We start from the raw sequence: 187,484 nt of genomic DNA, 5'->3' as shown, positions 1-187,484 counted from the left end.
TGGAACCACCTGACCCCATGCCGAACTCAGTAGTGAAACGAAATAGCGCCGATGATAGTGTGGGGTTTCCCATGTGAAAGTAGGACATTGCCAAGCTCCTAATTTTAAAAAGAACTAAAACAAAAATTGAAAAGATTTTCCTGGTGAAAATAGCGTTTTGGAACCACCTGACTCCATGCCGAACTCAGTAGTGAAACGAAACAGCGCCGATGATAGTGTGGGATTTCCCATGTGAAAGTAGGTCATCGCCAGGGCCCAATTAGATGAACCCGTTGCAGCAATGCAGCGGGTTTTTTGCTATGTGCAATTTAAAAAGCTGTAGACAGAGCAGTGTTGTCTATTCCTCCATGAAGCTGGTATCTAGCAGTCTTTGGGGACACTTTCCTGTGGAGGGGTCTTTTTTGCGCTGTGAATAGGTCTGCGTTCTCTACGATAGCTCATTTCACCTTGCGCAAAGTAATACCAATTTCACTTAATACCTGGTCTATTTGAAGGAGTAAATAGGACGCTAACAGCGTTAAAAATTTCTCATTTAGAACAACTAAATAGCAAAATTTTTGCCTGGTTATCGACCCTATTTTCTCGCCTCAAAATAGATCACTTAATTAAGCAAATTGGTATAAATGTACTCGCATCGCTCGCTGTCATTGTACTTTGCACTTAATTCATCCATGAATCTGCGTTCTATCGCGCATTTCGATAATTGTATGCTACTTCCCCACATCTATGCGGCTCTTTGCGCTCATCTCTTCGAACTACGAAGTGTTCTTCGGCTTTTAATCACACTTGTTTAAAGGCGTGTTAAAGCACGATTCTCGCTATATTTCAGATTGTCTTGAGCTACTTAATTGGTTAAAACTGAGCTAGTATCCAAGCATGTTACTCATTTACTAGAAAATAATGTCTGAGCTTTATCACTGGTTTGATTTGTTAGGTGTAATGGTGTTTGCCATATCAGGTACCTTAATTGCCTATAGTAAGCATATGGATGGATTTGGTGTGGTTGTGTTGGCAACTGTTACCGGTATAGGGGGCGGGACTATAAGAGATGTGATCCTCGATGTTCCGGTCTTTTGGTTGCATGATTCAAGCTATTTTATCGCTATCTTTTCAGCGATAGCAGTTAGTATCTGGACGCTGAACCGGCAAAAGAAGATCCCCACATTGTATCTGCAAGTTGCTGATGCATTTGGGTTGGCTTTCTTTGCTGTTATGGGGGTCCAAAAAGCGCTGGATATTGGTATGCCAGATACAACTGCTGTGATTATGGGCGTTTTGACAGGGTGCTTTGGTGGTGTGATCCGGGATGTGCTGGCCAGAGAAATTCCGCTTTTACTTAAGGGCGAGTTATACGCTATCACCTGTATTTTGGGCGGGATAGTTTATACTCAACTCATAAACTTTAATTTATCAACAGAAGTTGTCATGTTGCTGGCGATGGCCACCACGTTGTTTGCCCGACTGGCAGCTATGCGTTGGGGCATTGTGTTGCACGTCTTTAATTACAAAGATTAACCATAGGACAAGGAATGTCATTAGCAAGAATACTCACACGTGCTCAGGTAGGTATTGAGTCTCCTGTTGTCACGGTAGAAGTTCATCTGAGTAACGGCTTACCTAGCTTTAACATAGTGGGCCTGCCGGAAACATCGGTCAAAGAATCTAAAGAGCGTGTGCGCTCAGCACTGCATAACTCGAATTTTATCTTTCCAGAACAACGCATCACAGTGAATTTAGCACCGGCTGATCTGCCTAAGCAAGGCGGTCGCTATGACCTGGCAATAGCAGTAGGCATCCTGGTTGCATCAGGGCAGCTCAATGAACAGGCAACACAAGGGTGTGAATTTTATGGTGAGCTTGCCCTCAATGGGGAGATAAGAGCTGTGACGGCCATCATCCCGGTTGTCATGGCTGCCAAGCGTGAACACCACACCTGTTATATCCCGGAAGAAAACCTGGGCATGGCGCAGCTGGTTGAGTATCAGCAGTGCATTGCTGCGAATACACTGCATGCTCTGTGGTTGGATCTGAGTGGTCAATCATCGTTGCCTTTTACAGAGGAACGTATACCTATTTCTTCCGCTAATACGCTCAGCAGCACGCAGATGGATATGAGTGATGTTAAAGGGCAACCTATGGCTAAGCGTGCACTCGAAATTGCCGCAGCAGGAGGTCATAATATTTTGTTTCTTGGTCCTCCGGGCACAGGTAAATCTATGCTGGCACAGCGTATGCCGGGAATTATGCCAAATATGAGCATAGAACAAGCGTTGCAGACGGCTGCCGTGTATTCTTTAACGGGGAAGCAGCTTAGCTTGGAAAATTGGCGTAGCAGGCCATTCCGTGCGCCTCACCATACCTGTTCTGCGGTTGCCCTGGTGGGCGGCTCGTCTAATCCCCGGCCTGGTGAGATATCTTTGGCGCACAATGGGGTACTCTTCTTAGACGAATTGCCTGAATATGAACGTAAGGTGCTGGATTCTCTCAGAGAGCCGATGGAAACGGGGCAGGTGACCATTTCGCGTGCTGCACAGCAAGTTGATTTTCCCGCCTGTTTTCAGCTCATCGCTGCACTTAATCCGAGCCCTACCGGCTGCCATACTGATAAACGTGCTTCGCCAGAGCAGGTATTGAGGTACTTAAGTAAAATATCAGGCCCTTTTGTCGACCGGATAGACTTACAGATAGAATTACCCAGACTCAGCACGCAGGAACTGCAATCATCTACACCGGAAGTGACCAGTGAGCAAATACGTAGCAGAGTCGAGGCGGCGTTTAGCATTGCGTTGAGCCGCCAGGGTAAAGCAAACGCCAGGTTGACGACCCGGGAAATTGAGCAGTATTGTACGCTGTCCCCCGATGTTGCTCAGCTGCTTGCCCGAGCAACGGAGAAGCTGAACCTCTCGCCACGCTCTTATCATCGCATCATCAAGGTAGCCAGAACGATAGCTGACTTGTCACATCGTCCGGGGATAACGGTTCCCGACCTGAAAGAAGCACTCAGTTATCGGGCTTTTGAGCGTTTATTGGGGCAGCTGACATACAGCTAAGTGCGTGATTAGGTGGATAGCATATAGCCTTTGCCACGAACCGTCACAATGCGCTTCTGCTCTTTCTCATCGCCGAGTTTTTTTCGCAGTCTGCCGATAAGTACATCAACAGTTCGGTCGCTGGGGCTCCAGTCTGGCTGGCCTATTTCTTCTGAAATTTTGGCTCTGGAAGTGGCTTTACCGGCGTTCGCAATCAGGCAAATAAGCACCTTGTGCTCCGCTTCTGTGAGCCTGGCTTCGTCGCCATGCGGATTAATAAGCGTCCGGTTATCCGGATGAAGTTTAAAATCTGCATATTCGATAAATTCTTCAGATTCGTCTTCCCCTTTGCTGCCAGCGATACGTTTATACAGGGCACGCATTCGAAGTTCCAGCTCAAGCAGGTCAACGGGTTTACAGACGTAGTCATCCGCGCCCTGAGCTAAACCAGCAATGCGATCTGCTTGTGTGTCGCGACTGGAGAGCATGATCACGCCGATATCGGTAAGCGTATTGAGTTCTTTGGCAAGATTGAGACCATCCGTTGCGGGTAATACAACATCTACAATGGCCATGTCGAAGGGGTTGCCTTCATTGATTTGATTATGAACGAGTTGCAATGCTTGTGCACCGGTGTTATCCAGCGTGAGCTGAAATTCAGTATTTGCAAAATGGTTTGCGATCCTTTTTGCTAGTAGATCGTCATCTTCCACCAGAAGCACGTTAATGTTCATAGCACCGTAACTTTATCAATAAATCACTTATATATTAGCACTGAGAAAACTGGGCTGAGAAGGGTAAGTTGATTATTTTCAAATAAAAAACAATGCAAATAAAACTTTAGTATGAACCTGTGAAGTGAATAAAAATGTGCTAATTCTGAAATATCATACAGTTGAATGGCTTTTTTTAAAAAAGGCAGCACCTAAGTGCTGCCCATGATTTTATTTACCGTATAGGTGTTGCCACCATTGAGGTTGATCTTTCAGGTGTTTGTCAAAATAGGCGAGCATAGTGTCCCACCACTGAAAACGTCGGTCGCGAGCAAATATCTGATGATCCGCGCCCTTAATTTCAATCAGTTCAACATCCTGGCCAAGTAGCTTCAGTGCGGTATACATAGTGTGACTCTCTCCGACTGGTACATTGACATCGGCATCGCCGTGTAACAGCAGCAGTGGTGTTGTTACTTTATCGGCATTAAAGACAGGGCTGTGCTGCGAGTACAATTTGGCGTTATTCCAGGGGAAGCTGTGCTTTGACGCTTCACCCGAATAGAGGTAACCCCACCACCCTTGTCCCCAGTATGACGTAATATTAGAGATACCAGCATGCGAAATCGATGCACTGAACATATCTGTTTTCGTTGTCAGTAACATGGTCATGAAGCCGCCATAAGAAGCGCCCAGGTTACCCAAACGATTTTTATCAACATAGGGATATTCGGTCAGGAAGGCTTTGGTGCCTTTGATAATGTCATCGGCAGTTTGCTCACCCCAGGCATTGACATGCTGAGCCGAGAAGCGTTGACCAAAACCAGTCGCCCCTGTTGGTTGCAAGACATAAACCACATAGCCGTTTGCAGCCCACAGATTAAATGGGTAACGTCCTGTAAAGGCCCTGGAAACTGGTGAAGTGCCGCCGTAATAGTAAATTAAGGCTGGATACTGTTTGGATTTATCCAGGTTGTGGGGCAGGTATACCCGGCCTTTGATTTCTGTGCCCTGACTATTGGTGAAGTTAAATTCTTCCAGTTTAGCAATCTCGCTGTTGCTATAAGCAAGTGGGGCTGAGTCCCACAAAGTGCGAGCGCGATTCTTATAGATGTTAACCTGTTTGAGTTGTTGTGGTGCAGAAGCTTGTGTACCGGCGACGAGTAGTGCTGGTTTACGGTTATCAGCAATACTGAAGCGCTCAACCACATCTAAGCCAGTTTTCAAACGCGTGTAGCGATCTTTGCTGACATCGTAGAGATACAGTTGCTGACGATCTTCATCCGTCACCTTCGCAACGACATCGCCGTTACTGAGTACGTTTATACTGCCGATCGCGGGGTTAAAGGCTTTACTTAGCGCTTTTGCCTGGGCGCCTTGCTGATCTAACCAGTATAACTGGCCATCGTAGTTATTGGTGAGCTGATCTTTTTCAACCGCTCTGCCGAGGCCATTTTTGAAATCTGGACCAGCCACAGCATAGATCCCCTTCGCTCCATATTTGGCTTCATTGAATGTGCGGTACTGACCGAGCACAGTTTCAGTGCCCTGTGTCAGGTTGAATTCAACCAGCTCGGTTAACATATGGGGGGGAGCTGAATAATCCTGCACTGCACGGCTGGTAAGAATACGATTGTTTTTGGCATCGTGATCTTCGAGCGTATGGCTTTGTTTGCCTTCAGTGAGTGCCTGGATCATGCCGGTTTTAATATCCAGCAAATAAATTTGTGTGTTGGTACGCGCATAGGACCAGCGATCTTCCAGGCCCTGATAATGCTTCACCAAAGATGTGTCTTTAGCAGGCGATTTAGACCAGCTAAATATCAGGCTGGTATCATTAAAATAAGCAAACTCACTGGCGCCTTTAAGATCCTCTGCGATCACCCGGGATGTCAGGGTCGTGAGATCCAGCGTTTTCAGTTGGCCGTGCTGGCTGTAAACCAGCTGTTCGCCATCCTGACGCCAGGCCAAAGAACTGGCGTTAACCCCTTCAAGCGTGAATATGACTTTATCATCGTCATTGAATACCGTGGTTTGAGTCAGTGCCTGATTACCGCGATTCGCCTGATAGTGCTTTTGTGTCGTGACATAATGCTCAGCATCCGGTGAGACGGAAACAGCACTGACGACTGGGGCATCGAATAACTGTTTGGCAGACAGCGCTTTGGTTGTTTTGTCAGTAAATAACAGTTGATCGTGGTCTGTTTTGCCATTGAATGCCACAGAGACTTTTTTCCAGTCAGCGACTTGCTCAGCTACAATGATGACCTGATGATCGCCGGTGGGTAAATTGAGTGTTGAGGACATCTTGTCAGAATGGCGTTCACCATTGACGAAAATATGTGCCTTTTCTATGCCATCCAGCACCAGTTCACCCTGCACGAAACGGTTGACTGAAAACTCCATTTTCATTGCCTGTAGCCCGCCCATAGTCAGTGCATTTAACTGAGACAGTGGCTGCCACTTGGCGTCAACACCCAGCATAGACACGGTTTTCTCTGAACCCGACAAGCTCGGGACCAGGTTAGCGATTATGGTTTGTTGATGTGCCGTATTATAGGGCTTAATTGTGCTGGCCTGACCCAGAGGGCCAATAAATTGAATATCCTGCTTGTTGATTGGAGCAGCACTGAGTGATGTGCTCAATGCAGATAACAGCAGCACAGCGACCGATTTTAACTTCATAGTTTGCGCCTATTGTGGGTAAATTAGACGTATACTATAACATATACTGTACGCTTCTCATCCGCACCTGAGACTAACTCACAATCTCCCTATGGGTTTGAATTTATCATTCTCTGCCATGAGTGGATCCAGCGAATAAACTCGGGTAAGGCTTTAGGCCGACTGATCAGATAGCCTTGCATCAGCAAGCTGTATTTATATTTCTCCAGATATTGCAATTCTTCAATGCGCTCGATGCCTTCAGCAACAATGTCCATTTGTTGATTTTGTGCAATATCAATCAGGCTGTCGACCAGCACCTGAGAAAAACGGTCGCACTCTATATAGGTGATGAGCGAGCGATCCAGTTTAATTTCAGTAAAGGGCAAGCTTTTTAATTGCTGCAGGTTAGTAAACCCGGTTCCGAAGTCATCTAGTGAGAGGTCGAAACCTCTTAACCTTAACCTGTTGATGGTTTCAAGTTGCAAGCTACTGACAATAGGCTGGTTTTCGGTGATCTCTATAATCACTTCCTTGGGTTCCAGACGGTTGAGTTCGAGGATCAGAGCCAGCTTGTCAGGACAGCCACTGTCATTGAGTTGCACAGGTGACAAGTTAAAAGCGAGCTTAAAGGGGTAATTGAGTTCGGCTCTGAGCTTTTGAAACTCTTTAGTGGCTTTTTCAAACAGCTGAAAAGTAACCAGATTAATCAAGTCCAGATCCTGAGCCACCCCGATAAATCGATGGGGGAGTAGGGTTTCACCATACTGCTGAGAAACAATGCGCGCTAATACCTCGACACTTTTGATCTTCTTGCTGCCACGGTGGACTTTGGGCTGATAAAAGGGCGTGATTTCGTTATTACTGATCGCATACAGCAGTTGTTCCTCTGTAACACAAGACTCTTCTGACTCATCGTTGCCAATAAAACTATCCAGCTTCTTCAGGAGCCTGTCTACGTCATTGAGTTGTACAGGTTTAGAGATATTGCCTATCAGGTGGGTGTTATGTTGTCTGGCCAGGTTTGCAGCCAGATCCATCACCCGGGTTTCCATCTCTGAGATAATGACAATCCCGCCGGGATATCTCAGTTCGCCGAGCTTGCGGATCAGCTCCATACCGTCCATGTCAGGCATGTTGAGATCGGTAAAAACCGCATCATAGTGCAAAGGGGTTTGCCGAACCAGCTCCAGCGCTTGAGGTGCACTGTCTACGGTGGTTACATAGTCTACTTCCAGCTCTGCCAGTATGGCTTTCATGACTATCAATATCGCCTGTGAATCGTCAACGACAAGAATGTGTTTAGCCTGATGTTGCATGACGCTATCCTTAGTTTGGAACCTAATTGTCAGTTTAGTACATGGGGTATAGAACGCACATGACAGAGGTGTGGCTTGGAAAAAATAATTGCGGTGTTGGAGGCCTGCGTATGTTCACAGGGCTAGGTACTTGTCGATAAAAAGTGCGTATAATGGGCACACTTTATGTTTTAACGACGAGTCAACATGACCCGCATTGAGTTTCCCTTAGCAGGCTATCAGATGTCTGTACTAGTGAATCGCCAGGAGATCCTGCAGGTATACCAGGATCAGCAACGACTGGCACATGAACCCATCGACGCACAATTGGTCCAGGTCAATGTTGCCGGACACAAACTTCAACTGGATCGCAGCCGACTAGCCGAGGGGTTGCTGGCGGTGGCAGTCAACGACGAACCCTGGCAGTGGCTCGAGGTGCCAATCCAACATAATGACAATAAAGGAAGCTGGCTTGGGTTGGCGGCTTTGGGGTTTAAGCTGCTAAAGAGTGCCAATGTGGTTAAAGCGGCACTGGCAGGGGCCTCTTTGGCCGGGTATGCCTGGCTGTTTTCTTGGCAGTTTGCGGTGATGTTGTTAGCGTGTTTGGTGATCCACGAGTACGGCCATATTCGGGCAATGCGCTACTTTGGATTGAAAACCAAAGGGATTTACCTTATCCCATTTGTAGGAGGTTTGGCTGTAAGTGAAGATAAACTAACTACCCGTTGGCAAAATGTCATTATTTCCTTGATGGGGCCCGCTTTTGGTTTACTTGCCTCGCTGCTAGCGGTGGTTCTGTATTATGTGACTGAGCTGGAGATATTCGCTGGTGTGGCTGTGCTGAGTGCATTGCTTAATCTCTTTAATATGTTGCCCATTTTGCCGCTCGATGGGGGGCATGTACTGAAAAGTATCAGCTTTTCTATGCGTTCCTGGGTTGGTCTGCTGATCTGTCTGGCTGGGATTTTGCTGGGTGCGGTGATCAGTTATACCTTTGGTTTGATGCTGCTGGTATTCTTCCTGGTGATAGGCACAATCGATATTTTGCTGGAGTGGCGGGGCCGTCATCAGGCTCATCTCATCCCGCTAGATCGCTATGGTCAGATCGTCTCAACGGCGCTATATGTTGTTGTCTGCGTCGGCTTAATTGGCGTGATGTGGCACTTTGCTGAGGCGGATAGTGTATTGCTGAGTCTGCCCATTAAAGTACTATCCAATTAATCTTTAACCGGTCAGGTTGCTGACCGGCAAGCATTACGGGCTAGGCCAGGGTCAGTAAAAGAGCGATCACCACGCCACTGACTAACAATTGAATCAAACAAAATCCCATAATATCTTTGGCTTTCAAGCCGGCGATGGCCAGTACCGGCAGAGCCCAGAAGGGTTGAATAAGGTTGGTCCAGGCATCGCCCCAGGCAACCGCCATAGCAACACGAGCAATGTCGGTCCCAAGCGCTTGTGCAGCGGGGATCACAATGGGCGCCTGCACAGCCCATTGCCCACCTCCTGAAGGAACAAAAATGTTCACCAGTCCGGCACTGAGAAAGCTCCATAAGGGCAGTGTTGTGCTGGTACTGATCTCTACAAAGCCACCCGAGATCTGCTGTGCGAGCCCGGTTTTGACCATCACAGCCATGATCCCTGCATAGAAAGGAAACTGGATCACAATACCCGCACCTCCCCTAATCGCCTCTTGTAAGCTGTTTAGCAGGTTCGCAGGTGTGCGATGTAACAAGATGGCCAGAAACAGGAATAATGCAATGACACTATTGAGGTTGAGCGTACCACCGGCGGCCAAAAAATAATAAAACAAGTAGCCACACCCGAGCAGGCCTATAGTCGTTCCGATTAAAGTGCTGTGTTCAATGCGCTCTGCCGGAGTCATTGAGGCGGGTGGGCTGGGTGGTTCCGGTTGAGCCAGTTTGCTGGGGTCGACCACGACCTGAGACTGAGTCGGCGGGAGCATAAAGCGATTAAGCAGGGGCATGATCACCAATAACACACCCAGGATTAGCAGGTTGAATGGGGCGAACAGCGTTTGGCTGGTGCCCAAAACCCCTATCTGAGCTTCGGCAAAATGGCCGGGTGTGGCAATGGTCAGTGGCACGGAGCCTGCTAATCCACCATGCCAGACGATAAATCCGGAGTAGGCACTGGCCACCAATAAGCGATAATCCACAGCAATCTGGCGAGCTAGGGCTTTAGCAAATAAAGCACCTACCACCAGGCCAAAACCCCAGTTTAACCAGCTTGCCAGCATTGCAACTAAGGTGACCAGCATAATAGCCTGTGCAGGCGAGCGAGCGAACGTGGCCAGTTTGTTCAGCGCTATGATACAGGGTTGTGTACTGGCTAACATGTATCCGCACACTAAAATGAGCAGCATCTGCATGGCAAATTGAAGCAGGTTCCAAAACCCTTGTCCCCAGATGGTGATGGCCTCCAGTGGGGTCGTGGGTGTAAACACGCTGGCAAGGGCGAGCACCAGCAGGGTCAACAGGCAAACGAAAATATAGGGGTCGGGTAAATATCGTTCAACCAGTCGGCTGAGTGGTTGTGTGATATGGTTTAGCATGACAGATTCCCATTGAGTGTGCGCAACAAACAGCGTTCATGTAAAAAGTGACTTAATTCACTAAAAGTTAGTCAATTAAGCTATGCTAATAGCTGTGAACGTCGCGTTATTTTTTTATTTTATTGATTTTTAAGTGTTTATAATTTTGGCACAAAACATGTAACAGTTAAATCATACGATTGAATTGTCTGCGCGTCATCATACAAATGCGCAGTTAAAACTAAAAAAGAGAGGTCTTTATGGCAGGACAGGGTTCAGGAGGCAATGTAATTGCCGCAATATGTAATGTCTTTTTTCCAGGCTTAGGACAATTAGTGCAGGGACGTTTACTTGCAGCGCTTATCTTCGCAGTCGTCTGTGTTGGTGGATATGCACTATGGTGGTTAGTAGTGCCTGCGGTAGTGGCCGCCATTTTTCACTTGTGGTCGATCATTGATGCGGCCAAGTATCGCTCATCAGATTGATAAAACAGCCAGCCACAGGCTGAGTGAGATCACACTTAGCAGGGTAGATAGCACAACGCCGCCAGCACTGTTTGCTTGTTGAACGGATAGCTGGCGGGCAACCAGGTAGGCGTTGACACCCAGTGGCGCGGCACTCATGAGCGTGACGACCTGGCGTTGTAATGGCTCTAGTGCCAGTAGTGTTGCTGTCAGATAAACGCACAGAGGCAGTATCAGCAGTTTGATGATGCTGATCATAAGTGCCGGATACCACACGGTGCGAAACCCGTACTGAACCAGACTGGCACCCAGCACAAACAGTGCACCTGCAATGGCTGGTTGGGCAAACCAGTCCATTCCTGACAAGAGCAAAGCCGGGATAGTCACTGGCAGCAAATTGGCGAGCAGTCCGAGACTGATACTCAGTACAACGGGGTTCAAAAACAGTGGCTTGAGCCAGTCAATACCACCTTTCCCTTTTCCGGCCAAAATGAAAGTAAGAGAAAATAACACCGCACTGTGCAGTGGGATGATCATAAATACCATGGCCGCTGCCTGTTCACCCAGTGCTGCCAGAATGACAGGCAGACCAACCACCACTGTATTCGAGTAGGTACCGTTTAGTGCGCTTAATGCGGCTTCTTCGGTTGCGAGTTTAAAGCGTCGCCGCATCACGAGTAGCACCAGGCAGTAAAGCGCAATGACGGGCAGATAAAATGCCAGCAGTAACGATACAGAGGCAACCTGTGACAGGTCAGCGCGATACATACTTAAAAAAAGCAGCATAGGGATGGCGAGATTAAAAATATAGGCGCGGATCCCATCCAATTGTGCGGCCGAGATAAATCGGATCCGCGCCGCCACAAACCCACAGGTGACGACGAAAATCAATGGAAACAGGATATCAATGAAAGTCACGGCTTACTCGTTGGTTGTGAAGGGCGTTATTGGCAATGCAGGCAGTATTATACGGGTTTATCGGTTCTAAACAATGCAGCGTCGTGTGGTTCAGGTATACTAACAGAGTTGTATTAAATAACCTTGAAGTGACTATGGAGTATCAGTTTATTCGCGATCCGATAGCCGGATTTCGTGTCAAAATGTCAGCGGAACATGAGCTGGTAGGACGTTGGTTAAATGATGAACTTGCGCACGACGCATTGCCAGCTTTGCTGGCTCGCCTGAAAGAAATCAAAACAACCCGGGATGAGTTTTGTCTGGAAGGACGTGAGGTACGCCTGATAGTTTCCCATCAGGAAGCGCTGTTTGAAGCCCATGACTTATATCACGATCAAACCGATGCTTTATCTGCGTTCAGTGATGATGCGCTCGCTATGGAAGAGCATGGCTTGAGCGCAGGGTGTGGCTTCGAAGATTTCGAAGCCTTGTTACTGGACTGGCAGGATTTTATTCGTCGCCGCCGTTAGCTCGTGGCTTGCTGGGGTGGTGCACCGTATAGTTGCTCCGCCCGATTAAATAAGACCCAGGATGTGAGAATATATTTGTCATTGGAACGCGGCATGTTGCCTCGGTGTGTATGTGTGAAGTAGGCTGGCGCAATCACCATTGAGCCCTGTTTTGGCTTGATGCATTTGTCCTGATAATGAAACTCAGTTTCTCCGCCTTCTTCTACGTCATTGAGATAAAACATAAATAACAATACCCGGTGGAGTGCTTCGTTGTGCTGTAATTGAGGATAAACTTCACTGTGCCAGTAAGGGTAACCGCCTTTATTCGTCGGATAGCGCTGTGCCTGGATAGACCCTAAACGAAATAATTGTTGAGTTAATATGGGGAGCTGAGGTTTACCCACTTCCTCAAAGTTATCAACGGTTAAATTAACAGGCTGGCCAGTTTTTGGATGATAAACGCTAAGCCCGAACGCCCCAATCATCATGAAAAAGTGCTCTTCAATATAATCGAACAGGTATTTCGACGTGGTTTGTTGAATATGTGTTAATTGCTGAGCATAATCCGGGTATTGATTTAAATACAGATCCTGACTGATTTTCTTACTGAGGTCGACGCCTCCTGAGGTGGTCCCCTGTGCCAGATGAGGGCTGTTATCAAAGGTCTGAATAAACTGCTGGCAAAACTCAGGACTCAGTGCATTCTCATAAATGCGAATAAAATCAGTCATGTTGATATCCAAAATTGGTTAGAATTATTATGTTGTCAGAAACTATTATGCCGCGTTTCAGTGAAACGGATGTCCTCGGACACATCAACAATACCGTACTCCCGGTATGGTTTGAAGCGGCGCGCATGCCTATTTTCAAAATTTTTACACCGGATCTTAATCCACATCAATGGAAGCTAATTGTTGCCAAGGTAGAAGTAACCTTTAAAGGTGAGCTGTTTTACGGCCAGCCTGTCGAAATCAAAACGGCGATTGAAAAGGTTGGTAACAGCTCCTTCGTGATCTTACAGCAGGCCTGGCAGCATGACGAATGCTGTGCCGAAGGGCGCACTGTGATGGTGCGTTATGACTTTGCGGGTAAAGCATCTCAGTCACTCAGTGAAGAAGAGCAGGCTGCGCTAAGCAAGTATGCGTTATAGCGCGCCTGGCCGGATATTCACTTAGCGGTTTCGGAACTGATGGCCGATGGCCGCTGAGATGCAGGGTTTAACAACAAATTCATAGCGGGCAGGATCGCCCTCAATTTTAGTAATTTCCAGCAGTTCGTAGTCGTTTAACTCGATGATCCGCGTGCCTGGTGCAATTTCACACCGGGAACGGCTGTCCGATTCATACTCGTAGATAAAGTAAGTCAGCGCGTTTTGCAGATGGCGTTCATACTTATCAGCATTCTTTTCAAATGCTGATAACTGGACTTTGAGTTCGTTTAGCTCCGCCTGTTGTTCTGCCAGCTTCGCTTGCTCTGTGTCATTGACTGCTGAGCCTGCTATGGCGTCGATTGTGGTGTGTGTAAGCGTATTGTCGGCGTCATCTTGCATCGCAATATTGAGTTGGATCGACTGACCGGTAAAGCCTTCTACGATATGGCGTAAAAAGCTATTGACACCTCGGGACATGCCCGTTGAGGAAATAAACACCGCCATTTGGTAGAGCAAAAATAACCCAAAGAAAAAGCGCACGAGTCCGGTGGTAACAGGGTACTGGTAGTCTGGACTATGCCACCATTTATGGAGCCCAAACGGGCGCAGCAACATCAGTACGAATAAATAAACTGGCTGAATAAGTTGCAGCAGGATCAACAGTAAAATGCTGGTGGTCACAAACCAGGTCGGAACAGATAACAGCATGCTAAAGTTGTGCGAGTAGGGCAGGTGATCTGCATTCACACCCGTGATGTCATTTACCATTCCCGCTGCCTGGGCAAGCGCATAGTTGGCAATAAACGCGTAAAACAGCAAAATCACGGCTTTGCCTGGCAGGCTTTCCCAAAGGTGGATAAACCTCGGCCAGAATTCTCTGGTCATGGCTATCAGTGCGAGGACCGATGCCCCCAGATAAAGCGAGCTGTCTTCAGGCAGTTCATTGAAGATGGCAAGCAAACACAGCATGGTTGCTGAAAAGTAGCAGCGTTGTGCCACATTCAGGGTGTGCCAGAATACCAGCCATTTTTTTTGCAGTGTTGAAAAAGGGCCTACAACAGGTTGTATTGCGCTGGGAAGTGCCAGTTTCATTGTTATTATTCCATTCCCTGACCGTGAAAGTGAGTGGGGAGCATGGCTCCCCTTGCTCGCTCCGTTATAGCATAGGCTTGAGGTATCGACCAGTGTGAGAAGCTGTACACTCAGCAACCTCTTCCGGGGTGCCAGCAACTAGGATCTGACCACCGCCAGCACCGCCTTCCGGGCCAAGGTCGACTATCCAGTCGGCAGTTTTAATGACATCCAGGTTGTGTTCTATCACCACTACGGTATTACCATGGTCACGTAATCGGTGCAGTACAACCAGCAGCTGCTGAATATCATGGAAATGCAGACCTGTGGTTGGCTCATCAAGGATATACAGGGTTTTACCAGTGTCTCGTTTAGATAATTCACGGGCAAGTTTGACTCGTTGCGCTTCACCACCAGACAACGTTGTTGCTGCCTGGCCGAGTCGAATGTAGGACAGCCCCACATCCATCAATGTTTGTAATTTGCGTTTGATGGCTGGGATCTTATCAAAGAACTCACGGGCATCTTCTACTGTCATTTCCAGCACTTCATGGATGTTCTTGCCTTTATACAGGACTTCTAAAGTTTCCCGGTTGTAGCGTTTGCCTGTACAGACATCACAGGGCACATAGACATCGGGTAAAAAGTGCATTTCGACTTTGATCACACCGTCGCCCTGACAGGCTTCACAGCGACCGCCTTTCACATTGAAACTAAAGCGGCCAACCTTGTAACCCCGCGAGCGCGCTTCCTGGGTACCTGCGAATAACTCCCGGATCGCTGTAAAGATCCCGGTATAGGTGGCCGGGTTTGAGCGTGGTGTGCGTCCGATTGGACTTTGATCTATGTCGATCACCTTGTCAAAATGCTCCAGGCCTTCGATGGACTGGTAAGGTGAAGGCTCAGCAACCGTTGCTCCGTTAAGTTCTCTGTGTGCCAGTTTGAATAGGGTGTCGTTGATCAGAGTTGACTTGCCAGAACCAGACACGCCGGTGACGCAGGTCATCAAGCCAAATGGGATCTTGAGATTCACGTTTTTAAGGTTGTTTCCACTGGCGCCATTCAGTGCCAGCCATTGCTCACCAGTTTGATGACGCTCAGCAGGTACGGCTATGGCTTGCTGCCCACTGAGATATTGGCCAGTCAGTGATTTTGGGTTTGCCATGATGTCTTCGCGGCTGCCTTCTGCGACCACATAACCACCGTGCACACCGGCACCAGGGCCGATATCTATAATGTGGTCGGCTGCACGAATAGCATCTTCATCATGTTCAACCACGATAACGGTATTGCCCAGATCACGCAGGTGGGTGAGGGTGCTCAGTAATCGATCATTGTCTCTTTGGTGTAGCCCGATCGACGGTTCGTCAAGTACGTACATGACGCCCACCAGGCCCGCACCTATCTGGCTTGCTAGTCGGATCCTTTGGGCTTCACCACCTGAGAGCGTATCGGCACTACGTTCCAGTGATAGGTAGTTCAGACCGACATTGATCAAAAAGGACAAACGGTCACGGATCTCTTTGAGTACCTTTTCTGCGATCTTGGCCTTTTGACCGCTGAGGGTCAGTGCATCAAAAAAGTCACAGGCTTCCCCAATACTCATGGTCGTGACCGTCGGTAGATTGGTGGCACCAATAAAGACGTGACGAGCTTCTTCTCTCAATCGGGAGCCATTACATTTAGGGCAGGCTTGACTGGTTTGGTATTTAGCCAGCTCTTCGCGGACTGAGGCCGATTCCGTTTCTCGGTAACGGCGGTTCATATTGTTTAATACGCCTTCAAACTCATGGTTTCGGGTGATTAAGTCTCCGCGGTCATTGCGATAGTTGAAGGCTATCTTGGTTCGCCCCGAGCCTTCCAGCACCACCTTTTGTGCGTCGCTTGATAAGTTCTGAAACGGTGTTTCGAGGTCGAAGTCGTAGTGTTCAGCCACTGAACTAAGCATCTGATAATAGTAAAAGCTGCGTTTATCCCAGCCTTTAATGGCGCCACCGGACAGACTCAGCTCGGGGTTTTGTACTACCCGGCTGGGGTCAAAGAACTGTCTGACACCCAGTCCGTCACAGCTTTGACAAGCTCCGGCAGGGTTATTGAACGAGAACAAACGAGGCTCCAGCTCGGTCATGGCATAGCCACACGTCGGGCAGGCAAAGTTAGCGGAAAACACCAATTCTTCATCCAGGCTGTCGTCCATGGCAGCCACCACGGCAATGCCATCCGCCAGCTCCAGCGCCGTTTCAAAGGATTCGGCCAACCTTTGCTCCAATCCCTCTTTGACCTTAAAGCGGTCAACGACCACCTCGATGGTGTGCTTTTTGTGTAGTTCCAGGGTCGGCGGATCGGATAAGTCGCATACTTCACCATCAATGCGGGCACGAATAAAGCCCTGGCTGGCAAGTTGTTCAAGGAGTTTAACATGCTCCCCTTTACGATTTTTGACCACCGGGGCCAGCAGCATTAATTTGCTGCCTTCAGGGTGACCCAGTACGGTATCGACCATTTGACTGATGGTCTGCGCTTTCAGTGGCAAATCATGAGTTGGGCAGCGAGGTTCACCAACACGTGCGAACAACAAGCGCAGGTAATCGTAAATTTCGGTGATGGTACCTACTGTTGAACGAGGATTGTGAGAAGTAGACTTCTGCTCAATAGAAATGGCCGGCGAAAGTCCTTCGATGTGATCGACATCGGGCTTTTCCATCAGTGACAAGAACTGTCTGGCGTAAGCAGACAGGGATTCGACATAACGGCGTTGCCCTTCAGCATACAAGGTATCGAATGCCAATGATGATTTGCCAGACCCCGACAGGCCTGTGATCACGATGAGCTTGTCGCGCGGTATTGTAAGAGAGATGTCTTTGAGGTTGTGCGTGCGTGCACCTCTAACTTCTATTTTATCCATGGTGGCCTTATTTGCTGTACAAACTTACAGTGTTTTTCTCAGAGTCCAAGAGTACCCTATCCAGCCTGTAAAATTAAGCTATCTTGGCTAAACTTACGATAAACCTTGAAACCGGGGATCACATTTGTACTGGTTCGCTCTAATCTGGGTGCTGTTTACGCCGTTCGTGGTTGGGTGTGAGCTGATTGTCCGGTTTGAAAATTACGCAGCACAATCGCGTTTAGACACTAAGTTGAAGTGGCATGGTCTGGATGTGGATTTTGCCAAGGCACTGCTTGATGAGGCTGGCTGCGGTTATCAGTTTATTAATGTGCCCTGGGGTCGGGCGCTGAAAATGCTGGCTGAGGGCGAGCTTGATATGGTGCTCAGTGTCAGTCGTACACCAGAGCGGGAGCAGTTTGCCTACTTTATTGGTCCGCAAAGAATGGAAACCATAGTGTTTGCAATGAATCAGTTGCGCCCTTATCCAGTGCAAACGCTGTCTGATCTGTTTAAGCTCCCGGTGCCCGTAGCCATTCAGAAGGGGGCGTTTTATGGTCATGTATTTAACGAGTTACTGTTGCGAGAGCAGACAAAAGCCGAGTCGCAACGCTTTATTTATGTGGCCGATAATCAACGCAAACTCAGCTTACTTAAACATGGCAGGATCGCAGGCTTTTTGGAAGAAAAATTCAACGTGCTGTATCAGTCGCAACATAATCCTGACTTTGCTCATATCACAATGAGTTCGCTGGTGGTAAACCGCGAGCCAGTCTACTATGCGCTGAGTAGGCAGTCGGTCTCGGCTCAGGACTTACGGCAGCTTGTAAGCGCATTTGAACGATTACAACATTCAGGTCGATTAACGCGGATCCTGGCAAAATATGGATTAGACTAAACGTCGGCTTTTCTCACTAAAATCTGATCTGGTCGTCAACACTTGGTTACTTTTTTGCTAGACTAGCGCCTGTTTTTGTCTTAGCCAAATAAGTGTCATGTCGAAACAATCACTTAACTCTCTTGAAAAACGTGCAGCCATTTCACTGGCAAGTGTCTTTGCCTTTAGGATGCTGGGGCTGTTTATGTTGATGCCTGTGTTGGCTATCTACGGTCAGTCGCTCACTGATGTGTCGCCATTGTGGATTGGTCTGGCAATTGGTGCTTACGGGCTGACGCAGGCGTTGCTGCAAATACCTATGGGCTGGCTGTCCGATAAGTTTGGTCGTAAGCCTATTATTGTTGCCGGTTTAATTATGTTTGCCATCGGATCTGTGATAGCGGCACTGGCTGAGTCAATTTACTGGGTAACGGCAGGCCGTGCTCTTCAGGGGATGGGTGCCATTGCAAGTGCCTTGCTGGCCTTGGCGTCTGATCTGAGTCGCGATGAGCAAAGGCCAAAAGTCATGGCTGTGATTGGCATGTGTATCGGCATGAGCTTTGCTGTGGCAATGCTTTTAGGCCCAATGGTTGCCGCGGCGTTTGGCATTGCGGGGATCTTCTGGCTGACCGCCGCGTTGGCATTATTGGGGATCGGGATCGTGTTGTTTATTGTGCCTGGAGCTGTAAATCGCGCGCCAAAAGGAGATACCGTCGCCAGCATGGCGGATATTCGTAAACTGGTGCGCCATCCACAGCTGGTCAGACTGGACCTTGGAGTGTTGCTGCTACACTTAACATTGACCACCTTGTTTGTTGCGCTTCCGGGCCAGCTGATTGCCGACGGCTTAGTCGCGCAAGATCACTGGCAATTGTATATTCCGGTTTTATTACTTGCGTTTGTTTTGATGGCCCCGCTGATGATAGTGGCGATCCGCAAACAAAAAGAGAAGCAGGTATTTTTAGCGTCGATTGCGCTGCTCGTGGTGAGCACGCTGGCGTTGATCCCGGCGGCAAACTCGTTGATCGGCATTGCAGTAGCAATGACAGTATATTTTATTGCTTTTAACTTTCTGGAAGCAACGATGCCTGCGTTGGTATCGCGCATTGCACCTGCCACTCAAAAAGGCTCGGCGATGGGGGTCTTTTCCTCCTCGCAGTTTTTTGGCGCATTTGCGGGTGGTGTGATAGGCGGCTACCTGGCCCAGCATTTTAATCCTCAAACTGTGTTTGCTGCGGCTGCGGCAATTGGGGTAATATGGCTATTTATTGCGTGGCGTATGCAAATCCCGGTGCGAAGTAAAACACTTAGTTTTGTTACTGAGGTTGATGAGCCTGAAAAAGCCGATGCGTTGGCGGATCAGCTGGTCGCATTACCCGGGGTCATCGAAGCGACCGTTGTCAGTGAAGAAAATCGTACTTACTTGAAAGTAAACGATAAAGAATTTGATTTAAACCAAGCAAAGCAAGCCCTGGGCTTGCGCTAGCTTGCAATAGTGTGAGGAGAGGGTGCCATGGCACGCGGTGTAAACAAAGTTATTTTGGTTGGTAATTTAGGCCAAGATCCTGAAGTACGTTATATGCCTAACGGAAACGGCGTAGCGAACATCAGTATTGCAACGACCGATAGTTGGAAAGACAAAAACACAGGTCAGATGCAAGAGCGCACTGAATGGCATCGTGTTGTGCTATTCGGTAAGCTGGCAGAGGTAGCAGGCGAGTACCTGCGTAAAGGTTCACAAGTCTATATTGAAGGTCGCTTACAGACGCGTAAGTGGACAGATCAAGGTGGTCAGGAACGTTACACCACAGAGATCGTTGTTGATATGGGTGGCCAGATGCAAATGCTGGGCGGCCGCGGTGAACAAGGTGGCGGTCAGTACCAGGGTGGTCAACAGGGCGGCCAAAACTATGGTCAGTCCAACTATGGCAATAATGCGAATCAGGGCGGTCAGTCTCAGTACGGACAACAGCAACAAGGTGGATTCGCGCCTCAGCAGTCTCAACAGCCTCAGCATAACCAACAGCAAGGCGGTGGTTTTGGCGGAGGCCAGTCAATGGGGCAGCAACCGCAGCATAATGCGCCTGCCCAAGGTGGGTTTGCTCCTCAGCAAGGCAATGCAGGTGGTAACGCAGGTGGCAATGCCAGCAGTAATGCAAGTGGCAGTGCCAGCAACCCAATGGAACCGCCCATTGACTTTGATGACGATATTCCATTCTAATCAAAGACTGAAATATCAGTGTTGAAAAACAATCAAAAAAAAGCCGCTAGTAAGCGGCTTTTTTTAGTTTATTGGAAAATGAATGATCTGTTATCTGTGACGCTAATCGATAAAGGCTGGCAAAATCTGCTCAGCGACAATTTGTTGTGTGGCATGGTCCACATGATGCGCCGTTATGGCAATAATTAGGTCTAATTCTTCTATTAAAATGATGTATATGCCACCCCCGCCTTGTGCAGAAACACTCGAATATTTTTTATCTTTGTATTGAAGGTCTGAACTCCACCAATAATAGCCATAACCCTGGTTAGAGACGTCTTTGCCATCTCCGAAAATTTCATCATCTCCCGTGGTGATAAGTTTACTGGTGGATCTGGTCATAAAATCACGATTAATTATTTGCTTGCCTTTCCATTTGCCCTTATTTGCGGCGAGTATGCCCATTTTTATCATGTCTCTTGATGTTAAGCTCGACCGCCATATTGACTCAGGTAAGCCGCTCGGTGCAGTTTTCCAGGCAAAATTTGTGATGTTTAATTGCCCCAATAATTCTGTCTTAATGAATGTTTCAATATTGCCGGGGACTACAGCCGCAAGTACCTGCATAATCAGTTGAGGACCAATATCGTAATAAAAGCCTTTTGACTCGGGCGTTATGGGTGCGCTGTGTTCGAAAAGAAATTGAATTTCCTTCTGACCTGGGACTAATTCAGGACGTTCCAGCAAAGACTTACGGGTTGCATCGCTGATCCTAAGACCTGTTGTCATTGTTAAAGCCTGATGTAATGTAATATGACTTGCACCATCAACAAATTTTGCAGCGTCCAACTTGTTCAGAAAGCCAGCCACGGGTTTGTCCAAATCTTCCATGCTGAGGTAACCCAGTTGCATGGCACGACCAAGCAACATGCCTGTGTAAGCTTTAGTAACGGATGATTGGGGGTGAGATAAATCTACGCGCCCTCTGAGGTAATACGACTCAAATACCAGCTTGCCTTTGTGGTGAATTAAGAGGCTGTCAAAATTACCGTGTTGTCCTTTGGCAAGCTCATCAGCCAGTGCAAGAATAGTGGCTTTTTTACCGCCATCAATGCCCAGCTCACCAACGGCTAAGCCATCGTTTCTGGGGGCAGGCTTAACATCAATGAACGCCTGTGGCAGTACCGAGATATCCCAAAACTCACGATTTATGTCAGGTTGTCTCCAGTGTTGTATGATTGCTTCCTCAGCGCTGGCTGTGGGTGCCATTTTATTTATTAACTCTAAATGTACTTCATTACTTATGCTTGCAAAGCTACAGACAATCAAAGGCAGTAGTAGTGTGTATTTCACGCGAGCCATAACTTCTCCCTATAGTTCTATTTCATTGATTAAATTAAAGATGTTCTGCTTGTAACTGCTTTAGTTTGCGATGGATAATGTAGCTTACTGGGGGCAGCAGATATAAAAGGCAAAGCACACCTGTCGCAACAATGGGTCCTATTTGGTTTGCTTCAAAGTGATAATTTGCGATGTGTATGATGGCCCATATGTAAGGAATGAAAGCAAGTGAATAACCACTTACGGCGAGTTTTATGATGGAAGCTTGTTGTTCTTTATATAAATGGAGGAGCAGTGCGATACTGAAGAATGAGATGATGAAAGACTCGAAATGTATAAACATTCCCCATTCTGCCAGCGCTAAAATGTCCCAAAAATTGTGCCAAAAGTGTGTACTAAATAGTGCCATATGAATTTTCCCTTGTAACAGTTCATCCCAAAACGTGTCAGAAATAGAAGTGGGGTCGCTCAATATGGATAGCAAAACAATTAAACCTGCAGTTGTAATGAACATGATAAGTGGTAAGTAAAAGTTCAATCGCCCTAACATTTCAACAGAAGCTAATTTCTTTTTTAGATAAATCATGCTTGTTTCAAGAGTCTGTTGCCAATACCACTGATTGGCACGTTTAAGATTCTGCTTTGCCAGTATATTAAACTCTTCTTCAAGGTCACCCAGAACGCTTTCTAGCAGTCGATTAGGAAGCAACATAGAGAGGACTTTATTTGCCAATACTGGCGGTTTGGCATCTGGTTCTTTGTCAGAGTAGAGGCTCATAGCTAACCCTCCTGGCTTAAAGAATGTCGAACAGAGAGTCCTTGCCATAAAGTGTCCATGGCCTGTCTGACACGTTTAAGTGCACTGTGGCCTTGTGCTGTTACTTTGAAATAGCGTTTTGCTCGTCCACCTCGCTGCGCTGTGGCTTCACCCAGCCGTGATTCCACCATACCTTTACGCTCTAATCGCTCTAGTGTTGAATAAAGTGCGCCAATGGCGACATTACGATTCACTTGCTCTGCCAATAGTTGTCTAATCGCTGCACCATACGCTTCATTGTCAAGTTGCAGTAATGCAAGCATCGTCATTTGTTCGAATTCACCCAAGAATTTATCTTTGTCAGACATAACAGGAAGTCCTTAAAATTTACTTTCCTTATTTTTACTACAAAATAGTAATTTTCTGCAAGGTATTATTACTACAATGTAGTTTTATTGTGGATCACACGGTCACTGAAGTGTAACTGAGGTGTGTTAGGAGCAAAGAGATAGCACGGAGAGGGGGAGTAAGAGCGAGTTAGCAGAAGTAGGGCCTTGAAACGCAGGTTTATGGATTAAGACACTATTGCTATAACGCGGGCCTGGCAGTGTTTATTCGCCCACGGAGGAATCTGCTCCAGGCAACTTGAGTTTTAGCCTGTCTTGAACAAAACTTGATACAGGGTTTACTGGCTTGTGTAGCAGCATGCGTCGATTATTAAAAGCTGACAAAGAAGTCTTTACCGGGTGGGGTGTACGCGCGGTGATTGTGGTTGTCTGGTTACTCGTCAATGGCGCGCTTTGGCAATTCACCCATGCACAGGTAGTTCAGCAAGCGGGCCAGCTACAAAGCCACTTCGGGCAATTAGACGCCTCCGTGAGTGGAAGTCGGGTCGGTGAGTTTTCTACGCTGGTGCATCATTATGGGTTTGCAGCCGAAACACAGACTGCGAGTATCTGGCTTTGGGCCATAGAAAGCGTCAAGTTTCAGTTTGCTGACACAGAACTGTACCTCTCTCCCGCACCCATTGTGCAAGATTGTTTACCTGTTGTCTTGTTTATGAACTGTTTGATGTTGGTGGCAGGCTATTTACTCTCTAGGTGGATGGGCAGTCTTTCGCGCGCAGAGCTGTCAGCCACGCAAGCACGGGCAATTACCTCTGAGTTATCTCCTGATATACAGGCTAATGCAGTAGAAGCGAGCCGAAAGGTATCTGTGTTCGCGATGTTGAAGTGGCGTCAAACATTGCCAGAAGAGCTGGATCCGCAAAGTCATTTTAGTGTGACGCTGGCTCGCTGTTTCTCAAAGTACGAGCGTTGTTCGTGTAAGTACTTATCTTCTGGTGCATTGGTGATGACGTTAGCGCCCGTTGATAAAGTAGATGTTGATGCTCTGGCGAGGCGGATCCATGAAGTGGTGTATCAGGCCTTACTTACATTCAGACCTGATCTGTCACGCAGTGCGGTGAAGTGTGGCGTGTGCTTTTATACAAAAGGTGCTGATCAGGCGATGGTATATCAGGTTGTACGTTCGGCACTGAGCATTGCGCAAAGCAATGTCTGGCAGCATGTCCATGTTATGCCGTTGAATCACACCCTGAGCACCAGTTTACGACGAGCAGAAAGCGAGATTATGGATGACATAAAAGCCGGGCGATTTATGTTGTTCTTTCAGCCGTTATTTGGCTTTGCGCAACAAGATGTGATCCAAAGCGAAGCGCTGCTGCGGGTGCGCCACCGATCATTGGGATTGATGTCCGCTGGGCAATTTATTCATAAAATTCATCGGGCAGAGCATCTGATGCTGCTGGATAAGACCATTTTACGCCATGCTCTTAACGCGCTTGTTAAAGAACCTGCCGGTTTTTCTGTGAGTGTTAACTTGCATGTCCTCAACTGGAGTAACGTGGAGTTCATTGACTGGCTGCGTGAGCAGGTGATGACGTCTGGTCGGACAAGCGACATTGCTTTTGAGCTGGCACTCCAGGACTTCTATCAGCATGAAGAGTATTGTTGTCAGGTGCTGACGGGCGTGTCTGAAGCCGGGTGTCGGTTTGTCCTGGACCATGTCAACGCGCCGTTAAAGCTCGAAGCTCTGCGCCGGTTTGGCCAAGTAACAGCGCTTAAACTGGCATTTGAGCTGATTCACGAAGTGCACCATTCTGCAAAGCGACGCAGTGTTGTTCGCCAAATTGTCGCTCAGGCTAAAGAACTCGGCGTACCGGTATATGCTGTGGGTGTAGAAACCAAAGAAGAATTTGAATGCATTACAAAACTGGGTGTGGATGGCGCGCAGGGCTATTACTTTAGCGCGCCATTGTTACAACTGGAGCAAAGCCTGTAACATCAGCCCTGTGAGTAAGGAGCTAGATGAGATTACGGTAGCGCAGGCCGTCTAAGCCTTGCAGCCCACCACTGTGGATAGCAATGATGCGACTGCCACGCGGAAAATACCCTTGCTCAATGAGTTGCCACAAGGCATATATCAGTTTACCTGTGTAAATCGGCTCCAGCGGTAGTGCATGTTGTTGGCGCATACGTAGGCAAAATTGCCACAGCGCGGCTGAAAATTTACCGTAACCGCCATCATGATAGTCATGTAGTATTTGCCAGTTGGTGCGCTGTGCTGCATGCGGGTTTAGCCTCTGCACTTCATCATCCAGGTATTGAGCTCCCTTTAACACACTGATCCCCAGTAACTGGCTGTCGTCACTTAGCCCATCAAGCATTCCTGCTAATGTGCCGCCGCTTCCGACCGCGCAGCATACAAAATGACTTTCAGGCAGGCTTTGAGCCAGTTCCTGACAACCTTGCAGGGCATATTGATTGCTGCCCCCTTCGGGAACGATAAAAGTATCTGGAAATCGGTGTTGCAACTGTGTCAGATAATCGGGGTCATTACGTAATCTATATTCCTGGCGAGAAACGGCATGCAGCGTTATGCCACAGGCTTTGGCGAAGCGGATGGTCGGGTTGTTCTGATCCAGTTGTGGGCCCCGGATAATGGCACTTCCCTGAATCCCAAACTGCTTACAGGCCATGGCTGTGGCATAAAGGTGATTGGAGAAGGGACCGGCAAAAGTGAGTAAGGCTGATTGTCGTGCTTGCTTCATTGCCTTGAGGTTATATTTGAGCTTACGCCACTTGTTTCCCTGAATTGTTGGATGGAGTAGATCATCGCGTTTGACGTGCAGTGAAACACCCGCAGCGTCGAGCTCTGGTGCGCGGATCAGTTGTAATGGCGATTCAGGAAAATCAAGCTTGTCCATCTGAGGTTCAGTCTGTGTCGTTTCGTATCGAATAGCCGCTATTATTTCATGAAAATCTTGGTAGAACACTGGTAAGGAAGTGGCTAATAGTTGTAAACTCAGATATTAATTGTGCTAGGCTTGTGTTTTGCTTCTTAAGTACATAGCATTAAGCGCTAAATTATAAAAAATAACAAAGACCAAACAACTGCCGCTGTTGGGAATGGAATTTATGCAAATTGCTCCTTTATCTCTTTTTGTCTCTGCGACCCTTTTATCTTTAAGTGTGTCGGCGCAAGATACTGCAACTGTGACTGCCATTGAATCTGAGCGCACTGAAAAGCAAGCTGAATTAGATAACTATACTCAGGTACTCGAAAAGCATCTGAGCGAAGAAACGCGTTTACAAGCACAGCTTGACCTGTTGCGACAGCGTTCGGCGGAGCTGGATAAAGAAAAGAATCAGGCACTTGATGCGATGAACGACATTTATCGACGTCTGATTGATGACCCTTCATTGGATATCTCAGCGGCACAGAGCAGATATCAGCAAGCAGTTGCAGAACACAAACAAAATAAAGAAGACATAGTGATGCAGTTGGCGGCGATTGCATCACATCGCAAAGACATAGAGCAAATCCGCGTTACCAAGCATACGCTTGTGAACACCATTGCCGGCTTGAATGATCAACTGAGTACCGCCCGGATTGAACGTTTACGCAACGAGTTCAGCCGTGAAGGCACGCTTGAAGTGGATCACACCATTAACTGTAAACGCACCGAAACCTTAGCGGCATGTGAACAACGTGGTCAGCAATTGGGTCTGCAAAAAGCAACCAAGCACTTTATCGATCAAATCTTTGCAAATTTGACCGAGCAGCGAGTAGTGGAACCAAAGCGACATCTGGCGGGTGCTCAGGTGCAGGTAGTGAGCAGCCATGTGGTTGGCAGTGCATTCAGTGGTCAGGGAAATTATAGTGTTAATCTGAGTGTGACGATGCGCGGAGACGTCAATAATAGTCGTCTGTGTAGCTTGCTCAACCTGGATAATCGCTATTGCAGCGAATACGGTTCGCCGTTGGCGCTGGGTTATCAGGCCAGCTATCCGACCACGTACAGCGATGAACAGCTGACATTTTCAAATGAGTTATCAAAAAGTACGCCTGTGGTCAGTGTTGCAACACTGCCAGCGTCTCCGGATATCACGGCGGATATCGCCCCTCAACCACCCAAAAATCGTGAAGTAGAGCTGACCTTACGCTCTAATGTGTATGACGATGAAGTCTTTATTAACGGTGTCAGCTATGGCTCCACTAAACTTGTGGTGAATCTGCCAGCGGGTATGCATGACATTGAGGTGCGCAAGCTGGGATACGAACCCTATAAGGCTAACCTAAATTTGCGACGAGCCCGGACCCTAAATGCCCGGCTGGTAAAAAAGCCTGAGTCGATTGCTGCACCGACACCAAAAAGCGAGCAAACTCAACCAGTACAACAAGTCGCGATAGCACAACCTCAACCCGTTACAGTTGTGAACCCAGACAGGATCATCAATGAAACCGTGATCATTCCTGCTGGTAGCTTCAAAATGGGCGACTTGACAGGTAATGGCTTGGCGAATGAGCGCCCTGTGGTAGAAAAAGTGCTCAGTCATTCATATGTGATGCAGAGCAAAGAAGTTACAGTTGCTGAGTTCCGACGTTTTATTGATAGCTCTCAGTATGTTACTGAAGCTGAGAAAGGCAAAGGTTGTGCACATTATAAAAATGGTGAACCTGTCTGGGAAATTGACTTTAGCTGGCGTTCGCCTGGCTATGAGCAAGCGGATGACTTTCCGGTCGTGTGTGTCTCATATGAAGATGCCAAAGCTTATGCAAACTGGTTATCTGGCGACCAGGGGATGCAATACCGTTTGCCAAATGAAGTTGAATGGGAATATGCCGCGCGCGGTGATACTACCTCGGAATACCCCTGGGGTAATGAAATAGGCCGCAATCAGGCTAACTGTGGTTGGTGTGGCAGTGAATGGTCAAACAAAAGTCCTGCGCCGGTCGGTCAGTTTTCTGCCAATGCCTATGGGCTCTATGATACCGTGGGTAATGTCTGGGAGTGGACGCAAAAGCGCGCTTCGCAGGACGACGTAACGGTACGTGGCGGCGCCTGGAACTTTGCGCCAAGCCTTGCACGTGTATCTACACGTTTGGCCCTGGCTCCGGATTTCCGTGCCAACTACATTGGATTTAGATTAGTAAGAGAACGCTAAGGCTGTTTAATTATGCCAATGAGGCGGCGTTATCCATGCCTGTGCAGCTGTGTTACAGACACAGAGTGAAATATTTCAACGCAGTGGCCTTAGCCACTGTATGGTTTGCAAAAAGAATTCTTTAAAGGTTACCCAGCCTCATGTTTAAAAAACTACGTGGACTATTTTCAAACGACCTGTCGATCGACTTAGGTACTGCCAATACCCTGATTTATGTGAAAGAAGAAGGGATCGTGCTAAACGAGCCTTCTGTTGTGGCGATCCGTCAAGAGCGTGCTGGTGGACCAAAGAGCGTTGCCTCTGTGGGCACAGCGGCAAAGCAAATGTTGGGACGGACACCAGGCAATATTAAAGCCATCAGGCCAATGAAAGACGGCGTGATAGCTGACTTTTACGTCACCGAAAAAATGCTTCAGCATTTCATCAAACAGGTGCACAACAATAACTTTATGCGACCCAGCCCGCGCGTTTTAATTTGTGTGCCTTGTGGTGCAACTCAAGTTGAAAAGCGCGCCATTCGTGAATCTGCAATGGGGGCAGGCGCAAGAGAAGTGTATCTGATTGAAGAACCGATGGCCGCAGCAATTGGTGCTGGTTTACCAGTGTCTGAGGCAACAGGTTCTATGGTTGTCGATATCGGTGGTGGTACCACCGAGGTGGCAATTATCTCTTTGAACGGTGTGGTTTACTCATCGTCTGTTCGTATTGGCGGTGACAAATTTGACGAAGCCATCATCAACTATGTTCGTCGTAACTTTGGTAGCCTGATTGGTGAAGCGACCGCAGAGCATATCAAACACGAAATTGGTTCTGCGTTTAAGAGTGAGGTGCCAGTTGAGATTGAAGTGCGTGGCCGTAACCTGGCTGAAGGTGTACCGCGTTCTTTTACATTAAACTCACACGAAATTCTGGAAGCGCTGCAAGAGCCTCTCATGGGCATTGTCAGTGCCGTGATGGTTGCGCTGGAGCAATCTCCGCCAGAGCTGGCTTCTGACATCTCAGCGCATGGTATGGTGCTGACAGGTGGTGGTGCGTTGCTGAAAGACCTTGATCGTCTGTTGATGGAAGAAACTGGGATCCCGGTAGTTGTTGCAGAAGATCCCTTGACCTGTGTTGCCCGAGGTGGTGGTAAAGCTCTGGAAATGATAGATATGCACGGTGGTGACGTATTTAGTTACGACTGATGAACCTGTTATTTGGACGGACCATTTCTTTACAACTGCGACTTACTGTCGCAGTTGTGCTTAGCGTACTGTTGATCCTTGGTGATAGATACACCTCAGGCGGTACCTTGGTTCGGACTAGTCTTAATACGCTGGTAAGTCCGCTGCTCTACGTGGCGAACGTGCCCTATGAAGTATTTTCACTGGGCGCGAAAAGTCTGGATACCCGTGACCGGTTGTTTCAGGAAAATGAAGCCTTACGAAAAAAGCAGCTGTTACAAAGCGAGCAGCTTCAGCAGTATCAATTCTTGCTACGTGAGAACCAGCAATTGCGTGCGTTACTGGGGGCGTCTTCCCGGCAGCAAAGAGAGCGTCTGATTGCAGAAGTTTTGTCGGTCCGGTCGAGTCGATACAGCCATCAGGTGGTGGTGAATCGAGGTGCCATAGATGGGGTGCTGGAAGGGCAGCCTGTGATTGATGAAATGGGCATTGTCGGGCAACTGACCCAAGTGGGTAGTACCACATCTCGCGTTTTACTCATGACCGACACGACTCATGCGACGCCCGTACGCATTCTGCGCAATGACGTGCGTACTGTGGTTGAAGGCACAGGCAAGATCAATCTGGTGCAGTTACAGCATGTGCCACATAGTTTGGATATTCGTCTGGGAGATATTTTGGTCACATCGGGGTTAGGCGGTACCTTTCCAGAGGGGTATCCCGTTGCTGTGGTTACAGAAATTGATCGTGATGAAGGTCTGCCTTTCTCTAAAGTGTATGCTGAGCCCGTGGCACAACTGGATCGTATTCGTTTGCTCGTGATTTTGGGCAAGATGGCCAAAGAGGAGCCTGAGGCATGAACCGAAGTTACGCCCTGGTCGCCCTAAGTCTGTTTATTGCTCTAATCATGGCACTGATGCCGCTGCCGTTTTCCATTGAACCATTCCGTCCTGACTGGGTCTTACTGGTGTTGATGTATTGGTCCATTGCTTTGCCGCATCGCGTGAACATAGGCTGGGCGTGGTGTACCGGGTTGATAATGGATCTGGCGACGGGGTCGCCGTTGGGCGTGAATTCACTGACCTACTCTATCTGTTTGTATATTACGACAAGTAACTTTCAGAAGATCAGAAACTTCTCAATTTGGCAGCAGGCGGTACTTATTGGTTTGTTCTTAGCCTTGTATCATCTACTGCAGTTTTGGCTGAATCACTTCCTGTTAGACATTTATTTTAATCCCAGATATTTATGGCCTGCTTTGGTAGGTATGCTGTGCTGGCCCTGGGTTTTCCTGTTATTACGAAAGTATCGCAGACATTTTAGGATCCGTTAATGACACCAACTCTTTATCTGGCATCAGCATCGCCACGCAGGCGCGAATTGTTGACTCAGCTTGGTTATACCTTTTCACAATTTGCGGTAGATGCAGATGAAAGCCGATTGCCCGGTGAAGCGCCACTGACGTATGTTGAACGCCTTGCGCGTCTCAAAGCCACCAGTGGTGTGGCGATGGGTTATCAGGATGCGCCAGTACTGGGTAGCGATACAATCGTAGTACTTGAGCAACAGGCGCTGGGCAAACCCACAGATCAAAACGACTTTATTGCTATGATGCAGGCGTTATCCGGACAAACGCATCAGGTGATGACGGCGATTGCCGTGGCAGATGCAAAACGTGTACTGAGCCAGACTGTGATAACAGATGTTACATTTAAACCCTTGAGTGATCAGGAAATTGAGCAATACTGGCACAGTGGCGAGCCGCAAGATAAGGCGGGGGGCTATGGCATTCAGGGACTGGGAGGACGATTTGTTACTCAGTTATCTGGTAGCTATTTTGCCGTTGTCGGCTTACCTTTATATGAAACGGATGAACTGATTAAAGCATTTATGGCGGGTGTAGATGAGTAGTGAGTTATTGATCAATGTGACCCCGAGCGAAAGCCGGGTTGCACTCATTGAAAACGGTGTACTGCAAGAAGTGCAGGTTGAGCGGGTAGGTAATCTGGGGATTGTTGGCAATATATACTTGGGCAAAATTAGCCGGGTTCTGCCTGGTATGCAGGCTGCGTTTGTTGATATTGGCCTGGAGAAAGCCGCATTTTTGCATGCTTCAGACATTGTAAACAGTGCATCGATTGAAGAAGGCGTCGATGATCAGCCGATCAAGAAAGTTCAGGATATCCGGGAGCTGGTAAAACAAGGCCAGTTTATTATGGTGCAGGTGGTGAAAGATCCAATCGGTACTAAAGGTGCCCGACTGACCACAGACATCACCATTCCTTCGCGTTATCTGGTATTTATGCCGGATGCCACTCATGTGGGCGTCAGTCAGCGTATTGAAACTGAAGAAGAACGCAGTCGTCTGAAAAAAATTGTTGCTCAGTACAATGATGAAAATGGTGGCTTTATTGTCCGTACCGCGGCTGAAGGTGCCGCAGAAGCAGAACTACAACACGATGCTGAATTCCTCAAAAAACTGTGGCAAAAGATCATCAAGCGCCGACAGAAAACCAGTAAAGCTAGCATCCTCCATGAAGACCTCACTCTGGCGTTTCGTACACTCAGAGATTATGTCGGTGAAGACATGGAGCGTATCCGGGTCGATTCCAAATTGACCTACCAGCAACTAAAGGACTTTACTGAGGAGTTTGTGCCTCAGTTGTCACAAACGCTGGAATACTACCCCGGGGAACGGCCAATCTTTGACCTGTTTGATGTCGAAATTGAAATTCAAAAAGCATTACATCGTAAGGTCGAATTGAAATCAGGCGGTTATTTGATTTTTGATCAGACTGAAGCCATGACTACGGTGGATGTGAATACAGGCGCGTTCGTCGGTCACCGTAACCTGGAAGAAACGATTTTTAATACCAATGTTGAAGCCACATCGGCCATCGCCAGACAACTGAGGTTACGTAATCTGGGCGGAATTATCATTATCGACTTTATCGATATGATTTCTGATGAGCACAAGCGCCGGGTGTTGCATTCACTCGAAACAGCCCTGGCGAAAGACCGTGCTAAGGCCAATATTAATGGTTTGTCTGCCCTTGGGCTGGTCGAGATGACCCGTAAACGCACCCGTGAGAGTCTGGAACATATTTTGTGTGATGTGTGCCCAGCTTGCTCTGGCCGAGGTTCTCTCAAGACAGTTGAAACCGTCTGCTACGAGATTTTACGCGAAATTGTCCGCGTAAATCGTGCTTATGATGCCGATAAGTTCATGGTTTATGCGTCACCTGCGGTCAGTGAAGCGCTGGTCAATGACGAATACCATAATCTGGCCGAGTTGGAACTGTTTATTGGTAAGCAGGTCAGTATTCAGACTGAGAGCCTGTACAGCCAGGAGCAGTTTGATGTCGTCATGATGTAGTGACACGATGCAGGTTAAGGCGGTTTGTTTTTTTTGTGTACGAAAAATGTGGCAAGTGTTTGCTGTCACATTGGTACTGCTTGCCGTCCTGGTTTCGGTGGTCAAATACAGCCTGCCTTACGCCAATGAATATAAACATGATATTGAGTCGCTGGTTACCCAGCAGCTCGGAGTTGAATTAAACATTGGCAGCATAAGTGCCAGCTGGCAGGGCAATGGTCCGGCGCTGGTGCTGCGTGATGTCAGTTTTGAAGACAACGCCCGTTCCCCTATCTCTTTGCATATCGCACAGACCAGCTTGCAGCTAAATCTGGTCGAGTCAGTCCGGCAGTGGCGACTGGTATCTAACTATTTTGTGCTGGATGGCTTTGACGCCACCGTTGATATTCAGGCCATGGCGCAAAGCATGGAAGGTGGTAGTGGTGAGTTTGAACAACAGGCGCTGATTGAAGAGCTGTTTTTGGGCGATACGGGCCATTTTGCAGTTCAAAATAGCCAGGTAACTTTGCTGGTTGCGGACGATAAATCTCACACTCTACTGGTGCCGGATCTGATCTGGCAAAACAGTGCTGATGTACATAATGGTGAGGGGCAGATCTCCTTCCCAGGTCTTGCCAAAGGTCAGCTAAACGCGCGTTTTCGTTTTCATGGTCAGCAGCTTAGTGCAATGGCCGGTGATATTTTCATTGATGCACAGCAAGTTGAGCTGATGAGTTGGTTGCAGGCGTATCTTGACCCGCAATACCAAACGGCCAGTTCGAGCGTGAATATGCAACTCTGGGCGCGACTGGAACAAGGCAAGTTCAACGATATTCTGGTCAACTGGTTACCGAGTAGCATTAGCTGGCAACAAGGGCAAATCCACAGACAATTGGCTGTACAAGGTGGGGCTTTGCATTTGCAACCAGCGCAAAATGGCTGGGCATTAAGTAGCTCTGAGTTGCAGCTATCTCAAAATGAACAAAGCCCCACAGCGCTTAGTATTGAGGGATATTTTAGCAATAGTGAACGTACGCTGTGGATGCAGGGCCTGGACCTGGCGTATGTCACTCAGTTGCTGTCACTCACACACTTCGACTGGGCGAAGCAAGTAGAAGCTTTGTCTCCTGCTGGCCTGATAACCGCCGCCAGAGTGTCAATGGGAAGTGATTCACCCGTGTCGTTGTGGCTCGCTTTAGAGGAAGCCGGTTGGCGACAACTCGGTGGGATTCCGGGGTTTTCAGGGCTCAATGCCGAGCTAATGCTCACGCCAGAGCGTGGTGTGCTCAGTCTCAGTGCACAAGATCGGGCTCTGTTGGTAGAAGAGCAATTTATAGCCCCAATCGCCGTCAAAGAACTCAACGGAGACATTCACTTTTACCGGGATGACGGACATAAATGGCATGTGCAGTCGGATAACCTGTGGCTCAGCAATGAGGATTTAAGTGTTGCGTTGGAAATGCACTTACGCTTGCTTGAAGAACCTGTGCTGGATTTATATGCCGATGTATTTGGCGGCGATGCCAGTATCGCGGGCCGTTATTTCCCGCTACAGCTGATGAATGAAAACCTGGTCAGTTATCTTAACAACGGGATCCAGGGCGGGCGACTCAGACACACTCAAGTATTGTTGTCAGGGCCGCTGACACAATTTCCGTACCGCGGACATCATGGTCGCTTTGAAGTCCTGGCTCGGATTGATCAGGCTAAGTTTGCCTTTGCGCCGGATTGGGCTGCCCTGCATAATGGTGATGTGACATTGCATTTTGCCGATGAGCGAATGGATATTACGGTTAATAGCGGTGAGCTGTTGAACCAGACATTGAGCAGTGGGGTTGTGGTTAGTCTGGCTGATCTTGAACAAACCAATTTGCTGACCGTCAACATCGTACACACGACGGAAGCCAGCACGCTGGCACCATTTTTCAACGCCACACCAATCGCCGACCCGTTAGCTGATATTCTTCAGGTCGCGCAGGTTGAGGGTGATGTTACAGGTAATGTCGATCTGCTGATCGATTTGGCGTCGCTGGATGTCAATGTTCTGGGGGCGGTTGAATTCAAGGACAATGCCCTCTATCTAGAGCAACCGGGCATGGCGCTTGATAAGCTAAGTGGCACACTGAAATTTATTGATGACAACATTGAACTGGAAAATACCCGGGCGCTGTGGCGAGGGATGCCGTTACTTTTCAGCTTGTCAGGGCAAGGTGACAGTGCCCGCTATCAGCTCGGCATTGAGACGCGTTTGAGTGCAGCCAGCGACAAGTTGCTGCCGCTCACACAAGGCTTGATGGACGATTTTATTACCGGTAATGCCTTATTGGCAGGACAGGTAATGTTGGACTTCACCGAACAAGGCTTCAGTTATCAGGCAGATTTTAAATCCGACTTACAAGGTGCCAATATTGAATTACCTGCACCGGTTGGCAAGTCGGCAGATGAGCGTATGCAGTTAACGGCGCAGGTACGTGGTGACGATATTTCTAATTTGATTAGCGTCACACTTGGTGAGCAGCTTTACTTCGATGGCATTTTAGACAATAACAGTGGTTTGATTGAACGTGCTCAGCTTGTCTTTGCTGAGACTAATCGTGCATTAAGTCAGCCTGGATTCAATGTGGCTATCACTCAACCTCAGCTCACACTGGCACCTTGGCTGCCATTCATTGACCGCATTATTGAACAGGTAGAACAGCCGTCGGAGCAGCCGGGCATATTACCCGCTTTTGATACGCTGCGCGCGCAGATAGGCCAGTTAAATGTCTTTGAACTCGGTGTTAATGACTTTGAGTTAAGCCTTCGCCCGCAATCCAGTGGGCTGCTGGCACGATTGAATGCCAGAGAGTTAAGAGCACAGGTACAGTTTCCAAATGATAATGCGGCACAACCAATCCAGATACAAGCGGACTATTTGCGGCTTAACCCGCTTGAGCCGACAGATGCGGGTACCACGACTGAAACGGCTTCTCTCGATGATTCACAAGCTGCGCCTGAGGCATCATTGCAGTGGTTAACGAACATTCCGGCTATAGAGTTTAACTGCGATGATTGTCGTATAACCCAGTATCAGCTGGATAAGGTGGACCTGGCCTTGCAGGGCAATGGCGAAGCGCTACAGATCACACGTTTGCAGGTGGATAAAGGGGATCATGTGCTGCAAGGTACGGGTGGTTGGCATAATGGTCGCTCACACTTTAATGGCACGCTGACCAGCAGCGATTTTGGTCAGTTAATGGAAGAGTTTGATATCACTTCCAGCGTTCAGGATTCCAGTGCTGACATTGAGTTTGCCCTGAGCTGGGCAGACGCGCCTTATGAATTTGATGTTGCCACGCTTGACGGATCAGTAAAATGGCAACTGGGTGAAGGGCATCTGGCTGAGATCAGCGATCAGGGCACACGGGTGTTTTCTTTGCTGAGTTTGGATTCACTGGTTCGTAAACTCAAACTGGATTTTCGTGATGTGTTTGCCAAAGGGTTTTTCTACAACCGCATTGACGGCACTTTCCAGCTCGACAAAGGGGTTGTATATACTGGGGATACCCAACTGGATGGGGTGCCAGCCGACTTGTCGGTCAGGGGATATGCCGATCTCAATAGCAAAGCCATTGACTACGAGCTGTCAGTTGCTCCGCAGGTTACGTCGAGTTTACCAGTGATTGTGGGGTGGATGGTGAATCCGGTCACGGGTCTTGCGGCACTGGCCCTTGATAAAGTGATCCATTCGGCACGGGTGATCTCAGAGATTAAATTTAAAGTGACCGGCACTATGGCAGAGCCTGTGGTGACCGAACTGGATCGTAAGAGCCGTGAGGTCGAGTTACCTAAGCCTCCGGGTTCACAGCCTGAGAAACCTGCGCAGCCCGTTGTCCCTCAAGGTGAGGAAACCCCAGACACACAAGTTGATATACCCAGGTTAGGCGAACAGACGCCACAGCAAGATGCATCAGATACACAGACGGACAAGTCTGTGGAGGCAGGGGAGGGTCCCGGCAGTCTGAGCTCAGAGACAGGTCAAGAGGAACAACCATGAAAAGCGGCCATATCTATGTTGTACAGATGTGTTCAGGGGTGCACCCTGAGGAGAATCTTGAGCAGTTAAAAGCTTTACTCAGCCAGCAAACACTGATGCAACCTGCGTTGGTGTGTTTACCCGAATCCTGGCTGGCATTTTGTCAGACTCCTCAGCAAACGCTTGCACAAGCCCAAAATAATGCCTACTGGATCACACAAATTCAGCAGCTTTGCCGGGACCTTAATATCTGGCTAGCTGCGGGTACCATCGCCCTCACAGATGGCCTGGGTCGTTATTATGCAGCCAGTCTGCTGTTTAACAATGAAGGGGTCGAAGTTGCACGCTATAATAAGATCCATCTGTTTGATGCGGATGTCGCTGACAGCGCCGGGCAATATAGGGAGTCAACTCTGACTCGTCCCGGTGATGACATTGTCACCGTGGATAGCCCCTTTGGCCGTCTGGGATTGAGCGTTTGCTATGATTTACGCTTTCCGGGTCTGTATCAGGCGATGCGTGAACAGGGCGCGGAGATACTGCTGGTACCCAGTGCTTTCACAACCGTCACCGGGGCTGCACACTGGCAGCCTTTGTTACAGGCGCGGGCGATAGAAACACAATGCTATGTGGTGGCAGCCGCGCAGGTTGGGGAGCATGAGAATGGTCGGCAAACCTATGGTCATAGCCTGGTGGTTTCCCCTTGGGGCGTGTGCCTTGGCGAAGCGCAAACTCAGGTAGGTGTGATTCATGCCCAGCTTGATCTGAGTGACCTGCATGCCATCCGACAGAAAATGCCTGTAGCGGCACATAACCGATTTAAGAGCGATTTTTATGAGTAATTTTGGTAGCGAGCACGTCGAACAACATTTACTGACGGACAGTGACTTAACGCGGGAACAATTGCAACAAACATTGGCATACATTCATCAGCACAAAGTGGACTATGCCGATCTGTATTTCCAGTCCAGTTATCATGAAACCTGGGTGCTGGAAGATGGCTCCGTTAAAGAGGGCAGTTATAATATTGAGCGGGGAGTTGGGGTTCGCGCTGTAAGTGGCGAGAAAACGGGGTTTAGTTACTCAGATGCCATTAATATGGAAGCATTGAACCAGGCTGCAATGGCCGCCAGAAGTATTGCCCAGCAAGGTGAGAATAAACAGGTTCAGGTGTTCAGTGATGTTAAAGCCGCGACCCAATTTGAGGCAACTCAGCCGCTGTTGAGCATGAGCGATACCGATAAAGTTTCGTTATTGCGAGAGGTTGAAGCGGCGATCCGTGATTTAGCCCCTGAAGCGGAGCAAGTCGTTAGCTCCATGTCTGCGGTATATGAAGAAGTGTTGATCGCAGCCAGTGATGGTACTTTTGCAACAGATATTCGTCCTTTGGTGCGCTTAAATTGCTCTGTATTATTAGCGAAAAATGGCCGTCGTGAGCGAGGCAGTGCCGGTGGGGGAGCCCGTCTGGATTACAATTACTTCAGAGAACTGGTCGATGGCAAGCCGCGTTGGCAGCATTATGTCACCAAAGCGGTTCACCAGGCACGTGTAAATCTGGAAGCGGTTGATGCACCTGCTGGGGCTATGCCAGTTGTACTGGGGGCTGGCTGGCCGGGAGTATTACTCCATGAAGCGGTGGGACATGGTCTTGAAGGGGACTTTAACCGCAAAGGCGCGTCTGCATTTAGCGGGCGAGTCGGCGAACAAGTGGCTTCCAGCCTCTGTACTGTGGTGGATGACGGTACCTTGGATAACCGTCGTGGTTCACTGAATATTGACGATGAAGGCACCCCGGCAGGCTACAATGTGCTAATCGAAAAGGGTGTGCTTAAAGGCTATATGCAGGATAAGCTCAATGCCCGATTGATGGGCGTGACACCCACTGGCAATGCCAGACGTGAATCTTATGCACATCTGCCGATGCCAAGAATGACCAATACATATATGCTGCCGGGTGAGCATAGTCAAAATGACATCATAGCTTCGGTAAAGAAAGGGATCTTTGCGCCTAACTTTGGTGGCGGCCAGGTTGATATTACGTCGGGTAAATTTGTATTTTCAGCTTCAGAAGCTTACCTGATAGAAGATGGCAAAGTGACGCAGCCTATCAAAGGTGCCACCTTAATCGGCAATGGCCCGGATGTTATGCAGAAGGTATCTATGGTTGGTAACGATCTGGAACTGGATACAGGTGTCGGGGTGTGTGGTAAAAATGGTCAGAGTGTGCCTGTTGGCGTTGGTCAGCCAAGTCTGAAAATTGACGAACTCACTGTGGGTGGTACAGCCTAAAAAACTATCCGCAGTATTTTAGCTAAGTTGTATTATACTGCGGAACGCTTTATCACTTTGCTTATGGTAGGATCAGTTCTTTAAGTAACTGAAATAGCTCCTTAGAGCTTTTTCCTGGCTTTTCCGCCTGATGCTCTTTTTTCGCCTGGCGAACCAGTTGTCTGAGCTTCTGGCGCTCCAGCGTTGGATGTGCTTCAAGCAGGGTATTGATCTTTTCATCCCCCTTGGCTATCAGTTCATCTCTGAGCTGTTCTACCTGATTAAGCAGGACATCTGCCTGGTTGTTTCTGTTGAGTAACAGATCCAGACCTTGCTGTAATTCTTCTACATTACTGGTGGTACGCAGTTGCTTGGCAATAAAGTTCAGATGACGGCGGTAGGCATCGTGCTTACCGCGCAGCTTGTCTGCCAGTTCCATCGCTGCGACCAGCTCAGGGGAGAGTGGCAGCTTTTCTCTTTGCTTTTTCCCTAATTGCGCGATATCAACGCCAAGTTGATGGTATTGCTGTGCATCACGTTTTAATTCGCTCTTTGAGACGTAAATGATCTCTTCTTCTGGCTCTTGGGTAGGTTTTTTGGCCATTTTACCGCACTTACTTCAGTTATTGATGATCAGATTATATCAGAAGTCAGAAAAAGCAGTAATGCATACATGAATGCGCAAATTGCCTAAGGGTGTCATACAGAATCTTTACTTGAGTCACAGCGCATCGGCGCAGGCTGTGTTAGGATTATAGAAGTACTATGATTTGTGGAATAAAAACATGAGCCAGCAACACGATCCCATTTGGACGCAAATTGATGAAGTAAAACAAGCCGTATCTGATGTTTTGGACTATGCAAAGCAACTGGGGGCGACATCTGCTGAGGCATCGATGAGTCGTACTTCAGGTTTATCAGTTAGTACCCGAATGGGAGAAGTTGAAACGATTGAATTTAACCAGGATGGTGGCCTGGGACTGAGTGTTTACGTTGGTCAGCATAAAGGGTCTGCTTCGACGGCCGATCTCGGTCCCAAAGCTTTGCGTTCCGTAGTTGAAAAAGCGGTCGAAATTGCCAAATTCACATCGGATGATCCCTGTAATGGTGTGGCTGATGCTGAGTTAATGCCTGAGGTGGTGCCTGATTTAGATCTTTTCCATCCCTGGTCACTGACACCTGAGGAAGGTGTGAAGCGCTGTCTTGAAGCGGAGCAGGCGGCATTGAATTACGACGAGCGTATTGTTAACTCTGATGGGGCCAGCGTCGCCAGTCATCAGGGCCTGCGCGTTTACGGCAACAGCCATGGTTTTCTGGCCGGGTTTCCGCGTACCCGACACACCTTAAGCACTATGGTGATCGGTGAAGAAAATGGGGTGATGCAACGAGATAATGCTTACTCCATCACACGTGTGCATTCGCAGTTGAGAGATGCCAAAGAGGTAGGCATAGAGGCAGCAGAGTCGACGCTGGCTAAGCTAAACAGTCGTAAGCTGGAAACCATGCGGGTACCGGTTGTATTCCGGGCTGACATTGCCAATAGCCTGTTTGGACATCTGGTTTCCGCCATTGGCGGTGGTGCTTTGTATCGAAAGTCGAGCTTCTTGCTGGATAGTTTGGGTACTGACGTCTTTTCGTCTTGTGTGTCGATCAAAGAGCAGCCACACTTGTTGCAGGCACTCGCATCGAGCCCGTTTGACGCTGAAGGTGTGCAGACAACCGAGCGCGATATCATCAAAGGAGGCGTACTCGAGACCTATTTGTTGCCAAGCTACGCAGCCAGACGCCTGGGTATGCGTAGTACGGGCCATGCGGGTGGGATCCACAACTGGCTGGTACAGGCCACTGAGCCGGACCTGGCCGCGTTGCTGCGGACCATGGGGCGTGGCTTATTAGTGACTGAACTTATGGGGCAGGGGGTTAATACGGTAACTGGTGACTACTCACGCGGCGCTGCCGGTTTCTGGGTAGAAAATGGGGAGATCCAATATCCAGTCAGTGAGATCACCATTGCAGGTAACCTCAAGGATATGTTTAAGTCAATTCAGGCAATTGGGGGAGACATTGAAACGCGTGGCGCTGTTCAAACTGGCTCGGTGCTGATAGAAAATATGCAAGTTGCGGGTCAGTAACCGGTAGTTGTATGTGTTTGGCTGCTTAGACAAGCAGCCAGGTCGCCGTGCCGAGGAAGGCAAAAATGCCTACGATGTCGGTGACTGTGGTCAGTACAACACTGCCCGCCAGTGCTGGGTCTATATTCATTCTTTTTAGAATCAGAGGTATGCTGGCGCCTGCAATGCCCGCAGCAACCAGATTCATAAACATTGCAAAGGCAATCACGCCCCCGAGTACAAAATCCCATTGCCACAGGGCAATCACACCTGCAATCAGCAAAGACCAGAGTAACCCATTCAAGGCGCCAATGGCGAGCTCTTTACCCAGTAAGAAGCGCTGGTTAGTGGCGTTAACGTGCCCCAGAGCAATACCACGGATCACCAAAGTCAGGGTTTGACTGCCAGCCACACCACCCATGCTGGGGACTATGCCATTCAATACTGCGAGGATCGGTAAAATATCTAAGGTGCCTTCGAAAAAGCTGGCAACGAAAGCGGCCATCAGTGCAGTAAGCAGGTTGATCCCCAGCCAGATTGAACGGCGACGGCTACTTTTCCAGACCGGCGCAAAGGTATCTTCTTCATCGTCGAGACCAGCCATACTCATGAGGCTGTGTTCGGCGTCCTCTCGGATAACATCAACGATGTCATCGATGGTGATACGCCCCAGCAAATGTGCGTTGTCGTCTACTACTGGTGCTGAGATCCAATTATGACGTTCAAACAGCTGGGCGACATCGCTTTCGTCCATTGAAATGGGAATAGTTTCACGTTCTTCATTCATTAACTCATTAACCAGTTTGTCAGGCTGGCTGGTTAAAAGCACACTGATTGGCAGGGAGCCCAAAAAGCAATTGTCTTTGTCTACTACGTACAGGTCATCGGTGCCATCAGGGAGCTCCCCTTTGAGGCGTAGATAACGTAACACGACATCCAGTGACACATCCGGGCGGATCGTCACTGTATCTGTGTTCATCAATGCGCCTGCGGAGTGCTCGACATAAGACAGTGCCTGGGTTGCTCGGGCTCTGTCTTGCGAGTCCATGGCACCGATAACGTCCTGATAGACGGGATCTGGCAAGCTTCTCAGGACTTCACCGAGATCATCATCATCCATGTCTTCTGTCGCCGCAGCGATCAGCTCTGGCTCCATTTTGGCAATGATGCTGAGTCTCACATCTTCAGACAGCTCTTCAAGCACGTCACCCTGTATATCCGGGTCAACCAATTGCCAAAGCAGGGTTCTGATTTTATGTGGGGAGGACTCCAGCAATAGCGCGGTGTCGCAGGGTGGAATTTCGGCTAAGGTTCGCCTGACTTGAACAAACTGACCACTGTTAAGGGCATTCGTAACTTGCTGCAATAGCTCCAGTGTGTAGTCTTGTTCAAAAGCTTCAGGCATAGGCATCCCAGGTTGGATAGTCGACAAGTAGGCTTGTCAACGAGTATATAGCGCATTGATTATAGGCTTATGATAATTATAGCTGTTTTAATATCAATTGGTATATCTAAAAAAAGCGAAGAAAGCCGTCATGAAGCGGCAGTTTTGTGTCTGTCTGATCGGAGAAAAGTGAAGAGGAGTTACTCTGATTCGTTAAATTTATCTGCAATGAGATTGCCAATGGCATGTAAAGCGCGTTCGGCATCTGGCCCTTCGCAGACGACTTTGACTTCTTTGCCCTGACTACTTTCAAGTAGCAATAAAGCCAGTACACTGTCACCCTCTGCTTCTTTACTGCCCTGAAACAGCGTGATGTTGGCATCGAACTGAGTGGAGAGTTCTGCCAGCACACTGGCTGCACGAGCGTGTAGCCCCAGCTTATTCTGGATCAGAAAGGTATCTTCAAAGCGTTGTGTCATTTTTCTTGTTCGCGGTGATGGATCTTCACATTGTTGTGGGTGCGGGCAAAACGCTCACCTAACGTTTGGGCAAGATATACGGAACGGTGTTGTCCACCAGTACAGCCAATTGAAATGGTCAGGTAGCTGCGGTTATTGCGTTCCAGATGGGGCAACCAGGTTTGCACAAAGGTCTGGATCTGCCAGGTAAATTTTTGCACTAAGCTGTGGCTAGACAGGTAATCAATAACAGGTTTATCTAAACCGGTTAACGGTTTAAGGTCTGGTTCCCAGTGTGGGTTTGGTAAAAAGCGGGCATCAAACACGTAGTCGGCTTCTTTCGGAATACCATGCTTAAAGCCAAAGGACTCAAAGGTGATGATTAATTGTTTGTCCTTTTTACCGAGGATCTTTTCCCGGATACGCTCTGCCAGCTGGTGGATACTCATGTCCGTGGTATCAATGGTGATATTGGCGCGGCGGATAAGCGGGTCAAGCAGCTCTTTTTCTTTTTTAATTGCTTTGTCCAGCGACAGATCAGCCAATGACAGCGGGTGCAGGCGGCGTGTTTCTGAAAAGCGACGGATTAAGATCTGATCTTCACTGTCCAGATAGAATATGTTGGGTTCTGCAAATCCGGGGAGGTATTCCAAAATATCGTCGAGTTCTTGCTGATCTTTTGGCAGGTTACGTACGTCAACGCTCACGGCAATTTTATCATAGCTGTCTGACACACTGCGCACCAATGCAGGCAGCAAGTTGACTGGGATATTATCGGCGCAGTAATAACCCAAGTCTTCCAGCACGCGAAGGGCGACCGATTTTCCTGAGCCAGAACGACCACTGACAATAATTAACTGCACAGAAACTCTCCGTTAGTTGTCAAACTCTTCAATTATCGCGAATAACTCCTGATCATTGTGAGCTTGTCTGATACGTTTACAAAACACCTTGTTTTTAAGTTTATCAGCGATCGTTGCCAAGGTCTGCAAATGTTGTTGATTTTCTCCCTCGGGTACGATGAGTGCCACAAAAATGTCGACGGGTTGATTGTCAATGGCATCAAAGGCAATGCCTTGCTGATTAACAAGCAGCATAGCCACCACTTTATCTATGCCTGCCATGCGGCCATGTGGCAGGGCTATCCCTTTTCCGATCCCCGTACTACCGAGTTTTTCGCGGCTCAATAGCGCATCAAGGATGTCATGGGCATTACTGTCTGGAAGCTGGCTTTGAGCCAACTCACTGATGTACTCTAAAATACGTTTCTTACTATTAAAAAGGACCGCAGCTTTGCTGCAGTCCTGTGAAATCAATGAGCTTAGTTTCATGATTAATGTCGAGTTAGCTTCTCTTTGTGCTTGATCACCTGGCGGTCAAGCTTATCGATAAGTCCGTCTATTGCGGCATACATATCCCGGTGTTCGGTTGAGGCAAAGATTTCTCCCCCGTTCACATGTAATGTGGCTTCTGCTTTTTGGATGAGCTTTTCGACATCTAGGATAACATGCACATTATTGATGTGATCAAAGTGCCTTTCTAGCTTCGCAAACTTGTTTGTTACATAGTCTCTTAACGAATCGGTGATTTCTACATGTCGACCAGTTAAATTTAGTTGCATAAGCATTTTCCTTCTGTAGTTACGTCTAAATCAGGCTTTTACGCTGATTGGACGGTGGGATAGCCAAAGACTCTCGGTATTTGGCAATTGTACGTCTAGCCACTTTGATCCCTTGATCTGCCAATACGTCCGCAATCTTGCTGTCACTCAAAGGTTTAGCTGTATTTTCTGCGGCAATTAGCTTTTTGATCAATGCTCTGATTGCAGTCGAAGAGCATTCTCCTCCGTTTTCAGTGCTGACATGGCTTGAGAAGAAATACTTCAACTCATAGATACCGCGTGGCGTGTGCATATACTTTTGAGTTGTTACACGTGAAATCGTGGACTCATGCATGTCGACCATTTCGGCCACATCATTCAGTACCATCGGCTTCATTGCCTCGGGGCCATGTTCAAAGAATGCCTGTTGTTGCTGCACAATGCAATTAGTAACTTTTAATAAAGTTTCATTGCGGCTTTCCAGGCTCTTGATGAACCATTTTGCCTCTTGCAAGTGTGAACGAATAAACTGACTATCTGTGCTGGACTTGACTGAACGGGACATCGCAGCGTAGTGGTCATTCACTCTAATTTTTGGCATTGAATCGGGGTTGAGTTCAACAACCCAGCGCCCTTTCACTTTTTTAACCGACACATCCGGGATCACATAGTCTGCTTCTTCTTGCACTATGCTGGCGGCAGGTTTCGGGTTTAGGCCGTGGATCAGGGTCATTACTTCTTTCAGATCCGCTTCTTTGAGTTTGGTTTTTTTCATCAAAGTGCGGTAATCCCGGCTGGCTAACAGATCTATGTGCTCAGTCAGAATTTCTTTGGTCTGTGCAAGCCAGGGGGTATTTGGGTCAAACTGGTTGAGCTGAATGCACAGGCATTCTTGCAGGCTGCGTGCAGCAATCCCAACGGGGTCAAATAGTTGGATCCGTTTCAGTACGGCCTCTACTTCATCCTGCTCGATCAGCTCGTCATCGTTGTCCTGATTCATGCTTTCGACGATGTCTTCGCAGCTGATGGTCAACAGGCCTGCGTCATCAACCGCTTCTACAATTGCAAGGGCGATGGCTCTGTCTGTTGGACTAAAAGGCGTCAGTTCCAACTGCCACATCAGGTATTCTTGCAATGTCTCAGTCGTTTTACCCTGGTAAATGGTTTCGTCTTCCGGCATTGGGCCTGAACTGCTTGCCGGTGCGGCACTGATGTACTCATCCCAGGTTACGTCCATTGCCAAATCGTCGCTGACGGTGTCTTTGTTTAGTGCAGCATCGCTGTCTTGTTCGTAGTCGCTGACAGCCGCCTCTTCATAGCTGTCGTTGTCACTCGTTGTAGGTTGCTCCAAATCGGAATCCGACTTGGACTGAGTTTCATTATCTTGTGATTCAGACTCACCTTCTTCCACTTCCAACAAAGGGTTGCTATCAAGCGCTTCTTGGATTTCTTGTTGGAGATCTAGCGTACTCAACTGTAACAGACGAATAGCCTGTTGCAGTTGTGGTGTCATTGTCAGTTGCTGCCCCATGCGCAGCTGTAGCGATTGCCTCATGTATCTCTAACAATCCTTTTTGTTATTTACTTCTAATTTTATAACTATAGCCTGAATTGCTCACCTAGGTAGACATCCCGCACGGTTTGATCGGCCAGAACATGCTCCGGGGTGCCTGCTGCTATCAGTTCACCATGTGACACTATATAAGCTTTCTCACAGACGTCCAGCGTTTCACGCACGTTGTGGTCAGTGATCAGTACGCCTATCCCACGGTTTTTCAGGTGTTCTATAATTTTCTTTATATCTAACACTGAAATAGGATCAACACCAGCGAAAGGCTCATCTAATAAGATAAATTTTGGATCTGCCGCAAGGGCGCGGGCAATTTCTACCCGGCGTCGTTCACCGCCCGATAGTGCCATACCCTGGCTATCGCGAATATGCTGGATATTAAACTCATCTAACAGCTCATTGAGGATGACTTCTCGTTGTTCTTTGTTCAGCTCTTTACGAGTTTCTAAAATGGCCATCAGGTTCTGATAGACGGTCAGCTTGCGAAAAATAGAGGACTCTTGTGGCAGGTAACCAATCCCAAGTCTTGCTCGGCTATGCATTGGCAATAAGGTAATGTCTTGTTCGTCAATATGTATGCTGCCCTTATCACTGGGCACCAGGCCGACAATCATATAAAAAGTGGTGGTTTTACCTGCGCCATTTGGGCCAAGGAGGCCAACAATACTGCCAGCTTCAACGCTTAACTCAACGTTTTTAACAACCTGTCTGCCCTTATAGCTTTTGGCCAGTGCGGTGGCGGTTAATTTACTCACGGATTACCCTTCTCTTTTGGTTGCTGGGGGTTCTCTTTTTCAGGTAACAGAATGGTTCTCACACGGTTTTGTTCTTGCTCCCCGCGCTGTGCGCTGATCAGCTTCTTTTCCATATCATAAACGATGGTTTGCGCGCTAATTTTTTGCCCTGCCTGACTGATCTCTGCACCGCCTTTTATGGTGAGCATGCGGTTTGCGACGTCATAGCGCACTTCTTTGGCGGTTGCCTTGAGTAAAGAGCCATCCGTCTGACGCTCTTGAAATACGGCTGGGCTGCCTGTTGCAACCAGCAGCTGCTTGTTTTTACCCAGTTCTTCCCGACGGTGCACCTCGAGACGATCGGCCAGAATTTTCCGGTCACCGTGAATGATTTCGACGTTTTCCTCGAATACGCCAATATTGGTTTGCAACTGGGCCAGCTGAGTGCCAGAACTGATAATCACCTGATCAGCAGCTGTATTTTCTGCATAAGCTGCAGGATGAAAGGCACTCAAAGTGCACAGTAAGATCAAGGAACAGGTTAATTTATTGCTCATAATAAATTGTTTCAGTGTGGTTGATGAGTTCAATGATTTCGGTATTGAGATCGGCCACTAAGCCTTTACCTGAAATCGTTAAGTTTGGCCCGGTAATTTCTACTGGGTGTTCAGAGCGCATGTGCTTTTCATTAATATCGACTTGCACATGATCGGCGTTGATGTGCTTTATCATGGCATCAGCCGTCAGATTTGTTGCCTGCACTTCACCTTCCAAAATCAGCGTATTGTTGCCATATAAGGTGGCTTCATTGGCCTTGAGTTGCCAGTTTTGTTGGTCGTTGTGCAATGTAAAAATCGGCGCGGTAAAGTGGCTAAACCCTAGCTCCTGATAGAGTTCCATTCTATCTGCCGTAATTTGATAGCTGAGCTGCCCATTTTCTGCGTAATTGGTTTGCTTCAGATCGATGGCGACATAATCGGGTTTAGCCAGCACTTCTTCTGATCGCGGTGCGACCTGTCCCGATTGCGTTAAATAGGGATACCACAGCCATAACATGGTGAGGCTGAATACAACGAGCAATAAGGCGCGAAGTACGGTCATACGCTACTGCCTTCATAACCCAATGATTTGCCCTGACAGAGCAGCAGTAAGTCAGTCAGCTCCCGAACCGCACCAAACCCGCCGGGTAACAAAGTTCTGTAATCAGCTGCACGAACTACCATAGGGTGAGCGTCTTGCACGGCCACAGACAGACCGACTTTGAGCATCACAGGTAAGTCTGGTGCATCATCGCCGATATAGGCAATCTCGTGATCTGCCAGCTGCAATTTGTCTTTCAACTCAGCGTAGCCTTGCAACTTGTCTTCCATACCCTGATAGATGTACTTAACGTTGAGGCTAGTCATGCGCTGCTGAACAATGTGTGAATGACGCCCCGTGATTACTGCCACTTCAACGCCGCCATTGATCAGGGCTTTTATGCCGAAACCATCTTTGGTATTAAATGCTTTTAACTCTTCGCCCTGATTGCCCAGATATATGCGGCCATCAGAGAATACCCCATCGATGTCGCAGATCAGCAGTTTAATCGCCTGCGCTTTTTGTACAACAGTATCATCGATGGGTTGATATAGATCGGAAAACAGCATTTATAATACTCCTGCTCGCAGCAAATCTTGCATATTTAACGCGCCGATTGGACAATTTTGCTCATCAATGACAATCAGGCCATTGATGCGTTTTTTCTCCATGATATGTAATGCTTCAGCAGCCAACATATCCTGTGTCACTGTGGTACATTGCTTGGTCATGACGGAGTCTATCGGGGTACTGTGTAAATCCAGTCTTTGCTCAATAATACGGCGTAAATCGCCATCTGTGAACAAGCCTTGGAGCTGCCCCTTTGCATCGACAATGGTGGTCATGCCGAGACCTTTGCCTGACATCTCAAACAGGGCATCGGTCACCGTGCAGCCTTGCGATACAACGGGTACCGCTTTGCCCGAATGCATTACATCCGCCAGTGTTAACAGCAGACGCTTACCCAGGCTGCCTCCAGGGTGAGACAAGGCAAAGTCATCTGCCGTGAAGCCGCGGGCTTCGAGCAGTGCCACCGCTAAGGCGTCTCCCATGACCAGAGTAGCTGTGGTGCTGGCCGTTGGTGCGAGCCCTAATGGGCAGGCTTCTTTGGAGACTTTAATGCACAAATGGATATCTGCCAGCTTTGCCATGTTCGACTCGGGGTTACCCGTCATGCTGATGATTTGCGCGCCAATGCGTTTGATTACCGGCACGATGGCCAATACTTCGTGCGTCTCACCTGAGTTAGAGATCAGTAATACCACATCATCAGCCGTGATCATGCCTAAATCACCATGGCTAGCCTCACCCGGGTGAACAAAAAATGCTGGCGTGCCCGTGCTGGCCAGTGTCGCCGCGATTTTATTGCCAATATGACCTGACTTACCCATGCCGATCACTATGATTCGACCACGGCATTGCAACATGAGTTCACAGGCAGCAGTAAATCGTGCATCAACATACTGGGCGATCTCGATAATCGCTTGTTGTTCGATTTCTAGTACCTGTTTGGCAGAACCAATAAAATTGTGCGTGCTCATGCTGAATCCTTATATAATAAAGTACATATAACCACAGAATGCACCAAGGAGTAGCCCGCCTTCAACACGGTTAATTTGTCGGCGCCCTTTGAGGCTAACACTCATCAGCACTAATGCGGCTGTTGCGCCGAGCATGACATAGATGTCCCTGTTTGCAATATTGCTGTCCAGTGTTGCCGGATTCAGGATCCCCGCAATGGACAACACTGCCAGAATATTAAAGATGTTTGAGCCGATGATATTACCCAGTACCAGGTCGTCTTCATTTTTGAGCACGCCGGCCACACAGGCGGCCAACTCAGGTAAACTGGTTCCGATAGCGATAATAGTCAGACCGATCAGCAGGTCGCTCATGCCAAAGTATTTTGCAATGTCGACGGCTGCGTCGACCAGGTAGTCGGCACTCACCGGCAATAAAATCATCCCCACAACCAGCCAAAATATGGCTTTGCTCATTGGGACATCACTTGGAACTTCATCACAGGCTTCGGAAATAAGCGGATCGTCCTGGTCGGTTTTGCCTGTTTTTGAGATATAGATTAGGCCACCGATAAACACAAAAAAGCCAATTAACAGCAGCCAACCTTCCAGCGCGCTAAACTGGTTATCACTGATGATCAACCAGGCGGCCAGTGACACGACTACCAACAGCGGCATCTCACGCTTTAAAATGCCTGAACCAACCGCCAGTGGACGCAATAGTGCTGTAATACCAAGTACCATGAGGATATTGGCGATGTTGGAGCCAATGGCGTTGCCAACGGCGGTGTCAGTTTTGTCGACCAGCGCAGCTTGCGCAGCGACCATCATTTCAGGTGCTGAGGAGCCCATTGCAACGATAGTCAAACCCACAATCAACGTTGGTACCCCGAGGTTTTTGGCCAGCGCCGCAGCGCCATACACGAAGCGATCGGCACTCCATACCAGGGCAATGAATCCAAGAATGAGTATGACAAACGATAAAACCATGAAGTCTAAGCCAAGTTACTAAATTCAATGGCGCAGATAGTATCAAATCGCTCATCAAATGTATAAATAAAGTCATCGCTTTTGAGAGAGGAAAAAACCCCGAGAGGTGCCTATTTCGCACAACAAATATGGCGAATCAATTACAAAATTTTACCATTAAGGGTTTTCCATCTCGCAGCAAAACAACGTATTATTCCACAATTGAAAAAAGTATGATGTGGAGAGCGACTTGACGCAGTCAATAGTTGAAGTCAGGGATTTGACCTTTTCTCGTGGTGAAAGGACAATCTACAAAAATATGAGTTTCTCCGTCCCCAAAGGGAAAATTACGGCCATTATGGGACCCAGTGGTATTGGTAAAACCACTATGCTTAGGCTGATCGGTGGTCAGCTCAAGCCCGATAGTGGGGAAATCCTCTTCTGTGGTGACAGTATTCCATCTATGTCCCGCCAGGCACTGTATCAGGCGCGTAAGCGAATGAGCATGTTGTTTCAAAGTGGTGCCTTGTTCACGGACATGTCTGTATTTGACAACATTGCTTTTCCGCTCCGAGAGCACACTAAGCTCAGTGAAGAATTAATTCGCCTGGTGGTACTGATGAAGTTACAGGCGGTTGGTTTGCGTGGCGCGCGCGATCTAATGCCATCTGAGTTATCGGGTGGCATGGCACGTCGTGCCGCTTTGGCCAGAGCCATTGCGCTTGACCCTGAATTGATTATGTATGACGAGCCGTTTGCAGGGCAAGATCCTATCTCAATGGGCGTCCTGGTGCGCTTGATTAAATCACTCAATGAAGTGCTGGGCTTATCGTCTTTAATCGTTACCCACGATGTAACTGAAGTACTCAGTATTGCCGATCACGTTGTGATTATCGCTGAACAGGGTGTTATTGGTAGCGGTACACCTGAACAAATGTTGGCGCACGAATCGCCACTGGTACAGCAGTTCCTGCAAGGCCACTCCGACGGGCCGGTGCCGTTCCATTTCGATGCCGCACCGTATGAGGATGAGTTACTGGCAGGAGGGAGCCATTGATGGATTTTTTGCAGAAGTTAGGTCACAAAACACTGAGCCGCTTTGCGTCGCTAGGCAGGGCAACTCGCATGTTATTGGGGGCGTTGTGCAGCATGCCCAATTTCAGAAAAGGTGGCCCTTTACTGATCCGCCAACTGTATATGGTTGGCCATCAGTCGTTGCTTATTATTATGGTATCAGGCCTCTTTATCGGCATGGTACTGGCGCTACAGGGCTACACTGTATTGGTCGACTATGGGGCAGAAGACAGTCTGGGGCCGCTGGTGGCACTGAGTTTGTTACGTGAACTGGGACCTGTGGTCACTGCATTATTGTTTGCAGGCCGGGCAGGCAGTGCGTTGACTGCGGAGATTGGTCTGATGAAAGCCACTGAGCAACTTTCCAGTCTGGAGATGATGGCCATTGATCCACTGAAACGCGTGATTTCTCCCCGTTTTTGGGCAGGCTTTATTAGTATGCCGCTGTTAGCGTTAATTTTCTCAGCTATTGCGATTCTCGGTGCACATCTGGTTGGTGTGGACTGGTTAGGGGTCGATTCAGGTAGCTTCTGGTCCATTATGCAATCTCAGGTGTCCTTTGAGCAGGATATTGTCAATGGGCTGATTAAAAGTTTTGTATTTGCGCTCATCGTGACCTGGATTGCGCTATACAAAGGGTATGACTGTATCCCAACGTCCGAGGGGATCAGTAAAGCCACCACAGAAACGGTGGTTCATTCTTCTCTTGCTGTTCTGGGCTTCGATTTTGTTCTGACAGCAGTGATGTTTTCAAGTTAAGGGTTTGTAGAAACATGAATACACGGAAAATAGAAATACTGGTCGGCCTGTTCGTGGCTTTAGGTGTGGCCGCCTTCGTAATGCTGGCACTAAAAGTGGCCAATGCAGGGATTAGCGGCAATGGTGAAACCTATACCTTAGAGGCCAAATTTGACAACATCGGCTCGCTTAAAACGCGTGCGCCAATCAAAGTAGGCGGCGTGGTGATAGGCCGCGTTGAGGGGATCAGCATCCACCCACAAGAGTTTGTGCCGGTTGTAAGCATGAGCATTGATAGTCACTATGAGTGTCAATTTTCGGATACCACGTCTGTGTCGATCCTGACGTCGGGCATTTTGGGTGAACAGTATCTGGGTATTTCTCCGGTGATTGCGTCTCAATCTGCGAAACAGACTTGCCTGGGTGAAGAGGTAGTAAGCAATGATGAGCTCGATTTGGGCGACTTGTTTGGTGTTGAAAGTGCAGCCCTGAAAAATGGTGACATGATCACAGATACTAAGTCGGCATTGGTTCTGGAAGAACTGATTGGCCAATTCCTGTTTAATCAAAGTAGTGAGTAATGACCATGATGGCGAAAGTTTTGGGTTTCTTTGCAAGTGTTTTTCTAATTGGACTTGCCAGTATAGTATCTGCCAGTGAAGTAGATATGACTAACCCTTACACTATGGTGCAACAAGTTGCAGACAATACCTTTAAACGCGTGACCAAAGATCAGACTAAGATTGAGCAGGACAAAGAACACCTGCGCGTGATTGTGGAAGAAGAGCTATTGCCTTATATCGACTACAAATACGCCGCTTATCGCGTACTGGGCAGCCACATCCAGAAAGTCCGCAACATTGAGGACAAAGAAGAGAAACGTCAGGCAATCGAGCACATCCGTACGTTTATCGACGTGTTTAAGTCTTATCTGGTTGCGACTTATGCAGGGGTGTTTACTCAGTATACCGATCAGAAGGTTGAGTTTGAACCGGCTCGCGATGCCGATGGTGATAAAATCGCTATAGTTAAAACTAAGATAATTGAAGCGGGTAAACCGGATATTAAAATTGATTTCAAAGTGCGTCGCGACAGTAATGGAGAGTGGCGTGCCTTTGACATGATGGCAGAAGGGATCAGTCTGCTTGACGCAAAGCAATCTGAACTGCATGGCATTTTGCGCCAGCAGGGCATTGAGCGTGTGATTGAGTTACTGGACAAGAAAAGCAAGCTGCCTGTGCAGTTTCGAGGTGACGACGGCAATGCCTAATTTGCAATTTAATAAACCCGCGGCTGACACAGTCGCGGTGGTCGGTGAACTCACACGAGATAGCCTGACAAATGAATCGCTTCTTAACCAGTTGTTAGAAAATGCGCAGTCAGTCCTGTATTTTGACCTTTCTGAGGTATCCAGGGTTGACACCGCGGGCTTAGCTTGGTTAATTCACTCTTTAGGCAAATTAAAACAGCAAGACGTGCGTCTTGAGTTAAAAAACGTGCCTGACCAGCTACAAAATCTGATGGCGCTGGGACAGGTCAGCAACCTATTTGAGTGAGTCCAATGGAAACAAACCAAGTCGAAGCTTTACTACAAGAAGCGCTGGAACTTGACGAAGTCAAAGTTAAATCAGAAGGCAGTCATTATGAAGTGATCGCGGTTGGCGGCTGCTTTGAAGATTTGCGCCGAGTGAAGCGCGAGCAAATGGTCTATGCCCCGCTGATGGAAGTGATTAAAGACGGCACTATTCATGCCGTCAGCATTAAGGCCTTTACGCCAACTGAGTGGCAACGCGAGCGCAAATTTATCTTACCTCAATAATCTGGAGCCACAATGGATCAGTTTGTTATCCAAGGTGGCACCACTTTAAACGGTGAAGTCACTATTTCCGGGGCTAAAAATGCAGCCCTGCCAATTCTCTTTGCGGCGATTCTGGCCGATGGAAAAAGCACATTCAGTAATGTACCCAGACTCAGGGATATAGGGACTACAGAAGCCTTGCTGCGCACCTTAGGGGCTGAGGTAAACTGGCGCGGTCAGTTGTTGGAAATTGATGGTGCCAAAGTCGATAAAGTACTGGCTCCTTACGAATTAGTTAAGCAGATGCGGGCATCCGTGCTGGCCCTAGGTCCACTCCTTGCTCGGTTTGGGAAAGCGCAAGTGTCATTACCAGGGGGGTGTGCTATTGGTGCACGGCCTGTGGATTTACACATCGCCGGACTGGAAAAAATGGGCGCGACTATTCGTGTTGAGAATGGCTATATCAATGCGCATATTGCACAAGGTGAGCGCTTGCATGGTGCTGAAGTCTTCATGGAAACCGTATCAGTTGGTGCGACTGAAAACCTCTTAATGGCAGCAACACTGGCTGAGGGTAAAACGGTGCTGGAAAACGCGGCGCGCGAGCCTGAAATTGTCAATTTGGCTGAGTGTCTGGTTGCCATGGGGGCCAAGATTTCTGGTGCCGGTACGAGTCGGATCGAAGTCGAAGGGGTAGAAGCCCTGCAAGGGTGTGAACACAAGATCCTTCCTGACAGAATCGAGACTGGTACCTTTTTGGTGGCGGCGGCGATGAGTCAGGGTGAAGTACTGTGTAAAAACACCGACTACCACAGCTTGGAACCTGTGCTGGATAAATTGCGCGATGCCAATGCATTGGTTGAGGTATCACAAGACAGTATTTTTGTCAGTATGCGTGGCCGGGAATTGCAGGGGGTGAATATCAAAACCATGCCTCATCCGGGTTTTCCAACCGATATGCAGGCGCAGTTTACCGCGCTGAATGTGGTCGCAAATGGCAGTGCAACCATCACTGAAACCATCTTTGAGAATCGCTTTATGCATGTCCCTGAACTGCAACGTATGGGGGCCAATATTCGCCTTGAAGGTAATACTGCGTATTGTGGTGAGACGGCGTTTTTGTCTGGTGCACAGGTGATGGCGACCGATCTGCGGGCGTCGGCCAGTTTGATCTTAACCGGGATCGTGGCCGAAGGTGAAACAGTGGTTGACCGTATTTATCATGTTGACCGCGGTTACCAACGCATTGAGGATAAACTCAGCCAGCTGGGTGCCAAGATAAAGCGCCGCCATAATTAAGCTGAATAGATATGATAAAAAAAGCGAGCTATGCTCGCTTTTTTGTTGTCTTGAACTCGTTTAAGGCTTTAATAAATCGGAGTTTCCAATTCAGCAACTTCCACCATAAAGGTCAGGTGACGGTCGCCCCGATACACTTCAAACTCCAGTTGTGTGCCGGGAGCTGTGTTACCTATCTTACGCAAAGTCTGCTGCGGGTTTTTAACGGGTTCACCTGCCACTTTTGTGACTATGTCATTTTCTTTCATACCGGCTTGCCAGGCTGGGCCCAGAGGGTCTAAATCGCTGATCCGTAAACCCACAATAGTGGTGTAGACATTCGTTACTTCCTGACCTGTATTATCGACTGGTGTGCCTCTGAAGCCCAGGTAGCCACGGATAACCCGGCCATCTTTGATCAGTTTAGCCATCACATCTTTGGCCAGCGAGTAAGGCACGGCAAACGAAATGCCCTGAATATCGATATTGTATCGGGCTCTGAATTGTGCGGATGTGATCCCGACCAGATCGCCATTGGAGTTGACCAGTGCGCCACCTGAGTTGCCCATGTTTACCGCTGCATCCATTTGTAGCAGGCTGTTGTACTGGCTGTCAGTCAGGGTTTGCTTACCGGTGGCACTGATGATCCCCTGAGTGATGGTTTGTCCCAGGTTTAACGGGTTACCGATGGCCAAAACAACATCTCCGACTTGCGGGGTAAAAGCATCGTCAACCGGGATAACGGGTAAGTGCTCAGCCTTAATTTTTAACAGCGCGAGGTCTGTAATAGTGTCATACCCGACCAATTGTACCTCGTTGAATAAACGCCCATCCGGCAGCAACACAATGATTTGATCAGCATTATTTACAACGTGATAGTTAGTAAGGATATAGCCTTCTCGGCTCATGATCACGCCAGAGCCAAGCTCCTGGACGGTATTTTGCCGTTTGAATCTCGGTTGATTACTGAAGCTTTCAGAAAAAATCGATACCACGGCCGGGGCTGCGCGATTCACACCGGATGCAAAGCTCATATGCTGCGCTGTGTAATGACCGTTAAGGTCAAGGCGCAGAGCATTCTGGCGCAACTCGGGCGTGAACCAGATGATAATCAATGCCAGGCCTAAACCGACCAAGACAGGTGGAAGAATGAGCTTGAGTAATTTGAACACGGTTATTTTTTATCTAGTTATCTGTGTAGAGGGTAATAATGGCATAATTAACAGCAATCTGCATTAATACAATCGTTGATTGGAGGCCTAAGACGATCATCAAATGTATAAAAATTACTCATCAGAACAAACGAATAGAAAATTGCCGGGGACCTACCATCACGCTTTTGTCGCCTAAAGGTGGATTGTTTACTGCGCTGGAAAAATAAAAACACAGCGACAAGTGCCGCTGTGTTTTTTGTTACATGTGGTGAAGGGGATCAGTACATTACTGAATAAGGTAAAATACTGAATCACGCCCGCGTTTAATGCCCAGTACAATATTGCCCTGAATGTCGTCAATCAGGCGCTTCATATCCCGCACTGAGGCAACACGTTGGCGGTTAACCTGCATAATGACATCGCCTTCTTGCAGACCCACTCGGGCGGCAGGTGAGCGCTCTTCGACAGAGACAACGACTATGCCCTGATTACCATTACGTTCACCGCTTTCCAGCACGGCGCCTTGCAGGCTTGGGTGAATACGGTCGGCTTCGGCGCGTTGTTCACTCTGACCTTTTAATTCAACCTTAAGCGTTCGGGTATCGCCATCACGATAGACGTCAATCTTGACTTTTTTACCTTCGCCGAGGGTGGCAATCTTGCCGCGCAGCTCTTCAAAGCTCTCAATCTTGTCGCCATTAAGGGCGATGATCACGTCATTGGCTTTAATGCCCGCTTCATCTGCGGCTGAGTCTTTAACGACCTCCTGAACAAAGGCACCTTGTTTGACATCAAAGCCTTGTGCTTTTGCCAGGCCTGCGTCCAGGGTTCGGCCTCGGATCCCCAGTGAGCCACGACGTACCTGACCATATTCAATAATTTGGTCGACCAGGTTTTTCATCATATTTGAAGGAATAGCAAAGCCGATGCCGACATTCCCGCCTGAGGCACCCAGGATTGCGGTATTAATACCAATGAGTTCTCCACGCAAATTAACCAGTGCGCCACCTGAGTTGCCCTGGTTAATGGCGGCATCGGTCTGAATAAAGTCTTCGTACCCTTCGATGTTCAGTCCACTGCGGCCCAGGGCACTGACGATGCCTGAGGTCACGGTGTGGCTGAGGCCAAATGGGTTACCAATAGCCACTGAGAAGTCACCGACTCTGAGCTTGTCAGAGTCTGCCAGCTTCACTTCGGTGAGATCTTCGCCTTCGATCTGTAATAATGCAATATCTGATTCTTTGTCTGTACCAACCAGCTCTGCTTTAAACTCTCTGCCATCTTTGAGGGTGACCACGATATTGTCTGCTTCGTCGATAACATGGTTGTTGGTAACCACATACCCTTCATCTGCATCTATGATGACGCCGGAGCCCAGGCCACTGAAGGGGCGTTTTTGAGAGCGCGGGGCAGGGTTACCAAAAAAGAAATCAAATGGATCAACGCGTCGGCGTACTTCTTTGGCACCAGAGACCTGGATGCTGACCACCCCAGGGGTGACCTTTTCCAGCATCGGAGCCAGCGTTGGCAGCTGTTGGCCATCAACGGACACCGGCAGGCGCGCATGAGCGGTTTCTGGTAATAAAAATAAGCTTGAAGAAAGTAGCGCTGCGGTAAGTAATGATAATTTCAGTTTCATAGTCGTGGAATTCTCCTGGAAACAGCGTTAGTCCGTTGGGCGATGCGCCTTCGCGCATCTCCCATTATTCAATTGCTATTTCTACTGACTATGGGGTCAAAAAAAAGTTCATCAAGAGGCTTTTAATTGCTCACTTTGTGACCCTTCTCCTTTGAACAGACCGCTTTCTCCTTCAACATAATCACTTGGCGGGGCATCGTGTGTTTGCTCATTGGCACGACGTTTCTCGCCTCGCATGTGTAATGAAGCGTGGAGTTGCTCGGTGGTCTCTTTCGAGAAGAAAGGTTCACTTGGCGCTGATTTTTCCTGGCTAAGGAGCTGTTTACCGTCTTCAAAGTGACGGTTCAGCAGGGTGTAGTTTTCTTCCAGTTTAGCCATCAGCTTTTTGCTGTCTGCAAGATGATCGCTGACATCCTGACGATACTGTTCCAGTGCATGCTGTGCTTCTTGCGCTTTTTGTTCCAGCTCGTCGTGCTTGAAGCGTTTTTTAGTCAATTGCGTACCGGCAATAAATGCGGCCACTGCAACGAGTACAAGGATCCCGAACCAGGCGATTGTCGTCATAAAATACTCCTGTTGATGATGCGACTAAGTGGCGCACCGAATGCAAAAAAATAATCGACTTAGATAGCTTAAATATACGCTGAGTTTCGATGCGTGTTAATATAGCGGGCAAATAAAACTGCTCTTCGACAATAAAAAAGATGATGACGCCCTGGGAAAAGTACCAACAAGACTTACAGCGTGATGATTTTCACCACGACAGCGCGCAGGAAAATGCCGTCCGGCACCTGCAAAGACTTTATGATGATCTGGTCAATCAGGTGCCGGTCAAAAAAAGCCTGCTGGGCAGCCTGTTTGGACTGAAAAAGACACAACAGCCCAAAGTCAAAGGGTTATATTTCTGGGGCGGCGTAGGGCGGGGGAAAACCTATCTGGTTGATACGTTTTATGAGGCTTTACCGACTGAGCGCAAGATGCGGGTCCATTTTCACCGCTTTATGCATCGTGTTCATGATGAACTTAAGAAACTCAAAGAAGTGAAAAACCCACTTGAAGTGGTGGCAGACATTTTTAAAGCTGAAACCGATATCATCTGTTTCGATGAGTTTTTTGTTCAGGACATTACCGATGCCATGTTGCTCGGTGGCTTAATGGAAGCGCTGTTTGAGCGCGGTATTGTGCTGGTTGCGACGTCCAATATCATTCCTGATGAGCTGTACCGCAATGGCTTGCAACGTGCACGCTTTTTACCGGCAATTGCGCTGGTGAATGAAAATACGGAAGTGGTCAATGTGGATTCGGGGATCGATTACCGTCTGCGAACCCTGGAGCAAGCCGAAATCTTTCACAGTCCGCTGGGTAAAGAAGCCGACGATAACCTGTTTGAGTATTTCGATAAATTGTCGCCTGAACCAGGCAAACTGGACGAGCCTATTGAGATTGAAGGGCGTCTGATCCAGACCCGTAAAGTGTCTGACTGTATTGTGATGTTCGATTTTAGTGCGCTGTGCGAAACGGCGCGCTCTCAGGTGGATTATATGGAGATCAGTCGCCTGTATAACACCGTTATCTTGTCTGATGTTAAACAGATGGGACAGAACAACGATGATGCGGCAAGGCGTTTTATTGCGCTGGTGGATGAATTCTATGAGCGCAACGTGACGCTGATTATTTCCGCAGAGGCACCCATCACAGAATTATACACCGACGGAACACTGAACTTTGAGTTTAAGCGTTGCATCAGCCGTTTACAGGAAATGCAATCGCTGGAGTATCTCGCCCGCGAGCACCTTGCTTAAGGCCCCAATACCGTGAGGTTCACACTCATTTCAGAGAATGGCATGTTTTTTGTGGAAAAAACAGCCATCCCCTAGCATCGTGGCAAAACCCTTGCTATAATCCGCGGCCTGCCACGTTGCGTTACTATTGCCCTCGTCGGCTTAGCCACTGACTTGAGCGGCAAAAAAGTCTTAAACTCGAAGGGGTTAAAGCACCAAAAAGTAGAGCGGTAGTCATTCGGACTACCTGTGGTTTTAACTGAAAACTTTGGATTTTTATAATGAAAACGTTTGTTGCTAAACCAGAAACTGTAAAACGTGACTGGTACGTAGTTGACGCTGAAGGTAAAACTTTAGGTCGCATTGCTACTGAAATCGCTTCTCGCCTACGCGGTAAGCATAAAGCTGAGTACACTCCACATGTTGACACTGGTGATTACATCATCGTTATCAATGCTGAGAAAGTTACTGTAACTGGTAACAAAGCTCAGGACAAAATGTACTATGCACACTCTGGTTACCCAGGTGGCCTTAAATCTGTAAACTTCGAAAAACTTCAAGCTAAAAAGCCTGAAATGATCATCGAAAAAGCAGTTAAAGGCATGTTACCTCGCGGTCCTCTGGGTCGTGAAATGTTCCGTAAACTGAAAGTTTACGCTGGTAACGAGCATAACCACGCGGCTCAACAGCCTCAGGTTCTAGACATTTAAGGAGCACTACTCATGGCAAATCAATACTACGGTACAGGTCGTCGTAAAAGTTCAAGTGCTCGCGTATTCCTACGCCCAGGCACTGGCAACATCGTAATTAATCAGCGTTCTATCGAAGAGTACTTCGGTCGTGAAACTTCTCGCATGGTTGTTCGTCAGCCTCTAGAGCTAGTTGAAATGACAGAAAAGTTTGACCTATACATCACTGTTGCAGGTGGTGGTATGACTGGTCAAGCTGGTGCTATCCGTCACGGTATCACTCGTGCACTAATGGAGTTTGACGAGTCACTACGTCCTTCTCTACGTAAAGCTGGCTTTGTTACTCGCGATGCTCGTCAAGTTGAGCGTAAGAAAGTTGGTCTTAAGAAAGCACGTAAGAAGACTCAGTTCTCAAAACGTTAATTTATTACGTTTCAGAATTGCAAAAACCCAGCCTCGTGCTGGGTTTTTTGTTTTTTGCAGTCATAAATCTTCGCAATTTTTGCTGTCCATTTTCCTTCTCAATGCCACGTTTAATCCTTCGGCCAAATTTATGGTCAAAAAAGTTCAATAATTATAATAATTAGTCGAGTTCGGACGATATCTCAGCGCATTTTTTTGCTACAATTGCGGGGCAAGTAATGAGTCGCGAAAACACTGGTTAAATTTTGATAGCTCGCCTGCTGAGCTTGATCTTAGTCAGTGAAAGGTCGCGTATGACGTTTTACCATAGTAAATCGGCTTCATGCTCGAAGTAACCAATCCCCTAATATTCGTGGGTTTATTCGGGCATGGTGCTGGAATAACCTTGTTTTAATCAAGGGATTTATTTATGATCGCGTCTATTTTGTAGTTTCTTAAAATTAACCTGCTGTAACTGATGTTCTCAATATAGCAAGTGTTGAGATTCATAGTGGAGATAAGTGGATGAGCAATGCGCCTGTAGACAACAGCCGACGTCGCTTCTTAACTATCGCTACCTCTGTCGTAGGTGGCGTTGGTGCGGTTGGAGCTGCTGTTCCTTTTATTGCGTCTTGGAATCCGAGTGAGCGAGCTAAATCTGCAGGTGCGCCTGTAGAAGTAGATATCAGCAAGCTTGAGCCTGGACAATTGATTCGTGTTGAGTGGCGAGGCAAACCTGTATGGGTTGTGTATCGTACGCCTACGATGTTGGATGAAATGAAAAAACACGAAGGAAACCTTCGTGATCCTAACTCAGAAGAGCCACAACAGCTCGACTCTGCCAAAAACCCTCATCGTTCTAAGCGCCCTGAGATTTTTGTCGCAGTCGGTATTTGTACTCACTTAGGTTGTTCTCCGTCGTTCCTCAATGGTGGTTTTGGTGAGAAGGTTGAAGGAACGGAGCACGGCTTCTTCTGTCCTTGTCACGGTTCTAAGTTTGATATGGCCGGCCGGGTATTCCAGGCTGTACCAGCTCCTCTGAACCTGGAGATCCCACCTTATACCTTTATTGACGACACTACCATTTTGGTAGGTGAAGAAGAAGGGGTTGCATAATGACTGCGAAGGTTGATAAGCCAGGCGCAATCGGCGCTGTGATGAACTGGATTGACGATCGTATTCCAATGACTCGTGTCTGGAATATGCATATCGCGCAATACCCAGCACCTAAGAACTTTAACTTCTGGTATCTGTTTGGCTCACTGGCTATCCTGGTACTGGTAAACCAGATCCTGACGGGTATCTGGTTGACTATGAACTATGTTCCTTCAGGCGAAGGCGCGTTTGCTTCAATTGAATACATCATGCGTGATGTAGAGTACGGTTGGTTACTTCGTTACTTGCACTCGACAGGGGCGTCGGCATTCTTCGTCGTTGTCTATTTGCACATGTTCCGTGGCATGATCTACGGCTCTTATCAGAAGCCGCGTGAGTTGCTGTGGGTCTTCGGTATGCTTATCTTCCTGGCGTTGATGGCTGAAGCATTCATGGGTTACCTGTTACCTTGGGGCCAGATGTCATTCTGGGGTGCTCAGGTAATTATTTCACTGTTTGGTGCAATCCCAGTTATTGGTGATGACCTGACGTTGTGGATCCGTGGTGACTACGTAATCTCAGGTGCTACTCTGAACCGTTTCTTTGCATTGCACGTAATTGCACTGCCTCTGGTACTGGTTATCCTGGTATTCCTGCACATTGTTGCGCTACACGAAGTGGGTTCAAATAACCCTGACGGTATCGACATCAAGCGTAAAAAAGGCACTGTTGCTGAAGAAGACAAGCCTAAATTCAAGTTCCACGAGTACTATACAAGTAAGAAAGACATCGTTGATGCGATCCCTTTCCACCCGTATTATACTGTTAAAGATATTCTGGGTGTGGCTGGTTTCTTAATTCTGTTCTGCTGGGTAGTATTCTTCATGCCAGAAATGAACGGTTTCTTCTTAGAAGCGCCTAACTTTGAAGCGGCTAACCCGCTGAAAACACCAGAGCATATTTTCCCAGTTTGGTACTTCACGCCTTTCTACGCCATCCTGCGTGCAATCCCTGATAAGCTGCTGGGTGTTATTGCGATGGGTGTGTCTATCGTGATGCTGGCATTACTGCCTTGGCTAGACCGTGGTAAGGTTCGTTCAATCCGCTACCGTAGTGGTATCCACAAGCTGAACATTGCTCAGTTCGTTGTTACCTTCTTCATCCTGGGTTGGGCTGGTGCAACACCGCAGACAGTGACTTCAACAATTCTGTCGCAAATTTGTACCGTAACTTACTTCATGTTCTTCGTACTGCTGTTTGTGTACTCGAAGAATGAAACTACTAAGCCATTGCCTACGAGGTTGACGAAATGATGAAAAAGCTACTAATTGGTTTATTCGCATTGCTGCCTACCTTTGCAATGGCAGCCGGTCCGTCGGTTCCTTTACTGGAGTCGAACCATGACCTGACTGATAATGCGTCTTTGCAACGCGGTGCTAAGTTGTTCATGAACTACTGCTTGGGTTGTCACCAGATGCAGTATCAGCGTTATGAGCGTACTTTCCGTGACATCGGTATCCCGGTTGATATTGGTAAAGAGACCCTAATTTTTGATGGTTCAAAAGTGGGTGGTCACATTCTGAATGCCATGGATACAGATGACGCAGCAAAATGGTTTGGTGCTGCGCCACCAGATCTCACTTTGGTTGCTCGTGTACGTGGTGCTGACTGGATCTATACTTATCTGAAGTCATTCTACGTTGACGAAAGCCGTCCGTTTGGTGTGAACAACTCAGTGTTCCCACTGGTTGGTATGCCACACGTACTGCAAGAGTTACAAGGTGTGCCTACTGCGGAATTTGAAGAAGTAGAAGAGAACGGCGTAGTCGTTCAGAAAGTGAAAAGCATCTCAACAGATGGTTCAGGTGAGCTAAGCTCAGATGAATATGATCAGGCCGTTCGTGACCTGACTAACTTCATGGCCTATGTTGGTGAGCCTTCACGCCTTCAATCAGAAGCAATGGGTATTAAAGTACTTGGCTTCCTGGTTATCTTCTTCATTCTGGCATTCCTGCTGAAGAAAGAATACTGGAGAGATGTCCATTAATCTGGACATTTACCAGCAATTGATGCAATAGGGGCTTAAGCCCCTATTGCTGTTTTTATCGATTTTATTACATAAAATTGGTATTAAAGTGATTTTATTACTTTGTCATTAATTTATGGAGGTAGGCATGGCCGTTGCTGCCAATAAGCGCCCTGTTATGACTCTTTTCTCCGGTGCAAACTGTATGTACAGCCATCAGGTTCGTATCGTATTGGCCGAGAAAGGGGTAAGTGTCGATATTCATCTGGCCGAAAAGGACAACTTGCCAGAGGCACTACATGAGATTAACCCTTATGGTACAGTTCCCACTCTGATCGACAGAGAATTAGGCCTGTATCAGGCAAATATCATAATGGAATACCTAGATGAGCGTTTCCCTCATCCTCCATTAATGCCTGTCTACCCTGTTATGCGTGGTCGCAGCCGTCTAATGATGCACCGTATCGAAACAGACTGGTATAGCCTTGCAGAAAAGATTGCGCTAGGTGGCGCAGATGCCGAACAGGCACGTAAAGAGCTGACAGAAGCGTTACTTGCAATCGCACCTATCTTCAGTGAAGCCCCTTACTTCATGAGTGAAGAGTTCAGCCTGGTGGATTGTTACCTGGCACCTCTATTATGGCGTTTGCCACAGCTTGGCATTGACCTGTCGGGTGCTGGTGCAAAAGAGCTGAAAGAGTACATGCTGCGTTTATTCGAGCGCGATTCATTCCAGGCTTCTTTAACTGAAGCTGAGCGAGAGATCCGCAGCTAATGACTTCAAATCGCCCCTACCTATTACGTGCTTTCTACGACTGGATTGTCGATAACCAGTGTACACCCCATATTGTGGTTGATGCTGAGTTTCCGACGGTTGAGGTACCACGTCAGTTTGTTCAGCAGGGGCAGATAGTGCTGAATGTTAGCCCTTCAGCAGCTGCTAACTTTTTAATGGACAATGACGCACTGAGCTTCAATGCGCGTTTCTCTGGTCAGCCCATGCAGGTTTATGTACCAATTGGTGCTGTGCTGGCAATTTATGCGCGTGAGAATGGCGAAGGTACGATATTCTCTGAGCCGGAACATCCGCAGGATGATATGCTCTCTGAAGGCGATGCTCAGACTCCTACAGAAGAGCGTGAGGAGTCAGTTGAAGCCACTTCAGTCGATAAAGAAACGCCTGAAAAGGCGAAGAAAACCTCGCATCTGAGAGTGATAAAGTAGCACGTCAAAACATAAAAAAACCTGCCATAGGGCAGGTTTTTTATTATTTATTTCCTATAAGATTTCAAAAGCCTTCACGACTTTCAGCACCCCGTGCACATTACGTGCAATATCAACGGCCCGTTCGGCTTCTGTTTGATTGACCAGGCCCATCAGAAAGACTTCGCTGTTTTCGGTAACTACTTTAATATTGCTGCCATCTATGTGATCGTCGGCAATCAACTTGGTTTTTACCTTAGTGGTTAACCAGCTGTCATTTGTCTGAGTGGTGATACCAATGTTGCTGCCGATCCGCAGTTGATTGTAAATCTGCTTAATGCCCTGAACACCTTGCAGGGTGCTGTGAGCTTGCTGTTTCATTTCTGTGGTGCTCACCTGGCCCACCATCAGTACGTGGCCGTTGACACTCACCAGGCTAATATTAGCGTGGTTAGCCAGTGCCGGAATGCGCTTAAGTGCCAGGGTTCCTTTGATCTCGATATTGTTATCATCAATTTGTGAGCCCAGTGTTCGTCTGTCATTGGCTGACGTGACAGCGCCAGCGGTACCGGCCACAACCGCGGCTGCGCAGCCCTGGATCAGTAACACGGAGCAAAGTATCAGTGCAGGTCGTTTTAACATCTTTTATGCGTCCTGTGGGAAGAGAATATTGTCGATTAACTGGCTCAGGCAGTGTACGGTAAATAAATGGGTCTCGAGAATGCGGCTGGCACGTTTACTGGGTACGCGTATTTCTACGTCATTGGGTCCCAGCAGCCCCGTTAGCTCGCCACCATCATCGCCGATCAGCGCAATGACATTGAGATCATTGGTCAGCGCTGCCTCTACCGCACTGATCACACTCTTTTCATGTCCGTCGATGGCCACAACAAACAATAGATCATTTTCATTTGAGATAGCGCGAACCTGGCGGGCAAAATAATCTGATCCCTGGTTCTCGTCGTTATTGCTGAGGTTGATCTGAGTCTGGCTCAGGGTCAGTGCAGGCAGACACGGGCGCTCAGTCTCAAAGTAATTCACCAACAGATTGCTGAAGTGTTCCGCCATCATGTGGCAGCTTGGTACGCCACAACAGATCAGTTTATTGCCGTTGATGAGGCACTGTGCAATTGCATAAGCCGTTGATTCAAGTACCTCAGGGAGTGCTTCACCTGCGGCAATTTGTGCTTGAATACTTTCGGTAAAGATCTCTTTAATTGATTCTTGCATACTAAGTTATATTTCTAATCCATCGGATATCTGGGTTTTTATCGCCTTGAATTGCTACAAAGTCGATTCGGACAGGGACATTGTGCAAAGCAGATTGTTGCAGGTAATTATATATACTGCGACGCAATTTTTGTAACTTACTTTGACTCAGCGCCTGTATTGCGCCACCAAAGCCTCCGCCACGGCGGAATTTTACTTCGACGAACACCCAGGTATCGCCTTCTTTCATGATCAGGTCTATTTCACCATAGCGGCATAAATAATTACGCGTTATGGCTTTAAGACCCTGCTTTTTAAGATAAGTTTCAGCAACCTTTTCATAGTGTTGGCCTTTTTCTCGGCTATGACTGAACAGGTTGCCAAACATCGTTTACTGCTGTGCCTGATAATTGTCATACAGCTGTTTCATAAACAGCGGCGTAGGTGGGCGCTGGTCCAGGCTCACCAGTCTGATCTGCTTTTTGTGATATTGTGCCCAGCTCAGCTGACGATCAATCCGGTTCGCTTCTTTGATGGTGAGTGCGCCAGTCAGGCCGTCAAATTCTTTGCCTGGTATTTTACTCAGCTGCTTAATTTCAGGGAGCAGGTTTAGGGCATCATAGGCCATGGCAAACAGGCGTTGCTCAATGTCTGATTGTTCCGGCCACAAGACAGAGTGTTGTTCGCGCAAGTTTTGCAACTTTACCGCACCGGGCAGCATCCAGGGTACTTCTGTGAAAAATAGCCCTTCAAGATCCCCTTTGTCTGTTTTGTCTATCTGCTTGCTGTAACTCCGCGAGCTGGCATAGAGCGGAATACGATCGGCAAAGGTACTGACATTGACGTCCAGATAAGGCTTGAGTAAGCGGGTTTCAATGGCATCCCCTAAGATATAGATGGCATCTATATCACGACGCGAGCGGGTCTCGCTTTCCAGCTCTTTGCGAAACATACGTTTGATGGTGTTGATCCGCTGTTTTGAGCTGTCTACTTCAAGCAGTTGGCCAACCACTTCGGCCATGTTTTCACTGTCTGAGTAAAAGCCGACTTCCGGGCGGGTTTCGCTATAACGCTGCCACTGGGTTTCAAAGTGGCTGATCAGGCGTTTACCAGATGCGGTATCGGGCGCCAGTAGCATCGGCTTTTGATAGCCTTTGGCAAGAAAGTGCACCATGGCCTGCTCAACCTCATGCTCGGGGTCCAGCGCAAAGTAATAATGGTCTGGATTCCCGGCCTGTGAAGCGGTATCCAGGGTATTTAAAAACAGGGCAGGTGTGGTTGTTAAATATGTACTGGAGGTGAGCTTTTCTACATTGCTTTTGAGTAACGGACCAATGACAAATTCAGCCTGACTTTGTTGCAGCTCTTTATCAATTTGTGCAACATCCAGCGTTTCATCAATAAAGAAAATTTCTTCAACCCGGTTGTTGTCCATTGCGGCCAGGAAGCCATTTTTGAGGGCTCTGCCCAGGCGTTCACTGCTGCCTGAGGTTGGTAATAAGACCGCGATGCGGGTCACGTTATAGGGCGCGAGATCCAGCGTGGTTTTTACCTCAGTGGGGATGATCTCACTGCCCGGATGACTGGTATATCGGCGTTGCCAGTTATTTAACGCCTGATGAAGTTGCACCGTCGACCCGAGGTAGATCTGATGATATTTGGCCAGTTTAACCCAGCCTTGCTGGATAACCGTGCCGCGATCGAAGCGTTCCAGCGCATAGGAGGACAGTTGCTGCAATGCCTGCCAGATGTCCTGATTCAGACCGGCAATCGACAATTGGTGTTTGTTGGCCAGGTCGGCACTTTTAAAATAATGGACCAGTGCTTTTTTGGGCAACTGCTGGGCGGCATACACGCTGCCCATTAAATACTGATGCCAGGCCTGATGTTCTGGCAGTTTTAATTTGCTCTCCAACGTTTGCAGTAAGGCCAGCGCGCTGCTGAATTTCTGCTGTTGTTGTCGGGCCAACGCGGTATACAGTTTGTTTTGTACATGATCGACACTGGCTTTGCTTTCAAGTTCGCTACAAGCCTGTTCCAGAATGGACCAGTTTTGCTCGTCAATGGCGGCTTGCCTTGCCAGATAGAGCAACTGGATTTTACTAGCGCCTTGTTTGCTGCTGGCCTTATCGAACAGACCTTGCGCATCCAGTTGTTCAGCTGGTGCGGTAGAGGCTGTGGCCAATGTCTGTTTGTCTTGCGTTGATGCCGTTTTAGGGGTTGTGCCGCAGGCCGATAACCCTGACAATACCGCAATCACTAGACTTATATTTTTCAGTCTCACTCGCAAACCTATACTCATACCTTTTGTTTGTGGATATCTTACTGACTGACCCTGGAGAGCTCAATGACAAATGCCGAAATCTCAGACAAAATTGGCACCCTGTATATCGTTGCCACACCCATAGGCAATTTAGAAGACATCAGTGAACGTGCGCTGAAAGTGCTGGCAGACGTCGATTTAGTGGCTGCCGAGGACACGCGTCACACAGGTAAATTATTGAGTCATTTCAGCATAAAAGCAAAAACCTTTGCTTTGCACGACCACAACGAGAAACAAAAGGCGCAGCAGGTTCTGGATTGGCTGGAGCAGGGCATGGACATCGCGTTGGTATCCGACGCTGGCACACCGCTGATCAGCGACCCTGGCTATGCAGTGGTGAACTTATGTCGTGAAGCCGGCGCTCAGGTTACCCCTGTGCCTGGCGCCTGTGCTGCAATTGCGGCAGTGAGTTGCTCTGGTTTGCCAACGGATCGCTTCCAGTTTGTTGGTTTTACGCCTGCTAAAAGCCAGGCTCGCCAGAGCTTCTTTAAAGAGGCACATGAGTCCGGCATCACCAGCATTATGTATGAAAGCACTCACCGTATCATGGCCAGTCTGGCTGACTTGCAAACAGCACTGGGTGAGCAGCAGCAGGTAGTGTTCGCCAAAGAGCTGACTAAAACGTATGAAACCTTTTTCAGTGGGCCAGTGTGTGAGCTGATTGCTTTTCTTGAAAACGAACCTGAGCGTCAGCGGGGCGAGCTGGTATTGATGCTGCCGGGTAAAACCCAGGTGAGCAGCGAAATGTCGCCGGAAGCCAAACAACTGATCGGCTTGCTGGAAGGGGAAATGCCGTTGAAAAAAGCCTGCGGCATTGCCGCTGAGTACTTCGGATTGAAGAAAAACGCCCTGTATAAAGCCATCATCGCCGAGCGCGAAGGGGAATAATGGTAAGTAACGCAAATTAATGCTGCGTTTTATGGCAAAGGTGCGTATAATCGCCCGCCTGAGTCAGCCGGATAATCGCTGCCTGTGACGAAAATGATCAGGGGGAGGAAAGTCCGGGCTCCATTGGGCAGGGTGCCAGCTAACGGCTGGGGGGCGTGAGCCTACGACAAGTGCAGCAGAGAGAAGACCGCCTAAGTTCTTCGGAACCGGTAAGGGTGAAAGGGTGCGGTAAGAGCGCACCGGGCCACTGGTAACAGTTGGTTGCAAGGTAAACTCCACCCGGAGCAAGACCAAATAGGGTTCCTTATGGTGTGGCCCGCATCGGAACCGGGTAGGTTGCTCGAGCTTGGGAGCGATCCCAAGCCTAGACGAATGATTATCGATCTCCCTCGGGAGAGAACAGAACCCGGCTTACAGGCTGACTCACCCTTTTTACAATAGCAAACGCTTGTGCTTGCAAGCGTTTGCTAACCTGCTTTTAAAACCTCTCGGTATTTTACGCCTTAGCAAGCCAACACATTACGTTAAAATGTGCTGGTACATGCCACTATTTTACTATTTTGCTATTTAGTTGTTCTAAATGAGAAATTTTTAACGCTGTTAGCGTCCTATTTGCTCCTTCAAATAGACCAGGTATTAAGTGAAATTGGTATTAGACATGTTTAAGAAGCATAGAGCTAATGAGAAACGTCTACACTTCCTTATTTTATACATATTTAAATCTCATTTTTGTGAGATAAATTCATATCTTAAGCTGTATTTACCGACTAGGTAGAGGGGTATGAATACTATAATGCGGAACAAACTGTACTTGGCATTACTGACTGTGGGGACTAGTTTTCCCAACTTTGTTCAGGCAACGCCGGCCCCATTGACAATAAATGTTGATGAAAATACTAAAGCGAACACGATCATTGGTACTGTTAGCTTCCTTGATGGCGAATCAGACAAAAAGGTACGTTTAGAAGTTGGTAAAACTGAGATAAAAAACTGGGTAACAAATGGTGAAGCGTTTGAACCCATTTCATTTACTTCAACCTTTACACAAGCACCAATCGTGTTTGGTCAGATCCAGTCAAACAGTGACTATCAGGTAGAGTACGAAGTAAGTACTTATTCTTATTCTGGCGTAACAAGCAAGAACAATAATCGCTTGTTAATGCGCCATCGTTTAGACAATGTGACTGCACTTGGCTTTGAAGCGGTGCTTGAATCAGAGTTAGATAAAAAAGGCACGAGTGTTATACAAAGCTTCCTTGATACTGGCGAAGGTGAAACGCTAGGTTGGATTGCATTTGCTGAGCCTATTTCAGCTTTTTGGAACGACAAGCCTATCGACGTGTCAAGCACAGGCACTTCGGTAACACACAATACCCACGGTCACGCGTTTAGCGTGCCGATGACAGACACTCCGAATATTTTAACTTCTTTATCGACGTACAACGGCACTTCGCAAAGTGGCGTGGCAATTGATGAACTGTCTGCAAATAAAGTAAAAGTTCATATTGATAATCTTGATGATGCTTCACACGCTGCGGAAAACGTAAACGTATTTGCATTACAAGGTACAGGTTTATTGTTTACTGAGACGATGGCTATTGTTGGTGAAACAGGTGTTATCACGGTTGATGATAACGACATCGAAAATCCATTCTCAATTACTTTCTCAAAATCGTATAACAATCCGGTTGTATTCGTTCAAGCGGTTGGTAAAGACAAACAGATCTTTGACGCTGCTGTGCGCTTAAATTTCGTTGCCCCTATGATGCTAGAAGGTTACTTGCATTCAAATAATGAAAACCTTGTACCAAATCGTTTTGGTGAGTTTGAACTGCATTATCAAATCTTCGAAGCTGGTCGTTGGGATATCCCCCTTGAGCATTATACATATTCTATCGTGTCTGGTAACGACGCAGGGGTATTCTCAGTTGATCCGGTTAAAGGTGAAATTAAAGTTGCTGACCAAACGCAATTAGATTTTGAACTAGGTAATAACCAGTATTCACTGACTGTTCGAGCTACAGATGGCGCGGGTAATCATTATGACACGCCAGTTACGATTAATGTTACTGACATTAACGATTCACTAAACAACAATGCGCAATCCATTGATGGTCTGGCAGCGGATGACTGGGCTGGTTGGTCAGTAGCTCCTGCTGGAGACGTAAACGGTGACGGTTTCGACGATATCATTGTAGGCTCTCCTCAAGCAGATGTTTATAGAAATGACGGCACCTTTATGTACGAAGATAATGGTGCTGCTTACGTTCTTTTCAGTGATGCAACGGGCACATTCCCATCACTAACAGAAGTGATCGGTGGTACTCGTGGTTTTGGTATCATGGGGGCAGAGTCTGGCGACAACGCAGGTTTTGCGGTTGCTGGAGGCGTTGATATTAACGGCGACGGATTATCAGATGTAGTAGTTGGTGCTCCTTATGCAGATACAAACGGCGAGAATTCAGGCTCCACTTACGTCATCTTTGGTAAAACTGGTACTAACTATGTTCCATTGTCTGATATGAATGCTGGTGGGAGCGATTACGGTTTTGCTATACACGGTGCATACACAGAAGATTATGCAGGTGGTACGTTAGTCGTTGGTGACGTTAACGGTGACGGTCTGGGTGATATTGTTATTGGTGAAACGGTTACTCGTTTCTTAGCGGGTACAGGCTCTTTTGCATTAAGAGATTTACTTGAAGATGGTACAGCTGATCCAAACCTAGCGTATGTTGTTTACGGTAAAAAAGACAACAATGTTGTTCAGTTAGCTAACGTTGCGACTGACTACAACGAGCAAGGTTTTGCGATTACGCGTCCAAGCAGAAAGTTATTTAGCGACTGGTATTATGGCGCACAAGTTTTACCAACGGGCGACTTTAATAGCGATGGCTTAACAGATTTTATTGTTAGCCACGGTTTATTTGTTGATACCTCTGGTACAAGTTATGTTGTTCATGGCCGTATCGGCGGAGAGGCTGTTAACTATAATAGTATTAAGTCCGCAGGCAACGGCATCAAGATCACGCCACAAGGCAGCGGCAATTATGGTTTCGATTTTGGTGATGCAACTCTTGATGCACTTCCTTCATTTACTACTTCTCATGTAGGTGACGTAAACGCAGATGGTGTTGACGATATCGCATTATTATTGACAGACACAGGGTGTTGCTCTGGTATTGAACACCCTCGTGCATACATCTTATTTGGCGGTGTTGACGTTGCTGATGAAATCAATCTTGCGGATATTGCCAATGGCAATGGCGGTTTTGTAATTCACAATGACGCGTCAAATATCGACCACAGTGACCTACAAGTTATTTTAGGTTCAATCGGTGGTGCAGGCGACTTAAATGGCGACGGCTTTGATGACATCATCATCGGTGACCCGTTTGCAGAGGACAACAAGGGTCGCGTATACGCTGTTTATGGCCGCGCAGGTACAGAGCCTGTTTATCTTAGTGAGATCATTGAAACCCAACAAGGTTTTTACTCTGAAGGTAATGGTGGTGAGCAACTTGGGCAATTCATTGCAAGTGCAGGTGACATTAATGGCGACGGTATCAAAGACATTCAATTTGGTACGCCTTCTGCGAACAAAAACAATGTAAACAACACAGGTGCTGTGTATGTTCTAAATGGTGACGGCAAGTTAGTAACGCTTTGGGGGACTGAAGGTAACGACACAATCACAGGTACTGCTTCTGCAGATAATATTGCCACTGGTACAGGTGACGACGTCATTCGAACTAACGGTGGCACTGATGCCGTTTACGCAGGTCCAGGTGAAGATACTATTTACATTTCTGATAACACCTTCACTCGTATTGATGCAGGCGGTAACACAGATACATTAGTATTTGACGGTTCAGGTATTAATCTAGACCTTGCAACTCAAGCTTCTCGTGTTCGTAACGTTGAAGTATTTGATATCCGTGGTTCAGGTGCTAACTCAATTACGCTTAATAAGAGCGTGAGCAGTAACTCTAACTTACGTATTTTAGGTGACAACGACGACTATGTTGGTGCAGCAAATAACCAATGGGTTGACTCTGAAACAACACAAGTTATCGATAATGTAACTTATAAAGTATTTACGTCTGGCTCAGCGACTATGTTGGTGCAAGATGGTTTAACAGTTACGGTTAATAATGCCCCAACGATAGAAGATCAAACGTTTACTGTCAGTGAAATTGCTGCCAGTGGTACAGGAATTGGCATACTTGCAGCCGATGCAAATGATGTTGGTGACTTCGTTACGTTCCAAATCTTGAGCGGTAATGAAGATGGTGACCTCGTATTAGATGCACAAACAGGTGTATTAAGCATTAGCCCGACTATCTCCCGTTTAGATTTTGAAAAAACCGCAACTTACACATTACAAGTGATTGTGTATGACCAATACAATACGACTGACACCGCACAGATTACTGTTGACGTATTAGATATGGACTCAATGGAAATTACGTTGGAAGGTGATGTAAGTGGTGAAGGTAGCTATTGGGGTGATAACACTGTACTTGAATTATTAGGTATGAGCTCTCCTCAGTGGGCATCAACTGAAACGAAGCATACTTGGAATGTGCCAGAAGAAAATCTGCCGGATGATCCTGCGATTATTCGAATTGAATCACACGGTAAGATCCATTACGTGGGCGGCATGGACCTTTTCGGTGGATGGGTTGAAGCTGACATTCCTCTTGAGATGGATTTACGATTCCCAGATGAAATTGCAGCAGGTCAGCCGGTTAATTTAGCAACCAAGTTTACCGTTGGTGAAAACGCAAACTTCATTGCGTCGTCTCCTGGTGTGCAAATCTCTGCTGAGTTAATTTTTGAAGACTATTTAATTAAATATGAATCAGCGCTGTTTGAAAAACTAAATGGTCAAACCAAAATTGATTATGCTTCTTATGAGAAAGTCGTCGGTTCAGAATCGTTTGGTGTATACGGTGACAACTGTGCCAATGCGCTTAATCGTGCCGATTGCTATGAATTGGAAGACGGTGTAGAAGTTTACGATTTAACGCGTGAGTTGACTGATGAGAAAATAACTTCATTAATTGAAAACAACTTTTATGAGTTATCTGTTGTTACAGCGGAAGATCACGCTAGAGGTGTTAGTGACAATATCACTCATGGTACGAGTTTTGTTAATGGCGTTGATATTATTGATGTTGTATATGCTCACAAAGGTGCAGTTGATGGTATTGAAATTATCAGTACTGATGTCTCAGATCCAACAGCCACAACAATCTCTTTCATTCCTGCAAACATGACGAATGAACAGATCATCTATTTCATTAAGAATCTAACACGTGACTCTTTAGCTGAGGTGCCTTCAAACGCAAGAAAGGCGATTGAAAAAGCGATTGGTTTAGAAGTAGATAAGCTGCGTTTCTTAGCTGGTCACGATTTAACTGACTGGGTATCCGAAGAAATTTACTGGGGTTCTAACTGGACCAAGTGGCACGCACAAGCTGGCATGGAGTCGATGGAAGGCACGTCTGAACAATGTATTGATAACTATTTTGCACCTGCTGGTGAAGATTTATATCGCAGATACAAATTCAGTACACTTGATACTTTTGTAAGTGCAGCGCTTGATTTACACCAAGACTTTGAGTTGAACATTGAATCTACGGCTATTTTAGTTCTTGAAGATGGCACTGAGGTTTACTTTGACCCGGAAGAAGACATTACCTTTACGCCAGAGCTTACGCATGACGTTAATAACGACGGTATGATTGACGCGACATTAACCGTCAATGCTGCATCAAAATTTGTTAACAACACGAAAATGAATGCATTCTTTAGAATGCCATTTAAATTGCTTGAGTTTGAATACAATGTCCAAGAGGCCGTTTGTACCGCAGATAACATCTACACTATGGGTAACCAAGGTTTGATGTTTGAAAAAGGTTCTTATGGCCCACTATTAGACAGCGAAAAAGAGATCCAATATGACACCACAGACTTTGGGGGACCAACGGAAATCACTATCGCGCAAAACTCATTCACAACAGCGTTATCATTTGATTTATGTAGTAACAGTGCTGCATGTGGTGAACCGGTACTGTCATATGGCAACAATGCCCCAGTGGCTTCTGAGGTAACATTAGCTGGCGATTTCATCGGTAAATCTACAGTATCTGCGTCATACACTTATACTGATCATGAAAGTGATATTGAAGAGAGCTCACGTTATCAGTGGTATCGTTCTGCGACCGGCAGTAATGATGATGCGCAAGTTATTGAGGGTGAATTCTATCAATCATACACCTTGTCATTGGAAGACATTGATAGCTATGTTGCTTTTTGTGTAACCCCGCATGATGGTACTGATTTTGGTAACCCTGAGTGTAGTGAGTGGAGCCCTGTTGAAAGCCCATATCATCAAGACTTATCTATCATGAGCGGTTTTGGTCAATCTATTGTAATCAACGGTACTGATCAGAGCATGGTTCAAACTATGGACTCTGGTTTTAATCCAAACAGTTCATACACGATTGAAGCGTGGGTAAAAGTGAACTCGTTGAATCCAGAAGAAAACTCTAATTTATTCACTTTTTCAGAAGACGCAAACACTTCAAAGGCTGCGGTGAGAATATTCTCTGATGGTCGTTTACGTGTGAAAGCAACAAACACCACGTTTAAGTCGACTGAGACAATCACTGTTGGTCAGTGGCAGCACTATGCTGTGAGTTATGATCAGCCGACTCAGCAGTTGTCAGTATACTTAGACGGTGAACTAATCATTTCTGAAGTGGATGCTGCAAAAGATAGTAACGTTTACTTTGTGTGGGGTTCTGGCAACGATGGCATTAGCAAGAAGTTAGATGCGAATATTGACGAGATTCGTATTTTGGATTATGCAAAATCACAAGAGTCTATCGCTGCAAATCGTTACTTAGGCGCTTCGTTGAGTAACTCAAACCTAGTTTCTTACTATCACTTTGACAGTATGGTTAACGGTGAATTAGAAGATCTAACAGGCGAGAGTGCGATGACGTTAGTGAACGGGCCAGAGCTTGAAAAGCATAATACATACTTAACGTTTGACGGCAATGGTGATTATATTGACTTTGGTGATCCTGTCGATGGTTCACTTGACTTCGGTGGTGACAACTTCACAGCACAAGCTTGGATCTATTTAGAACCAGGTTCTGGCAACCAAACTCGCATTATCCTCAATAAAAAAATTGGTGGTGCCAATGGTTATAAAGGCTGGACGTGGAGTGTTAACACAAGAAATCGTTTAACGTGGAATCATGATGCGTACAACAATGGCAAAAAAGGATATGAAGCGACGGGTCAAAAACTTACTACCGGACGCTGGTACCATGCTGCAGTTGTTGTTGATTGGGAAAATGCCGCTAAAGTGACAATGTATCTAGACGGCAAGAACGTTGGTAGCAGTGGTTTAGGTACAAAACGTAACTTGAACAACCACGTACCACTTCGTATTGGCGCTTACAGTTCGACAGATACAACAACAAACACCTTTAAAGGTCACATTGACGATGTTGCGATATGGACTCGTGCACTATCTGAAGATGAGATAAATGCTTGTAAAGAGGAAATGGCACTAGGCTGTCAACAAGATTTACTGTTGTATCACGACTTCGAACAAGATGTCCGAAAAAATAAAGCGATTGATAGATACAACGGTACTATTTTTGGCGCGGTTGAAGTAGATAACAGCCTTGATGTTAAGTTTACAACGACTGAATCTGCTACTTTTGCTGGCAAGCTACCAGGTGGCAATGGGGTGACATTTGGGTTGGCAGATGCGCCAGCCTTTGGCGACGTCGCCATCAGTGAATACTCTGGTGAATTTATTTATACACCAAATGGCAGTGCAAATGGCGCAAGTGACTCATTTAGTTATTACATTTACACTAGTAGCAATGGTCAAAGCCAGAAGCAGATTGTCACCATTGAGTTTGAATAAGCTCATTAGCGTATAAAAAGTTTGAAGCCGCGATACCAAAAAGTGTCGCGGCTTTTTTGTTTCGATAATATTTATGAGATCGTTACGCTAAAAGCTGTGATTTATTTGGGCCGTTGGTAGGGCATATTTTTGTACTAAATGTGTGCGATAGAACAGGGGCAATCGAATGGTACATGGTGGTTTTGACTAAGATTAAGCGCAACATAATTTCTCGTCAATTTTACGCTGCTATGCTCCGCCCAGTATCACGGTCATTTTTTGTGATGGCTATTGAAAAACCGTTTTGCCGACTATATCTTCACCCCATGAGTTATGAGACATTTGCCAAAATATTGCGGTGTTTAGTGCCGCTTTTGCTGCTATGTACGCTACTGAGTATGGGTAGTCGTGATGCTGTGGCCGCAGATTGGCAAACCCCGCATGTCTCAATGGCAGTGTTATCACAGGCTGTGAGTGTTGATACCGAACCTGACACCAATGACCTCTGGCATAAAGCCACCGACACTGCGCTGGTAAAGCACTTGTCTGCGCCAGGTACTGAGGTGTCGCATTCACAACCGGCAAGCTATCCCGCGCAGCTGCCGTCACAGAGCCGATTAACGCATCCCAGTTACTTTCTGCATCCGGACCAACAGCCAGATTATGATCTGCTCTATGTCTTTGCTGATCCCGACTTGTACCGGGTGAGCCAGCAATATATTCACCAACCTTTAACACGACCCTGGCACCAGTGTGCCTCGCGTATGCGCACAGGTCTTATTAATGACTGCCAGCCTGCTAATTTAACGTACCGTGCAAGACTGACTTATCAGCTGAGCGCTTGATCTCACGATACGCAGCGACCAGAACCCTGGTTGGGCTGCGACATGTTTTATCAGGTAAATAGCAAAGTGTGAGCTGCTCAGCGATGCAGCTCATCGATAAGTGAGTCTAATATATGAATAGAAGAACGAACGCTGCGAGTACGGCCTGGCCGGCGCGGCTCAAACGGCTGTTGGTGGTTGCGGTGATCCTTGTATTGGGTTTGTGTGCCATGCCCAATTTATATCAAAACAAAACCCAACTCAGTATCAGTGCGCTGCCACAAGCGCAGACCTTGCCCAGTCCCGACACGCTCGTGCAACTGCTACAAAGCCACGGCTTTAGCGTTGCACAGGTAGGTTCGGGCGAGCCAACGTTGGTGACGTTAACGTCACAGACTGCCTCAGCCTCAGCACAAGCGGTGTTGGCCGAGGCGTTGCGGGATCAGGCGTCTGTAAAAGTGGTTGAACAAGCCACTGCGCCATATTGGTTGCAACGGCTGGGGTTATCACCCATTAAGCTGGGCCTGGATTTAAATGGTGGGGTGCTGTTCGTGTTGAAAGTCGATACCGACAAAGCACTGGAAAAGCGCATGGAAAATATCGCGCTGGAAGCAAAGTCTCAGCGCATCCGCGATAAATTAAAAGGCGTGCGTATTGAACGCAGTTCGGTTGCAGGTCTTGAGTTGGTGGCGCTCCCTCAGGGGGCTGCGGCATTGCAGCAGTTACAGACGGCATTGCTGGCCCAGTTTCAGCACCTGAGCGTCCAGACACATAAACACGGTAATTTATTGCGGGCAACACTCAGCTACGATGAGGCTGGCAAAGCAGCTTTTGAAAAACAAACCATGACCCAGGCGCTGACCACACTCAGATCGCGGATCGAAGAGTTGGGCATTACAGAAGCTGTGACCCAGCGTCAGGGGGCCAATTACATTCGTATTGAGCTACCCGGGGTTCAGGATCCGGCGGCAGCAAAACGGATCATCGGTGCGACAGCACAACTGTCTTTCCATGCGTTGCAGGAGTTTGGTGGCAAGCGCGTTAAAGCTGAGCATGGCATGGTGGGGTTAGACCCGCTGGCTATTTTTACCGGGGCTGATATTGACTCGGCGCAGGCTGGCCGGGACGAGTATGGCAAACCTCTGGTGCAGTTATTTTTATCATCCCGGGGCGGCGATAAAATGTTGCGTTTTTCCCGTGCCAATGTGGGTCAGCCTATGGCGACTATGTACAGTGAGTATATCGCCGATAGCCGGGGTGAGATCCGCCAAAGTAGTCAGGTGATTTCAGTCGCCACCATTCAACAGGTGTTGGGACAACGCTTCAGCATAACGAACCTGGGGTCGTGGCAAAAGGCACAGGATCTGGCGCTGTTATTGCGGGCAGGATCTTTAGATGCGCCCTTAACCATAGTAACCGAACGCACCATAGGGCCTAACCTGGGGGCGCAAAACATCGCGAGTGGTTTTGGTGCACTGGCACTGGGCCTGTCGCTGACATTGGGGTTCATGTTGTTGTGGTATCGCAAGCTGGGTGTCATTGCCTGCATGGCGCTGGTGGCGAATCTGGTATGTTTAGTGGGCCTGATGTCGTTACTACCGGGCGTTGTGCTGACCTTACCCGGCATTGCCGGCCTGGTCCTGACGATAGGTATGGCGGTCGATACCAATGTGATTATCTTTGAGCGGATCAAAGAAGAAAGGCGACAGGGAAGCAGCATGCGCGCGGCGCTAAAACGTGGTTATCAGCAAGCGCAAAGCAGCATCATAGATGCCAATTTGACGACCATGATCACCGCGCTGGTGTTGATGTCCATTGGCTATGGCCCGGTTAAGGGTTTTGCCATCACTCTGGCACTGGGGATCATCACCAGTATGTTTTGCGGTGTGGTGGTCTCCGGCCAATTGTCGCAGTGGTTCTATCGCACCAAATCGGAAAAAGGAGCCTGATATGCATAAACTCTGGCAAACACTTCGCACCTCAGGATTACTACTCAGTCTGATAGCGGTCATACTCAGCGCGGTGCTCATCAACCAGCATGGACTGGTGTTTGGACAGGACTTTACGGGTGGCTATGTTAGTGAGTTCCAGCTCGCTCAGGATATCTCCAGCAGTGAGTTACGCGACCAGCTGACGCCCTATGTTTCCGGGGAGTTTCGATTATCTGAGCAAGGGGCGCTTCATTGGCAATTATTTCAGCCACCGCACAATAACAGCCCGACACTGCTCGATTGGCACACTCAGTTGCCCGATGATCTGGGGATGGAGATCCTCGACAGCCGCTATGTGGGTGCGCAGATAGGCGCAGAGCTTATCGATCAGGGCGGGCTGGCATTGCTCGTAAGCCTGTTGGCAGTGGGCCTGTATCTGATAGTACGATTTGAATGGCGACTGGCTGTGTCGGCAAGTCTGGCCTTGCTACATGACGTGCTTATCACACTGGGCTTTTTCGCTGCGACCGGAATGGAATTTGACCTGACAGTACTGGCCGCCTTGCTGGCCATCATTGGCTACTCATTGAATGATTCTATTGTCATTGGTGACAAGGTCAGAGAGCTGGTTCGTGCCCGTCCTGATAGCACCGTGAGTAACGCCATTAATGCGGCATTGGGCAGCACACTGGGCAGAACCGCCATCACCTCGCTGACGACACTGACTACCATAGCCGCACTTTGGTGGCTCGGTGGGGCCAGTTTGCAGGGATTTGCGAGTGCTTTATTCATTGGGGTGGTAGTAGGGACCTGGTCTTCCGTTTTTGTCAGTGCAACCTTACCGCAGTGGCTGGGCCTGAGCCACAGTAACTATCAACGCACGCTTAGCGAGCAGGAAAAGCAACAGCTTGCCGAGCCTTAACCCGTGCATTGTGTTGCTCAAGGGGCTGATCGTAGCCCGCCCCTTGAGTAATGCTGTTAATCAGCCAGTAGTAACTCCACCACTTCTTTACGCGATGTAAGTTGTTTGATGAGGAGGATTTGCGCATCGTTGACGGCTGAAATGCGGATAATATCGTTTGCCACAGTGGTGATGATCTCAAAATCACCGCTGTGCAGATCGTAAGACCACAATTGGGCATCCTCGTTGATCCCATACAAGGTATTGCCAAACGCGGTAAACAGTCGCTCGCTGCCTTGCGTCAATAGCGGCTCAATCAGTTGGTCTTCAACCGGGCCGGATCGCCAGAAACGATCCATGTGATCGGTATAAACCAGGCTCCCGTCGGCGGTTTTAAGTGCCCAGGTTACGTCGCGGTCTTTGAGAATACGCACATCAGCGGTGTTCAGATCCAGCTCTGCAAAGGTGAGTATGCCATTGACCCGGATCAGAGATAAGGCTGTCTGGTTGCGACTGTCCCAATGAAACAACTGCACCACCGGGTAGTCCAGTGGCACAGTGTGTTGGCTGCCATCGAGGTTGAAACGCACCAGTGTTTTGTCGGTATTGGCTAACAGCTGTGTCCCATCGGCGGACCAGTGGGTTTCATATAAAGAGGTGTCCATAGGGAAATTGCTAAGCTGACGGGGGACTTGTCCGTCACTGAGCCAGATCTGCATTTGTCCGGAGCGCGCAGAATTAAAGGCGAGCAGATCGCCCCCTGGCTGAAATAGGGCGTTGCTTTCTTCCCGGTTCGAGCGTTCTAAAATTTGATGTGTTTGTGCCTGTGTTGCCTGGTGTAAAGGCATGGCATAAATATCGCTGTCGTATTGTCCCTTGATCACCAGCATACGGCTGCCACTGGGATGAAACACCGGTGAGCCCATAGGTTCATCCACTGGCAGGGTCACCGGGTTAACCTGCCCCTGATAGGTTAGGGTGTATAACTGGCGGCCGGTGCTGAAGGCGAGTTGATTTTCATAGGGCGAAAAGTTGGGGTAGATAGACTTAAAGGGGGCAATGGTATTGGGGTAGTGAATGCGGTGGCTGGATACCTGCTCGCCATTGGGCTTGAGCATATCAAGATAATGATGTGACCCTTCGCCGAGGCGCACGACCGCCAGCAGGCCGTCTTTACGCGAGTAATCATAGCTGATGATATCGCCATCGCTGACCTCATAAAGAGGGGTGCTGGTGTTATCTTTCAGAGAATAGCGAATTAACTTCCAGCGCTCATGGGTTTTTTGCAGCAGCGCAATGTGGTCGCTGTCCAGCCATTGCGGCTCTCTGATCTGCGAGTTTTTGCACTCCAGCACGCGAGTCGGCGTTTGTGGTGTTTGCAGTGCTTTATCGAAATCCAGCGTCATCAGGTGATAGCAGAGCTTTTGTGTTACGGGCTGAATACAGTTAGAGGTTTGTACGAAGGCCAGCGTTTTGCCATCGGGCGAAAACTGATGTTGTCCGTTGATATCCAGGTTGTCCGTGAGACGAAACTCCTGCTGGGTATCGATGCGTTTTGCCCAGATATTATTACGGCATACTTCCGTGGAATAACGGTGAAATACAATATATTCACCGTCTGGAGAATATATTCCGGCCACTTCTCGGTTATCTGTGGCAGTCAGTGGCCGGAATTCGCTGATAGTAAGCTGTGCGCTTGAGCTTGGTTCGAATAAGACCGATGCTGCGAGGCCAACAATAAAAAACGCCGCTGCAAACAGGGCAAAACCAAATTGAGAGCGGGAGCGTACCTGAGCGGGCGCAGGTGTGGGGTTTGGTTCGGGTTGAGTGCTCTCTGTGTGCTGTTCAGATGTCGTACTTTGCGGTTGTGCTTGCCAGCGTACTTCGCATTCCAGGCTGTAGCCCTTCTTGGCATGGGTCTTGATAATATGCTGTTCTTTGCCATCATCACCTAATGCTTTTCTTAACTGCGCAATGCAACGCTGAAGGGTGTTAGGCGAGACCACTGTATCTTGCCACACGTGATCCAGTAGTACGTCCTGACTGAGCACTTGCCCCTGATGTTTTGCCAGCACCGTGAGTACAGACAGTGCCTTGGGCGCTAAGGTTTTTATCTCTTCTTCGACGGTGATTTGATTACGTGATAAGTCTACAAAAAACTCACCTATCCAGTATTGCTGTGTCATAACATCCCTAATGCGCCTGGCGCTTTTACTATTCACCCACCGACGTTTGGTCAATGCGGATTTTCTTATGTTTATTCTTATTGTGTGTTTGGCTCACCCATTATCCTAACTCGGTGATTTGTTCAGGTTGTGAATAAGCGCACCACAGCAGAATATAACATCGGCGTTGAATTACCAGTGTTACCCTGTCTCATTTTTCATAAGCTAACACCATCTGGGATTAAGTAAGGTCCAATGTACAACTTGTTCCAAGCGGCTGAGTAAGTCTACTTTTGGTGTCCAGCCTAATTGCTTCATTTTTTCACCGCATAAGGCGTACCTCAGATCGTGTCCGGGCCGCGAAGAGTGAAAGTCGACGAGTTCGTAACGCAGCGGTTTGTTTTGCACCTGTGCAATGATTTGGGCCAGCTCCAGGTTATTTAGCTCCCTTGCGCCAACGATATTGAATTTAGGGCAAAGGGTTTGTTCATTGTCTGTCTTCTCAGACCAGTTGCTATCAACCAGAAAGAGCAGGGCATCGGCAACATCCTGCGCATGAATATAAAAGCGAGAGCCTGGGATGGTACAGGTTTTGTCACTGTGGATCGTGACGGTTTCTCCTTGTTGTATTTTTCTGATGCTTTGCGGAATAAATTTCTCCGGGTGTTGCCGCTGACCAAAAACATTCATGGTATGGGTGATCACGACAGGTACTTTATATGTGTTGTGGTAGGCAACCGCGAGTTCCTCGCCCCCTGCTTTGGTTGCAGAGTAAGGGTTGGTACTGTTATAGCGGTCATTCTCTTTATAGCGCACATCGGCGGGGGCCGGACCAAATACTTCGTCTGTACTGAAGTAAAAAAACCGCCTGAGGTTATCCTGGCTACGGGCAAAGTCCAAAATGTTACAGGTGCCCACGACGTTATCCAGCACAAAGCTCATTGGATAGGCAATGCTTCTGTCTACATGAGATCCTGCAGCCAGATGAAAGACAAAATCTACCCGGCCAATTTCCTGAATAATTTGTGGGTTTAATGCCGCTTTTAAGTCGTGAAACACAATTTTTACCCGGCGTGTTACGGCCGGAGGGAGGTCGCTTAATGCATCCTGCAGGCGGTTTAGGTTACCGCTGTAGTCGAGTCTATCCAGTGTTGTAATGTGCCAGTCTGTTCTACGCAGGATCTCCAGCACCAGGTGGTGGGCAATAAATCCGGCACCTCCTGTAATTAAGACACGTGTTTCAGCCATTAATATCGCTCGGTGGATAAGTGATATGTCTAACTATAGCTGCTCATTACAGGGGCGCAGAGCAAACCGTTATTGAGAGGCGACTAAGTAAATCGACTATCAAAACGATTGTTCAGCTTTTTGCATTGAAGTTGGCGGATTATTGGCCATACTCTATGAGTGCCCAATTACCCGGGAGGTACTCATGAACTCAAACCTAACACGTGTTGCAGTGGCCGTACTGATGGCAACATCGATGCAAGTCGCCGCCAAAGGCGAAAAAATCGATGTGTGTCATCACAGTCGCTATGATGTGCACGTGATCACGGTATCAATGAAAGCGGTAAATAAGCATATTCAGAACCATGGGGACTTTTTACCCTACACACTCTATCAGGATGGTGATTATGATGGTTTTGGTAATGCGGATGTCAGTATTCAAAGCTGCGTAGATTACGTAGATGGGTATGTTGATAACGATACCGATCTGGATGATACAGACCCTAATGTGACTGACCAGCCTGTGGTGACCCCCCCTCCACCACCTGCGCCTACAGCCATGCCGCCACCACCGCCAACCACCTTTGGCATACCACCACCTCCGCCGCCCACAACCTTTGGCGGGGCACCACCTCCACCGGTATAACTTAGCAAAGCATCATTCGTTGTAATGGTGCTTTCTTATTGTTGCCATTTATTAAATGGTTTTTCTCTAAACCAGGCGCTAATGATGTACTTGAATCCCGACTCAACCGGCTGGCCGCAGTGGTAGGTGTATTCGTTGGGCTTACCCAGCGGTGACAAGTTGTTCCAGCACAAGGCCATGCCGGTGCGGGGCGTGACCGTGATATCCAGCTGGGTAAAGTGCGTGTTTCCGCCGCTAAAATCATCGTTTAAATAGACAACGCATGTCCAGGTACGCTGGCCGACACTGTCGATGCATTTTTGGTAGCTGGGGGACGACTCGTGAAAGAAATCGCAGTGCACTTTGTACTCTTGCCCGGTGCCATAGCGCTGGATCTGTAAAGACTCCAGATACGCGCTATCAATACCCATCAGGGCACTGATTTTATTTTTTATTTTGATATTTTCCTGGTGACTGATCTGTTCCAGGCAGGCGGTGCAGGAGGTACGGTAACCCTGATTGCTGTCGCCCTGCTGGTCAACGACGGTCGAGGGCTGAAAGTGGCCCTCCAGGCGGGTAATCAACGACTGGCATTCCTGCTCAGAGAAAGCTCCCTCAAAACGGAAAATTTGTGCGCGTACATCTGCAATGCGGATGCTTTTTGGGTTTTGCGTGATGGCGATGTTGGCAAAAGCAAAATAGAGACTCGGTTTGGTGTGTGTGCTTTCACGCAGGCTGGCATCTTCTATTTGCTCGGTCTTTATTTTCGGTTTGAATCCATACATGGCTTTTTCGGCCATTTCCATAGCGTAGCCAGATTCAATCAGATCTCTGTATACCTGCGCCTTGCTTTCACCGGCCTCAAGCTTTTGGCTAACCCATTCAATTAAGTCAACAGAGGGGTTGATGTTAACCTGGGCATACCGCTGTCTGTTGTCTGCTCTTTGTTGATTTGTGGGCAAAACGCCGGGTAAAGTCAGCTGAGTGCGTTGTTTATCAAAGCGCTTAAACTGGGGGATCTGCAAAGGAGACAGCGCAGAGCTATCGGTTTGGGCTGTATCCAGGCCTAGTGGCAGCGTGCTGAGCGTCAGAGCATCGGGCGTAACGGCGACGGGATGGGCTGAGACTAACCAGCTGAGCAGGTGCGCTGTCTGAGTCTGACTCAAATAAGGGCTTCGGATCAGCCCTTCGTTTAAAAGTATTGATAACGCCTGCGCGGCAGCGCACTGACCTGAAGGCAGTTGTTCAGTGGCAATAATACAGTGATCAACCTGATAGCGCGTTTGCTCGTCGCAGGGCAGGGGTTCACAGATATGATGCAACTGGTCATTAAAATAGGCGCTGGTAACGCGCTGGATGTGCAATGCGTTGCGCTGTTGCGCAGGGATTATGTGTGGGGCGCGAACGGCCTGAACATCGCCATTACTGGTTAACTGAAAGCGGCCGTAGCTTAGGACCTCGACTTGCTGTGCATCCAGGGTCTCAAGGCTGACAGCGTGGTGGCTGAGATCCGAGTGGCAGATAGCAATCACCTGATTGTTTACCCTAAGTAACAGGCCTTGGAGGTAAGTGGCATGTTGCGTGGTTGAGGCCTGGAGCGTCTGCATCAATTCAATTAAACGGTACAGGGCCTGATCTGCGTAGAGTAGCTCCGCATCCTGTTGAGCATCCAGATACACACTATAAAATTCCCGCTCTTCGCACAGCTCTAGAAGGTGATCCCAGTTGACGGGCCAGTCACACCTGAGCTGGGTAAAGAGACGCTTAAAGTCATTGCGCAGCTTGTCCTGCTGGATGACCACGACGACGGCTTGCCCTGCCACATCGAGCCAGAGCGGTTCGCACCAGTCGCGCAATAAGCCTTCCTGGCTAAAGTTTGCCGTAATAGCTTGGATATCGGCTTTGGCATGGACCACATCGGTCCCATACTGACGATGTAACGTGAGCGCGATGTCGGATACTGACTTATTCGATTGCAGCCCCTGCCAGATGGTGCTCGCTAAGGGGTCGAGTAAAAACCAGGTGTCGTGAAGTGGGCTGTTAATAAACACCTGTTCGTCAATCTGAAAACCCTGGGTGACAGGGCACGTGTTTGGCTGCGTCTCGGTTACATATGGCGGCGATGGTGAGCGGGTTGGAATACTGGCACACCGACTGAGTACAACATAATCTCTTTGCCAGTGAGGCTTAAGCTGTACGTCTCCCAATGGCAGTTTCCCCGAGATGGCCAGCTGATTAACAATATAGCCGGCATGATCGCTGATACTGGCGCAATTTCCGCCGACCTCGGATGCATGAAAAGCGCCTGATGATTGCCAGCGATACACATAAAAAATATCCTCTTGCGGCAATGTTTGCGTGTGTTCATTACCTCCCAGTGCACGAAACAGCGCCAAATCAATTGCACTGACATCATGCTCTAAATAGCCGCCAATTTGCTGCCAAACAGTGCGTTCAATCGCCAGGTTACACTGATAGAGATTTTCAGAATATTCAAGCTCATGGTCGCTGTTTTCCAGCCAGGCCTGACGGGTATGGAAAACGCCATCACGGATCTGCGCAGCACTGACGCTGAGCCGCCAGGGCAGATAAATGTCATCGTCCTCCCAGGGCATTAAGATGTCACCCGTGCAGTAACTTGCCGCCAAATTGAATTTTTTACCTAGGGGAACAACGCGGACCGGCAGATTGATAACGGTCACTTGCGGGTGTTCGAACAGTAAGCGATGCCCGCTGAAGTCATTGAGAACAATCAGCTCTTTCTCACCGGCATAATCCTGGCGCAGAAACGATTCAATGGCTTCTTCTAACAAATGCGGGCGACCAAAGGTGCAGCAAAAGCAGGAAATCTTAGGTAATGACATAGTGCTCCTCTAACGCGTGGCCTTAGTTTCTGTGTTTTGAGGGTAAAGTTCGCCATCCCGGTATTCTAGTGCCAGCAAAGACAAGTATTGTGATGTTGTCCGGGCTTCCCCTAGCGCGAAGTTCTGGATAGGAAAACTGTCATGAGCTGGGTCAAATGTATGTTCAATTAATGCACGCAGGCGGATCTGTGCGCGGGTGTTCAGCGCCACCCATTTAGCGTCGTCGTTCCAGTGCACATTCTGTGCAAACACGGGTTTTTCATTACCATATTGGTGTAATACAAGGTGCTGAGACGGGATAAAGCAGTCATACCCTAAGGTCCAGAGCTTCAGAGAATGGGTAAACTCTTCCTGGTTAAAGTACATGATGGGGTCGATCGGTAAGTCGTGATTGAGTTGACCTGGTGCGAAGTAGAAACCACAGGCACATAAGTGACTGGCAATGGGCGTTGTATGCTGGGTTGTGTCAGAATCAAAAAATGGCTCGAAACGAACACTGCCATCCATGACGGGTCCCACTTTTAACCGGGCAATGGGCGTGGATGTGAGAGATGCCTGCGCCCGAAAAGGGGCAGGATAGGTGGTGAGTACGGGGTTGTCACTCGGGCAGCGTGTCAACTCCTCTATCATGAGCTTGTCCCAGTTGGCGACGAATCGAGTATGGCTGTCGACGGAGAGCACATAATCTTCGTCACGATATAAATTTTGTGCTACATGGCGCGCCCAGCAAACGCCTTGCGCTTGTTCAACAGGCACCGCAACCAGTCTGACATCGGCATCTAGCTCAGAGGGAAACAACAGGTATTCATCCAGCCCCGGGATATACTGCCAGCATACACCGAAAACAAGCCGCTGTGGGTCGCTCGCATTATCAACAGCGCTCTTTATGGTGGCCAGTAATTCAGGATCCCGATAGGCCGCAATTTGAACGAAAATAGACGCATTCATAACAGAGTTACCCTATCTACTGTACATAAAGCGTAGATTAAAAAACCACTGACATCACGGTGTGTGTTTGCTTTCAGTTGTTTACTCCCCACGCGATTTTTTTGCTAACAGCATCTGCATATCTCAACTCATTCCTGTAGAAGCATCACTCTGTAGTTTAATAAGGTTTTGATAAATATTATTTTAATTATGTGAAGGACAAAATCAGCGAGAAGTCATCGTCAGGTCCGGTGTTTGGCTCAGCCGTGGGTAATGTAAGGGGGATATTTATCCATTTACCAGGAGAACACAGAATGAAGCCTCAACGACTTACGTTAATTTTGCCCACCGTGAGCTTGTTGTTATGCAGTAACAGCTATGCACAACATGTCTTTTCTGATTTGCGCGGCCCTTACTTGGGTCAGGAGCCACCCGGATTAACCCCAAAAGTGTTTGCTCCGGGGATAGTGTCTACACCCGACTGGGGGGATGCGGTGCATTTCGCGCCTGATAAAGACGTGCTCTATGTGTCTCGCTGGCGGATGAACAATGGGCAGCGTGAAACGGCATCTGTGACTTTTAGCCGGGTGGCTGGTGGTTGGCAGAAGGTCATTAATACGCAAACGGGAAGAGCGCCTTATTATGCGCCGGATGGACAACGGGTGTTTTACGGCAAGCAATATAAAACGCGCACCCCGGACGGGTGGTCTGAGATGAAAAAGCTGGGTCCGGCCTTTGATGATATTCCGATGATGGGCCTGAAAATGTCGCTCAAGGGCACAATTGTGTTTGACGAGTTTACCCGGGATGGTAAGGGAGTACTGAGGTACTCTAAATGGGAAAATGGTGAGTGGCAGGAGCCAAGGGCCCTCAGCACAGTAATCAATACTGGTAAATGGAATGCGCACCCCTTTATCGCCCCAGATGAATCTTATGTGATGTGGGATGGTCATCGGGAAGCCGGGTTTGGCAGTGCTGATCTGTATATCAGTTTTCGCCAGCCTGATGGGTCATGGGGCGCGGCGATTAATCTGGGGGAGCAGGTCAACACGGCCGCCGAGGAAGGTGGAGCACAGGTAACTCCTGATGGCAAGCACCTGTTTTTCAATAGAATGGTTAAGGCTGACGGAAAGCTGAGCCAAGCGCAGTCCGACTTATTCTGGGTCGATGCAAACATCATCGAAACGCTCAGGCCCACTCAATAAGCCAATTCAATAGGGTAATAAGGGTTGCAATGGCCGGACGTGCGCAGTCAATACGCTTTGAACACCTGATGTAGTCATGTATTTCTAACCAAAGGTAAAAGATATTTGACATTGGGTGAAGTTTTAACCAATATGGGTCAAAGATTTTTTACCTTGAGTTAAGGATGGTATTCATGACAAGCAATGAAAAACTGAAAGTGCTGAAAGCATTACTCGACTCTCTGAGTTTTCGGGACCTGACGCTGACGTTAGATCTGCTGGTGACCGGAGCTGTGGTGTACTTCTATGCCACCAGCCTGATGGCGGCCAGTGCTGAGCAGCTGGCCAGTGGCACCTGGATATCTCAGTTGTTGATTAAGGTGGTAGGGATCTCTATCGTCCTGTCAATTATCAGTCAGTTGTTGCTGGAGCTGGTCAGCGACGGGGATGTCGAAAAACCGCTGGATGAGCGTGAAAAACAGGTGTCGCTGGTAGGCAATAAGTATGCGCTTTGGATCCTCCAGGCTGGGGTGTGTTTTGCAATTGGCCAGTATGCATTTGAGCAAAACGGCCTGGGTGCTGCGCAGCGTGCGGAGCTGCCGTTTCTGACTTTGCACATTATGGTAGGCGCATTTTTACTGGCGGAATTGGTCAACTATGGCACTCAACTTATCCAAAATCGGATGGGAACCCTCCATGGCTGAATGTGTAATTACTAACCAGATCAGAATGTTGCGATTTATGGCCGGTGAGATGACCCAGAAGGAACTCGCTGAGCGTGTTGGGGTAACCCGCCAAACCATCATGGCGATTGAAGCAGCCAAGTACTCACCATCACTGGAAGTGGCATTTAAAATTGCTGAGGTTTTCGATCAGCCACTGGAGTCTGTCTTTCAGTATAAACACCGCACCGAGCCGTGAAAAAGGTTTGTATCAGGAGGTACGTTGATCGGTAGAATGTATGATATTTCTGGCACTCTAATTGCATTAACAGAATGTAAATAGCGGGCCTGCTTAGTGTGCTGTAGAGAGATGACCCGCCTTAATCTCCCCCAAAGGAAGGATATCATCTATGAATGCAATCAACGCAAGCGCTGGCGCCAGCGCAGCCAGCCAGGTCTACGCAACACGTAATACTTATACCGCCGAGGAATCATCTGACAATCCGCACAAAGCTGGCGCAACAAGTGACACGGTCACACTCAGTGACAAAGCCCGGCAAGCGGAAAATAAGTGGCAAGAACTTGCAGCCAAGTATGATGTGCATAACATGTCGGCAGGTGAAATGCGCAGCTTGTCCAGAGAATTATTTGATGGTGGATTTATTGGTACGGGTGAAATGATGGTCATAGGCGCACCCACCTCGATGAATGAAGATCCGTTCAAGAAACACGATCTGCTGAATGATATGAAACATACCTATCAGCTGTCATCAGCTATGGGTGGGCATAGCAAAGAATCGAGCGAGTTGTATCTGAAGTCCATTGAGATAATTCAAAGGCTGGGTCAAACCAGAAATGGCTCAGTAGCCTAATCAGATGGGTGCATAACTGCACTATGCACCCGTGCTACTCTGTATTAGTTGATATACAAAGAGTCACTCCAGTAACCAAACGGGGAGGCAACCGAGTTGGCAGAGGCTTTCACCTGACCTGCAGACTGGCCGGTGAAGTCCCAACCGTATAACCAGCCTGTGACTGTTTCACCAGCCTGGCAACGGTGCAGGTCTGAGCCACATCGTGCTTCTCTGAGCGCCGCAGACTTTGACACACCATTCATGGTTGCGTTGTTTGGATTGCCGTAGCCGACTTGCCAGGCATATACATACAAGTAGCTACCACCGTGATTGGTGCCCGTAGAAAAATCTCCGGCAAGAATCCTCTGATCGCCACCAAGCTGTGAGCGAACCAGGCCAAATTCAAAGTAGGAGATGCCTGTGGCAGGAGCCATTGGTTGAACATCAAAGCGTGGATATTGCTGAGGTGCTGTTTTGTACTCAGGTGCGTGTTTAGCAATATCGGCAACCTGGTGCGCGACGCCGTAGTAATTCTCTGCATTTTTCATAATGCCATTTTCAATATCACCTGCCAGTGCTGAGCCTGACATGACGGCAACTAACCCTAATACTGCATTTCGTAGATTGTTCATTAAATTATCCTTTTACAAAGTGTGTTTCACTGCGAGGCAGAACACCCCGCAGAGTTCTATTGTTTACTTTTCGTGAATCTTTTTAAACTTTTATTTTACATTTTTTGTGCGGGATTGTTTTGGATCAACAAAGCTGTGGTGTCTGAACCAGAGCGCAGAGGCGGTAACGCGTTGCTTAATCGGTATACAGAAATGTTAAGTATCTGATAAGGTGACAAGTGGCCTGTCTGTCAGGTAGTCATAACAGGATAACAACACATAAAAAGGAGTGGATATGAGTGATAAAACAAAAGTAGGCTTGTTCGGTGGTATTGCCCTGTCGGCGATTGCTGTTGCCGTACTTTATGCCAGTAACAAGCCATCTATCAACGATATAACCCCAAAAATCAAAGTACACGAGAAAAATATTCGTGAACCGGATAAGTCGATGCAGGGCCTTATTCGGGTGAATCCGGCACATCAGTTAGATATGCAGGCTAAGTATGATGAAGCATTCAGACAGGTTCAGGCATATCGTGCGCGTGAGTCATCAGAGTATCAGTGGGAGAGCCTGGGTCCTGAGCGTGTGGGTGGGCGTACGCGTACTTTGGTATTTCACCCGCAAAACCCCGACATTTTGTTTACGGCAGGTATTTCCGGGGGAATATGGAAGTCTGTGAACGCCGGTGAAAGCTGGCAACCTGTTGCCAGTGAATTGCCCAGTATGGCGATTGGTACCCTGGTCTTTGATCCCGATGACAGTGAACGCTTGTTTGCAGGCAGTGGTGAAGGTGTTTATGTTGGGCGTGGTTTTACTAACAGCATCGGGTTTGCCGGTGATGGCATTATGACGTCTGAAGATGGCGGTGAAACCTGGTATCAGCTCGAAAGTACCAATAACAATGTCAATTTTCAATATGTGAACAAGCTACGCTTTGGTGCGCAAGGTCGTCTGTATGCAGTCACAAATACGGGGATCTGGGTGTCTGATGACAAAGGAGAGCACTGGCAGTTGGCGCTCGATCAAAGTGATGTACTGGGTGGATGTCTGGAGTTGGCTGTGAGTCCTTTAAGTGCTGAGCAGGATCGGGTCCTGGCCAGCTGTGGTAACTTTGGTGAGGGCGGCGCGGTTTATCTGAGTCAGGATTCCGGGCAAAGCTGGCAGCCTGTGATTGCCGAGCCTAATCAGGGCCGTACAACGCTGGCTTTTGCCCCATCAGATCCCTCTATTGTGTATGCGCTGGCAGCTTTTAATGCCCAGGGGGATATACCGCATGCGTTGCAAGGTCTCTACAAGTCAGTGGATGGTGGCGAAAACTGGGCACTGGTGACCGGACCACAACACCCGGACATATTTGGACGCTATGTGCTCTCAAATCCCAACGGTTTGTATTGTCCCGATCCGGAACAAAGCTTCATTTATGGTCAGGGGTGGTTTGATAACACACTCACCATAGATCCTACCGATGCCAGTGTGATCTGGGTGGGTGCTGTTGAAGTGATGCGCTCAGAAGACGGCGGCCAAAATTGGCAACAGATGTCCTTCTATTACCGTGACGCTGATGCACCGCATGTCGATCACCATGGCTTATACTTCCATCCAGAGTATGACGGCGTGAATGAAACGCGCTTATATAATGTCAATGATGGTGGTATTGCATTGACCGGCAATCCTTTTGCGACAGGCATGAGTGCCTGTAGTGAAGAGCCCGCAGAGATTGTCTGGCGTTCGTTGAATTCAGGCTACAATGTGACCCAGTTTTATCATGGAGATGTTTCTCACGATGGCAGCCGGTTAGCCGGTGGCGCCCAGGATAACGGTAGCTGGCTATATTCACCAGATGCGGGTTGGCAAGATGTTGGGCCTGGTGATGGCGGTTATGCCTTTTTTATTGATGAGGCGCGAATGCTGGTATCAAGTCAAAATGGCAGCTTGTTCCTGCGGGAAAATGGTGAAAATCGTTACCTGGAAAAGGCCGAGTACGAAAGTGGTCTTTTTATCGCGCCCTATGCCGTGGATCCAAATTACCCCGACCGTATCTGGTTGGGTGGGCAAAGTTTGTGGCGGCTGGATGAGTTGTCAGACGGGATGTTCGAGCGTGCTTCAGAACGCTTTACTGAAGAGTATCGCCGGGGGATCACGGCGCTAGTGGTGAAACCAGGCGACAGTAATACCGTGGTTTATGCACAGACGGATGGCGCGCTGAAACGTCTTAACAATGCGCTGAGCTCGGACAGCACAACCACACCACAAGATATCAGTTTCTCCGATACCGCCTACGTACGCGAATTACACTACAGCATGCACGATAGTTCGAACATGTATGCGGTTGTGTCAACGTTTGGCGAAAAGCACATCTGGAAAAGTGAGGACGAAGGGTCCAGCTGGCGTGCACTCGATGGTGAAGGCGAGGGAGCGTTTCCAGATTTACCGGCGCATACCCTGGTAGAGCTAAGAGAAGATCCGGACACCTTATTTGTGGGCACTGATTATGGTGTATATCACACAGATGATGGAGGAGAGAGCTGGCAGCCCTTCATTCATGGTCTGCCCAATGTAGCGGTATACCGCATGGTGTTAAGACGGATTGAGCACGTTAACTACCTATATGCCTTTACCTATGGCCGTGGCGTGTATCGTATCGCATTGGATGTCGCTAACCAGGCACCGCAGTGGCGTCAACAGCCTGATGCACTTAGTGTTAAGCCTGGTGAAGCCATATCCATGGAACTGATTGAGCTGGTGGTTGACCGCAATGGTGACAACTACTTCTTCAGTGCGCCCGAGCTACCTGAGGGCTTTGAGCTGACGGACTGGGGTAAACTGACCGGACAGTTTGCGAGCGCGGGAGAATACCCGGTATATATAGAGGTGAGTGATGGCCAGCTGAGCCAGCAACTGACATTGCTTTTTGAAGTGGAAACATCGAGTGATGATTCAGGCAGTGACTCAGATGATGATTCAGGTAGTGACTCAGGCGGTGACTCAGATGGTGATTCAGGTAGTGACTCAGGCGGTGATTCAGCAGATAACCCGGATACGCCGAGACCGGACGGAAGCAGCGGCATGTTAGCGTATCTGCTTGGATTGCTCAGTGTTGTATGCTGGCAGCGCAGAAGAAGCACGCGGCGTGCTGCGAATACGAAATCGCTTCAGTAGACATTGCTAAACTCGGTATAGATTGGCTAAGCCACCTGATAGCTGGGTGGCTGGCCTATGATACTGCTGTAGTCTATCAATAACTATCTAATTTAATTGCTTTTTAACTTTTCAGCGAAACATCAGCAAAACTTCAAGTTATCTCCGGAGCAGTCGGTAAGCTGGGTCTGTGTGACAGAACATTAGGGCGGCTTAGCCAAAGGAGTTTTATTATGAAGTTAACCAGATTACTGGTGATGCTGTTTTCAGCGTCACTGACGAGTACCATCAGCCAGGCCGAGCAGGTTTCTGATGTGCTAACTGGCCCTTATCTGGGTCAACAAAAGCCAGGTACTACGCCACAAGTTTTTGCGCCGGGTGCCGTATCAACACAACATCGTGATTACAACGCGTTCTTTTCACCCGACATGAAGGAGTTTTATTTTACCCGCAGGGATAACCACACTGGGAGGTGGACTTTAATATCTTACATCCAACGTAACAATCAATGGCACGAGCAGGTGGTGGGTCCACGGGTGGGGCGTCCGTTTTTAGCGCCTGACGGGAAAACCATGCATTTGGGAAAATACTATATGACCCGCACAGCCTGTGGCTGGGGGTCGTTGCAGGTATTGGGCCCAATGTTTGACAGGGATGACTGGGGGATTATGCGTCTGACATCATCCAGCAAAGGCACGTATATACTGGATGATTACAAGAGCGGTGATGTGATCCGCATCTCTGAAGTTGTCAACGGCAAGCGCCAGCCGGCGAAGGCTTTGGGTCCCGAGGTGAATACGGGTAAATACAATGCACACCCGTTTATAGCGCCGGATGACTCCTACATTATTTGGGATGGCCAGAGAGAATCCGGTTATGGAGAGAGTGATTTGTATGTCAGTTTCCGTCAAAAAGACGGTAGCTGGGGTGAGGCGATTAACCTGGGGGATAAAGTGAATACGTCCGGCCGGGAGGCATCAGCCAGCGTGACCCCGGATGGTAAGTATCTCTTTTTCAATCGTGATACGGGCGATGAAGAAGGGGATGTTTACTGGGTTGATGCTCAGGTCATTGAGGTGCTCAGGCCTCAATAAGATCCCGCCGAAGTAGAGTATGTGTGTTCTTTTTTTGTACCATTTTACTTGGGCCTGTGTTAAATCTGGATGGCCCTCTGAGGCACTAACATTAAGATTAAGGACAGAATATGAAACTGAAATTAAATAAAAAAGCAGTGAAAACCTTACAGAGCAAAGGGTTAAATACAGAGCAGACACAAGCTATCGCGGGTGCTGGTAATCAGGCCAGTGTTGATATTTGCTGGACACACCCGGCCTATGCCGCTTGTCGAATGCACTAAGCTGTAAACGCAATAAATTAAGTATGATGCCCGCGATTTGCGGGCATTTTACCGTGCGTTAAACCTAGGCTTCTGTCAAAAAGTGCAGTTCCGGAGGACACGTTAATGCGTCCTGATATAGTCGATATATCGCCTGGGTATACGGCTGGCGGTGATGGAAATCAAATGCGCTTTGCTGGGCAAATCGTTCTATCAGGATCAGCTGAGTGTGCGTTGTGTTTTCATACAATTCAAAGCGCTGGCACCCGGGCTCCTGTCGTGTTATTTCCATGATCTCTTCTATCGCAGACTTACAGTTTTGGTAGTAGGCGGCTTTTGGATTAATATAAGCAACCAAATTGATTGCCTCGTCGTTCGGGGTGTGTTCAGTGTCATTTGACATGGTTTCGCTCCAGAATAAAGTGAGTGAGGGAGTGGATTGGTCCGCTGAGCAGATAAGCCGTGACTAAAGCAACGGGCCAGGCATGAACAAACGCCCTGAACCAGTGCTGCAAAAATCCGGGTGCTACACCCAGATTGACATAGGTGACCCAACCTGACACCAGTGTCGACAGGCAAAATGAAAATAAAGTCGTGAATATCAGTTTTCGCATCGCGTTCCTCCGTTTCATGCCCATCATAGCGGGCGCGAGCAGAAGCGGAATGTCAGAATAAGCAAGCTAAGATTAAGGAAAACCACATGCTCGATGATCTGCTGCTCTTTGTTGAAGTGGCTCGCCGGGGCAGCTTTGCGAAAGCTGCTGATGCGTTAAGTCTCAGCGCACCAACCATTTCTAAACGGATTGCCGCGCTGGAAGCTCGGCTTGGTTATAGTCTGTTGAATCGCTCAGCGCGCGGTGTGTTAGCCACATCTCATGGCCAGGCCGTCTATGAAAAAATGGCCCCGTCGCTGCTGGCCCTGCAAGCTGACTGCACCGCGTTGTTAAGCCCGCAAGTCAGCGCATTTCACTTATTGTGTCCGCAGAATTTGATCAATGGCCCTTTATATCCTGTGGTTGAGTCTTTTCAGCGCACCCATCCGGACCTTGTGCTGCACATTGAACCGGACAATACCAATGTGTTGCTGAGCCAGAAGCGTTTTGATGTGATTATTCGGGTAGGCACATTGCAGGATTCCAACTGCTATCACACGCGTATCGGCGAGATTGCACTAAAGTGTGTGGTGCCAGAGCAGGCTAAAGAAACGAACACTTTGTTCATGCCATTTAAAAAGGATCAAATTCCGGATTCTGCACTGTGGCGCGATCTATTATCCCGCTTTGACCAGTTCTCTTACGTGGGAGACATCACATTAGCCAGGCAAATGGTTGCATCCGGCCTGGGGGCGGCCGTCTTGCCGATGACAGAAGTCGCTGAACTGGACAAACCGTTTTGCTATGTGGGCGAGTGGCAACATATGCGCCCGGTTTATGCATTGTGGGCCAACGCGCAGCAACCGCCCCCGCTTACGCAGGCGTTTATTACTTTGTTGCGTCAGGCGGGTCAGTGCTCAACTGTGCTTCGGGGTAATCTGGTTGATGTGGTGAGCAAATAAGTTTTTATCGCTTTGATAAAAGAGAAAACGCGCACTTAAAGTGCGCGTTTATCAGTGCCGTCGCGAAGGGGATAGTTTGGTACACCGTACCGCGAACCCTTCATCTTATAAAACGAGCGGTCTGGATATCCGGATCACTCATTTTTCATTTTTTGTCAAATTTACAGATAAAGTCCAAAGCGGGCATCACCCTCTTCGCGATAGGTGATTTGAGTATCTGTTTCACCTTGCACTGCCAGATAGCAGCTCCCGTAAGCTTCAGGAACTTGATAATTTTGCACCGGCAGCTCGTTAAAGCGCTGATAGCCATTTTGACAGTACAAAGCGACAGTGCTCAGGCTACCGTTTTCTGCACTGAATGAAATGGTGCTGCGATTAAGCTCATGGCGCCAGGTGCGTAATTCAGTCAGTTTGGCGCTCACTGTGATGACCGGGTTGTCAGCGAGCTGCGTTTGCAGTTGTCCTTGAAATTCGCGGACGGTTTGTTTAGACAATTGCTTGCCTTTGATTTGCTCCATACAGACTAGAGTTTGAAGCGCATTGCCATATTGTTTTTTATAGACCTCCAGGTTCATCAGGCTTTGTGTCGACATCAATGCCATGTCTGGTGTCAGTAACTTGCGCAGCTGTACCGCCTCCCGAAGATGGTATTCATACTGATGCCAGTCCTGTACATTGTAATAGTACGCACTCAGTAACCAGGCTGTATAGGCTTGTTCTGTGAGGTTCTTGGTGTGATCCTCTAACAGGCTATCTAGCGCAGGCTTGGCTTTGGTCATTTGATTACTGACCACCAGGCGTTTTGCCTCGTCAAAGTACTTAGCAAACACAGTGGAGACATTGTTGTTGGTAAACTGCCTGAAAGCTTTATTAAAGTGCATCGGTATTTGTTTGGAAGAGGCAATGGCCTTGCCATCGAGACGGGCTGGTTCATAGGCCCGTTGAGAGAGAACTGACTGTGCTCTGTGAGCCATGCGTGGCGACGACCCTTCGACCAAAACATGTATGGGTTGACCTTGCTCGTCTACGACATAATCGACCAAAGCCCAGTGTTCCCGTCGAGTGTTTTCTAGCGCACTTGAGTGGGGCCCTGAATCGTTGTGAGTAAGCAGTTTGGCTGGCACAAATCGCGCATCGGCAAATGTAGGTGAAGAGAGTAGGCCTGTGATCAGGCAAAGTAGTGCTTTTTTCATTGTGAGTATTCCAATTTCTGGCTCCGACAACCATATCAGAGCATAGCGCCAGATAAGCTGGTTAGGCGCGAAGCGAAAATTATACACATGTCATCCGTGTGCGATAAGTAAAACTCATAACTAAGTTCCTAATATAGTTTCAACAGGATCTTGCAGTTTAATGTCTGTGGCTAAAGCAACCAGCTGTTTTTTCTATCATAGTAATTCGTTTTATCCACTTTACAGCTTCATTTCCTGCGACTAACTTTGAACTTTCAGTATGTTGCTATCATGGAGGCACAATATGGTGCAGTGGTTAATGGGATTGTCGGTAAAAAGCCGATTGGTGGTCGGGTTTGGTATTGCGCTGGCATTATTGGTCGTGATGACCATTATTGGCAGTAATCGCGTGGCATTTATCGATCAGACGCTCACAGAGATCACGGACGTCAATTCGGTGAAGCAACGTTATGCAATTAACTTTCGAGGCAGTGTGCACGATAGGGCGATTGCTATTCGGGATGTTGCGATTGCCAGAGGTGCATCTGAAATAGCTGAATATGAAAGGGAAATCGATCAGCTCGCCCGCTTCTATCAGGATTCAGACGCAAAAATGACGCAAATGATCAATTCAGGCGGGCACTTTAGTGCTCAGGAGCGTGAGATCCTGACTAGGATAAAGCGCATAGAAGCTCGGACATTACCGCTTATCCGCACCATACTGAGCAATAAAAAAGCCGGCCAGAGCGTCGATGCTCTGGTACTGGATGAAGCGCGCCCGGCCTTTATCAGCTGGCTCAATGTGATCAACGAGTTTATTGATTACCAGGAGCAGCAAAATCAAACGCTGACCCCTGCAGCGCGTGAAGCCGCGGGTGGATTTTCCCAACTTATGTTGTGGTTCACCTTTATTGCCGTGGCCATTAGTGTGCTGGTGGGCTGGGCGATAGAGCGTAGTTTCCAGCGCTCACTTGGCGGTGAGCCTCAGGATGCGGCGGCTGCGGTTACGCGGATCGCAGGGGGCGACCTGACTATGCAGATTGACACCGACTATCCCGATAGCATGCTGGATTCTGTCTGTCGAATGTCTGGTGAATTAACGCGGATCGTGACCAGCATTAAAGAGGTGTCTGAGCAGCTTTCAGTGCAGGCCAGCACCGTGACTGGCGCATCTGGAGAGATTTATGATGCCGCGCAGCACCAGGCAGAAGCCACCAGTAATACGGCGCAGATGCTCGACTCGTTGCGGGAAAATATGATGCGGGTGAGTGACATTGCTAAGCAAACGGAAGAAAATTCAACACAAACGGTGACTTTTGCTGATCAGGGGCGCCAGGCCATTCGTAATACAGCTGATGCAATGGATACCATTGCCCAGACGGTTGACGGCACAGTATCGCAGATCCAAAAGCTGGCAGAGCAGACCAAACAGATAGGTGGCATCGCCAATGTGATCAGTGGTATTTCTGAGCAGACCAACTTGCTGGCACTGAACGCTGCCATAGAAGCGGCACGAGCCGGTGAATCGGGGCGCGGGTTTGCGGTGGTGGCAGATGAAGTCCGGCAGCTGGCACGCAGAACCTTTGAAGCGACGGATCAAATAGAAACCATGATCCGGGAAGTGCAAAGCGAGACCGCTGCCACGGTTGCTGCGATGGAAAAGACGCAACCTCAGGTAGAGCATGGCCGTACACTGACGTTTGAAGCCACTGAGCTACTTGAACAGATAGATACTCAGGCACAAAATTCACTGTCTCAGGTGGGCGAAGTGGCCAGTGTTGCACAGCAACAAGCATCGGCCATTAATGACGTGGCATCGAATATGGAAGAGATCACCCTGGCAGCTCAGGATGCGATGAGCGCTTTGAATGACAATAAACAGGCCACCGGAAAACTGTCGGAAATGTCTGGTGTATTGAGTAAAAACATCGGCTTCTTTCGGATCTGAGTGTACTTAACTGACAGCGCAGGATATGATCCAGAGCCTCATCAACCCGCAATATTGCGGGGTAAACAAGCCGTGGAGTAGTTATGCGTTTGAGCCGTAAAGCATGGAATAATGTGGTGATCTTCTCTATGTTGATCATGATCTTTTTCCTTAACGGCATACACCAGAAAATTAATCCGCCAGCGGAAGAGCGCGGGAGCATGCCGCTTTTTGAACAGCAAAGTTTCGTACTGGCATTGGGTTTTCCTGGTTATAAGATTGAGCGCATAGGCACATCCTGGCGACTGAGTGCCGATCCCCAGGCAGATTGGCAGGCGCAGCCGAATGTATTGGAGGCGTTAATCACCCAGTGGCAGGAAAGCGAACTGACCGTCACTGATAATCCAGGCCTGCCAGCGAGCGCTGCATTGAGTGTTGCTCAGTTCTGGCTGGCCGGCAGTGAACTGCCCATCAGCTTTCAGCTGTATCATCAGCAACAAAGCTATTATCTTTTTGCCAGACAATCACAGCGTTGGTTTAGTATCAGTAAAGCACAGGCGCAACAGCTATTTGCCCCAATTGAGTTGAAGTAATGCCAGAATTACCAGAAGTCGAAGTCAGCCGTTTAGGCATTGAACCCCATATCCTGAGCCAGGGTGTCAGTAAAGTTATTGTGCACCAGCGTCAGTTGCGCTGGCCGGTCCCTGAGCAGGTAAGCCTGTTAGAAGGGCAAGTCATCAGTGCCGTGAAACGCCGGGCAAAATATTTACTGCTGGAAAGCCCGCTGGGCACGGCCATCTTACACCTCGGCATGTCGGGCAACCTGCGCGTTGTGGCGCAGGATACGCCGTTAAAAAAGCACGATCACATTGAGTTTCATTTTACCAATGGGCTGGCACTGCGCCTGAATGACCCGCGGCGTTTTGGCGCCTGCCTGTGGCAAGGGGCTGCTGAGGAACACAGCGTATTTGCAAAACTGGGACCGGAGCCGCTTACGGAAGCGTTTACCGCCGATCACTTGTATGCAGCCAGTCGTGGTAAAAAGGTGGCAATCAAACAATTCATTATGGACAACCATGTCGTCGTCGGGGTGGGTAATATCTACGCCAATGAATCTTTGTTTAAGGCCGGGATCCACCCTAAACGGGAAGCCGGTAAAGTGTCATTGCAACGCTACCAGCGCTTAACTCCCATCATTAAGGAGACCCTGGCCAGTGCCATAAAACAAGGTGGCACCACCCTGAAGGATTTTGCGCAAAGTGACGGTAAACCGGGCTACTTTGCGCAAGAGTTACTGGTCTATGGACGCAAGGGCGAACCTTGTGTCAGCTGCGAAACAACCCTGAAGGAGATCCGCCTGGGTCAACGTAGCACGGTATATTGCCCACAGTGCCAGCGTTAATCGTTGTCGCTTAGTGCAGCTTCTGGCTCGGCCTGATAGCACAGGCTGGCCAGGATCTGTGTTACTTGTTCAATACGCAGTGCAAAGCTGGATTTCAGTGCCCGCTCATGGATGGTGTGATCGCCATCGCCGTAGGGCCCAAAACCATCCAGGGTTGGCGTCCCTGTTGCGGCTGCGGTGTTTGCGTCGGATACCCCACCGCGATGTTCCACTGGCAATTCGTATCCCAGGATCTCATTGATCTCAGACAGTAAAGCGGATTGTTTATCCGTTGGTGCCATCACACCGCGTTGCAACCCGCCCTCTAACTTAACCGATACACCGGTCACTTCAATGGCCAGACAAATGTTCTCTATGCCTTCGAGTAAGCGTTGCTGTTCAGAAGCTTTGGTGAAGCGGGCTTCGACGACCATAGTGGCAGAAGGTGAAATGGTGTTGGCACCAATGCCCCCCTGGATTTTGCCCACATTGACCGTGCTGCCTCGTTTCAGGTCGGTCAGGGCGGACATTTCCATTAGCATGTTTGCCAGTGCGAAGTTGGCATCAATGCCATCCCGATAATGGTTACCTGCATGAGCAGCTTTGCCAGTAATGATGATGGTAAAGGTCGCAATGCCTTTGCGGGCCACAACCAGTTCATGATTTTTACCTGCAGCTTCAAAGACCAGACAGGCATCATATTGCTTGGCGATTTTTGTCGTCAGTGCTTTGCTGTCATCGCTGCCAATTTCTTCATCGCTGACCAGCAACCAGTCAATGTTATGGAGCTTGCCATATGTGCGTTTAAGCTGGCGCAATGCGTTCAGTGCAACCCAGTTGCCGCCTTTCATATCACAGACACCGGGACCATAAACACATTCTTCGTCCTGGCTAAATTCGACAAACGTTTCTGGCGGATACACAGTGTCCAGATGGCCCAGTAACAGGATCTGTTTGCCTGCGCCTCTGGGGGCGCGCAATAACAGATGATCGCCAATATGCTCCCTTTGATATCGAGTCAGTGTGTAGCCCAGGGGGGCGGCCAGTTCAATCATCTGCTCGCCGTGTGCATCAACACCCGGTTTGTGTTTACTGTAAGAATTACAACGAATTAAAGACGCGAGCTCATTAAAGTCAAGACTATCCATAACAGGTCCCTGCGGTAATTTTGGGCCCATCGTGGCGATTTTCGATGACAGTTGGGTGACGGAATTATGAACAGTTTTTGGATCCCGGGAGGTACAGAGGAACGATCAAAAATCTGTCACACAGTGCCCTGTAGAATAGCCTTCCTGACCAAATTTTATGCACCTGTTCAAGGACCAAGGAGACACTTTATGACACGCTCTGTTGCGGCGCCGCACGTTGGCATCTGGATGTACGAAAATGGTGGAGGGCGCGAGATTGAGCAGCGCCTGGTTCACGCTCTGGCAGAGCGTGGGATCCAAACCAGTACCGGGCTCAATTTACGAGATGCCCGGGCAAAAGATGGCCAGATAACCTGTAATGGTGTTGTGATGGAACAGCTGGATACGTTTTTGAGTTACAACGCCGGCCAGCAAACCCAGTTTCAGGTGTATCTCTATCAGGCGCTGAGCCAGGCCATTCCCACGTTAAACAACTATGATGCGTTTGCGCTTGCCGAAGACAAATTTCGCACCTCGCACCTACTCAACAGCCAGGGGATCTGCACCGCAGACTATCGTCTGTGTCACAAAAACGACATGGATGGGTTGAAGCACGCACTCAGAGACTTTGGTGGCAAGCTGATCTATAAGCCCACAGATGGCTGGGGTGGCGTCGGCATTGTCAAAATCGACAGTGAGCAGGCGCTGGACATGTTGTTGCCATTTCTGAGTCGTACCGACTTACGTTACTTTTATGTTGAGCGGTTTATTGACTACGACAATACCGACTTCCGTATCGATGTGGTGGATGGCAAGTTTGTCGGCTGTTATGGCCGAAAAGCGCCCAAGGATGACTGGAAAACCAATATCACCAGTGGTGGCTCTGTGTTTGTCCGTGAGCCAGACGACGAAGTGGTCGATCTGGCTATCCGCGCCGCGAACACATTAGGTCTGGAGATAGCGGGCGTTGATCTGATCTACGATCGGGAGCGGGAGGAATATGTGGTGCTGGAAGTGAATACCATACCGGCTTTCGCAACACCTGAGCAAGAAGCACTGGGGATCAATTTTAACCAGGCCAAGATCGACGCCATGGTGGATTTGATTGAGCGCACTGCGACTCAAAAGCATGCCCTGCATACGCACAAAGTGGCCTGATGGCCATATTACTGACCCATTTTACTAACCCATTAATTTTGCCAAGGTGGCCCGAGCAATGACTGCAAAACCCAAACTCCCAAAGATTGGACTTCTCTATCTGGATTACGTGTTACGTTTTTTTGATAAATCCAACTTCAAAGGTTGGCCAGATAAAATCGAAACTGTGGTATATCACTGGGGCAATGACAAAGCGCGCTTTATTGCCGAAGTGAAACAAAAGCAAATTGATGTGCTGATTGGCAATATACCCGCAACGGCTTATGAAACGTTCCGCGAAATTGCCCGTGCCTTGCCGCATGTGCGCTTTTTGCCCTCGCTGGACAGTCAGTTTTCCAATAAGTCAAAAGAGAACGTGACGCACTTTTGCCGTAAGTACAAGTTACCGGCACCGCATACCGAAATTTTTTACGTACCTGAAAAAGCAAAGCGTTATCTCAGTCAGGCCACGTATCCTAAGATCATCAAGCGCTCGTATGGTCCGTCCAATTACGGCGGCTACTTTGTGCATAAAGTGGATAACTACGATGAAGCGATGGCATTGCTGACGGAGAAAAAATACTACCCGGCTTATGTACAAGACTTTGTACCGATGGAAGCAGATATTCGTGTCATGCTGGTGGGTCATAAACCCGTATGTGCTTTCTGGCGTCGTCCTCCTGAAGGAGAGTGGTTAACCAACACCAGCCAGGGTGGCAGCATGGATTATCAGGCAGTCCCTAAGTCGGTACTTAAGCTGGCGACCGCAGCGTCAAAAGCTGCCAATGCGGAGTACTGGGCCTGCGATATTGCGCTGGGCAAAGATGGCAAGCTACGCATTTTGGAGTGTGCCACGGCATTTGCTGCATTCCCTTACATTCGAGATTGGATAGGCCAGTATCTGATGTGGCTGCTCTCGGATGGTCACTTCCGCAAGCCAACGATCCCGCTGTATAACTGGGAAGAGCTTGGCAAAATCGATTCACGTCTGCTGCGTACGATGCGTCATATCGGGTTTTCCAGTTACACTCCAAGCCAGGACTGTGGCGAGGTATTTCATGGTATGGATGAGCAACATTTTCCTATCCTGGATACCCAGTATCAGCGTCTTGAAGAGTGGCCAAGTGAGATCTGGAATTTGCAGGACAACTTTGTGTTGCACGCTAAGTCCGCCGCAGCCAAAGCCTGTCAGCCCATTCCTGGCAGTGATGAGCAGGCTGGTCTGGAGCTGAATAGTTACCCCGCGCCGACGTTCGATGATGCTCAGATCCGGGAGATCCTGGCACAGGTGAAAGGCATTGGTGACAAGATGATCGATGAGATCATGTCGACCTTTGGTGCACATGGTGTCGTTGAAGCGTTAAACACTGAGCCGCAACAACTTTGTGTGGTGAAAAACCTTAAGGACAAAAAATTAGAAAAGATCGTTGCACACTGGCAACAGGTCATGCCGTCTGGAATGACCACACATTAGTGTTTCTTGCTGTACCGGATCAGGTTGGCCTGATCCGGGTTATAGCTTTTCGTTTTCCGCAACTGAGCAACCGCTATGAAAATCCAATACGCGTCCTATCAGGACACCATAGAGTTCCTGCAAAGCGCCATGAGCGCGCACCCCCATTTGATCCGTTTACAGAGCATAGGTGAAACCTGGGAAGGTCGACCGATCATGCTGGTGACTATTTCGCTGGATGTCACTTACGCCGATGATAAACCGGCGTTACTGTATACCGGATCGATCCATGCGCGGGAGTGGATTGGCAATGAGCTGGCGGTAAAGTTTGTTCAGTATGTGATTGATAACTATCGTTTCAACCCGAAGCTGCAAAATGCTTTGACCCGTAATACTTTGTATATGGTGCCGTGCCTGAATCCAGATGGTTTTGAGTACTCCCGTAACCATTTCTCATTCTGGCGCAAGAATCGGCGTAACAATGGCGATGGGACGTTTGGGGTGGACTTAAACCGCAATTTTGATGCGAAGTTTATGCGTAATCAGAACACAGGATCGAATACCTATGGCGGGCCTCACGCGTTTTCTGAGCCAGAAACCTGTGCCATTCGTGATTTTGTAGAAAGCCACGAGAACATTCGTATCGCACTGGATTATCACTCCCAGGGCAATGTGTTTTTTCCGGCGCATAAGTTCAATCATGAAGTAGAAATCGAAGGGACCGATCTGAATGTGCTGTGCGCCAATATGAATCACGAGATCAAAAAGGTGACTGGCCGCCAGTATGGGATCCACCGGGGCAAACCGCCGGCTCAGCTGATCCACGGCAGTGGCCGCGAGTACTATTATCGCAAGGGGATCATTGCCACCGTAGTGGAAGTGGGCACGCGTAATATTCCGGATTATATGAAAAATATGTCCGAGAGTGTGGCCGAGAATATTCCGGCCGTACAATATGCGCTGAGTGAGGCGATCAATTACTCGCCGCTGGCCCCCAAGCGAGTGGAAGGCTTTACCATCAAATCCGTGGCCCATGACAGTGTTGAGCTGGAATGGCAATATGAGGATCGTGATGACATCTATTTTGAAGTCTATCGCAGTCAGCATAACAAAAACCCATGTGGCGAAGAGACCTTAGTCGCCATTACTAAAACGCTGAGCTTTACGGACAGTCAGCTGCTCAGCGGACACAGTTATTTTTACAACATTCGTGCCGTGGATAAGGTGACCAAGATAAAATCGCCATTCAGCCCGGAGCTGCGGCTGAAAACCCGTCTGGCACGAACCGAAAGCGCCCGTACTTTATTCCCTGCCCGTGAGTCGGTGGGCTACTTATCGCAAAATAATCAGGTCAAAAATAAAGAACACTTTGGTTATAACTCTATGTTTATCGGGGTTGATAAGAAGCGTGGTGTTAGCATGGGCGTGGTGCAGTTTGATCTCAGCAGTATCAACGCAGGATCGCAGATCTTAAGCGCCCAGTTTTTTATTTATCCCATGAATCGGGTGGCGGCCAAAATTGAAAAATATGGTGAATGGTCGGTGGCGATCCTTGATGCTGATCAGATTGAAGACATCTATGACTACGCTACCATTGCAGAGGCTAAGCCTTTGCACACGCTGGGGCAAACCATTGAGTCTGACAAACTGACTCAGGGGATCTGGCTGAAATGGCAGTTTAATGGCGTTGAGCGTAGCTTGCTGGCCAAACTCTTAAAACAGCAGCGTCTGTTACTGCGGTTGCAGGGGCCTAAAAAATTGCCGCTGGGTAAAGACTCTCAGGTGATGCAGTTTGATATCGGCTATGGGCCATTTGGTAGCGGCTTACATTATCGGCCCAATCTGGAGCTGGTTTATCAGTTGCCCGAACAGCAACTGGTCCTGAGTCCATTGGCCTGTAATACCATTTATAAAGACAAAGTAGTGGCCGACAAATTGGCATCCGGGTTCGATACCGAAGGCGATATTGTGTACGGACAGATGTCGTTTGACTTAAATGTGGATTTACCTGTGGAACGCACGGTATTCACCAATGCCTGCCTGACTGTGCGCTCGTGCAATTCCATCGCGTCTGCGCGGGACGTGCGCTTTACCATAGAATTGGTGGAATTGCGGGACGTGGATTATCAACACGTTAAACAACGCCAGAAAATAGAGTATATCGGCTATGAGGTCAGCAACGAACAACTCAGAGAGCGTGCTGAACATCACTTTATTTTCGATAGCTACAGCTTGCAGGAGCTGGAGCGCTTGCATCAGGCACAGACGCCTTTTTACTTTATTATTCGCGCCACGGCGGAGTCGCAGGCAACGGATGCGCTGGTAAACTGGACCAACTGTCAGGATCAGCAACCCGCGCAGCTGAAAATAGACTATATCGCACGACGCAAACATCCGGTGGCTGCGCCACATAATCTGCAAACTCAGGTCGAAAACGGCGTGGTGAAACTGACCTGGGATAATGAAGAGGATGAGGATCTGGTGGGCTTTTTCGTGGTACGTAACCGCTTCCATCCGCCACGTTCTCCGTTTGATGGCGTAAAGCTGTATGGCGGTCGGGACAACTATACCCTGGATAATTTTGGTACGCCGGATATTGCTAAGTACTATGCGGTGTTTAGCTATGATGATGTGCCCAATTACTCGCAGCCAGTGACGATTTACTATCCAGGCAAAGCTGAGGACTGAGTTTTTTGCCCATAAACTAACAGGGCCAGCCTGAGTGAACTAAGCTTACTGCATTCTGAGCCTATCGGTTAAGGTGGCTGGTATGCAGTTTGAATCTGGCATTCTGGTCCTGGTTTTTTTGATCCTGGCCCTGTTTATAGGGGCGCTGACCCGGCATGTCCTGAAAAATACCCAGATCCCCTATACCGTAGCGCTGTTGGTGATTGGGATCTGTATTGGTCTGGCACAGCGCGGCGATGTCTTTAGTGGTGACACTCAGATGGTCGGCGATACCTTAGCCCTGGTTGCCGACATTGACCCGCACCTGTTTTTATTTTTATTCCTGCCTACGCTTATCTTTGAGAGCGCTTTTGCGATGGAAGTGCACTTATTCCGCCGCATGTTTACCCAGATTGCTATTTTGGCCGTGCCTGGCCTGATGCTGGCCATCTGGCTGACGGCCGAATTATTACATATGAGCGTGCCTGAGCACTGGCAATGGAGCTGGGCCATGTGCCTGATGTTCGGTGCCCTGATCAGTGCTACCGACCCGGTTGCTGTGGTGGCTTTACTGAAGGAAGTGAGTTCGCGTAAACGCCTCGAAACCCTGATTGAGGGCGAGTCCTTGCTCAATGATGGTACCGCCATCGTGTTTTTCAGTTTGTTCTATGTCTGGGTGCTGGCCAGCAGCGGCGGAGAGGGAGCCATGATGGCTTCACCGCTGCAAGCTGTCGGGCAGTTTGCCGGTGTGGTACTGGTCGGTTTGGCGATAGGTCTGGTACTGGGTGGGTTGTGCATTATATGGATCGATCGGGTATTTAACGATCCTATGATAGAGATCACGCTAACCATCGCGGCGGCATATTCAGCGTTTTTCATTTCAGAATCGTTTCATGTCTCCGGTGTAGTGGCTGTGGTGACGCTTGCGCTGGTACTGGCCAGTGTGGGGCGAACCCGGATCAGCCCGGAAGTAGCTGGGTTTTTACATCATTTCTGGGAAATGATGGCGCACATTGCCAATACCTGTATTTTTCTGCTGGTGGGGATCCTGGTGGCCATTCGGGTGCCGCTGGATGATCTACAGGCGTGGCAGACCCTGGGTATTTTATATGTTGGGATCATGCTGATCCGCGCGACATCCATCACTGTGTTTACACCGCTGTTGAGCCGCATAGGGGTCGGTATTACCTTTGAAAAAGCCAGTGTCTTATGCTGGGGCGGGTTGCGAGGAGCTGTGTCACTGGCGCTGGCTTTGACGGTGGCTGCGAGCGAGACGATCCCAAAGGAGATCAGTGATCGTATGTTGTTTCTATGTGCCGGGATTGTGGTTCTGACGATTTTAATCAATGGGGGCACTATGGGCGTGTTGCTGAAGTTTCTGCGCCTCGACAGCCTGCCTCCAGCCAAACAGGCTACGGTTGACAAAGCCAATCAGCAAGTGGCCAATACCCTGCAAACCATGCTGCCGACTATGATGGACAGCCCATTTTTACGTGGGGCTGACTGGCAGCAGGTGAAAACCCAGGTCAAGCTCGGGGCTATGGCACAAACAGATGCAGATGCGCCGATCGATCAGTCGGACTTAGACACGGCTTTTTTGCGTCGTTTACTGGAAACCGAACGTAAACACTACTGGACTCAGTTTGAGCAAGGCACATTGGGTAAACGGGCAACCAATTTGCTGGTTGAAGCGGTTGAACTGGCACTGGATGGTGAGCCCTGCATCGGTCAGCGTGATAGCTTGTTGGCAACCTGGCAAGTACCAGGCTGGCTAGAGCGAATGCGGGGTATCGCCTGGTTAGAGCGGACGTTATTACGGTTGTATTTTGAGCGTCTGGTAGTGGGGTATGATGTGGCCAGGGGCTTTATTCAGGCGCAGGAAGCGCTGGAAAGTCATATTGATACTTTGTCGCCGAATGCACAGATAGCGACACAGGTGCGCCAGCAGGTGCAGGATAATATGGCTCAGACCATCGCGCGGATCAATGAGCTTCAGGAAACGTTTCCGGATATAGTACAGGCGCTTCAGTCACAGGCTGCAATCCGGTTACTGCTGAACCGTGAGCGGGCTGTGATTAAAGAGCAGCTCAAGCTGGCGGTGCTCGACAAACCCGAAGCCAGCCGGTTGCTGGAAGATGTCGAAAAACGTATGGCGGCGCTGCAACAGGTATCGATTTTTCGCCAGACGGAGGCGGCACAATTGGATCAGCAGATCCCCTGGTTACACGGCGTCACACAGAGCACCCGCGAACAGATCAGCAGCTGCCAGGAGCGCGGTATTTATGATGTGGGTCAGGTGTTGATAAGGCAAGGTAAAGCGCTGAATAAACTGGGTGTGATTTACCGGGGCAGTGTACGTGAAGTGGTTGCAGGTAAGCAGGGTAATAGCCAGGTTGTTGTCAGAGGGCCGGGCGAGACACTTGGCATAACGGCTTTACTAACGGGGTCATCTGCTCTGGATTATCTGGCTGAAACGCCCTGTGAAGTGGTGTGGATCCCGGTTGATAAGCTGAAAGCACTGATGCAGGAAGACCCCACATTGATGTATATCCTCTGTCAGCAGCTGGCTCAGAGGTAACTTTACATTTGACTAAAATATGTGCAAAAGTGGAAAGGTGCTAAACAGCACATCTTTAAAGACAACAATAAGGAAATACACTATGAAATTACAATTAAACAAAAAATCGATCAAGCAGTTGGGTGGCCAGACGCGTTTACTGGATGGTGCACAAACACCGCAGGTTGCCGGTGGCGTGCGTTATACTGAGCGTGACTCGTGTAACACGATTGCTGTTATATGCGATACCTATCATTTCAGAAGCTGTCTGTGCTAAGGCTGGACTGACTATCTTGTGGCTCATCATTGAGCCACTTTCAGACTGATAACCGACGTTTATAATTCAAACGGCGCGACGCCAACTGCTTCCATTTTATAACCGGTTTGTGCCAGATCGCCTTTCCAGGTGGCGACCTTCATAGTACCCGTCACGGTAATCGCATCATACAGGCTGTCGATGGGCACCCCATTCTTGATTTTGACATGCACGATCTGGTTGGGCGGCGGTGGTGGCACGTGAATACAGGCTCCGAAGTAAGGCACCAGTAAGAACTCAGTGATCACTTCACTGTCTCCTTCAAGCGGGACTACAAACCCGGGTAAGCTCACCTGTTTACCATCTAAGCTTTTAACAACCGGGGCATCGAGATCCGGCTGTACCCAGTTTTGCTGATCGCCATCATGACTGGCCGCGGCGTCCTGATTGCTGATTTGGACATGGCCTTTTGGGATCAGATCATCCCAGAAAATTTCTTTAGGCGGTGCTGCCTGCGCCTGCACGCAAAACAGCATCAGCGTTGTGCAAAGCCAGAAAATAGTGCGTAATGGTGTCATTCAAAACCTCTTATAGCTTGATGCTCATGCCATCGCTGAGCGAATAGAAATAGGCTCGGGTTGCAGGCAATATGCCCATCAGTGTGCCGGCCGCCATAATAACCCCGATCAACATGAGTTCATAGTGACTGAGCAGTGAAATGCTCAGGCTAACTCCGAACTGACTTTGCAGCGTGCCTTGTGCCAGTGCAATCAGGGCGTAAAACAAGGCAATGCCTAATGTGCAGCCTGCTGCGGTAATTAAGATAGCTTCGCTGCTCATTAGAGTGAAAATGTGTCGTGGTCGCGCGCCCACAGAGCGCAAAATGGCCAATTCTCGGCGGCGCTGGTTCAGCGTCGCCAACAAGGTGGTCAGCATGCCCAGCAGGCTGATCAAGACCACCACGGCAGAAAACAGCAGCAGGATCTTTTCTACCAGGCCCAGCATGCGCCACAGCTCACGTAATGTAACGCCGGGCATGATGGCCAGCAGCGGCTCTGCTTTGTAATTATTGATATTACGGCGGATCTGCAAGGTGTATAGCGGGGAGTCCAGCCCCATTAAAAATGCCGTGATCTGTTTGGGTTCACCAATCAGATCGCCATGCAGATCTGCGGGGGCTGGTACCGCAACTGCGACGGTGTCGGGTTTATCGTGTCCATGACCGTGGTCATGGCTGTCATGGTGCTCATGTTCATCTGCATGGTCGTGGTCGTGGCTGTCATGGTCGTGGTCATGGCTGTCATGGTGCTCATGTTCATCTGCATGGCCGTGGTCATGGCTGTCATGGTGCCCATGTTCATCTTGATGGTCATGCTTGTGTCCAGCTGGCTGTTTTGGCTTACCTAGCATGCGGGGAGTTGATTTAGGCTGGCTATGCATGGCCTCGATGGCCGCCAGTGGCACATGCACGGTTTTATCGACCGGTGTGCCGGTCGGTGCCAGGATCCCAACTATAGTCATCGGATTATCATCGTGATGATGGAAGCTGGTATTGCCCATACCGTGTGAAATCACAATTTGCTGACCAAGCTGATAATGCATTTTTTGGGCGACGTCACTGCCCAGCACCACTTCCTGTGCATTAACAAAAGCGCGGCCTGCGGTGAAAGCCAGCGTTTGTTTCTTACCATAGCGAAAGTGTTCAAAGTAAGCGCTGTCGGTGCCCAGTACCGCATGACCTTTGTGGCTGTCGCCCAGGCTGATGGGAATAGTCCAGCTCACTCCTCGCTGCGCCTTGATATCCTGATAGCTGTCCCAGCTTACACTATTATTGGTATGACCAATACGAAAGACACTGGAGAGCAGCAGCTGGATGTCGCCACTTCGGGCACCGACGATAAGATCGGTACCTGATACGGTATTGCTAAAGCTGCTTTTCGCTTCCTGACGCACCCTTTCAATGGTCAGCAGCAGCATCACACTGATGGCAATAGTGAACAGGGTCAGCAGCACGCTGGCCTTGCGGTTGAGCATACTTTTGCTCGCCAGACTGATTAATCTCATTGGCTTGCTCCGTTTAATTCAACCAGACTCAGGTGTTTGTCAAACAAAGGGGCCAGGCTGCTGTCATGACTGACGAACAAAATGGTTGCGCCATATTGGCTGGCCTCTTTAAATAGTAACTCGATAAAGGTATTGCGATTGTCGGCATCCAGTGCGGAGGTGGGCTCGTCAGCAATGATCAACTCAGGCTGACCAATAAAGGCCCGGGCTGCGGCAACACGTTGTTGCTGGCCAATACTCAGCTGAGCCACAGAACGTGACATGATGCTGGCATCCAGACCAAGTTCCTGTAACAACAGCTCGGCCTGCTGAGCCAGGGTTTTACCCGACGCCTTAATGCGGTCGGTACGGCTGCGGGAAAAATGGCAGCCGAGCATGACATTTTCAACCGGACTCAGGTAGGGCAGTAAATTGAAGTTCTGAAAAATTGTGCCGATGTGATCGGCTCTGAATTTGTCTCTGGCGGCATCGCTGAGCTGTGCCAGATCACTGTTAAGCAAGCGGATGCTGCCGGCTTCTGCCTTGTTAATTCCGCTCAACAGTCCCAGTAGCGTTGATTTACCACTGCCGCTTGGGCCATGTAAAAAGACCCGCTCACCGGCGGCGACTTCAAGTTTGGGTATGTTGAGGGTGGCGTCGGCGGCACCGGGCCAGCGAAAAATCAGGTCGTTAATCTCTAACATAGTCTCACATCAATGGCGGATCACGCCCGCATCATAAAATACTTGTGCCGCAAGCTAAACCCACCTGCGGCATATCGCCGTTCAGTGCGGTAAAGCAATTGTGATTTGTTGGCTGCTCGACTATCATACACCGCTCTAACCCCCTCTGTATTTTGCGTCCTTTAGCAAGACGCAGCCGTTCTCTATGGAGATACAATGAGTAGCTACAAAGTTCTAGACGTCAATGACGATCTACCCATTCGCACCAAAGGTGCTGTGCACAGTGGTAAAGTACGTTCAGTTTATTGGTTAACCGACCAGGACAGTGCCCGTTTGATCGAAGAAAAAGGCTATGATGTGCCTGCCGGAACAGAGCTGGCGATCATGGTGATCTCGGATCGCATCTCGGCCTTTGACTGCATCTGGCAGGGCGAAAATGGCCTCAATGGTGTACCGGGCAAAGGTATCGCACTGAACAGTGTCGCCGCCCATTGGTTTAAACTATTCGATGAAGCGGGTCTGGCAGGTAATCACATTGTGGATATACCTCACCCATACGTGTGGATCGTGCGCAAAGCCAGCACCGTGCGCGTCGAAGCCATCGCCCGCCAATATATCACCGGCAGCATGTGGCGCGACTACAGCAAAGGTGTACGTGAGTTCTGTGGGATCAATTTGCCAGAAGGCCTGACTGCGCATCAAAAGCTTGATGATGTGCTGATCACGCCGTCAACAAAAGGGATCATTCGTGGCCTGCCAGATGTGCCGGAAGTCGATGATGTGAATATCACACGCCGCAATATCACGGATAACCTGGATGCGTTTAACTTTAAGTCAGACGCCGATGTGGCCCGTTATGAGCAGCTGCTGAGCGAGGGCTTTGCGTTGATCTCTAAAGAGCTGGCCAAGCTGGATCAAATCTTTGTGGACACCAAATTTGAATTTGGTTACGTAGAAGATAAAGATGGCAGTGAACGCCTAATCTACATTGATGAGGTAGGCACGCCGGATTCATCACGGATCTGGGATGGCCCGGCATACCGTGACGGTAAAATTGTTGAGAACTCTAAAGAGGGCTTCCGTCAGTTATTGATCAACAATGTACCGGATAGCGATGTATTGCTGAACAAAGACCGCATGAGCGAGCGAGAACAGCTGGCTGCCAGTTATAAGTTGCCTGAGCAGGTGATGATGTCGGTGTCAGATACGTACGTGGGCATCGCCAGTAAAATTGTGGGCCAACAGCTCAGTATTCCTCAGAACCCACGTGATGAGGTAATTGCCGTACTGGATAAAGAGTATGGCCTGATTGACGCCTGAGTAGTCTGAAAAACATAAAGAAAGCGGCGATAAGCCGCTTTTTTTATGGCTGTTTTTACGCTGGATGCTGGCGTGAATGTGTATTCGTCCTTGCTTTTCTTTTCAGCGTCACTTTTACTTAAGGTAAGCAAGTGGCTCAGGCAAATTTCCATGAACGTCAGCGGGCATAACCCGGTAAGGATCGCACAAGGGCACCTGATCGTGATCAGGCGAGCGCTGGGGCGTGCACGAAAGATAGTTGGCCTGCGTATGTTTGCCTGGCCAGTGTACGTTTGGGTACTTGCCACCTTAGGTGGCCCTGTTTATGGGGCTGAGAATGCACTCGGCAATGGTGCAGGTAACGGATACACCCTTCAATTGCGTGATCAGCACGGTGCGCCTTTACCTGATGTGGTGGTTGAAGTGGTTGCCCCCTTACGTGCGGGCAAGGTGCAGCAAGTCGCCGTGATGGATCAGGTCAATAAACAATTTCAGCCCAGACTGTTGACTATAATGCAGGGCCAGGCGGTGAGCTTTCCCAACAGTGATGATATTCGTCATCATGTCTATTCTTTTTCTGAGACCAAGCGTTTTGAGCTTAAATTATATGCGGGTACACCTATTCAACCGATACGATTTGAACAACCGGGGGTCGTTGTTCTAGGATGTAATATTCATGATTCAATGGTGGGCTATATCTATGTTTCTCAATCAAAAGACGTGCTTACCAGCGATCAATCGGGCACAGTGCAGTTACCTGCTTATGCGCAGCAAGTGGCTATCTGGCATGCACAACAAACACAGGATATCGACACTCGCAGGATAGTGACGGTGACAGAATTACAACAATCCGGGTCTGCTATTGTAGAAACACAGGCACCGGCACCCAGAAACACATTCTCGGAGATGTTTAAGGATCATCATGGGCACTAGTTTTAAAAATCGTATTATCGCCTTGTGCGTCGGTTTGGTACTGCTGACAGCGGTTGCCAGCTTAGCCAGTTTCTGGTGGTCTACCAGCCAGTTCAATGAGCGCAAGGTGCAGCAGGATATTCAGACGGCGCAAAATGTCTATCAGCAATATCTCAGTGCCAAAGAGCGTTTGCTGGTGACCGCCGCTACGGTACTGACGCAAGATTTTGGCTTTAAACAGGCGGTTGCAACGCGCGATGCACCGACCATTGAAAGCGTGCTGTTTAATCACAGTCAGCGTATCGATGCTGATCTGATGTTGCTGCTGGACGTGCGCGGTCAACTGATCTCTGCCAATCAGGCCGAAATTGAGCTGGCTGAAGATCTGCGCCCGTTGCTCAGAGAGTTGTTAAATCATACCGAACAGTCTGCTTTTGTCAGCCTGGATAAACAATTGTATCAGGCCATTATTTTGCCCGTGAAGGCACCACGTACCATTGCTTTTGCGATTGTTGGCTTTGCCGTTGATACGGAAGTGGCGGGTCAGCTGCGTGAACTGACAGGAATGGAAATGAGCTTTATTGGCCATGGTGAGCAGATCAAAGCCAGCTCGTTGCGTTTGCCCGAATCCCAGGATCTGTTCGCCTATCTGCATGAGCAAAAAATCACCCGCTGGCTGAGCGAGTTTCCGGTTTATATTAATGCGGAGGTTGCTTTGCCCGCGTTGAACTCTTCTCCGGTTAGTTTGGTATTAAGCGCTGATATGACCAAAGACTATCAGGAATTCGATCAGCTGGTGTTGACCATTATTTTATCGTCCTGTGTGACCATGCTGTTTGGCTTTGTGGCCAGTGGCTTTTTAGCGCGGAACCTGGCCACCCCGTTACAGCAGCTAACGGTGATGGCACGTCGATTTGCTTTGGGTGACTACGAAGCCACCGTACATGAATCGAGACCGACTAAAGAGATCTGCCAGCTGGTTGATGCCTTCCATGAAATGGGCGATGACATTCAGGCGCGGGAAAAGCAAATTCGTTATCAGGCCAGCCACGATGGTCTGACACGCTTTTACAATCGGGCGGCCGCCATGGAGAAGCTTACCCGCTTGTTGCAAGATGGCCGTGTCTATTATCTGCTGGTTGTGGACATTAAAGGTCTCAGGCACATTAACGATAAGCTGGGTCCACGTGTGGGCGATAGCTGTATTCAGGCCGTTGCACAGCGGATTGAACAAATCGGTGCCAGTTTTGAAGGGCTGAATGCCCGGCTCGGTGGGGATGAGTTTTTAACTGTGCTGGCGGCCAAAGAAGACAGTTCAATGGAAGGCTGTGTCGCGGGATTTCTGAGTGCGCTGAACCAGCCCTACCAGGTACAGAAACTGGAGATCAATCTGCGCTTTAGTGTGGGGGTAGTCCATTACCCTGAGCAGGCAGACGATCCGGAAGATCTGGTACGCCGTGCTTTGATTGCAGCAGACAATGCGGCGCAGCAGGGCAGTAATTCAGTGTATTTTTATCAAACCGGCGAAGACGAAGCCTACCTGGAGCGCTTATTGATCATTGATGAGCTCAAAGCGGCGCTGCAAAGTGACGACGGCCAGCTGTTTATGACTTATCAGCCTAAGCTCAACATGCACAGTCAGCAGGTAGATAAGGTGGAATCATTGATCCGCTGGCAGCGGCGTAATGGCGAGTGGGTCTCGCCTGAGTTTTTCATTGACCTGGCAGAGCAGTCTGGGCTGATCGTCGAGCTGACTCAGTGGGTGCTTAAAACGGTGGTAGCGCAGGTTGCCAACTGGGTTGAGCAAGGGATCACCATGAAAGCGGCCATCAATGTGTCGGCACAGGATATTGCGGATCCCGACTTTGTACCCCATCTGGAAGCCATGCTGGATCGCTATCAGATATCGCCTTCATTGATCACCATAGAGCTGACAGAGCGGGATATGATCGAGAATGAAGAGAAAGGGATTGCCGCACTTAAAGTGCTCAAAGAGATTGGCGTACATATTTCACTGGACGATTACGGTGTCGGGCAGACCTCACTGGGCCGCTTAAAAATGCTACCGATTGATGAGCTCAAGCTGGATAAGGTGTTTATTCTGAAGCTGGCCGAAACACATCAGGATCAGTGTATTGTGCGCTCCACTATCAGTCTGGGTCATCAACTTGGTTTCTCTGTGGTTGCTGAAGGGGTCGAGGATAAAGCGTCTTTGGAGCTGCTCAAAGAAATGGGGTGTGATTATGCTCAGGGGTATTATCTGAGTAAACCACTGAAGGCGGAGCTGTTGACACAATGGCTTGGCCAGTATCATGAAGCAGGCTAGTCTCTGTTTAGTCGTTTTATCAGGCTGCGCACTATGGATAAGTGCCACCTGTATGGCAGGTTCCGGTAAGTTACTGGCCACACCCGGTGTTTCTCAGGTAGAAGGCAGCGCAGGTGGGGGCATTGTGCCCTGGGCTCAGCTGGCAGGGTATGCCAGTGACGAGCAATGGAGTCTTGGCGGCTTTTGCAGCCGCGCCAGCGTTGATGATTACCGACTGGATGTGTGCGGTATTCAGGCCAACCTGTTTGACCGCGTAGAGCTGAGTTATGCTGAGCAAACTTTTGCCGTACCAGCACTCAATACTGAGATCGAGCAGTCGGTAAGCGGCGTTAAAGTGCGTCTGTATGGGGATATCGTCTACAGTGCCTGGCCACAGGTGAGCTTGGGTATGCAGCACAAGTCACTCAAAGATGATGCTGTTGCCGCTTTGCTGGGCGCCGAGGACGACAGCGGCACCGATATCTATCTGGCTGCCAGCAAGCTGCACCTGGGAGCACTGGGTGGCTTTAACGCATTTTGGAATATCACAGCGCGCCATACCGAGGCCAATCAACTAGGTTTGCTGGGCTATGGTGGTCAGCAGGGCGGTGAACGCATTTACCTCGAAGCCAGTGCGGCCATTTTTCTCAGCAGGGAGCTGGCGCTGGGCTACGAGTATCGCGAAAAGCCCGACAATCTCGGGTTGGGTGAGCAGGCATGGCGGGATGTATTTGTTGCCTGGTTTATCAATAAGCAGGTCAATATCACCGCGGCTTGGCTGGATCTGGGCAGCATTGCAGGTCAGCCAGATCAGACCGGTTGGTATGTTTCTGTCACCGGCTATTTTTAAGGAGTTAGGGTGTATCAGCGCATCACATACCATGCTCGCAACGCACTGTGTAGTCTGATAATACTACTGACCAGTCTTTCCATGGGAGGATGCCAGTCCAGTATCACACCAAGCTTATATCAGCAGATTGGTGGTCAAGCAGGGTTGGAGCGCCTGGTCGATTTGTTCATTCAGCAGATAGGGCGTGATAAAGCCATTCTGCCTTATTTTGCCAAAGCTAATGTGAGCCATTTCCGCCAGGGTTTTATCACTCACTTATGCGATACCCTTGATGGGCCCTGTGAGTATCAGGGCGATTCTATGGTCCAGATCCATACCGGAATGAAGATCACCGAAGCTGATTTTAACCGTGTGGTTGAGCTGTTGATCAATGCCATGACCGAAGCCGGAATAGCCCATACTACGCAAAACCAAATCCTCTCAAAGCTGGCACCATTGCGCAGTGAAATGATAAAAATATAGATATAAAATCCGATGGTTTTTACCTTTTTTTAATTTCAATCCATAAAAATACATTTTTTGGTTTTTTTATTTAATATAAAAATAATCATATTGATGTTGCAATATGGGTACACGTTCTCTAGAATTGCGCCCCCAATTTGTAGTAATAAAGGAAACATGGAATGAAATATTCATTGGTAGCTTTGTTGGCGACTCTGTCTTTTGGTGCAACCGCAGGCGCAACAATTTATGAGCACGGTTACTTTAAAGGTAAGTCAAGTTACATTGGCGATGGGGAAATGATTGATGAGCTGAATAAGCGTCGTATCTTCGCGAATGACAGTGTCTCATCTTTAAAAGTAGATCACGGTACTTGTGTTGTTCTGTATAAGAATGCAGGTTACAGCTCAACTGCGAAATACTTTTCTGGCGGAGAGTATGCAGACTTGGTTGACTACCGTTTTAACGATGAAACCACGTCAATTCAGGTATTTAAGAGCCACCGTTGTGAAAGTGCTATCATGACTCACTTCTACAACCATGGTGATTACAATACACGTGGCGGACATTTCTCATTACCACCAAATTCTTTCATTCGTGATTTGGACAAGGGACACGATGCTACATACTGGCACAAAGAGTGGCATGCAAATGATGTGGTTTCTTCTATAAAAGTTGGCATTAACTCATGTGTTACACTGTACAGAGATCATCACTTCAGAGGTGCGAGTAAAAAGGTTGGTAAAAACGCGCCGACATTGCGCGCATACAACTTTAACGATGAAGCTTCCTCTATTCGAGTAACATCGGGCTCTTGTAAGTAACGACAAGAGTTTAAAGTAATGAGTATGGGCGTATTGCCCGTACTCATTCTTGCCCTACCTATATTCATTATTTTTTCTGGCGTTGTTGTATTCTCTGTGACTTAGTGATCCGCTACTGCCCTTTTATCAATATACTCACATCATAAACAGAGTGAACATGCCGGCACCGTGGCTCTATAGCATGATACTCTATACTTTTTCGCCAACAGCACTGTTTTTACTGTGAAGTTACTTTTCTCAGTGACCCCACATAGTCCGCTCTGTCTAAGTCATGCTTTCGTCACTAAATAAAACGCGCAAGTATCAGAGCCAAATTGCTTAATCACTATGACCGGGAGTGGCAATAAAAATGCCTTGTTTCCAATTATCTGGGTACATACCATTGACACAGTTGAGTTAAAATGAAGTTTGGAAGTGGGTACTTCTTGTGGATCTTTTCCAGGTAAAGAGTCCAGGCGTGTGCCTTTAGTGTCGCTATTTCTGCGTCATCTACGATCCCCTTGTAGAACTGAGCGAAGTCCCGGATAAACTGTACATCCCGACGGCGGTTATTTTTTGCGTAGCCTTTACCTGCGTAGTGAATAAAATCAGCTTCAAGGTAGTCATCATGACCGAACATATCCATACGATTAAATGACCTGTCGAGTGTTTCATGAGCAATGTTATGTCTATGCAAAGTGTAGTTAAAATAGCTTTGGTCATAGTGAGTGATCTTGTTACAGATTTTTTGTAAGTCATTCAATTCAGTTTTTTTGAAAAGTTCGCACTGTTTTGAAGTAAGAATGATTCCGGCATTGTAGTAGACTGGGCGATTGTCTTGCTGTGGCCAGTTAACCTTGCCGAGTTCCTGCTGGATCATCTCAATATCAGGCGCTCGCTCTTGTTTTACCCCTTCGTTAAACCAGTACGCTTTACTCGTATCAGGGTAAAGTTCAAACACATCCCTTGCATGAGGCGTGATCAACACGTCGGCATCAACGTATAGCACTCTGTCATATTCCTCAAGGAGCGCGCCAATTCTTAACTTCTCAGTCCAGGCCGGGCTGGCGTTATATCGTGGGTTATCTATTTTGATGGGGTAGCGCAATGAGTCTGAAATGATGAGATCAGCACCTACCTTTTTAGCATATATTTCGAAGCTTTTAAGTGCAGCACGATACATAGGGTTATTACCTATGGCCAATGTAAATATTGCTTTTTTCAAGTGTTTTCCCCTGATATTGATGTGAATGCTGCTGCATTGTACCTGTGCTTTGCACAAGGTTGTCATTAGATATGAAAATGCTCATTTTGGCAATGTCGTAACTGAACATCCCAGTTTAGCGTTCGTTAGAATGACATAGGGCTAAAATAGTTCAGATAACGAAGTGCAAATAAGTTATCACACTCCGCCAGTTCATAGTCGTATTTATATCCGTATCGCAGTTGGATTTGCGACACATGTTCAGTGGGTAGCCAAAGTAGGATGCTGTAACTAAGTTTGCAAAGTTTATAAACTTAGCGCCAGTATCCTAATGAGGGGACTAGCCTAATGGGAGAGGCGTGACTAGATGCTAAAGCAGGTCGTTACTCAGCGGATATCAGAGAATATCCTTCAATGTCGCTGAGCGAAATTGTCTTTGCAAAAATAATCTGATCCGGTGCTTTGCGTTCCGAGTAAAGGTGCTTCTGCCGGAATGTTGCCCTTTGTTCAGGATGGCAATCTCACTTTCGAAGCTAATATCTTCTGAGACGGGATACGGTTTGATACCGACTACGCGTAGTCCGATTTCACCGTGAAATTGCAGGTCGACATCCACAGGTCGATAAAAAGGCTTGCGGTTGAGTAATTTCTTAGCGCCAGCCAGGCTGATAAGATAGCCTTGAGTGCCGTTTGGTACTTTCTTGTAGTTACCTAGGGTAAATTGTTCATTGAGCGCTCGCGTATCAATAAAAGGGTTGGCGCGATTATCGGATAATTTGATCATATCCCAGCCTTTCAGGTCTGGTATGAGAGCCAATAATGATGCCAGGCTGTCTTCAATATGAAGATCATCTTCAAGTACGAGCGCATAAGGCAGGTTTTCGTTGACTACTTTTTCATAGATACGATAGTGGCTAATGTAGCAGCCAATTTCACCTGGTGTCAGGTGTCTGTGATAGCGTTGCAAATTAGCTTCTTGGTCATACCAGGTTGCTACTTCTGATTCAGGCAGCTGCTTGCCGTTGGTGGCAGAAAAACGGCTAGCATCCAGCCCTACTTCTTGTAAGCGAGTATAGGTTGTTTGCCATCTGTCTTCACAGCCATCCATATTGATAATAAAAATAGGAGGTTGCATCATTGTGTTTACTACGAAATTACTCAGGACGATGTCATTAAAGTGTCACCTGCTTATTTGAACAGATCCAGGTATCGTTCGGCAAGGTATTCTGGCTCTATTGCGCAAATAATCTCAGCTTCATTAAGGCTTGTTGAGTGACTGGTAATAACTTGACAATGGGTCGTTAGAGGGGCGACCAGTGAAAAAGGAGAAGTGCCCAGACCAACTAATGCCAGCGTCGGTATATTGCATGCGGATGCAATATGCATTGGTCCTGAATCTATAGTAATCATTGCATCCATGGCTGAGATTGTATCGACTAGCTCGCCTAATGAGGTTGTACCGGCGAGATTAGTTGCTTCAATATTTTTTCTAGCAAGCTGTTGCCTCAACTCTTCAGCGTCATGGTATTCGCTGCTATCGCCCAGTAAATACAAATGTGTCTGAGTTTGAGCGACAATTTTCGTCAACGCGTTTGCTGCAAGATGCACCGGGTAGTGACGCGTCGCCTTGTTCTTGCCGCCAATATAAACTGCGGTTGCATGAGGCTCCGGGTGTGTCAGTTGAGCTTTGTTTGCTTTAAGTCGCGGTAAAGAGAAACTCTGCAGTGGTTTCCCATGTGCGTCATTTACCAGACGACAATAGCGAAAGATATAATGATGACATTCGTTGAGTTTAAGCGGGTGAGAAAGTAAAGGTTTGCGGCCATTCTGAGCATAGCCAACCACATAACGGATCCCTGCCAGTTTTGCCAATACTGCTTCTATGAATGAACCACGTAACAGTACCGCCATGGAGAATTGAGAGGCTTTCAGTGTTTTGGCGAAGCGATATAAACCGATACGCTCATTTGGATGATAGCGAGCATCTTCTATCAACTCAAAGTCATATCCTTCAGCCCTTTCCAACACGTCACGCATGTAGGGGCGAATAAGTAAGCACACCTTTTTTCCTGGATACAAGTTATTGAGCAGCTCGATCGCAGGTAATGAGTTGATAGCGTCGCCAATAAAGCGAGGAAGTATCACTAAAATGGGACCATTGATGTTATTAGGCTCGATGGCTTTCTTGGACATGGGTTTTCTTGTTATGGGCACTGATCCAAACTAGTATACCCAAAGCGAATGAACAAAATCATCCTTGTCCTACAAATTTATACAAAAGTTAAAAAATGAAAAACACTAAAAGTTGTCACTGGTTACTGAAAAACCTCAGTCGCGTCACTGTGCTTGATTGCGGCATGCTCAAACCAGGAACAAAAGGAAATTATGTGCCATCGGGGATCATTGCGGGGGCAAAACGTTTTGATATCAGCCACGCCTTTAGTGATGTCACTGGCGCATGCCCCAATACAATGTGCAGCGCAGCGCAATTTCAGCGTGGCGTCAGGGCATTGGGAATTAACCAGCAGGATACTGTGGTTGTTTACGACAATTTTGCTTTGTTCAGTGCTGCCCGGGCCTGGTGGATGTTTAAGGCTATGGGGTTTGAGCAGGTTTATGTGCTGGACGGGGGCTTAGTCAAGTGGCTTGAACTGGGCTTACCTGTTGCGACTGATTATGCACATAGCAGTGAACCCGGAGATTTCGTCGCCGATCCTCAAAGAGGTTACTTCATTGATAAGCATGACGTGTTAGAAGCGATAGACAACCCTGAAGTATTATTACTGGATGCACGCAGCCCGGCGCGGTTTAGTGGCCAGGAACGAGAACCTCGCGTGGGGATGCGCAGTGGCCATATTCCGGGCAGTGCGAATGTCCATTATGCGAGCGTGCTGGATGACAGTGGGTTAATTAAACCGAAAGCGCAGTTACGGGCTTTATTAACGGAAGCCGGGGTTATTAACCAGGCCTTACAGTTTAGCTGTGGCTCCGGGGTCACGGCCTGCATTTTGGCCATGATTGCGGATGAGTGTGGGTTTTACCCTTTATCTGTTTATGACGGGTCCTGGAGTGAATGGGGGCAAGACGCAAGTCTGCCTGTTGCCACTTGCCCCACATAACACTTTACTAATCTAGTAGACCAGCTCCTGAAGCTCACTGGGCTGGTTGATAGCTGGAAAGTACAAGGTCTGCATGTTTTTAGCGCTGAGTGCACTGTGCAACGGCAAGGTAGCAATGCCCTTGAGGGCAATGTTGGCGACGTCCGGGGTTTTGACCAGTCGCACCACCTGGCGTTCGCCAAACTGCGCAATGGACGGAATAAACGGGCGTAATTCAGATGTGAGCTTATCAAGCAGCCAGTCATTGATGTCACCGCCCAAAATGATGGTTTGGGTATTCAGCAGGGACTCAATACTGTGGATTGCTATCCGCATCGGCTCCGCAGCCTGTTCGAGCCAGCGCTCTATCACCGGGTGTTCCTGTAGCTGGTGATGCAGCTCTTCGGTGCTGCAACCTGGGCGTCCGAGGCTGTTTTTTAGGGCACTTAACGAGGCAAAGTCGTTCAGCCGACCCAGTTCAGCGGTGTCATCATCTGTTTCAGGGGTCACAAACAGCTCACCCAGTGCGCCGGTCAGACCATTCTGACCGAGCAGGATCCGTCGATCGTATACCACCGCCGACTCCACCTGGTTACCCAGATGTACATAGACAAAGCTGTCCAGCAGCCGGGCTTCGCCAAACAACATCTGAAAACTGGCGCAGGCAGATGCCGTTGTTTCCAGTGCCACGGGTACGCCCAGCGTATCGGCCAGTTGCTGCTGAAGTTCCCGATTGTGGGCAAAAATTTCGACGCCTTTAAGATGGCTCAGTTGTACCGATAGGCCGCAGCCAAGCACCTGAGAAACGCTCAGGTTGGCGACGGTCAATAAGGTGTCAATCAGATATTTGGCCTTATCGAGCAGGGTATCGCCTGTATCAAGGTGGGTGTGTAGTCGGTTGAGTAGTTCACCGTTGAGATAAAACAGGCCAACTTCCAGCTCGCGATCAACGATGCGTATTGCCAGCGTATATGCCGCCTTTTTATTCAGAATCAGCATTTTTGAAGGTTTACCCGCACCTTCTGATTTTTTTATACCGGTTTCTTCAACAAGTTGAACGCTCAGCAGTTCTTCCACCATGTTCGTTATGGTTTGTTTGGTCAACTGGGTATTGCGGGCAATCTCAACACGGGAGATTGGCCCCTGAGTGACAATCTGAGAGAGTACAAGACGCAAATTTATCGATTTATTCTGTTTTGCGTTGGAGCCTTTCAATGTGTTCGCCTTACTATTTGAATCTAATTTGGGGGTTTTATCATGATATCACCCCAGTCAATGTGCCGTATGTACCTGCTTACACAACACATTCTCCCTGAACTAAGCCGATTATCTTACTCGATCATGAGGCTAAACCGAATAAAAAATAATTAGTCAAACTAATTGACATAAACGGTTTGTTGGCTGAATATGACTATAAATACAACAAAACAGATCCTAAATGCCAGTATAAAAATGGCAGTTAGGGCGTTCGCAAGCGCGAATTTTAATAATCAACAGCAGGATCTACCTATGTCTACAGGAACTCAGATGAATGGCCACCGCCGTCGGACGTGGTTTAGCGGGATGTTTGCCGCTGCTGCGCTCTGTGCAACGTCGATGAGCTGGGCAGCACAAAGTATAGACTGGAGCAAAGCGGCAAAATCCAGTGATATCCACCTGACAGAGCAGCAGAGTGAGCAAATTAAATCAAAAGATTTGACTGCTGCGCTTGTTTGGCATGGAGCCAGTCCGTGGGTGGCTGCAGTATCGCGCGGCGCACGTGCCGAATTTGAAAAACTAGGCATTAGAGTGGTGGCTGCGACTGACGCCCAGTTTGATCCTGCGAAGCAAGTGGCCGATCTGGAGAACATTGCCGCGCTGAAACCCGATATTATTCTTTCGCTCAGTGTTGATGGAGTTAGTACCAAGCAAAGTTATGCCAAAGCCATTGAGCGTGGCGCTAAATTGGTATTACTGAGCAACCCCATCCCGGGTTTTGAGCAAGGCAAAGACTTCGTCGGTATCGTGACGGATGACATGTTTGGTATGGGCAAAGCGGCGGCTGATCTGACGGCCAATGCGTTGGGAGATAAAGGCAAAATCGGCATGATTTACCACGATGCCAGCTATTTTATCACCAATAATCGTGATAATGCCTACCGCAAGGGACTAACAGCTTACCCCGGATTGAATGTGGTTATCGAAAGAGGATTCATTAAAGAGCATGAGACCAGCAATGTCGCCGCGGCGATGGTACTGCAGCATCCTGAACTGGAGGCCATTTATGTGTCCTGGGATGCCGCCGCGGAAGGGGTGGTAGAAGCACTGCGTTCTTTAGGTCGACGCGACATTAAAGTGATCACCCATGATCTGGGAGTGAATAACCTGCTGGATATGGCGATGGATGGCAATGTGTATGGCACCATTGCAGACAGGCCATTCGACATCGGGCAGACCATGGCCCGACTTGGCGCTGCCTCTACATTGGGTTTACCGGCGCCACACTTTACCTTAGTGCCGTTTGACACCGTTAAGCGAGACAACATTGCTGAGATCTGGCAGCGCGCATTTCAGTCGCCACTGCCAAGACTCCTGAATTTAGCGTTAAAACAATAAGGAATACCATGAGCGTTAATCAACTACCTATGCAGCAACTCAAGTTGCTGGCTGTGAAACGAGAGTTTTTTATCTACTATATATTCCTTGCGGTGATGCTGATTTTTGCAGTCGCACTGCATGATACAGGCTTTTTTAGCCTGACCAACTTTATGAACATCGTGCGTCAAACTGCGCCTATTACGGTGATGGCCGTGGGGCTGACCTTTGCGCTGGCAGTAGGTCATATTGACTTATCAATAGGCTCTGTGGTGGCGCTATCTGCCCTGGTTGGTGCCTTGTTGTTACAGCATGTGGGCATTCCTCTGGCCGTGCTGGGGGCACTCAGTGTCGGTTTGATCGTCGGCCTGATCAACGGTTTGCTGATTGAGCGTTTGCAGGTGTCATCTTTGTTGATCACCCTGGGCACTATGGGCGTGATCACCGGTTTGTCGCGCCAGCTCACGAACCTGGAGTCTGTGCCAATCATAGATCAAACTTTTACCGCCTTTTTTGGTGCGGGTGAACTGTTTGGCATTCCTTCCTTATTTATCTGGACCCTGGTGATAGCGGCACTGGGCTATGTGGTCCTGACTAAGCTTGCATTTGGTAAGCACTTACTTGCAGTGGGCGGTAGCCCTAAAGCGGCTCTGGCGATGGGGATTAAAGTGACTCAGGTGCGCATTTATGCCCTGGTTATTTCTTCTATGGCGGCTGCGCTGGCCGGACTCTTGTATGCCGGTCGTTTGCACGGCGCGCGTTATACCCTGGGTGAGGCAGATTTGCTGACCGTTATTGCAGCCGTTGCGATTGGTGGCACCAGCTTGTTTGGTGGCCGCGCGTGTATTATCGGCGCCATTCTGGGGTCCTGGTTAATGGGCATGATCAACAACGGTTTGATCTTGTCTGGTTTTTCCACAAACGAACAAATGATAGCGCGCGGTGCCATCTTGATTGTGGCTGTGGCAATTGGTGTCAAGGAGTTGAAAAATGGTTAGAAGTGCATTGGATCAAATCGCCCTCGAAGTGAGGGACGTACATAAGCGTTTTGGTGGTGTACATGCGCTTAAAGGCGTGAGCTTTACCATCAACAAAGGCGAAGTTGTGGGATTGCTCGGCGACAATGGTGCTGGTAAATCAACTCTGGTGCGCTGCATTTCCGGGATCCACCCGCCCGATGAAGGGGCCATTCTGGTTAATGGTCAGCCGGTGCATATCGACTCTCCTCTGGCATCACGTGAAGCGGGAATAGAAACGGTGTTTCAGGACCTGGCCATGGTGCCGGAGTTCGATATCACAGAAAACCTGTTTCTTAACCGAGAGATCCGCCATAAGAATCCAATCTTACGCCGACTTGGCTGGCTGGATAAAAAAGCCATGAAGAAGCGTGCGAAGAAAGCCCTGAATCGGCTGAACAGCCGCATTCCGAGTTATCAGGAACAGATCCATCGCCTTTCTGGTGGTCAGCGTCAGGCTGTTGCCATTGCTCGCGCGGTGAATTGGGGAGCCGACATTGTGATCATGGATGAGCCGACGGCAGCACTGGGTGTTGAGCAGAGTGCGCAGGTCAATGAACTGATCAATGTGATCAGCTCTCAGGGGGTTGCTGTGCTGCTGATCAGTCACAACATGCAGCATGTGGTTGAAACCTGTGATCGTGCGGTGGTGTTGTATCAGGGGCAATCGGTGGCAGATGTGTCGGTCAGCGATGTGACCAAAGAAGATCTGGTCGGACTGATCACGGGCGCTAAGTCCGCAGCCTAACAGACTATCTGTCCGGTTTCATGCCTGGCCAACGAGCTAAAGGTGGGTGCGTATTGCTCCGCCTCCTGCTCTGGACTGGCATGTAAACGGATCAGTTTCACCCGAGAGGTGCCAGACAGGCGCTTCCTTATCTGAACGAATAATAAATCGGCGCCGTGGCGCTGAGGGCTTTGTTTTGCCAAAAATCGAGGGCAGTATGGATATTGAAAAGAAAGTAGCACAGCTTATCGACACACTTTCTATCGAAGAAAAAGTCGGACAGCTGTTTGTTCTGGCATTTGCCGGAGAAGACCGTGACTACGCAAAGACGCTGGTCAAGGAGCGGCATATCGGCGGCTTTTACATTACGGATGATAATGCTGCTAACCCGACTAGCGCGGCGCAATTAGCTCATGAGTTACAGCATGAAGCAGCGTTGAGAGCCTGTGATGCCCCTTTATTGCTGGCTGTTGATCAGGAAGGTTCCTGGGGGATCCTGACTCAGTATACCGATCTGGGCCCGGGTAACCTGGGCCTGGGTAAGGCGGACAATACGGCACTGACTGCAGATATGTATCAGGTGTTTGCCGAGCAGATGCAGCAAGTTGGCTACAATACTCTGCTATCACCCTGCGCTGATGTGAATGCTAATCCGGATAACCCGATCATTGGACTGCGCGCCTTTGGCGAGCAGACCCATCACGTTGCTCGTCATGTTGCTGCTGCGGTTCGTGGTGTGCAGCGCAGCGGCAGTCTGAGTTGTGCCAAACATTTTCCGGGTCACGGAGACACCCACAATGACTCGCACCAGACACTGCCTGTAGTAGACAAGTCTTTGCAGCAATTGATGTGTGAAGATCTGTTGCCTTTTAAGGCGGCGATTGAGTCTGGTGTTCCGCTGATCATGACCAGTCATATCAGCTACCCTCAAATAGATGCCGACTATCCGGCGACCTTATCGTCCACTATTTTGCAGGGGGTTTTGCGCCAGCAGTTGGGGTTTAACGGCATTATTATCACCGACAGTATGAATATGTGGTCCATGCGCAAAAACTATGCGCCAGAAGAAGCGGCTATCCTGGCATTGCAAGCAGGCGCCAACCTGGTAATGCTCAGTGAAGAGCACTACGAAAACAGCACCACCCCTTACAAAGCGATTCAGGCACAAACCATTGATGGCGTTATCGCTGCGGTTAAGCAGGGTAGCTTAAGTGAATCGGTTATTGATGCTCGCTTGCAACAGGTACTGGCATTTAAGTACCAGCATTTTGCAACTTCATCACAAACATCGGCCAGTGTACTGGAAAGTGCGAATGAACTGGCGCGAGAGGCGGCAAATTCGGCCATTCGAGTATTACGCAATGACGACCAGCTATGGCCACTCGAAGGACGCGCCTTTACGTTGGCGTTTGCTGCTGATCCCAAAGGGTACGACAACATTGTCAACAGCCGGGGGATAGGTCCTAACGACCCGAATTCGGCCCGGGATGTGATTCTGGAGACACTGGCAGAGCGTGGGCGGGAATATCGACTCTGGCAGCATGATCAGTTTATGGCGGCGCTACAGGCCCCTACTGAACCATTGGCTGAACCCTTAGTGCTGATCACTGAAGATTACCCCTTGCCAGGAGAAAGCTTTGACGTGGCAGCCCAACAGCAACGTGTCCAACAGGCGCTACAAAAATGGCCTGACAGGGTCATTGTGGTTGCCATGCGTTCTGATTACGAAATATCGCAATATGCTGATCTATCAACTTATGTTTGTGCTTACTCGAGCAGGGCCGTGAGTGCCCGAGCCATCGCAGAGCAACTTTAAAAAGATCAGTAAAACGAAATAATAAGTGCTTGACAATTAGTCAAAATGATTTAATAAATACTTAGTATATCAATTTTACTAATAAAAAATGACAGTTTGATAATAACACAAGCCAGTCGACTCACTGGGAATGAACGGCTTGGGATAAGGCAAAGGGGAGAAGAGCATGAAAAATCAGGGCTCAAAGGTAAAAACCAAGTATCTGAATAACTATCTGAAATCCAGTTACGTGGCAGTATGTGTGGCAACAGCGTTGTCGGGTATGTCGTTTGGTGCTGCGGCAGAGGAACAGGATGGTGCGAATCAGGCAATCGAAACCATTGAAGTCAGAGGGATCAGACGGAGCCTGACTGAGGCGCTAAATACCAAGCGCTTTGCAAACTCTGTTGTTGACTCGATTTCGGCTGAAGACATAGGTAAATTCCCCGACAAGAATATCGGTGATGCAATGCAGCGTATTCCAGGGGTGACCGTAGTCAGAACCTTTGGTGAGGTAAGTGGTGTGACTGTGCGTGGTACTGCGCCTGAACACAGCATGGTGTTGCTGAACGGTCAGAACGTTGCCAGTGTTGGTTGGTTTGATTTGGGTGGTGTGAACCGTAGCTTTAACTTTGAAATGCTTGCCTCAGAGCAAATCTCCGGTATGGATGTCTACAAGTCGGTTGAATCGGATATTAACGAAGGCGCGATGGGTGGTACGGTTAACCTCAAGACTCGCAAGCCCCTTGATATGGATTCAGGTACTGTGTTTGCATCTGTAGAAAATGCCTATCATGGTAATGCCAAAGAGTGGTCGCCAGCCTACTCTGGTTTGGCAAGTTGGAAAAACGAGCAGGAGAACTTTGGTATTCTTGTTGCCTATTCAAATGAAGAGTCGAAAGTATATCGTGAGACGTTATCCACATTCGGACCACCAGGTGCAACGGAGCTGGAAGACAGTAATGGCGTGCTCAGAAAAACGTCTTGTTGTGCGGCATCTATTCTGTTCGATGAGGACAGAGAGCGCAGCAGCAGCCAGATCAGTGTTCAGTATGCGCCGAGCGATGCGCTGACACTAGGCTTGGATTACAATTTGTTTGAACTGGAAAACGACCACATTAACTCGGCTTTGTTCACCATCATGGGCTACGGTACCTTGCAGGGAGATTCGGTCAGAGTGAATGAGCAAGGGATTGTTACTGCAGCAACGGTCACAGCCTCAGGCCCGGGTCGCGCACCACTTTTCAACAACACGGTATTGCGTACTCCGGATATGCAAACGGATGTCATTAACTTTACTGCAAATTATCAAGCTGAAGCCTGGTCCGCCGACTTTGTTATTGGCCAGTCAACTGCTGAAGGCCGTATTGGCCAGACAAGTACGTGGTGGGGTGATATCAGTGAGCGTGCCAATTCTGGTTTTTCTTACGATGTTAGCGGCCCGCTGGAGCTTATTCCGGTTAACCCGGACTATATGAGTAGTCATGATAATTTTGAACTGTTCCATGAATATACCTATATCAATTATGAGCGTGACAATGAGATAGATTATATTCAGGCAGATTTTACCTTTGAGCTGGATTCTCCTGTGATGACATCAATCCAGGCTGGTATCAAGTTCCAGGAACAAGTGTTCTCATATCAGGAAAATAATCAGGATCTGAATGTGGATGCTATCCGTGAAGGGGGTGAGCGACTGACACTGGGCGACTTTAATGGCGGCTTTGTGTCGGGTCTGCATAGTGCTGAAGGGCGTGCTGGCAGCTTGTCAGGTTTTCCAATCGGTACTCGCGGGTTGTGGGACTATGCGCGTAACAATGCACCGGGCACGATCACCGTTAAAGATGCTTTCTCCATTGAAGAGGACATTGCCGCTGCGTACGTCAAAGCCAATTTCTCAGGGGAAGGTTTTCGCGGTAACTTAGGTCTGCGTGTAGTCGAAACAGACATTCTCTCCAAAGGTGAAATCAATGGGGTGAAGGGAGAAGTAGATAAAAGCTATACCAATTATCTTCCCAGCCTGAACCTGGCGATCGATCTGAGCGAGGACATGATCTTCCGGTTTGCGGCGGGATCTACGGTGTCACGCCCAGATTATGACGACATGAAAGTTGCAGACATCATTTCAGAGAGCTTTAAAACGGCAAATGTTGGCAGCCCGGATCTGGACCCGTATAAGTCAGACCAATACGACATGGGTGTCGAATGGTACTTCAACCCGTCTTCCGTTTTAGGTGCGACCTTGTTTGTGAAGAACATTAGTGACTACATTGAGCAAACAACTGCTGCTGAGTTCTATCCTGGATGTGGTGAAGGGTGCCTGGTGACGCGCTCGCGTAACGTCGGAACAGCCGATGTGCGTGGTATTGAATTACAGTACCAGCATGCGTTTGAAAATGGCTTTGGTATACAAGCAAACTACACCTATACCGATAGCAGTCGCACTGACTCGACGGGTAAGGAAATGCCCATTGAAGAAGTATCGCAAAACTCCTACAACTTGTCGGGTTACTACGAAAACGACTTGTTCAGTGTGCGCCTGGCTTACAACTACCGTGATGACTGGGTACGCCAGTATAACGGTAGCAGTCTGGATAGTCTGAATGATGCGTACGACCAGGTTGATGCTTCTGTGGTATGGCATGTGACCGATAACATTGATGTGTCATTTGAAGCGATTAACCTGCTCAATGAGGCGCTGGTGCTAAGACAGCCAACGGCAGGCAATATTGTGCACGCTGTTGATGAGTTTGGTACGCGTTACTTTGTGGGTGCCAGCGTTCGTTTCTAACACTGATCTCCCGCACGGCATCCCATGCTGTGCGGCCTCAGAATAAGGGAAGTTCCCGCTTCCTTTAGGCCAGTTCGGTTTTAACTGGTCAATCCGCGCATCACCTGGCAAGGAAGATTGCCCAGGTGTGCGGATAAGGGGGACATACACTGAATGCCTCAGCAATATTTGCCGGGATGGTGCGATGTGCCCACACTTCTACTCGGTTAAGGCAGGTTTGCCCGGCTTGCCTTATTTCACCTGTTATTGCCTGATCCTACGCATGAAACTTTATTGCAATAAATTTTGTAAAAACAATTGACTTATTATTTTGCGAACGCTAGCTTGTATATTAGTTGAGCAAATAGAAATGCCTGTTTTGTAGATTCAGCAAGATAGGTTAGCTCACTGCTTCAGCGATATAAACCCGGTGTGGATAATTAATGCGGGTTTATTGGTAGGCGGCTTAGGGTTGGGTCGCGGATGTTCATTAAAATTGTTGCTCTGATCGGGTTGATATTGCTGGATTTGTTTCGATTAAAAAAATAATGAGGAAACACCTAATGAAATTGAAAATGACAGGATGTGCAGTAGCCGTTATCTTAAGTTGTTCTGCGTCAGCGGGAACAGGCGTACAGGACTTTTTGGATAGCTTAAGAAACTTCGAATCGGGAATTAACCCTGCTCTGGCAGATTTTTACCTTGAGAACCTGAATAACCCGGTTTACAAGTATGCCAAAGTGTCAGCGCCAGGCCGTATGGTACGTGACTGCTCAACAGGCAGCATGATCCCGGAAGATACCACTATTAATCAATTCTTCACTAAGCTGGGCATTGACGGCATCTATAACTCACAAACTCCGTATAGTGCTGAGATGTTCAAAACCATGCAGTATAACTCTATGAATGCCTGGGGCTTCGTGGGTTATCAGCTGGGTGAAGCGGTACTGATTGATGCCGGTTACTATAGCCCGAAAGTGGTGACAGTGGATGGTAAGGAATACGACAGTTTCTATGTGTTTGTGGAAGACAGCACCTGGATTGGCTGTAAAACAGAAGCCCTGGTTGAGATCGTCGGCTCGGGCGGTAACCAAATCCAGGCAACAGATGTAAACCGCTGGGAAGGGACCTTTGTTGGTAAGAATGGCGTCAATTCGTTTGCTGACCTGTTGATCCCGGATAATCAGGAATTGGTTATGCGTGATGCCATGCGTTTCAATTATGGCGTGATGACGCAGTTGCTGACCGATGCCAACATGACCTGGGAACAGGCACTGGCGAAGAGCTGGCCTGGCACAGACGACAATGGTAACGCCATCACAGTACAAGCAACCATGTCTGGCCTGCTGGCTGCGGCACACTTACGTGGTGCCTGGGGAACAGCACGCCTGCTGACCAAGGATGAGATCACTTGTGATGAACTGGGTACCTGTATCACCAAATATGTACACAAGTTTGGTGGCTACAACACCATCTTCGACACGCCAGCGGATGACGTTATCGAAGGCTCTAAATACGATGAAAAGCTCTCCGCTGGTTGGGGTAACGACTTAGTACTGCCTGGCGGTGGTGCAGATACCATTGAACTGCATGAGCAAAGCGGCTCAGTGACCACAGTACGTGACTTCACTGTTGGCGAAGATCGCATCATCTTGCGTGACTGGCAGGCTGCTGCACCACTGAGTAACCTGTCTGTGTCAGATGTACCAGCAGGTGTTGAATTAGCGTTCGCTGGTCAGCGTGTGGTGCTCGAAGGCGTGTCGGCTGCGGCTGTGAACGTTAATACCGAAGCGGTGATCGCCCAGTCGGATATCTATGAAATTGCGTGGTCAGGTAAGCAAACCGTAACAGGCTTCAATCCTCAGCTGGATAAGATCCGTGGTACCGCTGGGATTGGCTTTAAGCACCTGAAAGCATACGAAACAGACACCGCTTTGGTCGTCGGCGTACAGGCTAAAGATGGTGGTATTTACAGCTCGGTTGAGCTGGTAGGCCTGACAATTGCCGATCTGACACCTGAGATGTTTGATAATGTCACTGGTGGTTATGACCGCCTGGGCTTCATCGTGCCTCTGAACAGCCAAAACTGGGGCTGGAATATGGCGCTGACAGTGAACAGTTTTGATCCGGCTAAAACCGTGATCAGCATGCCACTGTTCAACTATACCTTCTCTATGCTGGTGCTAACGCAGGAAGGTACTGATACGGTGATCACGCTGGATGAGACCGCATCAAAAGGTGATCAGAAGCGTCTGGTACTGAAAAACACTGATGTGAACAGCCTCAGCGCTGCAAACTTCGATTATGTATCGGGTAACTTTGTCGATGCAGTGATTGACGTACCGGTATTCTACGATATCACGGCAACGGTTGTAGGCACGGGTGGTAGCATTTCACCAGCGCCGGATGCAAGCGGTGTGATCAGCGCTAAAGGCAACACCGACTTTACGCTGACCTTTGTACCAGACAGCGGCTATCGTGTTGCTACATTGAAAGTCGATGGCGTGAGCGTGACAGCGCAGTCAAGCTACACTTTCCCGGCACTGTCTGCTGCACACAGCGTACAGGTGACCTTTGAACCTGGCAATTCTTGCCCTGCCCCCTGGAATGAAACTCAGGTATACACCGGCGGTGATCAGGTGACCTTTGGCGGTAAAACCTATGAAGCGAAGTGGTGGACTCAGGGTAACAACCCGGCCTCACTGGGCCCATGGAAAGAAATTGCCAATTGTCAGTAATGGCACGTTAGCACGGTTTGATTAAGAGCAAGCCATGGCACGCGCAAGCGGCCATGGCTTTTTTGTTTTGTGTGGCAAGGTACCCGCTTACAGCGAATCTGGCTGAGGTGGGGGTGCCATTTCGTGGAGATCCTCGGTGATCAGCCATTGCGGCAGATAAGGGTGATCCGGGATCAGATAGCCTTTATTACGATAGGCTAGGCGAGCTGGCCCGAGTAGTGCCAGGGCAAAGTCCGGGAACAGGTCGTCATCTTGGTCTGCTTTTTTTGCGCTTGCTGCAAACTTATCTAGAGCGTCATTCATTTTTTGCAGATAGGTTTGTTCGTCCTCATGGCAGAAAACACTGAGCAAGCAGTCGATCTTAGGCAATGAGTAGTTGTGTGCATAGAATGCATCTTTGTCCGCTCCTCCTGAAACATCAACTTGCATATAGGCCTGGATGGTTTGCACCAGATCCCGGGACTGCGGTTTTAAAATGGCTTTAACAATGTGAAACTCAGCTAGTTGTAAGGGCTGTATAAACCGGGCATTGGCATCGTAGTCCATTGCCTGCTTGTCAAACTTATCCAGCCAGGCTAGTGCCTCACCTTCGTTGTAAGCCAGTGCAAGCATAATGGTATCGTACCAGTCAGACGGGTGAATACCATGACTGAGCCTTTCTCCCGGGCGATTGATTGCTACGTCCTCAATACGCAGTTCATGGCTCTGTTGCGGGAATAAATGACGCTTAAAGTGCACTAGTCGGTAATTGTAAGCTTGACGTAAAAACCAGCGTGCTTCGTTGTGGTGACGTTGGGCATGCAGGGCAAAGTTAAATCCACTCTCCCAGTCTTTAGCTTGAGAATACTCCCAGCTATCACCAGTCATGGACTCCAGGTGTGTCTTATGCGCGATAAAAGCATTTTTGGCGAAATATGCACTTCTAACGTAGGAACGATAACGTTCAATATAAAAGTCCAGCTCTCTGGCACTGCCATAATGGTGTACTTGTGTCATTGAGTCTCCAGGCTGCAAGAGCAGGTGATGATGAAATAAAAGGGGAGAAACAAAAACGCCATGGCGAGCTCACCATGGCGTGTAAAGTATGTAGCTAGATAAGGGTCTTATTTATGATACCCAATACACGCTTCGACTTCGTTTTTCGAGCCTAAGATCACGGCTACGCGCTGGTGGATATGCTCCGGGTCGATATCCAGAATGCGTTGCTCACCGGTGTGGGCCAGACCGCCGGCTTGCTCTACCAGCATGGCCATCGGATTGGCTTCGTACATCAGGCGCAGTTTGTACGGTTTTTCCGGGTTTTTAGTGTCTGCCGGGTAAGTAAACAGGCCGCCGCGACATAGCACGCGGTGTACATCACCTACCATGGCAGCAATCCAGCGCATGTTGAAGTTTTTACCGCGCGGGCCTGTGTCGCCTGCCAGCAGGTCGTTGATGTAGTTTTGCATGGCCGGTTGCCAGTGACGCTGGTTTGACGCGTTGATGGCAAACTCCTGAGTGTCGGCCGGTACTTTGGCAAACTCTTCGGTCAGCAGGAAGCTGCCGTGGGTTTTATCTAGCGTGAAGATACGCGTGCCTTTACCTGTGGTCAGGGCCAGCGTGGTGCACGGGCCATACAGGACGTAGCCTGCGGCTATTTGCTTGTGGCCCGGCTGCATAAAGATAGCCGGATCAGCCGGATCGGCATCTTCCGGGGCTTCCATGATAGAGAAGATGGTTCCTACCAGAGAATTGATATCAGTATTAGATGAACCATCCAGCGGGTCGAATGCGACAATAAATTTGGCATCCGGGCTGCCCGCTACCGTGCCTTCTTCTTCTTCTGAGGCAATGGCTTTTACATAGCCAGACTCCAGCAGAATGTCTTTGAGTAGCTGGTTAGACAGTACGTCGAGTTTCTTCTGAGTTTCGCCCTGAATGTTTTCATCCAGTGTTGAGCCCAGCACGCCTGACAGCGCGCCCTGACCTACGCGGAAAGAGATTTCTTTACAGGCAGCCAGAATGGTTCGGATCAGAGAAACCAGTTCACGGGAACAGCCGTCTTCAATTAACACCGGTGGAAGTCTACGCATAAATTTTAGTCCTGATAACGGTTATGTTGCAGCCCTGATAGAGTGAGAGAGCAGGCCACAAACAGCGCTGAATTTTGTCCTAAATAACTGTATTTTGTATACGATTTAATATACAAATGAGGTACCAGTCATCTAACCTAACACAACAAAGATAAGAAAATGCGAAAAACACGCTTTGCACCTCACATGCTCTCGGCTTTGCTGCTGGCTATGATACCCCAAGCGCACGCTGCAATTAAGTCTATTGATGAATTTACTGACAAACTCAACCATTTCCCCGGGTTTTATGCGTTCTATAGCGACCCTGCCAGTGGCAAAATTTACCTGGATGTGGATAAACTCTCGCAGCCGTTCTTACTTCAGCATAGCCTGCCGTATGGCGTCGGATCCAACGACATAGGGTTAGATCGCGGCCAGCTGGGTAGTACTTACCTGGTGCAATTCGAGCGCTTTGGTGACAAGGTGATGCTGCGCGCACTGAATACCTATTTTCGTGCCAGTGCCGATAATCCGGCGGAGCAGCAAAGCGTCAAAGAGGCGTTTGCCTCCAGCATTTTAAATGGCTTTAAAGTGGTCGCCGAAGATGATGACAGTGTATTGATCGATTACACCCCTTATCTGTTGTCGGATGTCCACGGTGTGTCCCGGACGCTGGCGGCGCGCAAGCAGGGCAGTTACAGCCTGGATGCCAGCCGCAGCGCGACTTATATGCCACGTTCCAAAGCCTTTATGAAAAACACCGAGCTGGAAGCGGTCCTGACCTTTAAGGGCAGCAAGCCTGGTGAGTATGTGAAGCAGGCGACGGCCAACCCTTATGCGGTGACGGTCCATCAGCACCACTCGCTGATTGAGCTGCCGGATGAAAATTATCAGCCCCGCGCATTCCATCCGCAGTCAGGTTACTGGAGTATTGAGCACAAGGACTACTCGGCACCGCTGAGCGAGTCTATGTATGTGCGTTATATTCCGCGCCATCGCTTAAATAAAAAGGACCCGACTGCAAAAGTCTCTGAGCCGGTCGAGCCGATTGTGTATTACCTTGACCCGGGTGTGCCCGAGCCGGTGAAGACTGCATTACTGGATGGTGCACGCTGGTGGGATCAGGCTTTTGAAGCGGCGGGATACAAAAATGCCTTTCAGGTCAAAGTGCTGCCGGAAAATGCCGATCCCATGGACATTCGTTACAACGTGATCCAGTGGGTTCACCGCGCGACCCGTGGCTGGTCATATGGGGCATCGGTGATAGACCCGCGTACCGGCGAGATCATTAAAGGCCATGTCACCCTGGGCTCATTGCGCGTGCGTCAGGATATTCTGATTGCCGAAGCGTTAGCTGCGCCATTTGTAAAAGGTGATGAAGTGACCGCGCATCTGCACGCCATGGCGCTGGACCGTATTCGCCAGCTCAGTGCCCACGAAATTGGCCACACGCTGGGGATTGCTCATAACTTTTCGGCGTCTGTGAAAGACCGTGCCTCCGTGATGGATTATCCGCATCCGCTGGTGGGCATGAACGATCAGGGTGAGCTGGATATAAGCAAAGGCTACGCATCAGGCATGGGGGAGTGGGATACCCAGGTGATCAAGTATGGCTACAGCGACTTTACCGCGGTGGATGAATCTCAGGGGCTGGCTGCTATTTTGGCAGAGAACAAGAGCAAAGGGCTGGAGTTTATCTCGGATGCCGATGCCCGTCCTAAAGGCGGTGCACATCCGACTGCCCACCTGTGGGATAACGGCGGTGACCCGGCAGCTGAATTAACGCGAGTGCTGGATATTCGTCGTAAAGCGCTGGCCCGTTTTGGCCTGAATAACATCAAAACCGGTGAGGCCTTATCTCAGCTGGAAGAAAAGCTGGTGCCGTTGTACTTGTTCCACCGTTATCAGGTGGAATCGGCAGTGAAACTGATCGGTGGCGTAGACTACGACTATGAAGTGCGTGGCGCGCAGACTGCCAAAGGCGCACAAGTGGTAGGCAAGGCACAGCAGCAGTCAGCACTCTCGGCCCTGCTGGATACCTTATCTCCTGAGCAACTGATGATCCCGGAATCAGTGCTGGCGTTGATCCCGCCTAAAGCCTATGGCGAGTATAAAACCCGTGAAAGCATCAAAGGGCGTACCGGTCTGACACTGGATGCGATGGCGTTGCCAGAAGTGGCGGCTCAGCATACCCTGAGTTTATTGCTGAACCCGCAGCGGCTAAATCGATTGGCGCAACAGGGGGCTCGTAATCATGCCAACCTGAACAGCGACGATCTGCTGAACACAGTTTATCAGCATGTTTTTCAGCCGAAAGCGGAGTCGGGCATGGCAACAAAACTGACGCAGCGTGTGCAGTTTTTAACAGCCTATCGTCTGGCAGAGCTGGGTAGCAGCGATAAGCTGGCACCGGAAGTTCAGGCCCAGTTGCGTTACTACCTGAGTCAGCTGGTAGAGCAATACAGTGACGACTCTCTATTTGGTGGCAGCAGCAAGGCCGATGCATTTGACACCTATCTGGCGGACTTAGTGGCGCAGTATCTGGAAAGTGGTCAATGGCCGCAAGGCTTTAAAGCCCTGCCGATGCCGCCAGGCTCGCCTATCTAATCTTGCAAAAGAGAAAACCGGACTGACATCAGTCCGGTTTTTTTATGCCCGCTGTACTTAGGCCTTTTTGACTAAGGTATTGGTAGTGATGTGCGGGAAGGTGACGGTTTGCCCCTGAATAGGGATCTCCATGGTGATATTTTGCGAGTACTGAAGCTGAGTGAAATTATCACTGCCATCGAGTGACTCGAGCCAGTAGCTGATGGCATAACGGCTGACGTTGGCATGCTGTTGCTCAAAGCCAATATTAGTCACGGGGATGCCCGAGTGGGCGGTATCCACTTCCAGTAAAATGAATTTCTTCGGTGGAGATACTTCCAGTGCATTATTCAGTGGCTGATTGGGGTTCAGGGTAAAGTCTGGGTTCAGGTTACCAACACTTTTGGTGCTGTACTGATCGGTGCTGACATCATGGGGCAGACCCATAGGGAGCACGTCACTTTTGCTCAGCATCGGAATGGTGGGCACACCTGTGCCTGACTGGAAATGCCCGCTGGCCAGAATTGAGTTACCATGTGGTACCGACATTTGCTTGATAAAGTCATAGTTTTGCGTCGGTGGCACACTGTTAGGCACAGTTTCAGTTCCGATCCCCGGCTTTTCTCCGTTGCCATAAGGCCCCAGCAATTGTTTTCGATCGGTCAGGAACAGCAGTGAGCCATTTTCGGCATGCACCAGCTGATCTTTTGCCGGGCCATCGGCAAAGTAAACGCGCTGCTCGTAAAACAGGGTGTTGGCAACTTGCGTGCCTAAGCCACCGCGGTTGGGCGCTGTGCCGTGAATGGCTGAAAAAGTTAATTCTTCATAGTAAGCAAAGTTTTTCAGGATATAGCTGGCTTCCTGAGGCAGTGGCATCAGGCAGTAAGAAAACGGTTTGTCCGTTCCCCCCATACCAGAGTTACCCAGCGGTTGATTGGTCCAGGTGCCGACCAGGTGTTGTAGCGGGCCCAACTCGGTTGTCGGCGCTGGCGGGTTTTCCTGTGCCGGGTCGATCAGCAAAGGTTTTGAAAGATCAGGGGGCGTTACGTCAGTCATGATGGTTTCCTCATTAATTGCTACTGGCATTCCATGGGGTATCCCACAGAGCCATAGGCTTGATCCCTACAGTGACTGCTCGAAGGCGGCGGGATCCCTGGCTGCCTTCGTCTGTACTTATTGATTCATCTTAAATTGATAGTCATTGTCCGTTACCTCTGAATGAGCTTTATGTGGCGCGACAATCTGTCGATAAGTAAGCGGCTACATGGGCCCGCAGCTGCTGGTCATGGCTACTCAGATAGAAGCACCAAAGCTGGTCCTGATAGCGCGTAGCGCACAGCGGGGTGCCTGGATCCCGATGGGCATTGTTGAGCATCTGTTGCTCACTCCAGCCTGCTTCGGCCATGGTGCCATAGCCGTTGCTGGTGGTATCGGCTTTGGCTGGATCGTAGGAGACAGCCTGCTGACTGGTGAGTACACCTGGAATAGAAAAGCAGGCGCTCAGTAGCTGCTGGCTGTTGGGGGCATTGTGAAACAAGTGGATCACGCCATCGAGCGTCGCTGCGGCCAGGTTGCCTTCACTTTGATAACTGTGTTCCTGTGGCTCTGGCTCATCGGGCGTCAGTTTGCTGGGAGCCTGGGAGAAATGGCCAATGCCAAACCCGTTAGTCGACCACTGATGACTCACTGCATTGTCTTGTGGTCCGGCATAGGTGCTGTTACTCACATCGGTGACATTAAATTCTGCACTGTTATAGCTCAGACAGGCCAGCGCCTGACCATTGCCTTCGCGATATATCAGCAGGGTATTGCTGCCCAATGAGGCTAAAGTGAATGGGCCTGTGGGTTTGCACACCAGTGGTTGCGGCTGAGGTAGCCACTGTTGCTGGGCATAACGCTGTGCTTGCATGCAACCCTGCTGATCGCGATACACCAGTAACAGATCGTGGCTCTCTGGCAACACCTGTAACGCCAGGGCTGAGATGCTTTCATTGCTGGGGGCAGGTAAGGTTTGCCAGCCCTGATTGGTCGTTAGGGTGTGCAGGGTAATACGTAAGTCCAAATCACGATATCCCAGCACCAGTGTATTGCCCTGCGCACTGAGCTGAAGCTGATCTTTGCAATCCGCCTGAAGCTGTAATGGCGCTGACCAGCTATGGCCGTCAAAGCTGGTACAGTGCAACTGACCGGGCTGATCATGCCGTGTATAGAAGAGGTAAAGTTGCGTACCCAGGCTGGCGGCTTGCAAATCGCAGATCTGTTCCAGGTGCGGCACGGACTGAGCTCGTTGCCAGTGCAGCGATTCATCCCACAAAAAGCGGAAATAGTTAGCATGGCGGTCGTTCTTGCCCAGCGTACCGAGCGAAAAGTTCTCTTCAATGGTGCGCAGCAAAGAGTAATGGTTGTACCCTTCATGTTGCTTTGAGGGTGTCAGGGTATCGCCCAGTAACACCGTATAAATCTGATTCGGCCCGTCGTAGTAATATTTGTACTTTTGGCTGGTGTCATAATCCGACTCAAAATCGGCCTCGTCGTAGGTGACGACCACCAGGGTGTTATCGGGGAGCTTGCTGTCCGGACCGGGGAAATTAATCGAGGCAAAAAACGACTTCAGCCAGTCTGCTTGCTGATCCACCAGCACTGGCGCGCGTTCGCCTTTGAGGTCATTGTCTTTGGTGCCAAGCAAATAATGCCCATCGTGCCACATGTTGGGTGTAAACCAGGCAAACTCGGGCAGGTTATCGTTGAGTAAATCCTGGTAGAACTGTGCCTCATTGCCAATTTTCTGCCAGCGCGCTTCGCTGTCGAGAATACGGGCAAATGACGAAAAGGGGTCGTGCTTGAGTACATACGGATAGCTGTCTATGGGTGTGAAGTTGTTTGCTTTCCAGGGCGTCCAGCCCGCCACATAGCTTTCCATGTAGGCACGCCAGTCGAGGTTTTGCGCTGAATCTTCTATCAGGTCAATTAAGGTGCGTTGCGGCAATCTGGGTGGCACTTCATCGTCGGTCACATTGCACAGCTCACCTGCGAGTGAGGCGATATAATTGGTTTGCGACGGGTGCATCACGCCAAAACTGTTGGTCAGCTCAATGCCCTGGGCGGCGAGGTTGCGCATGTAAGGGTTATTCATCACATAACCGCGATACTGGTTTTCAAACATGATCACGATAATGTGATCGAAGCGTCTTGTGATCATATCAGCATGCTCCAGGGCGTTTATCTATGGGGATGTAGCGCCAGGTGGGGGCTGCGTGGTGACCGCTGCCATCAGGCAGTGGCACGCGCATCATATTCTGGGCTTTCTCTTTGAGTCCAAACATGGTGCCTACCGCAGCAACCAATATGTCAGGCTGGCCATTGAAGGCAAGGTGAAGTTGATCCAGTAGCAGGCTCAGGGTCAGATTAAATTCTGTATCCAGCCGGGCAATGGCCCCGAAGGCATGATAGTTTTCTGGCTGAGGGTTTTTCAAAACCGGATAAACTTGCCGATAATCAATGGGAATCGCGGGGCCTGTCGGTCCCGAATCGGGCGTATCTCCTTGTACATAGCGATAACCCAGCAGTAATTCGTTAAAGCGATAATAATGAGACAGCTCTCTGGGTTGCATGAAGAGCTGATGGTCGCCGCTGTCTATGCCAGTGGTTTCACCGAGCGGGAAAGGCTGGGTTGGGTTCCAGTGTTTTTCTGGTACGCCTTCACCCTGGGCAACGATGGCATTGAGTGCAAAATTGGCTGAATCCAGATCAGTGATCGGTGTGATCTCTCCGCCGCCGCCATAGTAATACTTATGCGCGATTTGCTTGTCATGACAATCTGCGGGGAACAGCGCGGGACCATAGCGGTTATGCAGAGTTTCTAAGCCGTTTTCAATGCCGACATAAAACTCGCCTATGGTGATATCATCGGCTTTTGCCAGATCGGCAGGCATTTCAATTTTGAGGAAGTTTCGCAGTGCTGCCGGGCTGAATGGTTGCAGATCTGCTTCAAACCAGGTTTCCCCGTCAGGCAGTTTAGTTGGAAAGGTGGGCAGAAACTCTGGATTGTTAATTGCCGGACTACCTCCGGTGGCGATCAACAGATTCGCGGCATTGGTCAGGTGAAACATCTCCTCCATCACGACTGAGCGGATCACGGTATAGGCACACTGATTGGTACCTTCCTTTATGGAATATAAGGCGGTGAGGTAGACCGGTAGTGTGGAGAACTCCAGTTCAATGGCCAGTTGCAGGTCATGATGCAGCTGTTCGAGCGTTTCTATTGGGCGTTTTTGCAGTTTGTGATACATGGCTGGTCCCTCATCAATACTGGTCGAGTGCGTTTAACACGTTGTCAGCAGCCCAGAAGGTCAGTGCTGCCATGGTCAAAGTTGGATTACTGGTCGCAATGGTGGGCATATTGCCGCAGCCAACCAGGTAGAGGTTGGGGTGATCCCAGCTGCGCTGGTCGCGATTAACCACAGAGTCTTTCGGGTTATCGCCCATCAGGTGTGTGCCAACCAGATGTCCGGCACCATTGTAGACATAGCCCTTGCCCTGATATTGTACATAACCCGGATCGCTGGTTTTGTATTGGGTGAAGGGTTCAACACCGAGCCGCTGGAAAATGGCATCCGACACTTCTTTGGCCTGTGCCATCCCAGCGCGGGTGTAGTCTGTCACTTTGTAATGGATCACTGGCCGATAGTTGCCCAGCTGATCCCGGTATTGATCGTCTATGGTGACGCGGTTATCAGGATCCGGTAGTTGCTCGACCAAAAAACCAAAGCGGAACATGCGCGGGTATTCCTCTGCGATTTTGTGCCGCAGCGCCGGGCCAAACAACCCGTGTTTGTCGATCAGATCAGGTACTGTGGCAATGGGCGCGCCTTCCGGCCAGCTCCAGCCCCAGTTGCCTATTTCAATGCGAAATGCGGCTTGATCGGCACGAAATGCGCCACCGCGCAGCGACGGGATCCCGGAGGTCGAGCCAGGGCCCCGGAATGCGCCAATTTTGCACGGCATCAGACCCCAGGTCAGCATAGTTGGATGGTCCATCAGATTGCGACCAACTTGATCACTGGAGTTCGCAACATTGGAAGCCAACAAGAGTTTGGCATTTTCGACGGCATGGGCAGCGAGGACCACGATTTTGCCTGTCACGGCTTTATCTTCGAAAGCTGCAGAATCAGTAGAGTGGTAGCGCTTGTAGTGCACTTTGGAGATGTTCTGGGTGTTGTCATCTACGGCCAGGTGATAGGCCACGGCCTGTGTTTCTATGGTCACATTGCCGGTCTGTTTGGCCTGTTCCAGTGTTTTTAAGGCAGAATATTTAGCCTGAATAGGACAAATGGGCACACAGTTTGAGTTACCTGCGCAGCGCTGGCCAAGATCTGGATTGCCGACAGCCCCCACCGGGCGATAATCACCGCGTGGCATGCCGTTGCGCCCTTGTGGTGTTGCGACCACATCAATGGGGTAGGTTTGATTCTCAATGTTAACCTGCATACCTTGCAGCCCTTTGGCGAGGTACTGATCCAGAAAACTCTGTGGTATTTGCTCCATCGGGTAGTTGTAATTTTCCTCAAATGGTAGCTGCACACTGGGATTGTCAATTTGATGGTAGTTTTGTACATCGGCATTCGCCGAGACCCCGATATGCTGCTCTGCTACTTCGTACCAGGGTTGTAATTCCTGATAGCTGATTGGCCAATCCCGGCCCCGACCGAACCGGCTTTGTAGTTCAAAGTCTTCGGGCAGCATACGTAAACAGGTGCCCAGCCAGTGTAAAGTCGTGCCGCCTTCGCTGCGGGTGTAGGTGCTGGCAAAGGGATCCGGACCATACTGGACAAAATACCCATGGTCGCTAACGGGTTTATCGAGCGGTGGTTTCTGAATATCCGTCACTAAGGGTTGAGGGGCATTGGGGTTATTAGGGTAGGGCGCATTTGGGATTTTGGCCATGGCTGTGAAAAAGCGCTCCATGTAGGATTCATAGCCCTGCTCTTTACCCTGATCGAAGAAACGCCCGTCAGTGCCAGTACCGGCTTCTAAGATCAAGACTTGTTTGCCTTGTTCACCCAGTTGTTTAGCCATAATGGCACCTGCAATACCGGCACCGACGATGACGACGTCGTAGTCGTTATGATGATGTGTCATGTTTGGCTCCTTAATCCAGGTTATGTGTTTTTGCTGTGTGCCCGGGGAAGGCCCAGGTACCATATCCAGGCTGCTTGGCACCCATAGGGTGACTGCCCAACGCATTCCAGACCAGGCCCTGAATATAGGCATTGCTTGAAATCACATAGTCTTCAACGAGCGGTTTATCGGCGCTGAAATCATCAACCCCATAGAGGGCATTCCAGTCAGCTGGCAACTGATACCAGATGGAGAGGTACCACATTTTGATGATGTTTCTGGCGACGGGCCCGAGTTTGGCACTATTCCAGATCTGGTCGTAAAAGCGCGCCTGATTGGTATCATTGTCGAGTGCACCAATCTGCTCTGCCTGAGCGTAAAGTGCTTCAATTACGTCCTGACGGACCCATTTACTGAGTGTCTGACAGTAAACCGGACCGACGCCCGTGCCTTGTAACTCGACTTCTTGGTAGCCAGTCAGTGCGGCACTGAGGCGATAAAAGTCGCTCAGTCTGTACATAAGTTTGCCCCTGATAGTGTAATGAGAAAAATCTGCGAGCGGCACGCATCAAAGGAGGGAGACAAACGTAACTGGCAGCGATATGCCTGCCGAGACAAGCACGGCTAAACACATAGCAGATACTATCTGGATTGTGATAATAAGAGAGTAGATTGCACATCTTTTGCCCCTTCCTTGTCAGTAGACAGATACTGCGGCGTCCTATGCTGACAGTCGATGGCCCCGAACGGCCCTAGGTGCATCCACGGCGGACCATACCGCGCAAATGGGCACACCTTCACGGATGGCGACCTGTTGCGCTTGACGGGGCGCATATTGACAGGCCGTTACCGATCTTGTGTTACATCTGTTCAGGTATAGTGTCTGGTTGAGTTTTGTGCAAATTACACCTTATTACACGGGAGCTGAACGATTCAGCTAAAGCATTGTTGGCGGATTAATTCAGTCAGAATTTGCTGACTGGGTTTGATTTTTTCCATCGCGAGATATTCATCTGGCTGATGTGCCTGAGCAATAGAGCCCGGTCCCATGACAATGGTCTCGCATCCAAGCTGCTGTAAAAAGGGCGCTTCTGTACAGTAATTCACGGCAACGGCCTGTTGACCTGAAATTTTTTCAGCCAGCTTCACCAGTGCGCAATCCCGGGTGCCATGAAATGCGGGAATGGGGTCATGCAGATCTATGACAGACACGCTATCTGGATAGCGCTCATTGATAGGGGCTACAGCTTGCATTAATAAGGCCTGCAGCTCGGTAATGCTGAGTCCGGGCAGTGGACGCAGGTCGATATGTAACTCGCAACAGCCGCAAATGCGGTTGGCATTGTCACCTCCATGAATATGACCTAAATTCAAGGTAGGGTAGGGAATGACGAAATCAGATAGTGAATATTTATTCTTTAAATCTTCTTTTAGTTGTAACAGATTGGTAATCACTTGCTGCATGACTTCAATGGCATTGAGACCTCGTTCGGGATCTGAGCTATGGCCGGATCGACCGGTGATCCGAATGGCCGAAGACATGTGCCCTTTGTGCGTATAAACCGGCACCATATCGGTTGGTTCACCGATAATACAGCGTGCCGGTTTGAGGTTTGCGTGGCGCGCGATTTCTTGTGCACCTGCCATGGTGATCTCTTCATCTGCGGTGGCCAGGATCATCACCGGAGCACTTTGCTGTGCTTCTTGCAGCTCCTCCAGTGCTTTCAACACAAAGGCAAAAAAGCCCTTCATGTCAATGCTGCCTAAGCCATACAAGCGATTGTCTTTTTCACTGAGCTGGAAAGGGTCAAAATTCCAGCGGCTGTCGTCAAAGGGCACCGTATCTGTGTGTCCGGCCAGCATCAGCCCCCCTGCTTGTTCTGCCATACCGGGCGGGCACTTGCGGGCGAGCAGATTGAATTTACCGGGTGCGCTGTGTAGCTCGGTGATTTCGGTACTAAAGCCCAGTTGTTCACACCAATGTGCAAGCAGCTCAATGACTGCGCGGTTACTTTGATTAAGACTGGGATCGAGCGCACTGACTGAGGGGCGTGCGATGAGCTCGCTGTACATAGTTTTAAAGTCGGGAAGTGGCATGTATTTATCCTAAAATATTTATTCAAACCTGTTGCATAAAAATCTATATGTATGTAAGGTGAATATCAATTCATTTTTTTAGCATAAATATAGAGGGTGCAACAATGCGACGATAACATCATCAATAGCAGATTTATATGGTCTTTGTGTTTACTAATTTATAAGAGTTATCGATGTTTAACGTAGCAATTGTTGGCGCCAGCGGATATAGCGGCGCAGAGTTGGCCAGTTTGGTGGCCCGTCATCCGGGTTTGCACCTCAGTGGCTGTTATGTGTCCGCACAGAGTTTAGATAAAGGGAAGTATCTGAGTGAGTTATATCCTGAACATACAGGTTTACTTGATGTCTCCCTGCTCCCTTTGACGGATGAGACGTTTGCAGACATAGCCGACAGTGATGTCGACTATGTCTGCCTTTGTACCGATCACAAGGTAAGCGTTGAGCTTGCCCAGACTTTTCTTGCCATGGGTAAAAAGGTCTTCGACCTGTCCGGTGCTTACCGGCTCAAAAGCAGTGCTGATTACGAACAATATTATGGATTTAGCCACCCTTATTCGCAGTGGCTCGATAAAGCACAGTATGGTCTGGTTGAATGGTACGGTGACGCTTTGAGCGAGGCCCAGCTGGTGGCTGTGCCCGGCTGCTATCCAACCGCCGCGTTAAATGCGCTGAAACCTCTTAAACAGGCCGATTTACTAAGCGATGACACCATTATTATTAATGCGGTCTCAGGCGTCACGGGTGCCGGGCGTAAAGCGAGCCTCACAACGCATTTTTGTGAAGTTTCTCTGGCGCCTTATGGTTTGTTTAATCACAGACATACACCTGAAATTGAGCGCTATCTTGCGCATCCCGTTTTGTTTACGCCACACCTGGGAAATTTCCCCCGTGGGATCCTCGAAACTATTTATGTTTCGCTCAAGCCAGGTGTATCTGCACATCAGGTAGCACAGGCCTATCAGGTGCTGGCAGACGAGCCATTGATCCGGCTTAAAGGTGATGCGCTGCCTTCTATCAAAGGGGTGGCAAACCGGGCCTTTGTCGATATTGGCTGGCAACAACAGGGGCAACAACTGATTGTCACAGTGGCCATAGATAATTTATTGAAAGGTGCGGCAGGACAGGCGCTGCAATGTATGAATCTGGCCAGTCAGTATCCGCATGAACAAGGGTTGATGGGGTAATTCATGACAGATAAAAAAACCTGGGTGATCAAACTTGGTGGTGCTGTGCTGAATTCAGAGCACGCCGCGCATGATTTATTTATCGCGCTGAAATCACTGGCTCAGCAAGGTGATAAAGACAACTTTGTAGTAGTGCATGGCGGTGGTGCATTAGTAGACCGCTGGCTCAGTGATGCCGGGTTTGCGACCGCTAAACATCAGGGGCTGCGGATCAGTCCCAAAGAGCAGATGCCTTACATAGTCGGTGCATTAGCTGGGTGCGCAAACAAACAGTTAATGGCACAGGCAATTACAGCGGGTCTGGTGCCGGCAGGGATCAGTTTATACGAAGCAGGCCTGCTGACTACGCAGAAACTCAAGGCGTTGGGGCAGGTTGGCACCTGTGAAGCAGCGCACGAAAGCCTGATCCCCGAGCTGCTGGCTGCTGGAAGAATCCCCTTAGTTAGCTCGATTGGCATTGGTGCAGACGGCGCGCTGTTTAATGTCAATGCGGATGAAGCAGCAGCTGTGCTGGCACATCAACTCGGTGGTGAGCTGATTTTTATGACGGATGTTGAAGCTGTGCTGGATGGCACAGGTCAGCCATTAGCGCAACTCAACAGTGACCAGATAGAACAACTGATAGCACAGAAGGTGATTGTGGGCGGGATGGAGGTCAAAGTTAAGACCAGTCTTCACGCTGCCCGACATTTACGACGTGGGGTGTATATCTCAAGCTGGCAGAAGCCAGATAACCTGCTTGCCCTGATTGAGGGCCAGCACGTCGGAACCCATATTCTACCGTAGGAAGCCTTATGTCGAGTCATTTTATTACTGGTCTGGAGTTGGATAAAAGCCAGATCCTAAAACTGCTTGCGCTTGCAAGTGACATTAAACAACAGCCGCAGGAATTTGCCCACGCACTGGCGGGTAAATCTGTGGTCACTTTATTTGAAAAGCCCAGCCTCAGAACCCGTTTGTCATTTGATATTGGGATCAACAAACTCGGAGGACACGCCGTTTATCTGGATCAGCAAAACGGTGCTATGGGCAGCCGTGAGTCTGTGCAGGACTTTGCATTGAACATCGCCACCTGGGCAGATGCACTGGTCGCTCGTGTTTCGTCTCATCACACTTTAGAGGTGCTGGCTGAATACTCTGATATCCCGGTGGTGAATAGTCTCTGTGATTTGTATCACCCTTGTCAGGCGCTGGCCGATTTTTTGACGTTGCAGGAGGTGTTTGGCGATGTTAGCCAGATCAAGCTGGCCTACCTGGGCGAAGGCAATAATGTTTGCCAGTCATTATTATTGCTGGCCGCGACTCTGGGGGCCGATTTTGTTGCGGTTTGTCCCAAAGGACACTCTCCTGATGCCCAGATTGTTAAGCAGGCAGAGCAAATTGCGGCGGTAAACGGGGCATCGGTGCTGATCAGCGATCGTATCGAAGCGGCGGCAGGTGCCAATGTGTTGTACACAGATACCTGGGTGTCTATGGGGAGTGATACCTCACTGGAACAGGCGAAAGCGACCTTTATGCCGTATCAGCTCAATCAAACATTACTCGAACAGACCGGGGCCAGCACGGTACTGCATTGCCAGCCTGCTCACCGTGGTTATGAGATCACGTCTGAGGTGATGGACGGGCCTAAAGCACGGATCCTGCAACAGGCTGAGAACCGCATGCATGCGCAAAATGCCCTGTTACTCGCGCTCATGAACAAACAGATCGTCTGAGCCAATCGATTTAAGTATTAAGGTAAATATTATGGAAAACATTAAAAAAGTAGTGCTGGCTTACTCCGGTGGTCTGGATACCTCAGCGATTGTGCCCTGGTTAAAAGAAAACTATGGCTGTGAAGTGGTCGCGTTTGTAGCCGATGTGGGCCAGGGGGATGAGGAGCTTCAGGGCGTGGAAGAGAAAGCCCTGGCGTCGGGGGCCAGTGAATGTCATATCGTTGATCTCAAAGCTGAACTGGTCAGTGAGTATATTTATCCTACTTTACAAAGTGGTGCGGTGTACGAGGGGACCTATTTACTGGGTACTTCAATGGCTCGACCTATTATTGCTAAGGCACAGGTAGAAATTGCGCGTAAAGTGGGCGCGGATGCACTGTCTCATGGCTGTACGGGTAAAGGCAATGATCAGGTGCGGTTTGAGTCCTGTTTTGCCGCACTAGCACCCGATCTGGCAGTGATTGCGCCATGGCGTGAGTGGTCTCTGTCCAGTCGTGAGTCTTTGCTGGATTATCTGGCTGAACGCAATATTCCGTGTGCAGCTTCTGCAACTAAAATTTATAGCCGTGATGCCAATGCCTGGCATATTTCCCATGAGGGAGGCGAACTGGAAGATCCCTGGAATCAACCGAGTGATCAGGTCTGGACCTGGACGGCTTCGCCTGAGCAGGCACCCAATGAAGCCGAGCTGGTGAGTGTGCAAATTGAGTCTGGGCAGGTGGTTGCGGTTAATGGTCAAGCCCTGACTCCCTATCACTGTTTGCTCACGCTCAATGAAATTGCCGCAAAGCATGGCGTGGGGCGAATTGATATTGTCGAAAACCGCCTGGTGGGTATGAAGTCACGGGGTTGTTATGAAACGCCGGGAGGCACAGTAATGGTGGCCGCATTACAGGCCATTGATGAGCTGGTGCTGGATAAGGCGAGTCGCAAATGGAAAGAAACAGTCGCCAATGAATTTGCCCACTTGGTATATGATGGGCGCTGGTTTACGCCGTTGAAAGATTCTCTGTTGGCTGCGGCGCAATCTCTGGCTCAGGTTGCGACGGGTGAAGTGGTACTGAAGCTATACAAAGGACAGGTCAGTGCCGTGCAAAAACGTTCTGTGAACAGCCTATATAGTGAGGACTTTGCAACCTTTGGAGAAGACGATGTGTACGATCAGTCTCATGCCGAAGGTTTTATTCGCCTGTTCTCTTTGTCCAGCCGTATTGCGGCATTGAACAAACAAAAGTCGGTCAAGTAAAGGTAATCAGAGGAGTAAAGTAACATGGCATTGTGGGGTGGGCGCTTTTCGTCTGGGCCGGATGAGGCCTTCAAACAATTTAATGATTCCTTGCCGTTCGATTATCAGCTGGCTGAGCAGGATATTGTTGGTTCGATTGCCTGGGCTGGGGCACTTAAGCAAGTTCAGGTCCTGACTGGCGATGAGCATGCCCAACTGGTCGCGGCGTTGCAGGCGCTACTCGAGGAAGCCAGTGCTGATCCGCGTGCCATTGCTACGGCCGGCTATGAAGACATTCATTCTTATGTCGAGGCGCGGTTGATTGAAAAAGTCGGCGATCTGGGTAAAAAGTTACACACAGGTCGTAGTCGCAATGATCAGGTGGCCACCGACTTTCGCTTATGGTGCCGTGATAGTGGTTACAAAATCCTGGACGCACTGACGACGTTAAAAGCGGCTTTCGTTGCATTGGCAGAGCGTGAGCTGGGCACTATTTTACCAGGTTATACCCACTTGCAGCGGGCACAACCTGTGCTGTTCAGTCACTGGTGCATGGCCTATGTGGAAATGCTGGAGCGCGATACGTCGCGCCTGCAAGATGCCATAACACGGATGAATGAATGTCCACTTGGCAGCGGGGCGCTGGCAGGCACAGCCTATGCTATCGACAGAGAACGGCTGGCTGCTGAGCTGGAGTTCAACTGTGCCACCCGCAATAGCTTAGATGCCGTGTCAGATCGGGACTTTGTCCTGGAGTTGCTGAGTTGTGCCTCGATCTCTATGCTGCACCTGTCACGTCTGGCCGAGGATATGATTTTTTATAACTCCGGCGAGGCGGGCTTTATTGACCTCGGTGACAATGTGACATCCGGCTCCTCTTTAATGCCACAGAAGAAAAACCCTGATGCGCTAGAGCTTATCCGGGGCAAAACGGGGCGTGTATTTGGGGCCTTCAGCGCCATGATGATGACGTTGAAAGCCTTGCCACTGGCTTATAACAAGGATATGCAGGAAGACAAAGAAGGGGTGTTTGACGCCATGCCAACCTGGCTGGCGGCACTGCATATGGCGCAGTCTTGCATTGAAAGTGTGAAAGTAAACGCCGATAAAACCAAACAGGCGGCACAAGGTGGTCATGCCAATGCCACAGAGCTGGCCGATTATCTGGTTGCAAAGGGGATCCCTTTCCGTGAAGGCCATCATATTGTGGGTCAATTGGTACAGCTGGCGCTGAGTGAACAAAAAAACCTTGAAGATCTTAGTCTCGCACAGTTTCAGTCGGTGTGTCCGCACATTGAACAGGATGTTTATCCGGTATTACATCTTGATGCCTGTATTGCAGCACGCAGTGCGAAAGGTGGTACGTCGGTGACTCAGGTTTCTGCGGCCATCGGCGTGGCGAAAAAAAAACAGCGAATCACGGTACGTGATGCCTCTTTAAACGATGTAGAGGCCATCGCAGGGTTGATCCAGTACTGGGCCAAAGTGGGCGAAAACCTACCGCGTGCCAAAAGTGACATGATCCACAGTATCAATGAGTTTGCTGTGACTGAGGTCGATGGCAAGGTCACCGGTTGTGCATCGCTTTATATTTACGATACGGGGTTGGCTGAGATCCGCTCCCTGGGCGTCGACCCGTCGATACCAGTAAAAGGACAGGGGCAGCTGCTTGTAGCGCACCTGCTTGCCAAAGCCAAGCGTCTGGCGTTAAAGCGTGTCATTGTGCTGACCCGGGTGCCAGGTTTTTTTGATAAGCAAGGGTTCAGTGGGTGTAACAAAGACAGCCTGCCCGAAAAAGTCATGAAAGACTGTGAACTGTGTTTGCGTAAAAACAACTGCGATGAAGTGGCTATGGAATACATGTTACAGGTTGCAGAACCTGCACGTATACCCTGTCAGTTTGTGGCGTGAGTGACAGAACATTGATTTAGCGAAAGTGCCTTGCGGGCACTTTTTTCATTTCTGCGCCCATCTGCACCAGGGATCGTTTGTTAGCCATGGCACGCAAAGTCAGTAAAGTCCTCCCACAAAGCTGGTCAAAGTGTGGCAGTGTTTGATAGAGTAGCGCCACACAATAAGAGTTTGAAATACTTGACGAAGTCTTATACCAATTTCACTTAATTAAGCAAATTTGTATTAAATGGCTTGGTCTATGTTCGCACAAACCACAAAACAGCGATACTTATGATATTTGATTATTTTGGCTTAAGTACCGGTGCCATGGTGCTCTGGGGCTTTTATATGGCTTTTTTGCTCAGTGCCGGGCTGGCAGTACTGGGTATAAACATTAACAAGCAAGTTCTGTCTGCTTCTCTGATCCTATCGTTGTCGTACAGCCTGAGCGATCTTTTTATGTCTATCGACATGGTCGCCAGCGATTTTATCTACTGGGCGAGTTATGATGTCCTGACCGTGGTGGCTTTGTTCATTGCCCGGTATAGGTGGTTCAGGCATGCACCGCTGCAACCCGCTTTTTTTTATTGCGTGCTAGCGCTAAGCATAAATGCCTCGATGTTTTTCATGATGTACGTGGACTCCTACATACTTGGTACCATGGATCCCTGGCTGTTGTGGTACATTTATTCGTGGACAGTGATCAGTGCAGACTTTGTGATGGTGGGGGCTCTGATAACGAATCGTGATTTTTTAGCATTGTATCGTTTGTTTTATCCGCAACCGTATACGGCACAAAAAGCGTGATGACAAGCGTTGGTACCGCCCGAATAGGATCGGGCGGAAAAAGCTTAGAATCGATACTCCCAACTGACGGATGCTGACGTTTCGTTGTTTGAATCGGTCGTACCTTTATCACGCCAATACGCCAAATCCAACTTTAGCAAGCCGCTAAACAGCCCTTGTTGATAACCAACCTGAATCAAATCCCGATCGAGATTGAGCGTCTCAAATTCTATTCGTTTTAGCTTGGCGTAACCGCCTATGCCGCCCATGCCGTAATAGTTTGCGCCTAAGCTGACAGAGGTTGCCTGTGGTCCCATGTGTGCACCCAGCCAGCGGCCCCGTTCGCGGTAATCGGCGCCTTTGCCTGCGGTGGCAAAGTCACACTGAAAACTGGTTTGCTGAGCCTGGCAATCCGTTTCTGTATCACTGTATTCAAGATAGGATTTAATGCGATATTCTGACGTGCCCCAGAAAGCTTCTGCGCCTAAGGTGAAAGCCCCATTGTCTGGTAGCGCCCCTTGGTCATTGTCGCCACTTACTTCACCGTAGAAAGCCACAGGCACACCTGCAATACGTGAGGCGTATTTGACATCCATGCTGCTCAGGCGTTGCTGGTTCTGAGTTTCATCCTCCGGGTCTGTTCGGTACACGAAATCGCTGGCTGTGGTGGCATAAGATACTTCCAATCCCGGTAAAGGAAAGGCCGACACTCTGACGCCCCAGAAGTCTTTTTCGTTGGCGTCAGCTAACTGCGGACGCTGCTTTGCTGCGATTGCGGTAATTTGCCAGGGGCCAATAAATGATAAGAAGCTTGGGCCGCTGTAATTAGTATTGGCCCGGCTGATACGCAACGCTTTCATCGGGGCCGCATTATTAGAGAGTAACAAGGCGTTTTCATTGCCCGGACCCCACCAGTAATCGAGTCGCTCTGCGCTAAACGCCCAGTCTCCCAGTAACACTGCCAGGTGGCTGCCATGATGATTGACCTTTTTGCCGTCTTGTGGGTCTTCGGCATAGTTAACTTGTACGCGTGCACTGACATTGCTGCCGGTGATCTGACCATAACTGCTAACCCCGCCACGAGAGCGGGTTTGCTGACCAAACCCTGCCGGCATCGTTTGTTCATCACCATAATGCGTGACTATGCCTGAGTGTTTGTCATTCTTGGCCTGATCCAAGGCATGGTTTACATGTTGCAGCGCAAACTGAGCATCTTCGGGCAGCTGAGTCGGATCTGCTTTGGCCAGATCATCCACCAGACCATTCCACATTAAAGGGTACTGGTTAACTGGGCGTTGAATCACGCCTGCGCTGACAAGCAAGTCAATCGAATGTTTAAGATGGCTTTGCCCGGCATCAATCCAGGGAGCAGAGTAGGCAGATGCTGAGGCCAGTGCCAGACTGCTTAACATAAAACAGGAGCGCATCATCCGTGTAATTTTTCCTCTAGAGCTTTAGCCACTAATGGGCTGACAAATTCGCTGACATCACCATGATGTAAAGCGACTTCTTTGACCAGTGTAGAAGAGATAAAAGAGTTTTTCTCAGAAGGCGTCAGAAACACACTTTCCAATTCAGGAAATAAGCGACGATTCATGTTTGCCAGCTGAAATTCATAATCGAAATCAGAAACCGCTCTGATCCCACGGATCAGCACATTGGCTTGTTGCTGACGGGCCAGGTCGACGAGTAGTCCGCTAAAGCCAATGACTTTAACATTGTCATGTTCCGCCAATACATCTTTTGCCAACGCAACACGTTCATCCAAAGTAAAGCAGGGTTTTTTGTTTGGGTTATGTGCGATGGCTAAAATGACAGTGTCGAACATTTTGGCCGCGCGTTTGATTAAATCGGCGTGTCCATTGGTGAGCGGATCAAAGGTGCCCGGATATAAAGCGGTTACTTGCATGTCTGGATCATAAAAGTTCAAATTCGCTCTATATTATCAAGCTTACGGCACAATATCACTGGTCTGATTTCAAAATGAAAATTTAATGTTATTCCCATTTAGTGCTATTTTCACTGGGCGTTATAACCGAAAGGTTACTTGCTTCATTAATTACGTGTTATCAGAGAACCGAATATGAATACCAAGGAAAAAATTATTCGTACCAGTATCGCCTTGTTTAATTTACATGGCGAGCGAACAATCACCACCAACCACATCGCTTCTAATATGGGGATCAGTCCTGGCAATCTGTATTACCATTTTAAAAATAAAGAAGACATTATTCGTAATATTTTTGCTTTGTATAGTGAGCACTTAAGTACCCACTTCAAGCCATTAGAAGCCCATGATGAACCCGTTGAACAGTTGACCCAGTATCTCGATTCGCTGTTTGAGCTGATGTGGCGTTATCATTTCTTCTACGATAACCTCAACGATATTTTGGTGCGCGACGATGTCCTTAAAAAAGACTATATTGCGTTTCAGGCTCGATTGTTTGAGCAGGTGAAAGCAGTCGTTATTGGTCTGCGAAAGGCCGAAGTCATCGCGATCAGCAATGAGGATGCCAATGAGCTGGCACACATGCTGAAAATGGTGGTGAGCTTTTGGACACCTTACGTGAAAGCTCGCAGAATGACTGGGGTATTGGAGCAGCAGGATATCTACAATGGCATTGTGAAGGTCTTGATGCTGTTTAAACCCTATGCCACCTCACTGAGCCGGGACAAAATCCAACATCTACAGCAACACTATCAGGCAATGGCGGATGCGTCTTTACCCAGCATAGCTTGATCTCACAGACCAGAAAAGCTGGTTATCCTCTGTATATTTCCTAGTCTTTAATAAGTCTGCTATAATCGCGCGCCCGTTGTCGGCGCGCCAATTGCGCATTCATGTCCAAACCAAGAGTGACTTCTATGTTTAAATTTATCGTCAAATTGCACCCTGAAATCGTGATCAAAAGTAAATCGGTTCGCAAACGCTTTACTATGGTACTCGAACGAAACATCAAACTGGTGCTGAGCCGCTTTGACGAAAAAGTGACGGTAAAAAATAACTGGGACAACATCACAGTGGTAACGCACAGCGAAGATCCTAAGATCCGCCAAGCGTTTGTCAGTGGTTTGGGCCGCATTCCAGGCATTGTGCAGTTTCTTGAAGTGCAGGAAACCACTTTTGAAACGCTGGACGACATTTATCAAACCGCACTGCCTTTGGTGGGCCCGCAAATCGAAAATAAGACGTTCTGTGTTCGGGTGAAACGTCAGGGGGATCATGACTTTACTTCCAGTGACGTAGAAAGGTATGTCGGCGGTGGTTTGAACCAGAATGTGCCGGGCGCACGGGTGCAATTACGCAAGCCTGAGGTCACGGTTAAAATCGAAGTAAAAGGCGATCGTGCTTATATTGTCACAACCAAACATTTGGGTATGGGTGGTTTCCCATTGCCAACACAAGAAGACGTGTTGTCTCTGATGTCGGGTGGCTTTGACTCGGGTGTGGCCAGCTACCAGATGATCCGTAAAGGCGCGAGAACCCACTTCTTGTTCTTCAACCTGGGTGGTGCGGCACATGAGATTGGTGTAAAGCAGGTGAGTCACTACTTGTGGAAGCAATACAGCTCAACGCATAAGGTACGTTTTATCACGGTAGACTTTGAACCTGTGGTGGCAGAGATTTTGGAGAACATAGAAAGCAGCCAGATGGGCGTCGTGCTCAAACGTATGATGATGCGTGCTGGTTCCGCCGTTGCTGAGCGCTTTGGTATTCAGGCATTAGTGACTGGTGAGTGTATTGGTCAGGTGTCGAGTCAAACGCTGGCAAACCTGAATGTGATTGATCGTGTCACCGAAACCCTGATCTTACGCCCTCTGATCCAATATGATAAAGAAGAGATCATTCGCATTGCGCGCCAGATTGGCACCTGTGAAATGGCGGAGTCCATGCCTGAGTACTGTGGTGTGATCTCGAAAAAGCCAACGGTTAAAGCGAAGCTGGAAAAAATCGAAGCTGAAGAAGGCAAGTTTGACTTTGATGTGCTGGATACCGTGGTGGAAAACGCCATCGTGAAAGACATTCGCGAGATTGAGGCTGAGGCAAAAGAAGAAGTTAAAGAAGCGGAAAATGTCAGCGATCTGCCTGCGGGGGCCGTGGTGGTTGATATTCGCTCTCCGGAAGAAGAAGATGCCGATCCACTTGAGCTGGAGGGAATTGAAGTGATCCACTTGCCATTTTTCCGCCTCGCGACGAAGTTTGGCGATTTACCACAGGACAAAGATTACTACCTCTATTGTAACAAAGGCGTGATGAGCCAGCTGCAGGCCCTGATCCTGCACGAAAATGGCTTTGCCAACGTCAGAGTCTATCGTCCATAAGGGTTTACCCCCTACAGGTGTGGCTGAGCAACGGCTCAGCCACACCACATGTTACCCCAGCGTTACCTTTTTCAATGCCACACCGGAACGGCTCAGAGCTGATTCAACCAACCGGATAGTCAGCGGATCGCGGCTACTCCCTTGTTGCATCCAGACTAATGACTGAGCAGTGCGCGCTGTGACCTGTGTCTTATCGTGCAGCGCACTGAGGTAATGACGCGCGAATATCGCCTGGCTGGTCATATCATTAGAGATATTCAGGATCCCCGGATGGACACATTTTTCCTCGCACTGCGCAGTATCAGTGGTTGCGACAAATCGCGTTGCGTTGTTCGCCACTAGCCTGACTTTGGCAAACACCGCGCGGTTGAGCACGGAGATTTTGGTGACATCATCCAGTTGCCCGGCATACTGAGCCAGCCCATCAGCAGCCAACAGGGTTTGTGCAATGGCCTGTTCAGGGATGACAGGCTGACCATGCTGATCGGTCAGCTGGCCCAGGTATACGATATGATCGGCACGCTTAGCACTGTGCAAAACGCGTAAAGCCGGTAAACCCTGAGGGAGCGTCAATGTCTCCCAGTGTGTATTGCCCAGGGTATTAACAAAATGTTCCGGTTTAAATGCCTTGCCCAGCGCCTTGCTTGCCGAGACCATCAGTGACGAGGTTGGCTGGAGGTCGTGTTCACTGCGATAAGCAATGGTGATTTGCTGCGCCTTCACCCCTTGTGCCAGCAGATGCTTCAGGCTTGCATGCAGGAGTTTGCTGTCAACACTGTAAGGAAATGGTTTATCCGACACGACACCCAGAACAATCAGAACCTGATGGCCTGTCCGGATCGGCAAATCCAGCGTGTCTGCCAGTGCCATGTACTGATCCTGCATGTGGGCTTGTTCTTGCAAGCCAGCATTTTTCAGCGTGGCTGTGGCGACGACGCCCTGATGCACATCAATGGTGTTTTGCCAGGCAAACGTGGGGGTGCTGGTTGCCAGCGCGCCCAGTCCCAGTCCGGTCCCTTTTAAAAAGGAACGCCTGGACACAGTGGTGTGTTGCTGATTTTTCATAGATTAAGAAACCTTTTGATAGAGAGCCAGGTATTCAGGAAGCGCCTGGTGTGAGTTCAGCGCGTGCATATCGACCAGTTTGAACCCATATTGCGCCATTTCCCGGTGCCATGTTGTTGCGGAGCGCAGTCGTGTGCGTTGCGCGGCAGCTTGCTGCCAGGATTGCCCTTCAAACAGATTGGTCCAGTCATTCAGCACTGCCGCAAAGTGCTGTTGCACAGGTTTTTGTACGTCATAGAGGCGCATGGCAAGGTGACCACCAGAGGTCATTTTTCGACTCAGCCCTGACATCATCCCGGTAAACATCCCTTGGCTGTAACAGTGTGGGCCGTCATAAATGGCAGCCAGTTGCAAATGGGTGTCTTCGTTCAGCGCCAGTGCGTGTTGATCTACTTCAGTGGTTGTGGCGATACTGATCACATCGGATCGCGCGATGGGACTGTAACTTGCCGGCATAGGCCGGGTAACAGTCAATTTGCGACCACTCACCTGTGGCAATTGAGCAATGGGATCAAAGCTGCTGTTGGGTAAGCCAAAACTGATGTAACCGTCTACCGGGACTGCAGTGATGAGATCCTGTAATGACTCAATACACTGGATTTGACGATCCTGATAGCGATGCATGTTGATCAGATTCAGGTTCATTGAGTTCTGCGTCACTAGTTCGTTAAGGCGCGTGTAGATGGCGTGCTCACTCTCTAGTTGCGCGATACATTGGATCGCCTGTGTATGGATCTCGGCATCCTGATAAAGGTGTAGTTGCTGAGCCAGAATGGGCAGCAATTCAGTCAGTCGATTTTTGTCCAGGTAGAGTGCATGATAGCTATTCTCCTGATTTAACAAGGCCCTGACTAACGGAGAGGCTGCAACCTGACAACCAGTCAGTCCTGCAAGTGCGAAACTGCTTTTTAAAAACGTACGCCGCGACAATGTCATCCTTATACCCTTGTGCTGAAGAGGCGTAAACGCCTCTTGAAACGATTAAAAGAATAAATATCTGATTGGCTTAAATACCCAAGAAAGCGCGGTTCTCGGCCGGCAGATCTTTCATTGGGATCTGTGCTGCAATAACGCAGGGTTGATCCGGACGAGCATGTGCGTGATGCAGTGCGCCCAGCAGATCATCATAACTGGTGACCCTGAGGCCAATTCCGCCATTGTAGACATGGGGCATGTTTTCGTACTTCCAGCCGTTAAGCATCACGTAGTCCAGTGGGGCTTTGTTCGGCTCAGTAAAGAAAGTGCCATCGATCAGGAACTGCTCAATGGCATACGAACCGTTGTCGATGATCACTATGATGCCAGGTATCTGATTCTGGACGAATGACGAGAAGGCTTGCGACACCATTTGGAAACCGCCATCACCTGTCACTATCAGTGGCCGTTTGCCTGTTGCAAAGTAAGCGCCGATTGCGGCGGGTGTGCCCTGACCGATTGACAACCAGATGGGGTTTGAAAGGAAGCATTGGGTATCCAGTACCGGAATATCTGCTCCCGGGAAACTGGCCAGGCAAGTGTCCAGGCTGATGTAATAAGGATCAGGTTGTTCCGTCAGGAAGTCACCAATCGCAGCAAAGATGCCGTCGTGACCGAGCGTGCCGTTATACGGGTCATCACCCAGTTTGGATTGCCATTGTGCACGGCGATCCTGATACGTTTGTCCTGCTACGGTAGGGATTTGGCGATCTGTGTGAGTCAACTCAGGTAACTGATTCAGTGACTCTAAAGAGGCGCCCAGTGACAGTTTAGGCAGCACCTCGGTCCCTATCATGGCTTTATTGAATGCGACACGAAGCAGTTTGTCGCCCAGAGAGGTGACCATGTAGCGATGGTCAATACCGAATAAACACCCGAGGGCAATGACGCAATCTGACGATTCAACGCCCTGAGTCACAGTGGACGGTGCCAGATCGCTATCATAAACGCCGCAGAACAGCGGGTGAGATTCACTAACCAGTGATTTGGACAATAAGGTGGTATAAAACGGCAAGTTTTGTGCTTCAACAAATCGCATGGCCTCATCGATTAAGCCAAAACGCACCAGCTCAGCTCCTAACAAGACCACCGGATTGCTTGCCTGAGCAAGTTTGTCGGCGACGGCCTGCGTGAAGGGTCTTGCTCCTCGTTTAAAGCGCTTCGGACTGTAAGCCAGGTTAGGAGAAAAATGACCAATCGGTTGTTTCCATAGATCTTGTGGGATCTCGATGTAAACCGGACCTGAGCGTTCAATGGCCATGATCAACAAACGATCGATGCGGTCTGCTGCGCCTTCCAGAGTGCGGATCTCCGCTGCACCCAGAGTTAGCTTACGAAACACTTTCAGGTCTGTTTTGCCAAATCCGGTTGAGTGGGAGAAGAGGACGTCATATTCTGCTTCCAGGCGTAAATCTTTGTCTGTTGGGCCACCATTGATCACTGCCAATGGCACGCGTTCAGTGAGGGCACTGGCAATGCCGTTTGCCATACTGAGCGTACCAACGCCATACGCGACCGATACCGCACCGATTGCCCCTTGTCTGCCGTAGCCATCAGCAGCATAGCCGGCTTCCAGCTCGTTGACTGTATTCACAAACTGCATATCCGGGTCGGCTACCAGGCTATCAATAAAATCTGAGCATGAAGTGCCGGGCACCCCAAATACGTGATAACAACCAAGTTGCTTTAGTCTGAGCGTAATAAACTCAGCAACAGTGTAAGACATGTTCTTTCCTTAAATAGTTATGCTTTTTGACTTATGTACTGGACGGCTTCCAGCGCCGATACCAGGGCACCCTGGATCCATGAGTGGTAAAGGGAGCAATGTTCCCCGGCGAAACATAAGCGCTGTTCAGGCGCACTCATCAGTGCGTAATAATCCTGATGATCTCTGGGGTTAAAAAAGGCGTAAGCGCCTGCTGAATGGGTGTGGTTCGTCCAGCTCCAGCGCAGCACACTCAAAATATCGTCGCGTTCGATATAGGGATGCACTTTCTTCAGCTCAGTGTAAATAAACTCTTTAAGCTCGAAGTTATTCAGTGTGTCGACCCGGCGTGCATGCTGGCCCCAGGTGTAAGATGCCAACAAGTAACTGGGAGAGCGCGATACCTGAGGATCTTTGCGTTGCGCGTTGTCTGCCGGGAACCAGGTATGGCCCAGGCCCACATCATAGATGGTACTGCCGCCATAAATCCCTTCGTTGAGTTCCCAGAAACGGTTTTTCGTTCGGATAAGCACTTTGGTCGCTGAATCATAATTGACCTGTGCAAATGCCCGGGACTTGAGTGGGTTGATGGACTGGTTAAAGTCTACCTTGCCGAGCACACCAAAGGGCAGTGTACAAATGGCAAAGTCTGAACGCAGTGTGTGTTTAGAGCGATCTCTGAGCTGGTACGTGACAGCAACACCACTGGCCTGGTTGTCGATAGCGATTACCCGCGCACCCGCTTTAAACTGCACGCCATGCTGGATCTTTTCGAATAGCTTGCGAGGTAACAAGTCGGTGCCCCCAACGACTTCGTCGAAGCCATCAAACCAGACGCGCTCCAGCTCTTCTCTGAGGTGCTCGGAAAAGGACGTTTGCATCAGTGTGGATACACCATAAATGGCACTGACATATTCCAGTGCATCGAGGCTTAAGCCGGCTGCAACGAACGCGTCTTTTAATGACATGTCATCCAGTGCTTTGAGCCTTTCGCTGTCTAGTGTTCTGTTATAAAGCGCCTTTTTTTCATCACTGCTGAGTGAATTGAGGACCTCGGTGACCGCGATTTCCCACATGTTGTCGGCAGACATTTTTTGCTCCGCCGGACTGAGGGTAAAATGCTGTTTTAACTGTTCGAACCCGGCTTCACTGCGGGGGACTTTCTGACCTCGGATCATGGCAAAGGTCTTGTCATTTTCCTGAACGAAATGGCGCATTTTCAGCCCCATTTCGCGGATGTAATGGCGAGTCAGATGATGCTCTGTCGGGATCCGCATTGCGCCCAGCTCCGCGTATAATTTGTCAGACTCTCGCAATGTTCTGACACGTCCGCCAATGTGACTGGGATCGGCTTCCAGCAGGGTGACTTTTGCCCCCAGTCTCAACAGCTCATAGGCTGCGCTGAGGCCTGCGACACCTGCACCAATGATAGTCACAGTAGGTCGTGTGGTAAGACTGTTGTCTTGCAATGCTCGCACCTTGTTGAGCACAACCAGCGGATCAGGAACAATGTTTGAAATACCTTTTTGCATACTTTTCAATCCTTGTCTGCATGTTTAAAGTTGCAAAGCCTGAGTGATGACTTCAGCCAGTTCAAATGGTTTGGTGAGCATGGGCAAATGGCCGGAATCCAGGCTGTAGGTCTGCGTAATACCAATGGACTCAGCAATTTTCTTTTGTGAGGACAGAGAAATAATCTTGTCCTGAATGGCAAAAACATAGGCTTTATTAATTGGCGCCAAAGTGGCTTTGCTCAGCATCACTTTGCCATCTCCGGTAATGGCTGGCTCATCGACTGAGTTATCCAGTACAAACTGTTGCTGGGATTTGCTGTGTGTTTCAGTGAATGAAGATAAATAGGCTGAAGTGTCGGAAATCTTCATCCAGCCATCTTCATATGTGATCCCGGAAAAATAATGATCTTCATCCTGTTTGCTTAGCAGCGCAAAAGGCTTAGCGCCTTCTATCGGTGCAACGGCACTAACATAGACAATGTCACTGATGTTGACATCATTACATAGCGTGATGGCTTTGTGTACAACGGCACCGCCCTGGCTATGTGCAACCAGTGCCAGTGGTTGGGGATACGATCGTAAATGTGTACACAAACTTTGAGCTGCATGATCTAAGGTGATGGATTTAGGATCTATGGTGGTTTTGCGCCCGGGTAAGTCAACGACGTAGTTGCTGATCCCTTTCTTTGTCAGTTGAGATTGCACCGTTGACCAGGCGGTTCCTTTCGAATGCGCGCCATGAATAAATATGACAGATTTTTTATGGGCGTCTGTCTCTTGAGTAAGAGATTGCACAGGTGCTTGTTGAGAAGTGCTATTACAGCCACTCAAAATAACAGCACAGCTCAATGGCAACCAAACCTTTGAGTTCATATTAAATCCTTCTTGATTAAAGTAAAGGCTGTTGAAATCGCGGGCATGGTAGCAAAAAAAATTCCCAATATTAAGCACGGTTTATACTGTGTTTTCTTGGTGTTTACATTCTGTAAACCTTTGAATTGCGTATTATGTTTTGAATGCTGATTGAGTGGGTAAACTAAAAATGCAGATTTAGAGGGTAATTATTCAGTCTGGTTTGGGCGTTATAAAATAGACTTTTGTCTAATCGATAAGAAAAAATATTTCATGCTTACCGCGTCGCTTGCAGGACCTGATACTAAATTAGTCTCCATTATCGAACCATTTACATGCTTTTTATTCACGAGCATCATTTGACAATGAATAATTCATGCATGCTCTGTAGCGTGACAAATGTGTCATTTTATCGCTTGACGACGACTCTCTGTCTGGGAGTGCATAAAGTGACATTGCATCATGACAGCTGATTGTTGTAAAAACTGCAGAAAATCTAAATAAAAATCATTACCAAAAATTTTGAATTTTATGAGCCAGAGGCATTTTTTGGTCGCTCAGGTTACTTTTTACAGAATAAAGTCGTGAAAATAGTGCGCTGAGAAAGGTCTTGGTACTACTTATGAATGGGATGTAGTGATTGTACTTGCTTGAGCAGGCGAGCATTGTGGGGGGCGGTGATCCCCAATTGTTTTGCCAGTTCGGTGACATAGCCGCACATAGCATCGATTTCCGTACGTCTGTGGTTGCTGACATCCTGAGCCATTGAAGAAAAATTGCCCGCCGTCAGTGTCATTACCTGATAGGCACGCGCAAGCTCTTCGTTAAGTTTCAGTGGTACTCCGATATGATTGGCAATCGTGCAGGCCTCATTTAACACAGACAATACCTGACTGGCGTAGCAAGGTGCACGCAGGCGACCGTTTTTGAGCCCGGTAAGGGCGCTGAGCGGATTGATAGCAAGATTGACACACAGCTTTTGCCATCGCAACAACTGAATATCACTGGCTAGTTCTGCGTCTTGTAATGTAGGTTCAAGAAGGTGTTTAAACACCCTTTGTGCGCGCTGCTGTGCGACTGGGTTACAGGGACCAAACAGGCTTTTGCCGGGGCCGGTATATTCAACGGTTGTGCTGTCAGGCTTCCACCCACCCATACTGGTAGAAAGAAAAAACAATCCTTGCTGCTCGTTAAGTGCATCGGTGATGGGCGCCAACGCCTGGATCCCGTTGTGGCTCAAAATGACATTGGCATCCTGAGTAAGATGAGGCTTTAGCGACATAAAGGCGTCAGTAAGCTGATAGGATTTAACCGGGATAATACATAGTGAAACAGGCTGTTGTTGTTGCGCCAGGGCTTGCCAGGTCACGCACTTTACGGCCAGCTGTTTGCGCTGTAGATGCGTTTGGAAAAATACCGCCTCAGTAGGTGTTCGGGTGATCAGGGTAACCTGATGGGTGTTTGCCAGTTTTTCGGCAAGTAACAAGCCTATCGCTCCTTTGCCGACTATAAACAACTCAGACATATGATTTGCCTGTTTTGCGGCAGTAGATCCAATAGACGGCAAAGTAGCTGATGGCGCCCGCAAGATCGGCCATAAAGTCTCCCCAGGAAGCTTGACGATAGGGGAGTGAGTCCTGCATCCACTCAATGCCAGCACCGTAAAGCGTTAGCAGTACCAGATGAAACCAGATCTTAAAGCGAAATGCATGGTGAGAGAAAAACGCCAGTATGAAAAATACCCCAAAGTGGGCGACTTTGTCGGCGTGTTCAAATCTAACAATTTGATTGGTCTGGATCTCTTTGGCAAACAAAAAAGTGCAAACGGCTAAAGAGAGTAATAACAGGCATTGATAAAGTCGACGCGCCACAAATACTTCCAAATCATTAGGGGTGAAAAATCCAGTATATCATTGAAATCTGAAAATGGGATGAAGCTACGCAATTCCGTTCCGAATTATAAAACGCGTGTTCAGAGGGTGGTCGCGCCGTGGCCTTTGGGTTGCTATAATCCGGAAAAACATTATCCAGGAGCTAGATATGCCTTCTTTTGACATTGTGTCTGAAATTGATATGACTGAGGCGAGAAACACTGTTGATAACGCCGATCGTGAACTGAGCACGCGTTTTGATTTTCGTGGTGTAGAAGCCTCATTTGAGCTGAACGATGAAGTGATCACGCTGAAAAGTGAGTCAGAACAACAAGTGATGCAATTATTCGATATGTTGGTAGGGAAAGCGGCAAAGCGTGGCTTGGACGTGGCTAGTTTTGAGCTTAAAAATGTCGAAAAGTCGGGTAAGTACGTGTCACGTAAAGTGATGCTGAAGCAAGGTATCGACAAAGATATGGCAAAGAAAGTGGTTAAGGCCATCAAAGACTCGAAGATCAAAGTGCAAGCTTCAATTCAGGGCGAAACAGTGCGCGTGACTGGTAAAAAGCGTGATGATTTGCAAGAAACCATGCAATTGATCCGCGGCGCAGAGCTTGGTCAGCCTTTCCAGTTTAAAAACTTTCGGGATTAATCACGTAAGTTGAACCTTTCTTGTGTTTGGCATGCTAAAGATCAATAAATATTTTTTAGCATGCTAGACGTCCGTTGCTTTTTATTCCCAGATCTTCGACAATAGCGCCAATTTTTCAGGGTGTCAGATCAGGAGCCTGGAGCCTCTTAAAGATCTGAATAATCGGGAAGCTGGTGCATGCCACAGGAACAGGCATTAGTCCGGCGCTGCCCCCGCAACGGTGAGCTTATCGCAACTAAGAGGTTGTGGTAAGTAAGTCCGGAAACCGGCCCTGAAGCATACTCAATAGTTGTAATTCACGCGGTGGGCGTGGATCAGGGGAACCCATGTTTAAAAAATCTACTTTAACCACAGCCATGCTGGCTGTGCTGCCTTTCTCAGTGTTGTCTGCGCAAGACATTGAACATATCACGATTACAGCGAACAAATTTGAACAAGCCAGTGTGGACACATTGACCTCTGTAGCGGTTGTTGAGCGTGCTGAAATTGAGCGTGCTAATGTGCGTGATGTACCTACTTTGCTTAACAATTTAGCTGGTATTGATGTGGTGCGCAGTGGCGGTTATGGCCAGAAGGCCAGCGTCTTTGTACGTGGTGCCGCGACTAAATATACCTTAGTGTTGGTGGACGGTGTACGGATCAGTGATGCCAATTCGGGCGACGTGTCTTTTACGAATATTCCGGTAAACAGCATTGAGCGCATTGAAGTACTTAAGGGCGCACGCGCGGCCATTTATGGCTCTGACGCGGTTGCCGGGGTGATTAACATCATTACCCGTGAACAGAAAGGTCATCAACTGGCACTGACTTCGGGCAGTCGCAACTATGGCGGTGCTCAGTTGGCTGGCCAATTTGAGGCAGATAAGCTGACAGTGAATTATCACTTTGGTTATGAGAGCACAGATGGTTATGACGTGACAGCCAAAGATCCCGCAGCACCGCGAACTAAAGAGCATGACAGTGATGCCTATGACAACACCAATATGGGCATTAAACTGGGCTACGACCTGGCGCAGTACGGCCAACTTGCGCTCTATGCACAACACAGTGAGGGAGAAGCGGATTACGACTCATCATTTGGCAATGACGCGTACAAGTTTGATAATTACACCACTAAGCTGGCGTGGCAGAAGCAATCGGATGTCTTGATCCAGGAAGCCTCTATCAGTCTGGCCCAGGAAGAAAATACCCAGTTCCTGTCGGTTGTACCAGATGGCACCCCCCCCCCACCCAATGACGTTTACAGCACCAAGCGGGATGAAATTGAGTATCGCGCTCGCTACAAACTGACACCAGCTGTTCAGCTAATGGGCGGTGTGAGTCGCCTCAATGAGGACCTGTCTTCTTCCAGCGCACAATTCTCGATTGCTGAGCGTGATAATACCGCTGTGTTTGCTGCTGCTTTTTACGATGACAAGCGCTGGTTGCTGAATGCTGTCGTGCGCAGTGATGACTATGAACATCACGGACGTGCGAACACGTATACGGCTGATGTTGGCTTCAGAGCATCCGACATCGTTACCTTTAGGGTCAATCATGGCACCGCATTTCGTGCCCCCAGTCTGACCAATGCGTTTGTCAAAGACAGCCCCTGGTATCTGCCTAATATCGACATTAAGCCGGAAGAAGGTACCTACAATGAGTTAGGGGTGACGGTGGATACGGCCTCGGTGCGCTATGATGTGGCCATCTTCGATAACCGCATTGATAACCTGATCAGCAATGAGTTTGACGCGCAAACAAACAAGTATATTCCTGCTAATGTGGGCCGTGCGCACATGAAAGGGATTGAGTTAAGTGCACAGTTTTCGGCGCTGGGCCTGGAGCATGCAGCCAATCTGACTTTGCTGGATGCCAGAGACAAAGAAAAGCGTGAAGACTTGCCTCGTCGCCCGGGCAAAGCATTTAACTATGTTCTGTCTAAGCAGTGGGATAAACTGGATGTGAGACTGGCGATGCAATACCGTGATAAACGTCCGTCGATCAGCTACTTTGATACCGATCTGCCGTCTTACACTGTCTTTAATCTCAGTGCCAATTACCAGTTGCTTGAACCCGTTGCATTGACAATGAGACTGGAAAACCTGACTGATAAGGAATACTTCACCTCTGTTGCCAGCAAAACGGCCGACGGTACCTTGTTACCTTATGAACCGCCGGGCAGACAGATCTATGTGGGTACCCGGATCACCTTCTAATATATAGGGGGCATAAAAAAGGAGGCTTAGCCTCCTTTTTTGATCTGAAGCGCTGAACTCATGAGTTGAGATGCTCAGCAAACTTCTCCGCGAATGCGGCTAGTTTGGGCGCTATCATCACACTACAGTAACCCTGGTTAGGGTTATTGGTGTAGTAGTCCTGATGATACTGTTCAGCCGGGTAAAAATGCGTATGGGCCGTCACTTCGGTCACTATCGGTGCATTCAGGGTGGGGGTTAACTGTTCGATATGGTGCTGAGTTAACGCCCGTTGCTCTTCTGAGTGATAAAACACCACGCTGCGATACTGAGTGCCAATGTCATTGCCCTGACGATTCAGTTGGGTTGGATCATGGAGCGCAAAGAACATGGCTAATAAAGCTGAGAAATCGATCTGCTGAGGATCAAAGCTGATCTGTACCACTTCGGCATGACCGCTTTGACCGGTGCAGATCTGCTCGTAGCTGGGGTCGTCCGTGTGGCCGCCAGCATAACCTGAGGCCACGTGCGTGACGCCTTTGACTCTGCGAAAGGCGGCATCGATACACCAAAAACAACCTCCACCAAAGGTGGCAATACACTGATTCATCATTAAATCTCCCGTTCCTGTTGTGTATGAGGGTGGGCATCATGTTGTTCAAGCAACTTGTCGCTGGTGGCCTGTGGTGACTGAGTGCGGCGTGCGAGCATGCTGTATGCACAAGGGATCACAAACAGTGTTAAAATGGTTGCAACACTGACCCCGGCAAACACCACCACCCCGATCACCATACGGCTTTCAGAGCCCGGACCCGACGCCAGCACCAGTGGGATGGCGCTCATTACCGTTGTCAGTGAGGTCATAATAATGGGCCTGAGTCGCTGTACAGCAGCATCTATAATGGCCTGTTCGAATGCAACCCCTTTGTCTCTGAGCTGGTTGGCGAACTCTACGATCAGGATACCATTTTTAGCACTGAGGCCAATCAGCATGACAATCCCTATCTGGCTGTAAATATTCAGCGAGCTGTCGGTGGCGTACAGACCAAACATAGCACCCACCAGGCCCAGCGGGACCGTCAGCATGATCACCAGAGGATGAACAAAGCTTTCAAATTGTGCGGCCAGCACAAGGAATGTTACGGTCAGGGCTAAAATAAAGACATAGGTCATGGCCGATGCCCCTTCATAAAACAGCTGGGATTCGCCTTTATAGTCAATGGCACCGTCAATGTCATTTTCTTCCGTAGCGACCTGATTCAGGAAGTCCAGCGCCTGCTCCAGCGTGTAGCCAGGTGCCAGGTTGGCCGTGATGGTGATTGCACGCATTCGATTGTAGCGATTCAGGCGAGAGGCCGTCGCTTCTTCACGAATGGTGATCAGGCTATCCAGCGGCACCAGCTGATCGCTCCGCGAAGTAACATAAATGTCAGCAATGTCATGGGGCGCACTGAAATCGGCCTTAGTTCCTTTGAGGATCACATCATATTCCTCACCCCGGTCTATGAAGGTGGTGACGCGACGCTGGCCCAGCATGGTTTCGAGTGTGCGACCAATATCACTGACTGAGACACCCAGATCGGCAGCCTTCAGCTTGTCGATACTGATCAAAAATTGTGGAAAGGTTTCTTTGTAGTCATGGTCGAGTCTGACCAGGCCCTGATTTGTGCGTGCACGTTTTAGAATACGATCCCGCCAGTCGACCAGCTCGTCGTAGTCATTGCCTTGCAACACGAACTCGATGGGACGAGACTGGCCCCCACCACCTATGCCGCGACGCATGATGGCAAAGGCGCGCACATCGGTGACATCACGCATTTTACCGCTTATTTCACCCATCACTTCCCAGGTTGAACGTTTACGTTCATCCCAATCCGGCATGCCCACAATCGCGACGCCGCCACGGCCTCCCCAACCAGGCACCCTGACCAGCACGCGGCTCAGTTCTTCCTGTTCAACATAAGGCAGTAAGCGCTGCTCAATTTCAGCCATATTGGCAGCGTTATTTTCATAACTGGCCCCTTCAGGACCATTCATCATGATGAAGAAGGTACCCCGGTCTTCTTTGGGCGTTAGTTCTGAGGGGATCTGCTGGAACAGCGCATAGCTGGCAAACCCGGCCAGTGCAAGGGTTAGCAGCAGGCTATAGCGACGGGTAATGTTGTCGCTGATCACATTACGATAGCCAGATTCAAGGCGGCCAAACTGCCTGTCCATCCATTGCGAGAATTTGCTTTCTTTATTGCTGGCCTTCAATACCTTAGAGCACAAGGCTGGTGACAGGGTGAGTGCCGTGATACTCGAGAAAATCACCGCCGCACTGACGGCTAAGGCAAATTCGGTAAACAAGGCACCAATGCGTCCTTCCATAAATACCAGCGGGACGAACACCGCTACTAACACGAGTGTGGTAGCGATAATAGCAAATCCGACCTCGCGGGCACCCCGGTAGGCAGCAAGTAATCTTGGCTCACCTAGCTCGATACGGCGGTGGATGTTTTCCAGCATCACGATGGCATCATCAACCACCAGGCCGATGGCGAGCACTAATGCCAGCAGGGTGAGCAGGTTGATGGAATATCCCATGGCGAACAAGAAAGTAAAGGTCGCGATCAATGCAATTGGCACCGTGATGGCTGGGATCAGTGTGGCACGAATGTTACCGAGAAACAGAAATATTACTAGTACCACGAGGCCCATGGCTATGCCCAGGGTGCGATACACTTCAATGATGGACTCGCGAATAAACACCGATGAGTCATAGCTGTCCTGAATGGTAGTTCCTTCAGGCAGGTTACGCTTGATTTTTTCCAGCTCTTTACGGGCATTGTCGACCACGTCCAGGGTATTGGCTTTGGCTTGTTTGACGATGCCCAAACCTATCATATTCTTGCCGTTACCACGGAAGGTGCTTTCCACATCGGCCGCTTCCAGACGCACATCGGCGACTTCACCCAGCCTGACCAGGTAACCCTGCGCGCCGCGCTTGATCACCAAGTTGTCAAAATCTTCCTGAGTTTTGTAGCTACGTGCAATACGCACAGCGAAGTCGCGATCCAGAGACTCAATTTCACCGGCGGGGAGCTCGACATTTTCATTACGCAGCACTTGCTCAATATCGCTGGCGGTAATGTCTCGGGCTGCCATAGCACGTCGATCCAGCCAGATCTTCATGGCATATTTACGTTCACCGCCGATCCGTACGTTTGATACACCATCGACCACCGCCAGTCTGTCAACAATAAAGCGCTGGGCGTAATCTGACAGTTGCAGCGTATCCATGGTTTCACTATTGAGTACGAACCAGGCAATAGGGCTTTCATCGCTGTTCGATTTGGACACCTCCGGCGGACGAACTTGCTCAGGTAGTCGGTCCAGCGCACGTGATACACGCTCTCGCACGTCATTGGCTGCGGCGTCGATATTACGATCTATGTTGAATTCAATGGTGATATTCGAGCGACCATTGCGGCTGGAAGACGTGATGCTTTTAATACCTTCAATGCCCGAAATGCGATTTTCCAGTACCTGAGTGATTTTGGTTTCAACCACTTCGGCAGACGCGCCAGTGTAATCGGTGCTGACGCTGACGATGGGGGTTTCGATATCTGGATATTCGCGTAGCGGCAACATGGTAAAGGCCACTAAACCAAAGGTGAGCAGCAGCAAATTGATTACGATGGCAAAAACGGGCCGCTTTACGGCTGTATCTGTGATCCGCACGATTTACCCCTTAACCACAACGACACTGCCGTTACGAATTTTGGTGGTGCCTTCGGTGATCACCTGCTGGCCTGCAGACAGGCCATCGACAGCAACCCAGCCCTGGAAGCGAGATAGTACACTAACTTGTTGTTGTTTGGCTTTGCCTTCACTGATGGTATAGATGAAGTGCTTATCTTGTCTTGGGATCAGGCTCTTCTCTGGTACCATCAACGCATTCAGCTCACCCAAAAACAGCGATACGTGTAGCAACATGCCGGGTCTGAGCTGGTCTTGCGGGTTGTCAAAGCTGGCTGTGACGCGAATACTGCGGGTGCTGTCGTCAATACGCGGGTCTATATGGGTAATGATGCCTTCAAACGTTTTATCAGGGTACGCATCACTGGCGGCCGATGCACGCATCTTAAGCTGGAGCTGTGCCAGATATTTTTCCGGGACCTGAAAGTCGACTTTGATGATGCTGATATCATCCAGTGTCGCCAACACACTATTGTTGTCAACAAAGCTGCCCACAGACACTAAACGTTGACCCAATATACCGCTGAATGGGGCATAAATGGCCATTTCGGCGAGTTTGGTACGTGCTGTTTGTAACTGGATCTCCAGTGCATCCACGACAGCATGCTGGCTGTCTAGTTGGGAGCGGGCTGCGGACTGGGTTTTGGCCAGTTCTGTCAGGCGTGTTAACTGACGTTGTTCTTCTTTGAGGTTGACTTCTAGCTCTTGCACTGCCAATTGCTCTTTAAGATCTTGCAGTTGGGCAAGTTTATCGCCACGCTTCACTCTGTCTCCATCATCAAAGTACAATGCACTAATGTAATCGCTTTGGGCGCTGGTCACATTCAGAGCGTGATTGGCGCGTGCTGAGCCAATGGCATTAATCGTAATATCCCGGCTCTGCTTTTCTATCGTAACAGCGGCTACTTGGGTTGGTGCGCCAGAAAATGATTTACTATTCCCATTACTGGCAGGCAAATAGAGATAGCCGCAAAGGGCAATAAGCACTAAAATTATAAAAGGAAAGAGGGCTTTACCCGATTGACTGGCGCGCATAATTGATTCTCGTTGACTGCGGGGCTTTAGTGTACAAAAATTCCAAATAGAGCAAATCGTCGAACGTCCTGTATATTTGTGCGTTAACCGAAAAGCGGGTGGTCGGGTTCGCTATATGTGGAATTTTGTACCCAAAAATTAAGGCATTATGAAAAAGTCTAAGCCATGCCCAAGATGTTTGAAAATACGTAAAATGGTGATCTGGGGGATCATTATGTACGGTTTTTATTTGTGGTTTTATAGTTATGGTTGAGCCGGTCCGATTACGTGCATTGGCTAATCGCCACAGCATTGAGTTTATGCTGGTTGGTGCAATAGCGCTGATTGTTATCATGGTGTTTGTCACCTTACGGGCAACGCCGATTTCCGTGCTTGAAATTGCATTGGCGAGTGCCGCGATTGTTGCGATTATGCTGGGCTTTCTGAAAAGCCAGCAACCTTATTATAGTATTGAAATGAGCCCCGGGCAGCTGGTGTATCACCACAAATTCGGTGAACTCTTGCTTGAGCATAGTAATTTTCATTCCAGCGGGGTACCAAGTGTCACTCAAGGAGTTGAAACGCTTGAGTTAAATGTCGTAGGTATTAAACTAAAGGATATTGATGTATTTTTATCCCACCTGACGCCCAGGTTGGCGGGAAAATTACTGATAGAACAGCGGAATATTTTTTTACAAGCTGTTAAAATACATTGCAGTAATGGCAATTGCCCATCAGAATGGTTGATAGAAGAGGCGAGTTACACCTCTGAAAACGGTCAACATTATTCTGGATTAATGGCGATGTTTGCAAACCGGATGCAAAACTTTAAGACGCTGACAGGCTACGATTTAATGTTGCCTGCCAATGTACTGGACAGGGATATCTGGCAATTTGCCACTGTCATGAATCGTTGGAAGTTAACACCCGAAGAGGTGGTCAAAAACTTGCATAGTGAGTTGGCTACCTCAGCAATGAAGTAACAGGATAGATAGATGAGCTTTGATAAAGCTTTTATTAAAAGTGGTCGCAATACCCTTATCCATAAAGAGAAAAAGCTCGATTTAGTAGTCGTGAACGGAGAGAATCACCCGAAAATTAAGGTGACTCCTACTGGCTTGGTGCCGTTTAAAGAAGAACTGCCAAGAAACCGTCGCGAGGCAAAAGAGCGTTACTTAGAGGTAGTTCACGTGGCCAGCGTGGATGTGTTCGGTGAAGTTAAGAGGCTGTTGTTTATTCAGGCGCTTGATGGGCGTGAGTATAAGGTAGATTACAGCAAGATAGGCACAAAGTTGTTTGTTCGTATCCACCAGGATAGTTACCTCTAAGCTTTTCAAATGTTCACCACTTTGCACGTACAGTAGAGGCGAGCCTCGTCTGTTGCGCACACTCCCCTGGCATAGACCAACTATTTTGTTGGCAGTGAACACATCACTGTGCAACGAATAAGTAACTTTTTAGGAGTTACCATGCTGAAGAAATCAGTACTGGCTTTAGGGCTTACAAGTGTCTTAAGTGCATGCGGCGGGGGCTCTGATGGTAATGAAAATCCGACAATCAGTGTTAGCGTTAACGCCGGCTCGGACATTACCGTCAACGAAAAGACAGAATTTACACTTAAACCTTTGGGTTCACCTTCAGGTGGGGTGTTCAGCTGGCAGATTGTTTCCGGCCCGGCTGTGGATGGCTTTCCGCAAGAAGGGGCTGAGCTGGCGGTCACTGCGCCGGATGTAAAAGGAGACAGCGAGATCGAGCTTAAGGTGAGCTATATGGCACCTGATGGCACTTCTGCCAGTGACACCCTGATCGTGAAGGTGCTGTCTGTTAACTTACTACCTAGCGCCAAAATTACTCAAATAGCACCCGAAGACGGGGCCGCAAAATATGCAGATACCATTACCTTGTCTGCGGCAGACTCCAGTGATAATGACGAAAACGGCAGCATAGTGGCATACCAATGGAAAATGCTTGAAGGACCCGCCACGGTTAAAGCTGAACGTACCGATCAGGTCACGCTGAGTTTTGTTCACCCCTTATTGGCTGAGGCTGACACCGTAAAGTGGCAGCTTATCGTGACGGATGATGAAGGTGCCAGCGCAACCTCAAGCACGCAGCTTTCTTTGGCGGCCAATGATGAATTGGTACTGGCGAACGCTGGTAGCGATCAACAAGTTCAAGAATTGGATACTGTGACGCTGGACGCCACCAAAAGCGTGACTGTTGACGGTCAGTTTTCTTGTCTTTGGGAGCAGGTCAGCAATGGCAGTACAGTCAGTCTGGCTGATGAGCGCGCTTGTGAAACCACCTTTATGGCGCCGCTGAAAAGTGGCAATCAGGCCACCTCAATTGATTTTAAAGTGACGGTCACCGATAGTGCACAGCGCACCGGTTCAGATACGGTGAACATTGAAATTCTACCCAAACCTCTGGGCAAGTTGAATGATACCGGGACCTCTAAGTGTTATAACAACAGTGCAGAGATCAGCTGTGGGAATAGTGACTTTCCAGGCCAAGATGCTGAACTGGGACGTGACGCTGTGGTGCAGTTTTTACCCAAAAGTGGTGAGGGTAATCAGGCCTTTGATTTTACCAAATTCAGTGCGGAATTTGAGCCGCTGACAGCCGATGCCACAGACTTCAGTTGTGTACTGGACAATGTTACAGGCCTGATCTGGGAGGTCAAAGAGGTAACCGCAGGGATTTTGCCCAATACCAGTGAACGCAATGCGCAAAACCACTATACCTGGTATCTGTCTGAGGGGGCCAATGTTACGCCGGGTGCAGCAAACTCAACGTGTCCACAGGACACACACTGTGGTGTACAAGCTTTGATTAGTGCTGTTAATGACGCCAGTTTCTGTGGTGGTAACAACTGGCGTTTACCGACCTATATGGAGTTGGCGAACTTGCTAGATCACAATAGCAGTGGTGAATATTTACTCGACCCCGATTATTTCCCTCACGTTCCGGCTGAAGCTTTGTTGGGCCATCAGTATTATTGGACGACGCAAACCAGTGTGGACGGTACTGATGGTAAAGATGATAACCTGGTCAGGGCGCTCGTCATTGATATGAAAACGGGAAATGATGTAACGCGTAATAAGTCTCAGACCGCCTATGTTAGGCTGGTCCGTCGTTACGGGGAGGATGACTAATGAAAAAGTTGATTCTATGTGCCGTCGCGCTGGGTGGTTTGAGCGTCAGTCAGGTAGTCAGTGCATCGCAAATTTGTGCTTCTGAAGGGCCTGTGCCAGACACAACGCCCTCGGAGCAGTTTGTGGTTAATGCCGATGGCACAGTGTGTGACAAACAAACCAATTTGATGTGGCAACGTTGTACATTTGGACAGGTATACAATAGTGAGAGTAGCAGCTGCGATAACGTTGCACAGGAGTTAAGCTGGCAGCAGGCACTGCAAACCGCCAGTGCGCAGGAATTTGCGGGTTACAGTGACTGGCATTTACCCAATGTGAAGGAACTGGCCAGTATCGTTGAGCATCGCTGCGTTAAACCGTCCATTAATGAAACCATTTTTCTCGAGACACTGGAAAAGAATTACTGGTCCAGTACCACCGTTGAAGGGACACCAGCGAATGCCTGGTTGTTTTCTTTTGGTGATGGCAAGGTCAGTAATGTGTTTAATAAAAGCTCTCAGGCCTATGTTAGATTGGCCAGATATGCTTTCTGTGAATAGCTGAAACGGTTAATCGTCCTGTGTTCATGCCGTTAGGCGCAAAAATTGGCCAGTCCTGCCGCAAACTGGTGGGTTGGCCGCATTAAATTTGCTACGCTCACGTTATCTTAAGGTGGAGGTGGCACGTGTTCTCCCTACGTATTAAACAATTCCTTTTACTACCTGTATTGTGGCTCATGTCCACACCGCTTCAGGCTGCAGGAAAGTGTGATGTTGAGCTGGGCCATGGCCTGATCATCACAGATTCAGAGATCCGGATTGTGGATAAAAACCAGACCCGGGTGCAGATTAATAATGATAATCAGCTGCTGATTAGGGGTAAGTGGATCCGTTTGAGTGATCAGGATACGCAACTACTAAATGAGTATGCACTTGGGATCCGTGACACAGTGCCTGAGCTGGTCAATCTGGCCACGGATGGTGTGAATTTGGGTCTGAGTGCCATAGAGCAGGTGGTTGAGGGGATGTCAGACAACGATCCAGAGGTGTTAAAAACCCAATTGCAATATGTTGAGCGTGCCTTGATGGATAAGTTTAAACGGGGCGAGGATTTCTATTTTATTGCCCCTCAGTCGCTGTCTAAAATTGATGATTTTTTTACCAAAGAGATCAGCGAACGTATCCACTCTGCTGTCCACGGCTCTTTGGGGGCCATTTTAGTGTCGGTGGGGGATGCATTCAAAGCCCGGGAAGGCAATATCGAAGATCGTTTCAGTGATATGGGTCAGCGTATGGAGATCATCTCCAGTGAGATAGATAAATCTCTGAAAAAAAAGGCCTATCAGCTGGAAGAGAAAGCCGATGAATACTGTGAGTGCCTGAATGCGCTGGATAAAACAGAAACCCGTCTGCAAAGCATCGTGCCCAGTCTCGCGGCTTACGATTTAGTTAAGATCCGTTAAATCCATACCAGCGTTTGGCATTGGCATAACTAAGCTGGTGCCACAGCTGTTCATCGTGCTGGCACAAGGCCTGGTAGCGTTGCCAAATCGCTTCATAACTATGTTTGATCAGGCATACCGGGTGATTTGACGCAAACATCACCCGCTCGCAGCCAAACAGGGCCAGCAAGTTGTCTAACTGGGTTTGCAATGGCAAAGGTTGGTTCAGCAATTCATGCCCGGAAAATTTGATGGCGCAGTGCGGGAGTTTTGCCAGTGTTTTGGCATTGTCCAGCCAATTATCGCCCTGACCAACCAAGCCACTGTGGTTCAGGACAATCCGCAGCTGTGGCAGCTGGTGCGCGATGTCATACAGATGTTGCGCTACGTCCTGATGGGTAAGCTCAAATTGAGCTTCAAAGTGCAGTCCACTGTCACTGAGATATGCAAGGTTATCGGCTACGCGAGGATTGAGCAAACGCATTGCGTCCTGACCCTCAGTAATATCCCGAATGGCAACCAGGTTAGGGTGTTTCAGGGCATCCAATTGGGTGCGAAACTGTGTGGCTGGGGCATCTATCTGAGCATAACTCACCGCTTTATAGCGCGGGGCTGGTAAGATCTCAGCCAGCCAGTCAAGCTCTCGACTAGGCTGGTCGTTATCAAACCCCGCCTCGATGTGGACACATCCCTCTAGGCTAAAACCGCTCAGGTTTAACAGCGCAGCAGGAAGGTGGTCCTGACGGATCAGTTCCAGATTTGGCCAAGGGGGCGGCGTGTGTTTCAGCCAGTGATATTGACCCTGTTGGAGTGAAAAGAAATGGAGATGTGGGTCAATAATCTTATTCATCGTGCTGTATATCCGCCGTCTATGGTTTGCAAACTGCCAGTAATAAAGCTGGCGTCGGGACTGAGTAAAAACGCCACCAGTGCAGCGACTTCATCCGCCTGACCGAGTCGGCCCAGAGGTTGAAGCGCGGCCTCTTCGGCAACTATCACTTGCTTATCTGCACCACTTTTGTCGCAGTAACGGTCGATGGCCTGGTGAAACAATGGCGTTTCTATGGTTCCCGGGCACACGGCATTTGCACGAATATTGTAGCTGGCATAATCCAGTGCGGTGGTTTTCGCCATAGAGGCTAACGCAGCCTTGGTCAGGTTATATGCAAAAGAGTTGGGTTTGCCAACCAGCGCCTGATCAGAAGAGATTAAAACGATACTGCCATCGCCTTGCGTCTTCATGGTTGGCAGCACTGCCTGAATGGCGCTGTATGCGCCTTTGACATTCAGGGCAAAAAGTTGATCCAGGGTGTCTTCATCCGTGTCCTCTATGGTAGCACTGAGGTGTTTGCCTGCGTTCGAAACCAGCGCATCAACGCGTCCGGTGGTGGCAATAACCTCTGCAATGGTATGGCGTACTGCATTGACGTCACTGACGTCACAGTGACGATATTCACCATGCGGTGCATTTTGAATGTCCAGATTAAAAACCTGATAACCTTGATTGAGCAAGCGTTCGACAATAGCTTTACCAATGCCGACGCTGCCACCGGTTACAATGGCAACTTTTTGCATATGTATTCCTTAATGGTTGTGACCGCAACCGCCTTCGGCATGCGCATGACCATGTGAGACTTCCTCGGCTGTTGCTTCGCGCACAGACAGAATCTCAATGTCGAATGTCAGTGTTTTGCCGGCAAACGGGTGGTTCAGATCGCAATCTGCATTGAAGCGGCCCACTTTGATGATTTGTACCTGGTGACGACCCTGATTTGATTCAACGATCGCTGTCATACCTGGCTTCCAGACTTTGTTGTTGCCCAGACCTTGCAGGTGTTTGATTGGGATACGCTGAGTCAGGCCTTCTTGATATTCGCCATAGGCGTCTTTTGGCTCCAGCGTCAGGGTCAGTTTATCGCCCGCGGCTTTGCCTTCTAACCCAGCTTCCAGCCCCGGCAACATGCCTTCGGCGCCGTGCAGGTAGACCAGTGCGTCTTGTCCGGTGCTGGTTTCCAGTTGCTCATCTGCTTCGCTCAGCGTGTAGTGGAACTCAACCACCGTATTTTTTGCGATCTGCATAGTAATCTCTTTATTTTCGTAGTGTTGTAGTGACAGGCATTCTACGGATCGCGTTTCGGCTTGACCAGTGTTTTTAACTCATCCAGATAATCTTTAGAACCGTCAGCCTCCGCACCTGTTGATGGTGTCGAGGCTGTTTCGACCGGTAAGTGCAGGATCAATGTATCGCCGGGAGATAGTAAACTTTGCGTGGTTAGTTTATTCCAGTCGAGCAGATCTTTCATCGGTACCTGGTACTGACGGCTGACAGCCCACAAAGAGTCGCCATCCTGGATCACGTGATGCTTTTCATAGGTTGCCACTTTTGCGGGTCGTTGCTGCTGCAAGTAGGGGCTGATCTCATAATCTACCGTAAGGTCGTCTTTCGCATGGGCTCTGTGAATAAGGAGTATTTCGCCAACCTGGATCAGGTCCCGGGTTTTGTTATTGAGTTGTTTAAGCTGTGCCACATTGGTGTTGTGGCGTCTGGCGATGCCATACAAGGTATCATTGAGCTTAACCTGATAGTGGGTGCTGAACTGGCGACGATAGAAGTCAGTGGCAAACAATTGTTGTTGATCCATGGGTAACAGGACCTTAAATGGGCCCTTGACCGGGCTTTGATGGCGTAGGTATCCGGGATTGAGCTGATGTAACCGTTGCTTATCAATATTGAGCAGACCGGCAAGAATGCCAAAATTAAATGGCTGTCCGACATCCAGTACCGTTGTTTGTGCCTGGTTCGCCAAACTAGGGCGTTGTAGCCCAGTCTGGGGGTGTTGCAACAGGTAGCTCAGTGCCAATAGCTTGGGGACATAGTCGGCAGTTTCTCTGGGTAACTTCAGGTGCCAGAAGTGGCTACTGCGATTGTGCTTCTGATTATAGCGAATGGCAGCTTTGACGCGCCCCTCGCCACTATTATAGGCCGCCAGTGCATGTAACCAGTTGCCATTAAATCTTTGTCGCAGATACTGCAAATAGTCGAGTGCAGCGTCCGTCGCAGCCAATACGTCCTGACGGCCATCATACCAATCATTGCTTTGTAACCCGAAGTGATAAGCGGTGGCATCGACCAACTGCCAGACACCGACAGCCCCTTGAGAGGATCGTGCAGTCGGTCGAAAGTCACTTTCTACAAAGGGCAATAAAGCGAGCTCCATAGGTAACTTACGCTGTTCGACTTTCTTCACTATGTGGTAGAGATAAGGTGCAGCTCGTTCATTAACACTTAACAGATAATTAGGTTGTGACAGGTACCATTCTACGCGTTTTTGCAATCGCGCATTCGGTGAGATATCAAAGCTCAGATTTGCCGCGATGTATTGCCACAACTCCTGATACGTTTGTGGCTGTTCAGTGACCGCCGGTAGCGGCGGTGAAGTTTCCGGTGGTGTTGTGACAGCAGGTGGTGTTGCCTGGGCTGGTTGACTCAATACCTCAGTGATCTCAGTTGGGGTTGCGCGCTGAGGTGCAGTGCTGAGACATGCCGTCAGCACCATTGAGCATAATACGATGACACCGCAGCGTAACGGACTAAATACGCGCCACCAAGACATAGAAAAACCGGTCTGAAATTCTCATAAGCTTCACTATACTGGCTGTCGATTATTTATTCAAAGCCTTCTTGTGACTGAGTACTTTGAACGCTTGAGTAAAATGTTGCGCCAGTTGCGCTTCGTTGTAGGGTTGGTTCTGGTACAGGGTGACGACGCGTTTTGGCATCTGCGTATTGCTCCGGGTCAGCTGTTGCTGTGCCAGATCCATAAATGTGATCGGCAATTCCAGCTGTTCGGCTTGATAGGGCTTACCAAATGCGGGCATGACCCAATTTAGTGCTGGTGTGTTTTTGAGTGCTTGTAAACTGCGTTGCCAGGTGGTGTTGCGCACGTAGGGAAGCAGATTTGCACTGTGCCCGGCAAAAAGTGCGCCGTGCTGTGCAATAAAGACACTCAGATCATGGCCGCTTTGGCCCTGAAATTGGGTTAGCTGGAGTGTCAGGCCTCCGAGCTTTAGCTCACGGGGTTGCACCGCTGGGTTTGTCACAGCGATACTGTGGAGTGTTTGCCAGCGGGTCAGTCGTTGCTTGGCCAGTGTCACGCGCTTTTGCCACGGAGCCTGTTGCTCAGCAGGGAGTTTACTGAGCCGCTGTTCACTGAGTTCAATGCTTTTTGCAAAGTTGGCAAGCTGTGTATCGAGTGCTGTTCGCATTGTGTGATCATTCAATTGCGGGGCGTCTGGCAGGTGGACACTGGCATCAGGAAAGGCCTGTTTTAGCAAAGCTAGCCCGGTAAGCTGGTGCGGTTCGCTTGACGTTGCAATGAGGTGACATAGCGGAGTGGTAAGGCGCGTTTTGAGCTGATTGATCAGTTGTTCCAGTGCAACAAAATCGCCGTGGCTGTCAATTAAGGCACTACAGGTCTTGCCTTTGATTAAAGCTATATTGGGTAAAATATAGCGTGCTTTTGCCTGAGGAGCGATTAGCGTGACCTGTGGGGAAACAGTGTGCCAACTGGCGGCGATGACGGGAGGCGTCAGTGTTAACAGGAGAATGAAAACAGAGAGCAGGCGAAACACCTAGTTGCTCTCTACTTGGTTACTGATACGTTGCGTGAGTTGCAGCAGCGTTTGCTGGGCTTGTTGGGTATCACTTTGCAGTGCTAGCAACTCATGGCAAAGGTGCAAGGCAGCAAGCAACAGAGCGTTGTGATCGCTGCGCACGGTGTCGCGTTGACGCATTTCGTCAACCCTGCCATTTAGCAGGTCAACGGCGTCAATCAGCGCTTGTTGTTGTCCTGGTGTACAGGAAAACTGGTGGCTTTTTCCCAGCAGGGTAACGGTGACCTGTTCGGGCGACTCTGACATTAGCCTGCCTGACTAGCACTCTGTAATTTTTCTAGCAGCCCACTTAGCGTTGAGCTGGTTTCTTTTTGTTTTTCTTCGCTTTCTAGTACTTCTAGCTGAAGCGTCTCATTTTCGTCAATTAGCTTGCTATTTTGTTCTTTCAGTGAGTTTACCTGTTCGGTCAATGTATTGTTTTGTGCAATAAGTTGATCAATCAGTTGCTCGAGTTGAGGGAGAATTTCTTTCATATTAAATGCGCTCATTATCACTGTGTTTATGTCATGCAAATGTAAAGCAAAGTGGGCTGCAAAGCTAGTGATTAGGGTAGGTTATGCTGATTTTTGTCTCGTTTTGAGCGATAATAACAATTACTAACTATTTTGTTCATTTATGGTTCAGCTATAGAGGCAACAACGGGCCTCTCTGAGCGCATACACGATGAACAATGCCCACCTAAATTAGGAACGGATAATGCTCAGTTATCGACATTCATTTCATGCAGGTAACCCTGCTGATGTCATTAAACATCTGGTACTGGCACAAGTGCTGGAGTACATGACGCGCAAAGACAAGCCTTTTGACTATATAGATACGCATTCAGGTGCCGGGTTGTTTGAGCTGGCGGCCAAAGATGCGCAAAAGACACAAGAGTATTTACAGGGCATTGCCAAGTTGTGGTCGTATGCTGGCCAGGTCGATGCCATTCGCGGTTATGTGGATGTTGTTAAGTCGCTGAACAAAGACACACTGGCGTATTATCCTGGCTCTCCAAAAGTAGCTGAGCAGTTTCTGCGCAAACAGGATAAAGGTTGGTTTTTCGAGCTGCACCCGCAGGATCTTAAGCTGCTGGAAAAAAACACCGGGCATAAGCGTTCTTTGCGTGTTAAAGGCGAAGATGGCTTTAAGGGCTTAATGGGGTTAGTGCCACCGCAATCTCGCCGTGCCTGTGTCCTGATGGACCCGCCTTATGAAATAAAGTCGGATTATGAAGTGGCTGCTCGTTCAATCATCAAAGCGCACAAACGTTTTGCGTCAGGCACTTATATGATTTGGTATCCTGTGGTGGAGCGTGCCCGGATCGATCAGATGGAGCAAACCCTGATTGGATCTGGGGTGCGAAATATTCAGCTGTTTGAATTGGCTACGGAAGCAGATACTGAGGAACGGGGTATGACGGCGTCGGGCATGATAGTCATCAACCCACCCTGGACCCTCAAAGCGACGATGGATGAAGTGCTGCCTGAGCTCGTTCAGCATTTGTCTTCAGAAACGGGGTTTTTCCGCAGCGAACAGCTGGTGGCTGAATAATCCTTACTCGTTGCCCGGTGCCTGCGCGGTGGAAACAT

The 187,484-nt window shown here is 48.9% G+C and carries 163 protein-coding genes, 2 rRNA genes, 1 other RNA gene and 1 riboswitch (1 of these 167 only partly in view); of the genes, 90 read left to right on the top strand and 76 right to left on the bottom strand.

All coding sequences use genetic code 11. From position 1 onward, the window contains the following. From rrf (MHN31_RS10880) to MHN31_RS10865, 4 genes are all read left to right on the top strand, one after another. Positions 1 to 96: ribosomal RNA gene (rrf, locus tag MHN31_RS10880) — 5S ribosomal RNA — on the top strand; the annotation flags it as partial. Positions 97 to 139: 43 nt separating this feature from the next. Next, positions 140 to 254, top strand: a 5S ribosomal RNA gene (rrf, locus tag MHN31_RS10875). Positions 255 to 900: 646 nt separating this feature from the next. Continuing rightward, on the top strand, positions 901 to 1,515 hold the full coding sequence (locus tag MHN31_RS10870) for a trimeric intracellular cation channel family protein (protein ID WP_138538365.1): 615 nt from the start codon (positions 901 to 903) through the stop codon (positions 1,513 to 1,515). A gap of 14 nt (positions 1,516 to 1,529) precedes the next feature. Beyond that, positions 1,530 to 3,050 (top strand): YifB family Mg chelatase-like AAA ATPase, encoded by a 1,521-nt coding sequence (locus MHN31_RS10865; protein ID WP_239444273.1) that lies wholly within the window; start codon positions 1,530 to 1,532, stop codon positions 3,048 to 3,050. An 8-nt stretch (positions 3,051 to 3,058) separates the two neighbouring features. On the opposite strand, the gene MHN31_RS10860 is transcribed toward MHN31_RS10865, so the two are convergent. The 3 genes from MHN31_RS10860 to MHN31_RS10850 all read right to left on the bottom strand — a co-directional run bounded on the left by MHN31_RS10860 (position 3,059) and on the right by MHN31_RS10850 (position 7,725). Further along, complete coding sequence (locus MHN31_RS10860) at positions 3,059 to 3,763, bottom strand: response regulator transcription factor (protein ID WP_010386686.1); 705 nt, start codon at positions 3,761 to 3,763, stop codon at positions 3,059 to 3,061. A gap of 210 nt (positions 3,764 to 3,973) precedes the next feature. Then, positions 3,974 to 6,427, bottom strand: coding sequence for a prolyl oligopeptidase family serine peptidase (locus MHN31_RS10855; RefSeq protein WP_239444272.1), 2,454 nt, complete (start codon positions 6,425 to 6,427; stop codon positions 3,974 to 3,976). An 89-nt stretch (positions 6,428 to 6,516) separates the two neighbouring features. Continuing rightward, on the bottom strand, positions 6,517 to 7,725 hold the full coding sequence (locus MHN31_RS10850) for an EAL domain-containing response regulator (protein WP_239444271.1): 1,209 nt from the start codon (positions 7,723 to 7,725) through the stop codon (positions 6,517 to 6,519). 186 nt (positions 7,726 to 7,911) lie between these two features. Between MHN31_RS10850 and MHN31_RS10845 the strand changes: the two genes are divergently transcribed. Next, positions 7,912 to 8,925, top strand: coding sequence for a site-2 protease family protein (locus MHN31_RS10845; RefSeq protein ID WP_239444270.1), 1,014 nt, complete (start codon positions 7,912 to 7,914; stop codon positions 8,923 to 8,925). Positions 8,926 to 8,965: 40 nt separating this feature from the next. Here the strand turns inward: MHN31_RS10845 and MHN31_RS10840 are convergent, their stop codons facing one another. Next, positions 8,966 to 10,279, bottom strand: coding sequence for a TIGR00366 family protein (locus MHN31_RS10840; protein ID WP_194866668.1), 1,314 nt, complete (start codon positions 10,277 to 10,279; stop codon positions 8,966 to 8,968). Positions 10,280 to 10,518: 239 nt separating this feature from the next. Between MHN31_RS10840 and MHN31_RS10835 the strand changes: the two genes are divergently transcribed. Beyond that, positions 10,519 to 10,743: a hypothetical protein gene (locus MHN31_RS10835; RefSeq protein WP_010386680.1), complete on the top strand. Its 225-nt coding sequence runs from the start codon at positions 10,519 to 10,521 to the stop codon at positions 10,741 to 10,743. Here the strand turns inward: MHN31_RS10835 and MHN31_RS10830 are convergent. Then, on the bottom strand, positions 10,735 to 11,640 hold the full coding sequence (locus MHN31_RS10830) for an AEC family transporter (protein ID WP_194866667.1): 906 nt from the start codon (positions 11,638 to 11,640) through the stop codon (positions 10,735 to 10,737). The two genes, MHN31_RS10835 and MHN31_RS10830, sit on opposite strands and share 9 nt — an antisense overlap. 35 nt (positions 11,641 to 11,675) lie before the next feature. On the opposite strand from MHN31_RS10830, the gene MHN31_RS10825 reads away from it, so the two are divergent. Further along, the gene (locus tag MHN31_RS10825) at positions 11,676 to 12,149 is read left to right on the top strand and encodes a YacL family protein (RefSeq protein WP_228553069.1); all 474 of its coding nucleotides are present in this window, start codon (positions 11,676 to 11,678) and stop codon (positions 12,147 to 12,149) included. Here the strand turns inward: MHN31_RS10825 and MHN31_RS10820 are convergent. Then, a complete protein-coding gene (locus MHN31_RS10820; RefSeq protein WP_125558593.1) occupies positions 12,146 to 12,862 on the bottom strand; it encodes a 2OG-Fe(II) oxygenase in 717 nt (238 codons plus the stop codon). The two genes, MHN31_RS10825 and MHN31_RS10820, sit on opposite strands and share 4 nt — an antisense overlap. 29 nt (positions 12,863 to 12,891) lie before the next feature. Between MHN31_RS10820 and MHN31_RS10815 the strand changes: the two genes are divergently transcribed. After that, positions 12,892 to 13,281 (top strand): thioesterase family protein, encoded by a 390-nt coding sequence (locus tag MHN31_RS10815; RefSeq protein ID WP_239444269.1) that lies wholly within the window; start codon positions 12,892 to 12,894, stop codon positions 13,279 to 13,281. Positions 13,282 to 13,302: 21 nt separating this feature from the next. Here the strand turns inward: MHN31_RS10815 and MHN31_RS10810 are convergent, their stop codons facing one another. Next, positions 13,303 to 14,373, bottom strand: coding sequence for a hypothetical protein (locus MHN31_RS10810; protein ID WP_239444268.1), 1,071 nt, complete (start codon positions 14,371 to 14,373; stop codon positions 13,303 to 13,305). 64 nt (positions 14,374 to 14,437) lie between these two features. Further along, positions 14,438 to 17,257 (bottom strand): excinuclease ABC subunit UvrA, encoded by a 2,820-nt coding sequence (gene uvrA / locus MHN31_RS10805; RefSeq protein WP_239444267.1) that lies wholly within the window; start codon positions 17,255 to 17,257, stop codon positions 14,438 to 14,440. 124 nt (positions 17,258 to 17,381) lie between these two features. On the opposite strand from uvrA, the gene MHN31_RS10800 reads away from it, so the two are divergent. The 3 genes from MHN31_RS10800 to ssb all read left to right on the top strand — a co-directional run bounded on the left by MHN31_RS10800 (position 17,382) and on the right by ssb (position 20,334). Next, complete coding sequence (locus MHN31_RS10800) at positions 17,382 to 18,134, top strand: transporter substrate-binding domain-containing protein (RefSeq protein WP_239444266.1); 753 nt, start codon at positions 17,382 to 17,384, stop codon at positions 18,132 to 18,134. Between the two features lie 97 nt (positions 18,135 to 18,231). Then, positions 18,232 to 19,599, top strand: a complete 1,368-nt coding sequence (locus tag MHN31_RS10795) for an MFS transporter (protein ID WP_239444265.1) — start codon at positions 18,232 to 18,234, stop codon at positions 19,597 to 19,599. A 27-nt stretch (positions 19,600 to 19,626) separates the two neighbouring features. Further along, positions 19,627 to 20,334 carry a single-stranded DNA-binding protein gene (gene ssb, locus MHN31_RS10790; RefSeq protein ID WP_138538356.1) on the top strand — a complete coding sequence of 236 codons (708 nt, stop codon included), beginning with the start codon at positions 19,627 to 19,629 and terminating at the stop codon, positions 20,332 to 20,334. A 102-nt stretch (positions 20,335 to 20,436) separates the two neighbouring features. Here ssb and MHN31_RS10785 read toward each other — a convergent pair whose 3' ends face one another. Genes MHN31_RS10785 through MHN31_RS10775 form a run of 3 tightly spaced genes read right to left on the bottom strand, consistent with a single transcriptional unit; the run spans position 20,437 to position 22,779 of the window. Further along, entirely contained in the window at positions 20,437 to 21,675 is a 1,239-nt protein-coding gene (locus MHN31_RS10785; protein ID WP_239444264.1) for a serine hydrolase, read from the bottom strand. A gap of 34 nt (positions 21,676 to 21,709) precedes the next feature. Next, positions 21,710 to 22,432, bottom strand: a complete 723-nt coding sequence (locus MHN31_RS10780) for a hypothetical protein (protein WP_239444263.1) — start codon at positions 22,430 to 22,432, stop codon at positions 21,710 to 21,712. A gap of 2 nt (positions 22,433 to 22,434) precedes the next feature. Then, a complete protein-coding gene (locus MHN31_RS10775) occupies positions 22,435 to 22,779 on the bottom strand; it encodes a helix-turn-helix transcriptional regulator (RefSeq protein ID WP_239444262.1) in 345 nt (114 codons plus the stop codon). Between the two features lie 337 nt (positions 22,780 to 23,116). Between MHN31_RS10775 and MHN31_RS10770 the strand changes: the two genes are divergently transcribed. After that, positions 23,117 to 24,754 (top strand): EAL domain-containing protein, encoded by a 1,638-nt coding sequence (locus tag MHN31_RS10770; protein ID WP_125558571.1) that lies wholly within the window; start codon positions 23,117 to 23,119, stop codon positions 24,752 to 24,754. Between the two features lie 22 nt (positions 24,755 to 24,776). Here the strand turns inward: MHN31_RS10770 and MHN31_RS10765 are convergent, their stop codons facing one another. Then, positions 24,777 to 25,679: a pyridoxal-phosphate dependent enzyme gene (locus MHN31_RS10765; protein WP_125558569.1), complete on the bottom strand. Its 903-nt coding sequence runs from the start codon at positions 25,677 to 25,679 to the stop codon at positions 24,777 to 24,779. Between the two features lie 211 nt (positions 25,680 to 25,890). On the opposite strand from MHN31_RS10765, the gene MHN31_RS10760 reads away from it, so the two are divergent. From MHN31_RS10760 to tldD, 9 genes are all read left to right on the top strand, one after another. Further along, on the top strand, positions 25,891 to 27,921 hold the full coding sequence (locus MHN31_RS10760; protein WP_194866662.1) for a formylglycine-generating enzyme family protein: 2,031 nt from the start codon (positions 25,891 to 25,893) through the stop codon (positions 27,919 to 27,921). Between the two features lie 140 nt (positions 27,922 to 28,061). Continuing rightward, positions 28,062 to 29,105 (top strand): rod shape-determining protein, encoded by a 1,044-nt coding sequence (locus MHN31_RS10755; RefSeq protein WP_010386656.1) that lies wholly within the window; start codon positions 28,062 to 28,064, stop codon positions 29,103 to 29,105. Then, positions 29,105 to 29,944, top strand: coding sequence for a rod shape-determining protein MreC (gene mreC, locus MHN31_RS10750; protein WP_010386655.1), 840 nt, complete (start codon positions 29,105 to 29,107; stop codon positions 29,942 to 29,944). Before MHN31_RS10755 ends, mreC begins: the two co-directional genes overlap by 1 nt. Beyond that, positions 29,941 to 30,417: a rod shape-determining protein MreD gene (mreD, locus tag MHN31_RS10745; RefSeq protein ID WP_125558565.1), complete on the top strand. Its 477-nt coding sequence runs from the start codon at positions 29,941 to 29,943 to the stop codon at positions 30,415 to 30,417. Before mreC ends, mreD begins: the two co-directional genes overlap by 4 nt. Then, positions 30,417 to 30,995, top strand: a complete 579-nt coding sequence (locus MHN31_RS10740) for a Maf family protein (RefSeq protein ID WP_239444261.1) — start codon at positions 30,417 to 30,419, stop codon at positions 30,993 to 30,995. Before mreD ends, MHN31_RS10740 begins: the two co-directional genes overlap by 1 nt. After that, positions 30,988 to 32,460, top strand: a complete 1,473-nt coding sequence (rng, locus tag MHN31_RS10735) for a ribonuclease G (protein ID WP_010386650.1) — start codon at positions 30,988 to 30,990, stop codon at positions 32,458 to 32,460. Before MHN31_RS10740 ends, rng begins: the two co-directional genes overlap by 8 nt. Positions 32,461 to 32,506: 46 nt before the next feature. Next, complete coding sequence (locus MHN31_RS10730) at positions 32,507 to 36,475, top strand: YhdP family protein (RefSeq protein ID WP_239444260.1); 3,969 nt, start codon at positions 32,507 to 32,509, stop codon at positions 36,473 to 36,475. Further along, entirely contained in the window at positions 36,472 to 37,296 is an 825-nt protein-coding gene (locus tag MHN31_RS10725) for a carbon-nitrogen hydrolase family protein (RefSeq protein ID WP_239444259.1), read from the top strand. The genes MHN31_RS10730 and MHN31_RS10725 overlap by 4 nt, the downstream gene beginning before the upstream one ends. Beyond that, positions 37,289 to 38,743 carry a metalloprotease TldD gene (gene tldD, locus MHN31_RS10720; protein WP_125558557.1) on the top strand — a complete coding sequence of 485 codons (1,455 nt, stop codon included), beginning with the start codon at positions 37,289 to 37,291 and terminating at the stop codon, positions 38,741 to 38,743. Before MHN31_RS10725 ends, tldD begins: the two co-directional genes overlap by 8 nt. 61 nt (positions 38,744 to 38,804) lie before the next feature. On the opposite strand, the gene yjgA is transcribed toward tldD, so the two are convergent. Next, complete coding sequence (gene yjgA / locus MHN31_RS10715) at positions 38,805 to 39,326, bottom strand: ribosome biogenesis factor YjgA (RefSeq protein ID WP_125558555.1); 522 nt, start codon at positions 39,324 to 39,326, stop codon at positions 38,805 to 38,807. Positions 39,327 to 39,507: 181 nt separating this feature from the next. Here yjgA and pmbA point away from each other — a divergent pair, with 181 nt between their 5' ends. Beyond that, the gene (gene pmbA / locus MHN31_RS10710) at positions 39,508 to 40,854 is read left to right on the top strand and encodes a metalloprotease PmbA (protein ID WP_138538346.1); all 1,347 of its coding nucleotides are present in this window, start codon (positions 39,508 to 39,510) and stop codon (positions 40,852 to 40,854) included. A 25-nt stretch (positions 40,855 to 40,879) separates the two neighbouring features. On the opposite strand, the gene mgtE is transcribed toward pmbA, so the two are convergent. The 12 genes from mgtE to MHN31_RS10650 form a co-directional block, all read right to left on the bottom strand. Further along, positions 40,880 to 42,238: a magnesium transporter gene (gene mgtE / locus MHN31_RS10705; RefSeq protein ID WP_010386636.1), complete on the bottom strand. Its 1,359-nt coding sequence runs from the start codon at positions 42,236 to 42,238 to the stop codon at positions 40,880 to 40,882. Between the two features lie 179 nt (positions 42,239 to 42,417). Beyond that, on the bottom strand, positions 42,418 to 42,696 hold the full coding sequence (locus MHN31_RS10700) for an HPr family phosphocarrier protein (protein WP_125558551.1): 279 nt from the start codon (positions 42,694 to 42,696) through the stop codon (positions 42,418 to 42,420). Further along, positions 42,693 to 43,538: an RNase adapter RapZ gene (gene rapZ / locus MHN31_RS10695; RefSeq protein WP_125558549.1), complete on the bottom strand. Its 846-nt coding sequence runs from the start codon at positions 43,536 to 43,538 to the stop codon at positions 42,693 to 42,695. Before rapZ ends, MHN31_RS10700 begins: the two co-directional genes overlap by 4 nt. Positions 43,539 to 43,550: 12 nt before the next feature. Next, complete coding sequence (locus MHN31_RS10690; RefSeq protein WP_125558547.1) at positions 43,551 to 44,006, bottom strand: PTS sugar transporter subunit IIA; 456 nt, start codon at positions 44,004 to 44,006, stop codon at positions 43,551 to 43,553. A gap of 2 nt (positions 44,007 to 44,008) precedes the next feature. Next, positions 44,009 to 44,296: a ribosome hibernation promoting factor gene (gene hpf / locus MHN31_RS10685; RefSeq protein WP_010386630.1), complete on the bottom strand. Its 288-nt coding sequence runs from the start codon at positions 44,294 to 44,296 to the stop codon at positions 44,009 to 44,011. 25 nt (positions 44,297 to 44,321) lie between these two features. Then, a complete protein-coding gene (locus MHN31_RS10680; RefSeq protein WP_125558545.1) occupies positions 44,322 to 45,830 on the bottom strand; it encodes an RNA polymerase factor sigma-54 in 1,509 nt (502 codons plus the stop codon). A 44-nt stretch (positions 45,831 to 45,874) separates the two neighbouring features. Next, on the bottom strand, positions 45,875 to 46,600 hold the full coding sequence (lptB, locus tag MHN31_RS10675) for an LPS export ABC transporter ATP-binding protein (RefSeq protein WP_010386628.1): 726 nt from the start codon (positions 46,598 to 46,600) through the stop codon (positions 45,875 to 45,877). Next, positions 46,597 to 47,136: a lipopolysaccharide transport periplasmic protein LptA gene (lptA, locus tag MHN31_RS10670; protein ID WP_125558543.1), complete on the bottom strand. Its 540-nt coding sequence runs from the start codon at positions 47,134 to 47,136 to the stop codon at positions 46,597 to 46,599. Before lptA ends, lptB begins: the two co-directional genes overlap by 4 nt. Continuing rightward, a complete protein-coding gene (lptC, locus tag MHN31_RS10665) occupies positions 47,126 to 47,680 on the bottom strand; it encodes an LPS export ABC transporter periplasmic protein LptC (RefSeq protein WP_125558541.1) in 555 nt (184 codons plus the stop codon). Before lptC ends, lptA begins: the two co-directional genes overlap by 11 nt. Further along, positions 47,677 to 48,228 carry a 3-deoxy-manno-octulosonate-8-phosphatase KdsC gene (gene kdsC, locus MHN31_RS10660; RefSeq protein WP_125558539.1) on the bottom strand — a complete coding sequence of 184 codons (552 nt, stop codon included), beginning with the start codon at positions 48,226 to 48,228 and terminating at the stop codon, positions 47,677 to 47,679. The genes lptC and kdsC overlap by 4 nt, the downstream gene beginning before the upstream one ends. Beyond that, positions 48,229 to 49,200, bottom strand: coding sequence for a KpsF/GutQ family sugar-phosphate isomerase (locus MHN31_RS10655; protein WP_125558537.1), 972 nt, complete (start codon positions 49,198 to 49,200; stop codon positions 48,229 to 48,231). A gap of 9 nt (positions 49,201 to 49,209) precedes the next feature. Beyond that, positions 49,210 to 50,169, bottom strand: coding sequence for a calcium/sodium antiporter (locus tag MHN31_RS10650; RefSeq protein WP_125558535.1), 960 nt, complete (start codon positions 50,167 to 50,169; stop codon positions 49,210 to 49,212). A gap of 229 nt (positions 50,170 to 50,398) precedes the next feature. Between MHN31_RS10650 and MHN31_RS10645 the strand changes: the two genes are divergently transcribed. Genes MHN31_RS10645 through murA form a run of 7 tightly spaced genes read left to right on the top strand, consistent with a single transcriptional unit; the run spans position 50,399 to position 55,057 of the window. Then, positions 50,399 to 51,205, top strand: a complete 807-nt coding sequence (locus tag MHN31_RS10645) for an ATP-binding cassette domain-containing protein (RefSeq protein ID WP_125558533.1) — start codon at positions 50,399 to 50,401, stop codon at positions 51,203 to 51,205. Further along, complete coding sequence (gene mlaE, locus MHN31_RS10640) at positions 51,202 to 51,981, top strand: lipid asymmetry maintenance ABC transporter permease subunit MlaE (RefSeq protein ID WP_049862868.1); 780 nt, start codon at positions 51,202 to 51,204, stop codon at positions 51,979 to 51,981. The genes MHN31_RS10645 and mlaE overlap by 4 nt, the downstream gene beginning before the upstream one ends. A 14-nt stretch (positions 51,982 to 51,995) precedes the next feature. Then, positions 51,996 to 52,541 (top strand): outer membrane lipid asymmetry maintenance protein MlaD, encoded by a 546-nt coding sequence (gene mlaD, locus MHN31_RS10635; RefSeq protein WP_125558531.1) that lies wholly within the window; start codon positions 51,996 to 51,998, stop codon positions 52,539 to 52,541. Between the two features lie 8 nt (positions 52,542 to 52,549). Next, a complete protein-coding gene (locus tag MHN31_RS10630) occupies positions 52,550 to 53,230 on the top strand; it encodes an ABC transporter substrate-binding protein (protein WP_239444275.1) in 681 nt (226 codons plus the stop codon). After that, on the top strand, positions 53,223 to 53,516 hold the full coding sequence (locus MHN31_RS10625) for an STAS domain-containing protein (RefSeq protein ID WP_010386611.1): 294 nt from the start codon (positions 53,223 to 53,225) through the stop codon (positions 53,514 to 53,516). Before MHN31_RS10630 ends, MHN31_RS10625 begins: the two co-directional genes overlap by 8 nt. 5 nt (positions 53,517 to 53,521) lie before the next feature. Continuing rightward, entirely contained in the window at positions 53,522 to 53,779 is a 258-nt protein-coding gene (locus tag MHN31_RS10620) for a BolA family protein (protein WP_010386610.1), read from the top strand. Positions 53,780 to 53,791: 12 nt separating this feature from the next. Then, positions 53,792 to 55,057: a UDP-N-acetylglucosamine 1-carboxyvinyltransferase gene (gene murA, locus MHN31_RS10615; protein ID WP_125558529.1), complete on the top strand. Its 1,266-nt coding sequence runs from the start codon at positions 53,792 to 53,794 to the stop codon at positions 55,055 to 55,057. A gap of 68 nt (positions 55,058 to 55,125) precedes the next feature. On the opposite strand, the gene MHN31_RS10610 is transcribed toward murA, so the two are convergent. The 3 genes from MHN31_RS10610 to MHN31_RS10600 all read right to left on the bottom strand — a co-directional run bounded on the left by MHN31_RS10610 (position 55,126) and on the right by MHN31_RS10600 (position 58,393). Then, entirely contained in the window at positions 55,126 to 56,208 is a 1,083-nt protein-coding gene (locus MHN31_RS10610) for a trypsin-like peptidase domain-containing protein (protein ID WP_125558527.1), read from the bottom strand. A gap of 268 nt (positions 56,209 to 56,476) precedes the next feature. Continuing rightward, a complete protein-coding gene (locus MHN31_RS10605) occupies positions 56,477 to 57,829 on the bottom strand; it encodes a DegQ family serine endoprotease (RefSeq protein ID WP_239444258.1) in 1,353 nt (450 codons plus the stop codon). Positions 57,830 to 57,940: 111 nt separating this feature from the next. After that, a complete protein-coding gene (locus tag MHN31_RS10600; protein ID WP_138538340.1) occupies positions 57,941 to 58,393 on the bottom strand; it encodes a DUF1043 family protein in 453 nt (150 codons plus the stop codon). Between the two features lie 143 nt (positions 58,394 to 58,536). On the opposite strand from MHN31_RS10600, the gene zapE reads away from it, so the two are divergent. The 8 genes from zapE to MHN31_RS10560 all read left to right on the top strand — a co-directional run bounded on the left by zapE (position 58,537) and on the right by MHN31_RS10560 (position 65,046). Continuing rightward, positions 58,537 to 59,631 carry a cell division protein ZapE gene (gene zapE, locus MHN31_RS10595; protein ID WP_125558647.1) on the top strand — a complete coding sequence of 365 codons (1,095 nt, stop codon included), beginning with the start codon at positions 58,537 to 58,539 and terminating at the stop codon, positions 59,629 to 59,631. 260 nt (positions 59,632 to 59,891) lie between these two features. Further along, positions 59,892 to 60,320, top strand: a complete 429-nt coding sequence (gene rplM, locus MHN31_RS10590) for a 50S ribosomal protein L13 (RefSeq protein WP_010386604.1) — start codon at positions 59,892 to 59,894, stop codon at positions 60,318 to 60,320. Positions 60,321 to 60,332: 12 nt separating this feature from the next. Further along, positions 60,333 to 60,722, top strand: a complete 390-nt coding sequence (rpsI, locus tag MHN31_RS10585; protein ID WP_049862864.1) for a 30S ribosomal protein S9 — start codon at positions 60,333 to 60,335, stop codon at positions 60,720 to 60,722. Positions 60,723 to 61,226: 504 nt separating this feature from the next. Then, on the top strand, positions 61,227 to 61,817 hold the full coding sequence (gene petA / locus MHN31_RS10580) for a ubiquinol-cytochrome c reductase iron-sulfur subunit (RefSeq protein WP_010386601.1): 591 nt from the start codon (positions 61,227 to 61,229) through the stop codon (positions 61,815 to 61,817). After that, positions 61,817 to 63,109 carry a cytochrome b N-terminal domain-containing protein gene (locus tag MHN31_RS10575; RefSeq protein WP_010386600.1) on the top strand — a complete coding sequence of 431 codons (1,293 nt, stop codon included), beginning with the start codon at positions 61,817 to 61,819 and terminating at the stop codon, positions 63,107 to 63,109. Before petA ends, MHN31_RS10575 begins: the two co-directional genes overlap by 1 nt. Next, entirely contained in the window at positions 63,106 to 63,843 is a 738-nt protein-coding gene (locus MHN31_RS10570) for a cytochrome c1 (protein WP_040644677.1), read from the top strand. Before MHN31_RS10575 ends, MHN31_RS10570 begins: the two co-directional genes overlap by 4 nt. Positions 63,844 to 63,970: 127 nt before the next feature. Next, entirely contained in the window at positions 63,971 to 64,597 is a 627-nt protein-coding gene (gene sspA / locus MHN31_RS10565; RefSeq protein WP_125558524.1) for a stringent starvation protein SspA, read from the top strand. Then, complete coding sequence (locus MHN31_RS10560; RefSeq protein WP_239444257.1) at positions 64,597 to 65,046, top strand: ClpXP protease specificity-enhancing factor; 450 nt, start codon at positions 64,597 to 64,599, stop codon at positions 65,044 to 65,046. The genes sspA and MHN31_RS10560 overlap by 1 nt, the downstream gene beginning before the upstream one ends. A 54-nt stretch (positions 65,047 to 65,100) precedes the next feature. Here the strand turns inward: MHN31_RS10560 and dolP are convergent, their stop codons facing one another. The 4 genes from dolP to MHN31_RS10540 are packed head-to-tail and all read right to left on the bottom strand — an operon-like array spanning position 65,101 to position 68,518. Beyond that, positions 65,101 to 65,667 (bottom strand): division/outer membrane stress-associated lipid-binding lipoprotein, encoded by a 567-nt coding sequence (gene dolP, locus MHN31_RS10555; RefSeq protein ID WP_125558519.1) that lies wholly within the window; start codon positions 65,665 to 65,667, stop codon positions 65,101 to 65,103. Positions 65,668 to 65,670: 3 nt separating this feature from the next. Next, positions 65,671 to 66,255, bottom strand: coding sequence for an SIS domain-containing protein (locus MHN31_RS10550; protein ID WP_010386593.1), 585 nt, complete (start codon positions 66,253 to 66,255; stop codon positions 65,671 to 65,673). 1 nt (position 66,256) lies between these two features. Then, complete coding sequence (locus MHN31_RS10545) at positions 66,257 to 66,622, bottom strand: YraN family protein (RefSeq protein ID WP_010386592.1); 366 nt, start codon at positions 66,620 to 66,622, stop codon at positions 66,257 to 66,259. A gap of 3 nt (positions 66,623 to 66,625) precedes the next feature. Continuing rightward, positions 66,626 to 68,518: a penicillin-binding protein activator gene (locus tag MHN31_RS10540; protein WP_239444256.1), complete on the bottom strand. Its 1,893-nt coding sequence runs from the start codon at positions 68,516 to 68,518 to the stop codon at positions 66,626 to 66,628. A gap of 63 nt (positions 68,519 to 68,581) precedes the next feature. Between MHN31_RS10540 and rsmI the strand changes: the two genes are divergently transcribed. The 6 genes from rsmI (at position 68,582) to secF (ending at position 81,058) form a co-directional block, all read left to right on the top strand. Then, positions 68,582 to 69,445: a 16S rRNA (cytidine(1402)-2'-O)-methyltransferase gene (gene rsmI, locus MHN31_RS10535; RefSeq protein ID WP_138538336.1), complete on the top strand. Its 864-nt coding sequence runs from the start codon at positions 68,582 to 68,584 to the stop codon at positions 69,443 to 69,445. Positions 69,446 to 69,504: 59 nt separating this feature from the next. Beyond that, positions 69,505 to 69,875: RNase P RNA component class A (gene rnpB, locus MHN31_RS10530), an RNA gene on the top strand. A gap of 351 nt (positions 69,876 to 70,226) precedes the next feature. Next, positions 70,227 to 77,402 (top strand): LamG-like jellyroll fold domain-containing protein, encoded by a 7,176-nt coding sequence (locus MHN31_RS10525; RefSeq protein ID WP_239444255.1) that lies wholly within the window; start codon positions 70,227 to 70,229, stop codon positions 77,400 to 77,402. A gap of 377 nt (positions 77,403 to 77,779) precedes the next feature. Then, entirely contained in the window at positions 77,780 to 78,226 is a 447-nt protein-coding gene (locus tag MHN31_RS10520) for a hypothetical protein (protein WP_239444254.1), read from the top strand. Between the two features lie 113 nt (positions 78,227 to 78,339). Then, positions 78,340 to 80,154 carry a protein translocase subunit SecD gene (secD, locus tag MHN31_RS10515; protein ID WP_239444253.1) on the top strand — a complete coding sequence of 605 codons (1,815 nt, stop codon included), beginning with the start codon at positions 78,340 to 78,342 and terminating at the stop codon, positions 80,152 to 80,154. Position 80,155: 1 nt separating this feature from the next. Then, on the top strand, positions 80,156 to 81,058 hold the full coding sequence (gene secF, locus MHN31_RS10510; protein ID WP_239444252.1) for a protein translocase subunit SecF: 903 nt from the start codon (positions 80,156 to 80,158) through the stop codon (positions 81,056 to 81,058). Positions 81,059 to 81,114: 56 nt separating this feature from the next. Here secF and MHN31_RS10505 read toward each other — a convergent pair whose 3' ends face one another. Together MHN31_RS10505 and MHN31_RS10500 are read right to left on the bottom strand one after the other, a co-directional pair. Beyond that, on the bottom strand, positions 81,115 to 83,223 hold the full coding sequence (locus MHN31_RS10505) for a winged helix-turn-helix domain-containing protein (protein ID WP_125558505.1): 2,109 nt from the start codon (positions 83,221 to 83,223) through the stop codon (positions 81,115 to 81,117). A 204-nt stretch (positions 83,224 to 83,427) separates the two neighbouring features. Continuing rightward, positions 83,428 to 84,450, bottom strand: coding sequence for a GDP-mannose 4,6-dehydratase (locus MHN31_RS10500; protein WP_239444251.1), 1,023 nt, complete (start codon positions 84,448 to 84,450; stop codon positions 83,428 to 83,430). A gap of 184 nt (positions 84,451 to 84,634) precedes the next feature. On the opposite strand from MHN31_RS10500, the gene MHN31_RS10495 reads away from it, so the two are divergent. Continuing rightward, complete coding sequence (locus MHN31_RS10495; protein ID WP_125558501.1) at positions 84,635 to 85,075, top strand: hypothetical protein; 441 nt, start codon at positions 84,635 to 84,637, stop codon at positions 85,073 to 85,075. Between the two features lie 35 nt (positions 85,076 to 85,110). Here MHN31_RS10495 and MHN31_RS10490 read toward each other — a convergent pair whose 3' ends face one another. Together MHN31_RS10490 and MHN31_RS10485 are read right to left on the bottom strand one after the other, a co-directional pair. Then, positions 85,111 to 87,918: a PqqD family peptide modification chaperone gene (locus MHN31_RS10490; protein WP_239444250.1), complete on the bottom strand. Its 2,808-nt coding sequence runs from the start codon at positions 87,916 to 87,918 to the stop codon at positions 85,111 to 85,113. A 9-nt stretch (positions 87,919 to 87,927) separates the two neighbouring features. Further along, positions 87,928 to 88,866: a UDP-N-acetylglucosamine-transferase gene (locus tag MHN31_RS10485; RefSeq protein ID WP_239444249.1), complete on the bottom strand. Its 939-nt coding sequence runs from the start codon at positions 88,864 to 88,866 to the stop codon at positions 87,928 to 87,930. 293 nt (positions 88,867 to 89,159) lie between these two features. Between MHN31_RS10485 and MHN31_RS10480 the strand changes: the two genes are divergently transcribed. The 4 genes from MHN31_RS10480 to MHN31_RS10465 all read left to right on the top strand — a co-directional run bounded on the left by MHN31_RS10480 (position 89,160) and on the right by MHN31_RS10465 (position 91,563). Then, positions 89,160 to 90,050, top strand: coding sequence for a hypothetical protein (locus tag MHN31_RS10480; protein WP_239444248.1), 891 nt, complete (start codon positions 89,160 to 89,162; stop codon positions 90,048 to 90,050). A 173-nt stretch (positions 90,051 to 90,223) separates the two neighbouring features. Next, the gene (locus MHN31_RS10475) at positions 90,224 to 90,733 is read left to right on the top strand and encodes a hypothetical protein (RefSeq protein WP_125558493.1); all 510 of its coding nucleotides are present in this window, start codon (positions 90,224 to 90,226) and stop codon (positions 90,731 to 90,733) included. Then, positions 90,726 to 90,950, top strand: coding sequence for a helix-turn-helix transcriptional regulator (locus MHN31_RS10470; RefSeq protein WP_125558491.1), 225 nt, complete (start codon positions 90,726 to 90,728; stop codon positions 90,948 to 90,950). Before MHN31_RS10475 ends, MHN31_RS10470 begins: the two co-directional genes overlap by 8 nt. A 151-nt stretch (positions 90,951 to 91,101) precedes the next feature. Beyond that, positions 91,102 to 91,563 (top strand): hypothetical protein, encoded by a 462-nt coding sequence (locus MHN31_RS10465; protein WP_125558489.1) that lies wholly within the window; start codon positions 91,102 to 91,104, stop codon positions 91,561 to 91,563. A gap of 44 nt (positions 91,564 to 91,607) precedes the next feature. Here MHN31_RS10465 and MHN31_RS10460 read toward each other — a convergent pair whose 3' ends face one another. Beyond that, complete coding sequence (locus MHN31_RS10460) at positions 91,608 to 92,177, bottom strand: DUF4879 domain-containing protein (protein WP_230090613.1); 570 nt, start codon at positions 92,175 to 92,177, stop codon at positions 91,608 to 91,610. Positions 92,178 to 92,451: 274 nt separating this feature from the next. Between MHN31_RS10460 and MHN31_RS10455 the strand changes: the two genes are divergently transcribed. From MHN31_RS10455 to MHN31_RS10445, 3 genes are all read left to right on the top strand, one after another. Next, a complete protein-coding gene (locus MHN31_RS10455) occupies positions 92,452 to 95,316 on the top strand; it encodes a sialidase family protein (RefSeq protein WP_239444247.1) in 2,865 nt (954 codons plus the stop codon). Positions 95,317 to 95,528: 212 nt separating this feature from the next. After that, positions 95,529 to 96,389 (top strand): hypothetical protein, encoded by an 861-nt coding sequence (locus MHN31_RS10450; protein WP_228553065.1) that lies wholly within the window; start codon positions 95,529 to 95,531, stop codon positions 96,387 to 96,389. A gap of 110 nt (positions 96,390 to 96,499) precedes the next feature. Continuing rightward, complete coding sequence (locus MHN31_RS10445; RefSeq protein ID WP_155946254.1) at positions 96,500 to 96,652, top strand: hypothetical protein; 153 nt, start codon at positions 96,500 to 96,502, stop codon at positions 96,650 to 96,652. A gap of 64 nt (positions 96,653 to 96,716) precedes the next feature. Here MHN31_RS10445 and MHN31_RS10440 read toward each other — a convergent pair whose 3' ends face one another. Both MHN31_RS10440 and MHN31_RS10435 read right to left on the bottom strand, forming a co-directional pair. After that, positions 96,717 to 97,034 carry an antibiotic biosynthesis monooxygenase gene (locus MHN31_RS10440; protein ID WP_239444246.1) on the bottom strand — a complete coding sequence of 106 codons (318 nt, stop codon included), beginning with the start codon at positions 97,032 to 97,034 and terminating at the stop codon, positions 96,717 to 96,719. Then, a complete protein-coding gene (locus tag MHN31_RS10435) occupies positions 97,024 to 97,245 on the bottom strand; it encodes a DUF2798 domain-containing protein (protein ID WP_125558481.1) in 222 nt (73 codons plus the stop codon). The genes MHN31_RS10440 and MHN31_RS10435 overlap by 11 nt, the downstream gene beginning before the upstream one ends. 86 nt (positions 97,246 to 97,331) lie before the next feature. Between MHN31_RS10435 and MHN31_RS10430 the strand changes: the two genes are divergently transcribed. After that, entirely contained in the window at positions 97,332 to 98,186 is an 855-nt protein-coding gene (locus MHN31_RS10430; RefSeq protein WP_125558479.1) for a LysR family transcriptional regulator, read from the top strand. A gap of 161 nt (positions 98,187 to 98,347) precedes the next feature. Here MHN31_RS10430 and MHN31_RS10425 read toward each other — a convergent pair whose 3' ends face one another. Next, complete coding sequence (locus MHN31_RS10425; protein WP_239444245.1) at positions 98,348 to 99,379, bottom strand: energy transducer TonB; 1,032 nt, start codon at positions 99,377 to 99,379, stop codon at positions 98,348 to 98,350. Between the two features lie 283 nt (positions 99,380 to 99,662). Between MHN31_RS10425 and MHN31_RS10420 the strand changes: the two genes are divergently transcribed. The 3 genes from MHN31_RS10420 (at position 99,663) to mutM (ending at position 102,687) form a co-directional block, all read left to right on the top strand. Then, positions 99,663 to 101,306 (top strand): methyl-accepting chemotaxis protein, encoded by a 1,644-nt coding sequence (locus tag MHN31_RS10420; protein WP_239444244.1) that lies wholly within the window; start codon positions 99,663 to 99,665, stop codon positions 101,304 to 101,306. An 83-nt stretch (positions 101,307 to 101,389) separates the two neighbouring features. Further along, positions 101,390 to 101,878: a hypothetical protein gene (locus MHN31_RS10415; RefSeq protein ID WP_239444243.1), complete on the top strand. Its 489-nt coding sequence runs from the start codon at positions 101,390 to 101,392 to the stop codon at positions 101,876 to 101,878. After that, positions 101,878 to 102,687, top strand: coding sequence for a bifunctional DNA-formamidopyrimidine glycosylase/DNA-(apurinic or apyrimidinic site) lyase (mutM, locus tag MHN31_RS10410; RefSeq protein ID WP_010383384.1), 810 nt, complete (start codon positions 101,878 to 101,880; stop codon positions 102,685 to 102,687). The genes MHN31_RS10415 and mutM overlap by 1 nt, the downstream gene beginning before the upstream one ends. On the opposite strand, the gene MHN31_RS10405 is transcribed toward mutM, so the two are convergent. Beyond that, positions 102,684 to 103,814, bottom strand: a complete 1,131-nt coding sequence (locus MHN31_RS10405) for a M20 family metallopeptidase (RefSeq protein WP_239444242.1) — start codon at positions 103,812 to 103,814, stop codon at positions 102,684 to 102,686. The two genes, mutM and MHN31_RS10405, sit on opposite strands and share 4 nt — an antisense overlap. 189 nt (positions 103,815 to 104,003) lie before the next feature. Here MHN31_RS10405 and MHN31_RS10400 point away from each other — a divergent pair, with 189 nt between their 5' ends. The 5 genes from MHN31_RS10400 (at position 104,004) to MHN31_RS10380 (ending at position 111,884) form a co-directional block, all read left to right on the top strand. Then, on the top strand, positions 104,004 to 104,951 hold the full coding sequence (locus tag MHN31_RS10400) for an ATP-grasp domain-containing protein (protein WP_010383382.1): 948 nt from the start codon (positions 104,004 to 104,006) through the stop codon (positions 104,949 to 104,951). Between the two features lie 58 nt (positions 104,952 to 105,009). Continuing rightward, on the top strand, positions 105,010 to 106,404 hold the full coding sequence (locus MHN31_RS10395; protein WP_239444241.1) for a hypothetical protein: 1,395 nt from the start codon (positions 105,010 to 105,012) through the stop codon (positions 106,402 to 106,404). A gap of 75 nt (positions 106,405 to 106,479) precedes the next feature. After that, a complete protein-coding gene (locus MHN31_RS10390) occupies positions 106,480 to 109,071 on the top strand; it encodes a M14 family zinc carboxypeptidase (protein ID WP_239444240.1) in 2,592 nt (863 codons plus the stop codon). A gap of 82 nt (positions 109,072 to 109,153) precedes the next feature. Further along, positions 109,154 to 111,628, top strand: a complete 2,475-nt coding sequence (locus tag MHN31_RS10385) for a cation:proton antiporter (protein WP_239444239.1) — start codon at positions 109,154 to 109,156, stop codon at positions 111,626 to 111,628. 82 nt (positions 111,629 to 111,710) lie between these two features. After that, a complete protein-coding gene (locus MHN31_RS10380) occupies positions 111,711 to 111,884 on the top strand; it encodes a hypothetical protein (protein ID WP_164517486.1) in 174 nt (57 codons plus the stop codon). Positions 111,885 to 111,943: 59 nt separating this feature from the next. Here the strand turns inward: MHN31_RS10380 and MHN31_RS10375 are convergent, their stop codons facing one another. From MHN31_RS10375 to MHN31_RS10365, 3 genes are read right to left on the bottom strand one after another with little or no spacing between them, the layout of a single operon-like run. After that, positions 111,944 to 112,441, bottom strand: a complete 498-nt coding sequence (locus MHN31_RS10375; protein WP_125558463.1) for a DUF3299 domain-containing protein — start codon at positions 112,439 to 112,441, stop codon at positions 111,944 to 111,946. 10 nt (positions 112,442 to 112,451) lie between these two features. Then, positions 112,452 to 113,927 carry an ABC transporter permease gene (locus MHN31_RS10370; protein ID WP_239444238.1) on the bottom strand — a complete coding sequence of 492 codons (1,476 nt, stop codon included), beginning with the start codon at positions 113,925 to 113,927 and terminating at the stop codon, positions 112,452 to 112,454. Beyond that, complete coding sequence (locus MHN31_RS10365; RefSeq protein WP_239444237.1) at positions 113,924 to 114,610, bottom strand: ABC transporter ATP-binding protein; 687 nt, start codon at positions 114,608 to 114,610, stop codon at positions 113,924 to 113,926. Before MHN31_RS10365 ends, MHN31_RS10370 begins: the two co-directional genes overlap by 4 nt. 195 nt (positions 114,611 to 114,805) lie before the next feature. Here MHN31_RS10365 and MHN31_RS10360 point away from each other — a divergent pair, with 195 nt between their 5' ends. The 6 genes from MHN31_RS10360 (at position 114,806) to MHN31_RS10335 (ending at position 121,220) form a co-directional block, all read left to right on the top strand. Continuing rightward, on the top strand, positions 114,806 to 115,909 hold the full coding sequence (locus MHN31_RS10360) for a phosphoribosylaminoimidazolesuccinocarboxamide synthase (protein WP_194866637.1): 1,104 nt from the start codon (positions 114,806 to 114,808) through the stop codon (positions 115,907 to 115,909). A gap of 45 nt (positions 115,910 to 115,954) precedes the next feature. After that, complete coding sequence (locus MHN31_RS10355) at positions 115,955 to 116,821, top strand: methylamine utilization protein (protein ID WP_239444236.1); 867 nt, start codon at positions 115,955 to 115,957, stop codon at positions 116,819 to 116,821. Then, a complete protein-coding gene (locus MHN31_RS10350) occupies positions 116,811 to 119,126 on the top strand; it encodes an EAL domain-containing protein (protein ID WP_125558452.1) in 2,316 nt (771 codons plus the stop codon). Before MHN31_RS10355 ends, MHN31_RS10350 begins: the two co-directional genes overlap by 11 nt. A 52-nt stretch (positions 119,127 to 119,178) precedes the next feature. Further along, positions 119,179 to 119,955, top strand: coding sequence for a DUF3034 family protein (locus MHN31_RS10345; RefSeq protein ID WP_239444235.1), 777 nt, complete (start codon positions 119,179 to 119,181; stop codon positions 119,953 to 119,955). Positions 119,956 to 120,036: 81 nt separating this feature from the next. Beyond that, on the top strand, positions 120,037 to 120,417 hold the full coding sequence (locus MHN31_RS10340; protein WP_239444274.1) for a group 1 truncated hemoglobin: 381 nt from the start codon (positions 120,037 to 120,039) through the stop codon (positions 120,415 to 120,417). Positions 120,418 to 120,578: 161 nt separating this feature from the next. After that, positions 120,579 to 121,220 (top strand): beta/gamma crystallin-related protein, encoded by a 642-nt coding sequence (locus tag MHN31_RS10335; protein WP_239444234.1) that lies wholly within the window; start codon positions 120,579 to 120,581, stop codon positions 121,218 to 121,220. Between the two features lie 364 nt (positions 121,221 to 121,584). Here MHN31_RS10335 and MHN31_RS10330 read toward each other — a convergent pair whose 3' ends face one another. From MHN31_RS10330 to MHN31_RS10320, 3 genes are all read right to left on the bottom strand, one after another. Continuing rightward, complete coding sequence (locus MHN31_RS10330; protein WP_194866633.1) at positions 121,585 to 122,424, bottom strand: glycosyltransferase; 840 nt, start codon at positions 122,422 to 122,424, stop codon at positions 121,585 to 121,587. A gap of 376 nt (positions 122,425 to 122,800) precedes the next feature. Next, complete coding sequence (locus MHN31_RS10325; protein ID WP_228553063.1) at positions 122,801 to 123,541, bottom strand: glycosyltransferase family 25 protein; 741 nt, start codon at positions 123,539 to 123,541, stop codon at positions 122,801 to 122,803. Positions 123,542 to 123,591: 50 nt separating this feature from the next. Then, positions 123,592 to 124,596, bottom strand: coding sequence for a glycosyltransferase family 9 protein (locus tag MHN31_RS10320; RefSeq protein ID WP_125558444.1), 1,005 nt, complete (start codon positions 124,594 to 124,596; stop codon positions 123,592 to 123,594). A gap of 95 nt (positions 124,597 to 124,691) precedes the next feature. Here MHN31_RS10320 and MHN31_RS10315 point away from each other — a divergent pair, with 95 nt between their 5' ends. Beyond that, positions 124,692 to 125,522 carry a sulfurtransferase gene (locus MHN31_RS10315; RefSeq protein ID WP_194866632.1) on the top strand — a complete coding sequence of 277 codons (831 nt, stop codon included), beginning with the start codon at positions 124,692 to 124,694 and terminating at the stop codon, positions 125,520 to 125,522. Positions 125,523 to 125,534: 12 nt separating this feature from the next. On the opposite strand, the gene MHN31_RS10310 is transcribed toward MHN31_RS10315, so the two are convergent. Then, positions 125,535 to 126,716, bottom strand: coding sequence for an ROK family transcriptional regulator (locus MHN31_RS10310; protein ID WP_125558440.1), 1,182 nt, complete (start codon positions 126,714 to 126,716; stop codon positions 125,535 to 125,537). Positions 126,717 to 127,010: 294 nt separating this feature from the next. Between MHN31_RS10310 and MHN31_RS10305 the strand changes: the two genes are divergently transcribed. From MHN31_RS10305 to MHN31_RS24230, 6 genes are all read left to right on the top strand, one after another. After that, a complete protein-coding gene (locus MHN31_RS10305) occupies positions 127,011 to 128,096 on the top strand; it encodes a substrate-binding domain-containing protein (RefSeq protein ID WP_228553062.1) in 1,086 nt (361 codons plus the stop codon). Between the two features lie 8 nt (positions 128,097 to 128,104). After that, on the top strand, positions 128,105 to 129,073 hold the full coding sequence (locus MHN31_RS10300) for an ABC transporter permease (protein WP_125558439.1): 969 nt from the start codon (positions 128,105 to 128,107) through the stop codon (positions 129,071 to 129,073). Further along, positions 129,066 to 129,839: an ATP-binding cassette domain-containing protein gene (locus tag MHN31_RS10295; RefSeq protein WP_239444233.1), complete on the top strand. Its 774-nt coding sequence runs from the start codon at positions 129,066 to 129,068 to the stop codon at positions 129,837 to 129,839. Before MHN31_RS10300 ends, MHN31_RS10295 begins: the two co-directional genes overlap by 8 nt. Positions 129,840 to 130,035: 196 nt before the next feature. Beyond that, positions 130,036 to 131,634: a glycoside hydrolase family 3 protein gene (locus MHN31_RS10290; RefSeq protein ID WP_194866631.1), complete on the top strand. Its 1,599-nt coding sequence runs from the start codon at positions 130,036 to 130,038 to the stop codon at positions 131,632 to 131,634. Positions 131,635 to 131,800: 166 nt separating this feature from the next. Next, positions 131,801 to 134,404, top strand: coding sequence for a TonB-dependent receptor (locus tag MHN31_RS10285; protein WP_125558435.1), 2,604 nt, complete (start codon positions 131,801 to 131,803; stop codon positions 134,402 to 134,404). Between the two features lie 542 nt (positions 134,405 to 134,946). After that, on the top strand, positions 134,947 to 137,121 hold the full coding sequence (locus tag MHN31_RS24230; protein WP_125558433.1) for a carbohydrate-binding protein: 2,175 nt from the start codon (positions 134,947 to 134,949) through the stop codon (positions 137,119 to 137,121). Between the two features lie 87 nt (positions 137,122 to 137,208). Here MHN31_RS24230 and MHN31_RS10275 read toward each other — a convergent pair whose 3' ends face one another. Then, positions 137,209 to 138,117 (bottom strand): immunity 49 family protein, encoded by a 909-nt coding sequence (locus MHN31_RS10275; protein WP_194866628.1) that lies wholly within the window; start codon positions 138,115 to 138,117, stop codon positions 137,209 to 137,211. A gap of 107 nt (positions 138,118 to 138,224) precedes the next feature. Continuing rightward, a complete protein-coding gene (locus MHN31_RS10270; RefSeq protein WP_125558429.1) occupies positions 138,225 to 139,193 on the bottom strand; it encodes a class 1 fructose-bisphosphatase in 969 nt (322 codons plus the stop codon). Between the two features lie 159 nt (positions 139,194 to 139,352). Here MHN31_RS10270 and MHN31_RS10265 point away from each other — a divergent pair, with 159 nt between their 5' ends. Continuing rightward, positions 139,353 to 141,779 carry a zinc-dependent metalloprotease gene (locus MHN31_RS10265; protein WP_239444232.1) on the top strand — a complete coding sequence of 809 codons (2,427 nt, stop codon included), beginning with the start codon at positions 139,353 to 139,355 and terminating at the stop codon, positions 141,777 to 141,779. Between the two features lie 57 nt (positions 141,780 to 141,836). Here MHN31_RS10265 and MHN31_RS10260 read toward each other — a convergent pair whose 3' ends face one another. The 6 genes from MHN31_RS10260 to argE all read right to left on the bottom strand — a co-directional run bounded on the left by MHN31_RS10260 (position 141,837) and on the right by argE (position 149,972). Further along, the gene (locus MHN31_RS10260) at positions 141,837 to 142,814 is read right to left on the bottom strand and encodes a heme-binding protein (RefSeq protein WP_194866626.1); all 978 of its coding nucleotides are present in this window, start codon (positions 142,812 to 142,814) and stop codon (positions 141,837 to 141,839) included. 169 nt (positions 142,815 to 142,983) lie between these two features. Continuing rightward, positions 142,984 to 144,957, bottom strand: coding sequence for an alkaline phosphatase family protein (locus MHN31_RS10255; protein ID WP_239444231.1), 1,974 nt, complete (start codon positions 144,955 to 144,957; stop codon positions 142,984 to 142,986). 1 nt (position 144,958) lies between these two features. Beyond that, on the bottom strand, positions 144,959 to 146,047 hold the full coding sequence (locus MHN31_RS10250) for a ferritin-like protein (RefSeq protein WP_239444230.1): 1,089 nt from the start codon (positions 146,045 to 146,047) through the stop codon (positions 144,959 to 144,961). A 13-nt stretch (positions 146,048 to 146,060) separates the two neighbouring features. Beyond that, positions 146,061 to 147,896 (bottom strand): GMC family oxidoreductase, encoded by a 1,836-nt coding sequence (locus MHN31_RS10245; protein ID WP_239444229.1) that lies wholly within the window; start codon positions 147,894 to 147,896, stop codon positions 146,061 to 146,063. A 10-nt stretch (positions 147,897 to 147,906) separates the two neighbouring features. Beyond that, entirely contained in the window at positions 147,907 to 148,395 is a 489-nt protein-coding gene (locus MHN31_RS10240; protein ID WP_239444228.1) for a hypothetical protein, read from the bottom strand. A gap of 413 nt (positions 148,396 to 148,808) precedes the next feature. Continuing rightward, a complete protein-coding gene (gene argE, locus MHN31_RS10235) occupies positions 148,809 to 149,972 on the bottom strand; it encodes an acetylornithine deacetylase (RefSeq protein WP_125558416.1) in 1,164 nt (387 codons plus the stop codon). Positions 149,973 to 150,145: 173 nt separating this feature from the next. On the opposite strand from argE, the gene argC reads away from it, so the two are divergent. From argC to MHN31_RS10205, 6 genes are all read left to right on the top strand, one after another. Further along, a complete protein-coding gene (gene argC / locus MHN31_RS10230) occupies positions 150,146 to 151,156 on the top strand; it encodes an N-acetyl-gamma-glutamyl-phosphate reductase (RefSeq protein ID WP_239444227.1) in 1,011 nt (336 codons plus the stop codon). Positions 151,157 to 151,159: 3 nt separating this feature from the next. Further along, positions 151,160 to 151,942, top strand: coding sequence for an acetylglutamate kinase (gene argB, locus MHN31_RS10225; protein ID WP_239444226.1), 783 nt, complete (start codon positions 151,160 to 151,162; stop codon positions 151,940 to 151,942). 8 nt (positions 151,943 to 151,950) lie between these two features. After that, positions 151,951 to 152,871, top strand: coding sequence for an ornithine carbamoyltransferase (locus MHN31_RS10220; protein WP_010383340.1), 921 nt, complete (start codon positions 151,951 to 151,953; stop codon positions 152,869 to 152,871). Positions 152,872 to 152,902: 31 nt separating this feature from the next. Continuing rightward, positions 152,903 to 154,117, top strand: coding sequence for an argininosuccinate synthase (locus tag MHN31_RS10215; protein WP_239444225.1), 1,215 nt, complete (start codon positions 152,903 to 152,905; stop codon positions 154,115 to 154,117). A gap of 24 nt (positions 154,118 to 154,141) precedes the next feature. Then, positions 154,142 to 156,007, top strand: coding sequence for an argininosuccinate lyase (argH, locus tag MHN31_RS10210; protein ID WP_239444224.1), 1,866 nt, complete (start codon positions 154,142 to 154,144; stop codon positions 156,005 to 156,007). A gap of 273 nt (positions 156,008 to 156,280) precedes the next feature. Beyond that, a complete protein-coding gene (locus MHN31_RS10205; protein ID WP_125558404.1) occupies positions 156,281 to 156,796 on the top strand; it encodes a hypothetical protein in 516 nt (171 codons plus the stop codon). Between the two features lie 44 nt (positions 156,797 to 156,840). Here the strand turns inward: MHN31_RS10205 and MHN31_RS10200 are convergent, their stop codons facing one another. Both MHN31_RS10200 and coaD read right to left on the bottom strand, forming a co-directional pair. Then, the gene (locus MHN31_RS10200) at positions 156,841 to 158,205 is read right to left on the bottom strand and encodes a capsule assembly Wzi family protein (protein WP_239444223.1); all 1,365 of its coding nucleotides are present in this window, start codon (positions 158,203 to 158,205) and stop codon (positions 156,841 to 156,843) included. Further along, entirely contained in the window at positions 158,202 to 158,684 is a 483-nt protein-coding gene (gene coaD, locus MHN31_RS10195; RefSeq protein WP_138536836.1) for a pantetheine-phosphate adenylyltransferase, read from the bottom strand. Before coaD ends, MHN31_RS10200 begins: the two co-directional genes overlap by 4 nt. A 174-nt stretch (positions 158,685 to 158,858) precedes the next feature. Between coaD and MHN31_RS10190 the strand changes: the two genes are divergently transcribed. Together MHN31_RS10190 and thiI are read left to right on the top strand one after the other, a co-directional pair. Beyond that, on the top strand, positions 158,859 to 159,515 hold the full coding sequence (locus MHN31_RS10190) for a TetR/AcrR family transcriptional regulator (protein ID WP_239444222.1): 657 nt from the start codon (positions 158,859 to 158,861) through the stop codon (positions 159,513 to 159,515). Positions 159,516 to 159,640: 125 nt separating this feature from the next. Then, positions 159,641 to 161,098 (top strand): tRNA uracil 4-sulfurtransferase ThiI, encoded by a 1,458-nt coding sequence (gene thiI, locus MHN31_RS10185; RefSeq protein WP_239444221.1) that lies wholly within the window; start codon positions 159,641 to 159,643, stop codon positions 161,096 to 161,098. A gap of 51 nt (positions 161,099 to 161,149) precedes the next feature. Here thiI and MHN31_RS10180 read toward each other — a convergent pair whose 3' ends face one another. The 7 genes from MHN31_RS10180 to MHN31_RS10150 all read right to left on the bottom strand — a co-directional run bounded on the left by MHN31_RS10180 (position 161,150) and on the right by MHN31_RS10150 (position 169,080). Next, a complete protein-coding gene (locus MHN31_RS10180) occupies positions 161,150 to 162,163 on the bottom strand; it encodes a twin-arginine translocation signal domain-containing protein (protein WP_239444220.1) in 1,014 nt (337 codons plus the stop codon). 3 nt (positions 162,164 to 162,166) lie between these two features. After that, positions 162,167 to 163,099 (bottom strand): hypothetical protein, encoded by a 933-nt coding sequence (locus MHN31_RS10175; RefSeq protein ID WP_239444219.1) that lies wholly within the window; start codon positions 163,097 to 163,099, stop codon positions 162,167 to 162,169. 70 nt (positions 163,100 to 163,169) lie between these two features. Further along, positions 163,170 to 164,864: a thiamine pyrophosphate-binding protein gene (locus MHN31_RS10170; protein WP_125558390.1), complete on the bottom strand. Its 1,695-nt coding sequence runs from the start codon at positions 164,862 to 164,864 to the stop codon at positions 163,170 to 163,172. Between the two features lie 17 nt (positions 164,865 to 164,881). Beyond that, the gene (locus tag MHN31_RS10165; RefSeq protein ID WP_125558388.1) at positions 164,882 to 166,375 is read right to left on the bottom strand and encodes an FAD-dependent oxidoreductase; all 1,494 of its coding nucleotides are present in this window, start codon (positions 166,373 to 166,375) and stop codon (positions 164,882 to 164,884) included. Positions 166,376 to 166,399: 24 nt separating this feature from the next. Further along, positions 166,400 to 167,230, bottom strand: a complete 831-nt coding sequence (locus MHN31_RS10160) for an alpha/beta hydrolase (RefSeq protein WP_125558386.1) — start codon at positions 167,228 to 167,230, stop codon at positions 166,400 to 166,402. Positions 167,231 to 167,825: 595 nt separating this feature from the next. Continuing rightward, complete coding sequence (locus MHN31_RS10155; protein WP_239444218.1) at positions 167,826 to 168,734, bottom strand: 2-dehydropantoate 2-reductase; 909 nt, start codon at positions 168,732 to 168,734, stop codon at positions 167,826 to 167,828. Further along, a complete protein-coding gene (locus MHN31_RS10150; protein WP_194866612.1) occupies positions 168,727 to 169,080 on the bottom strand; it encodes a VanZ family protein in 354 nt (117 codons plus the stop codon). The genes MHN31_RS10155 and MHN31_RS10150 overlap by 8 nt, the downstream gene beginning before the upstream one ends. A 169-nt stretch (positions 169,081 to 169,249) precedes the next feature. On the opposite strand from MHN31_RS10150, the gene MHN31_RS10145 reads away from it, so the two are divergent. Continuing rightward, on the top strand, positions 169,250 to 169,732 hold the full coding sequence (locus MHN31_RS10145; protein WP_010383320.1) for a YajQ family cyclic di-GMP-binding protein: 483 nt from the start codon (positions 169,250 to 169,252) through the stop codon (positions 169,730 to 169,732). Between the two features lie 101 nt (positions 169,733 to 169,833). After that, a riboswitch (cobalamin riboswitch) is annotated at positions 169,834 to 170,021 on the top strand. 37 nt (positions 170,022 to 170,058) lie between these two features. Next, the gene (locus MHN31_RS10140; RefSeq protein ID WP_239444217.1) at positions 170,059 to 171,930 is read left to right on the top strand and encodes a TonB-dependent receptor; all 1,872 of its coding nucleotides are present in this window, start codon (positions 170,059 to 170,061) and stop codon (positions 171,928 to 171,930) included. 58 nt (positions 171,931 to 171,988) lie between these two features. Here the strand turns inward: MHN31_RS10140 and msrA are convergent, their stop codons facing one another. Genes msrA through MHN31_RS10125 form a run of 3 tightly spaced genes read right to left on the bottom strand, consistent with a single transcriptional unit; the run spans position 171,989 to position 176,685 of the window. Continuing rightward, a complete protein-coding gene (gene msrA / locus MHN31_RS10135) occupies positions 171,989 to 172,522 on the bottom strand; it encodes a peptide-methionine (S)-S-oxide reductase MsrA (protein ID WP_138536767.1) in 534 nt (177 codons plus the stop codon). Next, entirely contained in the window at positions 172,522 to 175,632 is a 3,111-nt protein-coding gene (locus MHN31_RS10130) for an efflux RND transporter permease subunit (protein WP_239444216.1), read from the bottom strand. Before MHN31_RS10130 ends, msrA begins: the two co-directional genes overlap by 1 nt. A 3-nt stretch (positions 175,633 to 175,635) precedes the next feature. Next, a complete protein-coding gene (locus MHN31_RS10125; RefSeq protein ID WP_239444215.1) occupies positions 175,636 to 176,685 on the bottom strand; it encodes an efflux RND transporter periplasmic adaptor subunit in 1,050 nt (349 codons plus the stop codon). A 245-nt stretch (positions 176,686 to 176,930) separates the two neighbouring features. On the opposite strand from MHN31_RS10125, the gene MHN31_RS10120 reads away from it, so the two are divergent. From MHN31_RS10120 to MHN31_RS10100, 5 genes are all read left to right on the top strand, one after another. After that, positions 176,931 to 177,647, top strand: a complete 717-nt coding sequence (locus MHN31_RS10120; protein ID WP_125558374.1) for a DUF2982 domain-containing protein — start codon at positions 176,931 to 176,933, stop codon at positions 177,645 to 177,647. A gap of 12 nt (positions 177,648 to 177,659) precedes the next feature. Then, positions 177,660 to 177,992: a hypothetical protein gene (locus tag MHN31_RS10115; RefSeq protein ID WP_125558372.1), complete on the top strand. Its 333-nt coding sequence runs from the start codon at positions 177,660 to 177,662 to the stop codon at positions 177,990 to 177,992. Positions 177,993 to 178,133: 141 nt separating this feature from the next. Continuing rightward, positions 178,134 to 179,819 carry a DUF1566 domain-containing protein gene (locus MHN31_RS10110; protein WP_239444214.1) on the top strand — a complete coding sequence of 562 codons (1,686 nt, stop codon included), beginning with the start codon at positions 178,134 to 178,136 and terminating at the stop codon, positions 179,817 to 179,819. Continuing rightward, positions 179,819 to 180,358 carry a DUF1566 domain-containing protein gene (locus tag MHN31_RS10105; protein WP_138536775.1) on the top strand — a complete coding sequence of 180 codons (540 nt, stop codon included), beginning with the start codon at positions 179,819 to 179,821 and terminating at the stop codon, positions 180,356 to 180,358. Before MHN31_RS10110 ends, MHN31_RS10105 begins: the two co-directional genes overlap by 1 nt. Positions 180,359 to 180,534: 176 nt before the next feature. After that, positions 180,535 to 181,260, top strand: coding sequence for a YggN family protein (locus MHN31_RS10100; RefSeq protein ID WP_125558366.1), 726 nt, complete (start codon positions 180,535 to 180,537; stop codon positions 181,258 to 181,260). Here the strand turns inward: MHN31_RS10100 and MHN31_RS10095 are convergent. From MHN31_RS10095 to zapB, 7 genes are read right to left on the bottom strand one after another with little or no spacing between them, the layout of a single operon-like run. After that, positions 181,247 to 182,089: an amidohydrolase family protein gene (locus MHN31_RS10095; protein ID WP_239444213.1), complete on the bottom strand. Its 843-nt coding sequence runs from the start codon at positions 182,087 to 182,089 to the stop codon at positions 181,247 to 181,249. The two genes, MHN31_RS10100 and MHN31_RS10095, sit on opposite strands and share 14 nt — an antisense overlap. After that, on the bottom strand, positions 182,086 to 182,814 hold the full coding sequence (locus tag MHN31_RS10090; RefSeq protein WP_194866606.1) for an SDR family oxidoreductase: 729 nt from the start codon (positions 182,812 to 182,814) through the stop codon (positions 182,086 to 182,088). The genes MHN31_RS10095 and MHN31_RS10090 overlap by 4 nt, the downstream gene beginning before the upstream one ends. Positions 182,815 to 182,823: 9 nt before the next feature. Continuing rightward, entirely contained in the window at positions 182,824 to 183,318 is a 495-nt protein-coding gene (locus MHN31_RS10085) for a peptidylprolyl isomerase (protein ID WP_138536783.1), read from the bottom strand. A 41-nt stretch (positions 183,319 to 183,359) separates the two neighbouring features. Then, complete coding sequence (locus tag MHN31_RS10080; protein WP_239444212.1) at positions 183,360 to 184,853, bottom strand: transglycosylase SLT domain-containing protein; 1,494 nt, start codon at positions 184,851 to 184,853, stop codon at positions 183,360 to 183,362. Positions 184,854 to 184,902: 49 nt separating this feature from the next. Further along, on the bottom strand, positions 184,903 to 185,871 hold the full coding sequence (locus MHN31_RS10075; protein WP_239444211.1) for a hypothetical protein: 969 nt from the start codon (positions 185,869 to 185,871) through the stop codon (positions 184,903 to 184,905). Next, entirely contained in the window at positions 185,872 to 186,159 is a 288-nt protein-coding gene (locus tag MHN31_RS10070) for a cell division protein ZapA (RefSeq protein WP_125558356.1), read from the bottom strand. It lies immediately after the preceding gene. After that, a complete protein-coding gene (gene zapB, locus MHN31_RS10065) occupies positions 186,159 to 186,386 on the bottom strand; it encodes a cell division protein ZapB (RefSeq protein WP_010383296.1) in 228 nt (75 codons plus the stop codon). Before zapB ends, MHN31_RS10070 begins: the two co-directional genes overlap by 1 nt. A gap of 223 nt (positions 186,387 to 186,609) precedes the next feature. Here zapB and rlmJ point away from each other — a divergent pair, with 223 nt between their 5' ends. Continuing rightward, a complete protein-coding gene (gene rlmJ, locus MHN31_RS10060; protein ID WP_239444210.1) occupies positions 186,610 to 187,446 on the top strand; it encodes a 23S rRNA (adenine(2030)-N(6))-methyltransferase RlmJ in 837 nt (278 codons plus the stop codon). A 3-nt stretch (positions 187,447 to 187,449) separates the two neighbouring features. Here the strand turns inward: rlmJ and MHN31_RS10055 are convergent, their stop codons facing one another. Next, a protein-coding gene (locus tag MHN31_RS10055; RefSeq protein WP_239444209.1) for a transporter substrate-binding domain-containing protein crosses the window boundary here: on the bottom strand, positions 187,450 to 187,484 show its end. It continues 769 nt past the right edge of the window; only the last 35 of its 804 coding nucleotides appear in the window; the start codon falls outside the window, past its right edge — the gene reads right to left on this strand; its stop codon occupies positions 187,450 to 187,452.

The sequence above is a fragment of the Pseudoalteromonas sp. McH1-42 genome (assembly GCF_022347845.1).
Lineage (GTDB): Bacteria > Pseudomonadota > Gammaproteobacteria > Enterobacterales > Alteromonadaceae > Pseudoalteromonas > Pseudoalteromonas rubra_D.
This window is presented reverse-complemented; position numbering and strand designations above follow the sequence as displayed.

What these genes read in the sequence shown, in the direction of transcription:
- argE (WP_125558416.1), bottom strand. Translation starts at nt 149,972, where the DNA reads ATGCCACTTCCCGACTTTAAAACTATGTACAGCGAGCTCATCGCACGC.
- MHN31_RS10095 (WP_239444213.1), bottom strand. Translation starts at nt 182,089, where the DNA reads ATGAATAAGATTATTGACCCACATCTCCATTTCTTTTCACTCCAACAG.
- MHN31_RS24230 (WP_125558433.1), top strand. Translation starts at nt 134,947, where the DNA reads ATGAAATTGAAAATGACAGGATGTGCAGTAGCCGTTATCTTAAGTTGT.
- MHN31_RS10115 (WP_125558372.1), top strand. Translation starts at nt 177,660, where the DNA reads ATGAGCTTTGATAAAGCTTTTATTAAAAGTGGTCGCAATACCCTTATC.
- MHN31_RS10205 (WP_125558404.1), top strand. Translation starts at nt 156,281, where the DNA reads ATGATATTTGATTATTTTGGCTTAAGTACCGGTGCCATGGTGCTCTGG.
- MHN31_RS10440 (WP_239444246.1), bottom strand. Translation starts at nt 97,034, where the DNA reads ATGTCAAATGACACTGAACACACCCCGAACGACGAGGCAATCAATTTG.
- uvrA (WP_239444267.1), bottom strand. Translation starts at nt 17,257, where the DNA reads ATGGATAAAATAGAAGTTAGAGGTGCACGCACGCACAACCTCAAAGAC.
- MHN31_RS10265 (WP_239444232.1), top strand. Translation starts at nt 139,353, where the DNA reads ATGCGAAAAACACGCTTTGCACCTCACATGCTCTCGGCTTTGCTGCTG.
- MHN31_RS10255 (WP_239444231.1), bottom strand. Translation starts at nt 144,957, where the DNA reads ATGATCACAAGACGCTTCGATCACATTATCGTGATCATGTTTGAAAAC.
- MHN31_RS10335 (WP_239444234.1), top strand. Translation starts at nt 120,579, where the DNA reads ATGAAATATTCATTGGTAGCTTTGTTGGCGACTCTGTCTTTTGGTGCA.
- MHN31_RS10575 (WP_010386600.1), top strand. Translation starts at nt 61,817, where the DNA reads ATGACTGCGAAGGTTGATAAGCCAGGCGCAATCGGCGCTGTGATGAAC.
- rng (WP_010386650.1), top strand. Translation starts at nt 30,988, where the DNA reads ATGAGTAGTGAGTTATTGATCAATGTGACCCCGAGCGAAAGCCGGGTT.
- dolP (WP_125558519.1), bottom strand. Translation starts at nt 65,667, where the DNA reads ATGTTAAAACGACCTGCACTGATACTTTGCTCCGTGTTACTGATCCAG.
- MHN31_RS10570 (WP_040644677.1), top strand. Translation starts at nt 63,106, where the DNA reads ATGATGAAAAAGCTACTAATTGGTTTATTCGCATTGCTGCCTACCTTT.
- mutM (WP_010383384.1), top strand. Translation starts at nt 101,878, where the DNA reads ATGCCAGAATTACCAGAAGTCGAAGTCAGCCGTTTAGGCATTGAACCC.
- MHN31_RS10680 (WP_125558545.1), bottom strand. Translation starts at nt 45,830, where the DNA reads ATGAGGCAATCGCTACAGCTGCGCATGGGGCAGCAACTGACAATGACA.
- MHN31_RS10450 (WP_228553065.1), top strand. Translation starts at nt 95,529, where the DNA reads ATGAAGTTAACCAGATTACTGGTGATGCTGTTTTCAGCGTCACTGACG.
- MHN31_RS10655 (WP_125558537.1), bottom strand. Translation starts at nt 49,200, where the DNA reads ATGAGCACGCACAATTTTATTGGTTCTGCCAAACAGGTACTAGAAATC.
- sspA (WP_125558524.1), top strand. Translation starts at nt 63,971, where the DNA reads ATGGCCGTTGCTGCCAATAAGCGCCCTGTTATGACTCTTTTCTCCGGT.
- MHN31_RS10125 (WP_239444215.1), bottom strand. Translation starts at nt 176,685, where the DNA reads ATGCGCGCCAGTCAATCGGGTAAAGCCCTCTTTCCTTTTATAATTTTA.
- MHN31_RS10175 (WP_239444219.1), bottom strand. Translation starts at nt 163,099, where the DNA reads ATGACATTGTCGCGGCGTACGTTTTTAAAAAGCAGTTTCGCACTTGCA.
- MHN31_RS10810 (WP_239444268.1), bottom strand. Translation starts at nt 14,373, where the DNA reads ATGAAACTGGCACTTCCCAGCGCAATACAACCTGTTGTAGGCCCTTTT.
- coaD (WP_138536836.1), bottom strand. Translation starts at nt 158,684, where the DNA reads ATGCAAGTAACCGCTTTATATCCGGGCACCTTTGATCCGCTCACCAAT.
- MHN31_RS10550 (WP_010386593.1), bottom strand. Translation starts at nt 66,255, where the DNA reads ATGCAAGAATCAATTAAAGAGATCTTTACCGAAAGTATTCAAGCACAA.
- MHN31_RS10160 (WP_125558386.1), bottom strand. Translation starts at nt 167,230, where the DNA reads ATGAACTCAAAGGTTTGGTTGCCATTGAGCTGTGCTGTTATTTTGAGT.
- MHN31_RS10315 (WP_194866632.1), top strand. Translation starts at nt 124,692, where the DNA reads ATGAAAAACACTAAAAGTTGTCACTGGTTACTGAAAAACCTCAGTCGC.
- MHN31_RS10170 (WP_125558390.1), bottom strand. Translation starts at nt 164,864, where the DNA reads ATGTCTTACACTGTTGCTGAGTTTATTACGCTCAGACTAAAGCAACTT.
- MHN31_RS10275 (WP_194866628.1), bottom strand. Translation starts at nt 138,117, where the DNA reads ATGACACAAGTACACCATTATGGCAGTGCCAGAGAGCTGGACTTTTAT.
- argH (WP_239444224.1), top strand. Translation starts at nt 154,142, where the DNA reads ATGGCATTGTGGGGTGGGCGCTTTTCGTCTGGGCCGGATGAGGCCTTC.
- MHN31_RS10420 (WP_239444244.1), top strand. Translation starts at nt 99,663, where the DNA reads ATGGTGCAGTGGTTAATGGGATTGTCGGTAAAAAGCCGATTGGTGGTC.
- MHN31_RS10480 (WP_239444248.1), top strand. Translation starts at nt 89,160, where the DNA reads ATGAAGCCTCAACGACTTACGTTAATTTTGCCCACCGTGAGCTTGTTG.
- MHN31_RS10180 (WP_239444220.1), bottom strand. Translation starts at nt 162,163, where the DNA reads ATGAAAAATCAGCAACACACCACTGTGTCCAGGCGTTCCTTTTTAAAA.
- MHN31_RS10835 (WP_010386680.1), top strand. Translation starts at nt 10,519, where the DNA reads ATGGCAGGACAGGGTTCAGGAGGCAATGTAATTGCCGCAATATGTAAT.
- MHN31_RS10165 (WP_125558388.1), bottom strand. Translation starts at nt 166,375, where the DNA reads ATGCAAAAAGGTATTTCAAACATTGTTCCTGATCCGCTGGTTGTGCTC.
- MHN31_RS10395 (WP_239444241.1), top strand. Translation starts at nt 105,010, where the DNA reads ATGACTGCAAAACCCAAACTCCCAAAGATTGGACTTCTCTATCTGGAT.
- MHN31_RS10630 (WP_239444275.1), top strand. Translation starts at nt 52,550, where the DNA reads ATGGCGAAAGTTTTGGGTTTCTTTGCAAGTGTTTTTCTAATTGGACTT.
- MHN31_RS10780 (WP_239444263.1), bottom strand. Translation starts at nt 22,432, where the DNA reads ATGAGCCTCTACTCTGACAAAGAACCAGATGCCAAACCGCCAGTATTG.
- MHN31_RS10120 (WP_125558374.1), top strand. Translation starts at nt 176,931, where the DNA reads ATGGTTGAGCCGGTCCGATTACGTGCATTGGCTAATCGCCACAGCATT.
- MHN31_RS10785 (WP_239444264.1), bottom strand. Translation starts at nt 21,675, where the DNA reads ATGGCTCGCGTGAAATACACACTACTACTGCCTTTGATTGTCTGTAGC.
- MHN31_RS10260 (WP_194866626.1), bottom strand. Translation starts at nt 142,814, where the DNA reads ATGACTGACGTAACGCCCCCTGATCTTTCAAAACCTTTGCTGATCGAC.
- MHN31_RS10445 (WP_155946254.1), top strand. Translation starts at nt 96,500, where the DNA reads ATGAAACTGAAATTAAATAAAAAAGCAGTGAAAACCTTACAGAGCAAA.
- ssb (WP_138538356.1), top strand. Translation starts at nt 19,627, where the DNA reads ATGGCACGCGGTGTAAACAAAGTTATTTTGGTTGGTAATTTAGGCCAA.
- rplM (WP_010386604.1), top strand. Translation starts at nt 59,892, where the DNA reads ATGAAAACGTTTGTTGCTAAACCAGAAACTGTAAAACGTGACTGGTAC.
- MHN31_RS10215 (WP_239444225.1), top strand. Translation starts at nt 152,903, where the DNA reads ATGGAAAACATTAAAAAAGTAGTGCTGGCTTACTCCGGTGGTCTGGAT.
- MHN31_RS10300 (WP_125558439.1), top strand. Translation starts at nt 128,105, where the DNA reads ATGAGCGTTAATCAACTACCTATGCAGCAACTCAAGTTGCTGGCTGTG.
- mreC (WP_010386655.1), top strand. Translation starts at nt 29,105, where the DNA reads ATGAACCTGTTATTTGGACGGACCATTTCTTTACAACTGCGACTTACT.
- MHN31_RS10505 (WP_125558505.1), bottom strand. Translation starts at nt 83,223, where the DNA reads ATGACACAGCAATACTGGATAGGTGAGTTTTTTGTAGACTTATCACGT.
- msrA (WP_138536767.1), bottom strand. Translation starts at nt 172,522, where the DNA reads ATGATGAATCAGTGTATTGCCACCTTTGGTGGAGGTTGTTTTTGGTGT.
- MHN31_RS10400 (WP_010383382.1), top strand. Translation starts at nt 104,004, where the DNA reads ATGACACGCTCTGTTGCGGCGCCGCACGTTGGCATCTGGATGTACGAA.
- MHN31_RS10725 (WP_239444259.1), top strand. Translation starts at nt 36,472, where the DNA reads ATGAAAAGCGGCCATATCTATGTTGTACAGATGTGTTCAGGGGTGCAC.
- MHN31_RS10345 (WP_239444235.1), top strand. Translation starts at nt 119,179, where the DNA reads ATGGCAGGTTCCGGTAAGTTACTGGCCACACCCGGTGTTTCTCAGGTA.
- MHN31_RS10355 (WP_239444236.1), top strand. Translation starts at nt 115,955, where the DNA reads ATGGCTGTTTTTACGCTGGATGCTGGCGTGAATGTGTATTCGTCCTTG.
- kdsC (WP_125558539.1), bottom strand. Translation starts at nt 48,228, where the DNA reads ATGCTGTTTTCCGATCTATATCAACCCATCGATGATACTGTTGTACAA.
- MHN31_RS10795 (WP_239444265.1), top strand. Translation starts at nt 18,232, where the DNA reads ATGTCGAAACAATCACTTAACTCTCTTGAAAAACGTGCAGCCATTTCA.
- MHN31_RS10650 (WP_125558535.1), bottom strand. Translation starts at nt 50,169, where the DNA reads ATGGTTTTATCGTTTGTCATACTCATTCTTGGATTCATTGCCCTGGTA.
- MHN31_RS10425 (WP_239444245.1), bottom strand. Translation starts at nt 99,379, where the DNA reads ATGAAAAAAGCACTACTTTGCCTGATCACAGGCCTACTCTCTTCACCT.
- mlaD (WP_125558531.1), top strand. Translation starts at nt 51,996, where the DNA reads ATGAATACACGGAAAATAGAAATACTGGTCGGCCTGTTCGTGGCTTTA.
- MHN31_RS10600 (WP_138538340.1), bottom strand. Translation starts at nt 58,393, where the DNA reads ATGACGACAATCGCCTGGTTCGGGATCCTTGTACTCGTTGCAGTGGCC.
- MHN31_RS10365 (WP_239444237.1), bottom strand. Translation starts at nt 114,610, where the DNA reads ATGTTAGAGATTAACGACCTGATTTTTCGCTGGCCCGGTGCCGCCGAC.
- MHN31_RS10390 (WP_239444240.1), top strand. Translation starts at nt 106,480, where the DNA reads ATGAAAATCCAATACGCGTCCTATCAGGACACCATAGAGTTCCTGCAA.
- MHN31_RS10700 (WP_125558551.1), bottom strand. Translation starts at nt 42,696, where the DNA reads ATGACACAACGCTTTGAAGATACCTTTCTGATCCAGAATAAGCTGGGG.
- MHN31_RS10220 (WP_010383340.1), top strand. Translation starts at nt 151,951, where the DNA reads ATGTCGAGTCATTTTATTACTGGTCTGGAGTTGGATAAAAGCCAGATC.
- mgtE (WP_010386636.1), bottom strand. Translation starts at nt 42,238, where the DNA reads ATGCCTGAAGCTTTTGAACAAGACTACACACTGGAGCTATTGCAGCAA.
- MHN31_RS10370 (WP_239444238.1), bottom strand. Translation starts at nt 113,927, where the DNA reads ATGAGATTAATCAGTCTGGCGAGCAAAAGTATGCTCAACCGCAAGGCC.
- MHN31_RS10460 (WP_230090613.1), bottom strand. Translation starts at nt 92,177, where the DNA reads ATGAACAATCTACGAAATGCAGTATTAGGGTTAGTTGCCGTCATGTCA.
- MHN31_RS10490 (WP_239444250.1), bottom strand. Translation starts at nt 87,918, where the DNA reads ATGTCATTACCTAAGATTTCCTGCTTTTGCTGCACCTTTGGTCGCCCG.
- MHN31_RS10085 (WP_138536783.1), bottom strand. Translation starts at nt 183,318, where the DNA reads ATGCAGATCGCAAAAAATACGGTGGTTGAGTTCCACTACACGCTGAGC.
- MHN31_RS10245 (WP_239444229.1), bottom strand. Translation starts at nt 147,896, where the DNA reads ATGACACATCATCATAACGACTACGACGTCGTCATCGTCGGTGCCGGT.
- lptC (WP_125558541.1), bottom strand. Translation starts at nt 47,680, where the DNA reads ATGACCGTACTTCGCGCCTTATTGCTCGTTGTATTCAGCCTCACCATG.
- MHN31_RS10520 (WP_239444254.1), top strand. Translation starts at nt 77,780, where the DNA reads ATGGGTAGTCGTGATGCTGTGGCCGCAGATTGGCAAACCCCGCATGTC.
- MHN31_RS10105 (WP_138536775.1), top strand. Translation starts at nt 179,819, where the DNA reads ATGAAAAAGTTGATTCTATGTGCCGTCGCGCTGGGTGGTTTGAGCGTC.
- MHN31_RS10340 (WP_239444274.1), top strand. Translation starts at nt 120,037, where the DNA reads ATGGGAGGATGCCAGTCCAGTATCACACCAAGCTTATATCAGCAGATT.
- MHN31_RS10620 (WP_010386610.1), top strand. Translation starts at nt 53,522, where the DNA reads ATGGAAACAAACCAAGTCGAAGCTTTACTACAAGAAGCGCTGGAACTT.
- MHN31_RS10860 (WP_010386686.1), bottom strand. Translation starts at nt 3,763, where the DNA reads ATGAACATTAACGTGCTTCTGGTGGAAGATGACGATCTACTAGCAAAA.
- MHN31_RS10305 (WP_228553062.1), top strand. Translation starts at nt 127,011, where the DNA reads ATGTCTACAGGAACTCAGATGAATGGCCACCGCCGTCGGACGTGGTTT.
- MHN31_RS10325 (WP_228553063.1), bottom strand. Translation starts at nt 123,541, where the DNA reads ATGATGCAACCTCCTATTTTTATTATCAATATGGATGGCTGTGAAGAC.
- petA (WP_010386601.1), top strand. Translation starts at nt 61,227, where the DNA reads ATGAGCAATGCGCCTGTAGACAACAGCCGACGTCGCTTCTTAACTATC.
- MHN31_RS10730 (WP_239444260.1), top strand. Translation starts at nt 32,507, where the DNA reads ATGTGGCAAGTGTTTGCTGTCACATTGGTACTGCTTGCCGTCCTGGTT.
- rpsI (WP_049862864.1), top strand. Translation starts at nt 60,333, where the DNA reads ATGGCAAATCAATACTACGGTACAGGTCGTCGTAAAAGTTCAAGTGCT.
- MHN31_RS10545 (WP_010386592.1), bottom strand. Translation starts at nt 66,622, where the DNA reads ATGTTTGGCAACCTGTTCAGTCATAGCCGAGAAAAAGGCCAACACTAT.
- MHN31_RS10090 (WP_194866606.1), bottom strand. Translation starts at nt 182,814, where the DNA reads ATGCAAAAAGTTGCCATTGTAACCGGTGGCAGCGTCGGCATTGGTAAA.
- MHN31_RS10605 (WP_239444258.1), bottom strand. Translation starts at nt 57,829, where the DNA reads ATGAAACTGAAATTATCATTACTTACCGCAGCGCTACTTTCTTCAAGC.
- MHN31_RS10855 (WP_239444272.1), bottom strand. Translation starts at nt 6,427, where the DNA reads ATGAAGTTAAAATCGGTCGCTGTGCTGCTGTTATCTGCATTGAGCACA.
- MHN31_RS10360 (WP_194866637.1), top strand. Translation starts at nt 114,806, where the DNA reads ATGAGTAGCTACAAAGTTCTAGACGTCAATGACGATCTACCCATTCGC.
- hpf (WP_010386630.1), bottom strand. Translation starts at nt 44,296, where the DNA reads ATGCAACTAAATTTAACTGGTCGACATGTAGAAATCACCGATTCGTTA.
- MHN31_RS10110 (WP_239444214.1), top strand. Translation starts at nt 178,134, where the DNA reads ATGCTGAAGAAATCAGTACTGGCTTTAGGGCTTACAAGTGTCTTAAGT.
- MHN31_RS10140 (WP_239444217.1), top strand. Translation starts at nt 170,059, where the DNA reads ATGTTTAAAAAATCTACTTTAACCACAGCCATGCTGGCTGTGCTGCCT.
- pmbA (WP_138538346.1), top strand. Translation starts at nt 39,508, where the DNA reads ATGAGCCAGCAACACGATCCCATTTGGACGCAAATTGATGAAGTAAAA.
- tldD (WP_125558557.1), top strand. Translation starts at nt 37,289, where the DNA reads ATGAGTAATTTTGGTAGCGAGCACGTCGAACAACATTTACTGACGGAC.
- MHN31_RS10080 (WP_239444212.1), bottom strand. Translation starts at nt 184,853, where the DNA reads ATGTCTTGGTGGCGCGTATTTAGTCCGTTACGCTGCGGTGTCATCGTA.
- MHN31_RS10435 (WP_125558481.1), bottom strand. Translation starts at nt 97,245, where the DNA reads ATGCGAAAACTGATATTCACGACTTTATTTTCATTTTGCCTGTCGACA.
- MHN31_RS10320 (WP_125558444.1), bottom strand. Translation starts at nt 124,596, where the DNA reads ATGTCCAAGAAAGCCATCGAGCCTAATAACATCAATGGTCCCATTTTA.
- secD (WP_239444253.1), top strand. Translation starts at nt 78,340, where the DNA reads ATGAATAGAAGAACGAACGCTGCGAGTACGGCCTGGCCGGCGCGGCTC.
- MHN31_RS10240 (WP_239444228.1), bottom strand. Translation starts at nt 148,395, where the DNA reads ATGTACAGACTGAGCGACTTTTATCGCCTCAGTGCCGCACTGACTGGC.
- MHN31_RS10070 (WP_125558356.1), bottom strand. Translation starts at nt 186,159, where the DNA reads ATGTCAGAGTCGCCCGAACAGGTCACCGTTACCCTGCTGGGAAAAAGC.
- mreD (WP_125558565.1), top strand. Translation starts at nt 29,941, where the DNA reads ATGAACCGAAGTTACGCCCTGGTCGCCCTAAGTCTGTTTATTGCTCTA.
- MHN31_RS10525 (WP_239444255.1), top strand. Translation starts at nt 70,227, where the DNA reads ATGAATACTATAATGCGGAACAAACTGTACTTGGCATTACTGACTGTG.
- MHN31_RS10145 (WP_010383320.1), top strand. Translation starts at nt 169,250, where the DNA reads ATGCCTTCTTTTGACATTGTGTCTGAAATTGATATGACTGAGGCGAGA.
- MHN31_RS10350 (WP_125558452.1), top strand. Translation starts at nt 116,811, where the DNA reads ATGGGCACTAGTTTTAAAAATCGTATTATCGCCTTGTGCGTCGGTTTG.
- MHN31_RS10625 (WP_010386611.1), top strand. Translation starts at nt 53,223, where the DNA reads ATGCCTAATTTGCAATTTAATAAACCCGCGGCTGACACAGTCGCGGTG.
- argC (WP_239444227.1), top strand. Translation starts at nt 150,146, where the DNA reads ATGTTTAACGTAGCAATTGTTGGCGCCAGCGGATATAGCGGCGCAGAG.
- MHN31_RS10820 (WP_125558593.1), bottom strand. Translation starts at nt 12,862, where the DNA reads ATGACTGATTTTATTCGCATTTATGAGAATGCACTGAGTCCTGAGTTT.
- MHN31_RS10840 (WP_194866668.1), bottom strand. Translation starts at nt 10,279, where the DNA reads ATGCTAAACCATATCACACAACCACTCAGCCGACTGGTTGAACGATAT.
- MHN31_RS10825 (WP_228553069.1), top strand. Translation starts at nt 11,676, where the DNA reads ATGCAGGCAGTATTATACGGGTTTATCGGTTCTAAACAATGCAGCGTC.
- MHN31_RS10495 (WP_125558501.1), top strand. Translation starts at nt 84,635, where the DNA reads ATGAACTCAAACCTAACACGTGTTGCAGTGGCCGTACTGATGGCAACA.
- secF (WP_239444252.1), top strand. Translation starts at nt 80,156, where the DNA reads ATGCATAAACTCTGGCAAACACTTCGCACCTCAGGATTACTACTCAGT.
- MHN31_RS10770 (WP_125558571.1), top strand. Translation starts at nt 23,117, where the DNA reads ATGCGTCGATTATTAAAAGCTGACAAAGAAGTCTTTACCGGGTGGGGT.
- MHN31_RS10740 (WP_239444261.1), top strand. Translation starts at nt 30,417, where the DNA reads ATGACACCAACTCTTTATCTGGCATCAGCATCGCCACGCAGGCGCGAA.
- lptA (WP_125558543.1), bottom strand. Translation starts at nt 47,136, where the DNA reads ATGAGCAATAAATTAACCTGTTCCTTGATCTTACTGTGCACTTTGAGT.
- MHN31_RS10250 (WP_239444230.1), bottom strand. Translation starts at nt 146,047, where the DNA reads ATGTATCACAAACTGCAAAAACGCCCAATAGAAACGCTCGAACAGCTG.
- MHN31_RS10775 (WP_239444262.1), bottom strand. Translation starts at nt 22,779, where the DNA reads ATGTCTGACAAAGATAAATTCTTGGGTGAATTCGAACAAATGACGATG.
- MHN31_RS10850 (WP_239444271.1), bottom strand. Translation starts at nt 7,725, where the DNA reads ATGCAACATCAGGCTAAACACATTCTTGTCGTTGACGATTCACAGGCG.
- MHN31_RS10470 (WP_125558491.1), top strand. Translation starts at nt 90,726, where the DNA reads ATGGCTGAATGTGTAATTACTAACCAGATCAGAATGTTGCGATTTATG.
- MHN31_RS10380 (WP_164517486.1), top strand. Translation starts at nt 111,711, where the DNA reads ATGAAATTACAATTAAACAAAAAATCGATCAAGCAGTTGGGTGGCCAG.
- MHN31_RS10815 (WP_239444269.1), top strand. Translation starts at nt 12,892, where the DNA reads ATGTTGTCAGAAACTATTATGCCGCGTTTCAGTGAAACGGATGTCCTC.
- MHN31_RS10270 (WP_125558429.1), bottom strand. Translation starts at nt 139,193, where the DNA reads ATGCGTAGACTTCCACCGGTGTTAATTGAAGACGGCTGTTCCCGTGAA.
- MHN31_RS10295 (WP_239444233.1), top strand. Translation starts at nt 129,066, where the DNA reads ATGGTTAGAAGTGCATTGGATCAAATCGCCCTCGAAGTGAGGGACGTA.
- zapE (WP_125558647.1), top strand. Translation starts at nt 58,537, where the DNA reads ATGACGCCCTGGGAAAAGTACCAACAAGACTTACAGCGTGATGATTTT.
- MHN31_RS10755 (WP_010386656.1), top strand. Translation starts at nt 28,062, where the DNA reads ATGTTTAAAAAACTACGTGGACTATTTTCAAACGACCTGTCGATCGAC.
- MHN31_RS10485 (WP_239444249.1), bottom strand. Translation starts at nt 88,866, where the DNA reads ATGAATGCGTCTATTTTCGTTCAAATTGCGGCCTATCGGGATCCTGAA.
- MHN31_RS10865 (WP_239444273.1), top strand. Translation starts at nt 1,530, where the DNA reads ATGTCATTAGCAAGAATACTCACACGTGCTCAGGTAGGTATTGAGTCT.
- MHN31_RS10385 (WP_239444239.1), top strand. Translation starts at nt 109,154, where the DNA reads ATGCAGTTTGAATCTGGCATTCTGGTCCTGGTTTTTTTGATCCTGGCC.
- MHN31_RS10560 (WP_239444257.1), top strand. Translation starts at nt 64,597, where the DNA reads ATGACTTCAAATCGCCCCTACCTATTACGTGCTTTCTACGACTGGATT.
- MHN31_RS10190 (WP_239444222.1), top strand. Translation starts at nt 158,859, where the DNA reads ATGAATACCAAGGAAAAAATTATTCGTACCAGTATCGCCTTGTTTAAT.
- MHN31_RS10760 (WP_194866662.1), top strand. Translation starts at nt 25,891, where the DNA reads ATGCAAATTGCTCCTTTATCTCTTTTTGTCTCTGCGACCCTTTTATCT.
- MHN31_RS10430 (WP_125558479.1), top strand. Translation starts at nt 97,332, where the DNA reads ATGCTCGATGATCTGCTGCTCTTTGTTGAAGTGGCTCGCCGGGGCAGC.
- MHN31_RS10285 (WP_125558435.1), top strand. Translation starts at nt 131,801, where the DNA reads ATGAAAAATCAGGGCTCAAAGGTAAAAACCAAGTATCTGAATAACTAT.
- MHN31_RS10100 (WP_125558366.1), top strand. Translation starts at nt 180,535, where the DNA reads ATGTCCACACCGCTTCAGGCTGCAGGAAAGTGTGATGTTGAGCTGGGC.
- yjgA (WP_125558555.1), bottom strand. Translation starts at nt 39,326, where the DNA reads ATGGCCAAAAAACCTACCCAAGAGCCAGAAGAAGAGATCATTTACGTC.
- MHN31_RS10415 (WP_239444243.1), top strand. Translation starts at nt 101,390, where the DNA reads ATGCGTTTGAGCCGTAAAGCATGGAATAATGTGGTGATCTTCTCTATG.
- MHN31_RS10155 (WP_239444218.1), bottom strand. Translation starts at nt 168,734, where the DNA reads ATGTCTGAGTTGTTTATAGTCGGCAAAGGAGCGATAGGCTTGTTACTT.
- MHN31_RS10290 (WP_194866631.1), top strand. Translation starts at nt 130,036, where the DNA reads ATGGATATTGAAAAGAAAGTAGCACAGCTTATCGACACACTTTCTATC.
- murA (WP_125558529.1), top strand. Translation starts at nt 53,792, where the DNA reads ATGGATCAGTTTGTTATCCAAGGTGGCACCACTTTAAACGGTGAAGTC.
- rsmI (WP_138538336.1), top strand. Translation starts at nt 68,582, where the DNA reads ATGACAAATGCCGAAATCTCAGACAAAATTGGCACCCTGTATATCGTT.
- MHN31_RS10845 (WP_239444270.1), top strand. Translation starts at nt 7,912, where the DNA reads ATGACCCGCATTGAGTTTCCCTTAGCAGGCTATCAGATGTCTGTACTA.
- zapB (WP_010383296.1), bottom strand. Translation starts at nt 186,386, where the DNA reads ATGAAAGAAATTCTCCCTCAACTCGAGCAACTGATTGATCAACTTATT.
- MHN31_RS10500 (WP_239444251.1), bottom strand. Translation starts at nt 84,450, where the DNA reads ATGGCTGAAACACGTGTCTTAATTACAGGAGGTGCCGGATTTATTGCC.
- thiI (WP_239444221.1), top strand. Translation starts at nt 159,641, where the DNA reads ATGTTTAAATTTATCGTCAAATTGCACCCTGAAATCGTGATCAAAAGT.
- MHN31_RS10765 (WP_125558569.1), bottom strand. Translation starts at nt 25,679, where the DNA reads ATGGACAAGCTTGATTTTCCTGAATCGCCATTACAACTGATCCGCGCA.
- MHN31_RS10405 (WP_239444242.1), bottom strand. Translation starts at nt 103,814, where the DNA reads ATGGATAGTCTTGACTTTAATGAGCTCGCGTCTTTAATTCGTTGTAAT.
- MHN31_RS10375 (WP_125558463.1), bottom strand. Translation starts at nt 112,441, where the DNA reads ATGACACCATTACGCACTATTTTCTGGCTTTGCACAACGCTGATGCTG.
- rlmJ (WP_239444210.1), top strand. Translation starts at nt 186,610, where the DNA reads ATGCTCAGTTATCGACATTCATTTCATGCAGGTAACCCTGCTGATGTC.
- argB (WP_239444226.1), top strand. Translation starts at nt 151,160, where the DNA reads ATGACAGATAAAAAAACCTGGGTGATCAAACTTGGTGGTGCTGTGCTG.
- MHN31_RS10475 (WP_125558493.1), top strand. Translation starts at nt 90,224, where the DNA reads ATGACAAGCAATGAAAAACTGAAAGTGCTGAAAGCATTACTCGACTCT.
- MHN31_RS10870 (WP_138538365.1), top strand. Translation starts at nt 901, where the DNA reads ATGTCTGAGCTTTATCACTGGTTTGATTTGTTAGGTGTAATGGTGTTT.
- MHN31_RS10690 (WP_125558547.1), bottom strand. Translation starts at nt 44,006, where the DNA reads ATGAAACTAAGCTCATTGATTTCACAGGACTGCAGCAAAGCTGCGGTC.
- MHN31_RS10465 (WP_125558489.1), top strand. Translation starts at nt 91,102, where the DNA reads ATGAATGCAATCAACGCAAGCGCTGGCGCCAGCGCAGCCAGCCAGGTC.
- MHN31_RS10200 (WP_239444223.1), bottom strand. Translation starts at nt 158,205, where the DNA reads ATGATGCGCTCCTGTTTTATGTTAAGCAGTCTGGCACTGGCCTCAGCA.
- MHN31_RS10455 (WP_239444247.1), top strand. Translation starts at nt 92,452, where the DNA reads ATGAGTGATAAAACAAAAGTAGGCTTGTTCGGTGGTATTGCCCTGTCG.